Here is a 230,686-nt window from a genome sequence, read left to right on the forward strand (position 1 = left end):
GTGCGAAACCGAACCTCTGAAGAGACAAGCGTTAAACGCTTGTCTCGTATAAAAAGTAGGCTTTCGTTCGTCTCCTCCTTTTCGAAATAATTTTGGAATGCGCTTTCTTTATAGGTTTTTCCGGGTAAAAAGAAAGAGGGCTTTAATTTGGGCGCCGAGACGAGGAGGATGTAAAAGTGGAGAAACGAACATATGGCAGTACAGGCATGGAGGTCAGCGTACTCGGTTTCGGAGCGTCCGAAATCGGCAGCGGCGTTTCGCAGCAGGATGTGGACAAGCTGCTTGGGAGCGCCATCGATGCCGGATTGAATATTATCGATACGGCCGAATGCTACGGAGACAGCGAGGAATTGATCGGCAGGTCGATCGCTCACCGCCGCGACGATTTCTACCTGTTCACCAAATGCGGCCATGCCGCCGGTATAGACGGACCGGACTGGGATCCCGTTACGCTTGCCGCGACGATCGACCGGAGTCTCAAGCGTCTGCAGGTGGACCATGTGGACATGATTCATCTGCACAGCTGCTCGGAAGAAGTACTGCGCCGAGGCGAAGTGATCGAAGTGCTGCAGCAGGCGAAAAAAGCGGGCAAAACCCGTTATATCGGCTACAGCGGCGATACCGCGGATGCTTTGTATGCGATCCGGACAGACGCGTTCGACAGTCTGGAAACGTCGCTGAACGTGGCGGATCAGGAAGCGATCGAACTGACGCTGCCGGAAGCGGTGAAGCGGAATATGGGCGTTACGATCAAACGTCCGATTGCCAATGCCGCCTGGCTGTTCGATACCGTGGAACCGTCGGATTATGCCTACGTGTATTGGAAACGGCTGCGCGATTTGAATTACGGGTTTCAGTCCCAAGAAGACTCTGTCGCGACCGCGCTGCGCTTTACGCTGTCGACGCCGGGCGTGCATACCGCGATCGTAGGCACGACGAAGCCGGACCGCTGGCATCAGAATGCCAAGCTGCTCGAAGCCGGTCCGCTGGAAGCCGAACGGTACGAAGAAATTGTCCGCCGCTGGCGGGAAATCGCACCCGCGGATTGGACCGGCCGAACCTGAGACTGCATACAAAAGCCCCCTGATTCCGCTCAAGCGGACAGGGGGCTTTTTTTATAAGCAAGAGTAGCTTCAAGCTCAAGCCTTCTTGTTCGAAGCGTCAGAGATACATCTGAGATCTCATCTTAAACCAGTCGAACACGTGATTCGCAAGTACTTTCAGTACCGCATAACCGGGAACGGCCACCAGAATGCCACCGACGCCGAAAAGATTGCCGGCGGTCAAAATGACGAAAATGATCGTAATGGGATGAATCTTAAGCGACTTGCCCATGATTTGCGGCGAAATGAATTTGCCTTCCACCAGCTGTACGACCGTCCAGACGATAACCATTTTGAGCAGCATGATAGGTGAAGTGACCGCCGCCACGATAAGAGCCGGCGTAATCGCGATCGCGGGACCGAGATACGGAACGATAGCGGTACACGCGGCAACGATTGCCAGAACGAGCGAATATTCAAGTCCGATAATCCGGTAGCCGATATAGAGGAGCACACCGATACACATGCTGACGATGATCTGACCGCGAATATACGAGCTGATCTGGTGATTCGTTTCTTTGAGAACGGTCAATGTGCCCGGACGGAGTTTGGTCGGGATAAAGCTCAAGATATAATCCGGCAGCTTATGTCCGTCTTTCAGCAGATAGAAGAGGATAAAAGGCAGCGTGACGATAGCCAGCACCAGTTCTTTGACTACGCCGAGAAGTCCTCCTATACCCGACCAGGTGTGATTGAGGATCGTGGTGGCCCGTTCGGAAAAGGTGCTGACGATCTCCTGCGTATTCAGACTGGTGGCCGTCTGGAATTGGGTGACCAGATCGCTGCCGATCCATTTCTCGAATTCGGTCTGGATCGTTTGGCTGTAGGCCGGGAAATTTTCGAAAAAGCCCAACAGCTGCTCGCGGATCACCGGCACGATCAAGATAATGATGGTAGTCAGAGCACCGATGACGAGCACATACAAACAGAGGATAGTATACACCCGTTTAACCTTTTTCTTTTCCATAAAATCGACGATCGGGTTGAGCAGGTAATAAACGACACCCGTCAGAATAATCGGCAAAACGATCGTCTTGACCAGTACCCACAGCGGATTGAAAATGAACGATATTTTGGAAAAGACGAGCACGTTTACGCCGACCAACAGCGCAATAAACAAAAACAGCACAAATTTGTTGTTCAGGAATAATCTTCGAAACCTTCCTGACCAGACTCTCGGTTGGTTCATTCGGCACTTCTCCATTCTTGGCTTAATCTTTCCGCACATTCTTTCTTAGTAAGCATACAAAACGCACAAAACCGACGCAAGTCAGCGGCGATCCGAAACGGACGTTTTTTCCGGCGGGTCTCCTTCGGCTCCGTAAAACCCGTGCATCTGCAGCAGCAGAGCCAGTTGTCCGACCATTTTGGCCGCCGGGTACGGCATGGAACGGATGATCCACCATTCGAACAGTCCGGAGATGGCTGTCGTTACGAATTGAACGGCGATTTCGCGGTTGATTCGCGCGTCATGAACGCGGAGGTCGAATTGTTGTTCCACGCCCTGCTGCAGCAGCGCGGATAACCGCAGGCGAAAAGCCGGCAGGCTGTCGCCCTGGATCAGTACCGAATAAACCTCGAACCGGCTCTCCAGATACTCGAACGTGCGCAGCATCGAAGTTTCGGGCGATTCGTCCGGACGGATCGGCCGGCAGCTTTCGTTCAACTGCTGAAGATAGGTGTCGATACACTGGTTCAGTAGATCGAATTTGTCTTCGAAATGCAGATACACGGTTCCGCGGTTGACGTCTGCGCGCTCGGCAATTTCCTGAATGGTGATCCGTTCGAATTTTTTTTCTTTGAGCAGTTCAATCAGCGCTTCGAATAATCCTTCTCTCGTTTTGCGAACGCGTCTGTCCATCGGTTTTTGGCTCCTTTACTGAACAAAGATAGGGGGCGTGTCGCGAAAACGACAAAAAGGCCCACATCAACGATTGCCGCTTGCCCGGATCTCGCTTACGTTAAAAATAATCAACAGCTGTTAAGGAATCAACATTTGTCGATAAATATACCGTAAAGCGAGAAGGAGAACAATGATGCGAATATTGATTTATGGAGCAGGCGTATTAGGAAGTGCAGTGGCCCATCTGCTGATGCAGGGCAAACACGAGGTGACGATGCTGGCAAGGGGAATAAGGGCGCAGCAGTTGGAACAAAGCGGATTGGTCATTCGGCATCATTTTCAAAAAAGAACAACAACAGATTGGCCGCGGGTCATTCGCAAGCTTGAAGCGGACGATCGGTATGATCTGATCTTTACGGTAATGAAATATTCGGATCTCGAAGCGGTACTGCCGAATCTGGCGGACAATATAAGCGAGAACATCGTCATGATCGGCAATAATCCCGATATCGCGGCGACGGAAGCGGGGATTCAGCGGTTGGCCGGCGGACGGAAACGACTGTCGTTCGGTTTTCAGCTTGGAGGCGGCATCCGCAGAGAAGACGGAACCGTCATATCGATCCAAACCGGCGCGGGAAAACTTATTGTGGGAGCTCTGAACGGAGAAATTGAATTTCTGCTTCTTCTTCAGCAGGCATTTGCCGACAGCCGCTGCAAACTTGTCATTCACAGCAATATCGATGCCTGGCTCAAAACTCATATGATCTCGGTCGTGCCGCTGGCCGCCGCATGGAGCAGCCGGGGAGGCGACGTCAAAGGGGTAGCGAGCGACAGGGTACTGCTGCGGCAGGTGGTCGAGGCGATGGCGGAAGGGTTGGAGCTGCTCGAAGCCGCCGGCTATCCGGCGGTGCCGGCACTGCAGGCCCAAATCATCCGCCGGCACAAAGCTGCGGTACGCGTGCTGCTAAGTTTGTATCATCGGCTGCCGGCTGCGCGGTTGATCGACGGTTCTTTTGCGGAAATCGAAAGTTTGGACGCTGTTTTCCGCGGATGGGCGCAAACTCAGGGACAAACGGCACCGGCGTGGAACCGCCTGCTCCAGGAAGCGCAAAACCATAGACAGGTCATTTCGAACTAAAAAAATCATTAAATGAAAAATTCACAATAACAAAAACAAAAAAAACTAGAAAAAGGAAGCAGCCGGCACCGCCTTTTTACGCAAACAACCTTTGAATAAAGGCTGAACTTATTGTATGATGGTGTTCGCGAATAAGAGGTTTTTTGCGCGATCATTTTCCAGGCAAGGGGACGACTAACGATGAATCCGAAAGCTCTTCATTATACAATGCCCGCCGAGTGGGCCCCGCACGAACGCACGATGCTGTCCTGGCCGATCCAATCTTCGATGGTATATCCGGACAATTACGAAGAAGTCTGCGGCGGTTACGCCGAACTGGTCAAAGCGATTGCCGAGTTCGAACCGGTCACGCTGATCGTGAATCCGGAAGACGAGGAGCGGCTGCGTCCGATCTTCGCCGGACATCCGGTCGAACTGCTGGCGATTGCCCATAACGACGCCTGGCTGCGGGACAATGGTCCGACGATCGTCGTGAACGAAGACGGCGAGCGAGCCGGCATCAACTGGGGCTTCAATGCCTGGGGCGGCAAGTACTCGCCCTGGGATCTGGACGACGCGGTAGCACCGGCGGTGCTCGAGCATCTGGGACTGCGCCGGTTCGACGCACCGCTCGTGCTTGAAGGCGGTTCGATCCATGTCGACGGAGAAGGTACGCTGCTGACCACGGAAGAATGCCTGCTGAACGAGAACCGCAATCCTTCGCTGAGCCGCGAGGAGATCGAACGTTACGTCCGAGAATTCACCAATGTCGAGAAGATCATCTGGCTGAACCGCGGGCTGGCCGGCGACGAGACGGACGGTCATGTCGACAACGCCGCCTGTTTCGCCGCGCCGGGCAAAGTCATCATCCAGGTCTGCGACGATCCGGAGGACGACAATTACGCGATTACGCAGGAGAACCTGCGTATTCTGGAACAATCGACAGATGCACGCGGACGCCGGCTCGAGATCGTCAAGATCCAGCAGCCGCCCCATACCGAATATGAAGGCAGCCGCCTGACCCTCAGCTACCTGAACTTTTACTTCGTTAACGGAGGCATTATTCTGCCGGTCTTCGGCGGAGCCGCCGAGGAGACCGACCGTCTGGCCGAAGAAGTGCTCCAGCAAACGTTCCCCGACTACCGGATTCGTACCGTCGACGGTATGGCCGTGATCCGTGAAGGCGGCAACGTGCACTGCACCACCCAGCAGATTCCGGCGGGACGCCAAAACTAAATATCGAAGAACGAATCGACCATAGAGAACCGTAAATCGAGAGGAGAAGTGAATTTCCCCATGAGAAAAGTGAAAGTGGCCGCAACCCAGATGAGCTGCACTTGGGACATCGACGACAATATCCGCAAAGCCGAAGCACTGGTGCGCAAAGCGGCGGCGGAAGGCGCACAGGTCATCCTGCTGCAGGAATTGTTCGAGACGCCTTATTTCTGCCAAAAAGAAAAAGCCGAATACTATCAGTACGCAACGGAACTCGAGAGCAACAAAGCGATCCACCATTTCAAGCAGATCGCCAAAGAGCTGGAAGTCGTACTGCCGATCAGCTTCTATGAAAAGAAAAACTATGCCCGCTACAACGCGCTCGCGATGATCGACGCGGACGGCGAGATCATGGGCACGTATCGCAAAAGCCATATTCCGGACGGACCGGGTTACGAAGAGAAATTCTACTTCAATCCGGGCGATACCGGCTTCAAAGTATGGAATACCCGCTACGGCAAAATCGGCGTCGGCATCTGCTGGGATCAATGGTATCCCGAAGCCGCCCGCGCCATGGCGCTGATGGGCGCGGAGATCCTGCTGTACCCGACCGCGATCGGGTCCGAGCCGCAGGACAGCTCGATCGACTCCAAAGACCATTGGCAGGCGTGCATGCTCGGTCATGCCGGTTCCAATCTGATTCCGGTCATCGCGTCCAACCGGATCGGTCCGGAGAGCGACGAAGATTCGTCGATCAACTTCTACGGCTCCTCGTTTATCGCGGGACCGCGCGGCAGCAAAATCGTCGAAGCCAGCCGTGACCAAGAAGAAGTGCTGACCGCCGAATTCGACCTCGACCAGCTCGAGATCGACCGCATCGAGTGGGGCGTTTTCCGCGACCGGAGACCGGAACTGTACGGCGTGCTGGCCACGTACGACGGCGAACGGAAAATGGGGCAGTAAGCCTCCGCATTTGAACGAGCAAAAGCCGTCCCTTCTGCAGAAGGGACGGCTTTTTTTGAGTGTTATTCTTGACGGCCGCAAGCTCAAGGATTGGCTGCCTGCACGTATTCGCTGCGGGCTAACCTTCTTTTAAACTTCCTGGTCCCAATCGGAGAGAGCAGCCGTTTCTTCGGGCATGGCCGGCAGATACAGGGTGAATGTACTGCCTGAGCCTTCCCGGCTCTCAAGCGTCATGCAGCCGCCGAGCAGACGGGCGAATTCCCGGCAGATCGACAAGCCGAGTCCGGTTCCGCCATACATGCGCTCCGTGCCGCCGTCCGCCTGACGAAACGCTTCGAAAATCATCTCGCGTTTGTCTTCGGCAATACCGATTCCCGTATCGCAGACCGTAACGGAGATCGCGGGCCTGTTTTCGGAAGCGCCGGGTGCGGAGCAGGGCAGCTTGGAAGCGGACACGGTTTGCACCGTGCACGATACTTTGCCTTTTTGCGTAAACTTGAAAGCATTGGAGAGCAGATTTTTGAGGATCTGCTGCAGTCTTTTGCCATCGGTATAGAAAAATTCGGGAACATCTTCGGCAACCGATATTTCGAATTCCAGGTTTTTTTGTCGGGCGGTCGCTTCGAATCCGTAGCGGGCAAGTTCGGAGAAATCATGCAGCGACACGGCTTCGCGCGTAATCTCCAGCATGCCGGCTTCCACTTTTGACAGATCCAGAACATCATTGACAATGTTCAGAAGCTCCTGCCCCGAACGGTTGATGATTTCGGCATAACTTTTGTCTTCGCTTTCGGCATATTCGGGATTCTCCGCAATCAATTGGGACAAGATCAGGATACTGTTGAGAGGCGTCCGAAGTTCGTGCGACATATTGGCCAAAAATTCGGATTTGTATTGGGAAGAGCGGCGCAGTTCTTCGGCGGTCGCTTCCAGCTCCTGCTTCGCGTCGAGCAGTTCGCGGCGGCTGTTTTCGGCCTGGGCGTACTGCTGTTTGAGGCGGACGTTGACGGAACGCAGTTCGTGCTGCTGGGTCTGAAGCTCTTCGGTCAGCATCTGCGATTCCCGAAGCAGCCGTTCCACTTCCGTACGGCCCGATATGTTCTGCAGCGCAATGCCGAGGGTCGAACGGAGCTGCCTGATCAGTTCGCGGTGCAGGGGAGAGAAGGTCTGCAGCGAAGCGAATTCCACGACCGCTTCGATCCGGTCGTCGGCTTCGATCGGTACGACCCAGAGCTGCCGCGGACGGAATTCCGCGTTTCCCGTCCGAAGCATGCCTTCGTAGCTTTCGGGAATATCGATCAGAATTTCGCGGCCGTCGTGAGCGGCCTGCCCGACCAGACCTTCGCCGATTTCGAAGTGCGGCCGGGTATCCGACGGACTGCCGTCGGCATAAGACGCGAGGCGGGAGAAGCGGGTCTGTCCGTTCTTGTATTCGCGAATATAGAACAATCCGGAAGATGCGTTTACGGCCGGAGCCACGATCGACAAAAACATACGTGCAAGCATATCCCGATCGGATACTTGATGATACAGAAGTACCAGCTCGTTGAGACGGGTCTGAAGCCAATTGTTTTCTTCGATGCGCTGATTCGATTCGCGGACCCTGCGGTTATGGTCTTCAAGCGCATCGAGCATATGATTGTAACCCCGCGTGATATCGCTGATCTCGTCGTCATTTTCCACCTGCAAACGGGACATTTTCTCGACGGCGCCCGGATCGAAACGATCCATGACGTCCGTAATACGGCGCAGGCTGCGTCCCGTTCCCCGGATCACCCACAATGCGCAGGCCACTCCGATCAGAATAATCGCGAGAGCGGAGATGGCGCTGACGACCAGAATCTGATTGAACCGGTCGTCCGCTTCCTGCTGCGCCCGTTTCATTTTTTCTTCCTGCATCCCCGTGTAATTCCCCAGATTACGCAGCAAATTGGTGCGTATGCCCTGCGCTTCTTCGACGAACAACACGGCCGCGGTTTGGGATCTGCCCTGTTCGAGTGCTGTATTTATGCGCTTCACAACTTCCATATAACGGTCCATCCCTTGCTGGATCGAATCGAGCAGACCCGCATTGGCATCGCTACCGACGTGGAGCTGAAGATACGATAGATGCGTATAGGCAGCCGAACTGCGTCTGGCGATCAGGGAAGTATGCATCGTGACCTGCCGGGAATCGGTTTCGTTGAGGAGATAGCCTACCTCGCTGTCGAGATAGGAGAAGTTGTTGCGAAACGCGGCCGAGCGGCTGACCTTTTCATAGCGCTCGTCCATGATCTCCGACAAATTTTGCCGAACTCCGTCGAGCATGGCGGCCAGTACAAACAGCAGAATCATCAGCGCGAACAGAATCGTTCCGAAGCCGAGCAGCTGTTTTTTTCGATAGCTCATCATGGCTCTTCCTGCTTTCCGGTTCAAATTGAAATGGCTCTACACGTTTTTACCTTAAAGCCGGGTTCTTGAAGCAATGCGACGTGAGCTTTGTGACAAGAAACAGCAGGGAGAGGAACACGGCAGAGAGAAGGAATATACAAGCGCAGCGAGATATGTTACAATATTCACAATTAAAGAATCATTAATTTGAACGGCGAAAGGAGGTGAATCCTTTGTTGGATCTTCAAGATCTGCTCCCCTATTTATTTTCAGTCAGCCTGCTGCTGGTGCTGCGTTATTTCTATCTGCTGTTTCTGTACGGCGGACTCCGGATCCGGTGGATCGAACTCAACAACTACGATTACCGCTGTTCGTTCCTCTCGATTCCGGCACTCGGCAGCGGCAGCTCGCCTTCAAGGCTCAGCCGGATGATTAGACGCCGCGAAGCCCCGGATGAAGACGGCGGCGACTGCTTTTTCCTATTCGATGACATTCAGTCCAATCGATTAGGAGGAGCAGTATGGAACAGGGAAAAGGATTCATTTTCGGCTCGAAACAAGGCAAATTTATCGCTTTAACGGTCCTGATCGGAATGATGGTCTTATTGTCCGGCTGCGGCGTGCAGAGCGGCGAGATCACAAGCAGCACACCGGGATTTTTTAATCACTATATCGTGTTTCCGATTTCTTATCTGATTCAGCATCTGGCGGGATGGTTTGGTGGAAGCTACGGGATCGGCATCATCTCGATTACCCTGATCGTGCGAACCGTATTGTTCCCGCTGATGATGCGGCAGGCGCGTTCCCAACAGCAGATGAAGATCAAGATGAGCGTCATGCAGCCGGATCTCGACGAGTTGAAAAAGAAGTACGAAAACAAAAAAGATGCCGAGCAGCAAAAACAAATGCAGCAGGAAATGATGGCCATCTATCAAAAACACAGCTTCAACCCGCTCAATATCGGCTGTTTGCCCATCTTGATTCAGCTTCCCATTCTGTCGGGGCTGTATACGGCGATCCGCTTGACTCCGGAATTGTCCACCCATTCGTTCTGGTGGTTCAAGCTGGGGCAGCCGGATTGGATCATGGCGGTTCTGGTCGCTATTTTGTATCTGGGCCAAGCGAAAATTTCGCAGTACAGCATGACGCCGGAGCAGCGCAAACAGATGGCGATCATGGCTTATATCTCCCCGCTGATGATGCTCTTCTTCTCATTCAGCGCTCCGGCCGCCATGCCGCTGTACTGGATGGCGAGCGGCACATTCCTGCTGCTGCAGACGCTACTGTTCCGCAAAATGTATCCGACCGACCCGGACACGATCGCGGCCATGCAGGCCCAAGCGGCGCTGCCAAAGCCCGAGCAGCCGGGTAAACCGGGCCCGGGTCAACCCCGCAGCCCAAAAGCAAAAGGTCAAACTCCGCAGAACGGAAAACAGGCAGTGGGTCTGCCGTCGTCCAAAACGTCCGGCGCGACGCGTTCGGCCCAATCGGCCAAGACCTCCGGCAGGAATAGAGAGACGGCGAAGCGGTCAGGAAGCAAGCCGGGCGAAAAAATGAAAAAGCCGGCCAAAGCCTAAGACAACAATAAGCGGCGTTTGGCCTGCACGAATCCCGGAAACCCCAACAAAAGCCCTGCACGGATACTTCAATCCGGTGCAGGGCTTTTTGGGTATGGGGGAGTCTGGTCCAACAACCGTGACCCAAGGTCAGCGTACAGTCGATCCGTTCAAACTCACCGCACGCATGAAGTTGCCGATGATCTGATGTCCGATCCGGCCTTCTGCCGTCAACAGCGACTCGGGATGGAATTGCACGGCGTAAACCGGCAGTTCCCGATGTCGGATTCCCATGACGACGCCGTCTTCGGAGCGGGCTGTTATTTCGAGACATTCCGGCATCCGCTCGGCATGCAGCGAATGGTAGCGGCCCACTTTGAACGGCTCTTCGATGCCGTCGAACAGCGGACAGTCTGCCGACGCGCTGACTTGGGCCGGTTTGCCGTGCTGCGGAATATCCAGGATCCCCAGCATGCCTCCGTAATATTCGACGATGCCTTGAAGACCGAGGCAGACCCCGAACAGAGGCAGTTCCCGTTCCGCCGCGAGATCCAGAACCTCACGCATCCGGAAATCGTCCGGACGTCCCGGTCCGGGAGACAATACGACCGCATCGAACGCTTCGCTGCCTCGCAGGGTACGCAGGGCGGCGGCGGTCCGAAGAACCAGCACTTCCGCTCCCGTTTCCTTGAAGTAACCGGCGAGCGTATGCACGAACGAATCCTCGTGATCGACGAACAGCAGCCGTTTGCCGATGCCGGGTGCCGGGCGGGCGCTGTCGGCAGCCGAGAGATCCGAGGCCGCACGGGCGGGCTGCAGGCCGCGGACCGCTTTGATCAATGCGGCGCCTTTGGTCAGCGTTTCTTCTTCTTCCTCGGCGGGAATCGAATCGTACAGCAGCGTCGCGCCAACCCGGATTTCCGCTGTGCCTTGGCGGATACGGATGGTGCGCAGGGTCAGGCCGGTATTGAGGCCGCCGTCGAAGCTGTAGAAGCCTACCGCGCCTCCGTACCAGTCGCGCGGGGAATCTTCATGGTCTTCGATCCAGCGGATCGCCGCTTTTTTGGGAGCGCCGGTAACCGTTACCGCCCACATATGGGTCATGAACGCATCCAGGGCGTCGTTTCCTTCACGAAGGGTGCCTTCCACATGGTCGACCGTATGGAACAGATGCGAATACGTCTCGATCTGGCGGTGTCCGATGACGTTGACCGAACCCGGCTCGCATACGCGGGATTTGTCGTTGCGGTCTACATCCGTGCACATATTCAGCTCGGCTTCGTCTTTGCGCGAATTGAGCAGTTTGCGGATCTGCTCCGCGTCTTCGATCGGCGAAGCGCCGCGTTTGATCGTGCCCGAGATCGGACAGGTTTCCATCCGTCTGCCTTCGACGCGTACATACATTTCCGGGGAAGACCCGACCAGATGCTCGCTGCCGAGGTTGACGATAAAACCGTACGGACTCGGATTGATCGCGCTCAGCCGTTCGAATACGACGGAAGGCGAATCCGGGCACGGTTCGTAGATCGTCTGGGTCGGGACGACTTCGAACAGATTGCCGACTTTGAACTGCTCGATCGCCGTATCGACGAGGCTCGCATAGCGTCCCGGTACATAGGCCGGAAGCTGCGACCGGTCGACACCGGGAACGATCGCGGCGGTCGACGGCGTCGAGCGGTCCAGTCCTTCGGTCGAACGTCCGTCCAGAGCGAAATCGTAGCTCAGGCTGTAAGCCTGATCCTGCTGGCGGTCGACAATCACAATCTCGTCCGGCAGATACAACACGACATCGGGGCGTTCCAGGGTACGCTCGTGCTTGAGTTCCATCGGCTCGAACTGGAAGACCAGGTCGTAGCCGAAGGCGCCGTACAGGCCGAGCTGCGAATCTTCCGGAGCTTCCAGCGCTTCCTTGATGCTGCGCACCAAAGTGAAGATCGACGGGCGGCGTGTCCGATCTTCTTCCGACAGCATCTCGTCTTCGTCTTCCCGATGAAGAATGGAACCCGAGATCAGCCGGCCCTCGCGGCTCAGATCAAATACGGGATCGGCGGCAAGGCGGCCGTGCAGGAAATCGAGCAGCAGATCGCCGCGTTCGTTAAGAGCCTGAATCTCAAAAAGACCGCGCGAAGAGCGCAGCTCGATCGGCGGATTCAAAAAACCGACGTCCCATCTCGAATAGCGGCCCGGAAATTCATAACCGCTCGTGAACAGGGCGCCCCGTTGGGTATCGATGGCGGCAAGAATGGAAGAAATGGCCTCCGAAGAATCGAGAGGGGTCAGGGTACGGGTTACTTGAAGTTGGCCCCGCGTGGCGTAGGTCGCCTGCTGGGGGGATAGGGTGGCTTTAAATTTCACTTTTTCTCCTCCTTGGGTACGTAAAAGGTTGGAGAGAAAAGAGAAAGAAAGTGTGATGGATATGCGATTGAAAAGGGGTCTCGGCTCCGCTCAACTTGTCTCTGCTCTAGTCTCTGCTCCGGCTCTGCTCCGGCTCTGCTGTCGGACATGAATACTCTCGGTCATACGTGCGGACTCTTCCGCGGCCATCCGGCTCTCCGGACTTATGGGAAATCATACCGGGTCGGCGGGTAGGTTGTCAATGGCGGAGCCTGTTTCGCGTGGCTTTGATCCGAAAAAAGGTTGCAAGCGGCGAAAAAGAAGCATACAATAAACATATGAACAGCTGCTCATATGTTTATTCGGAAGGGGGCGGAGAAGATGAATCGATCCGAAGAACAAACGATAGACACAGCTCACACTTCACATCATGTACACGGTCACAGTCGCGCACAGGGTCACAACCATGCACACGGCCATTCGCACGGCAGCGGGGGACACACGCACGGAGCCAACAAGAAAGCGCTCAAGCTGTCCTTTTTCCTCATTGCCGCCTACATGGTCGTCGAGGTTGTCGGAGGTCTGCTGACAAACAGCCTCGCGCTGCTGTCCGATGCGGGGCACATGCTCAGCGACGCGGCGGCGCTCGGTTTCAGTCTGCTGGCAATGATCTGGGGAGAACGCCGGGCGAGCAGCGCCAAGACTTACGGGTACAAACGCTTTGAAGTTTTGGCTGCGCTTCTCAACGGGCTCGCACTGATCGGGATTTCGCTCTACATTTTCTATGAAGCGTTCCAGCGTTTCTCCGATCCGCCGAGCGTCATGAGTTCGGGGATGCTGACCATTGCCGTAATCGGGCTGCTGGTCAATATCGCCGCCGCCTATATCTTGATGGGCGGAGACACTTCGGGAAATCTGAATTTGCGGAGCGCTTTCCTGCATGTGATCGGCGATCTGCTGGGCTCCGTCGGCGCGATCGCCGCGGCGATTCTGATCATGGCGTTCGATTGGAGGTTGGCTGATCCTCTCGCAAGCGTCATAGTCGCCGTCCTGGTCCTGTTCAGTGCTTACCGGATTACGCGCGATTCGATCCATATTCTGATGGAAGGCACGCCTGCGGGTTACGATACCGACGAAGTCCGCCGTGGACTTACCGAAATTCCGGGAGTGGTGGAGGTGCACGATCTGCATATCTGGTCGCTTTCTTCCGATACTCCGCTGCTGAGTACCCATCTCGTATTGGACGATCAAGCCGACCGTTTCGAAGTCATGGATCGAGCGCGCCGTCTTCTGACCGAAGAATTCGCTATCGCGCATATTACGATTCAGCTCGACCTGCCCGGCAGCGTCTGCGGAGTAAGCGACGAAGAGTCGGCTTCCTCCGTACCTACGCACGGCCGAAAAGCGGAGAACCCGCAGATTTGAGCCTATTTTCGCTTCGGCGGAGTATCAAAAAAAGGAAGCCTCTGCCCAGAGGCTTCCTTTTTCGTTTATGCGGTCGAACCGATTCATTTCGTCTGGATCAGCCGTGTTTCAAGTGCTGAAGAGTCTGGGCGAAAATTTCTTCCACATGCCGGTCGTCAAGCGAGTAGAAAACCGTTTTGCCGACTTTTCTCCGTTTGACGATCCGGGTATTGCGCAGATAGCGGAGCTGGTGGGAGACCGCCGACTGCGTCATATCGAGCACAATGCACAGATCGTGCACGCAGAGTTCTTTTTGCAGCATCGCATAGATCAGTCTGACCCGCGTCGGGTCGCCGAGCGCTTTGAACATTTCGGCCATATCGACAGCGGTGGAATCGTCCACAAAGTTCTCCTTGATCCGCACCAACGTATCGTGGGGAGCGGCACTGTCCGCGCCATCGTGTCCGCATTCATCCATCGTGTCCTCGCGCAGCGTTTCCTGTGTCACGCTTCATCACCTTCCCGTATGCGTCGTGTATCCATTATAACAAAAATCGTTGGGATTACGAATACGCTTTTTGAGCGTAAAACTTTTGACTTTGATCAGCAGGGGGTCTATAATCGGGTTAATACATGAACATATGCTCATATATAATTCGTAACTGTTTTGAATAGCGCCGCATGCCGTAAAGCCTGACCCACAGATCAAAGACGAACCGGAGGGATAACGATGGGAACCGCAGCAGAAAATGTGAAGCGGGAATGGGTGCTCGAAGGTTTGGATTGTGCGAACTGTGCGCTCAAGATCGAAAACAGCGTGCAGAAAATGCCCGGAGTGGCGTCGTGTTCGCTCAATTTTGTCAATAAGACGCTTACGTTCGAAACCGTTTCGGCGGCGGAAACAGAAGTGAATTCCAAAACGGCGGCCACAATCAAAAAGCTCGAGCCGCATGTCCGCATTCTCGTCAAAGGAACCGGACAGTCCGTCGATGCTGCGGGGCGTATTCTTCCGGTGAATGCCGCTGCGGGAGTCGGTGCCGCGCCTGTGGGCGGTTTGCACGGAGGAGGCCGCAGCGAGGATCCCACGGCCGATGCTGCGGACCATGACCATGCCGGGCATACGCACGATCATGGAGGAGCCGCGTCCCAGAAAAAGATGATCGCAAGACTGGTCGCCGGAGCCGCGCTGATGGCTGCAGCTATGCTGGTCCCGCTCGGCGCCGGCGCCGAACTGACACTGTTCCTGCTGGCCTATCTTATCGTCGGCGGGGATGTGCTGCTGCAGGCGGTGAAAAATATCGTTCGGGGCCAGGTATTCGACGAGTATTTTCTGATGTCGGTAGCGACTATCGGCGCATTTGCTATCGGGCAGTACCCCGAAGGCGTAGCCGTTATGCTGTTTTATCAGGTCGGCGAATATTTTCAAAGTCTGGCCGTTAACCGCTCGCGCAAATCGATCACTTCGCTGCTTCAGGTACGCCCCGATTATGCCAATCTGCAGACGGAAGGAGAGACGAAGCGGGTCCGTCCCGAAATGGTCGGAATCGGCGCTATCGTTCTCGTTCGTCCCGGCGAGAAAGTGCCGCTGGACGGAAAGGTCGCAGAAGGTTCTTCCATGGTGGATACGTCTGCGCTGACAGGGGAGTCCGTTCCGCGCGTGGTGAAGGCGGGAGACGAAGTGCTGGGCGGATTCATCAACAAAAACGGGGTGCTGACGGTCGAAGTCCTGCGCACGTTCGGCGAATCGTCCGTAGCCAAAATTCTCGAGCTGGTTGAAAATGCGGCCGGCCGCAAAGCGCCGACCGAGACTTTTATCAACAAATTTGCCCGCGGTTATACGCCGGTTGTGGTCCTTACCGCGCTGCTGCTTGCTATTGTGCCTCCGCTTGTCGTTCCAGCCGCGGAATTCTCCGACTGGGTCTACCGGGCTTTGATCTTCCTCGTCATTTCTTGTCCTTGCGCTCTCGTCGTCTCGATCCCGCTCGGTTTCTTCGGCGGGATCGGCGCGGCTTCCAAACAAGGAATCCTGGTCAAAGGCGGGAATTATCTCGAAGCGCTGAACGATGTCAAATACGTCGTGTTCGACAAGACGGGAACGCTGACCCGGGGCAGCTTCAAAGTAACGGAGATTGTTCCTGCAGAAGGTTTTTCCGCCAAGCAACTGCTGGAAACGGCGGCTTATGCCGAACTCCATTCCGGTCATCCGATCGCCGATTCGATTCGCGAAGCGTACGGACAGGAGCCGGACAAGAATCAACTGCACGATTACGAAGAAGTGTCCGGCCACGGGATTCGCGCGAAGCGAAACGGACAGACGATTCTGGCGGGCAACGGAAGACTGATGCGTGCCGAAGGTATTGCTTTCGATGAACCCGAGAACGCGGGAACGGTTGTCCATGTGGCGGCGGACGGACGTTATGCCGGACGGATTGTAATCGCGGACGAGATCAAGCCTGACGCCGCGGAAGCGATCCGCGGGCTCAAAGCTCTCGGCATCCGCCGGACGATCATGCTGACCGGAGATGCGAGAAGCGTAGCCGATCAAGTGGGCCGCCGTCTGGGGATCGACGAAGTCTACGCGGAGCTTCTGCCCGAAGACAAAGTCGAACAGATCGAGAAACTGGACAGAGCCAAATCGCCGAAAGAGAAAATTCTGTTTATCGGCGACGGAATCAATGATACGCCGGTGCTGGCACGGGCCGATATCGGTGCCGCCATGGGTGGATTAGGCTCGGATGCCGCGATCGAAGCGGCCGATGTGGTCATTATGACCGATGAGCCTTCCAAGCTTGTGACGGCAATCGGCATCGCCAAACGGACACGCCGGATCGTTTGGCAGAACATCGTATTCGCGCTTGGGGTCAAAGCCGTATTTCTGATCCTGGGAGCTTTCGGTATTGCGACGATGTGGGAAGCCGTGTTCTCGGATGTTGGCGTGACGCTGATTGCGGTCCTCAATGCCATGCGTGTACTGCGCTTTGATCAAAGCGCAGTCCCAACGGCCGGGCATGCCGAAGCGGCCGGCCGATCGGCTCAAGCCTGATCGCCGGCACACACGTATACGTGCGCAGCGTAATCTGTCCATAGATCTACCCGAATAACCGCCTGGTCAGCCGACCGGGCGGTTATTCGGGTTTTTCTTGTGGCCGGTATTGTTGGCACTGGATTTCCGGCCTGAAACCCGTTAACCTAACAATAATCCCGCTGGGGAGGAAAAACATGGGTAAGAACCGAATAGAAAGTCATGCAAAAAAAGCGATGGAGGTGATCAGATGCAACAACCGCACTGCGCTTATCATCCCGACCGGGAAGCCCGTCACCAATGTACACACTGCGGCCGCATGCTGTGCGACGAGTGTTACAATCCGGCAACGAAAAGCTGTATCTACAAAGACTGCACCGCTTCGGGCATGCCTTCCGGCGAATGGTCCGCGTATCGGGAAGATCCAAGGGACCGTCCGGGCAGGCAGCCCGGAGACGGAAGTTGGTCGTCCAATCCGGGCTGCCAGATCGTGATCTCGATTCTGGCCATCATAGGCGGATTGTTCATGCTGCTGCTGGCGATCTGCGGAGGAATGATTTTCTTCAATTACTGAAACGGACGCGTGATCGAATCTGCTTGAAGTACGAAAGGAGGGAGCCTGTGGAATTCCCTGTTTATATTTGGCTCGGACCGTGGCGGATCCATCCGCATGTCTTGTTCGAGGCCCTGTCTTATTTCATCGGCTTCCGTCTTTATTTGTGGACACGCCGCCCGAGTGAAATGTCCAAGCTCGCCGGCCTGCAGATTTTGGGAGGCACCATCTTGGGCGCCGCGATCGGCGCCAAGATGCTTTATTATTTCGAAGACCCCGCAGCCACCTGGGAACAGCTTCGTCAGGGGAACCTCCTGTGGGGAGGCAAAACGATCGTGGGCGGGCTGCTCGGAGGATTGATCGGCGTCGAGCTGGCCAAGAAGTGGGCGGGCTGGAAATCGTCGACCGGGGACGATTTTGTCTATCCGTTGATCGTCGGCATGGCGATCGGACGGATCGGATGTTTCCTGACCGGACTGGAAGATCATACATATGGAATCGCCACTTCCTGGATCATCGGAGTCGATTTCGGCGACGGGATTTTGCGCCATCCGGCGCAGCTGTACGAGATCGGATTTTTGCTTGCGCTGGGCTTAATCCTGTATCCCCTGTATCGCAGCAGCAGAAAAGCGCAGCCGGGGCCGGACGGATACATCTCCGGAAAGATGTTCCAATGGTTTATGGCGGGTTATCTCGCGTTCCGTTTTGTTATCGAGTTTATCAAACCGACGCCGCATCCGTATTTCGGACTCAATAATATCCAGCTGGCCTGTATCGCGGGACTGATCTATTACGGCTGGCTGCTGGTCCGCCGCGGCGGAGACGGCAGCCGGATACGGGCAAACAAGCCGGCTGCCGGTTGATAACCGCAATCGTTCCCAAGTCTTCCCGAGCCGGCGAAGCTGCTCGGTTCGACGCATTTCGATCTTCCTATTCCACTATGAAAAGGAGCGTGTTCCGCCATGCCGAACCGTCCTTACCTGTACCATGAGCTGACCAACAGTATCTGCTCGACCTGCTACCGCAAGGTCGAGGCGAAGATCATCGAAGAAAACGGCCGGATGTACATGCTCAAACGCTGCCTTGTGCACGGCCCCGAGAAAGTGCTGATCTCGACCGATGTCGAGTATTACAAAAAAACGCGCGAATTCATTAAAGCTTCGGAAATGCCGCTTCGTTGGAATACCCCGATCAAGTACGGTTGCCCCTATGACTGCGGCTTGTGTCCGGACCACGAGCAGCACAGCTGCCTGACGCTGCTGGAAATTACGGATCACTGCAACATGAAATGCCCGATTTGTTTTGCCGAATCTTCGCCGCAGCGTACGACGCATCGTTCGCTCGAGCAGATCGGATTTATGCTGGACCGGATTATCGAGAACGAAGGCGAAGCGGATATCGTGCAGATCAGCGGCGGCGAGCCGACGACGCATCCGCAGTTTTTCGAAATTCTCGATCTCTGCCGCACGCGGCCGATCAAACATATCATGGTCAATACGAACGGCGTGCGCATCGCGCAGGACCGGGCGTTCACCGAACGGCTCGCTTCCTACATGCCGGGCTTCGAAATCTATTTGCAGTTCGACAGCTTCGAATCCCATGTGCTGAAGGAGCTGCGCGGCGCCGACGTGCGTCGGATTCGCGAGGATGCGATTCGCCATCTGAACGAATTCAATTTGTCCACGACCCTTGTCGTCACGCTCAAAAAAGGACTCAATGACCATGATGTCGGTACGATCATCCAATACGGATTGAAGCAGAAAGCGGTACGCGGAGTGACGATCCAGCCGATTCAGGCGGCGGGACGCCTGGAGGGATACGATCCTTCGACCGACCGCCTCACCGTCAGCGAAGTCCGGCAAATGATTATCGATCAGTCGGGCGTGTTCGAACCGGACGATATTCTGCCGGTGCCGTGCCATCCCGACTGCCTGGCGATGGGGTATGCGCTCAAGCTCGGAGGCGAGGTGCTGCCGCTGACCCGTATGATCGACAAAGAAACGCTGCTCGAAGGCGACAGCAACACGATCGTGTTCGAACATGATCCGATTGTGCGCGGCAAGCTGTTCGAACTGCTGTCGACCGGGCATTCGCCCGTTTCTTCGGCGCTGTCGCTCAAAAGTCTGCTCTGCTGCCTGCCGCTTGCGGCCGTGCCGGAAGAGATCGTATACGACAACGTGTTCCGCGTTATCATTATGCAGTTCCTCGATGCCTACAACTTCGACGTGCGCTCGGTCAAAAAATCGTGCGTGCATATCGCTCACCCGGACGGACGGATCATTCCGTTCGATACGTACAATATGTTCTACCGGGACGACAAGGAAACGCTGCTCGAAGAACGCAAAGCGGAGATTGCGACGGCCTGGGATTCTTCGCCGGGCTGCCGCTGACCGTACGAAACTGCGGCAGCGGATCTGCGAATACGTCCTGACCCGAAATAGAACGCCAAAAGCTGCGCCGACTCTCCAGCAGAGTCGGCGCAGCTTTTATTCGGATGCGGAGCGCCTATACGCCGCTTCCTTGGCCGTTAGGCGCCGATGCGCGGCCAGCAGGAACGGAAGTCCGCAGGCGGTCAGCAGCGCCAGCGGAGCGAAGACGGCGAATCCGCTTTGCAGCGCGAACCGATCCAGCAGCAGCCCTCCGACGATCGGCGCGGCGACATTGCCGATATTGTTGAACCCGATTGTGCCGAAATACGTTCCTTTCCACTCGGGCTGTGCGATCCGGTCGATCAGCATATCCAGCATCGTAAATAGCAGCACTTCGCCGACCGTAAAGACGAATACGCCGGTAAGCAGCAGCGGCAGTCCATGTCCCAGTCCGAACATCAGCAGCGAACCGGCCACGAACACGTTGCCGAAGATAAGCGGGACGACCGGACGGAACCGGCGGACAGTTTGGACGATAGGATATTGGACGATGAGTACAACCGCGGCGTTCATCGCCAGCATGTAGGAAAACAGTTCTTTGCCGTTCGCGATATTCGGGTTCAGCGTCAAGTACTGCGCCAGCGTCGAACTGAAATGTCCGTAGCCCAGCACGCAGAGCGTGGTTCCGATCAATACGGGCAGGAAGACCCGGTCGCGGCCCGTGACCGACAGCGCCTGACGGATTCGCGGAGGCGCGGAATCGCTTCGTGCGGGCATCATGCTGCGGTGCGCCGAGAACTGGGCGATCAGTACAAGTCCGTACAGGACGTACACGACCCCCGCGGCCACAAACGGCAGGGTCGATTCCGCCGAACCGAGGCGCAGTCCGAGAATCGGTCCGATCACGACTCCGATATTGATCGCCGCGTAGCGCAGATTGAATGCGAGCAGTTTGTGTTCGGGCGGCGTCGTGTCGGACAGCAGTGCCCGAGAAGCCGGTTCGAACACCGAGCGGCACAAGCCGTTCAATACATTGACGACAAAAAACATCCACACTTCGCTGGACGCCGCAAAACCGAAAAAGACGGCCGCCCAGAAAAAAACGGAAACAAGCAGAACTTTCTTGCGTCCGATCCGATCGGAGATGTATCCGCCGTAGAAACTTACCGAAACGCCGGCAAGCGAGCTTGCGGCGACGATAAATCCGGTGAGGGTCGCGGAGACACCCATCGTTCCTGTCAAATAGATCGCAAGAAAAGGGATGCTCATCGACGTAACGAGGCGGCCGAACATCGTGCCGACGATAATCGTCCAGGCAAGAGGGTGAATCTGTTTAAGCGTTTTTGGAATCATGGTTTTACCCTCCTTCTCGACGGCTTCCACCATTGTAATCCGTTAAAAGGGGAAGAAAAAGGGCAAGAATTATTTTGCTTTTTTCACCTTTTATATGGTGCAATACACATGAAGATTGGGGTGCGTCTATGCATGGAAAGGAGCAAACGGATGGATCATGGCATGATGCAGTATTTGCGGATTTACGATTACTTGAAAGATGGACGCTTCGGCGGGGAAGAGGAAGCGGCCGTCACGGTTGCGCAGTTGGCTGAACTGCTGCACTGCACGCCGCGCAACGTGAAGTTCGTGCTGCGCAAACTGGAAGAAGCGGGCTGGATCCGGTGGATGCCGGGCCGCGGGCGGGGGAACGGATCGAAGCTGCGCTTTTTGCGCTCCGCGGAAGAAGTGCTGGAGCAGCGGGTCCGCAGCCTGCTGGAACACGGGCGGGCAAGCGATGCGCTCGACCTGATCGCCCAATCCGGCGAGGACGAAACGCTCAAAGCGCGGCTGGGGTCGTTATTCAATCTCTACCTCGGGCTGCACAACGAACCGGCGGACAGCACGGATTACGATGTGCTGCGCATGATCCGCTACCGCAAAATGGAACCGCTCGATACATGCTCTGCGTATACGGCATTCGAAGTCTATATTCTCGGCCAAATTTACGAGACGCTGATCAAGTACGATGCGGCTTCGGGCAAATTCCAGCCGAGACTGGCGCATCGCTGGGAAGCAAGCGAACGCGGAGACCGCTGGACGTTTCATCTGCGCAAAGGCGTACGCTTTCACAACGGCCGCCTGTTCACGTCCGCCGACGTGCGCGAAACGCTGCTGCGGCTGCGCCGCAAAGAGTCCATGGCGCTGCGTCTGCTGTGCGACATCGAGCAGGTGGAGACCCCCGGCGAATATACGGTCATCTTCCGCCTGTCGCGTCCCAACACTTTTTTTCTGCATCTGGTCGGCAGTTTGTATCTGTCCGTCGTACCGGCGGAATCCGACGACGGGGAGCGTCCGATCGGCAGCGGACCGTTTCGCGTCTCCGAATTGAGCGAACACCGCCTGTCGCTGAGCGCGTTCGACGGCTATTACGGTTATCGGCCGCTGCTGGATCGGGTGGATGTCTGGTTCATGCCGAATGCCGACACGGAGATGCGCACGTATCATCTGTCGGAAGACGATGAGGTCGAAGGCAGCCGGCAGATCGATTCGCCCGCGCAGGGCTGCCGGTATTTGATCTTTAACTTTCGCCGCGAAGGCCCGCATCATCGGGCGGATTTTCGTCAAGCGATACGAATCCTGTATGACCGGGAGCTGCTGGTGAGCGAATTGGGCGGAGATCGCCTGGCGCCGGCTTCGGGTTTCCTGCCCCGGTTCAGCGACTCGTCGGCCCTGTCTTCCGGGACGCTGAACGATGCGCGGGCGCTTCTGCGCGCAAGCGGCTACGGCGGAGAAGCGGTGAGGCTCGTTTTTACCGACAAGAAGGAAGAATGGATCGAAGCCAACTGGCTGCGCCGCCGCGCGGATCGGATCGGACTGCGCCTCGAACCTTGCCCGTACGATCCCGCGCTCGGGTATCCGCAGGTGGACGGAGCGGAGCTTGCCATTGCCTCGGAAGTGCTCGAAGACGACTGGGAGCTCGACCTGTTGAACTTTTTTTTGAACGGCATCAATTATTTGGGGCGGATGCTGCTCGGCGAACAGCGGGAAGAGCTGCTTGCGCTGTTTGACGGGTTCATGACGGAAGACGACAGCGGCCGGGCCGAGATTTTCGCTCGGGCGCAGCGTCTGCTCGGGGACAACAACTGGCTGCTGTACGGTGCGCATACGAGCCACCGCGCCTACTTCAACCGCAGCCTGTACGGTTTGCGCATGGGGTCGCTGGGGTTTCCCAATTTGTCCCGGCTCTGGGTAAGAGGCGAAGACGGCGGTCCGTCGGACAGCCATTGAACCGCGCAGCATTCGATTCTATACTTGTAGAGGTAGGCGGCGGAATACCGCGCCTAAGAAAGAGAGGCTGATCCAAGCATGAAGATCTCTGAAGAAGCCGCGACGCCGCGGCGCAAAGTCATCATTGATACGGATACGGCGGGAGACGACACGATCGCGATCCTGACCGCCCTGCACCATTTCGACGTATTGGGCATTCTCATGACGGGCGGTAATGTCCGATTCGACCAGGAAGTCGAAAATGCGCTGTACACGATCCAGGTCGCGGGAAAAGGAGGCGCGGAAGGCGGTATTCCCGTCTACAAAGGCTGCGAACGGCCGCTGTTGGCCTCCTGGAATTCGCCGCCGCATCTCACCGTCGAAGACGTGCACGGCAGCGACGGCATGGGGGGCGCCAACTTTCCTCCGGCCATTCAGCGCCCGGCCGAAGGGCACGCGGTCGATTTCCTGATCGAGAGCGTGCATCGGCATCCCGGCGAGATCACGCTGCTGGCGATCGCGCCGCTGACCAATATCGCGATGGCGATCCAGAAAGACCCGACAATCGTGCCCCTAATTGCACATTTGTACATCATGGGCGGAACCAACAATGCGCTGGGCAACATTACGCCGGCGGCGGAATACAATTTCTATACCGATCCGGAAGCGGCCAGCCTTGTGCTGAACTCCGGCATCCCCGCGACGATGGTCGGCTGGGAGATGTGCACGGACTTTTCGCTGATGGACGACGAGGATCATGCGGAGATTGCGGCGCTCGGCACATCGGGTGCGGCATTTTTCGCTGCCGTCAACAAGGTGGTCATGTCGTTTAACAAAACGGTGCATCGCCTGAACGGTACGACGCATCCGGATACGCTGCTGATGGCGGTGGCCGCCGACGAGAGGATCATGACCCGCAGCGGCGAGTATTTTGTCGACGTAGAGACGAAGGGCGAATGGACGCGGGGCTACAGCGTAGTCGATATCAACGGACGTCTCGGCCTGCCGGCAAATGTACGGGTATGCGAAGGCATTGATCGGGTACGCTTCAAAACGATGCTGCTGGATGTGCTTGATTCGATCGAATAACCGAAGCCGGATTTCAACCAAGGAGGGAAAACGATGAGAAAACAAGAACTTCAGATCGACACGCAGATCCTGAAGAAGATCCGTATGGACTATTTACTCTATGCCCCTTCGAATGACGGAGAAGAGACCGGACACAAATGGCCGCTGATTTTGTATTTGCACGGAGCGGGAGGCAGCGGTTCGCAGCTGGACGAGCTTCGCAAAGAAGGCCTGCCCGCGCGGCTGGAAACCGAAAGCGAGTTTCCGTTTATCGTCGTCGCTCCGCAGTGCCCGCTTGGCGCTTTCTGGAATACACGCGAAGACGAAGTATTGGCGATTCTGAACGAGGTAACGGAAAACTGGAACGTCGATCCCGATCGCGTCTATCTGACCGGTTTCAGTATGGGCGCTTACGGAGTCTGGCAGTTGGCCGCGCATCACCGGGAACGTTTTGCCGCCATTGCGCCGGTCTCGGGCGGAGGAGATCCGGCCTACGCCCGGAAGCTGGCGGATATGCCAACGTGGATTTTTCATGGCGAAGACGATAAAGTGATCCGCCCGACCGAATCGGAGAAGATCGCCGAAGCCATGCGAAAAGCCGGTGCGGAAGTGGAACTTACGCTGTATCCGGGAATGGCACACGACTGCTGGAAAAAAGTGTACACCAACGATGCGCTGTACCGTTGGTTTATGGAGCATTCCGCCGTGCGCAAAATCGGACCTGTCAATGGATCTTCTCCTTCCGGGGAGATGCGAAGCGGCGTGGATATCCGAATTTCCGAAACCGCGGAAGGTTCGGAATTGCCCGATCCGGAACCCGATTCGCGTATTGTTCGTCCTTCCCGGGAAGACGGTCCGGCTGCGCTGGGGCTCTACAGCGACGGTACGGAGCGGCTGCGGATCGAGCCGGTGCGCGAAGGGGATGCCGAAGAGCTGCTGAGGCTCGAACAAGACAACCAGAGCTTTTTCCGCCGCTTTGCGGGCACGCGCGACGACTCTTTCTATACGCTCGAAAAGCAGGAAGAGCGTGTGCGCCGGGCGGTAGACGCGGCGGCTCTCGATCAACGTTATCTGTTTGCCGTGCGTGAACGCCAGACGGAAGCGATGACCGGGATCGTCGATTTGACGGGTGTCAGTCGGGGCAGCCTGCAGAGCGCATGGATCGGTTATTTTCTCGATTTGAAAGCCAATGGCCAAGGGTATATGACCGAAGCGGTACGTTTCGTGGTTCGGCACGCATTTGAAGTGTTGGCCCTGCACCGGATCGAAGCGGGCGTGATGCCGCATAACGAACCTTCGATCCGCGTGTTGGAAAAAGCGGGTTTTGTACGCGAAGGCCTGTCGCGGCGCAACGTGAAGATCGACGGGCGTTGGCGCGACCATGTCCTGCTGGCGATCCTGAATCCGAAAGATCTGGCGCAGGAAGAGTCGGAATCAAGCGGCGGCGCGGAGGATATCCATCCATGAAGATTACCGACAGCGCCAAAGCTTTTATCGAACGCGAAATGGAAAAGACCGGTATTCCTACCCTGCGCGTGCTCTCGAGCGGTCGGAGCTGCAGCTGCTGCGGTCCGGGCTTTCTCGTCAAGCTGGGCCGCGCGGAGCAGAACGATCGCGGCCTTACCGTTAACGGCCTCGAGATAGCGTACGAGCCGCATGCGGTGAGCTTCGTGGATACGCTCACGCTGGATCTGCTCGTCGACGAACGGGGAACGGGATTGGTGATGCACAGCGAAGACCGCTGCACGTTGTAGGGCGGAAGCCGAAAAGAAAGGGGCGATATGCCGTTATGGCCGTTACGGAAATGCTGGACATCTTCAATGAAAATCTCGAACCGGTCGGAACGGCGTCCCGTGGGGACGTACACGAACGGGGATTATGGCACCAGGTCTTTCACTGCTGGATTGTGTCGGGTTCGCCGGAGACCGGCTGGACGCTCCTGTTCCAGCTGCGTCATCCGGATAAGGAGTCTTTTCCGAACAAGCTGGATACGTCGAGCGCCGGGCATCTGCTTGCGGGCGAGACGAAGGAAGACGGACTGCGCGAGCTGGAAGAAGAACTCGGATTGCACGCCCGTTATGAAGAACTGACCTACTGCGGACTGCACCAAGAAGAATACCGTATCTCCGAGCATTATATGGACCGCGAGTTTACGCATGTGCATCTGTACCGCTGCAGCCTGCCCCTGGGCGAATACCGGGTGCAGCACAGCGAAGTATCGGGATTGTTCCGGGTCGAAGCGGAAGAATTCCGCGAACTGATCGGGGGACGGAGAGAGCGGATCACGGCCAGAGGGTTGACCTACGACGAGCAGCTTCGCCCGGTACCCGAAGAGCGTTCCGTGACCTGGGCAGATTTCACCGATAATACGGAAGAGTATTACGGACTGCTGTTTGGCGCTTTGGACCGTTTAGACCCAGGCGGCTCTCATCCTTCCCCGGCCGGCAGCCGGACATGACCCATCCATTCGCCCGGCGTATCCGGGAGATGTACCCGGAGATGCCGATCACGGATGTGCAGACCGAACATGCGGCGCGGCGTTATCTCGTATTCACGGTGAATCACCGGCTGGTTTTTCAGTTTGCCCGAACCGAAGCGGATGCCGAAGCGCTCAAGCGGAGACGCTGGAACAGCTCAACGGGACGGACGCGGCCGAGCGGGCAGCCGTCAGTTCGGCGGCCTTTCTGAGCCGGGGCCGATTCCACGCAAGCGTGCAGCCGCTGCGCGAAGCGCCGCATGGATCGGATCACGAAGAAGACGAATCGCTGCAGTACGGCTTGGCTGCCTATAAACGATATGCTTGCGGCCCGCCGGGCGGCAGCCGAGAAACTTAACGCTTCCGGCAACCCGTCTTAACATTCACCGAACATTTTTCCCGCAAAATAGAAGGATATGAAAAATGAACCCGCATTCGCGCCCGATAAGGCGGTGCGGATGCAGTGAAATGTTAAGGAGCTGAGAACATGAGCGAGTCGGCGGCGCACGGTTGGGAAGGGCTGGACGGTTTGGAGAAAGCGGCCGGAGAAGAAGTACGCACGCTGTGCGAACGTTATGCGCCTTATTTGATGTTTGATCTACGCGAACCTTTTCTGCCCAATCTGGTCGGATTTACGCGCCTGCAGCCTGAAGAAGAATCGCCTTCGTATCCCCGGTCGTTCAAAGAAAGCGATCCGCGTACCGCTTCCGTTTTGGAGTATGCGATCTGGTGGGATTATGAGATCGGTCACCTGTACCAGATGGAACAGGTCTGGATCTACCTCGGTCCCAATGGAGAGGTGCTGGACTGCGAAGCTACTTTTCACGGAAAAATACTCAAAGGCCTGCTTAAAAACCGGAGCAACCTGAGCGATGGTACGCATGTCCGGTTGTTCGCCCAACCCGGCAAACATGCTTTGTCGCCCATGCCGGAAGTATTCGAACTGCTGCCGGACCTGTACCTGGCTGCCGGTGCGCATGCCGGTGCGGACGGCCTGTATGCCGGCGGCGAGATTGCCTGTGCGCTGCCCGGCGGGGGCGAAGCCGACGAGATCCATACGAGGGTGAGACGCTACCTGCGTTCCTTCGCGTTCAAACCGGCGCTGGAATATACCGAGTACAGACTGCTGCCCGAGCAGTTTCTTCCCTGGACGAAACTTCGTGAAGCGATTCCGCTGCGTTTGGCCGACCGGCTGTTGGAACTTGAGCTGATCTTTGCCCGGGACGGACTGCGGGGAGCCGAAGAATCGGCGGCTGAGCGGCGTATGCGGCGGAGTCGGGAGAGTGGAAGCGGTGCGGGTCGGGAAGAAGCCAGATAAAAGTCAAACGATTCTGTCGCGATAAGCGGGAGAGTCGTTTTTTCGTTGGCCGACCGCTCGTTATCTCCCCGGTTTACCGGGGGTTCCGCTGCGTACTTGTTCGGTTTGTCCGGGATGGAAAGGTTGGTATACTGGGAAAAAGACGACGAAAGAAGGCGATCGCCATGAACAAAAAGAGCCAGCGCGAAAATGCGTTCAAAGCGGCTGCGATTCGCGAAATCCGCGAACGCCGCCTGGCCGTGACCCGTCAGCTGCTTGGCAATCAGACGCTTGCCCGTTACGGCGCCGAACCGTCTATTGCGGGCATCGTGGAAGAGGAAGAGAAGCATTCCGCCGCCGTTTATTTTCCCGTCGAGAACGAAGACTACTTTTTTGCAGTTTATCTCGATACGGATCCCGAAGCATCTCTGCGTTTCACGGGAATGGTGCCGGGCTGCCGCGTCTACGGAAGAATCGGTTCCGAGACCCGCAATCTTTCCGAACTGCTGAGTCTTTTTCCGTTGGAAGCCTGCGAGCAGTGGCAAAAAGGCGATCCGATCTCCAATCGGAGCTCGGCCCGGTGTTTGTTCAGCGGAATGACGATCGAACCGGATCAACGAATGTATGTGGAACCCGAAGCGAAGCTGGACGGTTTGCTGGATGTACTGGAACGCTACCCGGAACATTTCCCTCCGGCCGACGACTTTTTTGTACATATTCAGATTGCTTATTACGGCTACCGGGAGCAGATGTCGGGGATCCATCTGTCCGCCAAGGCCATGTCCCGACTGGCGGCTCTCGGACTGGAATTGGATATCGATCTTCATGCCGGCGGCCCCGATCTGTTTGCGGAACCCTGATCAAATCGGCGAACCGCCTCTTTTTTCGAACCCGCCCAGCCGAATTTTTATAATTAGCTTGCCAATTTGGAATCGGCGTGACAGTTTTGAAGCGGGCATGCAGTATCTGGAAGCCTGGATACGCGACGACCAGTGGGGAAGAGACTGGTATGCAGGCAGCGGATTCCGTCTGGTCGACTCGTATTTGCAGGTGTACGTAGAAGGGGAAAAAGATCTCAAGGCCTTGCCGAAAGCAAAATTCCACAGCTGCATTCCGTATCGGTGCTTGCCCATTACCCCGGTTCGGATAAAGCTTATATCCTGAGCAAATTCACTCGGGTACATGAGATGGGCCAGTTCGATTTGGATTTGACAGACCGGAATAATAATTAAATTTCAACACATGAAAAATTCACAATAATAAAACCAAAAAAAGCAGAAAAACAAACACAAAACCCCTCAAATCTTGACAAACCAAAATGATTACGAATATTATAGACATATATAGTCCCTGATTGAAACCGGCTTCTGCTCAGTTAGAAACGGTTTTTTTGAAGCAATAAAAGATATAGTATATCTATAATGGTTTTGATATGGAGGATGATCGATAATGAAAAAAACGAAAACAAATAACGAGTGGACGGATCAAGCGGATGTAGTGATTGTCGGAGGAGGACCGGCCGGCTTAAGTGCCGCGCTTGTGCTCGGCCGTGCCCGGCGCAGCGTCTTGGTCATCGACGAAGCGCTGCCCAGGCATCGGGTGACCGGACACTCCCACGGGTTCCTGACCCGGGACGGTATCGAACCGGAAGAACTGCGCAGAATCTCCCAGGAGCAGATCGCGAAGTATCCGTCGGTTCGTTTTGTGCAGGGAAGAGTAGTCGAAGCGGCAGGAAGCGATGGGGATTTCCGTCTGACTACGGGAAGCTCGGACGTATATCGGGCGGAGAAACTGCTGTTTGCCGTCGGAATGAAGGACCTCCCGATCGGGATCGAAGGTCTGGAAGACGTATATGGCAAAAGCGCGTATGTCTGTCCGTACTGCGACGGCTGGGAAATGCAGGATCGTCCGATCGGCATTCTTGCACAAGGCGATGCGGCTCTGCATCTGACACGCACGGTTACCGGCTGGAGCGATGATATCGCGCTGTTCACCAACGGAGAAGTCCGGAGCGATACGGAAAAAGAAGAGCTGCGGAGCAAAGGAGTCGAAGTCTACGAAGCGGCTGTTCGCCGGATCGTTTCGGCAGGCGGACAAACGCAGCGAATTATTCTGGAAGACGGAACGGATATTCCGAGAACGGCGATTTTCTTTGCTCCGAAACTGGCACCCGGATCGGAGCTTCCGGCGAAACTCGGCTGCGATACGATGGAATCCGGGGCCATGGCCGTAGACGAGTTGTGCCGATCGAGCGTAAGCGGAATTTTCGGCGCGGGAGACGGCGCTTCGCAGAGATATCAAGTCGCGGCAGCCGTAGCGGCGGGATCGACGGCCGGCGCGGTCATCAACTCCGAACTTCTTGAACGTGACTGGAAGCTGCGCGGTGCGGAATCCCGAATCCTGTAAATCGGTTCGCCGTACTTGAAGGTTGTTCCCCGCTGTCTGGGCCCATAGAATAAATTCAGGCACTGCAGAGACCGACAAAGAGGGTGAACAATCTGATGGATAGACCAAACGCACGGATGGAGTTCAGATACGAAGTAAGCAGACATGAAGTTCTGGAAACCGATGTGCCGCAGGAGCGGATCGCGCAAATGCTGCGGTTGATGGACGATCTGGATCGCACGTTTTGTGTGCTTTCCTTCAGCGACCAGCTCTATATTCAATGCGCCGGATCCGCGGAAGAGATGATTGTCGAAATGCGAGTCCCGCATCGTGACGAATTTCGGCATTTTGCAATCGGGCAAGAGATGCAAATACCGAAGAAGAACGGGTTTCTGCGTCCCAAATCGTCCAACCGCGAAGTTGTCGAAACTTTTGACGCCGCGGTGTCCGAAGTTTTGTTCCGGTACTTTGCCGAAACGCGGGATATTCCTCCGGGATTCGTTAAACGGGACATGACGGACTTTTTCGAATAAAATACCGTTCACGGAAGCCGGCGAAGCTTTTCGCCGGCTTCTTTTTTGATTGGAGAGTCCGCTTCTGAGGTAAATTACCGAATGAATACCGAAAACGGGGAGGAACTGGATTGAGCGGATCAGGCAGCGAAATCATTTTCTGGGTACTGGGCCTGCTTTGTATTGCTTTTGGCCTCTATTCCGGTGTTCGACAGCGCAGGCTGGCACAAAGCGAACACACGGTGCCGGGAGAGATCATACGTTATGAAGAGTTGGCGGACACGGGATTCGACAGGGCAAGTACCGGTATCAAATATTATCCGGTCGTGAGATTTCTTGCGGGGAACGTAAATGTGGAGCGAGTCTCGCAGCTTGGCAGCTCTGCGCCTCAGCCGCCGATCGGAACAAAGGTAGAGGTGCATTATCGGCCGGACAATACCGCGGCTTTCGAAATTTTGAGCGGAACCGACGCGCTGCGCAAGCAGACCGGGCCGATTGTGCTTGGCGTGGTCTTTTTGGCTGTCGGATTCGCACTTTTGCTGTAAATCAAGTGTAAATCAAGGAGGGAACCTGTATGCCAACCGACCGACCGATCATTCAACCGTACCATATCGATATTCCGCAAACCGACCTTGACGATCTGCATCAACGACTGGCTCGGACGCGGTGGCCGGAAGACGCTCCCGGAGGAGGCTGGAATTACGGTGTTCCGCTGACCTATATGCGCGAGCTGGCCGACTACTGGAGGAACGGCTACGATTGGCGCAAGCATGAAGCGGAGCTGAACGCCTACCCGCAGTTCATGACGCAGATCGGCGGAGAGAACGTACATTTTCTGCATATCCGTTCTTCCGAACCGGATGCGCTGCCGCTGCTGCTTATTCACGGCTGGCCGGGTTCGATCGTCGAATTTCTGGATCTGATCGGTCCGCTGACCCGTCCGCAGGATTATGGCCGGCCCGCTTCGGATGCTTTTCATCTGGTTATTCCGTCGCTCCCGGGCTACGGCTTCTCCGGTCCGACTTCGCAGGCGGGCATGGATTACAAAAGGATCGCCGGCATGTTCGTAACGCTGATGAAAAGGCTCGGTTACGAACGTTACGGGACGCAGGGCGGCGACTGGGGGTCTTTTATCTCGCTGGAGATCGGCGGCCGGGACCCCGGCAGTGTCGCCGGCGTTCACGTCAACATGCTGATGACCCCGCCGCCGGAGAATCCCAAACAGTTGGCCAAGCTCAAACCGGAAGATCGCGAGATGCTTGAGAAAATGAAACATTACGCCAAAGAGCAATCGGGCTATTCCGTCCAGCAGGGAACCCGTCCGCAGACGCTGTCTTACGCGCTGACGGATTCGCCGTCCGGGCAGTTGGCCTGGATCATCGAGAAATTCTACGAATGGACGGACAAGACCGGACTGCCCGAAGAAGCGATCGACAAGGACCGCCTGCTGACCAATGTCTCGATCTATTGGCTGACCGCAACGGCCGGTTCTTCGGCCCGTTTGTATTACGAAACGATGCATACCCAGGAGCCTCCGCTGCCGGAAGGCCTTTCTTCTGAGCATGCGCCTCCGCTCGGCGTTGCCGTGTTTCCCAAAGACGTCTCGCATCCGATCCGCGCTTGGGCGGAAGAGAAGTACAACGTCCGGCATTGGACCGAGTTCGACCGCGGCGGTCACTTCGCGGCGTTGGAAGAGCCGGAGCTGCTGACCGAAGATATCGTCGAATTTTTCCGTGAACTTCGCACCTGAGACGCCTGGACCGAGACCGTATACGGAAAAACTTGACGTGAAACGCGTTCCAGCCTGTACGGTAGGCAGTAAGGAACATCGGCCAACAGCCGATTCCATTTCCTAACCGGGAGGCTTGTCTGTGATGAATCATGCTGAGGATGTTCGTTCCACCGGAACGGCTTCGTCCAAATTGGTATTTATCGATATTGACGGAACGCTTGTCGACGACTACGGAACCGTACCCGAATCCGCAATCCGCGCCTGCAAGCAGGCACGGGCGAACGGCCATCGGCTTTACCTGTGTACCGGACGTTCCAAGCCCGAGATCTACGACGCGATCTGGGACATCGGTTTCGACGGACTGATCGGCGCGGGCGGCGGGTATGTCGAATGTGATACCGAAACCCTCTACCATAAGCAGGTGTCCGAAGAAGACGTGCGGCATATGGTAGACTTTTTCGAACGGCACGGAATCGATTTCTACCTGGAGTCCAACGCCGGGCTGTATGCCAGCCGCAATCTGCGCGACCGCTTGATCGCCCTCATTCACGGCGACATCCTCAACGACCCCGGAGCGCGGGATCGATTCGAGAACTCGCCGCATCCTTTTCTTGGCGCATTGACCTACGGGGAGAGCCATCTGTACAAAAGCGACGTCAACAAAGTTTGTTTCCTGGAGGGCGCTCTCCCGTTCGAGGTGATCCAAGCGGAATTTGAAGGCAAATTCGAAGTTCTGCGGTGCACCGTGCCGATGTTTGGCAAAAACAGCGGCGAACTGGCCGTTCCCGGCGTACACAAAGCGGTGGCGATCGCCGATGTGCTCGTGCATCTGAATCGTTCGGTCGCCGACACGATCGCGATCGGAGACGGACTGAACGATCTGGAAATGCTGCAGTACTGCGCGGTCGGTATTGCGATGGGCGACGCTCGGGAAGAACTGAAAGCGGTCGCCGACCATGTGACCGGTACTATCGCGGAAGACGGGCTGTACCACAGCTTCGTCAAATACGGACTGATTGCACCGCAGAACGTCTGAGGCGGAGAAGCTTCATGTGGGATTGCGTTCCGCTCGCGGCGGGTAATGAAGAAAAGGTAACGGCATCCGGACGTACGTACCGGGTGCTTCTTTTTAATCTGAGAGGAGCGATTCCATGACTTCAACGAACGTAAACGCCGCTCAATCCGGTACTTTTACAATCGGAGGCGATATGACGGTCAACCGGCTGGGTTACGGCACGATGCAGCTGACGGGTCCCGGCGTCTGGGGAGATCCTAAAGATCCCGACGAAGCGGTCCGCGTGCTCAAGCGCGCAGCCGAGTTCGGCGTCAACTTTATCGATACGGCCGATTCTTACGGGCCGGCGGTCGCCGAGCCTCTGATCCGCAAAGCGCTGCACCCGTACAGCGACGATATGGTTATTGCCACCAAAGCCGGCCTGACCCGTTCGGGTCCCAACGATTGGCGTCCGGTCGGACGTCCGGAGTATTTGCGCCAGCAGGCGGAGATGAGTCTGCGTCTGCTCGGTCTGGAGCGGATCGACCTCTTCCAGCTGCACCGGATCGATCCGAACGTGCCGCTGGCCGACCAGCTCGGCGAACTGGAGCTGCTGCGCAAGGAAGGCAAGATCCGGCATATCGGGCTGAGCGAAGTCAGCGTCGAGCAGCTGCGCGAAGCACGCGAGATCACGGATATCGTATCCGTGCAGAACCTGTACAATCTGTCGAACCGCAAAGCGGAAGACGTATTGGAGGAAGCGGAATCCGGCGGGATTGCTTTTATCCCCTGGTTCCCTCTCGCAACCGGCGCATTGGCCCAAGACGGAGGACCGTTGGATGAAATATCCAAGCGTCTGAACGCCAAGCCGGCCCAGATCGCACTCGCCTGGCTGCTGAGACGTTCGCCGGCCATTCTGCCGATTCCGGGCACTTCGTCCGTTGCCCATCTGGAAGACAATATGGCCGCGGCCGGCCTTCAGCTGAGCGACGAAGACTTCGAGACGCTCAGCCATCTGGCTTAACCCGATGGACATGAACAAGAACAACGAAGAAGGCGGCGCGGACAAACGGAATCCTCTGTTTCGGGGGTTAAAATCGCTGGAAGGTCCGTTCGATCGGTTCGATCCGTTTTCGCTGCCGGCTGCGCCGGGCGAACTGTTCCTGCAGTGGTTCGAAGAAGCACTTCGAAACAAAGTCCAAGAACCGCATGCCGCGACCTTGTCCACCGTCGATCCGGACGGCAGACCGGATGCACGCATCCTGATTCTCAAAGACGTGCACGGCGACACTTTCTATTTCGCATCCGGCATGGAAAGCCGCAAAGGACAGCAGCTTCAACGCCGTCCTTACGCGGCTTTGACTTTCTACTGGCCGACACTCGGCCGGCAGATTCGTCTGCGCGGCCGCGTATCGGACACCGGAGCACAGGAAGGTGCCGAAGATCTGCGCCGGCGCGGTACCGAAGCGCGCGCATTGGCCATGCTCGGGCGGCAGAGCCGGCAGCTGGGCAGCGAAGAACAGCTGGAACAGGCTCTGGCCGAGCAGCGGGAGGTGCTGCAGGGCGATCCGGAAGCGGTCACGCCGCTGTGGCGGCTGTGGGCGCTGGAATTGGACGAGGCGGAGTTCTGGCAGGCCGTTCCCGACCGCAAACACACGCGGATCCAATATCGGCTGAGCGGAGAAGGCCGTTGGGAACACGGCCTCTTATGGCCGTAATCCTGTAGACCGCCGGCGGACAAGAACGGCAGAAGCCGTTCGCCGAATAACCCGAAGCCGCTTGATCGGCCCGGGTTATTCGGTGCGGCAAAATAATATTTCGAAATTAAAAGATATTGTTCATTTTTCGGCAGATAAATCCGTTATAATAGGGAATAAGAAACGGAAACGGTTAATAAAGAATAGAGGAACACATTACCAGAGGAGGTATGGACCATGATTAGGCATGTGATCTTCGATTTCGACGGAACGATTGTCAATTCCCGGCCGCTGATTGTCGAGCTGTATAACAGCTTGGCGGCCAAGCACGGCTATCAAGCGATCGGCGACGATACATCGGAGCCATTTGCCGGTCTGTCCATACGCCAGCGTTCCAAAACGCTGGGCATTCCGCTGTACCGCCTGCCGTTCCTCGGATTCCAGCTGTTCTCGGAATATCGCCGCAAGATCAAAACGCTTGAGCTCAAAGACGGCGTAGGCGATCTGATCCGGGACCTGAATGCGCAGGGTTATCAGCTGAGCATCATCTCGTCCAACCTGGAGAGCAATATCCGCTCCTTCCTGAGACACAATGGAATCAGCCAATTCGTGCAGGTTCGTTCCTGCTTCAGTCTGTTCGGCAAACACCGGGCGATCCATTCGTTTCTGCGCGACAACAAGCTGCATCCCCGCGAAGCCCTGTATATCGGGGACGAATTGCGGGATATCCAGGCCGGCCAGCGTTCGGGCATCAAGATGATCGCAGCGGCTTGGGGATACGATTCGTCGGAACTTATGACCCGTTTCTCGCCCGATTTTATGGCTTTTTATCCGGGCGAAGTCTCGGCAGCCATCGAAGGCTTCAACGCAAGCGCAGGGAGAGCCGCAGGTGCCCTTTGAAATGTAAGCGTTATTTTAAGTTTTCAAGCAAGCAGTTGTTTTCCTTTTCCAACCCTTCCGCACCGCCCAAAAGCCCGTTATCCCTTTATAGGGATAACGGGCTTTTATAAATAGGATTCCGGGGCTGTTCGATCTTCGGATTCGAGCTTCAAATTACGATTTCCATTCCCGGCGTAAGCGGGAACAATCCGTCCCGGCCTTCGCTTTGCAAAATACGGCAGACTTCGCGGGTAGAGACGTCGGGCGCATGGACCAATACGACGGCTGCCGCAGGAGCTTCCTCAAGCATAAGCCGAACGTCGCCGATACCTTGATGAACTTTGTAAAACTGGTGCATAACCCGGCAGCGGACATCCGGCAGCCGATTGTCGAGCAGCATTCGGGCGCGCGTTCCCCGGGAAGCATGCCCGGTCAGGAGGATCAGATTGTCCGAATCGGGTGCGAGATGCTCCACATACGCCTGCGATACCGCTGATTCCAGCATCCCGTCGGCAGTCAAGATAAGACAGGGGCCTTCGCGCCGAAGTGCTTCCGATCGTTCCGCTTCGTTATCGACAAGAATCAGACGAGGCGAACACTCCTGGGTCAATGTCCGGATTTGCGCCGCGACGCCGGGCCGAAGCCAGAGCGGGTCGTCGATCAGATAAAGCAGTCCCTGCCAGATGGTGCGCTCGACCACGACCCGGTAAGGCGCAAGAGACTGGAAGGCCCAGATTAGCAGGTCCTGGCTGCGTCCAAAAGCCGGCACAGGAAGAAGAACCCGTCCGCCGTTTTCCAATACGCTCCGAATCTCGGATCGAATGCGTTCCAGCTTGATTTCCTGCGCTTCGTCGTCCGTCCCGTAGGCGTTGTCCACAATGGACAGGTCGGCGATCGGCACGTTTCCGTTTTCTTCGGAAACGGCGGGAGAGTCGGCTTCCAGCAGAATCGACTCCCGGGTGTAATCGCCGGAGAAGAAGATGTGCCGGCCTTCGGTCTGCAGACGCAGCCAGATCGAACCGGATAGATGGCCTGTACGGCCCCACATGATCCGAATCGGTTCTTCGCCGGGGCTGGGCGCCCATTCGAACCATCGGCACGGCGGCGCGCAGTCTTCCAGATAGAGAAACCGCATGGCTTTGATATGCTCCGGCCCGTAAGGGAGGGTTCCTCCGCGTGACGCAACGAAATGCCCCCAGCTGTCGAAGCCTTTGTGCAGCTGCCCGGCCGTGGCGCGGGTCGTCCAGATTGCGCCTTCGTACCCGTGCTTGTAGAGCAGGGGCAGGGCCATCGCATGGTCTTCGTGCGCATGGGAGAGGAAAACGGAAGTCAGGTCCGGGATCTCCGAAGGATTCAGCAGCGGATAGAGACCCCGGTCTTCTTTCTTGACGCCGCAGTCGAGCAGCAGGCGGCGGCGTTCGCCGACAAGACGATAGCAGGAGCGGCCGTGTTCGCCGGCTCCGCCCCAAACCTGTAATTTCATCATCGTTTATTCCACTTTCTTTTCGAGCCGAGGCTCTCCATAATCGTCAGGATCACCGTCGTGAATCCGACCGACACGACGGCCATCGCCATGCCAAGCGATACCTGGCCTTGTTCGAACTGCGCGAAGATAAACGTGGCCGACGTCTGCATCGAAGGCGGCAGAATCAGCAGGGAACCGACCAATTCGCGCGAAGCGATCGTGAACGTCATGGTCCATCCGGCCAGAATGCCCGGCAGAATCAAGGGCAGCGTAATACGAGATAACAGATACCAAGGCCTTCCGCCGAATACTTGCCCCGCCTGCATCAGGGAACCGTCGATCTGCCCGGCCGCGCTTTTGACATACTGGACGGTATAGGGCACGAAGAGTACGACATAAGTCAGAATGACGATGCCGGCCGTGTTGTACAGCGGAATCGGCATCCACGGCGAGTTCCAGAGCAGGATCAAGCCTACGACGATGACGATGCCGGGCACGGTGTTGGGCAGCAGGCTGAGCAGGTCGACCGAACGCTGTCCGATCGTTTTGGAACGGCGAATCACCAGCGCAAACCAAGTGCCCAACACCGCGGCGATACTTGAAGCCGCGAGTGCAAGCCAGATACTGTTCATCAGCGCTTTCATGCCCGGCGTTCCGAAGCTCAGCAGCTCCCGGTAAGCATCCAGCGTCGTGTTGCTCCAGGACAAACCTTCCCCGCGCAGCTTCATGGTCGAGGCCGCGACGATCGAGAAATACGGGATCCCGATCGAGAAGACCAGCAGCAGCAGAACGAATAATCCGCCCAGCCACAGCACCGGGCCGCGGGACGTTTCGGCGGAGCGGCGGGAGCCTTTGCCGCCGACGAGGCTGTACGTATAGCGCCGGTTCACGACCGACTGCACGTACCACATCAACAGACACACGGTTAACAGCAGCGAAGACAGCGAAGTCGCTTTGCCGAAATCGATCGGCCAGCTGGAGACGTACCGATGGATCTCGGACGTCATAACGTCGTAACCGATCCGTTTGCCGAACGTGGCCGGGGTGCCGAACTCCGCAATCGTTTTGACAAAAATCAGCATCGCTCCCATACCGAACGAAGACAGCAGCAGCGGAACGACGATGCGGCGGAATCGGTACCAGGCCGGAGCGCCCAGCACGGAAGCCGCTTCTTCCAGGCTTCCGCCGATCCGCTCCAGCGCTCCGCGCAGCAGCAGGTACAGAAAAGGAAACAGATGCAGGCTCATGATCGCGATCATGCCGCCGAAGCTGAAGAAAGAAGGCGCGAGGCGCCCCAGGGCCGGGACAAGCTGCTCCAGGTAGCCGTTTTTTTGCATAAACAGGATCCAGCCCATCGACCCGATGTAAGGAGGCGTCATAAACGGAATCAGCAGGACCACTTCCAGCCCTTTGATGCGGCCGATCGACGTATGGACCATAATCCAGGCCAGCGGAAGCGCAAGCAGCGTCGTGCCGAAAATAACGCAGATCCCGAGCCAGACCGTATTCAGCATGACTTGGGCCAAATCGGCGTCCGCAATCGTACGGAAGGGAGCTGCAAGCTGCAGCTCCCCGTCCCGATACACGCTTTGGATAAAAATTTGGATCAGGGGGATAACAATCATGACCGTCAGGACCAGCAGGGCCAGCAGGACCGACAATCCCCGGATCGGTTTAAGCGTCAGGGATTTGTTCATGTTACTTGAACAGCTTCAGGAAGCGTTCCGTCACATCGGCACCGTTCTCGTTCATCCAGTCCCAATCGACGGCCAGCTGCGGAATTTCGTCGAGGTTGGCCCGGTTTTCGGCTTTGATATCGGTACGTCCCGGCATGAGGTAGGCCTCGGATACCATTTTTTGCGCTTCGTCGGACAGCAGGTAGTCGATAAACGCTTTGGCGTTGGCTTCGTGTTCGGTTGTATTAAGGATAGCCGCCGGTCTCGGGCTGATTACGGTACCTTCGCTCGGGTAGACGATATCGATCGGCTCGCCTTTGGCTTTGGCGCTGTACGTCATATAATCGACGGCCGAGACTACGATCCCTTTGGCGCCCGTGATGACCGGGTCCAGCGCTTCTTTGTTGGCTCCGGCCATTGTCACACCGTTGGCTTTGTAGCTTTCGAACAAGGACCAGCCTTTGTCGCCGTTCGCGTTCAGGTAGCCGGTCATGAAATCGAGCGCGGAGCCGGACAAGGAAGGATCGGGGATATTGACTTGGTCTTTGTATTCCGGTTTGCTCAGATCGGCCCAGGAAGCCGGAGGCGTGGCGATCAGTTTGGTGTTGTAGGCGATGCCCAGAGCGGAAGCGCTGGCGCCGAAGTAATTGCCGTCCGCATCCGACCAGTCGGGATTCAGTTTGTCGGCGTTTTTCGCTTCCGGATACGGCATGGTCAATCCGTCGGCTTTGAGGCCTTGGGCAGCCGGGAGAGAAGCGAGAATGACGACATCCGCCGCGGGATTGCTTTTCTCCGCTTCCAGGCGGGCCAGAATCTTGCCGGTCGTTCCCTGGAACACTTCGACGTCTACGCCGCTCTCGGCTTCATAGCCTTCGATGATCTTGTTGGCGAGTCCTTCGGGGCCGGCGGTGTAGACGGTCAGCTTGGTATCCGCGCTCTGCGTCTGCTTGGCAGGCGTGCTTCCGGCAGCGGCGGCCGGGTCGGCGGACGCTGCCGGTGCCGAACTGCCCGTGCTGCCGCAGGCGGTAAGCGCCATGCCAAAAGCGAGCGTCAGTGCGATCGGGGCCGTTCTGGCCAGTTTTGTTTTAACGGTAAAAGTACGGTTCCACATAAGTATTCCTCCTGGGAAATGTGATTTAAGTATAAAAGAAAGCGGGCAAACGACAGATTAAGATTTGGGCACGGCGTTCAGCCGATGCAGTTTCTTGCGGGGGAGATATACCGTCATGCGGCTGCCCGCCGGAATCCGGCAGTCGTAGTAAGCCGTCCAGCGCTCCTCTTGGCCGTCGGCCTGCACATGCACTTCGTAGCGGTCGCCCATGTAGCTGGCCTGCACGATCTCGACTTCGTACGCATCGCAGGCGCCTTCGCCAAGCGGCTCCCAGCGCAGATGTTCCGGGCGGAACATCGCGAGTGTGACCGCCGGTTCCGGCGGGTTCTTCTTCGGATCAAGATCGGCATCATTCGTCGCCTGCAGCGGTTCCGCCGAGGGAGAGGCCGCAGTAATCCAGTTGGAGCGCCCGATAAAACGCGCCACGAACGGATCGGTCGGCTTGGCGTAAATCTCTTCGGGCGTTCCGCGCTGCAGCACCCGTCCGCTGTGCATCACGACGATTTCGTCGGACATCGACATGGCTTCGATCTGGTCATGCGTCACGTACAGCGCCGTCAGGCCGAGGTCCCGGACAAGCGAGAGCATCTCGACTCTCATCTCTTCGCGCAGCGAAGCATCCAGCGCGCTGAGCGGCTCGTCGAACAGGACAAGGCGGGGCTGAACCGCGACGGCCCGGGCAAAAGCGACCCGCTGCTGCTGACCGCCGGAGAGCTGGTGCGGATAGCGGTCCATCATCGCGCCGAGCTGTACTTTTTCCAGCGCGCGTGTGACCGTTTGTTTCAGATCCTGGGTCCGGCGGCTTGTGCGAAGACCGAAAGCGACGTTCTCGAACACCGTCATATGCGGCCAGAGCGCGAAATCCTGAAATACCATGCCGAATCCGCGCTTATGTGCCGGGGTACTGCGCTTGCGCGAAGCGTCGAACAGCGTGTCGCCGCCGATCGAGATCGTGCCGGTATCCGGCGCCTCGAGGCCCGCGATCATGCGCAGCAGCGTCGTTTTGCCGCATCCGGACGGACCGAGCAGCGTAGTGAACGTGCCTTCCTTGACGATCAGGTCGGTCGGGTGCAGCGCGGTTGTCGGCCCGAACGTTTTGCTCAATCCTTCAATGTATAAGTCCATGTGCATTCCTTTCCTGCTTCCGTTAACTGTTCAGCGTGATCGCCGCTTACAAATTCAGTTTACGCTCCTTGTTCGCTGCCCGTATTAACGCAAAATCAACACAAAATTAATTTTTCCAATGATTCCTGTTAACATTCATAGATTTTACTGATAAGGAGGGTGCGGGATAGGCCCGAAAGGGAAGGAAGATCGTGACATGATGAACTTAAATCTGACCAAACTGAAGATCGTGGAGCTGCTCGAAAAATACAACAAGATCACCACAGTAGCGGAAATGTTGAATCTGAAGCAGCCTACCGTTACGTTTCATATGAAAAACATGGAGAAAGACTTCGGAGTCAAACTGTTCGAGACCCGAATGGGCAAAATTGTCCTGACGGACGCCGGACGCGCGCTTGAGCATTACGCCGTCAAAATAGGCGCTCTGGCCGGCGAAGCGCAGCGTGCGGTGAGCGAATTCGATACGCTTCGCAAAGGCACGCTGCGGATCGGAGCCAGCTACGTACCCGCTACCTATATTCTGCCCGGTGTGCTGCACCGATTCGCGCGGATTCATCCGGGCGTACAGGTATCGTTGTCGGTCAAGACGGCTCCGGCCGTACGGGACATGCTGGAGCGCCATGAGATCGATCTCGGCATCGCGTCGACCGACTCGTTGGAGTCGCCGGAACTGATCGCCGAGCCGATCTGCCGGGACGAACTGGTGCTTATTTTCGCGCCTTCGCACAGACTTGCGGCACTCGACGCTCCGACGCCGGAACAGATCGCTTCTTCGTATTTTGTCATGCACGGTATGGAATCGAGTACAAGGCGCTTAACGGAGCGATGGCTTGCGACCCATTCGCGGCGTCTGCCGTCTTATCTGGAATTCGATTCATTGGAAGCGATCAAGCAGACGGTCAGGCTCGGCGAGCATGTCTCGTTTGTGTCCAGACTTGCCGTTCAAGACGAGATCGAACGCGGACTGCTGCAGATGCGGGCCATCCCGGGGATCGCTCTGAATCGTTCCATCTATATGGTCACGAACAAGCAGCGGTATCGTTCGGCCCTGCTGGCGAAATTTACGGACCAGGTATCGGAATGGTTGAGAGAATCGCCTTTGTAAGGCAAGGAGCCGGCGAGGAAACGATCCGTACACGGTTTGCTTGTTTCAGTCCGGGCATTTGCATGTAATACAAAGGGAGAAAGCAGACGGTCCGTTGAAGTGAAAACCGGTATCACAGGAGGCCGCTAGCCATGATTCGACATATCATCTTCGACTTTGACGGGACCATTGCCCATTCCCGTCCCCTGATCAGCAAAATCTATAACCGGGCAGCCCAAAAACACGGGTATCGCCCGATCCGCGAAGATGACCAAGGTCCTTTTGCCGGACATTCGATCAGTCAACGGCGAAAAGCGCTGGGGATTCCGCTCTACCGGATGCCGGCATTGGGGTTGAACGTGGTTCTGGGATACCGTCGGGGGATCGAGAATCTGGAAGTGAAGCCGGGTATCGGAGAACTGATCGACCAGCTGCATGAAAAAGGATATCCGCTCAGCATCATTTCGTCCAATCTGGAGCGAAACATCCGGGCTTTCCTGCGAAACCAAGGCATCGACCATTTTGAACAGATTCGCTCGGCGCGCAGCCTGTTCGGCAAACACCGGGCGATTCGTTCTTTTCTTAAGCGCAACGATCTCAAAGCGGAAGAAGTGCTGTATATCGGGGATGAACTGCGGGATATCAAAGCCGGACGGCGTACGGGGGTCCATGTGATCTCGGCGGCTTGGGGATACGATTCCCTGGAGTCGATGAGACGGATCTCGCCGGACTTTACGGTGTCCTGCCCTGCAGAAGTACTCACGGCGATCCAACGATTCGATGCAATGACGATATAATCAGCCGAAATAGAACGGACATGATATTCGGGCTGCCCGATCATTGTTTACATAATTTTAATTATGAAACTACATTTAGACTGGGATCGGTTAAACGAAGGAGGTTCATCCGATGAAAGCAAAAGGGCAGGAGCTCGCCGAACGGATTGCAGAGCGCTTTTGTCAAGAAAAGACCGTTGATTGTTCGCCTATTGTAGGCCGCGGCTTCGTCAATCAAGTCTACAGCGTCGAAACACGCAGCCGAAAATTGATCGTGCGTCTGAATACGGCCGACCGCTACGCGGAATACGTCAAAGAAGAATGGTGTATCCGGCAGGCGGCTGCAGCGGGAATCCCTGGCCCCACCGTGCTTGCGATCGGCGTCGAAGACGGGTATGCCTACATGCTTCAATCTTGGGTGAAAGGGGTCAACGGACTGGATACGGACTATCCGGAAAATGTGATTTGGCGGCGGCTGGGCGAATATGCCCGTCTGATTCATGCCATTCCGGTGCAAGGGTACGGAGGCGATCTGGAAAACGCGAACCAAGGGCTTTTTGACAATCCGCCTCATCCGGGTTCCGACGGCAGTTGGCAGGATCATATCCGCTACAATATCGACAGCTTGAACGACTCCGATCCTCTGCTTGCAAGAGGCGTTATTACGGAGAACGAGTCGCGTCAGATCAAAACGATTTTCGAACAGCTGGCTGTGCAGTCTTTTCAATTCGGCTTGATCCACGGAGACTTGTCTGTCAAAAATGTACTCGTCGAGCAGGGAGAAGGGGCCGCAGCGGGGGAAGTGACCATTGCGCTGCTGGATTGGGGCGCCGCGGAAGTACATCCCGTCCCGCACGGAGAGGTGATCCAGCTGATGCAGACGCAGTTCCAAGGTGGAATGCCTAATCACGAACAGCTTGAAGCTTTTTACGAGGGATACGGCCTTCCTGACGAACAGCGGGCTGATACGAAAAAGCTGATGCTTCTGCGTGCGGTCGATACGCTGCGCTGGGCAGTAGACCGTGCACCGGAACAGTTCGAAACGTTTGCCGGGTGGGTCCGTCACAGCGTCCGAATGAATCTGGATCCTGATACAAAAAATTAAAAGTATTGATTTGATTATTTTGAATTGATTTTATTTAATAACAGGATACCGAGTCCGTTCCGGAATCGGTCGATATCAAGATCGATTTCTATCAAAAACCGGCCCAGGCCGCTCCTGCCCGTACGATCTTTGCGACCAACTCCTCTACGCTGCTGCCGAGCCAGTTTGCCCATGCCACAGGCCACAGGCCGTCCGGAGAAGTTCCTGACGCTGCATTTTGCCAATGAGATCTGGAAAAACAATACGGCCGAGATCATGAAGCACTCCACCACGGCCGAGCGGGTGTTCCATGAGGTGATTGCGTTCGCGAAAGAGATTGGCATGGTCGCTCTTCCTCCGCAAAAAGAACAGGCCGGTTACATCGTGAACTCGCCGCTGGTTCCGCTGCTCAGTTCGGCGCAAAAACTTCCGGTCACCGGAATTGCCGATATCGAAACGATCGACAAGACCTGGATGCTCGCGACCGGCGCTCCGGTCGGCCCGTTCGGGATGCTCGATATCGTCGGCATCAATACCGCTTATCCTATCGCGCGCACAAGAGCCGAACATACCGGGGACAAAGCCTATCAGGCGGTAGCGGATCTGCTTAAGAACAATTATATGGATCAGGGCAAATTGGGCGAAGCAACCGGAGAAGGGTTCTACAAATATCCGAATCCGAGCTATCTGGCGCCGGGTTTCCTGAAGCCTTAATCGATGGATTTCAAAAGGCGGAGAGCTAAAGCTCTTCGCTTTTTTGTGTGTAGCGTAAAGTGAAATGCGAACTTTTCTTGAAACGAAGCGTTCATTCCAATAAGTTGTTCAATTAAGAAGAGGAGCGTGTATAAATGGATTCTACGGATGCGTTTTACTCGATTTTTCATCTGACACTGCCCGGACTCAAAGTGATCGCCGTCCTTCTGATTGCTATCATGCTGTCAGGATTGACCGCCACCTTTACGAAGTTTCGCCACAATCTGACCGGACCCAAAATCTTAAGCTTAGGGATTACCTTTATTGCATTAGCTTTCCTTTTTGCGACAACTTTTAATTTCAATCACGCGATGCCTAGTCTGCAATTCATCGTCCTTTTAGCCGGTATTACTTTATGCTTTATAGGGGTATGCTGGAAAAAGTAACAGTTGATCAATCACACCCAGCCGCTGGTTCCAAGTCTTCGCAATCGATAAAATCTTGGGCTCCATCAGCAAAGTATGGCCATTTTTTACCAGAATCCGCGTTCGCGTTCATTCCGCTGTGATCCTGCCCCTTTAAAGTGAGGAGGTACTCAACCCCAACCTTCGAAGGAGTGGATCAACCGCAATGAATACGAAAAGTCCAAGTACGTTCACCCAAAAGCTCACCGTTACCGCTTTGAGCGCCGCCGTTCTCTTCACCAGCTGGGGGGCCGCGCCTCAGGTGCATGCCGCTTCGAACGCAGTTCCGACTTACGAAGTGAAATTCCTGCTCGATTCGAATGACGTGCTGAACGCAAACGGATCGCTGCAAGCTTCGGTCAATGACGCTTTTGAGATTACGACTGCGCCGAAGCGCCAATTGGTGGAATATTTCGATACGGATGCCCAAGAGTTGAATAACGAAGGCTGGAACGTGCGTTTTCGTAAAAAAGAAGACAAAACCGATTACGAGCTGACGTACAAAAAGCGCTTCGCGGTACAAAACGGACAAATCGATGCCGCGCTGAGTGCCGCCAACGCCGCCGGTTTCGATTCTTCCGATACAAACTACGAAGCCGAAGTCGATTGGGGTTACGGCAAACAGACCCTGAGCTTCTCCAATACGAAGAAGGTCAAAGCATCCGCCGGCCTGATGCTGCCTTCCGCCAGCAAAGCGCTGGAACTGCTCGTCAAAGAGATTCCCGGCAAGCTGGAGAAGACACGTTCGAACGGTTGGGGAAAAACGATCTTGAAAAAATCGCGCGTACACGGCCCGATCGAGGTCAGCAAGTATGCCGGCGAATTTAACGGGGTAGAAGTGGATATCGAAGTACTGCCTATTCTGAATGCATCCGGTACAGGCAGCGAACCGCTCGTCGAGATCTCGTTCAAAACGGACGATTACTCGGCTGCCTCCGCCAATCGCGCAGAATTGATGGACGAGCTGAACGCGGAAGGGTGGTTGGTTCCTGCCGATTCGCTCAAGACGAATCTGATTCTGGATCGGTACTAAGGCGGAAGTCGGTAGACGTGGAACATTAAAAAGGGTAAAGGCAAAGAGCTGAAGCTCTTTGCCTTTTTTTGTGGAAGAATGAATTCTTTCTATTGATAATTTACATAATAAAAGTTACGTAAACTAAATTTATTGCTTTCTATCCTTTATCGGCGGAAATCCAAACCTTCGGGCATATTCTCAACTGAACCGGGAAGGACTCTCGTAACCAACGCGAAAACCAACCTCTGCGGCTCCGATCTCGGTTCCGAGTATAAGCTTTTTCCGCCAAATGCGTGACGTTCAACGGATGCATAGAGTCGCGATTGATCCGGTTTACCGTTTCCGCTATACGGTTAGCGAAACTTCCGGCGGCGGCGTACCTTGCAATATACGCACCCTGATCGCCTTGCAGCACGCAGAGACGCTGCCGATTTTTCGGCAGCAGGGGTATGGACATATCCTCAATATCGCTTCGACGGCCGGTCACAAAACCGTACCCAACCAAGCCGTTTATTCCGGCACCGAGTTTGCGGTAGGGGCCATTTCCGATGGCCTGCGTCAGGAAGCGGGTCCCGACGTTCGGGTGACGGTCATTTCTCCGGGTATTACCGATACGGACTTTGCCGCAGGAATTATAGATCCGAAGATCAAGCGGTGTCTTGAAGAAATACGCGATCAAATGGCAATGCCACCGGAGGCGGTCGCCCGAGCGATAGTCTTTGCTATTGAACAGCCTGCCGAAGTCAATGTAGGAGAAATCGTCATCAGCCCTTCTGCTCAAGCCTGAAACAGCATGCCAATATCCCGTTAAAGCGAAATAGAGAAATGCCGGGAAAAGGGCGAAAAACGCCATAAAAAAACAGCGTATAATATAAATTATACGCTGTTTCGTTTTAGAACGATTTTATACTGCTTAAACGGCTCTTTATCCAACTTGTTTTAACCCAATTTAAAGTCATTTTCCATATTATTCAACCTTGTTCGATGTCTTCGTTCTAGAGATATGATTTACATAATATATATTATTAATCAGATCCTCCGAGCGGAATTTTCACGACCGAAAGAGTGGTATCCGCTTGAACGATAACCTTGCTATTTAGAAGAATGATTTGGGAAGTTCTTGCCGCTTTTTTGACAGCTGCCGTTATTCGTAAATTTGCTGTATCGATGTCGAACACCTTTAGAGTTCCACCTGTGAGAAGAGCGGCTATTCGTCCGCTGCCTGCTTGGAAACCAATAATCGGTTTATCCAGTTCTGCAATAATTTCCGGTTGGGTCTCGGAAGGGGCGCCGACGGAAATACGTTGAATCAAATTGCTGTCGTCTCCTTTTTGTACGATATAGAAATATTCCCCTTCCATGACAATAGAATTAGCAGACATGCCGCGCATATAATCAACGGGAATGTAATTGAAGCTTTTTGCGATTTTGCCCGTTTTGAGGTCTACTTTGTCGATCACGGCTGCGTACCCGCGATCGGGGCTCATTGGAATATTCCGAGTGTACATATATCCTCCGCTGATCCCGAGAATGGCATTATGATCGCCTTTTACTTCCCACAGCGTTTTGCCGGTTATTGCATCATAAGCTTTGAGTGTTTCTCTCATGTACGCCCCGGAACTTACGCTTACAGCAAAAATCATATTCCCGCGAATACCGACCGGCTTGCCGACGACTTTGGACAGAGTGCGAATCGTTCGACCGGTTGCGGCATCGATCTGCGTCAATCCTTTGTTATCTGAAATGTAGAGGGTGTTTCCGGACAGTCTGAAATCGTTTGGAGGATATTCTTCGGAAGATTTGGAAGGCTTGGCGGGCGCGTTTATCGTCCAGAGCACCTTTCCGTTTTTGGCGTTCAGTTTAACGATCTTGCCTTTGGTCGTTGCGATATAGACGGAATTGTTCAAAGTGACTGCAGGCGCGTAAGATTTGGCTGCGTAGCTCCATTTGGTTTTGCCGGTCGAGATGTCGGATGCAATCAGTTTGGAGCCCGATTGATAGTAGATTGCGCTGCCGCCTACGACAGCTTGGGGAGAATCGACAGACCTGCTCCATTGCGGCGAAGACGGGGTATTGGATGTCAGAGTGAATAAGCCTCTATCGGCAGAAGCCGCTTCGGTGCTTGGTGTTCCTGCGTAAAAGCCGAAAGTTCCCGCAAGCAGAAGTGCGGCTGCGGAAGCGGCGAACCTGCGGTTGTTTTTAATTACATGCTTCGATGGAATCTTCAATGAATAAACCTCCCGAAAAATTATTTAATTGCTCTCCTTGTATAGACTCTTATCTCCCGCAAACCGTTTCGTTTTATGGAATCGAATTTTTAATCTTGTGTTTTCCTGCAGTCGCAGGTCTCGGCGCATGCGGAGCTTGGCTGGATGATCCGTCCAAGAAGATGAGCAAAAGCAACCCGAACCAGGCAAGCTATATCTTGATGCTGGATGAGACGGCTGCGATCCGCAAGAAATTTTCGCGTGCCGTCACCGACTCCGATGGTCAGGTGCGTTATGATTGGAAGAAGCCCGCTGTCAGCAATCTGGTCGAATTGTATGCGGTGTTTGGCAATCTTTCGATTCCGGGCGTAGAGCGACGATTCGACGGACAAGGTTGTAAATTCGGCCGAACTGGACAAGATTCCGAAACGCGGAGCACACCCTGCTGGCGGCCCAAAAGGCGATGGGATTCGTAACCTTCGATTGATTCCCGGAATACGATCCTGCACTTCTATTCAAGATGCCGCTTTCGGCAAATTCGGTAGCATTTTTTTATTTACATAATATTATTATGGTAAACTAAATAATTCTCGAAATATTTTCATAAAAAAGCGAACTCGATTCCTTGTCGAAGCGTATATCGGTCAGACAAAAGGAGGGGACACTATGAACGAGGCGTTAAGCCGGGAGGAGGCCAAGCGTTTGTTCGAGCGGCATTCGAAATCGATCTTCGGCATTTTGCTTGCCTTGACCAAATCGAAAGTGCTCGCAGACGATCTGACCCAGGAGACGTTCATCCGCGCCTTCTGCAAGTATGATCAGTATCGCGGCGAAGAAGGAAGCGACAGTGCGTTTCGCCCCTGGCTCGCCCGTATTGCCGTCAATCTGGCACGCAGCCATTACCGCAAACTGAAATGGCAGACGCTGTTCGGCCAGGTGCCGGATCAAGCGACAGAACGGACGGCCGAAGCGATCGCGCTTCTGAACGAACGGCAGCTCGAACTGTGGCAGGCGGTCTGCCGTCTGCCGCATAAGAGCAGAGAAGTGATTCTGCTGCATTATTATGCGGACATTCCGCTTAAGGAAGCCGCAGAGACGCTGGACATCCCGCTCGGTACCTGCAAGTCGAGACTGGCTGCAGGGCTCGCGAAACTGAGAGTAAGCCCGGATCTGCTGGATTACGGCGTACCCGGCTATGTCAAGAGCAAGGAGGAACTGCGATGACCCGCGACAACAGACTCGTTCAAAACGATATCCCGGAACAGGACATGACGCAGCGTTTGAAGCACGAAGGGCCGGGATCGATTGCGAACTTAAGATCCGACATCTCGTTCGAGTCCGTATGGGAAGGAGAACTTAAACAAATGAGACAAGTGAAGGCTTCCGGGATGGGCAGCCGATTCAGAAAGGGGTTTGCCATTGCCGCGGTTCTGCTGCTTGCGGCAGCGGCGATCTTCGGCATTCAGCTGCTCAACTCCTCCAAGCCGGTGCCTGCCGTTTCGGACGTATCGGGTATAGAATTTCGGGAATTACGCGATATTTATGCGCCGAATGCAAATAGAAATGTGGAAGATGAACAGATCGAACAACTGTCGACGCCATTGAATATCGTATTGAAAGATCAGGACGTTACACTGACACTTGTCAAAGGATATTATGATGGCGGCCGGGCCATGATCGATTATGTGGTCGACGATCAAAGTGGCGGTGCGGACTTGAACGCGGACAATGCTTCGTTCAACTATACATTAAAGCCTTCTGCGGTCGGCGAAGAATGGAATCAGAATCCTACCCGTTCCAAGACCTTTTTGGGCAGCCACCGATTCGCGGGTACCCTTACCTATATACTCAATTCGTATAACGGACCAACAGACCTCACCTTAAACCTGAAAGTCAGCCGACTTGCCACAAAAAACGGGAATTGGGAAGCAAAGATTCCTCTATCTTCGGCCAAAACGGATAAGCTGACTTCGACCTTTTATCCGGGAACCTCTTTCACTTATAAAGGGAATGAATTTACTTTGACCGAATTTTCCGCCGGCCCGACTTTCAACCTCATCCGAATGACTCAAAAAGCTCCGGGCGAAATTTCTGCACAGGGTATTATGTACTACGATGATATCGATACCTATTTTCATGAGCAGTGGATGACGGGAGACGGCTCCGAAGAAGGAAGTATGAAATGGGTTCAGGCGCTTGATCCTTTTACAACCATTAATTCCAAACCTTCTTCGCTTGGACTCCGTATCTTCGAATCCCAAATAATGGACGATACGAATACAGGCACGGATACACAGCCTTTTGAAGGCAAAATACCGATAACACTGACTGGTTTCGACGGAGAAACGATGACGCTGACCGATGTCGATTTCCAGAAAGACCGGACGATCGTACAATTGAAATATAGCGATCCGAACGTACAGACGTGGTTTCCGTATTTCAATTCTTCGAAAATAAAGGGCGGCTACCCGGCGTATTACAATCCGCAGCGGATCTCCAAAGACGAACTTTTATACGAAGCGATCTTCCCGCCGATGGACCCGGACGAGTTGACCGAGTTTGCGGCCACAACTTCGAAAAAGACGAAGTTTAAATCTTTCGAAATTCCGCTCGATTGGGACAAAGCCGTACCTGGGCGCCCAAATGCCAATCCTGCCGCACCGGAATGAAAAGCAAATAAAAGAGCCGCTCTATCAGAGCGGCTCTTTTTACTGCGTACATCCGGGGAAGGATCAGCCCTTCAGCCAGGCATTCGCCAGCAGCATAGCGCCTTTCTTGGCATTCGTCTCGGCCAGCGTATTCAGCATCACAAAGTCGTGAATGATACCCTGGAAGCGGGCGGCCGTAACCGGAACGCCGGCTTCGCGCAGCTTGTTGGCGTAGGCTTCGCCTTCGTCGCGCAGCACGTCGGCTTCGCCGGTGATCACGAGCGCTTCAGGCAGTCCCTGCAGCTGCTCGGTCGTCGCGCGGAGCGGAGAGGCCGTAATCTGATTGCGCTCCTGCGGATTGGTCGTATACTGATCCCAGAACCATTTCATGCCTTCCTTCATGAGGAAGTACCCTTCCGCGAACTGATTGTACGATTCCGTCTCGAACGAAGCATCCGTGACGGGATAGAACAGCAGCTGCTTCGCGATCTTCGGACCGCTGCGTTCTTTGGCCATCAAAGTGATCGCAGCCGTCATGTTTCCGCCGACGCTGTCGCCGCCTGCATACAGTTTCGAAGTGTCGAACCCTTCGGTCTCTCCCTGAGCCGAGATCCATTCGAGCACGGCGTAGATCTCTTCAATCGCCACCGGATATTTGTTCTCCGGAGAAAGGCTGTAATTCGGGAACACCACTGCGACTTCCGCGCCTACGGCGAGCTCTCGAATCAGGCGGTCATGCGTGTGCGCATTGCCGAATACCCAGCCTGCACCATGGGTGTAGAGAAGAACGGGGAGAACGGCCTTCGTTCCTTGTGGACGCACAATACGGACCGAGACTTCGCCTTTCGGTCCGCCCGGAATCGTCTTGTCTTCGATTTCGACATCCGGTTTGAATACGTCGCCCGATTGAACCTGGTCGACGGTCTCGCGGCCTTTCTCCGGTCCGAGGTCGGACAGGAACGGCGGCTTGGCGTTGTCGTCGGCAAACTGTTGAGCTGCGGATTCGAGAACAGGCTTCTTGGCATTCGTCATGGAACAGACTCCTTCCGGTGCTGATCAGCACCCGTGCAGATTTGAGGGATTTTAGCCTACCCCAGCTAATTACCACAAATTGAATCGCGAAAAACAAAGAAGGGTCCGTTATTTCATTCTCTCCGTTTCTCCGCAGCTGCCGGGCAAGGATTCGTGCGCTTATTTTGAGCTTTTCGCCAGGGTCAGACCCAGCCACTTCGTATCCGTACGAATCAGCAGACCCGACTTGGTTGCCGAGATCGATTGAATATCACCGGAACCTGCAGCCAGTCTGCCGATAGGAGTCCCCGTCTTCAAGTTGAATGCATGGATTTCTCCGTTCTCCAGCCCGATATAGACAAGCTGCCCGGATACGACCGGTGCGATAGCGGCTTTGCTGCCAGGATCTCCAAACGTTACGGAAACTCCGTTGGCCAACTTGACTCCCGTCAATCCTGTTTCTTTTTGGAAGAAAGCCCATCCCTGCTCCGGGCCGCCGATCCAGTCTCCGGCGTTGGCATAACTCTTGGCCGCGTCCGCATATTTTCCCTGGGACATAGAAAAGCGGGTCAACCGCAGTCCGTCTTCCGTCTCATCTACCGAGTATCCGACAGAGCCCTGCAGGAAAGTACGGCTGTTTTGGAGATCGATCGCCGACGACTCAAGAGGCGCATACTGCCCGGCTTGCGTGAGTTTGCCGCTTTTCAGATCGGCATGAACAAGGGTAATCAGATAGTCCGCGGCCGCCGATTCTTCGCTTTCCTCCTGAGGATTGTCCAATTCGTTGTCCGAATCCTGCTGGATGTCCGCCGCCGAATCTTCCTCGTCTTCCTCTTCGTCAGCGGAGAATGCTGCCGTTGCGGACAAATCGCGCAGGATCAGTTTGTCATCTTGCGTACCCAGCACTTCGTACGAACCTTCGATCTGCCAGAGCAGACTTCCGGTTTCCGCATACACGCCGTACAGGATTCGGTCTCCGGCGGGCGTCGTACCTTCGGCAGCCAGCACATCGCCGTAGCGGCCCAGCACCTGCAGAGTCTCGGACTGGATCTCGTCGTTTTCCCACTTGAGCTTTCCGTTTCCGGTATGATACGCGGCCAATCTGCCCGAAGAGTCGGAATAATAAAGACTGCCCTGCAGCACCCGAAGTGAAGTTTCCGAAGCTTCGGCAGTATGTCCGAGTTCGGTGCTCCACCGTTTTTTTCCTTTTTGGCTGTCCAGTTTGGTGATCCGTTCGTTCTCTTCGATCAGGAATACGGAAGCATTGGCCGAAGCAGACGGAAGGGTTCCGCCGGCGTAACTCCATCTAAGTTTGCCGGTTGCGGCATCCGCGGCGCGAAGAGAACCGTCCGATTCATAGAAAAAGAGTCCGTCCGCAGTTTGAACAGCCGCGCCGGAAACCTCTGCCTCCTGCTTCGATATTTCCCATGCGGCTTTGAGAAGAGGAGCTTGGGCCGCCGCAGGCCGTTTCTTGTCTGCCGCTTTACCGTCCGCTTTCTTCTGGCTTTGAACGTTCTTTTGCCCTTGTCCGTTTTTCTGGGCAGGTTTATTCTCGTTCTTCGCCTGAGCGGTACCGACTGCCGATACGGTGCCTATGCTCAGCAGAACGGCCGCCACGACGGCGGCTGTACGCAATTTTCTCATGATTTGTGATCCTCCCGGAGTCGAATAGCCGCCTTCGATCCTGACAAGGCGGCAGTTACTTATTCAGTTATTATCGGTCCTGCGGAGAAGGAAATGTAGCTTTCGCGTTCAAGGATGCTTCACGGCAATCAGTTCTTTTTCCGTTTGAATCAGCACCGTACGACCTGCAAAAAGAGTCTCGCCATAGGTTCGGCTGCCGGTATCGACTGCGCCCGACGTTTGGCCCGAAGCCAGATCGATCAAATAGAACTTGCCATCGCTCAGTCCCGCATACAGTCCTGCTTCATGCAGATCGAGCCGGGCAAGCGGATTACCCGCAAGCTTGTACGTCGTCGTTCCTTTTTGGCCCGGCAGCAGCGAACTCAGGCTCAGACCTTCTTGGAAAAACAGCCTGTTCTTATAGGGCCCCGCCAGGAATTTGCCGTACCCTTCATAAACGACAGGCTTCTGCTTATTGGGGTCTTGATTCAGATTGAACCGGTACAAGACAGGAGCAATCCCTTCCAGCACGCCTGCAGTATACTTCTCCATTGCGACATACACATAACCTCCTTCAACCACGAGCTGCTCCGCCGATTGGTACAAGCCGTCTGTAACCTGGACGTAATCGTAAGAAGTCTTTATTCGGCCGGTCTTGATCTCGACTTGATCGAGCTTGGCCGCATGATTCGGAGATGCCCATTGAGCGGTATTGCGCAGATACAGAAGACCGTTTCGAAACTCGAGCACAGGGCCGTGACTGCTGTTGAGCGTCCACAGATTCCGCCCTGTTTTCGGATTGTACGCTTTGTACTGATCGAAGGTCAGCGCTCCGCTGACGACCGAAGCGACGATCAGGATCCCGTCATACACGCCATAGGAGGTTGGACCGCCGTATTCGCTTTCGGTCGACGTTTTCCACAGCTGCCTGCCGGTTGCGGGATCATAGGCTTTCAAAGCGAACGGACCGCCGACATAGAGAATGCCTGCAGATAGGGAAGAAGTGATATTCGACGTTTGAGGATCGAAACCCGTTTGGGTTTGCCAGAGCTGCCGTCCCGTCTGTATGTTCAGCGCCCGAAGCGTGCCGGCAGCGTCTACGACATAAAGTGTATCTTGGCCGAGCATCACCGGGGAAGCCGGTTTGACGTTTGCCGTCCAGCGGGTTCGTCCGGTTGAAGCGGCAGCCGCGTACAACTTTCCTCCTTTTGGGAAAAAGACGAGCCCGCCGGAGATCCGTGCAGACAAGTGAATATTTCCCCCAGCAGGCGAAGAATCCATTTTTGTTTTCCACAGCGTCTTCAACGCCGGAACGTTCTCGTTTTCCGTACTGAAAATAGCAGGATTGATATAGGAAACAACAGGAGAGGCGGCAGCGGAAGGCAGGATGGAGCAGACAAGTCCGACGGAGATCACAGCAGTCATAACACGAGCATTTTTGGGCATCATCAAGGACCTCTCTTTGCGGCATGACTTTAGTTTACATAGTAATAAATATGTAACTTTATTCAATTTCCTATTTTATCCTTTTCGTCTCTTTAACGTTACGCCCACCCAAAGAGTTGCCGAAGTTTTGAACAAAACTTGCCAGGCACCCCCAAATTGGTCCACAATATTATAGAAGAAACTTGATAAGCGGAAACGGGGCGAACTTGACCATGACGACGATCCGGATTCCCGACGACGAAGCCTGCGAGACTTATACCGAGTATCTGGAAGCTTTTTTGATCTGGATGCAGGACGCGGGATACACCGATTATACGCAAAAAAATTATCTCAGCGACGTGCGGCACTTTCTGATCGCACTGAACGAACGGGAACTGAATACGGTCAAGAAAATTCATGTGATGTCTTTCCTGTCGAGTGCCAGACGCGAAGGGGCGGGGGATGCGACGCGCAACCGCAAACATGCCGCCGTGCAGTGTTTTTTCAAAGCGCTGATCGAACTGGAACTGCTGGAGCACAACCCGGCATTCGGGATCAAAAAAGCCAAAACCGAAACGAACCGGGCTCCCGTCTATCTGGACGAACGGCAGATCGGCGTTTTCCTGGAAGCGGTCGAAGGCAAGTATCGGGGGCGCAATCTGGCGATTTTCCTGCTTATGGCCTATATGGGGCTGCGGGTCGGCGAAGTTCACGCGCTCAACGTGTCCCATTACAATGCCGAGCGGCGCACGCTCCAGGTGTTCGGCAAAGGGCGAAAATGGCGTACGCTTCCGGTTCCCGAAGCGGTAGGCGGCGTGTTGGAGGAAGCGATTGCGCAGCGCCTCTCGCCGTGGACGCAGCGGGAAGAAGCGCTGTTCGTTTCGCAAAAAGGCCGCCGGATGTCGATTCGTGCGATCCAGCAGCTGGCCGCCGATACGTTTGACCGATTTCAGCAGGATCTGGATCCCAACCAGCGTATTGCGTATTCGAGCCACAAACTGCGGCATTCGTTTGCGACCATGCTGCTGCGCAGGGGCGCGGATCTGCGAACGGTTCAGGAAATGCTCGGGCATGCTTCGATCCAGACGACAACCGTATACACACACGTAACGAACCGGGAGAAGGAAGAAGCGATGGATCGCCTTGATGTTAAGCTGCCTGGAGATAAGGGTAAGAACTCCTAAGTACGTGACGGAAAAAGGCGGTCTCTGCGACGCGGCTTTCCGAATCTAAGGAGGTTATCGAAATGGGATTCAATCTTGGAGGACTGGGAGATATGCTGGGCAAGCTTCAAGGAGGTGCAGGCGGAACCGGCGGATTGTCGGAGATGCTGAAAAAGCTTCCGTTAGGCGAAATCCTGCAAAAGCTGCCGCTGGACCAACTGCTGAATTCGGAGTTTTTGCAAAAGTATACCCCGTTCAAGTCGGCCGCGGAAATGCTGCAAAAGTTCGGAATCGGCGGCAGCGACGCGAACGCTCTGCAGAATGTTCCGCCGCAGGAGCTGGACGAAAAGGTGAATGCCAACACGCAGTTCGGCTCGATGCAGGAACTGCTGCAAAAAGGGCTGGAGTTCATGCAGCAGCGGCAGGGCAAGTAATCGTATAGTCCTTCCATTGGCCTTAGGATTCCGGTCCGAACCTATCCAAACGCGGTTGCGCCCAAAGCGGCGAACCGCGTTTTTTGAATGGAGACTCTAGCGATGCGGGAACGATTTTCCCTACCCCGGATTGTTCATTTTCGGCCATCGTGCTATCGTAGTCAGACAGGAAGTTTGCTGCCGGAACATGCGATCAAGCACGGCGGTTATCAAGGCCTTACGGAGCGGGGAAACGCCCCGAAGGCAGAAGGGGTCTAAACAGAAATGCGTTTCGATATCGAATATTTGTCTTTCTTCGTGATCCAGGTTGAAGGCCGCGAAGGCCAGGGTGCCCGGGGTTACAAGCATTATCAGACCATGGACGATTACGATTATGAAGACAGTCCGGTCAAAAAATTCCTCGACAGCGAGTTTTCGCGGATCGCCAAACGGAAAGTGGAGAAAAATCCGCTGACCGAGCAGGCGCCCACCAAGATCGGAACGTTTATCGTGGAGCCGGGCTACGAGCTGGACAGCAACCCGAACTTCAATATGTTCAACCGGATGCGGACCGCGGACGGCAAAGAAGACTACAAAAACGCCTGCGACGATCTGGTACGCAATTATCTGGATACGGGATCGGTTCGCGGCGGCGCACTGGTCCTCACCCGGGCCAAAATGACGACGCATTCCGACGATCCGTTTATTTTCGTCATGAAATGCGACTTCGAGAACAAGATCGCACGGATCTCCGATGAGCAGAACCTGATCGACGAAGTGGAAATGGCCATCAGTACCAAGAGCATCAAGTCGATCATGTATCCGCATATGCCGGAAGCGGGGATGACCGAAGACTGGGAATTGAAGATCCATCAACCTTCGCATGCCCGATACTTCGAAGATTTTCTGAAGTTTGTCGTCTACGAGCAGTCGATGCCGGAGATCGTAAACGAGCGCGTGATGGAATTTGTTCAGACTTATGTCGAAGAAAAGTGGCCGGACGAGACAAGCGAAGAGCGGCAGCGCGAAGAGCACGATCTCGAATTGTGGACAGCCAGCGACAAGCGGGATATTCAGGAAAAGTGGGAACCCCAGCAGGTGATGGAAGCCGCCGAACGGATTACGGAATTCCAGCCGGAAATCGAGGTCCGCTTCAAATTGGGCAACAGCCAGATCAAAGGTCTGTTGGCGGACTTTGGATACGGCGTGCATATTACCCGCCTGAACGGCCGTTATGCGGTTATTCTGGAAGGGGAGTCGTTTGTGTTCGACAAAGGACATTCCCCGGTCGAGCTGCTTCAGCCCGAGGATTTCGAGACGGTAGCCAAGCGGCTGCTGGAACGCAAGGAAGAACCGGGCGACGGTCTTCCGTACTAAACTGCCAAGGGAGAGACGCCTTTGACAAAACGTGACGGCCGTGATCCGCTTTCGGGAATCCGGATCGAGAGTTCCGGGGATGTCCGGTTTCTGTCCGGCGCGGAAAGTTCTTTCTGCGTAGACCGCGCCCAAGAGCTGATTGCGCGTGTTCGGCCCGATATCGATCCGGATGAATTGATGCCTGTCCGGGCACTTGAGCTGGACAAGAATGAACGGCTGCTGGAATATGGACGGCAGCACGGCGGTATTCCTTTCTATCGGGGACCGCATCTGTTTCTGCGTATGGACGCTTCGGGCGAACTTCTCGATCTGCAGACCGATTGGACGCCCTGCCGGTTCGAATCGCCTCCAATCCAAGAGTCTCTTTCCGAAATCCATCCGCCCGAAGATGCCTCCTGCATACGGGCGGTATATGCGTTGGACGTCTCTGCGGTTCGGCCGTTCTATCTGTTTGCGCCGCGCGCCTATGATCGGGAAGGCCGGAGGATCGTTCAAGGAGAGAAGTTGGGGCCTTGGGAATGGATCGACCTGCGCGGCGGCGGATCGGTCAAGCGAAGTTCGGCTGCCCCGATCCGCCCGCTTCAGGGCCGTCTGCCTGCCGGCGATTCGAACAGGCCGGAGCCTCTGGAACGCGATGAGCTGCGGCGCGTTCGGAGCTCCGTGCTTGACTATCTGCTGCGAAGCCCACGTCCTCGAGCTTACCGCTGGGCGTTTCTCGCCGGCAGGGAACGCTCTTCGTTTCAAGCGGCGGGCAGCTCTGTCCATGTCCGCGTTTACCGCCTCGTTCATGGGATTCCGGTGCTGGGCGCCTGTCTCGATTTGTATGTAGATCGGCGTACCGGGAAGCTGTCGGCCGTTTCCGACGAGCTTCAATTTCGCCGGATTTGCCTGGAACGGTTTGCCGAAGCCTTCGACAAACCCCGACTATCCGAAGACGAAGCCTGGCAGAATCTCCGCGGACAAATTCGAGCGCTGCCTTATTATGCGCTGACCGGCAGCGAAGAAGGCGAAGCACGGCAAGCCTCGCTGATCTGGATCGAAGAAAGCGAGTTTGCGTGCGATGCGTCTACCGGCCAGCTGGTTCGCGCCGAAATCATAAGGCTGTAGCCGGAGATCGCCTCCTGCTTCGGCCATACGGAAAAGCCCGGGTTTCTCCTTGGAGAAACCCGGGCTTTTTGACATGCCGCTGTTTGTCTTACAGGTTGACTTTGGCAATTTCCGATTTGAGCTTGTTTGCCGAAGCATTGAGCAGTTCCAGCTCTTTGTCGTTCATCGGAATTTCCAGATGCTCGCGGACACCGGAGCTGTCGACGACACACGGCAGTCCGAGATAAACGTCGGAAATACCGTGATAGTTGTCCAGCAGTGTCGATACGTTCAATACGGAACTTTCGTTCTGCAAGATGGCGGTTACGATCCGGTCCAGGGCAAGGGCGATCGCGTAATACGTCGATCCTTTGGCATTGATGATCTCGTAAGCGGCATTTTTCGTATTATGGAAGATTTGGTCCTGATCGCTTTCCGACAAGCTGAGATCCGCACCGGCTACGTTCGCCATACTCCATACCGGCAGCTCGGAATCGCCGTGCTCGCCGATAATGTGCGCATGAATACTGCGCGGATCGAGGTTCTTCTGCTTGCCGATCAGATAACGGAAGCGTGCGCTGTCGAGCAGCGTACCCGAACCGATAACCCGGTGAGCCGGCCAGCCGCTCTTCTTGTACGAAACGTACGAGAGGATATCAACCGGATTGGTAGCTACCAAAATGATGCCGTTATCATTGTATTTGACGATATTGCCGATGATTTGATCGAAGATTCCCGCGTTGCGGTTGAGCAGATCGATACGCGTTTCGCCCGGACGCTGTGCCGCGCCGGCTGCGATTACGATAACGGCTGCGTCTTTGCAATCGGAATAATCGCCGGCCCAGACTTTGACACCGCCCACGAATGGAAGTCCGTGATTCATGTCGAGCGCCTGTCCAAGTGCAAGTTCCTTGTTCACGTCAACAAGTACGAGTTCGGTCATACGCTGCCTGAGCAGCAGAGTGTAGGCCGTTGTGGCTCCTACGTCGCCCGTGCCGATTACGACGACACGGCGGGAACGCATGGATGAGCTGGTCATATTCGATTCACTCCGTTTCTTAGACTTGTAAGATAGAAGAAAAGTTCCTCTTAACTTTTAACCAGTTTACATGGTAAAAAGCCACCTGTCACGAAATTGTGTCAAAAGTCTTTGTATGACCCGATCCCCCTTTTGGTATAATAAAAAAATGTTTGAACAAGTACTCGGGAACACCCGATAGAAAAGAGTTGAATGATTATGCGCGGATTTGCGATCCTGCTCGGGTTCGGTTTAGCCGGCGTCCTGCTGCACGACGTGCTGCATGTTCCGCTGCCGGGCAATGTCTTGGGTCTGCTGCTGTTTTTGGGTGCGCTGTTCGGGAAGGTCGTCAAGCTGGAATGGGTCGAAGAGTCGGCCAACCTGCTGACCGGGCATCTTCTGCTGTTCTTTATTCCCTATGTGATCGGGGCGGCGGCTTTGATTCCGCTGCTGGGCGCAAATGCCGTATCGATTGTTGTCGGCGTTGTCGGCAGCACGTTTGCCGTTCTGTGGGTGACGGGAACGGTCGCCAAGAAAACGGCTCCGAAAAACAAAAAGGAGGAGCAAGATGATCGTCTTTCTGCATGATCCATTGTTCGGATTAACTCTGACAGTCGGCGCTTACGCAATCGCCCGGGGCATTCATTCGCGCATACGCTGGCTGCATCCGATTCTGAGCAGCAGTGCGATCATTCTGATCGTACTTGCCCTGCTGCGTTTTCCGATTGCCGAGTTCCAGGGGGAAGTCGGACTGCTGACGACGCTGCTCGGGCCGGCTACGGTGGCTCTTGGCGTGCCGATTTATAAGCACCGCCGTTTGATCCGCGAACGTGTCGCTTCCGTTCTGATCTCCGTATTGGCCGGATCGGTAACCGGCATCTGCAGCGCGGGGGCGCTGGTCCTTCTGACCCGAGGTTCCCACGAAGTGCTGCTCAGTATCCTGCCAAAATCGGTCAGTTCGCCGATCGGAATCGAAATCTCCCGCTCGCTTGGCGGTACGCCTGAACTGTCCGTCATGTTCAGCGTGGTGACGGGGGTACTCGGCGGTGTGCTCGGCCCCGCGTTCTTGTACCGGTCCGGCCTGCGGGACCCCGTATCGTTCGGACTTGCGATGGGCAGCGCGGCTCACGGCTTCGGCACGGCACGAAGCCTTCAGGAATCCGAAACGGCCGGCAGCTTCAGCGCCCTGGCCATGGGACTCTCGGGCATCACAACTTCGCTGCTGTTTATTCCGCTTTATTTTTGGCTGGGATAGAAGGATAGCGTCCGGAAGACGCTCCGGATCTTTTATGCTATAATGACGGAGGAATTGGGCGCTTGGGCGCTTTAATGGGACATTATTCGGAATCAAAGGGGGCGGCTGCAATGCGGATCGGAAGAAGGGTGCTGCTGCCCCTTCTTGCCGCACTGATCGTGCTGGCCGGATGCAACGGCGAACCTGCCGAGAAAGAACCGGCATCACCGCCTGTCGTACACAAGGACACGGCCGACGATGTCGGAGGTCAGGAAATCACACTGGTCGAGCCCGAACAGGGCGGAACCGTAAACGAGCACGAAGAGTATGTCGTACAGACCCGGCTGACGGAAATACATTTGTTCGACGGTTCGACGGGGATGGCGTGGGGACTGACCCGAAGCGCCCTTCGCATGTATCTGACCGACAACAACGGCAAGAGCTGGGTGCCGCTGTCCCCATCGGAACAAGTCGCGTTTTCGGACGTGCCGGAATACGGCAGGGATGTTTTCTTCACGGATACGATGCACGGGTGGATTGTACGCAGTGCGGGACTCTCGGAAGAATCGCTTGTGCTGCGGACGAATGACGGAGGCGCCAATTGGGCGCTTGCGACACTCGGAAGAACGGACGAACTGCCGGTTTCGCTGTATTTCACGGATCACAAAAAAGGCTGGCTCATGACCACCAAAGCTTCGGATACGGCGGGAAGGGAAGAGAAGACGCTCTACCGAACGCGCGACGGCGGAGAGAGTTGGACTGCCGTAATGCGAACGGACAACGGTTCCCAGCCGACGGGTTCTTCGCAGCCGCTTCCGGATATCGGGTACTTGACGGGGATGCATTTCGAGTCGGACGGCAGCGGTTATGCCACGATGCTCGATCTCGGACGGCCTGCGCTCTATCGCACAATCGACGGCGGCCGAAACTGGAACAAGTCCACTTCGTTTTTCGCAGGCGCTAATCCGATCGGAACCTGCGATGTGATGATAAGCGGCAAGCCCCAGTCTTACCGCGACGGGTCGGGTTCCTGGGTACCGGTCGGCTGCAAGCAGCGCGACGAAGTGCTGTACAGCGGCTACTTTACGCAGAACGGGGGAGCGGGATGGAAGCACGTTCCGTTCAAGCTTCCCGCCCAAGAAGCGCTTAATCTTCAGATCGCACCGGTATTTCTTGACCGCATGAACGGTTGGATGGCGCGTGGATCGCTGCTTTACCGGACGGTGAACGGGGGACGAAGCTGGGCAGAACTCCCCCGGAGCCAAAAACTGCAAGAAAACATGGAAAAGTATCCCGAGATTTTCCAGGTGGAGTTTGTTTCGGAGAAAGTGGGCTGGATTCTGATCGGCAAAACGGACATCCGACGTTCTCTGCTGCTTCAAACATTGGATGGCGGCGTCACTTGGCACGTTATTTGATCCATGTGCCGCAGGTTTTTCTACACGCTCTCGAAAGAGGGCGTATTTTTCATTTCCAAATGTGAAATAAATCACATACATGCTTCGGAAAATCTGTTATTTTTTAAATATAAAGAATGTAACCAAACAAACGACGGATAAACCTTCACCCAAACCCAATTGAGGAGTGATCCATATGACCACCGCAACCGCCCAACTGACTCGCAACTATCTGACTCTCTGCTACAACTGCCAGGACGCTCACCTTTGCGAAACCGAAGAACAATGTCTGGCATGCTGGGCCGAACAAGGCATGCTGAACGAAGAAGAACAAGACACAGCCGAAACGGGCAAACTGCTGAAGATGTACTACGCGTAACTTTCCTTTCAAAGACAGGGATTGGCACGCACTTTACCCAATTAAGTGAATTTAATCACAATATCAATCGAGTCTTTCGCCCCTACCCCGCGAAGGACTTTTTGTAATGTCGGGATTGGACCTCTGAATGAATACCGCGTTTCCGTCTGCAACCCCCCGGGTTAATAATAAGTGGAAAAGCGAAGGGAGCTGAAAAGAACATGAGTTTCGAATCGATGACCGTAATCGTTACCGGAGCCGCACAAGGAATCGGACGTACGGTAGCAGCCGAATATGCGAAAAAGGGAGCACGGGTCGTGCTTGCCGATACGCAGGAGCCCGAAGGAGCGGCAGCGGCAGCCGAAATCCGGAACAATGGAGGAGAGGCCATCTTCGTCCCCTGCGATGTATCGCAAGAAGCCGATATCACGCATTTGATGCGCGAAACGATCGAAGCATTCGGCCAGATCGATATTCTGATCAACAATGCCGGTTTTGGCATTTGGAAATCTCCATATGAATTGACCGTCAAAGAATGGGACGACGTGCTGAACACCAACGTACGGGGCCCTTTCCTGGCGACCCGTGAAGCGGCCCTGCATATGCGCAAGCATGGAAAAGGTTCCGTCGTCAATCTTTGTTCGACGCGCGCCCATATGTCGGAGCCGAACTTTGACGCTTATGCCGCTTCCAAAGGCGCAATCCTGGCCCTGACCCATTCGCTTGCCATTTCGCTTGGGGCGGACGGAATCCGGGTCAACTGCATTAGTCCGGGATGGATCGAAACCAAAGATTACGAAAAACTCCGCGAGATCGATCACAAGCAGCACCCGGCAGGGAAGGTCGGAACACCGGAAGATGTGGCGCGCGCCTGCCTGTATCTTACCCACCCGGACAATACGTTCCTTACGGGAACCGAGCTTGTACTCGACGGCGGAATGACGCGCAAAATGATTTACGAAGAATAGCGAGCGCAAGAGAATACGGTGAATAGGCGTCTTATGGGAGAGGACCTTCCGTCAAAGCCCTTTTCCATCGATTTAGAGCGGACAGCGCTTCATGTGCTGTCCGCTTTTTTGACACACCAAGCATTTTGTTCATTTTTTTGTCATACTCGATGTAAAAAAATGGTTTAGAGCTTAGATCAGAGGGTAATAAGAAGAATACGAAGCATTTGTCCTCCACAAAATCGCAACTCTATTTTCTCCAAGTAGCGTGTATGGACGGTCGGGCGTGAACGCGGCTTCATTCATTGCGGACATCCGCGCAAATTACGGGGAGGGATTTATATGGAATATTCTTATTCGCCGGTCACGTACCGGATCAGCAGCGGTTTGAACGGACTTACAGGCAGAAGCGGGGCGGGTTTCCGGAATCCGGTTGCCAGATCGGGAGCACCGATGATCGATTCATCCATTCCGCAGACCAACTACGATCAGCCGAACGTCATGTCCACCCTGCAGAACAATCTGGGCCGTACGGGAGTTTTCTACATGATCCCGGGAATGAACACCGGACAGGCAGCGGGCTGCGTTTCGATTGAAGGACGTCTCGAAGCGGCGGGAAGCGATCATATCGTGCTGAGCGCGGAGTTCGGACAGCGCATGGTCGTTACGCTGAGCAGTATCGATTACGTCGTATTCAACGATACAACCGGGTATTTCTATTCAGGCAACGAAGCCTTTTTTGCCGGACAATAAACCCTTTGTGCAGGCGAACAAATCCTAGAAACGAAAGAATCGAGGTTTAAACGCTATGGACGGCAATAGGTAAAAGACCTTTTCTGACGCTTGGGCGGACAGAAGAGGTCTTTTTGGTTTTTCAAGACAGCTCTGCATTCCTGTTGGGCAGGTCAATCACGTAGGTCGTGATCGAACAAGGAGGAGTCTCGGCCGTAAATTCGGTATGTTCCAGCAGAATCGGTTCAAGTTCGGCCAAGTTTTCTTCCGCCGTCGTCCGATAGACCCGAACCTGCGAATCGGAATGCGGATGCCCGGAGTTCCATCCTCTCAATTGATACCGATAGACTGCGGCCTCCGTCTCGCTGTCATTATACGTGACGATCACCAGACGCCGCGACGAAGGATCGACCGCAGCCAGCGATTTGTCTCCGTCGTTGGCTATGATTACGCTGCCCGGGCGGATGAAGCGGCTGTAATGGCCCAGCGCATAATACTGCTTGTACATCGCATACGACTCGGATTCATTGTTCTCGAACGGGGCAAAGATCAGCCCCCATGTGCTGGAATCGCTCTCGACGGCCTGCCAGTAGACCCAGGCTTCGGCCTGCATGATTTTCAGATCGCGGGTAATGCCCTGCACCAGACGCTGCGCACCGGTCATGCTATAGGGATCGACGGTCGGATGTTCGCCGTTCTCGAAACCGAATTCCGACATCCAGAGCTTTTTGCCGTCGGCCGCGACCGCTTCGAAGAAAGGCCGCGGATCGTAATCGGGAGTATTGTACGTATGGGTGTTCACCTGTTCAATCCGGGCCTTGGTCTCCGGTTCGAACGCCTGCCAGGTCTCAAGCGCCATCTGCACGAGCGATTCATCGGATGCGCTGATCGAAGTGTCGACCAATCCTTTGGCTCTCAGGGCCTCATAAACTTCGCGAATAACGGCCTGCTGCTGCGCAGGTCCGATATGGGCGCCTTCCTGCTTGGCAATCCGGTACTTCCACCAGTCGGCTACCGGCTCATTGAATGGGGCCAAGGTACGGAACACGATGCCCCATTCGTCGCGGAAATGTTTGACTGTCTCGGTCAAGTACTCCGCAAACTCGCGTTCCCGGCCGGAACGCAGATTGCCGCCTCCGTCGAAGCCTCCGGTGGTACAGCCGTCTGCACCGTCTTTACGCTCGGGATCGTAGCTGCAGGTCATCCACCAGGGCGGACTGTTGGAGAACGCTTCAAAAATCGGCGTCTCCGCAATCTTGCGAATTTGCCGCGTTACCGTCCGCTGACCGGCGTCGCGCGACCAGTCCCAGGTGCCGTCTTCATTTTGATAGGACAAGATGGCTTTGCCGTAATGAAGATAAGGATCGCGTGCGTCTTTGGTGCCTCCGATATTGTACCTGGCGATATTGAAGCCCAGTCCCTTTTCGGCAGAGTAGAGTTTCTCGACGATTTCTGTCCGCCGTTCTTCGCTCCATCCGCCGATCACATTGGCCCACCAGGCCAGCGAGGTTCCCCAACCTTCGAACGTTTGAAATCTTGCCGCTAGATCGATCCCGATCACGGATGCAGCTGCCGGATCGGAAGAGTGGGGAGGTGAAATCTCCTGCTTTTTTTTCATGCTGTTCCCTCCTTATAAGGTCTTTTTCGCTTGCGTCTATAGTATAGCGTCATTCCCAAGTAAGCGTATACAAAATATAGGCAGCGTCTTCAGGCAGGAATATCTTCAAGCGTTCTCGAAACGGGTTTAGGACAGGGCAGGCTTGAACACATGCGGAAAAGGAAAGGATGAAGCGAAGCATGAATCTGCACGAAATCGCCGGAGTTGCCCCTTCTCCCAGACAGCTGGCTTGGCAGCGGCTGGAGTTCTACGGGTTTATCCACTTCGGCATGAACACGATGACCGGCCGCGAATGGGGAGAAGGACATGAAGATCCTGCGTTGTTCCGCCCGGAACGATTGGATGCCGAGGAATGGGTTCTTCTATTCAAAGAAGCCGGTATGCGCGCCCTGATTCTGACCTGCAAACATCACGACGGATTCTGCTTGTGGCCTAGCCGATTCTCGTCGCATACGGTGGCCCGGAGTCCCTGGCGCGAAGGGCAGGGGAATTTGGTGCGGGAAACGGCGGAGGCCTGCAGAAAACACGGTCTGAAGTTCGGCATTTACCTGTCCCCCTGGGACCGAACGGAACCAAGTTACGGCTTGGGACAAGCCTATGACGATTTCTACGTCAATCAGCTGACCGAACTGCTGACGCAGTACGGCGAGATTTCCTGCGTCTGGCTTGACGGAGCGAACGGGGAAGGTCCCAATGGGAAAAAGCAGTTCTATGACTGGCCTCGGTATTACGAGGTCGTGCGCCGTCTGCAGCCTGGCTGCGTGATCAGCGTCTGCGGCCCGGATATTCGCTGGGTCGGCAATGAAGCGGGGGAGACCCGCACGGAAGAATGGAGCGTCGTTCCCGCACCGCTGCGCGATGCCGAAAAGACGGCCGAGAAATCGCAGCAGAGCGACGATGCCTCGTTCTCCCGTTCGTTTCTTTCGATGGAAGAAGACCTGGGCAGCCGAAAAGCGATCGGGAAGTACGATGGAGAATGGGTGTGGTATCCGGCCGAAGTCAATACTTCGATTCGTCCGGGCTGGTTCTATCATCCGGAAGAAGACGGCCGGGTCCGAGATGCCAATGAACTGTTTCGCCTGTATATGAACGCCGTAGGCGGCAATGCGACCTTTCTGCTCAATGTGCCGCCGGATGCACAGGGGCAAATCGCGAAGCCGGACCGCGAAGCGCTGCAAGGCTTGGGCAGGCGACTTGGGCGCCTGGCCGATATGACGCTGACCCGGAAAGCGTCGATGAGAGTTTCGAGTGCGCTGACCGGCAGAGGAATCGGTGCGGAAGGCGGATTGGAGTCGGCCGCGGTGGAATTCTCCAACAGCGGCTGGCAGCCGGAAGCATACGACCAGGAACCGTGGGTCGAACTTTCGTTTGCAGAGCCGGTCGGGTTGGACACCGTCTCTCTTGGGGAACATCTGCCGGCCGGCCAGCGAATCGAAGCGTTCGAAGTCCGGATTCCGGCGGATGAAGGGGCGGCGGATTCGCAGTCCTGGCAGCCAATATCCCAGGGCCGGATTGTGGGATATCGGAATATCCGCCAGTTTGCTCCGGTTCGGACATGCAGAATTCGAATCGTTTTCACCCGATACCGGGAATTTCCTACCCTGGATGAGGTCCGGGTCTATTCTTTTTCCGGCCAATCTGCCGATTTAAGCGAAATTCAAGCGGATTCCAAAAAGCCGGACTGGTACAAGGAGGGAACAAAATGATAAGATAGTGGAACGGAATTTGTTAGGCAATGGACATATGTACGGGGAGGAAATACGATGACCACGCTCCAGACCCTCCTTCGGGCCACTCCCGACGAGGGTCCTCTTGAACTCTCTCGGCTCATGCTGAATCGTCTGCAGGGCTTTACGTTCGAACCGGAAGGCCGTGCCCTGATCCAGGCTTCCCTCGATTGGGTGGACGATTTCGGGCTGGAGGAAGAGACCCAGATCCGCGTGGACGAACGGATCAACGAAGCCTGGTCGGCTTTTGTCCTTCTGACCGCCGAGGAACGAACCTGGTTTTACGATACGGTGCTGGACATTTTGGAAAAAGAACCGTTTATCGAAGCGAATGCAGCGAGAAAAACAGCCAAGCTGACCGAGCTGTTCGCACTTCGCAAAGCTTCTCTCGAAAGCTCGTACGCACTTCGGGGCGAGCTGAGGCTTAATCACGGACGAGTGCTGCTTTTGCTTGGTAGATGGGTTGAAAAAGGGACGGACGCCGATCTGCTTGATCCGATTTTCCAGGGACTTTCGCGCGCCGCAGCAGCGCTGTCGGAAATTTACTTTAATCATCCGCATTATATGGACGATGACGATCTGCGGGCCGAGGCTGCAGAACTGCTGCCTCGGCTGGTTCGGACGTTCTATCCGGCCTGTAATGCGACCCATGTCTACATGCTCGGTTATCATCACGATTATGCTTCCGAGTTTGTAGGCTTGATCGATTTCTACCTGAAGCTGGACCAGCCCAAAGAGGAGAAAGGCAAAGCCTATTTCAGCTTGGCTACTTCTTTTATAGGCGAGGGTGCTCCGATCCTGGAAAGAGGAATCGGCTCCGTGCTCGATACGCTCGAACTGCGGATGAGAGAATGGACGGACCGGCAGTTCGACGAGTTTATCGATACTTTCGTCTATTATCCGCTGCTGCGGCAGCCTCTGCTTCAGATTGCACGTTCGCCCGACCGCCGTCTGATTCTGGATCTGGTCGCCAAGCAGAACCGGCAGACGGAGCGCACGCGCAAAGCCGCCGATACGCTGCGGGAAGCGAACGGAATCATTGAGCAGATTGCCGCCTATACGATGCCAAGCGGCGAAGGCGGCGTAAGCTTCCGGGATTTCAACTTCAAGCTGGCCGTTATCGAAGAATTGATGTACAAACAGCATGTGCTGCGGCCCCGCTTCGATATCGGGGTGTTTGTACAGGAATATGCGCTGCGGGAAATATCGATTGCCGAAGAAGGCGATCGGCCGATTCCCGAAATACGGGAATATTTCGAGAGACTGGTGCTGACCGAAGAAGACCTTGCGCATGTCACCAAATTGGTTGTAGGGAGCGGGCAGCAGGTGCAGTACCAGATTATTCCGTTCCACAGCGGGGAAGAAGGCTATTTCGACGTGTATTCGCTCGAAGATCTGTGCCATCTGCCCAATCTGCGGGTCCTGCAGGGGATCGGGCTGCTAAAAGCGGACCCGGCCCCCGCGCACGAACGCGGGATCATTCTGATCCAGGATTGAGGCGCCGCCGCGTGAACCGAAGCAAAAGGAAAGGATAGGTGCGCGATGAACAAAGAATCAGAAGGAAGCGGCTTCCCGAAGCCGAGCAAAGAGCCTATACCGGGCGTTCTGAATCCTCAGAATGAAGAAGCCTGGAACCGGGAAACGTACGAAGCCTGGGTAAGCCGATTCGGCACGCCCGAAGAGGCCGCCGCGAGGATCGCGAGAGAACCGTTGAAGTCGCTGTCCGTACTTGGCGAGAATATCGGTTCCCCCGAAGGCAAGCGGATCATGAACCTGATGGGTTCCAACGGCAGCAAAGCGATCGCTTTGGCCCTGCTGGGCGCGTCCGTTACCGTAGCCGATTTCTCTCCGGGCAACCGCCGTTACGCGCTCGAACTGGCGCAGGCGGCCGGAGTGCCGCTCGATTACATCGTCTCCGATGTGCTGAAGCTGGATACGCAGCGGTTGGGCGGACAATTCGATATTGTATTTGCCGAAATGGGCATTCTGCATTATTTTGCGGACCTGGCTCCGTTTATGGATAAGGTACGGATTCTGCTGGTGCAGGGAGGCCGATTCGTGCTGCGCGATTTCCATCCGATTTCGACCAAGCTGATTTCGTCGCGGGGAACGACGGCCAAGATCCGCAAGCACAAAGTCGACGGAGACTATTTCGACACCGGGCTGGAAGAACAGGAAGCTTCTTTTGCCAAGTATGCCGAAGGAGAAACGGCCAAAGTCCGGCTGCGCAAATGGAACCTCGGCGAAATCGTAACGGCTGCGGCGCAAAGCGGGCTTACGATTTCAGGTCTGACTGAAGAACCCAATTTGTCCGGAGACAGCTTCGATAAGGGGATTCCCAAAACATTCACCTTAATCGCGCATAAATATTCGGAAGATCGGCCGTAAAAACGTGCAGGAAGGCGTGCGGAACGCGAGCAGTCGCAAAGAATCGAACAGATCGACTTTAAACCGCCCACAAGGCGGTTTATTGCCTTTTTTGACCTCTCTTTCCTATTTTGCTTACGAACCGTTGGAATTATAATTAAAGTTATAGCTAAAATAGAAACGGAGTGAACGAAATTGGGGAGTTGCTAGTTTGGGTCGGAAGGCCGCAGGGTAAACTGTCGTCAAAGACTAAAGCTTCATATGATACAGGAAAACGAAGGAGGTGGACCCGGTTTCCGATAAACAACGCGAATGTGCGCGGCGCGGAAAACGGGATGTATATTGAATAGTGACCCCTTGCCAGGTTGGTTAAGTATTTTAACGGTTGTGCTGCTTGTCGGTTTAAACGGTTTTTTTGTAGCGGCTGAATTTGCGATGGTACGGATCCGGGAGAGCCGGATTGCCGCGCTGGCGGATTCGGGCAGCCGGCGTGCCGGATTTGCCAGAAGCATGGTGAATAACCTCGACGCCTATCTGTCCGCCTGCCAGCTCGGAATCACGCTGGCTTCGCTGGGACTGGGCTGGATCGGGGAACCGGCAGTCGCTTCGTTCCTGCGTCCCCTGTTCCACGGTTTGGGCTGGACAAATGAGGTCGCGATCCACGGTACGGCCGTGGCGATCGCTTTTGTCCTGATTACCGTTCTGCATATTGTCATCGGGGAACTTGCTCCCAAATCGATGGCGATCCGCAAACCGGAATCGGTGGTCATGGTTGCGGCGGCTCCGATGGTCTTTTTCTACAAAATCATGTATCCGTTTATCTGGGCGTTGAACGGAATGGCGAATGCCCTGCTCCGCGTGCTGAAAATTGAACCGGCGTCCGAACTTGATGCGGCGCATACCGAAGAAGAAATCCGGATACTGGTGAAGGAAAGCAACAAGAACGGGCTGATTGACAATACCGAAATGGCGCTTGTCGACAACATTTTCGAATTTGCCGATACGACGGCACGCGAAGTCATGATTCCCCGAACGGAAATGATCTGTCTGTACACCAATCTGTCGCGCGAAGAGAATCTGGAAACGGCTTATGACGGCATGCGTACGCGCTACCCGGTCTGCGAGCAGGACAAAGACCATATTATTGGCTTTATCCATATCAAGGACCTGATGCGTTCGCCGGATGCCGACTACGACAGCTTGATCCGTCCGATTATCGCGGTACCGGAGTCGATCCGGATCAGCGAATTGATGAAGCTTATGCAGCGCAGCCGGACGCAGATTGCGATGCTCGTCGACGAGTACGGCGGAACGGCCGGACTGGTCACGCTCGAAGATATCATGGAAGAAATCGTCGGCGAAATTCAGGATGAGTTCGACGAAGAAGAACGTCCGGAAACCGAGCAGGCCGGCGAATTCAGTTATTCGATCGACGGCATGATGCTGATCGAAGACGTAAACAGCCAATTCGGATTCGAGCTGGACTTCGAAGACTACGATACGATCGGCGGCTGGCTGTATGCGCGGATCGATGCGCTTCCGCCGCAAAAAGGCCAGTCGGTCGACCACGATGGCTGCACCTTTATCGTCGATGAAACGGAACAAAAACGTATTTCCCGGGTACGCATTTTGAAGCCTCTTCCGGAAGAAGACCGGATGCCGGAACGCGAAGCTTATACCGAAGACTCCTTCGGTGAAGAAGAACAACCGGACGATTATGACATGCTTGCTGCCAAACGCGCCGAAGCCGGCGCTTAAGGCCTTATTTTCGACTTGTTCCATTCAAATTTTCTTCATTCAAGCCAGCCGTTTTTTTTCGGCTGGTTTTTTATGTTCAATTTTTATCCAATAAGAAACATTCGCTCTACGCGCGCGTATCGAAGAACATGAACTCGGAAGGCTTTGGGCAGCGCCGGGATTCATTGACTTCAATAGAAAATCCCGCTACGCTTTAACGTATGGAGGGGTAACTCATGGAATCGAATCAAGAAGAAGTAAAAAGGAACGAAGAACGGTTCAGGCAGCTGCACCCGGACTGGATTGCGGCTTCCCGTTTGGGCAGCGCTTATTTCTACGCGCTTCCCTTGTTGATTGCGGCGGCGCTGACGATACTCGGCTCCGTATTCGACTGGGACTGGCTGCCGCTCTGGATCGGTTCGCTGATTACGCTGGGACTTGCGCTTTTGTTCGTATTTGCCGTATTCCGTGTACCGGTCATGCTGTATAACCGTTTTGGTTTTGCCATTTTCGAAGAAGAGATCGAAATCCGCAAAGGTCTGTTCCTGATCAGCGAAACGCTGATTCCCATGACCAAAGTGCAGCATGTGGAGTTGGAGCACGGGCCGATTCTGCGCAAATACGGACTGGCCGAATTGAAGATCGTCACGGCAGCGACGACGCATTCGATCGCCGGATTGAAGTCCGAAGAAGCCGAGAAATTCAAGCGAATGATCGGAGAACTGGCGCGGAGGACCGAAGAATGAGCGGCCCCAAACGGATGTCGCCGCTGTATGTCGTCTTCGCCCTGTTAAAAATGCTGCGCGGGCTGGTGCCCCTGATCGTCATTTTCGGTGTCCAATTTCTGGCCGGAGGGCAGATAACTTCGGTCGTGTACTGGATCGGAGGCGCTGCCCTGGTGCTGCTCGTATTGGCCGGCATCCTGGAAAGTATCGGATGGAAAAGGTTTACTTACGAAGAAGAAAGCGACCGGATCACGATCCGCAAAGGATTGATTCAGCGCAGCGAGAAAATCATCTACTACTCGCGCATTCATTCCGTCAGCCAGGAGCAGCCTTTGATCCAGCGGCTGCTGGGCGTCGTGCAGTTGAAGATCGAGACGCCGGGCGGCAGCGAAGGAGACGCCGTGCTGCCGGTTCTGCCGCGCCGCGAAGCGGAGCGGCTGCAGCGCGCGCTGAATGAGCGCGCGGTAGCCGTTTCCGCCGCCGAATCCGCGGCGGCGGAAACGGCCGAAGGCGGCCCTGCGCAGCAGGCCGCCTTCGAGGCTCCGGCCGGCGGGCCGCAGCCTTGGGTCCGCCGCGATGCCGGCGGACCGGGCGATGCGGGCGCGGAGAAGCTTTCCGCCGCGCCCGCATCGCGGGCGGCGCAGGACCGCCCCGCCGAAGGCGGGCCTGCGCCGCAAGAACAGGCGGCCGCCGCTGCCGGGCGGCCGCGGGCAAGCGAGCCGGTGCTGCTCTACCGGCTCGGACCCGGCCGCCTGTTCCAGGCGGCGCTGACCGAACTGAATCTCGGTCTGGCTGTCGCTTTCGTAGCCGGGATTGCTTCCTTCGCGGACGATCTGCTGCCGGATGTGTGGCTCAACCGGCTGGTCTCCAATGCTCAGGCTTATCTGACCGGCATACGGGCCATTCTGATCATCGCGACGGCGGCGCTGCTGTTCGCCTGGCTGCTGTCGCTTGTGCTGTTCATCGTCAAGTTTGCCGGCTTCTCGCTGTACCGGGAAGGAGAGAGGCTGTCGATCCGCTACGGACTGCTGGAACGCAAACAGTTTCTGTTCGATCCGGCGCGCGTTCAGGCCGTAACCGTACGCGAAGGTTGGCTGCGGCAGCTGCTGGGCTATGCCCACGTCGAAGTCAATGTGGTCTCCTCGTCTTCGGAGAAGGAGACGCCGGCGCTGCATCCGTTTATCCCGCGTGCAGCCATTCCGCAGCTGTTGGAGCGGACGATTCCGCAATTTTCGTTTGCCGCAGCCGAATTCCGTCCTCCGGGCCGGGCGCTGCCCGGATATGTACGGACCGGACTGACCGTAACCGTCATTTTGGCCGCGGTACTGATTTATTTCTTCCCGCATATGGGAAGATGGGCACTGGCTCTGATTCCGCTCGTCTTCGCTCTGGATTATTGGAGCTTCCGGACCAGCGGCGCGGCGCTTGACGGTCAGCGGCTTACGATCGTAAACCGCGGGATCTCCAAGCAGACGCATTGTACGCTGAGGCGCCACGTGGTGGCGCTGCGGATCAGCGGCAGCCGCTGGCAGAGAAAAGGGCAGATGCTCAACCTCAAAGCCCATCTGCTCGGAGGCGCCGGCGGATCCGCGCTCAGCGTCGCGCGGCTGAAGAATTCCGATGTCGAACGGATCTATGACTGGTACAGGCGGGAACGTAAATCATGACTTTATTTATAACCCGTCAAAATAACTTTATCAAAAATGGAGAAAACAGGAACCTTTCGGGTTCCTGTTTCGTTATATAGGCATATCATGCATTTACATAGAAAAAGGGGGATGAAAATGAACCCGCATAAACAAAGGTCGCTTTCCAAATTTCTGGCGGTTCCCGCTTCGGCATTCCTGTTGGTTTATCTGCTGGTTCCCGGCATCGGACAGGCCGAAGAAGTACCGGAAGATCCGCTGCCTACCGCTTTGGAACAGCAGACTTTCAGTTCGTTCGGACTGCCCCAGCTGCCCGGCGCTTTGACGCCGCCGCCGCCGCTGTCTCCTTCGGCCAATTCCAGGCAGGATTTAATTCATAACAAGTATTTAAAGAACGGAATGAGCAGCCTTCAAATCGAAGGAGAGACTGCGGTTCATATCTCGGCAACGACAATCGCTTCGGCTGACGCTTCCCAATCCGGCGTGACCGCCTCGCTTCAGCGCTGGACCGGAAACAGCTGGGTGGAAGAAGCAGGTCCGATGTCGAGCAGCTCGCTGTCCGGTTCCAGTACGCTGAATTTCAACAAGAGCCTGATCAAAGGCTACTATTACCGGATCAAGTCGGAACATTGGGCTTCCGGCGGCGGCATGCGTGAATCAAGTACGGTCTTCAGCAGTACGCTGCTGGTCAGCGAATAGAACCGGCAGAACCGCCTAAGCTTAAGGCACGCCAAAACCGCCTGCCCAAGAAGACAAGCGGTTCCCGGATCACGAAGCTCCGTCTATCATATGGGCGGCGATCCCGATCAATTCTTCTTCGCTCAGCATTCCGTAAATGAAAATATCGAGTTCTCCGCGAATCAGGTGGACCGTATCTTCGCCTTCCTGATCGGCATACTGCGCGGTGAGTCCATTATTCAGATCGACCTGCTTGACCTTGTCCGTACCGAAGCTGTACGTGCCGTTCGGTCCGTTAAGGCGGCTGACATGAATCGTTGCATTCCGCTCGCTGCCCGATTCGTAGTAGAGCGTAAGCACATCGGGAGACGATCCGTCGTCCGGAACGCCGAGCGTTACTTTTTTTAAAGTCAGATCGGAAGGGATCTCAGGGAACTGCGGCATGGGGAAAGCCAGACGCTGACGGGCTTCCTGCAGACTCGTCTCCTGATTTTCGTAGCGGACAACGGTCTCTTCAACTTCGCCTGGCAGTTCCGCACGGGAAGAAGTCGGCTGTTCGACGCCATCGGGAGGAGGGGGAGTAAGCGCTCCTTCGGTATCGAGCTTCTTGTTTTCACCGGTAACCAGCACAGTCTCTCCGCCGCCGCCCCAGGTATAGAGCTTCTGATAGAGCGGTGTCAATGCGCCGGTCCGGACCGGCTCGGAGAAAGCGACCGATCCGAACAGGATCAGACCCGCCGCCGCACCCGTCAGACGGAGAGTCCGTTTACGGCGCCTTCTTGCCTGTGTTTGTTGACGATGTTTTTGCACGCGCTGCCAGGCGGCCCGGCGGGATTCCGGGTCGACCGGGGAGGCCGAATTCACAGCCCGGTCGAATGCCTCGTCGAAAAGTTCGTCAAATTTTTCGTTGTTCATCGCTGCCCTCCCATTCCTTGCGCAGCACTTTGCGCATATTTTCCCTCGCCCTGAACAATCTTTGTCGGATGATATCTTCGCTTGTGCCCAGCGAATCGGCGATTTCCTTGTAGGACATTCCGTACTTCCAGCGATAGAGGATAATGGCCCGGTATTCCGGCTTCATCCCTTGAAGATGCCGCAGGATCGCTTCTTCCATCATTCGGACTTCGACCGCCTTCTCGGGCGAAGTGCCGAAATCCTGTCTGGCCTCTATATGATTAAGAACGCTGTCCGCGTCTACATGGTTACGGTGTCTTTTATTTTTTCTCAAATCATTGATTGCGCTGTTGCGCGTGACCACCTTCAACCAGGCAAAAAACTTGGATTCGTTGTCGAATTCCGGCCGGCTTCCGATCAGTTTCAGGAAAGCTTCCTGGATCACATCTTCGGCGGCCGCATGATCTCTTACAATATAGAAGATCGCTCCGTATGCCAGATCGTAATATTCGTTATAGATCAGCTCCTGCATGCCTTCATCCAGTTCATCGAAGCCATGGGTAAGGAGCATCTGAAGATGTTGAGCCATATGTACTCCTTCCTCGGTTCCTGTAATGTCCATTCGAAACGGACTATTCCTTACCGGTTTATCTTCCACAGTGGAAGAAAATAGTTCATCATTCTCCATATTCTACACGAAATAAGGAAGAAGGTGGGCTTTTTTTATTACATCGCCTGCGGATAGCCGTTTGTTTTCTGAAGGTTGCGCCGCCAAAAAGAAGCACATCAAAAGACCCGGCAGCTTCCGCTGCCGGGTCTTTTGATCGTAGTTTGTCTGCTTAAATCGGATTGCGTGTAAAATTTTGTCTATTCGTCGCTGCTGCGCTTGCCGGTCTGCGTGCCCTGCTGCTCCGCGGCACGGATCAATGATTCTTCGTCTTCGGCCGAGACATCGATCTCCGCAATGCCTTCGCCTTCGCCGGCTTCCACATAACGGCGCTCTGCCGGTGTCATCTCGACGCTGCGGTTGCCTTCGGCCATATCGTTGCCGGTGAAGTTCTCATAAGGTTCTACCGTACCTTCGCCTACATTGTTCTCGCTGGACATTTCATTGTAGCTTTCCACATCGCGCTTGGTAGACATCGCAGGGGAGTCGGCGTTGCCGTAGCTTTCGACCGCCTGCCAGGCATTGGCGTCATCGAATTTGCCGGCGTGCTGCTGACGATTCTCGCCCGCGCCGGATGGGGGCGAAGTCATCACGTCTTCTTCCACAGGGCGGTAATCGGTAATCGGAGCATTTTCCGGCGTGGTCTCCACGTTATAAGCCGTATAAGGAACCGCTTCTAGACGTTCGAACGGAATTTCCTTGCCGGTCGTGGCGTCGATGCCGTATGTGCCGTCTTCCATCCGTTTGAGCGCGTCATTGACTTCATCGAGCCGGTCGGACAGATCGGAATCGATCGCCATATCCCGTCCACGTTCGAATTCCTCGGTACCGAGATCGCCCGGGTGGTTGTCGACAGCCGTAAGTTCGCCGGTCGATACGCGGATCGAAGTCTCGAAGCCTTCCGTCGTGTTCTCGGAGTTGTCGAAATGCTGTTCCAGTTCGCTTTTGCGTTCCAACAGCAGCTGCTTCAGTTGATCTATTTGCGAGTCGTTTAAATGTTTCATGATTTCTTCCTCCATTCGTGTTGGCACGCTTGAACGGGCTTGTATTCCCGGGTGCTTCTTTCCTTTCTATACCCGTACCATAGACAAACCAATCTTGCGGGCGGGTGGAGAGGGAGAAGAGACTTAATCGTAATTCACCCTAAAAGCGCTTAAGTGTTAGCTGCCGCTCCAATCGGGTTAAATGAGAAAAAGAAAGCCCCTAGCACATTTTCAAAATCCAATCCCATCCATAAGGAGCGATCAGCGATTATGAAAGCACTCACTTATCAGGGCAAGCGTAAAGTCAAAGTCAAGGATGTGGCTACGCCCAAGCTGGAGAAAAAAGACGACATTATCATTCGCGTGACGTCGACTTCCATATGCGGGTCCGATCTGCATCTGTTCAACGGAGAAATACCGGGCATGAACGACGATTACATCATCGGACACGAACCGATGGGCATCGTCGAAGAAATCGGTCCGGAAGTCACGCACGTCAAAAAGGGCGACCGCGTCATTATTCCGTTCAACGTCTCCTGCGGACAATGTTTCTTCTGTCAAAACCAGATGGAAAGCCAATGCGACAACGCCAACGACAATCCGGCCAAAGATACGGGCGCGATGCTGGGCTATTCCCATACGTACGGCGGTTTTGCCGGGGGACAGGCGGAGCTGCTGCGGGTGCCGTACGGCAACTTCGGACCGCTGGTCATCCCGAACGACGCCGAAGTGACGGACGAGCAGGTCCTGTTCTTGTCGGACGTTATTCCGACCGCTTATTGGAGTGTGGATAACGCCGGCGTCAAAAAAGGCGATACGGTCATTGTGCTCGGCTGCGGACCAATCGGGCTGATGGTGCAGAAATTCGCTTGGCAAAAAGGCGCGTCCCGCGTCATCGCGGTTGATCACGTGGAATACCGCCTGGAGCATGCCCGCCGCACGAACAAAGTGGAAACGTTCAACTTTATGGAGAACGACGATCTCGACAAACATCTGCTGGAGATCACGAGCGGCGGCGCGGATGTCGTCATCGACTGCGTCGGCCTCGATTCCGAGAAGACGTTCATGGAAAAAGTCGAAACGAAGCTCAAACTGCAGGGCGGAGGACTGGGCGCGTTCCATATGGCTTCGAACGTCGTGCGCAAATTCGGCACGATCCAGGTGACGGGCGTGTACGGACTGCGCTACAACAACTTCCCGTTCGGCCATATCTTCGAGCGCAACGTGACGATCAAGACGGGCCAGGCACCGGTCATACACTATATGCCGGAGCTGTTCAACCAGATCAAGACCGGTCAGCTCGACCCGACGGACATCATTACGCATCGCCTTCCGTTGGATGAAGCCGAGCATGCCTACGATATTTTCGACAGCAAGAAAGAAGACTGCATCAAAGTCATCTTGAAGCCGTAAAGGCGCCAACGAATCGTATAAGGAGCCGGGCTTCGGCTTAAGTCGGCCATTCGTCCGGTTTTCGGGCAAGCATACTGAAAAGCCCTCCGACTTCCCGCAAGGGAAGAGGAGGGCTTTTGGCGTGCCCGCATGATGCGGGCACGAGATTCGATGATTTAGAACGCCCAGCTGCCGCCGCGGAAGACCGGTTCGGCGCTGCCATCCTGCGTGATACCGTCGATGTTCATTTCGGCGGAGCCGATCATGAAGTCGACGTGCGTAATGCTCTGGTTAATGCCGGCTTCGGCCAGCTCTTCGCGGGACATCGTTTTGCCGCCTTCGATATTGAACGCGTAGGCGCTGCCGATCGCGAGGTGGTTCGAAGCATTCTCGTCGAACAGCGTATTATAGTAGAGAATGCCCGAATCGGAAATCGGAGATTTATGCGGCACGAGCGCCACTTCGCCGATATAATGCGAACCTTCGTCCATTTCGACGAGACGTTTGAGCGTCTCAAGGCCCTGCTCCGCCTTCACGTCGACGATACGTCCGTTCTCGAACGTCAGCGTGAAGTTGTCGATGATATTGCCGCCGTAGCTGAGCGGCTTCGTGCTGGACACGGTGCCGCTTACGCCCGTCTTGAGCGCGGCCGTGAACACTTCTTCGGTTGGCATGTTGGCTACAAATGCGGATCCGCGTTCGCTTTCGCTGTCGGCTGCGACCCACAGATGCGTGGACGGCAGTTCGATCGTCAGATCGGTACCCGGCGCGGTGTAATGCAGCGCTTTGTATTTCTTGTCGTTGAGATACGCCGCTTTGGCGGTCAGAGTCTCGATATGCTGCTGCCAAGCCGCAACCGGATCCGGCTGATCGACGCGGACCGCTTTGAAGATCGCGTCCCACATCGCCGGGATTTGTTCTTCTTCCGGCAGGTGAGGGAACACTTTGGCTGCCCAGGCAGCCGAAGGAACGGCCACGATCGACCAGGCGAGCTTGTCGGACTGCACGTATTGGCGGTATTTGCTCAGCGCTTCGCCGGATACTTTTTGCAGCGTCGAGATCCGGGAAGGATCCACGCCGCTCAGCAGGTCGGGATTATTCGAGACGACCGCGAGCATGGCGCCGCCGTTCTCCGCGAGTTCTTCGCGTTCCGCCGCCATCCATTTCGGCGCGATTTCGAACGAGTCGTCGGGAGCGAGATCGTAGCGCATCCGCGTAATGGCTTCGTCGGCCAGATTGACTTTGACCAATTTGGCACCTGCCGCGTAAGCGTGCTTCACGACAAGACGTACGTATTCGAGCGAATCCGCGCTGGCGTCGATCATCAGAATCTGTCCGGGCTGTACATTCACACCGACTTTGACTGCGAGTTCGGCGTATTTGTTAAGGTTCGTTTGAAAATCCGACATGAGAGTCCTCCGTTTCGTCACTTGCTTGAATAAGATAAAAGCTATGCTTTCCATTGTACAAGATCACGCAGGGAAAGGAAATCTAACATTGGTTAATTCGAAGCGGAAAGGAAGAGGATTTCTGTGAAACCCATAGATTTTGCGCGATAAAGCAGGAACCCGAAATACGGAAAGCGAAGTTTGAAGCATTCAAGGCATCGTCCAATTTCTCAGCCAAAGGAGCTTCTCATGAAACCGACCTTTCACCAGCCGCTTGTCACGCATCTGTATACCGCCGATCCGTCCGCTCACGTTTTTGAAGGCCGAATTTATATCTATCCTTCGCACGATCTGGATCACGACGAACCCAGCAACGACAGCGGGGATCAATACAAGATGGAAGACTACCACGTGTTCTCGATGTCGAATACGGTTTCGCCGGTGGTGGACCATGGAGAAGTGCTGCATGTGCGCGATGTTCCCTGGGCTTCCCGGCAGATGTGGGCTCCCGACGCGGCTTACCGAAACGGCCGTTATTATCTCTTTTTTCCCGCGCGGGACCATGAAGGCGTTTTCCGGATCGGCGTCGCGACTTCGGACTCGCCGGCGGGACCGTTCCGAGCGGAACCCCATTACATTCCGGGCAGCTTCAGTATCGATCCCGCTGTGTTTATCGACGACGATAACCGGGCGTATCTGTACTTTGGCGGATTATGGGGAGGTCAGCTTGAAAAATGGCGGTCCGGAACGTTCGAACCCGAGCGGGTGGACGGGCCGGCAGCCGGCCAACCGGCTCTGGGACCGCGTGCGGCTCGCCTGAGCGAAGATCTGCTGAATTTTGAAAGTCCGCCTCGTGAGATTTCCATCGTGGACGAAGGGGGAGCAGCCATTACGGCAGACGACGAAGAACGCCGTTATTTCGAAGGTCCGTGGATGCACAAACACCGGGGGCTGTATTATTTGTCTTATTCGACCGGAACGACGCATAAGCTGGTCTATGCGACGTCCGAACATCCGGAAGGGCCTTTCACCTACCGCGGCGTGATTCTGAATCCCGTCATCGGCTGGACGACCCACCATTCCATTGTGGAATTCGAAGACAAATGGTATTTGTTCTATCACGACAGCTCGCTTTCCAAAGGCGTTAATCACAAGCGCTGTATCAAGTTTGCCGAACTTCATTATAACGAGGACGGGTCGATCCGGACTGTACTCTAAGCGCTCCAAGTCCGGCGGGAATCGGCAGGGGCGTCTCCTTGAAACGAATAAATTTGATCGAAAAAGACCCTTGATCCGCATCAAATGCGGGTCAAGGGTCTTTTTGGCTTACGGGATCGTCGATTCGCTCGCTGATCTATTTGTTATACAGTTCATTCATGATTTCGCGGTTTTTTTCTTTGAACAATTCGTTGTGGGAAGAAACCATCCCGTAACCGACCGCATCCGGCTTGATGAACTGCTTGGCTTTGTTCACTGCGTTCGCCGCGTCCTGGAACGCTCCGGCGATCAGGTGAAGTTTGCCGTCATGATGCAGAATGTCGCCGGCCGCGAAAATGCCCGGCACGGACGTCTCGCTCGACGAGGAACCGAGAATCTGATACTCGTTCATCTCGATCTTGATCTCGCTTTTTTTCAGCAGTTCCGTATCGCGCTGGTAACCGTGGCTGATAATGACGTCGTCCACAGCCAGTTCGAATTCCTCGCGGTCTTCATTTTTCTCGAGCAGGACCTTTTCGATCTCCGAATGGTCTTCGCTCGCGATCAACCGCTTGATCGAAGCGCTGAGCAGCAGTTCGACGCCGTTTGCTTTCATCTTCGTAATGTCGGCTTCGTGTCCTTTGATTTCTTCTTTGCGGTAGGTCAGATACACTTTTTTGGCAAAAGGAGCGAGTTCGTTGGCCCAGTCTACGGCCGAATGCCCGCCTCCGGAGATCAGAACCGTCTTGTCTTTGAAGCGGGAGATCGACTTCACGGTATAGTGCAGATTTGTCACTTCGAAGCGTTCCGCTCCTTCGATATCCAGACGGGTCGGATTCAGAATGCCGCCGCCTACGGCGAGAATGATCGATTTGGATCGATGCAGCTCGCCCGAGAGGGTATGCAGCACGAAATGTCCGTCTTCTTCCGTCCGGCTGATCGAGGTCACTTTCTCGTTCAGCACGACGTCGGGCTTGAATGTGAGGCCCTGCTCGACGGTCTGTTCGATCAGCTTCGCCCCGGGCATCGGCGTCAGGCCGCCGACGTCCCAGATCATTTTCTCCGGGTAGACGTGGACTTTGCCGCCGAGAAACGGCTGATACTCAATGATCTTCGTCTTCATTTCGCGCAGCCCGCTATAGAAAGCGGAGAATAACCCCGCGGGCCCTCCGCCGATAATCGTAACGTCCCAGACTTCGATATTTTCCATGTAAATGGGCCTCCTCTATGTATACGAAACTTCGCAGATAATGATAATCAATATCATTAAAGAGTATACCAGCATTTTTCCCTTGAATACAATACCGGTTTTGCAGATTGCCAAGCTTGCGCAGCGAAACCCGTCGCGCCGGCCTGGCGGCTGCACAAAAAAAGCCCGAGAACGGCGCTGCCGTTTTCGGGCTCAGGGTCGCTGAACGATTGCTGAAGATCGGGAAAGAGAAGATTCCTGCCGCTGAAGGGCGGGGCAAAGCAGAATGCGCATATACGGACGATTCGGCAGATGCAGCCAAACCGGCTGGGTATCGGGCTCGTAGCTTCGAAGAGCCGCCTGCTCGGCTAGAAGCACAGCGGTGCGGAGCGCCGGAAAATCGGGAGGTGCAGGGGCGGCTGTCGGCAAAAGCATGTTTTTGTCGTACCGGGGAGGACTGTCGGAACTGATCGCACGCCTCGAAGAAAAACCGCTGGATCAAGGCGCGCGGTTTGTTCAAGGCAGCGGCGCTGCTTCGCTGGCGCGGCTGCTGGGCGAACGGATCGAAGCGTCTTCGCGGCTGCGGAAAATCGATTACGTGTCGGTCGCCAATATTGCGCTGGCTTACCGTACAGCCGACCTGAATATCTCGTTCGAACGTTCCGGATTTCTCGTTCCGCGCAAAGAAGGCAAACGGATCACGGCCTGCACCTGGTCGTCGACCAAGCGGACGCATGTCGCCCCCGAAGGGCAGACGCTGCTGCGGACTTATATCGGCCGCTCGGGTGCGCAGGAATGGACATCCATGAGCGATGCCGAACTGATCGAAGAGGCCCGGCGCGGCCGGCGCGAACTGACGGGACTCGATGCCGATCCCCGGTGGTCGCAGGTCGACCGCTGCTTGTCGGCGATGCCGCAGTATCCGGTCGGTCATGTGATAACCGTTCTCCCGATCGAGCGTTCGAAGGGACAAACCTAGACTGATCGAACAAAATTGTGTATCGTAACGTAATGAGGTGAACAGCCCGGTTCTTCGAGAACGTCTTCGGATACCGCGGCAAAAAGGAGAGGACTTGCATGAACAATCGAACCTTTCTTCGGTTCCTTGGCAGCCGGCATACTTCGGTTGGCCGTACGGGCTTCCGGCGGACGGCGGGCACGGCAGCCGGGTTATGGCTGCCGCTGCTCGCCCTGCTGCTGACCCTGTCGGCCTGCGGCGCCAAGCCGGTCGAACGCGCGGCTTCCGATCCGGAAATCGCCGGGCAGGTATCCGGGTCTGGCAGCTCCGCTGCCGCAGACAAAGCGGATGCCGAACCCGTCACGCTGACCATTTCGGCCGCCGCCAGCCTGACCGATGCGCTGGGAGAGATCGAGCGCACGTATGAAGCATCGCATCCGTACGTCGAACTGGATTTCAACTTCGGCGCTTCCGGCGCCCTTCAGCGGCAGATCGAGCAGGGGGCTCCCGCCGATCTGTTCTTGTCCGCTTCTTCCCGGAATATGCAGGCGCTGCTGGACGGGGGCCTGATTGACGCCAAGCAGGAAACGGACTGGCTGAGCAATACGTTGGTCGCGGTTGCCCCGAATGATTCGCCTCTCTCGAAGATCGAAGATCTGAAAAGCGGCGAAATCAAGCATATCGCGATCGGGATTCCGGACAGCGTGCCGGCCGGCAAGTACGCGCAGGAAGCGCTGACGAACGCCGGACTGTGGGACTCGCTGCAGGGCAGGCTCGTTCAGGGCAAAGACGTCCGCCAGGTGCTGCAGTATACGGAAACCGGCAACGCCGACGTGGGTTTTGTGTACAAGACGGACGCCCTGACTTCCGAACGGGTCAAAATCGCGTTCGATGTCGATCCCGACAGTTACTCGCCGATTCTGTATCCGGTCGGCATCGTCCAAGCGACCCGGCATGAAGAAGCGGCTCAGGCATTCTACGATTACCTGCAAACGCCGGAAGCGTTGCAGGTCCTGAGCGGCTTCGGCTTCTCCGCGGCGCAATGACCCTATTGGCGGAGTTCGGACGAAGCGATTATTGGGCGCCGGTCCGCCTGTCGCTTCAAGTGGCGCTGCTGTCGAGCGTCATTGTGATCGTGTTGGGCACGGCCGCCGCCTGGTGCATGTCGAGGCGCGAACGGTTCCGCGGCAAAACGGTATTGGAGACGCTGTTTATGCTCCCGCTTGTGCTGCCGCCGACCGTAGTCGGCTTTCTGCTGCTGATGCTGCTCGGCCGCCGCAGCGGGCTTGGCGCCCTGATCGAGCGAATCTTTCATTCGCCGATCATTTTCTCCTGGTGGGCGGCGGTGATTGCGGCCGTCGTGGTGGCGTTCCCGCTCGTTTACCGGACGACGGTCGTGGGTTTCGAAGCGGTGGACCGCGACCTGGAAGATGCGGGCCGTTCGATCGGCGCGAACGAGCGCCAGGTGTTCCGGCATATTACGCTGCCGCTGATCCTGCCGTCGCTCAAGACCGCTTACGTGCTGGGCTTCGCCCGCAGTCTCGGCGAATTCGGCGCGACGCTGATGATCGCGGGGAATATTCCCGGACGGACGCAGACGGTCCCGACGGCGATCTATGTAGCCGTGGACGCCGGGCATCTGTCGTCGGCTTGGGCCTGGACGGTTGCGATCGTGGCAATCTCGTTCGTCTTGCTTCTGCTGACGGGGCGTCGGCCGGAGAAGCGCTGAGCGATTCATGAACAGAGAAGGTTCCGCGAATCCGACATAAGAAAGGCCGTTTGCAGCGGAGCGCTCCGCTGCAAACGGCCTTTTTGACGCAAAGAAATCGGGCGGCTCTTAACCGGGGCCAAGCGATGAATCGGGCGGATCAGTCTTTGAAATAATAACCGGCTTCAAGATCCGCCATGAGCCCCGGCTGCTCCGGATGCCAATTCAGCTCCTGCTGCGTCCACGTACTCGATGCAGGGTTATCCGCCGTCGCGGCGAAAGCGATCCATCCGAAATGGGCAGCCGCTTCCTCGGCCGGAATCGAGACGGCCGGCAGGTTCAAGCCGCGCCCGATCGCTTCGGCGATCTCGCGAAAAGCGATCGCGGATTCGCCGACGCCGTGCAGGCGCGTTCCGGCCGGCGCCGACTCCAGCGCCAGGCGGAACAAGCGGGCCGCATCCAGGCGATGCACGGCCGGCCAGCGGTTGGAGCCGTTGCCTACGTAAGCGGAGACGCCTTTATCGCGAGCCGTTTGGACCAGAACGCGGATGAATCCGTAATCGTCCGCGCCGTGCACGGTCGGCGAGAGCCGAACGACCGACGAGCGGATACCGCGTTCACTAAGTTCCGATACGGCTTGTTCGGCATATCTGCCAAGCGAAGCCGGAGCGTCCGCTTCCTTAGCCGGATGACCTTGCTTCATCAGGAGCATGCCCGACGTCAGCACGCATGGGCTGCCCGATCCTTCGAGTGCCGCCCCGATCGCGTCCGTCGCCAAACGATCCGCTTCGACGGACGCCGCAACATCCGAAAAGTCGTGGATATACGCCAAGTGGATCACGCCGTCCGCCGCTTCGGCTCCGCGGCGCAGGCTGTCCAAATCGCCAAGCTCGCCGCGCCAAGGTTCCGCGCCGGCCTGCTTCAAGGTCCCGTCTCCTTTTTGCGAGCGCGAAAGCCCGATTACGCTGTGCCCCGCATCCAACAGCTCCCGCACAACCGCCATACCGATAAATCCTGTCGCTCCCGTAACGAATACTTTCATTTTTCCGCCTCCGTTTATGAATATTTGGGCTGATCCTTCTTCTGCACCGATAGCGTAAACCCTAGAGTGAACTCTATAGCAAGGCTTGATTTTTCATGCTATGATTCGGCTATGGAAAATACCTATTCGAGCAAGCAGGCTTCGGAAGTCACGGGACTGAGTGTCCATGCGCTGCGTTATTACGAAAAAGAAGGACTGATCGACGGAATCCTGCGAGACGAGAACGGCTACCGCGTTTATTCGACTTCGGATATCGCCTGGTTTCAGGTCATTACGTATTTTCGCCGCCTCGGGCTGTCGGTCAACGACATCAAGACGTTCAACGTCCCCAAAGACGGAAGCGCCTCGAGCGCAACGGCGCGGCGTGAATTCATGGAGAATTACCGCGAAAAAGTCGTTGAACAGATGAAAGAACTGCAGGATTCGCTGGAAAAGATCGATTATAAGATCGGATTTTTCAGGGATTTGGAGCGGTTGGAAAGAGCAGGGAAGGAGAATGCGGAGGAAGCAGGCCCGCCAAGCCCGTAGGGGCAAGTTGAAGATTGGCGAAATAGCCGAATCCGGACAATTTTTTCAAACCGGTCGAGAGCTATTCCGGCAATTGGTCGATCCTCGAAGAAAAAAATAGAGAGTGGGAAAATGTCTACCGGCAGCGCTGGTCCCGCGACATACGGCGTCAACTGTACCGGATCGTGCAGTTGGAAAGTGTTCGTCAAGAACGGCATCATTACCTGGGAAAACCAGCAGATCGATTATCCGTCCTGCGGAGCCGACATGCCGGAATTCGAACCGCGCGGCTGTCCGCGGGGAGCGACATTCTCCAACCCGCATGATTTTTTAGGGTTTACCCTGTCGGGGAAAGGGATTCCCCCTATATGCCGTCGGCAGGGCGGTCGATACAATGGGGACAGTAGACCGGTATCGGAGAAACGGAGTTCCGCTCCTTCCGCTTTTCGTGCCGGGCGAACAACTGTCGAAAAGGTGAGTGTAATGATCAAAAAGGTGCAGCTCCCGCTCTAAACGCTGAATTTGACGGTCGGTTTCATGGTCTGGGCAATTATCTCTTCGCTGATGCCGTTCATCAAGGAAGGCATCGCGATTCCGGCAGACCGTCTGGCGATCGTAACGGCCGTTCCGGTCGTACGGGTTCGATTCTGCGTATTCCCCTCGGGTATTACGCCAACGTCATCGGTGCACGGCTCGTTTTCCTGTTCAGTTTTGTGCTTCTGCTGTTTCCCGTGTATGATATCAGCGTAGCCCCATCGATGACCGCGCTGATCATCGGCGGTCTGTTCCTCGGGGCCGGCGGAGCCGTATTCTCGGTAGGCGTCTCCTCGCGGCCCAAGTATTATCCAACGGCCAAACACGGCTTCGTCAACGGCATGTACGGCATGGGCAATACCGGGACGGCTATCAGCACGTTCGCGGCCCCGGTACTTGCAACGCAGATCGGCTGGCAGGCCGCCGTCAAATGGTACCTGGCCCTGCTGCTCTTTATCGTGCTGAACTTCCTGCTGGGCGACCGCAAAGAAGTAAAAGTAAAAACTCCGATCATGGAGCAGATCAAAGGCATCTATAAAAACGAAAAGCTTTGGCTGATCTCGCTGTTCTATTTCATTACCTTTGGCCCGTTCGTGGCCTTCACCGTCTATCTCCCGAACTTCCTGGTTTCGAATTTCGGACTGGACAAAGTCGATGCCGGCATGAGAACCGCCGGTTTTATTGCCATCGCGACCTTCTTCCGTCCGATCGGCGGCTGGCTGGCGATCGCTTTCTGCGCGGGTCTGGGCAACGGAATCATCTTCAAGCTGGTTCCGTTCTACTTCCAGAAGCAGGCGGGGATTGCGAACGGAATCGTATCGATGATGGGCGGTCTGGGCGGATTCTTCCCGCCGATCATGCTGGCGGCCATTCACGGCATCACGGGTCAGTATTCGATCGGATTCATGCCGCTGTCCCAGTTCGCGACGGTCAGCATGGTTCTGGTCTTCTGGCTGTACTTCCAAGACAAGAGAAACCCGGATGCGGTGGGAGGCAGAACGGCTACACAAGCGCAGTCCAAAGCCATGCGCAAATAAGAGGCGGGGAACTTTCCGGCCAAGCAACCAAAGGCCGTCCGGGAATCCCGGGCGGCTTCGTATGCAGGAGGCATGTCAAATGAGTCATTCGCACGAAGAACGCTATTCGCGCCAGATCCGGTTCGCTCCGATCGGCACAATCGGGCAAGAGCGCCTGGCGGATGCCTCCGTGGCCGTGATCGGCTGCGGAGCGCTCGGATCCGCTATCGCCGAACAGCTGACCCGCGCGGGTGTGGGCGAGCTGCATCTGGTCGACCGGGACTATGTGGAATGGTCCAATCTGCAGCGCCAGCAGCTTTTTACGGAAAGCGATGCCGAGCAAATGAAGCCCAAGGTGGAAGCCGCGCGGACAAGACTGCTGGACATCCGTTCCGATCTCAAGCTCCATACGTATTTCGACGATCTCGATATTCCCCTGATCCGCCGATTGGCCGCGGAATGTTCGCTGATCATGGACGCGACCGACAATTTCGAGACCCGGCTGCTGATCGGCGATGCGGCGCTTGAAGCGGGAATTCCGTGGATTTACGGCGCCTGCGTAGGCGGCTCGGGTACGGTCTTTCCGTTTGTTCCAGGGCGCTCCGCATGCTTCCGCTGCCTGATCCCGGTGCTTCCCGCGGCCAACGGCACCTGCGATACCGCCGGCATCATTGCGCCGGCCGTCCAGATGACCGCCGCCATGCAGTGCGCGGAAGCCCTGAAATGGCTCAGCGGAAACCCGGATTCGCTGCGGATCAAAGTGCATCATTTCGATCTCTGGACAGGCACGCAGATGGATACCGGGATTTCCCGGATCCGCCGCGCGGACTGTCCGTCCTGCGGTCCGGATGCGAGCTTCCCCGCGCTGGCCCATGCCGCGGCCAGACCCGCTTACGCGGCGCTCTGCGGACGCGACACCGTGCAGGTGCTTCCGGACCCGGCAAGGCCGCTGACACTGGACGATGCCGAAAGGGTCGGTCTTCGGGTCGGCAGCGATCTTCGGCGCACCCCGCATTTCGTACAGTTTCACGCGATGGGTGCGCGGTTTATTCTGTTCGGCACCGGCAGGCTGCTGATTCACGGCACGGGCAGTGTGGACGAAGGACGCAGACTGCACCGGAAGGTATTCGGATAAGGAAGTGCGAATAAGAGAAGAAGAAATCAGCGGGAAAAAGAAAGGGGAAGGAATCTTGCACGAGTCTGCAGACGAACACAAATCGTCGAACAAGCCAACATCCGGACCGGTTATTTGCCTGGCCGTGCTGACCGTCAGCGACACTCGGACGAAAGAAACGGACAAGAGCGGGCGGCGGATTCTTGAACTGGCCGGTAAAGCGGGGATTGAAGCTGCCGAGTATACGCTGTGCACCGACGATGCGGAAGCGATCCATTCGATTATCGCGGGTTGGCTGCTCAAGCCCGGGATCGACGCGATCGTGACGACCGGAGGCACGGGAATCGCCCAACGGGACGTAACGCTCGAAGCTGCCCGTCCTTTGTTCGAAAAAGAGATCGACGGCTTCGGCGAACTGTTTCGGTATTTGAGTTTTGCCGAAGATATCGGAACGAAGGCGGTCCTCAGCCGAGCCGCGGCCGGTACCGCGCGGGAGAAAGCGATTTTCGTTCTGCCCGGATCGACCGGTGCCGTCACGCTGGCCATGAACCGGATCATTCTGCCGGAAATCCGGCATATCCTGCATGAGTTGACGAAACACCGTTAATCGTATTGTGTGCCGGCGGGCATGGTTGGCAAACCTTCGCGCAGCAGGCCGCCGTCCGGCAGCCCTTACAGACTCCTGCGCAGCGGAGTGGATGCCGCTTTTTCACGCAAAAACCCGGTTTCGGGAAGAGGATGTTTTCTTCGCGCGAACCCGGGTCTGCCAAATAGCGTTGACAAGGAACTAGTCCCGCCGGGAGTAGTCGCCGGATTTGCCTCCGGTCTTCTCCAGCAGCATCGTCGGTCCGATCACCATATCCTTGCCTGCGGCTTTGCACATATCGTAGATCGTGAGCGCCGCCGCGCTGGCCGCGGTCAGCGCCTCCATTTCGACGCCCGTAGGACCTTTGGTCCGGACCGTCGCGTAGAGAAAGACTTCATAGGAGGCCGCCGCTTCGTCGATTTTCCACTCGAATTCGATATCGACGCCGCTGAGCATCAGCGGATGGCACATCGGAATAATCTGCGCCGTATTTTTGGCGGCCATGATTCCGGCGACCTGGGCTACGGCGAGCACATCGCCTTTTTTGCCGCCTCCGCTCCGGATCTGGCGGTAGATGACTTCGTTGACGCGCACCGATGTTGCCGCACGGGCGGTACGCACCGTTTCGTTCTTCTCCGAGACGTCGACCATGCGCGCACGTCCCTGTTCGTTAAAGTGAGTCAATTCGGACAAAACCATCCATCCCTTCATCGTTTGAAGATGAACCCAGTATAGCACGAGAAAAGGAGCGGTCCATCATGGTCGAACTCAGAAATCCGATTTCCGTCAGCGAAGCGATCGCCCGCATAGCGGCGGAAACCCGGCTGCTCGGCAGCGAGCAGATCCCCCTCGGGGAGGCGTACGGACGCATACTGGCGCAGCCGCTGAAAGCCCTGCATGACGTACCCTCTTTTGACCGTTCGCCTTACGACGGCTTTGCGATCCGGGCCGAAGATTCGGCCGAAGCGTCGGGCATGAACCGGATCGCTTTTAAAGTCGTGGACCATATCGGCGCCGGATCCGTTTCTTCGATCCGGATCGGAGCGAACGAGGCGGTCCGCATCATGACCGGCGCGCAGCTGCCCGAAGGAGCCGACGCCGTCGTCATGCTGGAACAGACGCAGGAGGCGGGATCTTCCTTTACGCTTCGCAAGCCGTTCCGGTCCGGCGAGAATATCTCGTTTCGCGGCGAGGATATGCGGCTGGGCGAAGAAATCCTGCCCGCCGGCAGCCTGATCCATCCCGGCACCGTCGCCCTTCTGGCGACCTTCGGCTGCAATCAGGCCGAAGTCGCCAGACTGCCGGTTGTCGGCCTACTCGCAACCGGCACGGAACTGCTGGAAACCGGCGCTCCGCTGGAACCGGGCAAGATCCGCAACAGCAACGGCCCCATGATTGCCGCCCAGCTGAAGCGGATGGGCGTGCCCTGCCGGATGTATGCTGCGGCCGCCGACCGCCTCGAAGATCTGCTCGAGACGGTGCGCGGAGCGCTCGGCGAATGCGACTGCCTCATTACGACAGGCGGCGTATCGGTCGGGGATTTCGACCTGCTGCCTGCCGTGTATGAGTCGCTTGGCGCGAAAGTGCTGTTCAATAAAGTCGCCATGCGTCCGGGCAGCGTCACTACGGTGGCCGCCGCCGGGAAGCAGTTTCTGTTCGGCTTGTCGGGCAATCCGTCGGCCTGCTATACCGGCTTCGAGCTGTTCGCCCGGCCCGCTCTGCTTCGCATGATGGGGGCTCAGCGGATTTATCCGCTGCACACCCGGGCGGTGCTCGGCGAAGATTTTGCCAAGCCGAATCCGTTTATGCGCTTCGTTCGTGCCGTCTATGACGGGCAAACCGTGCGTCCCGCCGGATTCAACAAGTCGAACGCCGTCTCGTCGATCGGACGCGGCAATGCGCTGCTCGTCCTGCCGGGCGGAACGCGCGGCTTCAAAGCCGGAGACTCGGTGGACGTGCTGCTTCCGGGTATGGAAGAAGGGTCGGACCTATGGATGCTGTAACCGGCAGCCAAGGCCAAGAAAGCCGCGGACAAATAGATCCCAAAGAAGCGCCTCCGTATAACGGCCGGGCGAAGAGGCTCCAGGTCGTCGGTTTCAAGAACAGCGGCAAAACGACGCTGACCGAGACGCTGCTTCGCTTTGCGATCGGGCACGGGCTGTGCGCTTCGGCGATCAAGCATCACGGACACGGCGGGGTGCCGGAAGCGCCGCCCGGCGATACCGACGCTTCGCGTCTGTTCCAGGCGGGAGCCGAAAGTTCGATCGTCGCCGGAGGCGGCCAGATTGTACTGCAGGGACGACGCCCGATCGAAGAAGCCGGCAAATTGACCCCGTTGATCCGACTGACCGAGGCTTATGCGCACCCCGATCTGATCCTGATCGAAGGGTTCAAGGCAGAGCCGTATCCCAAGATCGTGCTGCTTCGTTCCCTCGAAGATTGGACGGAGCTGAAGCGGCTGACGAATATTGTATTGATCCTGACCGTAGACGAGGACCTTGCCCGGCATCCCTCGTTATCGATAGAAGCGAAACCGGACGGCGGTTCGAACCCGCGCGTGCTGCCCCGCGCACGGTCCGAAGAGATTGCCGCCTGGTTTACCCACTGGTTGAAAGGAGAACAAGCAGCCGATGAAACCTTATGAGATCGTAACCGAACCGATCGATCCGCAGCGTTACGCCGATTATGTGCTGCGCCCGGAGGCGGGTGCGGTCACTTTGTTTACCGGTCATGTGCGCGAATGGACAAGAGGGATACGAACGCTGTATCTGGCGTATGAAGCTTACGTTCCGATGGCGGAGAAAATGCTGGCGAAGATCGGGGCGGAAATCGATCGGCAGTGGCCCGGCACGCGTACGGCGATCGCACACCGGATCGGCGAACTGAAAATCGGAGAGATCGCGGTCGTGATCGCCGTATCTTCTGCGCATCGCAAAGACGCTTACGAGGCAAACGAATATGCGATCGAACGGATCAAAGAACTCGTTCCGATCTGGAAAAAAGAAATTTGGGAAAACGGGACGGAATGGATCGGCGACCAGCGCGGCAAGCCGGAACCGGATTCCGGACAAGCCGATCCGGCTCCCACGACCCTTAAGCCGAGGAGAGAACTGCCATGATTACGCTGTATTACTTCGCCGGTCTGCGCGAAGCGACGGGCACTGCCCAGGAACAAGCCGAATTGGAAGGCCGGACGGTCGATGAACTGCTGGACTGGGTAAGACACAAATATCCGCACCTCTCGCTCGATGCGGTGCGTGTTGCGGTTAATGAAGAATATGCGCTGCCGGACGATCGGCTGCGCAGCGGAGATACCGCCGCGCTGATTCCGCCGGTTAGCGGCGGATGACGCAGCCGTCCGCGAACCCGATTCCGGGCCGGTCGGTCGGCATTCTGCTTGCGGGCGGATTGTCGCGCCGTTACGGTTCGGCGAAGGCTTTCGCCGAATACGAAGGCCGTTCGTTCCATGAACGCGGGCATGAAGCGCTCTCGGGCGCCTGCGACCTGGTAATCGTCTCCGCCAGCGAAGCGCTGGCTCCGGACTTCCCGGCCGCTTACGAAGTCTGCGCCGATCTGCCGCAGCTTGCAGGCCTCGGCCCGTTGGCCGGCCTGGCCTCGGTTATGCAGCGGTATCCGGCAGAGCGTTATATCGTGCTTCCGTGCGATATGCCCCGAATCGGTCCGCAGGAAATCCGGCGGCTGCGAGCTGCAGCCGAAGACGGCCCGGCGGCCGATATCGCGGCGCTCCGCAGCCCGGAGGCGGGAGATCTTCCGCTGCTGAGCGTCTGGCGCGGCGGACTGGCCGATCTTCTGGAAAAGCGTGTCCTAAGCGGACACCTTGGCGTCATGAAGCTGCTGGCGGAACTCGATACGCTCTGGGTAGACGCTGCGCTTATTCATGCCGATCCGGCGATTTTTCACAACTTTAACGTTCCGCCGGACGCGGGTTAACCCGAAGCGCCGACGAAGGAGAGGAGAGAGGAGAAGCCATGAACCTGCATACGCCTACGGACCGGCTTCGCCGGCCGATCCGCGATCTGCGCATTTCGGTCACCGACCGCTGCAATTTCCGGTGCACCTACTGTATGCCCAAAGAAATTTTCGGCGACGATTTTGCTTTTATGTCCAAGAACGAGCTGCTGACCTTCGAAGAGATCGAGCGCCTGACCCGGCTGTTCGCTTCGATCGGGGTCAAAAAGATCCGTCTGACGGGGGGAGAACCGCTGCTGAGGCGGGGAATGCCCGATCTGGTATCGCGTATTCTGAAGGTGCAAGGCGTGGAAGACGTCGGCCTGACCACCAACGGTCTGCTGCTCGGTGCCCATGCCCGGCCGCTGCACGACGCGGGACTTCGCCGGCTCAATGTCAGTCTGGATGCTCTCGATTCCGAGCTTTTCGGCCGGCTGAACGGACGCGGCATCGATTCGGCCCAGATCCTGCGTCAGATCGAACAGGCGCAGCAGGTAGGATTTGACGTCAAAGTTAATATGGTCGTGCAAAAAGACGCCAACGATGCCGAGATCCTGCCGATGGCCGCTTACTTCAAAGAACGGGGCATTGCGCTGCGGTTTATCGAGTTCATGGATGTCGGCAACGACAACGGCTGGAGCTTCAAGCGCGTCGTGACCAAAAAAGAAATCTTCGAGCGCTTGAGCGCCGTTCATGAACTGGAACCGGTAGAACCGGATTATTTCGGGGAAGTCGCTTCGCGCTACCGGTACGCAGGCACAAACGCCGAAGTAGGTTTCATCACCTCGGTGTCCGAATCGTTCTGCTCGTCCTGCACAAGAGCGCGGCTGTCTTCCAACGGGATTTTCTATACCTGTCTGTTCGCGTCGAGCGGCTTCGACCTGCGCGCACCGCTGCGCGGCGGAGCAAGCGACGAGGAGCTGTTGGAGCAGATTATCGGCGTGTGGGAGGACCGTGCGGATCGCTATTCCGACGAACGCACGGAGCAAACGGCCAAGAATCGCAAAAAGATCAACATGTCCTATATCGGCGGTTGAGAAAGTTTGCATCGAAATTCCGCTCGAGCATCCAAAGAGCGCCGATCACTGATCGGCGCTCTTTTTAACGGTAAAATCGATCGGTCGAAAAGCTGCGTTCATTCGACGAATATGAACTGAAAAAGCGATGGTTCTCCATATAACCGCTCGTGCGCGGTTATTTATTAAAACGATCCGAGAAAAACGCCAGACCCAACGAGATCGAGCTTTTTTTATTTACGCGTACGCTTCCGGACGCTCCGGCTTCAAACGGTCAGCGGTTGATCGACGGCGTCTGTCCATCGTCTTTGGCCGCGTCGAAATTGCCTTCGCCGAACCGCTCAGGACTTGCATACAGCCGCAATAGCTTGGTCGTCAGCTTAGATATAATGTGAGTTTCTTCCCGAACTTTGGGTAATTAAGGGTTGACTCAGCAAGGAAAGGAGACACGCACATGCTTAACCGGGCAAAAAAAATCGGATGCTTCTGGATCTCGGTGGCACTCATCGTGTTGACGGCAACCGGATGTGCAAAAGGAGAGCAGGCCGAAGGAGGGACGGGTCTGCTGCAAGACGATGAATTCGTATTTACGGCCTCCGGTGAATTTCGTCCGTTCAGCTATCTGAATGACGATCTGAGCATGTCCGGCTTCGATATCGAAGTGGGCAATGCGATTGCGAAAGAACTTGGCGTCAAGCCGGTAGCCAAACGGATGAAAATGGTCGGACTCGTCGAAGGGGTCAAAAACGGACGCGCGGACGCTGCGGTCGCCAGTTTGACGATCAACGATCTCCGCGCGAAGCATGTCCTGTTTTCCACGCCTTATTATTACTCGGGACCGCAGATCTTTACCCGTCCCGACAGTCCGATCCAGACCACGGACGACCTGCAGGGCAAAGAAATTGCCGTCGCCAAAGGGACCAGCTATCTGGATATCGCCAAACGGTACACCGGCAACGTTAAGACGTACGATAGCGATATCACCGCTCTGCAGGCGCTCGCCGATGGGCGGCATGATGCCGTCATTACGGATTTCGTAACCGGTCGAACCTCCATTCAGGAAGGGATCGAAGTGGAAGAACGCCAGCTGATCGAGCGAAGCGAGCAGGCGATCGTTGTTCCGACGGATAATCCGGTGCTGCTCAAGCGGATCAACGAAGCATTGGAGAACCTGCGGCAGGACGGCACCATGAAGAGAATCAGTGAGAAATACTTCGGCGAAGATATTACGACCAAGCCGGAATAACCCGCAGAGGGAAAGAAAGGATGTGTCCGAATGACCGGAATCGCGCACTTTTTTGAAACGTTTGCTAACAGCGGGGGCATGCTTACGCGTGCGATGCTGCTGACGCTCGAGCTGGCCGTCGTCTCCATTTTGCTAGGGATCGTGGTCGGGCTGTTTTTCGCACTGCTGAAATTGTCAGGCTGGAAAGGCGTGGCCTGGATCTCGGATGTCTACATTTATCTGGTCCGCGGAACGCCTCTGATCGTACAGATCTTTATCTTGTACTTCGGATTGAGCGGCCTGTTCCTTATCCCGGACTTCTGGGCGGCTTCGCTTGCGCTCGCGCTGCATAACGGAGCCTATATCGCGGAAATCTTCCGCGGTTCGATCCAGTCGATCGACAAAGGGCAGATGGAAGGCGCCACATCGCTCGGTATGAATCGTTCGCTGGCCATGCGCCGTATCATTTTGCCCCAGGCTTTCCGCCGGGCGCTTCCTCCGCTTGGCAACCAGTTCATCATCGGACTGAAAGACTCGTCGCTGGCGGCTTTCATATCGATGAACGAACTGTTCAACGTGGCGACGACGCTTGGATCGAACAATTTCGACGAGATGACCTATCTGCTGATCGTCGCCGTCTACTATCTCATTCTGGTCGGCCTGCTGACGCTGCTCGTTCGGGCGGTCGAACGCCGGATGGCCGTCAGCGAACGCTGATAACGGCCCGGTTTTCTGTTCAAATCCGAAGAAAGGGAGGGAGACCACAATGAAAGAAATGATTCGCCTGGAAGGATTGTCCAAATCGTTCGGCGAGCTGCAGGTGCTCAAAGGCATTGACCTGATCGTGGAGGAGAGCGAGGTGGTGTGCCTGATCGGCGTCAGCGGTTCGGGCAAAAGTACGCTGCTGCGCTGCCTGAACTTTCTGGAAGAAAGCAACGGCGGGAAGATCTGCATCGAAGGGCGGCAGATTGATCCCAAAACCGACGATCTTAACAAGATTCGCGAGAAAGTGGGCATGGTATTCCAGCATTTCAACCTGTTCCCGCATATGACGGTGCTGGAGAATGTAATCGAAGCGCCGGTCCGGGTCAAAAAAGTGCCGAAAGAGCAGGCGGTTCGCGAAGCGAAAGCGCTGCTGGACAAAGTGGGACTTGCGGAAAAATCCGACGTCTACCCCGGCAAATTGTCCGGCGGACAGAAGCAGCGCGTCGCGATCGCCCGCGCGCTGGCCATGAAGCCGGACATCATGCTGTTCGACGAGGCGACTTCCGCGCTCGATCCGGAACTGGTTGAAGAAGTTCTCCGAACGATGCGACAGTTGGCGGAAGAAGGCATGACCATGGTCGTCGTCACGCACGAGATGAATTTTGCCCGCGAAGTGGCCGATACGATCGTGTTTCTGCACGGCGGCAGCATTATCGAAAAAGCGCCTGCGGAACAGTTTTTCACGAATCCGCAGGCACCGGAAGCGCAGACCTTCCTGCAAACGACCGCATTCCGGTAAGGAATTCGCGCCAGGCGGCGGCAGGAGATAGCGACGCGGCTCACGGACGAATAAATAAAGGGCCTTCATAAAGATGAAGGCTCTTTATTTTGTTCCGGGAGATTCCTCCAGCATGCCGATATACCGCATCAATTCGGCAATGGCCGCGTACTGCCGTTCAAGCCGAAGGTTCAGTTTCTCCAGTGCGACCCGGAACGATTTCTCCACGGCGGGGAGGTTGCGGGTATCCAGATCGTCGAGCAGCTGCCGGATCGCCTCGATAAAATACACGGTCTGGCGCAGGCTGCTGATGACGATAATCCGCCGCAGCTCGCGCGGCGTAAACTCGCGGTATCCGTTCCGTGGATTGCGCCGCGGGCGGATCAGCCCTTCTTTTTCCCAGTGGCGTACCGCCGACGGATTGACGCCCGCGATCCGGGAAACTTCTCCGACACTCATCGAGTCCGTAATCTTCCGTCCGTTATATTTCGAGAAATCCGTTTGTTCGAGCTGCCGCATGACCTCCGTGATCCGGCTTTTTTCCGTATGGATCCGGGCCTGCTCGGCATTGAGTGCCCACAGCGCTTCTTCGATCTTCCGCTCCCGAATTTTGCGCATGACCGAGTAAGCGATCGGAATGGGATACGCCGCAAGCAGGAAGCGGAGCGAACGAAACGCCTGCATATGCGTCGGCGTATAAAGCCTGCGTCCGGCACCGACCCTCGGTACGTCGGGGATCAGCCCCTGCTGCTCGTAACTGCGCAGCGTCGTCGTGCTTACCCCCAGCGACTCGGCCGCCTGCTTGGGTGTCCGGTGCACATGATAAGGATTTTCGCTCTGCATGATTTCTTCTCCTTCCCTGTACCGATAACGCTAACCTTCAACTTGCACCTTCAAGTGCTACGACAACATTTAACCGGAAAAGACTCTGCCGTACAAGGGTTTTTCGGCATTCAACCGAAAGATTGCATGAATGTTATATGATCGAAGCAAGAACGTTCGCGAAGAACAGGAGAGGGGTACGTCCATGAATACAGGCAGCAGAAACAACGCCATTCAAGTCCGGGGAGCCCGGGAAGCCTATCTGAAATCGGTCGATCTGGATATTCCGCGGGAAAAGCTGGTCGTCTTCACGGGATTGTCGGGCTCGGGCAAATCGACGCTGGTCGAAACGATCTTCCAGGAAAGCCAGCGGCAGTACCTGGAAGCGGTCGGATACCAGGGAATTCGCAAGCCCAAAGTCGACGCGATCCGGTTCCTCTCGTCCGCCATTCAGATTACGCAGAGCGAATCGAACCGCAATCCCCGCTCGACGGTCGGGACGAAGACCCATATTTACACGGATCTGCGCATGATCTATGAAAAGCTCGGCGAGCGGGATTGTCCGCACTGCGGCGAACGGATCTCGGCCGCCGACTGCAGGGAAACGACAGTCAAGGCAGACGGGGAGTTCCGCGTCTACATGGACTGCAGCCGCTGCGGCGAACGGATGGACAAGCTGACCCGAAGCCATTTCTCCGCCAATACGAGAGAAGGCGCATGCCCGGAATGCCAAGGGCTCGGCAGTCTGCTCAGTCTGGCGCCGGAGCGCTGCGTTGACGAATCGCTGTCCCCGGAAGAAGGAGCCGTCGATTATTGGAACTCGGCGTACAAAGACTACCAAGTCGATCTGCTCCGCAAAGCCATGAAGCATTACGGCGTTCCGGTTTCCGGGGACACACCGGTTGGCCGATATACCGAAGCGCAGAAAGCCCTGCTGTACCACGGCGCCGAGTCGGAGGAAGTCAAACGTCTTTTCCCGCAGATTCCGCTTCCGAAAACGGTGTCCGCCGGACGCTTCGAAGGCGTGCTGACGACGCTGTGGAGACGGATGTCGGAGAAGGAAGGCGATGCCAAAGCGTTGAACCGTTATTTCGATTCGGTCAGCTGCCCTGCATGCGCCGGAGAACGTCTGAATCCGATCAGCCGCAGCGTCACGGTCGAAAACCGCAGACTGCCCGAGCTCAGCGCCTTGTCGCTGGAAGAGCTGGGGCAGTGGTTGGACGCTTTCGGCACGCAAGCCCGGAGGCCGGAGACGGCGGAAGCGGCCGGAGGAGATTCGGTCGGGATCTATCTCGAAGATCTAAAGACGAAGATCCGAAGATTGGAGCGGATCGGACTCGGCTATCTGTCGATCGACCGGCAGACGATTACGTTATCCGGCGGAGAAAGCCAGCGGATCAAGCTTGCGGCGGCGCTGGATTCCGATCTGACCGGAATGATGTATCTGCTCGACGAACCCACGATCGGGCTTCATCCGCGCGACACACAGGGCGTGATCGCGGTGCTGCAGCGGCTTCGGGATCTGGGCAACAGCGTGCTCGTCATCGAGCACGATACCGATGTCATGCAGGCGGCCGATCATGTGATCGACATGGGCCCGGGTTCCGGCAGGCACGGCGGCGAGGTCGTCGGACAAGGTACGCTTGAAGAGTTGATGCGAAGCGAGTCGTCCGTGACGGGCCGCTATCTGAGACGAGACAAACAACCTCCGCGTATCCCCCGCCCGGGAGACGGGTTATCGATCGGGATCGAGCATGCTTCGCTGCACAACCTGCAGAACGTCAGCGCAAGCTTTCCGACCGGCTGTTTGATCGCGGTCACCGGAGTGTCCGGCTCGGGCAAGTCTTCGCTGATCTTCGGCGTGCTGGCTGCGGCGGCCGATCCCGAGAACCGTTCCGACCGGCGCTTCGGACAGGTAACGGGTCTGGAAGCTTTCGAACGCGTCGTTACCATCAAGCAATCGGCGATTGCCAGAATGAAGCGTTCCAACATAGCCACCTACTCCGAAGCCTACGGGGAGATCCGCAAGCTGTACGGCGGTCTGGGCGCAGCCGCCTCTCGCGGTCTTTCGGCCAAAAGCTTCTCGTTCAACACCCCGGGCGGCCGCTGCGAAAACTGCGAAGGGCTTGGGACGATTACCAGCAGCATGCTCTTTTTTGAAAACATCGAAGAAATCTGTCCGGTCTGCGGAGGCAGGCAGTTCAGCGACGAAGTACTGGCCGTAACCTACCGGGGCCGTTCGATTCATGAAACGCTGCGGCTGTCGATCGAAGAAGCGGCGAGCGATTTCGCCGACCTTCCGAAACTCAACCGTATTCTGAATCTGCTGAACGATGTGGGACTGGGTTATCTGGAATTGGGACAGACGCTGACGACGCTCTCCGGCGGCGAAGCGCAGCGGTTGAAACTTGCCGTCGAGCTGCTTGGTTCGAAAGCCGAACGCATCTTGTATCTGATGGATGAACCGACGACGGGGCTGCATCCGGCGGACGTGGACCATTTTCTCGCACTGCTGAACCGGATGGTGGATTCCGGCAGTACCGTCGTGGTCGTCGAGCACAATATGCAGATGGTGGCGGCCGCGGACTGGATCGTCGATCTGGGTCCGGAAGGCGGCGTGAACGGCGGAAAAGTCGGGTTCAGCGGAACGCCGGCGGATCTGATTGCAGCGGGGCGCGGCGCGACAGCGGAACATTTAAGCAGACAGCAGTGAAAACGGGCGTTCCTTCGCCTGTCGGTTGTTCGCTCCAAGCGGATACCCGGCAGAGGAAGGGACGCTTTTTGGAATAGGCGTTAACCTGCCGCGGATCTATTGTTAACCCTTAATTATATTAATGGTTTACAATAAAAACTCGGCAAGTTATACTGCTAAAGGGTCGGAAGCGGCTGCTGTTTCCGGACTCCGCAGTCTATAGGTTGGAGGTCGATTGTATTGAAAACAAAAGAAATGGTATACGCGGCTTTGTTCGCCGCACTGATCGCGGTGCTGGGCATGATCCCGGCGATTCCGCTCGGATTCATCCCTGTCCCGATCACCCTGCAGACGCTGGGCGTGATGCTGGCAGGCGGTTTTTTGGGCAAAAAGACAGGCGCGCTCAGTCTCGTCTTGTTTATCGTATTGGTCGCGATCGGACTGCCGATTCTCGCCGGAGGCTCCGGCGGATTGGCTCCGCTTGTCGGACCGACGGCCGGTTATATCTTCAGTTGGCCGATCGCGGCTTTCTTCATCGGATGGGCATCGGAGAAAGTATGGCCCCGCCTGAAAACCTGGAAGCTGATTGCGATCAACGTCGTATTCGGCGTGATCCTCATCAATCTGATCGGCGCGCCGGTCATGGCTCTGATTACGAATACCCCGATCTGGCCGGGACTTGCCGCTTCCGCCGTGTTCCTGCCGGGCGATCTGATCAAAGCGGTCTTGGCCGCTATCGTTGCCGTTCAGGCCCGGGCGGTCAGCCCGATCGAAGAGAAAGTGCACGGCGCCTGAGATGCTGGAATTCGACGCGGTTCATTTTCATTATCGAAAAGGACGGGAAGTCCTGCGCGGTGCAACTTTCTCGGTCCAAGCCGGCGAATTTGTCTCGATCGTCGGAGGCAACGGAAGCGGCAAATCGACGCTGGCCAAACTGATGAACGGTCTGCTGATTCCCCGCGAAGGATCGGTCCGGCTCGACGGCGAACCGACTTCCGATCCGCATCATCTTCAATCGGTGCGCCGCGCGGTCGGGTTGATCTTCCAGAATCCCGACGACCAGTTCATCACGACCGGCGTAAGCGACGAGATCGTATTCGGACTGGAAAATATCCGCGTGCCCGCCGCAGAAATTGGCGAACGCGTCGTTCGGGCGCTTCGGGCGGTACGAATGGAACGTTACGCCGATTCGGCGCCGCACGAGCTGTCGGGCGGGCAGAAACAGCGCGCGGCTATCGCCGCGGTACTGGCGATGCGTCCGCGACTGATCGTATTCGACGAAGCGACCTCGATGCTCGATCCGCAGGGCAGAGCCGACGTACTTCAGTTGATGAAAGAACTGCATCGGCAGGGACTGACGGTCGTGCAGATCACGCATTATATGGACGAAGTACCGGCCTCGGACCGGGTTCTTCTGCTGGACCGGGGAGCGATCGCGTTCGACGGTACACCGGACGATTTCTTCGCTTCGGCCGACCTTGAATCTTACGCGCTGGAAAAACCGTTCGCCGTGCGTGTTCGCGAAGCGCTCGGCCTGACCGGTTCGCTGTCGGACGATTGGAAGGAGCGTGCGGCGTCCCAATGGTAAAAAGAAAGCTTGGGCCAAACGAATCCGTAAGCGGAAACGGAAGTCCGGCCTCTTACGAATTGCAAAATATTGAAGTCACGGTCGACGGACAATCGATCCTTCGGGATATCCGCTGCACCCTGCAGCAGGGAAGCTGGACATCGCTGATCGGTCCGACCGGCGCAGGCAAATCCACATTTGCCCGTCTCTGCAAAGGGCTGATACCCGATTACGCCGGCGAATACCGGATCGGCGGCCGCCCCGCCGCCAAAGACCGCAAAGGCCGGGCGCAGGTTCTGCCGGATATCGGGTTCGTTTTCCAATATCCGGAGCACCAGATCTTCGAGACGACGGTAGAACGCGAACTGGGCTTTGCGCTGCGTATGCGGGGCGATTCGCCCCGCGAGATCGAAGCGGCGATCTCGCGCATCCTGCCGATATTCGGCCTCGGCGAAGAACTGCTTGCGCAGTCGCCGCTGCTGCTCAGCGGCGGGCAGAAGCGGCGGATCGCGATCGCTTCCGTGCTGATTGCCGAGCCGAAGCTGCTTATTCTCGACGAGCCGACGGCCGCGCTCGATCCGCTGAGCCGCCGCGAGCTGCTGGATCTCCTGCACTCCTGGCAGCGGCGCGAAGAGCGGACGATCCTGTTCATTTCGCACCGGATGGAAGACGTGGCGGAGTATTCGGACCGGGTACTGCTGCTTCGCGAAGGCCGGCTGATCGGCGATCTGGAAACGAACGAACTGTTTCTCGGTCGCAGCGAGCTGCTGGAACAGGCGGGTCTTGTCCTGCCGGAGTCCGTTCAACTGCTGCAGCTGATCCGCGAGCTGTCCGGTGTCGACCTTCAGCCGGCGAGCTGCCGCGAAGACGAAATCATGCGGGTTGTGCAGGAAGCCTGGGAAGGTCGAAAGGGGAGAAGTACCTATGGCGAATAGACTGCTGATCGGTCAATTTGTCGAAGCCGATTCGATGCTGCACCGGCTCGATCCCCGTACCAAACTGCTCGGTATGCTGCCGCCGATGATCGCGCTGCTGAATATCCGCAGTTGGAGCGGGTACGGAGCGGCTGCCCTGCTCGTTCTGGGCCTCATGCTGCTCTCCCTCGTCCCGCTTCGCCGGTATCTGCGCGGTCTGCTGCCGATTCTGCCCGTACTGCTGTTCACACTGCTCTACCATATCCTGCTCGGACGCGGCGAGGGGGTGATCGCCTCGTACGGCGTTATCCGGATTACCGGGGAAGGCATACAGGAAGGACTGCGGATCTTCGCGCGCATCGTTCTGCTCATTTTGCTGGCTTCCGTATTGACCGGCACGACCCGGCCGCTGATCCTGGCGCAGGGATTGGAGCGGCTGCTGAAGCCGCTGTCCAAACTTCGCGTACCGGTCGAGCAGTTCTCGCTCATGATCGTGATCGCGATTCGCTTTATTCCGACCGTACTGGAAGAGGTCGAGCGGATTCAGCTCGCCAGGCGGGCCAGAGGTTTCGAGCCGACCGGCATGAATCCGATTCGCCGCCTGTTCGCGTCCGTCCCCGTACTCGTTCCGCTGCTGGTCACGACCGTGCGGCGCGCGGACAACCTGACGATGGCGATCGATGCACGCGCCTATGGAGACGGCCGCGGCCGAACCGTCTACCGGCCGCTTGCGCCCGGCGGCAAAGACGCTGCCGCGGCCGCCGCAATCGTGCTGGCGGCGGCACTGATCCTGGCGATCGATGTGCTGGCCGGGCGCTAAAAGAAGCCGCATACGAACATGCGGCAGACCCTTTTCCTCCAGCAGGCTTCAGCCCAGTGCGACTGCCGATTTACCTTGCTTTTCCCGGCTGCCTTTTATTCAAGCGGACTGCCGAAGAGAGATACCCAAACAGGAAGAACCCCAACGCTTTAAATAGAGCGTTGGGGTTCTTCCTGTTTTCAAGGCTTGATACTTCACTTCCCGCAGCGTACAGGATGCCTAACGAATCCTTCTATCGCTATCTGCCGATATTCAGCCTTTTACGCAATCTACCGAATCCTCGCAGCCTTATTTGCTGCAATTAGCCCGGTTGAAAGCCGTTTCGAATCAGATAGCGTGATGACGATTCGTTAAAAAAGGGGACTGTACGCTGGAGAGCAAACAGCGGGACCCGGATTCGTTAGAGCCAACGGACCGTCCATGTTCAGTTAAAAAACCAAGACTTCCGCGATACGGAAGTCTTCGCGGCGTCAGGAAGCGAGCCGCAGCACCAGAATGCCCGCCAAAGCCAGCAGAATCCCGAACGCTTCGCGCCGGCTCATGCTTTCTTTGAGATAGAAGCGCGCATACAGCAGCACGATCACGATGTTGAGCGCGATGATCGCGGATACGATCCCCGTAATCCCCACCTGCAGGGCGTTCAGCATCAGCACCATGCCGGCGATATTGGTCAATCCGACCGTCATGCCCCAGACCAAAGTACGCTGCGCGCTCCAGACGGGAGAAGAGACTGCGGCGGCGTTTTGCGGCCCGGCTATACTTTCCGGCGCCGCTTCCTCGCCAGCGCCGGACTTCCCGGTACCCGCAAACGGGGAAGACGAAGCCTTTTGACGAATGCGCATCCGGTCCGCCGCATACATGCCCAGAAACAGCAGCGTGCCCGATCCGAACATGGCGGTCAGTACCGGAAGCATGGAAGCGCCGGACAGAACCGATTGTTTGGAACTGAGATCCGTGAAGCTGTACAGCAGCATGGCAAGCGTGCCCCACTGCCAGCCGCGCAGCTGGCCGCCGCGCAGATCCTGTCCGTAGCGGACAACGACCAACGCCAGTACGACGATGCCGAAGCCGACAGCCTGCATGAAGCCAAGGGATTCTCCCCACAGCAGATAGGCGGCCAGCACCACGATCACGGGCGTCAGCGCGGAGAAGAACGCCACTACGGACGCTCGTCCCACTTCATATCCCCGATACAGCGACGCATTGGCGGCAAACGAGAACAGGCCCATCAGCACGCCGAACTGCACACCGCCGTTCCACGGCTGCTGCGCCCGCAGATTCAGCAGCAGCGAGATTAGCGCCCCGGATACGTACACGCCGACGAACAGCAAATTCCGGTCCGCCGGCCGCTGAGACGTCCATTGATACAAAATCCCTCTTACGCCGAAGCAGGCCGCCGCTCCGAGCGCATACAGAAACCACACCTTGAATCCAACCTCCCTGCGGATTCCACCCTTGTGTCGAGGGAAATCCAGAAATTACCGTTCTCTTGCGAGGAAGGCTTTATTTCACCCTTTCGCTTTAGAGCCCGTGGATTCCTTCATTCCCTATATATTCGTCATCGTTCTTGACCCGGATTTATGCCTGGCTGTCTGCTCGGATCGGCCGGACCGATCTTTCCGTTACCCCAGTCGATCCAGCAGCGGCGCAATTTGGCGGATCTCGGGCAGCGCGGCAGGCTTGAGCGGCAGAGGCAGCCCCGAAGCCTCCATCCAGCCCCGTTCGATCGCGATCGCCGCCGCCGCGCGCACACTGCCATGCCGGTCAAACAGCGACCAGATCGGTTCCAATTCCGCGCTTAGTCGCTGTGCTTCTTCGGCGTCTCCCGCCCGTGCGCTGCGCACGATATCCAGACAGGTCTGCGGAAACAGACCGCCAAGGACGGAATACCAGCCGTCGCAGCCCGCGAGCAGACCGGCTGCGCCCATCCGATCGCCGCTGACGCCGATCGTCATGCCTTCCGGAAGCAGCGTGCGCAGCGATTCCACCCGAAACCGGGCCTGCTCCGCTTCGTCCGGAACGCCGGGGATCTTGATCGAAGCGACCTGCGGCAGAGCGGCGATCCGTCCATGCAGCTCGTCGCTGAACGCAAAGCGCGTCGTACGCGGATTGTCATACACGCAGAGCGGGACGGACAGCGTACGCGATATCTGTTCGTACAGCGAATAGACTTCTTCGTCCGTCAGCGGTTGGTACGACACCGGCGCCAGCAGCACGGCGGATGCGCCCGCCTGCTGGGCATCTTCGGCCAACCGCAGCACGTCACGTGTGCGCAGCGCTCCGATCCCGGCCATAACGGGAATTCCGTCGGCGTGACGCACCGCGAGTTCGACCGTACGCCGGCGTTCTTCGCCGTCCAGATACATATAGCTTCCGGTCGAGCCCAGTACCCCGATCGAATGTACATGGGCCGCTGCAAGACGATCGATCATGGAGGCAAAAGCTTTTTCGTCGATCCCGTCTTGGATCAGCGGCGTCAGGGGAAAAGCGGATAATCCGGTAAACATAGGGGCACGCTCCTTTACTTTTGAGAGAAGATGTCGTTTATTATAAAGAATAAACTGGTCTGACCGACAGATCCAGATTCATCAAAAAGAAAGGGGCCAGAATACAATGCTCGAATTAACGCCGCTGCTGAACCCCGAACGGGACGAACCGCTGTATGCGCAGCTGTATACTTATGTACGCGAAGAGATCCGGGAGCAGCGTCTTGTCCCCGGCCGGCGTCTGCCTTCCCAGCGAAGCCTGGCCCGGCATCTGGGCGTCAGCCGCAATACGGTGGATGCCGCTTACCAGCAGCTGCTGGCGGAAGGCTACGTCCACAGCGAAGCGAGAAGAGGACTGTTTGTCGCCGAACTGCCGGATGACCTGCCTCCAAGCGGCCGTCGCATTCAGGAAAAAGATTCACCCCACGGCAGCGTGCAGGCGTTCGGTACGCTGCCCGAGCAGAACCGCCGGGCTGCGCCGACCTGCGATTTTCGCTATGGAGACATCGATACCGATCATTTCCCGTTCAAAGCGTGGAGAACCTTGGCGGCGCGAAGCCTGTCCGCGGAAAATGCCCATCTCCTGCTGTACGGGGAAGCCCGGGGAGAAATGGATTTGCGCAAGCAGATCGCAAAGTACGTCTACCAAGCAAGAGGCGTGTCGTGCCGCCCTGAGCAGATCGTGGTCGGAGCGGGAACGCCTTATCTGCTGGATCTTCTGCGCAGACTGATCGGAGACGGCGGACGGTATGCGATGGAAGACCCCGGTTATTTGCGGGCGCGCCGCGTTCTGGAGGAGAGCGGCCGCTCCGTTCTGTCGATTCCGCTCGACGAGCACGGCATCCGGGTAGACCGGCTTGCGGCGGCAGGCGCCAACACGGTATATGTCACGCCTTCGCACCAGTTTCCGCTGGGCATGATCATGCCGGCGGCACGCCGCCTCGAACTGATTCAATGGGCGCGCGAGCGCGGAGGCACGATTCTCGAGGACGACTACGACAGTGAGTTTCGGTACGAAGGCCGGCCTGTACCGTCGCTGCACAGTTTGGATCCTTACGGAAACACCGTTTATATGGGCACCTTTTCCAAATCATGGATGCCGTCGGCGCGGGTCGGTTATATCGTCCTGCCGGAGAAACTGCTGCCCGCCTACCGGCAATACGAGGATCTGTTCAAACAGACCGTGCCCCGGATCGAACAGCATACGCTCGGATTGTTTATGGAGAGCGGGGAATGGGAGCGGCACCTCAACCAGATGCGCCAGCTGTACAAAAAAAGATATACGGCGCTGCACGAAGCGATCGGCCGGGAATGGGGAGATTCGGTACGCGTGGTCGGTTCGGCGGCGGGTCTGCATGTGGTGCTGGAGCTTGGCGGCGCCCTGGCCGGACTCTCGGAACAGGACGCTATCGACGCCGCCAAACGCCGGGGCGTGATCGTGTACGGCGGCTCGGTTTTTCGGCACGATCCCGTAGAAAAAACTCCGGTGCGTCTTCTGCTCGGTTTTGCGGGACTTTCGGAAACGAAGATCGAACAGGGAATCTCTCTGCTGGGGCAGGCGTGGAGAGATCCCGAACGGTAACCTCTGCCCCTCGCCGGCTTTGATCGGACGCAGACTCGCCCTTTACTCCTTTCAATCCGAATAACGGCGTTTCCGGTAGCTTTTCGGGGTCGATCCGGTCAGCCCCTTGAACATGCGGTAAAAATGGGCCGTCGTTTCGTAGCCGCACCGACGGGAGATTTCCTCGATCGTCAGTTCCGTGGCCCGCAGCAGTTTTTTGGCGCGGATCATCCGTTTGGCATTGGCGTATTGGGTGAGGTTCATGGTCGTCAGCCGTTCAGAAACAGATCGCCGCTCTTTTTCTCGTACCCGTCCTGATCGATAAAAAAACGCCCCGCCCCCGGTGAATGTAGACCAGCTCGTAACGGTCGCCATCGCACCCACTACGGCGAACTATGCCGCCACGCCAAATTCACCGGCTTCCGTCTGACGGTCCAGGATATGCCGGACGCGTCCCGCATTCTGGAGCCGGCGTTCGTCGAAGCACTGCGGGGTTACGCCGACGAAGATATCCCGGTCGATCTGCTGGTAACGGCAGATCGGATGGATGAAGTGTTGGAACTGCTGCGGCAGGTGCCGCGGCTGAGGGGCATCGTCGACCATCTGGCCAAACCCGGTATCCGGGAGCGGCGGTTCGAACCGTGGGCGAGCCGGTTAAGCGAGTTGGCTCGTCTGCCGAATCTGTACGGCAAAATGTCCGGATTAGTCACGGAAGCCGATTCCGCCGCCTGGAAAACAGAAGACTTCGTTCCCTACATCCGGCATGCTCTGCATGCTTTCGGTCCGGAGCGTGTCCTGTTCGGCAGCGATTGGCCCGTCTGCCTGCTGGCGGCTCCCTATGGACAGGTAACGGAAATTTTGCGGCAGGCGCTTCCGGACGAATGGGGAGAGCGGGAAAGAGCGCTGCTGTTCGGCGGAAATGCCATCCTGTCGTACTGCCATTATTCGCTGAACGACAATTCGCTGCTCGGACTTCTGCCGCTGCTGCAGGAGAGAGGAGTCGGCGTCGTCAACGCGTCGCCGCTGTCGATGGGACTGCTCGGCACCCGCCCTATCGCCGGCTGGCATCCCGCGGGCGAGAAACTGAGAGCGGCCTGCCGCATGGCCGCAGAGCACTGCGCGGCGAAAGGCAGCGATATCGCAAAGCTGGCGGTCCAGTATTCGACGCGCAACGAACGAATCCCCACCACGCTTGTCAGCACGGCAACTCCGGCCAATATCGTCAAGAATGCGGCCTGGACCGACGAACCGCTGGACGAAGAACTGCTGCGGGAAGTGCTGGACATTCTGAAGCCGGTGCATAATGTCTCCTGGGTCAGCGGACGTCCGGAATACAACGGCTTTTCCGGCGAATCCGCGACGCAGACGGAAGGGGGCGGCCGATAATGCGGGGGATCGTCTGCGAAGAGATCGGACGCCTGGCGTGGCGCGAAGACCTGCCGGAGCCGATGCTTGCGTCCGGTCACGCGATCGTCCGCATCCGCCGGATCGGCATCTGCGGCACGGATCTGCACGCGTACCGGGGGAGACAGCCTTTTTTCGACTATCCGCGTATCCTGGGGCATGAACTGGCAGGCATCGTCGAAGAGATCGGCGAAAACGAGTCGGTCCTGCGCACCGGCGATCAGGTCAGCCTGATCCCGTATTTGCACTGCGGGCAATGCGGGGCATGCCGAAACGGAAAGACCAACTGCTGCCGGCAGATGCGGATGTTCGGCGTGCACGTGGACGGAGGCATGCGGGAGCGGGTCTCGATTCCGGTCAGCCGCCTGATCCGCACGGAAGGCTTGACGCTGGACCAGTCCGCGATGCTGGAGCCGCTTGCGATCGGCGCGCACGGCATTCGGCGCGCCGGCGTGCAGTCGGGCGGCACCGTACTGGTTATCGGCGCGGGGCCGATCGGACTCGGCGTCATGATTCTCGCCCGGCATGCCGGCGCGAACGTGATCGCGATGGACATCAACGAAGAGCGGCTGGCGTTCTGCCGCTCCTGGGCGGGCGTGGAACATACGCTGGCGGCGGACGGTGCGCCGAGGCGGCTCGAAGAACTGACGGGCGGCGAACTCGCTCCGGTCGTGATCGACGCGACCGGCAATGCGGCATCGATGATGGACGCGTTCCGCCTCGTCTCGCACGGCGGTTCGCTTGTGTATGTGGGTTTGGTCAAAGGCGAGATCGCGTTCGACGATCCGCATTTCCACAGCCGTGAGCTGACGCTGTCCGCCAGCCGCAACGCTACGCGGGAAGATTTCGATTTCGTGCTGGATGCGATGGCGTCGGGCGCGATCGACACGGACCGTTATCGAAGGTGATCAAGGCGATGGTGGACGTCGGCGATTAAAGCGGTGGGAGTCCTACAAATTGTCGGGTTCCTGATCGACGATCAGAAGTATCACGGGCAGGTCATCTATAACGACGGTACGCTGGCGGTTTATTGATCTTTGCGAGCCAAGCCCTTTCTCCTATAAAGAGTTGGCTTGTTTTTTTGCATGCAGAGGATAGACTCGCTTGAAAAAAAGAGTGTACAATAGATAGCGTTCGGTTCATTGGGAAACTCTGACCGGGCATTGATCGAAAACTCCCAAAAAGAAAAAGAATATTTCGCCAAAGAATTATTGACCGATATCGACGATACGGAACTTGCGGTGTTGAGAAAGGTACCGGGTCGATGGAATACGAACGTGGAGCGAATGAAAGCCAACGGGCAAACGAAATACGAAGGAGGCACAATCATGATGATTCCAAGTCTGGAACGCATTAACCAATTGTCGAAAAAAGCAAAAGCGGAAGGTTTGACGGAAGCGGAAAAAGAGGAGCAGGCCCTTCTTCGGAAAGAATATCTGCGGACCTTCCGCGGATCGGTCGATGAGCTCCTGCTGAACTCGACGATCGTCGATCCGCTGGGCGACGATGTTACTCCGGAGAAGCTTAGAGCCAAGCAGAACGAGAACGGTAAAAACAAACATCATTGATTCGCAGCTTTTGCCTCGTCGATTCGGGAACAACCGGTCGACGATTTTTTTATGGGAAGCTTCAATCTGCCCAAATTTCTGGAGGCATTTTTATCTTTTTATCCTTTGGTTTTAAATAAAGGTTGGTTTAAGGTTCTTCGGCAATAATGAAAGCAAGAAGACAAGAGCAGTTGCAGCGCTTCAGGCAGTGGCACCCAAGACGGAAGACAACCAAATCGCACCCATAAAAATCGGAGGTACAGTAACATGATGAACAAATGGATGATTAAAGGTATGACGGTAATGATCGCAGGTACGGTAGTATTGGCGGGATGCAGCAGCACGACCCCGACCGATACGGAAACAGCGGAAACAGCGGTAACGGAAACAACCGCCAGCGCAGCGACGACGGCCGACACGTCGACAACAAATACGACGGCGAACGAGACGGTATCGGTAGATTCGGGCGCAGGTGCCGAAGGCACGCCGCCGGGAGAGCCGCCGACGGGAGGAGCAGGAGGCACGCCGCCTGACGGCCAGGCCGGAGAAGCCAAAGATTCCATTATCGAGGTCGTGGAGCAGGTGGCGGCTGATACGGCGATTACCGAAGAATCGGACGAAGTCGAACTGGCCGACGCTTTTCTGGCTACCTTGACGGACGAAGAAAAGGAAACGGTCTCTTATGAGCTGACGGAAGAAAACGCAGTACACTGGACCAATCTGCCGGCGAATTCGACAAACCGGAACGGCGCCGCTCTTGGCGATCTGTCCGAAGAAAGCGTGGAAGCCGCATTGAAGCTGGCCAAAGCTTCGCTGAGCGAAGAAGGATTCGAAACGATGCTGAACATTATCCGCTCGGACGAGTTCCTGACGACGGATACGGGCCGTACGGAATGGGGGTCGGGACTGTATTATATTGCGATCCTGGGCACGCCTTCGGCTACCGATACCTGGATGCTGCAGATCAGCGGACACCACTTGGCGGAAAATCTCGTCTTCAACGGCGAAGAAGTCAGCGCGACGCCGCAGTTTACCGGCACGGAACCCCAGACATTCGAGCTGGACGGTACGACGTATTCCCCGGTCGAAACGCGTAAGGAAGGTATGTATGCCGTTATCGATTCGCTGGACGACACACAGCTTGCGACCGCGAAAATTTCGAAAAGTTTCACGGACGTCGTAGTCGGCGCAGGCCAAGACGGCCAGTTCCCGGAAAGCGAAGGGATTCGGTATGCGGAGCTGAACACGGAGCAGCAGGAATTGGTGAAAACGGCGATCCAGGCCTGGGTGAAGGACGCGAATAGCGAAACGTCCGAAACGCTGCTGACCGAATACTTGTCCGAAGAAGCGTTGGCCGAAACGTATATCGGCTGGTCCGGTTCGACAGATCCCGACGTCATCGGTTCGTACGTGAGAATCGACGGACCTCGGCTGTGGCTGGAAATGGCCGCTCAGCAAGGCGTAGCCTACAGCAGCGGCGAATCCGCCGAAGCACATTTCCATACGGTGTGGCGCGATAAAGTGTCAGATTACGCCGGCGAATTTACGGAGTAATCGCGAAAAGCTCGCCATCCCGAAAGATCCGTTATCGAATAGAAAGCAAAAAGGACCTTCAACTGAAGGTCCTTTTCTTAATTTTTGAGAGCGAGGCAAAGCAAAATCTTAAAAAGATTTATTTGAATTCCAAGCTTCTTCACAAAATCAGTATTTTGTACATATGTATAAACAGACTTTCTTAAAGCTCATTCGTCTTCTTTCGTCTTCTATTGTCATTGTCCATTCTTGAAATTTATTACTCAAAACATAAACAATTATGACTTAATTTATTTATATCCCTCGGTAAAGTCTCCAATAAGCATGGATAAATGTGAAAAACAAAAAAGAGTCTAATCAGCCAAACGGGCTGCCTAAACTCTTTTGATCCGAACTGCTTGAATCCCGAAAAATCAACGTCCAACGTTCACAACCGCTCCAATCCAGGTCGGTTCACTCCCTGCAGCCCGCACTAGGCAGTCGGCACAATCTGCGAACGACAATGGACGAAACGGAGCGATATGCGCCGACGGGCCTGCCGTATAATCCCGTGTGGCTGGGGACTTAGTCAGCCCCGCCGGTCGTACGATTACCCATTCCAGGCCGCTTCCCTGCACCGCATATTCGGCAGCCGCTTTATCTTTGATCGCTTTGGAGAAGACGCGCCGATTCAGACCGATCATGAACCGATCCAGAGCAGCCAGCTCTTTGCCATCGCTTAGGCCGATTCCGCTCTGCATCACAAGGCGATGGACGCCGGTACGCCGGCAGGCCTCAAGAAGATTCGGTATCCCTTCCGACATCACCGTACCCGGCGAGAAGTTTGCGGCCATCATGTCCAGAACTCCTTTGGACCGGCCGGAGCCTGCTGAACGGCCGCTTGGACCGATGCAGCTGATCACCGTATCGGTGCCCGCAACCGCTTCCGCCAAGCCGGCTTTATCATACACGTCAGCCTGCCGGATCCGGAGTCCTTGCTCGGCGGGTATGTTCTCCGGCCGCCGGGCTACCGCCACCACTTCATAGTCCAGTTCAAGCAGCCGCTCGACTACTTTTCGCCCGGTTTCCCCCGTTGCTCCGATTACCGCGATTTTCATCGACTATTCCCCTTTCGACAACCGCTCCTTTCGGCCCGGTTCGGTTCTCTACACTATCGTGCTCAAATGCACACTCGTGCAATAAAAAGCCGTTAGGTATAATTGTAGGGAAACGCGGAGAATCGGCAATGATCAAAAGGACCGCTTTCGTGCATTCATTCACACATCGGCTGTAATTGTGCATGATTTTCCGAAAAACAGGAGGTTTCTATAAGGTGAACACCGATCGAAGAAAACGCAAATCGCAGGAAGCGATCAAAAAGGCACTCGTTGAACTGATCACGGTCAAAAAATTCGATCAAATTACGATACAGGACATTTCCGATAAAGCGGACGTAGGTCGAAGAACGTTCTATCTTCATTACATGGATAAGTTCGACCTTTTGGATCAGCTTATCGAAGAACAGATGCAGGAGATGCGTCAGCTCTGCGATTCGTCCGAAAAAGACGCCGACTACAAGGAGATGGGATTATTGTGGTTTCAGTATTTTGAAAATCATTCCCTGTTTTTCTCCGCTATGCTGACGAATAAAGGAAGCTCTTTTTTTCGAAGTCGACTGCTTGAATTTTTTCTGCAGGAATTAAAAAGTACCGATGTGCAGAATCCGGAAAAACCCCATCCGAAGACGGCTAATCCGGATGAGGTCGATATTCAGTTTTTGGGAGCCGCTATCGTGGGCATCGTCGAATGGTGGTTTGAACAAGGAAAGCCCTTTCCCCCTGCCGTCATGGCTCAACGGGTCGGCTCTCTGCTTGAACGAAATCTGGAAATGACATAAACAACAGAACGTTAACCCACTTCCAACCCGTAAGCCCGGCAGGCCTCTTCCAACCCGCCCGCGAAAAACGTCTCCGACGTCGTGAACGCCCATTCCCCGTCAATCTTCCGGAACTGGCCCAGGACCAAGGTGTCGCATACCGCGCTCGGCATATACTCGAACGTATGATACAGATCCAGTTCGTTGTCGATCGTCAATTCCACTTTCCGCTTATAGGTGTCCAGCGAGCCGACGATTACGATCCGCGTACAGTGCTTCGGCAGCTTAACCAGGTCGAGCAGCAGCAGCTTTTCCCATAGATTATCGTTGATCAGCCGTACGCAGCCGCTCGGATGCTCCGCCTGATTATAGAAAATAAAATCGTCTTCGCCCGCACACACGTCATGCTCGTTCACGAGGAAAGCCGAAAGGTCGATGTCCACGTCGTCTTCCGAATTAAGCTTTGATAGCTTGAGCGTAAGCACTTTCCCGGGCGAGACGCCAATGCGTGAACGCAGCCGCTCTTCCGTCTTGTCTAGCTGCGTCTTGTCCCATACTTCAACTCCCAACTGCTCCGCCATCTGAAGCGCAGCACGGCTGAAATAGCTTGTCGCCACGACCATGTAGCTCTGACAGTCGTACATATTCGCGCCCGCGTATACTTCCTGGATCGCCCTCACCGGCACAACATTGCTGAAACATTTGAGCTGTACGGCCGTCCGGGTTTCGCCTTTGACCAGAATGAGATCTACTCCGTAGTCCGGCGCATAAGGATCGCTCGTCGGCACTTCGACTTCATAGCCGAGTTTGGTAAACAGATCCTGCATATGATATTCGAACGTACGCCCGTCGAGCGCGATCTCTTCCAGGACTTCCGGGGTAAAGGAGTAGGTCGTCGTCAGGTCGGGGATCCCGTAGCTCTGCGCCACCTGCTGCATGCCCGCCTCATAACCGTCGCCGATCGCGTTGAAGCGCCATTCCTCTTTGTAGGCATAGAGCGCCCCCAGTTCCAGAGCCGTATTGACCGAATCGTGTTCCATCTCGATGTCGTAGCGCAGCATTTCCCGGTTGTCGTAGGTCATGACGCGGATATACAGCTCTTCCGGAGCGCCATTCGGCATCACGAGTGTGAACAGGATTTTGTCGAGTCCCGCCTGACCCAGGGCGGTCAGATTGACCGTATACACTTCCATATCCTCCGTCGGCAGCTCGCGTCCATCCACGTGTGTCACCCCGACCGTCGACTTGTTCCCGAAAAAGGCGATGCTCTCCGCATCCGGAAGCCGATTGTCGGCCAGCAGCATCCCGGCCGTCAGACATTCGCCTTCCGACGTTTTCCAGCCGATCCCTACTTTCAGGTTGCTGTGACCGACGGGCGTTTTGGATCCTTTGACAACACTTTGGGAGTCCGAGCGGTCTTCGGTCCGAATCACGCGTACCCGTCCGCTCATCGGCAGGTCCGTTTTGTTGATATACTGAGTGAACTTGTTGAAAATCTTGCGGTAGAGGACCGACGTCGCAAGGCTCGAAATCTTCGGGGCATGCGTCAGCGTAATGTTCTTCGGCGTCTTCTGCGTGCAGCGCAGCGGATAGCCTTTGATCGAGATAAAGTTCCAGAACAGGTGCGGGGCATTCATGGAGGCGATCGGATTCAGGTAAGGCGTCACTTCCTCGTCCGTAAACCAGATAATATGCGTCAGTTCGCTCGTCGTGAACAGTTTGGAAAACAGGTCGATCTTCTCGCCGCGCAGCGGATCTTTGCCGTAGATCTCGTCTTTGAGATAAGTATGCGTATTCTCATGCGTAAACGGCGGCAGCCGGTAAAAGAAGCCATCCGACTGTGCCACAACCTTTACCGGTCCGGCAAACGTCAGCGGGGACAGCTTGTTGAATACCGTCTGCATATTGCTGCGCTTCATGTATTTTTGCAAACCCTCGGCGGCGTTCACGATCAGGATGACGTTCATTTTGTCGGCTTCGACGCCCTGACGGGTTAAGTAGGATTGATACGAACTTCGATAACTGCTGGAACCCATAATATTTCCTCCTTTGGTTCAAGAAGACCAGATGCTCCCTAAATAGTACTCTCTTTCCGACTGGAAGTGAATGACCAAAAAGAGAAAAAGATCCTGACCCAAACAAAAAAGAACCGCCTTCTCTCATCCAAGTTAGTCCCTGAACGACACTGCATACGGCCGAACATGCTATTCAAATGATGCGGCTGGACTGAAAAGAAAAAGCCACCAAAGGCGTCTTGTTCTGCGCCCTTGGTGGCTTTGTGTTTAACATGCTGCATTTACAGTTTGATACAGTTTGAACCGAACCATCCGATTGACCGGTCGGGTAATAATCAGATGGGTCAGGAACCAGATCGCGGCTCCCAACAGAATCAGGGAAACCACACTCACAAGCAGCGACATATTCCGGCTTTCGACATAGTCGACTAGGGTTTTGCAGCGGAAGCCAGCACGCGCACACGCCTTCGGTCGCTTCTATACATCTCCGCGTGCCGCAGAAATTCATCGTTCCCCGTCTCCTTCGCCCTGTTCTCCGTATAGCATGCAATCTCTTCCAACCGGGCCGCCAAGGTCGAGAACAGTTCGCTGCAATCAAACGGTTTGCCGTAAGCTTCAATCAGCCGGTCCAGACGCCGCAGACGTTCGTCGGCGGTGAATCCGCAGTCTTCCGCATCTCCGGCAAATGGGACAAGGCGGTACGCCAGATAAGCCAGATCCCGGATCCGAGGACCCGGCGAAGCCGTATCGAAGTCGAACAAACCGCTCACTTTGCCGTCGATAAACGTCATATTATAAGGAGCCGCGTCATTGTGGCAGATCACTTCGGCCGGCTGATGAATAGGCATCCCCCAGATCAGCGCCTCGTGGACAAGCGGCTCGCTGACATCGTGAATCCGCCGCATCAGTCTGCCCGCACCGCTTAGAATCTCCGGCGACCACAGCCAACCGGGCAGCGGATAGTTCCCGACCTCCCCGGGGAGAAAAGACAGTACCTCTCTTCCTTGTTCGTCGAACCCGATCGGCTCCGGCACCTCTTCGATCCCCGAAGCGCGCAGCAGATCCAGCAGACGGTGAACGGCAGGCGTCCACACGCCCGCCCGGCGATGCACCTCGTTTCCGATCCGGCTTACCGTATTGGAGTTTCCTCCACTCAACACTTCTTCTTGCATCTCAATCCCCTTCCCATATGTCGGAATCAAACAGGTTCTCGTATAATCGAAGAAAACATACCCTAAGGAGCTGAAGCGATGACACTGCCCGGAATGCAGGTGGAAAATATGCAGATGAACCTCTCGCTTGGCGGACTGCGGTTGAATGTGCTGTATATTCGCTCGGGCACTTTTTTTCAATCGATGCCTGCCCATACGCATAGCGGCAAAAGTTACGGGCTGCATTACATACCGGCTGGACGCGGCTAGGTAATCGCAGACGGTGTCCGGTATCCCCTTGCGCCCCGCCCCCTATATAGGACCGGTCCCGATATCGTGCACGAACAGATCCCCGATCCGGCGGACCCCATGTACGAAATACGAAGATCCGGACGTAATGTAACCTTTCTCGCCATTGCCGCTGACCATGCCTTTCCGCCACTCTCTCCCCGGATCGAGCAGGGGCAGCTCGGCATAGGCGACGGCATGATTGCCTCTGGCATAATTTGACGGTATTCTTGGTCAGTTCTGTTTAAAGCCGTGATAGAACGTACTCAGCAGCAGCTCCGCAGCGGAATTTCGCGCAATATTCCCGTCGGCCACCTGCTGCCAGGTCAAGAACAACAACGAGTACAGAACGTCGACGATCCAATTTTTGTTTGCGTCTTGGCGAAAATATCCTTTTTGCTGCAAAAATTCGATCGCATGAAGCAGAGGTTCTCTCAGCACTTGATCTTTCTTTTCGACCTCTTTGCTTCGGTTGACGCTGACTTCGTGGTCCAGGAAATAGATTTTGTCGCCCAACGGAATCAAAGCTTCGATCAGTTTGGGAATATAGGACTCGTAATTCATTTCATCCAGCTTGATCGGTTCAATCGTCTCGGCCACCACTTCGATCGCCCGAAAGCTCAAATGGACCATCAGCTGCTCCCGGCTCTCCACGTAACGATGCAGGGTCGCGATTCCGATCCCAGCGGCTTCCGCGATCTCGTTCATGGAGGCTCCCGGATTTTCGATCAGACAGGTTGTGGCTTCGTCCAGAATCGTATTTAAACGTGTCTGCTTAAATGAAGTCAGTTCTTTTTTGGTCATGCTGCACCTCTTCGTGAGCCGCGTATTTAATCGAAAATGACTCACTTGATAGTATAGCATATCAGCCAAATCAAGAGACCACCATCAAACCTATAATGCTCAACACGAGTCCCGCCACGAACGCCAACTTTTTCATATTTCTTGGATTCTTTGAATAGATAAATGCCCAGCAGTACACTGCCCGAAGCGCCTACGCCTGTCCAGATGCCGTATCCGATACTGATCGGAAAGCTTCAAAAAGATCACGCCTCCGACTTCAAAAACCGGCCAAAATTAAAAAATCCAACTCATATTCTATGCCCCGCTTCCTTGGATGGAGTCGGCACGATTGGTCCAGCCGTGCTTGTCCGCCGTATGCAGCGCTTTCTGGAACTGCCACGCGTACATGGCGGAAGCCCCGATATAGCGGGCTTTGCCGGATTTGACGACATCGTGCAGCGCCTCCATCGTTTCTTCGATCGGCGTATGGGGATCCCAGCGGTGAATGATATACAAGTCAACGTAATCCGTCCCCAGCCGGCCGAGAATTTCTTCGCTCGCGCCCATCAAATACACATTGGCCGTATCGAAAAAGGTGATGCCGAGTTTCAGCGCTCTGCGGATCTCCGGGCGGCTGTTCTCCTCGTCCAGAACCCAGGAGTGAACCCATTTTGGGGAATCTCCGCTTCCCGAAGAAGAATTTCGGCCGCCCCGGCGGGTCGGTTACGAGAGCCAGTCGCAGTTCAGCCGGGAATATTCATGGCTGCTCGGCGTATCGCCGCGTGCGGCAGGCGTATATCGGATCTACGGAAGGGAACGACTGGGTGCGGGAAAATAAAAAAAGCCGGATCAGCGCAGTATAACATGCGCCGATCCGGCTTTTAAGTGAGAGATGAAATGAAAAAACATCTTTAGCCTAGGCTAAAGATGTTTTTAAAAACGGAATTACAGTTTTACAACGTTTTCCGCTTGTGGTCCACGGCTGCCTTGAACAACGTTGAATTCTACGCGTTGTCCTTCGTCCAATGTTTTGAAACCTTCGTCTTGAATAGCGGAGAAGTGAACGAACACGTCGTTGCCGCCTTCGATTTCGATGAAGCCAAATCCTTTATCCGCGTTGAACCATTTAACTGTACCTGTTTGCATGTGAGGTACCTCCAAAAATTAAATTTTACATGACTTAGTTTATTCAGAAATAATCCGATAAAATTAAAAATCACATATTTCACAAGGTTATTACTCTAGCGAATCCTAACCCTCTGAAATAGGTGAGTTCCGATTGCGTTGTCATTTGCTATACCCTTACTATAACCTATCGTTTGCTTAAATGCAATCCTTGTACGGGGTTTTTTTATTTAATTATAAAAAGAAGCCAAACGCGGATGTCGCCGGCTTCTTTGGGCGCTGCCGAATTACGGGCGGAATCTCTTCCCTTTCATGCGTTCCAGCACGAAAAAATAGCTTTTGCCGCTGTCTATCGTCTTGATGTCCATGACCGCAAACAGCGTATCGGGGTCCACTTTTCGAAACATATCGATAATGTCTTTATGGTCGTAGACCATTGCCGCACTGACTTTGCCGCGATATTCGATCTGGCGCAGCCTTGCGGCACTCCTGCGCGTGCGAAGCATCGGACGCGCAAGCGCCATCGCCGGGCGGATCGGACTGCGTGGAATTTTGTCGAACGGCAGATTCATGGGAATCCACCGCGGGTTGACCGCATACAGTTCGCCGTTCTTTTTTTGAAAAACCAACGGATGGACATGTTCGGCGTTCTCGAACTGTTTGCCGTACCAGCCCGATACGGTCAGAAGGCCTTCGAGCGGATGTCCGGAAACGATCTCCGAACCTTTCCACAAATCCCACATGCCTTCAGAATCTATCGGTTCCAAGGTATCGAACAGCGCAAAAGCCTCTTCCTGGGAAGCGCCGGCCTCTCGCATCCGGTTCAATCTCTCTTTTCCCGTATTCAATATCCGTTCCTCCTCCGTGATCCGATGTACTGGGGCGCAGACGCTTCTTCCCCGCCATGCCCGATGTGGTTTGATCGTATCACGGAGCGGTGTCCCGTTCAATGAAGCGGAAGCGGGGAACAATCAGTTCAGTGTCCGCACAGCTTCCGGCGAGAATGCGACCAGTTCGTTCAAGCGTCCTTCTTCGACTTTGCTCGCCCAAGCCGGATCGGCCAGCAAAGCGCGGCCGATCGCGACCAGATCGAATTCGCCGCGATCCAGCCGTTCGAGCAGATCGTCGATGCCGCTTACGCCGGCGCCTTTGCCTTCGGAGAACAGGCTTGTGAATTCGCCGTCCAATCCGACGGAGCCGACCGTAATCGTCGGTTTGCCGCTCAGCTTCTTCGTCCATCCGGCCAGATTCAGATCGGAGCCTTCGAATTCCGGTTCCCAGAAGCGGCGCGTGGAGCAGTGGAAGATGTCGACGCCCGCTTCGCTCAGCGGTTTCAGGAAACGTTCCAGCTCTTCCGGCGTCTGGGCAAGCTTCGCTTTATAATCGCTGCCTTTCCACTGCGAGAAGCGGAAGACAATCGGGAAGTCGCTGCCGACCGCTTCCCGGCAGGCTTCGATCACTTCAACCGCAAAGCGGGTGCGTTTCACCAAGTCGCCGCCGTAACGGTCGGTACGGGTATTCGTTTGGGCCCAGAAAAATTGGTCGATCAGGTACTCGTGCGCACCGTGCAGCTCGATCCCGTCAAATCCGGCTTGCTTGGCGGCTGCAGCCGAAGCGGCGAACTGTCGAACCAGCTCCGCCACTTCCTGCTCCGTATAATCGTTCACCTGGCCGCGGGCGCCCATATGCCAGATTTGCGGAATGATTTTGCCGCCCGCCGCATGGACTTCGTCAACGGCGTGTTTCCAGCCGGCCAGTGCCGCTTCGCCGTACAGATGCGGAACGTTCTGCTGATTGGAAGCGTCCGGATGGTCGATAACCGTTCCTTCCGTGACGATGAGACCGACGCTGTTCTCCGCTCTATGGCGATAATACGCGGCTACGTTCGAACCCGGTACGCCTTCCGGCGAGAATTGGCGCGTCATCGGAGCCATAACGACCCGGTTGGACAACGATAAACTTCCGGCATCAAAAGGTTGGAACAAAGCTTGGACAGATCTTGCGGATTGCGGGTGGGTCATAACAATCGCCTCCTGAAAAGTGGGGTGGGGGTTAAGCCATACTTATTGACTGAATGGTCAATAAGTATTCAAAAAAAACGGCCGCTTCTAAGACATATACGCAAATGACAAATCGACTTCATCTTCGACGCCGGACCGCTGCATGTAAACCCAAAACGGGATCTGTGCGCCGAAGAAACTCGCTTATTCGAAAAAGTCGATGCGTTTGTGTACATGCCTTTGCGAAGAAACCGATTTTTCAAACGTCATACCTGCATTAACGCGACTGCCGTGCGCAGGACGCCGCCAATCTCTTCCCGGGAACTGCCGGACTTCTCCATCACCTTCGCTCCGCTGATCGCGTTGTTAAGGTGGATGGCCAACTCCCGGCTGCCCAGGCGCGCGGTAAAGATTCCCTGCTCCTGTCCGCTTCGGATCGTCTGTTCGACCAGCTGCTGCATCCGGCTGGACATCCACTCGATCTCCCGGTTGATGTCTTCGTCTTCGCCTCCGAATTCGAGTGCCGAGTTGATAATGAGGCATCCTCTGCTCACCGATTCCGCATCCGGGAACAAGGCCGCATCGCAGATCGCTTCCAACTGCCGCAGAGGCGAAGCCTCGGCGGCAATCCGTTCTTCCAGAAGTTCCAGCGTTTGTTCCCGGTACAGCTTCAGGGATTGAAGAAATAATTCTTTTTTGCTTTTGAATACGCCATATAAGCTCTGTTTTTTCACCTGGGTCGTGCGTGTCAGATCGTCGTAAGACGTTCCATGGTATCCTTTTTCCCGGAAAACCTCCATACACTGGTGAAGCGCCGCATCGGCATCAAATTGTCTTGGTCTGCTCATATCGACACTCTACCAGTAATTGACCGATTGGTCAAGTATACATGTAAAGTCTGAAACTTTTGCGTTTTAGGTTGCCGGAGTCTCGGACTCGGCCTTTTTGCTTTTCGCCGGAGCCTTCTTGGCGGCCGGTTTGCGGGCAGCGGGTTTTTTCGTTTTGGCGGCGGCCCGTTCTTCCTGGCGCTGCTGCTCTTCGAGCTCTACCCGTTCCTTTTTCGCAAGACGCTCCTGCTGCATGGCTTCGACGTCTTTGAGTACCCGCTTCTGGCTCTCGGGGTTCGACATGCTCAGGAATTTCTCGAAGGCTTCGGGATACATAAACTTTTTACTCTCGTCCGTACCGGGGAAATTGACCTCGATCCGGTTGTCTTCGTTCTGTACGATTCGTCCCTGTCCGTAAAGCGCGTGTTCGACCTCTTGACCGACCATTTCCATAATAAAATCTCTCCTTTTGTCTGTTCCTTTATTAATTGTAACACATGTCTGTCAAGTAGTTTCCTTTACCCGTCTGCGGCCGCTTTTAACCGTTCTTTTGCCGGTTGGCGTATGCCTTCCTTTAGCTTGCTAACAAGGCAGCCCATTATCTTGGTAGTCCAAGTTCTTGAGCCGAGCGGAAATCCCGTGTTTTAATGGGGGAATCGCAGAGAGCTGCACAGGAATAAGGGAAAGAAGGGGTTCGGGTTGAGAAAAGTAGGATGGGATTTATCGGTGATCGCGCTGGGAGCTTTCGCTTTTGCTCTGGGGATCAACCTCTTCGTTATTCCTCAAGGATTAGGGGAAGGCGGCGTGGTCGGCGTTACGATCATTTTGTATTATCTGCTCCAGTGGCCGCCGGGTTGGACAAGTCTGATCCTCAATACGGCGCTTCTTGCGATCGGGTACCGGCTGCTGCCGCGCAAGACCGTGGGTTATACGCTGGCCGCCGTCGCTTTTCACTCGTTGTTTTTGCATCTGACCGAAGGGTGGCCGCCGGTGGCGGAGGATCTGATGATCAATGCGCTGTTCGGCGGGGCCTTGATCGGACTGGGAATCGGACTGGTTATCCGGGCGGACGGAACGACGGCCGGAACCGTCATCCTCGCAAAATTGATGCACAAATTCTGGGGCTGGAAGATCAGTTACGCGCTGCTGCTGTGCGATGCGGTCGTGGCCGCCTCTTCGGTCTTCATCATCGGCGCGGAGAAGCTGCTGTTCACGGTCATCATGTTGGTGGCCGCCACCAAGATCATGGATCTGGTTACGACAGAAAACCGTACGCCGCAGTCGGTTCCGAAAATATCGTAAAACTTCCGGCTTTGCAGCGTTGATGACGATTCGGTGGTTGTTCGAACTTTGTGATTGAAATCACGATTCTCTGCGCCGGTTTTTCTATAATGAAAAAGAAGAGACTTTTACCCCAATCCGAGGAGTGAACGATCAATAGGCCCGCTACCGCCTGAAGCGGTAGCGGGCCTATTTGCAGAGTCTCGCAGGCGGCCTGCGGCCTTCTTCTGACCGGGCGCCGCTCAACGTTCCTCCGCCATCTTCTCGAAATGCTCCAGCACAACCGCACGAAACTGCTCTGCGGCTTGGGAATGGTAGCGTCCTTCTGTCCACAGCAGCGCAATTTCCCGAGACAAGTCCGCTTCTTCCAGACGGAGATAACACACCGATTCGTGCCTGCCGCGTGCCGTTTCGGGAAGGATCGCCAGACCGATTCCCGCTTCGACCAACGCGAGCAGCCGGGTCGGTTCGTCTCCTTCATAGACATAATCGAGCGACATTCCTTTGGAACGACAGACTTGATCCACCAGATCCCGCGTTCCGTAGCCTTTTTTGACGCCGACCAAAGATTCGCCCTGCAGCTGAACAAGTTCGATACTTGCGCGGTCGGCCAGACGATGGCTTTCGGGTACGGCCAGGATCAACGGATCCCGATGCACAATGCGGCAGCCGATCCCTACTCCCTGCACGGGAGGCGAAGACAGCGCAAAATCGACTTCGTTTCGCTGCAGCGATTCCTGCATTTCCCGCGTTGTCTGCATCTGCACATGGAACTTCGCGCCCGGTCTGCGCTTGCGGAATTCGCTCAGAATAGCCGGCAGCCGACTTCCGGCCGTGACGGCAAGCTTCACCGTCTCTTCCGCCCGATCGGACAAATCTTGAACTTCCCGCCGGCCCTGCTCCAGTTCGAACAACGCTTTTTCCGCTCGTCTCACGAATATCTTTCCGGACTCGTTCAAACGAAGACGGCGACCGGTACGGTCGAACAGCGGCACGCCGAGATCTTCTTCCAGACGCCGGATCGTTTTGCTCAGCGAAGACTGGGTAACATGCAGGGCATGCGCCGCTTCGGTCATATGTTCCAAGCGGGCTACGGTCATCAGGTACTGCAGCTGCAGCAGTTCCATTATTCATTCCTCCCCGTCCATGAAATCATAGCATAAAAGGCGTTGGAATACATGAACGATTCACGGTACGCTCTAATCAGATCGGTCGGGGGAAACCGGCTTGATCGGAAAGGGGCTATGAACATGAGTGCACGCAGTTGGGTGCTGCTGATTGCCGTAGGACTTGGCGTAATGCTGAATCCGCTGAATTCTTCGATGGTATCGGTAGCAATTCCGTCGATTCAGCAGACTTTCGGTCTTGATTTCACGACGGTCTCGTGGATTATTTTTGCTTTTTACTTGTCCAGTGCGGCTGCTCAGCCTATCATGGGCAAAATCAGCGATTGGGTAGGGCGGCGCCGGATTTTCCTGATCGGATTGGCCGTATCGGTTATCGCTTCGTTTGCGGCCGCCCTATCGCCGGACTTCGCTTGGCTGATCGGCCTGCGTATCCTGCAGTCGATCGGAACCAGCATGATGATTGCGGTCGGGATGGCCATCGTCCGCGTTCATATTACGGAGAAACAAGGCTCGGCTTTGGCGGTCTTGTCGGTCTTCCTGTCGGGAGCCGCCGCGATCGGACCTTTTGCCGGAGGGCTGTTGATCCATGTTTGGGATTGGCGGGCGGTCTTTATGGTAAACGTTCCTGTCGCCGGGGCCGCTCTTCTGCTCGCCTGGCGGGTGCTGCCCCAAGATGCGCCGCAGGCGAAACCGGATGCACATCCGCTGCGGCGGGCATGGATGAAACGGATCGATCCGTTCGGGATCCTGCTGTTTCTGTCCGGCTTGACGACGCTGATGCTGGGACTGCTGACGTCTGCGTCTTCCGGACGAATATACCCGGGCTCTGCCGGTTTGGGTCTGGCGGGTATCGGACTATTGGTTTTTCTGGTTCGGCACGAATGGCGGCACACGTCCCCTTTTATTCCGGTTCGGATTTTTGCCCGGTATCCGGAGCTTATTCGTGTGAACCTTGAATTTGTAGGCGTCAATATTTTGTTTTACTCGATCTTCTTCGGGCTGCCTTCCTATTTACAGCAGGTTAGGGGAGTGAACGAACTCCTTACGGGATGGCTGATGCTCAGCCTGGGTTTGTGTTCGCTGCTCGCCGCTCCTTTTGCCGGACGCTGGGTAGACCGTTTCGGTTCGCGCCCGGTGATTCGCGCTTCCGCTCTCCTAATGGCGCTCGGTTCTTTGGGCCTGCTTGGAATCGGGCCTTACTCTTCTTTGTTTGCTTTCATCCCGATTCTGGCTGCTTTCGGTCTCGCCAACGGATTGAACGGGGTTGCCATGCAGGCCGCCTTGTTCGAACATTCACCGGTAGAGATTGCGGGCGTGGCTTCCGGGCTGTTTAACACGTCCCGGTATCTGGGAACGATTCTGTCTTCGCTGCTGCTCGCTGTCCTCATGGGCGGTACCTTTACGCATGAAGGTCTGGGCCGGCTGGGATTTATTCTGCTGCTGCTCGCGATTACGCTCGCTTGGACGGGTAAGAGCGGGAACGGTCGAAAATCCCGTTTGCCCAATCCGTGAATTCTTTTTTCCAATAAGCGTATTTCTTGGGGCTTATCACTTTATCGATCAGCGTGGTTTGCTCGCAGTCTCCGAATCCGTGATCCGCGCCTTCGAGCACCACGACTTTGTGGTCAATCCCCCGTTGTTCGAGCGCATGTGTATAGTTTTTTACTCCCCGGGTACCGAGCAGATGATCTTTGTCCCCGTAGCAGAGAAACTGGGGAGGATCGCCTTCCCGTACATGCTGGGTCAGCGAATAATAGTTGAGCAGATTTGCCCGTTCATCGGGATCTTCCGCTTCTTCCCGGTGAAGCAGGGAGACGGCAATCGATGGGAGATCCGTACAGGAAATCAGCGGATAGATCAGCCCGGCCAGAGTTAGGCTGTCGTCGATCCGATCGATCGGATCTTCGCGGTAATCTTCGCAGACCATGGAAGACCCGCGCAGCAGGGTAACGAGCGCGCCTACCATATGTCCGCCTGCCGAAAAGCCGATCGCCCCGATCTTGCCGGGATCGATTCCGTACCGCTGGGCATGGTACCGGACGAAACGCACGGCGCGCTGCAAATCGAGGAAAGGCACCGGCGCTTTGTAAGGATTAAGCCGGTATTCCAATACAAACGCGGAAATGCCGGCTTCATTGAGCGATCTGGCAATGCCTTCGCCTTCGTGTTTGGAAGATTTGGCCATGTAGCCGCCGCCGGGTACGACGATGATGGCGCGATCGCTGCCCGGTTTCAGATAAGGCACCAGATAAGGCTGGTCGTCATAGGTCTCGGATCCTTCCCCGTGCCGAATCTCGGCCGCATAGGTCGCTTCGTGGATCCAATGCCGGCGTTTGCTGCTGTATTCGCTTTTTTTCATGACGGCAAGCGCTTTGAGGCCGGACAGCAGCAGGGACGGATGACGGTTCTTGAGTTCCAGTTCGTCGAATTTGCTGCCTCCGGTGTTGTAGGGAACTTTATCGCCCCAGATTGTGAGTTTAACTGCCATATTCTCGCCCTCTCTCTTGATCTCTATGCTGCGGAATCTGCGTTCGATTTTTTTTCGGTGTGTGTAAACGCCTTAACCGAGAGGATTGGGGTTGACTCATTCCCGGTAAACAAAATGATAAAGCCGGGGCCGCTGCTTCGACTATGCCGTTTTGGACGCGAACAGCCGCTATCTGATCGCAGTGTCGCTCAAGCGCATAAAAGGAGCACGCCTCCAAAGGGGAAGTTGATGATCGCCGCTTGTCAAAAAAACCGAAACCGCCTCTATCGGGCAGTTTCGGTTTTTTGATGTCGCGTTATGGCGGATCCATTTGATCGGGGTACGGACCGTTTATGTGTAACGTAGGCTATGATAACGCTTACGTTTGTCTATCCTATCCCTGCTGCGTTTCTTCGAGCGGGGGATCGGTGCGGAGGTTTGCTTCCTGTTGATCTTTGCGATACGCATTCATGACCGTATCAAGGAGTCCCGGGAATCGGGCGTTCAAGTCTTCGGTCCGCAGAGAAAGAAGACGCTGCGTTCCTTGTGCACGGGTATGGGTAATGCCGGCTTCCCGCAGGGCTCTGGCATGCTGGGACAAGGTCGATTTGGCAATCGGCACGTCAAAGCATTTGCAGGCCTGTTCTTCGCCGCTGTTATAGATTTGCGCGACCATATGCAGCCGAACGGGGTCGCTCAGTGCATAGAGTACAGACGGAAGCCGGATGTCTTTGCGGTCCGGATGATGAAGAAGTTTCATGCCTATCCCTCCTTACGGGCGTTCAATTGACGAATGAAGTTTCAATTGTACTTTACAGGATCGCCTGCTATACTTCAATTGTTCGTTTATGACCGAACTATAGAAAAAGGAGCAATCACCGTGAACCCACCCGCAAATCTTCCTGCCGACGGTCTATCCCAGGATTCGAATCATCCCGTTCTGGCCCGTGAAGGCCTAACCATCCTGATGTTCAGCATTGCCATTATTCTGGTTATCATGAATACGGCCATGTTCAATATGGCACTGCCCGATGTTACGGCGGACTTCGGTATTTCCGGCACATCGGCTTCCTGGATCGTAACCGGCTACTCGATTATGTTCGCGATCTCGTCGATTACGTTCAGCCGCTTGTCGGACTTCGTACCGCTGCGGAGACTGCTGATTACCGGATTGATCGCCCTGGGTCTTGCCGGCGTCGTCGGATTCTTCAGCCAGAGCTTCATCGTGCTGCTGCTGTGCCGGATCGTTCAGGCCGCAGGAGCGGGCGGAGCCGTCTCGCTGTCCATGGTGCTCTTCACCCGGTATATTCCGCTTAAGCGCCGGGGCGGCGCAATGGCTACCATTATGTCGGCCGTCTCGCTCGGACTCGGACTTGGCCCTGTGGTCGGCGGACTGATCGTCGAGAACCTCAGCTGGCATTGGCTGTTCGCGATTACGGCCGCGGTGCTGCTGTTGGTTCCGTTCTTCGCCTGGCTGCTGCCCAAAGAACTGCCTCAGCGCGGATCGTTCGATGCGCTTGGCGGCGTTCTGCTGGCTGTCGGAATCACCTGCCTGCTTCTGTTCCTGACCGGCCGCGCCTGGATCGTATTGACGATCGGACTGATCTCCCTTGTGCTGTTCGTGCTGCGGATCCGCAAGACACCGGATCCGTTCGTGCTGCCGTCGCTGTTTGCGAACCGCCGCTACATGCTGCTCGTTCTGGCCGGCATGACCGCTTATATCTGCAACTTCGCAACGCTGTTCCTGCTTCCGCAGATTCTGACCAAGAACTTCGAGTTCACGGCCGGTTATGCCGGATTGGTCATTTTCCCGGGTTCGCTGCTGGCCATCATTGCGTCCCGCAAAATCGGTCGGGTGATCGACCGCCACGGCAACCACGGCATTCTGCGTCTCGGTCCGGTCATGCTTCTGCTCTCGACCCTGCTGTTCGCGCTGTTTATCGGCCACTCCTGGGTTGCCGCCATGCTGACCTATATGATCTTGAGCCTGTCGTTCGCCGCACTGTCCAGCAGTCTGTCGAACGAACTGTCGCGCGTACTGCCGGAATCGTTCATCGGCTCCGGGATGGGCTTGTTCCAGCTGCTGCAGTTCTTCAGCGGAGCGTTCAGCGTCGCGATGGCCACAACCGCGCTGGAATGGCAGCATACGCTGCCGCTCGGAACCGCCTATGCCAATATCTATTGGGGATTGTCGGTCGCCGCATTCGTCGCGATCCTGTGTGCGTTGTGGTATCGCCGGCATTCGCGTCTGGCGGTGAGCTGAAGCTATTTGCGAGTTAGACCTTTTGCCCGATTTGCTTGAACGACAAAAAGCCAAAGTCTCCATGATGGAGACTTTGGCTTTTTTGCTGCGCGATTTCTGGCAGGGGTTTGTGATTGTACGCACGAGGTTTGAGTGTTGATAGAGAGGAAAGGATCAGAAAGAGAGTTTCGGGATTGGCGGGGCAAGCGGACAGAACGGCAGTGCCCGGCCTACAGGTTCCCCGTATACGTAGGTGTTGATCCAATCCACAAAGTCGTCGGGACCGTGCATATACCCCCATCCTTCGAATGTTCGTCTGCCGTTATGGAAGTGTTCCATATGCCAGCGAAACGGATGGATCCCTTTTTGCCCATACATCCAGTCGTAAAAGCGGGTTTGCAGCCATTCGATGCATAAGGCCGCGTCTTCCCTGAATTCGTAATAGGTATAGACGGAGTCGCTGTTGTCCATACTTACGATAAGCGTAGGCACATTTGCGAATTCGGGAGGTTCCTCGGCGTTCAGCGCCTGGCGCACCGGGTCGGGTTCCATTTCGAACGGCCGGGCGGAAGGAGCGGATCGCTCACTGTGCGCTTTATGCAGAATCCCGATGCCGACTTCCAGCACGCTCTTGGACGACGTATGGCGGCACAGATATCCGTAGAGCTTATCCCGTGTCCAAAAAGCTGTGAATCTAGCGTAGCGTTCAAGCATTCGTTCCGCCGATTCGTATAGGGGAAGCGGGTACGGAAGAGAATCATAGTGGCCTGTCACTTCGCTGTCGAACCTTTTTCCCATAGCGGTATCTCCAATTTGTCCGCAGGCATGAATCAGAATCAGCTGCGGCCTTGTAAAACGTTCCAGCCACTGCGCGAAATCGCGATACGCTTGGCGGGCCGCATCCCGACTGCCTTCATACGTCTGCGATTGATATAAATCCGCCCATGCCGTAACCTCCCTGAGTTCTCCCTGTATGTCCAACAATTTTCCGTATAGTGTCACGCCGCTTCCCCCATTCCAAGCCGAGATCGATTGGTTTCTATGTGAACGTAAACGTTCCGTCTGCCGTGTTTGTTACGGAATTCGCGTTCGCAAACGAATATAGCTCATGTGTTGATCGACAACTTCGGGATCGGCGGTATAACGAATGTCGAAGACGATATGAAAATGTTTCTGGAAGCTTAACGGTTAAGAAGCAGGTCCGAAATCGCAAGATAAAGGAATGCTGCAAAGATATCAAGTAAAAAAGCGCATTAAGGCGGGTTGGAATAGGATTTGAGTATTGGCAGTTTTTCTTTTTATTTTTTCTGTTTTTGAATTTGGTTTTATTATTGTGAATTTTTCATTACCTTAAATAATTATTTTATTGGATAGAAAAGTTCCAGCTGTTCCATCTTCCTCAGTTCTTCGTTCAACACGTGATTATGATCGGCTCCGACGATGCACAGCATTTTCTTGCCCGGATGCCGCTTGATCGCATTCTTGATCCGCTGCATCATAATGATATGCCTCCCCGTCCAACGAAACGCATGCGCTTCGGCATCCAGCCGCTCCAACCATTGATATTTAAGCCGCGTCGTTTCGTCAAAAGCTTCGCAGTTAAACGCGATCTCCCCTTTCCCTGCCGCTGCAAGCTGCTTCTCCCACCACTCGTCCGACTTCGCTTCAAGCTTGATACGGGCTTCCCCCGAGTAATGCCGCATATAGTCGAAATCGTTCCATACATCGAGTTCCACCCAGTCGATCGGCTCAAAGGCATACCCCTTTTCTTCGCACAGCGGGAAGATCAATTCATAATACTCGCTTGGCGGTTCTCCCCAATATCCCCGATCGAGCGAATTCTGCCTGTATTTGTCCCAACTCGCCGGCAGCACTTCCCCGCAGATTACGTCCGGATCGAAGTCGAGGATAAGGGCTTTGATCGTTTCAAGCGTGAGTCCGTGCTGAATACGCAGTTCTTCGTTATGGACCACGCCCAGGGGTGTTCTTAGCCTTTATGTATAGGGCTTATTTATATTTTAATTGTTTTTTCCGGCAGCTCTGCGTAGTAAGACATCAGTTCGACCACAATCGTCCCTTCAAACGTCCGGTCTACCGGACCAACCGAGTCTACTCGAGTTTTCAATCCATGGGGTCCAAATTCATGATCCGATGCAAAAAACAAAGACGTACTGCTCATACCGGACGAAGGTAACGGTTTGGCGTCCAAATAGGTTTGGGCATAAAAATTCAACTGAATATTATCTTCCGATTCGTATTGGACAAGTGCCAGGACCTGATCTTTCGAACAGACCGACTTGTTAACCTCCATACGCTGCTCCTTGAACCGCTGCCATTCTTCTGCCGTAAAGCCTTCCGAGGCCGGATTTTCGAATGTCTTTTGGGTTTCTTCCCATATATCGTAGCGTGTCCATGCGTTAACATAAAAGAAGCGTTTTTTTTGGCAAAAAGGATCGTGAAACGAATATTTGGTTTCGTTTTGCGAATCTCCGAATTCCACCACGATCGGATCGGTATGTACAGGAATCGCGCAAAATGTACGATCAAACTTTAAGGCAATATCCAGCTCTTGATCCAAGTCGAGATCCGGAAACGGTTCGGAACTTTCCTGCTCATAACAAGTCAAAGATAAACGCTCCAACTCCACTTCTTCAAAACCGGCGAGTTCCATTCCGTTTTCGATGAAATGCTGCAGCCGCATATAGAAGGTAGGGTTCTGTTCCATACCGTAAGTCGACTCCGACGAATGGAAAGTCATCGATTGGCCTTGAATAATCATCCGGGAGATAAATTCTTGTTGATTGTCAAGAACCGTATCTTCTCTCAGATGTCGCTGCATGAGTTCACGATTGGAAAAGGTTTCTTCGGATTCGTAAACGCTTTCTTCTTCGTCCGGGCCCGGCGAACGTTCCGGCAGTTTGCGCAGCGTCCACAGTTTATGGGTCTGCTGCTCCAAGGTGATGGAAATCAGCAGAACATCGGTATGGTTGATTTTAACCAGACGGTTGAGCAGGACTTCGCGGTCGGGGACCAGCATCGTATCTTTCAGTTCTTTTAGCTGCATAAGAACCTCCTTGGATAAATAAAATGACGCCGCACCCTCCCTCGCTGCTTCCTCAACAAGGCTGCGATACCGGAGAGGCGGCTTATTTTCTAAGTTTTCAGCTTAAAGCTTGATGGTTAGTTCCGGCAGCTCCAAGGAATAAGATAGCAGTTCGACAACAAAACTCCCGCTAAATGTTTTGTCTACCCAACCAATGGTCTCTACTCGGCGTTTTAATCCGTTGTGTCCCAACCCGCGTTCGGTTTTATAAAAAACGGAAAATCCTAAGCCGCCGGTCCAAGCCCGAGGTTGTGCATCCAAATAATCTTTCGCCAAAAAATGCAGCTGGATATTGTCTTCCGCTTCGTATTCGATAACAGCCAGATCTTCTCCTTTGGAACAAGCCGATTCAAGGCCTTCAAGATATTGTTCTTTGAACGTCTGCCAATCTTCTTCTGTAGAACTCTCAGGTTTAGGCTTTGCGAAGTTTTCTTCGACTTGTTTCCAAATATCATCCCGTGTCAATATCTGCTCGAATTCATTATTATGATTTTCATCTTTTTAGTTTCTAATGTGAATTTTTCACTGTTTGAATCGGCCCTTGAAGATTCAGCAGAATCATCTGCCGCGTCATCTCTTCCGGCGTCTGGCGCATGCCGTCGTTCAGCCAACCGTGGATTACACCGACATAGGCCGAGCCGATATAGCTGGCGATGACGTCTTTTTGTACCGGCAGGCGGCTTTCGTCAAGGTTCGCGAACTTTTCCTCGTAAAACCTTGCGAAATACCGCTTCATGTACTGCACGAAGTCCGTCATTGCTTTGCGTTCAAACATGACTTCGAAGAAGGTCTGATGCTTTTTCACATACGTAAATATTCGGCCGGCAATATACGCCTGCTGTTCGTCGATCGACAGATCGCCTAGCTGCGCCTCGCTTGCTTCGCCGAACAAATCGTCCAGAATATCGTCCGTCACGCTTTGGAGCAGATGGTCCTTCGTCTCGTAATGCAGATAAAATGTTTTGCGGTTCACGGTCGCGTGCTGCGTGATGTCGGCGATCGTGATTCGGTCGTACGGCTTTTCTTTCAGCAGCAGTAGGAACGCTTCCCGCAGCAGCTTTCTCGTGCGCACCACTCTCGGATCAAGCCGCCCGCTTTCTTTCTCGGCATTTGTTGGCATTCCGATTCCCTTCTTTATCCGTTTATTCGAATTCCTTTTCCTTATACCCCAATTTAGTCGAAAACGAGGCATAAGCCTCAACCGTGCAACTGATGGCTATTGTAGCACAATGGGTTACCGTCTATACTCTAACTATGAGTTGATAGCAATTTAATGTTTTAAAATATAAATGAACAGGAGACTTTCTTATGACACCATCGACTATGACCGCCCACGATCTCGTTTTGCGGCAGCGCCGCTTTTTCCGCACGGGTCAAACGAAAAGCGTCGCTTACCGCATCGAGGCGCTCAAGCGCCTGCGCCGGGGGATCGAAGAGTATCAGCCACGCATTTTGGCCGCGCTGCGCGCCGATCTGAACAAATCGGAAGCCGAAGGCTTCAGCTCGGAGATCCGTCTGGTCCTCGGCGAACTGGATTATACGCTTGCCAATCTGGAACAGTGGGCCGCTCCGCGTGTCGTCCCGACTTCGGAACAAATCGTCGGCGGCACCAGCACGATCCATCCCGAACCTTACGGCGTCACCCTTGTGATTGCCCCATGGAACTATCCGTTCCAGCTCGCTTTCTCCCCGCTGGTCGGAGCGATCTCCGCGGGCAACTGTGCGGTGCTCAAGCCGTCCGAGCTGACGCCGTCCGTCTCGAAAGTGAGCGCCGAGCTGATTCGCGACTGCTTCCCTGTCGAGTACATCGCCGCGATGGAAGGCGAAGTCGAGACAAGCACGGAGCTGCTGCACGAGCAATTCGACTATATCTTCTTCACCGGCAGTACGCCGGTCGGAAAAGTCGTCATGCGCGCCGCCGCCGAACATCTGACGCCGACCACGCTTGAACTGGGCGGCAAAAGCCCGGCGATCGTGCACAAAGACGCCAATTTGCAGCGCGCGGCCCAAAGCCTCGTTCGCGGCAAGTTCCTGAACGCGGGCCAGACGTGCGTTGCACCGGATTATCTGCTGGTACACGAAGACGTCCGGGAAGAACTGCTGCGCGGAATCAAGCTTGAGATCGCGGACAAATACGGCGAAGACGTGACGCAGAATCCGGACTTCCCGCATATCGTCAACGAACGCAATTTCGACCGGCTCAGCCTTTTCCTGACTGACGGCGAAGCGCTGATCGGCGGACGGACCGTGCGCGAGCAGCGCCTGATCGAACCTACGCTGCTGCACGGGATCGACTGGAACTCTCCGGTGATGCAGGAAGAAATCTTTGGTCCAATCCTGCCGGTGATGACCTATACCGACCTTGCTCCCGTGCTGGAGGAGATCGTCGACCGTCCGAAACCGCTTGCGCTGTACCTGTTCACCCGGGATCAAGACGTACAGGATCTCGTGCTGAATACGGTCTCCTTCGGCGGCGGCTGCGTGAACGAGACGCTGCTGCATATGAGTTCGCATGAGCTGCCTTTCGGCGGCGTCGGCGCAAGCGGCATGGGTTCGTATCACGGCCGCCAGAGCTTCGAGACGTTCTCGCACCACAAATCGATGCTCGTGCGCAGCGTGTAATCCCCGCTTCTTTTTTATCCCCGCCTCATTCCTCTTTCACGAAACGCGGTTCTTCGCCAAGCAGCGAAAGAACCGCGTTTTTTTGTACTTTTCTTTTGCCTTTTCCGCTTATCTTCCGCTTTATTTGCCGGGACCCTCCTTTTCTGCCGCGTCTATTTGCTATCCGATGTAACCGAATGGCCGGCTCGCCCATCTAATGTCTATCTTCACTTACAAAAAAGATAAAGAAAGCTTGGAAAGGAACGATGCCGTTTGGAAAACGAAGAGTTGATTCGGCGAGCGAGAGACGGGGACCGGGACGCTTTTGTCACCCTGATGCGGCAGAATGAAGAAGCGCTGCATCATATGGCCTGGTCCATGCTGAGAAAAAACGAAGACGTCGCGGACGCCATGCAGGAAACGGTCCTGAAAGCCTATCGGTCGATCTCCTCCCTGCGGGAGCCGAACTATTTCAGAACCTGGATGTTCCGCATCCTGATCAACGAATGCAATACCCTGTTGAGAGGCCGGAAAAGGACAGTCTCGGTCGCCGACTTCCCGATCACCGCTTCCTCTGCCAACGACTATGACCGGGTAGATCTGCGCGATGCGGTCGACCGGCTGGAAGAAAAGCAGCGCACGGTCGTCATCCTGCATTATTTTGAAGACTTGAGTGTGGCACAGACCGCACAGACGCTGGAATTGACGGAAAGCGCGGTCAAGACGAGACTGATGCGGGCACGCGCAGCTTTGATGCAAAAATTCAAATCGAATCCGAAAGGGAGTATGCATTATGAATCCGTCTAACACCGAGCAGCAGCTGGAGGCCGAATTGAACCGCGCCGGCCGGGTCCCTATGCCGATTTCCCCGCTTGTCCGTTCCCGGCTGGATCACGTCTACGCTTCGCTGCCCGATTCTCCTGCGACGCCTGACGGTTCCGCCGAAATTGAAAGTCCTGGTGTCCGGGCGATCTTGCGCACGAAACACCGTTTCTCTCTTCTTCGCCGCACCGCTGTAGCCGCCGCTTCGGTCATCGCTTTATCTACCGGGCTGTTCGCTTCCGGCTTCGTCTCGCCGGCCATGGCCGATACGATCCGCGATATTCCCGTGATTGGCAGTCTCTTCAGCAAAATGGAGGGCGATGCGGGCCTGCGTACGGCGGGCGAACGCAGTCAGGGCTCGTTTGTCGATGCGGCTGCGACCACAGCCGACGGCGTTCGTCTAAACGTACGCGAAACGATCTTCGACGGAACTCGGCTTGCGTTTGCCGTCGATCTGACGGTGCCGGGCATCCCGAGCGCAAGAAAACTAGAAGAAAACATGCAGACGGTGAATGTAAGTCTTGAAGGAATCGGCAAGCTGGACGGTGTCTTCTACAGTAACCCGGAACACAAAAACGGCGACACGTACGGCATGCTGATGGATCTGCCGCTGAATACCGAACAGGCGCGGAAGCTCGGCACGCATTTTGACGGACAGATCTCGATCTCGTTGGTTGGCCAGCAGCCGCTGAACGTAACCGTGCCGTTCAAGCGAATCAACGGGGGCCGCGAACTGCATCTGAATCCCGGACCGTCCACAAGCGATGAACAATACGTGCTGAGCATTGATTCGCTCGACGTGACAGCGTCGACGGTGCAGCTCGGTACGTCGCTCTCGCTTCGCGATGCTTCGGCTTCGGCCGCCAAGCAGGAAGAACTTCTGCTGAACAGCGCCTACGAAGTCGTTGATGATCAAGGTAAAGTGCTCGATGTCGTAGGCGGAGAAGGTTCGCTCGAAAACGGTGTGATGAACTATACGTCCAATTACGGTGCCGATCTGAGCCAATCGCAATTTATCGTCATAAAGCCTTATGTCCGGGCAGACGGAGCCGACAGCGAGGCGGAGAAGGTGTATCTGGAAGCCCTGGCGCTTAAGATCGACTTGACATCGCCAGCCGGTAAGTAAACGAAACGGTAGACATGAACTTTTACGGACGTTCTCATTTCAAATCCGCGTGATGACAAAAAGGCTCCGGCGAGTGCAAACTCGCGGAGCCTTTTTCAATTTATGACAGCTGCAGCAGACAGCCCCGATCTACACGATCCCACGCACGGAAATTTGTGTCAGATCGCTTTGCGCGCCTGATCGAACAGAATGTTGTTTTCCATATGGATATGCTCGAATGTGTCTTTTTCCAGCGCTTCGAGGCGGCTGAGTACCAGGCGATGGGTACCGCAGGCATCCATCGGAGGCACGAAATCGCCGGTGATCTCGCGCAGTTCCTTGAGCAGTTCGCCCGCCTGTTCATGTTCGCTTTCCAGCTCGCTGAGGTGAGGCGCAAGCGCCTCCGCCGTTTCCGCGGAAGGATTCCGGAAATAAGCGGCCAGCAGCGGAAACACATTCCGGTCTTCGTCTTCGGTATGTTCCAGCAGTTCTTTTTTGAGAAGGGAGAAGATCTCCTGCACCCGCAGCAGATAAGGGCGATGGCCGCCGTGTACGCGGGCAAGCTTCGTCACATAAGGCGTGAGCGCCGGCAGTTCCTGGCGCAGCGTCTCATGGTACTTGCGCTGGATATGTGCGATCAATTCCTGCGGTTCCAGCGAATTCGGCTTCATTTCCTGATGTTGGGTCACCTGCCGACCGATCTCTTCGATCCGGCGCAGAACTTCCGCGGTGTCGAGTCCCCGTTCTTCGGCCGCCTGCTTGATCGGCATTTTGCCGCCGCAGCAGAAGTCGATCCGCAGCTCGCGGAACAGGTCGCCCGTACGCGGCTGCTGGCTGACAATGTCCGATACCCAGGTTTCTTCGTTAAATGTTTGATTCATGGTGGTCATGATTTGTGCCTCCCGTATATGAAGATGAATAAAGGGTCTGTCGTCTTTTTCTTCTTCAGTATAGGCGGGCGGATCGGAGGACCTTGTGATTCCAAGCACTTTTTTTCACAAGTATTATTTTCTGAACGTTCGCTCGTTGTCTTCGAAGCGGATCTTGCGGATCCAGGTGCGGTCGACGGTCCGAACGATGAGGCCTTCCGCTTTCCCGGCGACTTCCATCCCTACCTCAGTCTGTTCGAATCCTTTCAAATAAGCAAACGTGTCGGCAAAAGAAACCGGGAATTCGCCGCGGTCGACCGTATCCAGCAGCGGAGCCGCCTGCAGGTCCAGGGAGTCGACAATTCTTTCCTTGGCCTGCTCATTGTAAAAAGGCCGGTTCCCGTGATCGCGCCACTGCGCTATTTTCTCCTGGGGCTGTGCAAGCAGCGCGTCCAGTTCTTCCCGGTTCAGCGAAAAAACATCGAACACCCGGTAGTTTTGCGTTTTGTTGCCGGAATAATTTTTGGAAGCTTTGGTCTTGCCGCCATAGGATTCCTGATAAAAAACGGTCAATGCCCGGTCAGGATGCTCGGGTATTTGGTCAAAGAGTTGATTTTGTTCAAGTCCATTTCGATTTCTCCTCTTCGTTAGGGGCTGACGCGGAACAACAGGGCGAACTGCTTGGCCATGAATGACGGCGTATACGGCATATCGCTGCGCAGCCAGCCTGCGATGGTGCCGATCAGGGCGGCGGAACCGAACCAGATCGCGACATCGGGCTGAACCTGACTGTTCTTGACCGGCATTTCCTGGATACCTGTTCGGATCTTGCTGACGAATACGTTCAAGAGACGCTCATGAAAAACAGGCGTTTTCCCGGCTCCCAAGACGACTTTGTAGAAATCCGCATTGGCCGCAATATGTTCGAGCAGACCCAGCAGCATCGTCTCGTTCGTGCCGTTTCGATGCTGTTCGATCGTGCGCGTCATCACGCGCTCCACATCCTGCGCCATCTCGTCCGCCATCGTCTCCAGCATATCGTGGATATCTTTGTAATGCAGATAAAAAGTCACCCGGTTGATCGTCGCCCGCTCCGCGATCCGGTTGACGGTAATCTTGTCCACATCCATCTCCTGCATGAGTTCGATCAAGGCGTCTTTGAGCAGCTGGCGGGTGCGCAGCACTCTGGGGTCGGTCCTTTTTTCTTTCGGTTCGCTCATGGTTGCGCTTCCTTTTCATATGTTTTTATTTACACATTCGTTTGTTGTGTATATTATTCGAATTTTAAACAACACTCTGTCCCTTTTGTGCAAACTAATTTACATTTTCGTGAAAAGTGTCGCTTGTAAGGAAGGTCTTCGCATGATTATAATCTGGTTTATGCAATGTCGATTATCCGACACGTTGTAAAAAAAGTCTAGCCCAAAATGAGAGGACGGAGAGAAATTGAGCAGTACCCCTACCATCGACACCGGATCGGCCCGAAAAGGACCGATCATGTTCATCATGATTCTGGGCGCCTTCCTGGCGACCCTAAATCAGACGCTGATGAGTGTCGCCACGCCGGAGCTGATGAAAGATTTCGATATTACGGCCGCGACGGCGCAGTGGCTGACAACCGGCTATCTGCTGGTCAACGGCGTGCTGATTCCGATCACCGCTTATCTGATGCAAAAGTTCTCGACGCGCCAGCTGTTCCAGGCTTCGATGATGATCTTCCTCGCCGGCACGGTCGTCTCGGCGCTCGCCGGCGATTTCCCGATGCTGCTGACCGGACGATTGATCCAGGCGGCCGGCGCCGGCATCATCATGCCGCTGCTGATGAACGTCATCTTGGCGCTGTTCCCGCCGGAGAAACGCGGATCGGCCATGGGCCTTGTCGGTCTGGCCATTATCGTCGCTCCGGCGATCGGACCGACGCTTGCCGGCTATACCCTGGAACATTATTCCTGGGAAACGATGTTCTACGCCATGATCCCGCTGGCCGTCATTGTCATCGTGCTCGGCTTCATCTATCTGCGCAATGTCGGCGAACGCGTGAACGTCAAGTTCGACGCTCTTAGCGTCATCATGTCCACGATCGGTTTCGGCGCTCTGCTGTACGGCTTCAGCCGTGCGGGCAGCCTCGGCTGGTCCAGCGCCGAAGTCTTGATCATGATCGCGGTCGGCGTGGTCGGACTTGTCGCTTTCTCGTGGAGACAGCTCAAGATGAAGACCCCGCTGCTCGACCTGCGCGCATTCAAGTTCAATATGTTCTCGCTGACGATCGTCATCAGTATCGCCGTGACCATGATTATGTATGCGGACATGATGCTGCTGCCGCTGTACCTGCAAAGCGCACGCGGCTATACGGCGATCGAGTCCGGCCTGCTGCTGCTGCCGGGCGCGCTGCTCATGGGCCTGCTGATGCCGATCACCGGACGCCTGTTCGACCGGTTCGGCGCCAAATGGCTGACGATTATCGGGATGGCGATCGTGATTGCCACGACGCTTGGGTTTATCAACCTGACCGATACGACCAGCTATACGTATCTGGTGCTTATGTCCACCGCCCGCCGGATCGGGATGGCTTTCATGATGATGCCGCTCCAGACGGCCGGCCTCAATCAGCTGCCTCCCCGCTTGAACGCCCACGGCACGGCGATCAGCAACACGACCCGGCAGGTGGCCGGAGCGATCGGCACCTCGCTGCTTGTCACCGTCATGTCCGATCGCGCGAAGAGCCATGCGGCCGACATGATGCAGAGCGGAGCCGACCCGTCGCAGATCGCTGTCCAGGCGCAGATCTCCGGGATCAACGACGCTTATGTGGTGATCGTCGGCATCGGCGCGGTGGGTCTGCTGCTGTCGTTCTTTATCAAGAATGTGAAGCGCGGTTCGGACGAGACCGTGATCGTGCATGCGGATAAGAGCCGAACGGTAGAAGGTTAAGCGTCCCGAGTTTAAATTCGATCGTTTGATAACAAAAGATGTTGAGAACGAAAACCCGGCCTTCTATAGAAGGCCGGGTTTTTGGTATGAAGCATTGTTAAGTCCCGAAGTTCGAATTACCGCATCTTAAGCTCCAAGCCCTGTTTGACCGCCGCCCATTCTTCATCCACAATGCAGATCTTGCGACCAAGCCGATATCACCCAGGGGGCCGCTTTTTCGATTTGGTTTGGGTTTTGCTTGGTTTTGGATTTACTATTGTGAATTTATCAGGTGTTTAATTTTTAATTTTATTTCTTTTCATAAAAAAAAGTATCCCTGCCGCAGCAAAGATACTTTTTTCGCTTCAAAAATCCGCAGTCTGCCGTTTTTTCGAAATCTTCGGCCGGGTCAGTTCGAAACTGCGGCGTACCAGGTCCAGAATATCTTCTTCGCCCAGCGCGCCGTCGAGAATCACCGTATTCCAGTGTTCTTTGTTCATATGATAGCCGGGCCGGATCTCTTCGTGCAGATCCCGCAGCATGGCGGCCCGCATCGGCTCGCACTTGAGATTGGCGCAGGCATGGCCTTCCCGCTCGTAAATAAACGCGAACGATTTCTTGTTGCCGCCGTGCCGCATCACCGTCCAGGTCTCGTCGAACGGATAATCTTCGTACGCGCCCGGAAACTCCAGGCAGCGCTCGATCAGTTCCTGCCTGTTCATTGCCTTCCTCCGTCAATCGTCACCGTCGTTATCGTCGTTCGTATCGTTCATCTCTTGGTTTTCCGTATCGTTGTCCATGTCGCCGTCGTCTCCGTTGTCCGCTCCGCAGCCCATCACAGCCGACAGCACTCCGACCGCGAGCAGCATATTCAGCATTTTTTTCATGGCGATGTCTCCTCTTTCCTACGTATGATCGTCTTCTCCCTATAAGATAACCCGCAGAAGAACCGTTTGAACGGTTGGGAAAGAGACGATTTCGGCGATTGTCCGGTTGGCTTGCGGTCAGACCCGGTTGTACTTGCTGCGGTCTTCCCCGGTAATCTCGCGGATCACCCGGCACGGATTGCCCGCGGCGATCACGCCCGGCGGAATATTCCGATTGACCACGCTGCCTGCTCCGATAACGCTGCCGGCCCCGATCGTCACGCCGGGCAGCACCACGACATTCCCGCCGATCCAGACATTGTCTTCTACCGTAATCGGATACGCGTATTCCAGTCCCTGATTGCGCTGCTCGATATCGAGCGGATGCCCCGCCGTATAAAAACCGCAGTTGGGCGCGATAAAGACATTGTCTCCGAACGTGACTTTGGCCGCATCGAGAATAATCAGATTGTGGTTGGCATAAAAGTTCTGTCCGAACTCGATATGATAACCCAGGTCGCAGTAAAAAGGCTGTTCGATCACGAATGAACCTTCCGCCTTGGCTACGATCTTGCGGATCATCGCTTCGCGCTCATCGAGCTTCAACGGATTGAGCTGATTGTGCTCGAAGCAGAGCGATTTGCAGTAAATGCGCTCGCGGACGAGCTGCGGATCGTTGTTGTTGTCGTAGAGCAGCCCCGCGGCCGCTTTTTCTTTTTCCGTCCTGTCCGGATGCCCGCTCATTCGTTAACCCCCTCAGTCTTCGAACAGATCGGTGACCGCGCCCTTGGACGCCGAAGATACCAGTCTCGCGTATTTGGCGAGCACGCCCGAAGACACTTTGTAAGGAGGCTGCACCCAGGCTTTCGCGCGGGCGGCCAGTTCCTCTTCGCCCACTTCCATCGTGACTTCCCGGCTTTCGCTGTCGAACGTCACCAGGTCGTCCGTTTGCAGCAGCGCGATCGGTCCGCCCACCTGCGCTTCCGGCGAAACGTGGCCGACGACGAAGCCGTGCGAACCGCCCGAGAAACGGCCGTCTGTCATCAGCGCCACTTCGCCGCCCAGTCCCCGGCCGACGATCATCGCGGTTACGGACAGCATTTCCGGCATGCCCGGTCCGCCTTTCGGCCCGCAGTAGCGGATGACCAGCACGTCGCCTTTTTGAATCTCGTCTCTTTCGATGGCTGCCGTGGCTTCGTCCTCGCTGTCGTACACTTTGGCCGGACCCGTGAAGCGCGTTTTTTTCATGCCCGACATTTTGGCTACCGCGCCGTCCGGCGCCAGATTGCCTTTGAGCACGACCAGGGGGCCGTTAGGTTTCAGCGGACGGTCGAACGGACGAATGACGTCCTGGCCTTCCTGCAGAGAAGGCATGTCGGCCAGATTCTCCGCCAGGGTCCGCCCGGTCACGGTCATGCAGTCCCCGTGCAGCAGCCCTTGTTCCAACAGCATCTTCATGACGCCCGGCACGCCGCCGATATCGTTCAGATCCTGCATGACGTGGGCGCCGCTCGGCTTCAAGTCGGCCAGATGCGGCACCTGCAGGCGAATGCGTTCGAAATCGTCCAGCGTCAGATCGACTTCGACCGAGTGGGCCATCGCCAGCAGATGCAGGAACGCGTTCGTCGATCCGCCGAGCGCCATCACGACCGTGATCGCGTTCTCGAACGCTTCTTTGGTCATGATGTCGCGCGGATAGATGCCTTTCTCCAGCAAGTTGATGACCGCGGCTCCGGCTTTCTCGCATTCTTCCGCTTTGTCTGGCGAAATCGCGGGCGTCGACGACGAACCCGGCAGGCTCATTCCCATCGCTTCCGCGGAAGCGGCCATCGTATTGGCGGTGTACATGCCTCCGCAAGCGCCGGGTCCCGGACAAGCGCTGCACTCCACTTTATGGAGCTCTTCTTCGCTCAGGCGTCCGTCCTGATACTGGCCGACCGCTTCGAACGCGGAGACGATGTCGATTTTTTTGCCGTCCAAAATTCCCGGTTGAATCGTGCCGCCGTAGACGTACACGGACGGCACGTTCAAGCGTCCCATCGCCATCAGGCAGGCCGGCGTATTTTTGTCGCAGCCGCCGACGGCGACCAAGGCGTCGAAGCGCTCCGCTCCGGTGACAATCTCGATCGAATCGGCGATCGCTTCGCGGCTCGGCAGCGAGAACAGCATGCCTTCGTGTCCCATCGAGATGCCGTCCGACACGGTGATCGTATTGAAGACGAGCGGCGCGCCGCCGCTGTCTTTCACGCCTTTTTTGGCGCGGAAAGCCAGGTCGTTGATATGCATGTTGCACGGCGTCACTTCGCTCCACGTGCTGGCCACGCCGATCATCGGCTTTTTGAAATCCTCGTCCGTAAAACCTACCGCGCGCAGCATCGCCCGGTTCGGCATGCGGTTGGCTCCCTCGCTGATCGCTTTGCTGCGAATTCTCAAATCTTTCGAATTTCCTGTAGTTTGATCCATTATTATTCGCTCCTATCTGAATGAAGTATCAAAGCAGGCGTTGCAATTCGCGCATCGGGCGGATCAAATTGCTTCTCATCGCTTCGCGCGCCTGTGCGGCGTTCCCGCTCCGGAAAGCCTCGATAATCCGGAGATGTTCGTCGACCGAAGCCTGCGTCGAGTCGATCGGCTGCTTCAAAAACACGTATTTGAAACGCCGGATATGCACTTGAAGCGAATCGCTGAAACTTGCGGTATACGGATTATCGGATAATTCGACGATCAGGTTGTGAAATTGCTCATCCGCCTCCATCGCCCCATAAGGCTGGCCGCGGACGACCGCTTGTTCGAATTCGGCGTTCAGCGCGCTCAAACGTTCGATCTCTTCCGGGCGAACGAGTGGAGCCGCGACTTCCGCGGCCAGCGCATGCAGAGCCGCCAGGGTCGAATACAGCTTGAAAATGTCTTCTTTCTCGATCAGCGTCACTCTCGTCTCCCGTCCGGGGTAAGCGGCGACCAGCCCTCTCATCTCCAATAACTGAAAAGCTTCGCGAATCGGGGTCCGGCTGACGCCCAGCGATTCGCCGAGTTCGGCTTCGAGCAGTTTCTCGCCGGGCCGGATCGTGCCGTCGATAATCCAGCGTTGAATTTGATCGAATGCTCTTCCTTTCGCCGAAATTCTTGCGGGAGCCGCAAAGTCTTTGGGAATCGGCAACGGCTTACCTCCTTTTTTCACCGCTAAACAAATTCGTTACATGCAATATATCGCATACGTATGCCGAAAGCAACGCTTAATGTGTAATCGGTCCGAATCCGCCGATTGGCCGCGCTTGTTAACGCAAAGCGGTCTGCGGGTATGTAATCTTGAGCATAGTCGCAGATTCGAACAGGCAAATCCGAAAAGGAGGAATGTTATGAATAAGCTGCATCAGCTTTTCGCGCAGGTCTATGAGGAAGTGAGATCGGTGCTGGATGAAACGGCAGACAGGTCCCATCCGCTCGTCGCCTTGTTCCGCGCTTCCCTCAAAGAAGAGCACCAAGCGCTCGAGAACCTTCTTCCGAAGCTGGAACGCGGCGACGGACTCGAAGATTTCAAGACAGATTGTTCGGTCGTCTATCTAAACGACGAGATCATCGAATCGACGTTCAGGGCCTGGCTCCGCGCGGTGGATTGGATGGATCACGAAGATTCGGAAGAAGCGGCGAAGCTTGAGAACCGTTTTCCCGCTATGAAAAGCACCTTAAAAAAAGCGGCGGCGGAAATGGAGCGGATCTACGGAGCCGAGAAGATCAAGTTCGTCATCCCCGCTCTCTATCAGCCGCGGACGGGAGGTCTTCGATGAGCTGGCAAAAAGAACGGATCGACATGAACGTCTACAGTCAGGGCGAAGTGGATCGCTGGGTGTACAGCACGTGCAATCTCTGCTCGGTCGGCTGCGGCTGCGAGATTGCCGTCAAGGACGAGCAGATCGTCGGGATCCGCGGCAACGGCAAGCATTCGATCAACCGCGGGCGTCTCGGCCCGAAGGGCGAGCATCAATGGCAGGCCAATGCAAGTCCGGACCGTCTGCTCTCCCCGCTGATTCGCAACGAACTCGGGGAGCTGCTCCCCGCCTCTTGGGACGAAGCGATGAATCTGATCGTAAACAAAATGAAAAACGCTATCTCGGAAAAAGGACCGAACAGCGTCGCGATCTATTCCACGGGGCAGGCGTTCCTGGAAGACTATTATACGATTGCCAAGATCGGCCGGGCCGGCATCGGCACCCATCTGCTCGACGCCAATACACGGCTGTGCACAGCCACGACGGAGTTCTGCCTGCTGCAGTCGTTCGGCGCGGACGGAACGCCCGCTTCCTACGACGACGTGGACGAGACCGACACGCTGATGCTGTTCGGGCATAACGTCGCCGAGACCGGGACCGTTCTGCACGAGCGGATCATGGACCGCAAAGCGCGCACCGGCAAACCGTTCATCATCGCCGTCGATCCCCGCCGCACCCTGACCGTGCGGGGCGCGGATCTGCATCTGCAGTTGATTCCGGGCACCAATGTTCCATTGCTGAACGGGCTGCTGCGGATCATGCTGGAAAACGGCGCGGCCGACGAAGATTTTATCGCCGCGCATACGATCGGCTTTGCGGAAATGTCGGATGCGCTCGACGAATGGACGCCGGAGCGGACGTCGGAAGCGACCGGCATTCCGCTCGGGACGCTGCTCGAAGCGGGACGCATCCTGTCCGAGACACCTTCGCTTGTCACGACCACGCTGCAGGGCGCTTTCCAGAGCGCGGACGCGACGACCGCCTGCGTGGCGATCAACAACATGCATCTGGTACGCGGCTTGATCGGACGCCCCGGCTGCGGGCCGCTGCATATGGCCGGCCAGCCGAGTTCGTCGGCGAACCGTACGGCGGGCGGCGTCGGCACGTATCCGGCCAACCGCAATCCGATGAACCCGCAGCATCTGGGCGAGATGGGACGGCTGTGGAACGTCGATCCCATGAATCTGCCCGCCGGTCCCGAGAAAGGGATCGAAGAACAGCTGGAGATGATCGAACAGGACCAGATCGACGTGTTCTGGAATATCGGCACCAATCCGCTCGTCTCCCTGCCCAACCGCAAACGGGCCAGGAAGGCTTTGGAAAAAGTGTTCCTCATCATGCAGGACCATTTCCTGACCGAGACGTCCAAAGTCGCGGACGTTGTGCTGCCGGCCGCCATGTGGGGCGAAAAAGAAGGCACGATGGAGAATGCCGACCGGCGCATCAATCTGCTGCGCAAAGCGGTCGATCCGCCCGAAGGCGTACGGACCGATCTCGATATCCTGATCGATTTTGCGCGGCGCATGGACTTCCGCGACCAAGACGGACAGCCGCTGATCGGCTATTCGACGCCGGAAGAAGCGTTCGAAGAATGGAAGACCGTCTCCGCGGGACGTCCGTGCGACATGACGGGCATGACGTACGGCAAGCTGGAGCGGCATAACGGGCTGCGCTGGCCGACGACGGAGCAAAAGCCCGGCGGTACGGCGCGATTGTACGAGGACTTCAAGTTCCCGACTTCTCCCGAGTATGCGCAGAGCTACACCAAAGATCAGTTCACCGGACGCGCGCTGACCAAAGTCGAATACGAAGCGAAGCAGCCGAACGGGCGCGCGATCCTGCACGCGACCCGTTATAATCCGCCGTCCGAGCAGCCCGGCGGCGACTTCCCGCTGTGGCTGACGACGGGCCGCCTCGTCTGGCATTGGCATACGCGCACCAAGACAGGGCGCTCGCCCTATCTGCAGGCCGCCGCTCCGCACGGCTACGTGGAGATCCATACCGACGATGCCCGCGAGCTGGACATCATCGAAGGCGAAGTCGTGCGCGTCGTTTCGCCGCGCGGCTGGATCGAAGTGCCGGCGAAGATCGGCGACGCCGTGCAGCGCGGCCTGCTGTTCGTACCGTTTCATTTCGGCAGTTGGGAAAGCAATCAGGCCGCGAACGACCTGACGGCGGACTTCGTCGATCCGCTGTCCAAGCAGCCGACGTTCAAACAGTCCGCCTGCCGGATCGAGAAGCTGCGCAGGCCGCATCTCGTCGCAAGCGGCGAGACGCTCGGCTATATCGCCGAGCAGTATAAGATGAGCGTCGACGACCTGCTCAGAGTCAATCGCATGGACACGCCTTACGGCATCCAGACCGGCCAGCATCTCGAAGTGCCGATCTCGGTCATGAACGTACCGATCCAGCCTTATTCGCCGCAGCGGACGGATTTTAAGCGGACGGAGCCGGAGGAAAAAGGCCGCGATTGAAGCCGCTGCGCGGAGACCCGGGCGGGCCGGGCATAAGAGGAGATACCAAAAAGGAACATCTGCCGGTTGGGCAGATGCTCCTTTATACATCCAAACAGCAAGTCCAAGCAATAAATAAAAAAAGAGCGTTTGCCTCAGCGGCAAACGCTCTTTTTTTGACAAACCTTTATTTTGGGGTCAGCCGACCGCTTGCGCATGAAATTAGTGCCAATGAACAGTTAATTTGACGAAAGACACTCCTTTTCGCCAAATACCTGCGCCGCAACACTGCCATAACACTTAATCGGCTCTTTTGGCGGCTCCAAAGACGGTTTTGGCCAAAATCGCTGCCGCAGCGCAGCTGTTTGCCGCGACAAAACCCACTGCGGCTAATTAGCTGCGGCTGCGCCGTTATTTCCGCGACTGCATCCGCTCCGGTCAGACTGCCGATCGCATGTGGTTATTTCCGCGAATGCCGCTGTGCGACTTCCGCCGAGGCAGCGGCTCGGCCGCGAACCCGGACCGGCGTATTGCGCCGATCTAGCGAATCATCGCCGCCAGCTCATCCAAGCCGATCTCGAACGACGGATTGAACCCGTCCGAACGCGCGTAGTTCGCCAGGCTGTGCAGGAACTGACGACCGTCCGGCGACTGCCCGGCCGCGGCCGCGTCGACGGCGCAGACGATCAGGCTGCCGCCGCCGGTCTTGCATTCGAACAGCAGGCCGAGCTTGTGGTTGCGCTCGAAGTTGTCGATCGTCTGCACGATCGGTTCCCATTCCGACGAAGTGCCGTCGAGAATGATCGAACGCGAATTCATGACGACGTTCCACCAGGCGTATGTCGAATGGGTGGCCGAAGGGAAGTCTCGCAGGGCCGGATGTTCGCTGCGGATCAGCAGACCGTGCGTGCCGACCGGCACTTTGCGCTCCATGCTTTCCGAGATCGAGCGGAACATCGGGTAGCACCAGAAGTCCGACGCGTACGTACCTTCGATCGCGTTTTCCAGAACGGCCGGACTCGGCATCAGCAGCACTTTGCCGCCGGCCGCGAGCTGCGCTATCGCTTCGTCCGTGAGCGTCTCGAAGACATGGATGCCGCCGAAGTCCGCCTGAACGCCGGACGGATAAATCCATAGTTCGTACTGTTTGTACACGTTTGTCCCTTTGATGCGCAGCGACAGCTCGGCTCTCTGCATCGTCTGCACCGGAGCAAGCGCAAGCTCCACGTTTCCAACTTCGAATACGTCGCCGCTTTGCGTCAATTCCGCCGAAAGCGTGCCTTCGCCCAACGTCTCTTTGCCTGCAGCCAGCTCCCACTCCACATGGATCATGCCCGGTGCCGCTTCGCGGTACCAGCTCAGCTCCACGGCCGCGCGGAATTCTTCGCCGCCGACCAGGTTGTACGACGGGAAACGCGCCAGCAGCACCGCGTCGTCGCAGAACGAACGCCAGTCTTCCGGCGTGATGAGCCCTTTGGAATCCATGAAGGCGTCCAAAGCGCCGACAAGAGCCGTGCCCTGCCCGCTGAAGTCCTGCAGGTCAAGCAGTTGGAACCCGGCCAGTTTGCGCGAGCGCAGTGCCGCTTCCAGCTCTTCCTTGTAGCAGTCCATCGCCAACTTGCCGGAATTTTCGAAATAGGCGCGGGCCAGGTGGCCAAGACCTTTTTCCTCCAGCCGCTCGCGGAAAATCTTGAAATTCTCCGCCTGCAGCGGTCCCGTGTATTTGTCGATCTCGTCGAAGTTCGGGAACGTTCCGTACTGTCCGATCTCGTGCGAGACGACCGGAAGCGGCGAGATCCAGTCTCCGCCGTCGCCTTCGGCTTCGACCGTTTTCATCTCCGTGCCGTATTGGATCTGGATCGTTTTCGCGCCGCCGTCTTCCCCGTCTGCGCTTTGCAGGCGCGAAGGCGAGATCGGCTCGTCGTAATCCGCCATCGTGCCCGGAGGTGCGAGCTGCACATGTCCCTGCGGCGCGTCGCACATCGCGTACGAACCCCGGAATCTGCGCTCGCGCGAGAACCGCACGCCGCAGAAGAAATCGTCATGTTCGAGCAGTTCCGGCACCCACTGGTGATTGTTCGATCCCTGCGTATACAGCGGACGGCCGTCGAACTCTTTGTAGCCTTTGAGGATCGAATCGATCTTCGGGCGGCTGCCCCATAATTCGTTGCCGAGCGAGAACATGACGAACGACGGATGGTTGCCGAACGCTTGGAGAATGGCATACCCTTCTTCGATCAGGTAATCCTGCTCGGCCTGGTTATGGTTCTCGTCGCCCGGCTCCGTCACCGTGCCCCAGAACGGCAGTTCCGGCTCCATATAGATGCCCAGCAGGTCCGCCGCGACGAACGCCGCTTCCGGGGGGCAGGCGGTGTGGAAGCGGTAATGGTTCATGCCGTAAGATTTGGAAATGTTCAAGATCCGCACCCACTCGTCCACGTCGGTCGGCGCATAGCCGGTCAGCGGGAAAATAAGGCCGTCGTGTTTGCCGCGCAGGAACGTGCGGCGTCCGTTGATCTCGAACTTGTCGCCGGCCGATTTGAACGCGCGCAGTCCGAAGACGCTCTGCGTCACATCGATCACGCTGCCGTCTTCGCCGAGCAGTTCCAGCTTGAGGCGGTACAGCTCCGGCGTCCATTCGCTCCACAGTTTGGCGTCCGCACCCAGCGGATATTCCACGTCGAGCGTACGGCCATCCGTTTTCACGTCCAGCGTCTGCGCCGTATGTACCGTCTCGCCGTTGAAGCTGACCGCGGACAAACGCAGCCCCGACGCTTCCCCGCCTTCGATCTGCGCCGTGATGCGAACGCTGCGATCGTCGACATTCGGGTAGGTACGCATCTGCTTCAGATAGGCCGGGCCGTAGAACTGAAGCTCAATCGCGCCCGTGATCCCGTTCCAGTTCGTCTGCGTATCCGGAGAAGTCATATGGCCGCCCTTGGTCGGATAATCCGTATTGTCCACGCGGACCGTCAGCGTCGCGTTGCCGGCGCGCAGTTTGCCCGTCAAGTCATACACATGCGGCGCGTTGAGGCTGCCTTGGCTTCCCAATTCTTCTCCGTTCAACCACACCGTTGTAACGCGCGTACGTTCCAGGTGAAGCCAAGCGGTCCGCGGCGCCCATTCCTCCGGAATTTCGATTTCTTTTTGGAACCAGGCATACCCTTCGAATTTGTAGGCATCCGTAAGCGAGCCGATCAATCTCTCTTCATTGCGCGGCCCTTTGCGGGCATGCGAAGTCGTGCCGGGCAGCTCGATCGCGTCGTCGAACGTCTGCGTTTGCGGCAGGCCCCGTTTCTCGGCGTCCAAAGCCAGCTTCCACGAGCCGGACAAGTCGATTCTATTCAACATGGTTCATCACTCCTATGGATGTATACGGTTTCGTCAAGATCCGGACCTCTGCTTGATCCCGGGCAGAAGCGCCCCGTTCCGGTCTCCCCGTTTTACTATAACGTTTTCGTAAAAGTTCGGCAATTGCTTTGTGAACCGTTTTCGGTTTACGTATACGCCGGATCAATCCGAAGCGCCGCGGGTGCCGGAGTCCGGTCCGAACGGGTTCAGCCTGCGAAAAAAAGCTCCGAATCGCCGGGATTCGGAGCTTGCGCCGCCGCGTAAGCGGCTTTTCTTTTTTATAGCCAGGACAGCCGCAGATACAAGCCCAGCAGCGCAATGAACAGCGTCGGAATCGTCAGGATAACCCCGATCCCGAAATATTGGCCCCAGGTGATCCGGATGCCTTTGTTGTTCAGGACATGCAGCCACAGCAGCGTCGCCAGCGAGCCGATCGGCGTCAGTTTCGGTCCGAGGTCGGCTCCGATCACATTCGCGTATACCAGCGCTTCGTGAATGCGGCCGCCCATATCCGCCGAGTCGATCGCAAGCGCTCCGATCAGCACCGTCGGCAGATTGTTCATGACCGGCGACAAAATGGCGCTCAGGAAGCCCATTCCCATCGTGGCCGCACAATCCCAGGCTGGAGAACGCCCGAATGCCTTCCGCCAGCAGATCGGTCAGTCCCGCGCTGCGCAGACCGTATACGACCACATACATGCCGACGGAGAAAAGACGATCGACCACGGCGATCCCTTGACCACGGCCGCAACGGAAATCGCCGGACTGCGCCGGGCCAGAACCAACGAGATCAAGATGATCGCTACAAAAGCGAGCGTCGCATTCCACACTACGTCCGTTACGTCGCGCACGTCCTGAAGATCCACCACGCCGGTCAGCAGCGCGAGCGCCGCGCCTCCGCAGGCGGACCAGCCGACCGGCAGCCCCCGCGGACGCCGGATCGCCAGGAACAGAGTCAAAACAAAAATCAAAGTCGGCCATAGCGCAGCGTACATACGCCATCCTCCAATAGTGCGAGCTCCCTCGGAATCCCCACGAATCAATCATATAACCGTTTATCTCTTAGACCCTCGGATGCGGCGAAGCAAATTCTCCCTTCCCCGGGCGAACGAACAAAAGCAAAAAGACGCCCTCGGGCGTCTCCTTATCCCACCGACCGCTGCGAATCGGTCTTTAGATCGATTTTCTCAAGGAACGGATCACCTGCTCCGAACACAGCAGCATCAGCAGCACGAAGATCAGCGTCACGATCGGGAACAGACCGATCCCCGCCTGCGAAGCCAGTACGCCGAACAGCGGCGGCAGGAAGGTCGTGCCGGTGTAGGCTACAGCCATTTGATAACCGATCAACTTGGCCGAATTGGCCCGCCCGAACCGTGCCGGCGTCTCATGGATAAAGCCCGGGTAGACCGGAGCGAAACCCAGTCCGATCAATACGAATCCGGTCAGCATGACAAAATCGGGCAGCGGAAGCAGCAGCAGTACGGCTCCAAGCGCCGAAATGAGCTGGCCGGCGAGGATCAGCGTCCGGTTGCCGACTTTCAAGGTGATAAATCCGGTAATCAGGCGGCCGACGGTAATCCCCCCGTAATACAGCGAGATCCAGCCGGCGGCCGTTACGGGCGAGATCCCCCGAGAACCGACCAGGAAGCTGGCCCCCCACAGGCCGACCATCGTCTCGACGCCGCAGTAGAACAAGAAAGCGAGCAGCGTCATTTTCACGCCGCGAAGACGCAGCGGACGTTCGGCCGGCAGCGCCTCGGTTTTCTTGGACCGATCCGCGCCTTTGGCTGCGGCCTGCGCGGCTTCTTTCTCATCCGCGAGCGTAAGGCGCTGCGCCGAGACTTTTTTCCAGAGCGGCAGCGTGACCAAGAGAACGATTACGAGTCCGAACTGGATCACGGCAACGGCCGTGTAACCGGCCCGCCACGAATCGTGTTCCTTGATGAAGTAGGACATCAGCAGCGGACTTGCCGTCGCTCCGACGCCCCAGAAGCAGTGCAGCCAGCTCATATGATGCGCTTCATAATGCGTCGCCACATAATGGTTCAACGCCGCATCGACCGCTCCCGCACCAAGCCCGAGCGGAATCGCCAGCAGGGCCAACCAGAACAGCGACGGGGCAAACGAGAAGCCCAGCAGCGCCGCAGCGGTCATCAGACAGCTGAGCAGGGTCAGCGGCCCGGTGCCAAGCTTGGCGATCAGCCTGCCGCTGAGCAGGCTCGACACGATCGTGCCGGCGGCGACGATCATGGCCAGCAGGCCGGCCGCTTCAAGCGGTGCGCCGAGATCCGGCCGCATCACCGGCCAAGCCGATCCCAGCAGCGCATCCGGCAGTCCCAAACTGATAAAAGCCAGGTAAATCACGATCAGAAACAAAGTTGCCATGCAAACCTTCCTTTCGCGCTTTGCGCGTAAATGATAACGCAGATTCCTGCCATCCGGGCAGCCGGCCGTTCAGACCGGTTCGCCGGACGTTTGACTGTAGGAAAGCTTCGGTTCCAGCTCTTGCAGGGCAAGCTTCCGCAGCCCTAAGGCAAAATGTTCCGCGAAACGTCCGGATCCTTCGACTTCAGGCTCGGCGGGCAGTGGGTAACGCCGGATAAAGTCCTGCCACGCGTCTCTCCAAGGCGAAGAGTTCAAGCGCTCTCCGTACAACACGATCCGGTCCGGAGCCAGCACCGCAGATACGGTATGCGCCAGGCGGCAGACGGTTTCTTCGAATGCGCCACCTTCAAGCGGACCGTTCCAATCGATACCGAGCGGAAGATATTTGACCTCGCCCGCCATGCCTTTTCTTCCCGGGATCGTCCTGCCGCCTATCGAGATCGCCAGCCCCGGCGGATATTTGTCGGGAAAGTAGAGTCCGAGCACGATGCGTTCCCCGCCGTGCCTTGGCGGCGTCTCGCCGGCCAGATACCCCTGCAGCGCCGCGTTGACGTCGTTCTCCAGAAGCACGGGCAGGCCGAAGCGCTCTCCGATCAGCGCCGCGGGATTGAGACCGATCAGCCGCTTATGGCTGCTGACTTCGATTTCCCCGTCGACCGCCTGCCCGGGAATGCCCAATCCCACGATCCCGATGTTCGGATAGTCCGTCAGCAGCCGCCCGGTCCAATCGAGCCACGATTGACAATCCAGCTCTTCAAAAGGCAGGTCTCCGCGCGCGACCTCTTCCCCGCGCAGATCGACGACCGAAGCGAACACCGTATCCAGGCTTTCGCGTTCGTAAAGATGCATGACCAGCGCCAGGCTGTGCCGGTAATTGAAGCGGTAGAGAGTCGCCGGTCTTCCGCCGGTAGACGCTCCCGCCTCTTCTTCCGTCAGTTCTCCGCGTTCCGCAAGTTCGCGTACCAGGGCCGCAACGGTCACCACGCTCAATCCCGTTTCTTTGGACAGTTGGGGCTTGCTGGCCGTTCCGATTCGTTTCAGTGTTCGCCGCACCGTATTCAAATTGATTTCTTTCATCAAAGTCGTATCGGCCCGTTTCATTTCAACCTCCATTCACTTTATAAATATGGTTTATAAAGTATCTGCATTTATATTGCCTGCGAGAGTCCTTCTTGTCAACGGCTTGCGCAAAATGGGTCAAAATCAAAAAACGCGAGACCGGTTTTGCACCGGGTCTCGCGTTTGGTCGAATCAAACCGGATTGGACGATTTTCGGCCGAATACAATGAAATACAAGACGGATGCAGCCGCGATCCAGAGGGCGAAAAAGCCGAAAACAGCGCTGAATGGAACTCCGTCTCCGCTGCGGCCATCCAGCACGAGGCCGAGTACGGACGTACCTACCGCTCCGGCAATAAAGCTGGTCATCATGTAAATGCCCATGCCGACTCCGGTCTGCGGCCCGCTAAGCGTGCGGCTTACCGTGTTGGCCAGCGTAATCTGCGCGAATGTCAGTCCTGTATTGACGAAGATCAGCAGCAGCCCGACCGGCCACGCTCCCAACCCGATCCGGGCGAACAAGACGATATAGCCGATCAACTGCAAGGCAAACGCCCAAGCGAACAAGAACCGGTTGCCTTTCGCGTCGGCAATCTTGCCGCCCGCAAGTCCCAACAAAGCAGCGGCGACCGCTCCGGGGAACATGACGGCGCCCGTCTGCAGCGAATCGAGTCCGTGCACGGTATTGAGCAGCTGCGGGATCAGATACGGTACGCACAGATTCAGCGTCAGCGCCATGCAGCCGATGATCAATCCCATCGTGTATTTACCGATACGGAAAATACCGGGATCGACGAACGGCTGGTCCGCGCGGCGAATCCTCCAGACAAACAGGAGGAACGCAGCCAGCGTCGCGCAGGCATAGATCCAGTTCCGTCCCGTAATGGACAGCAGCAGCAGGGCGATCGAAGCGGCCAACAGCAGGCCTCCCGGCAGATCCGCTTTACCGGGAACGGAAGGCTCCGTTTTCAGATATTTGCGAAAGAACGGCAGGGCGATCAGTACGAGCAGCGAGATGGCGAACAGAAGCCGCCAGCTGGCAAAGCCCAGCAGGAATCCGGCGATGATCGGACCGATCGCGGTGCCGAGCGCCATGCCGGCCGATGTGATGCCGAGCGCCCTGCCCCGCTGGTCGACCGAAACGTAACGAATCGGAATCAGCATCGAAGACGCCGGAATGACCGAAGCGCCGATCGACTGAAACACGCGGCCGACAATGATCATGCCGAAGCCGTTCGCGGACATGCCGATGACCGATCCGGCTGCAAAGCAGACCAGGCCGAACGTAATCAGCTTTTTGAGCCCGAATTTGTCGGCGAGTTTGCCGTAGGTCACAGATCCGATCGCATACACGATAATATAAGCCGTCACGACCCAGCTCACCTGCGACGAGGAGAGGCCGAACTCCTGCCGAAGAACCGGCAGGGCGACGTTGAACATGGTGGAATTCATGACGGAAATGACCATGGCGAAAGCGAGCACCGCGATCAAAGCGAACGGGTTCGGAGCGTGTTTGACGGTTGCGGTAATCATGCGGATGCCCTACTTCCGCTCGAGCGGGGATCTGGCGACGACATGAAGATCGAGATTCTTCATATTCGCCATGACCCGGTCCATGCGGAGAGGTCCGGGAACGGAAGGAAACGCATGGGGTTCGTAAGGTTCTCCGAGCGTGCGGAAGAAAGGTTCGAACAAACCGGATGCCAGCAGGCCCGCCACTTTGGTATAATGGGTATCCAGCCGATAAGCATGCACGGTACCGGCCGGAACGTGCAGGAAATCTCCGGGGAACAGAACGATTTCTTCGCCGTTCGCCCACATCGTCATTTGGCCCTGCAGACAGAAGAAAGTTTCGGTGTGATGCTCGTGGTAATGCTCGACGATCGGATCGCCTTTCGGCCCGTCGGACAAGACGAAAATGTACTCGCCGTTCGTATTAGCCTGCGCAGCTACGAGCCGGTGAAGCTGATCGCCTGTCAGCAGACGTTCTCCTTCCCCATTTTCGATCACGTAAGGCGCGATAAGACCGGGATTGTGCGCATGATCTCCTGCATTCGCGGAACCCCACTGCGGCAGTTCGCCGGTGAACGCGACATCGGCCGCTTGCGAAGCCCGTTCCAGATGTTCTTCGCCGAAGGTCGGATGTTCTTCGGCCGGCGGCTCTACGTAAACGTAAGGTTCTCCGAGCGCCCGGTACATGTCCGAGACGCGGCCCGGCACCGTATAGGAAGCGAAGGCGCTGCGATGTGCCGCCATTCGGTAAGCATGTTTGACGCCCGGCGGAATATGCGCGTAATCGCCCGGAGCGAGCATGTAATAAGCTCCGTCCAGCATCAGTTCGATACGTCCTTCGAGCACGAGAATGGATTCGTACGTATTTTCGTGCAGATGGACGGGAAATTCTTCGCCTTTTCCTCCGGCGATCGTGGCGAGCTCGAATACGCCGCCGCCGCTGGCCGTATCGGCAATAATCGTGGCGACCTGACGGCCGAATACGTAACGTTCCCCGTCTCCCCGGCGCAGCAGATAAGCCTTGCATTCTTTGGGCAGTGTGTGTTGAAGTTGTGTCATTATTGTGCCTCCCTTGGCTGATTTATCTCAAATTTTAACGAAATATCCTTCCCTAAAATACGGGGATCCCCGCCCTTCTATGGGCAAATGCGACACGCTGCGGGGAAAGGAGCCTATTTTTGAATACAGAAAAAGAATCTGCCCTTATCGGTCACGTTTTTGCAAACGGACATTCGATTCATGTGGAATCTCTGCAAGCAGATCGATCTTATCCGAATCATGTTCATTCTTTTTGTCAAATCGTCTATGTGCTGAAAGGCGGCGGCCATCTGCTGCTTCGCGGAAACGAGCTGACCGCGGCACAGGGCGATCTTTTTTATATTCCGCCGGGCGAAGAGCATACTTTTCGTACCGAAAAAAAAGCGGGCCCGGGACTTCGGCTGATCACCTGCCTGTTCGAACGCACACTGCTGAATCCCTCCTCCGGAGAAAGCGGACATCCGCTGCTCGGCGAACTGGACGATCTGACCCGCCTGTTCGGCAGCCTGGACCGCTGCCTTCGGGTTCGCGACCGCTCCCGCGAGCTGGGCCGCGTCATGCATGCGCTCGAACTTAATCTTCGGCACAAACCGAGCGGCTACCGCTACAAATTGTTCGTGACGCTTATGGATCTGCTCGAACGGATTCGCCGGGCCGCTGCCCTGCCGGAAGACGATTCCGCTCCGGAGCGCAGTTTCGATCCCGGCGACGATCCTGTCCGTTATGCCGTAGACCATCTGACCGCCTGCTACAAAGCGCCGCTCCGGTTCGAAGAGCTGTGCGAGAAGGCTTCGATCAGTCCAAGGCATCTCCAGCGCAAGTTCAAGGCACAGACCGGTCTGACTTTTATCTCCATGCTGCAGGAAATTCGTATCCGGCAGAGCTGCGAACTGCTGCAGAGTACCGATTGGAGCGTACAGGAAGTGGCGCGCGAAGTCGGGATCGAAGACATGAAATATTTTTACCGCTTGTTCCGTGACAAATGCGGCATGACGCCGGGCGAATTTCGCGGCGGCGAAACGGTATAAACCGGTGCAAATCCGAATCGGCCGAATACATTGGCAGAACGGATTGACAGCACAAAAAAGCTCCGTCGCAACTTTGGCTGCGATGGAGCTTTTCCTGTTCGGAACCGGAACGTTAAACGGATATCCGGCACGGTCTTCCGGGTTCGGGCCTCGTTCAGCACAAGCTGCGGAGAAAACGCCCGATCCTCCGCGCCGCTTCGCGCAGCGCGTCTTCGCCTTGAACAAGCGAGAAGCGTATGTAGCCTTCGCCTTCCGCGCCGAATGCGGAACCCGGAATAGAGCCGATGCCTTCGCGCAGCATCAGCTGCCGCGAGAACTCTTTGGACGTCCAGACGAGATCTTTGGAACGCAGCCGCTCGGGCAGCCGCGCCCACAGAAACATCGTGGCGCCCGGAGAACGCACCCGCCAGCCTTCCGCGGCCAGCGCTTCGACGAAGACATCGCGTCTTCGCTCATATAGAGGCGCAACGCCCCGGTCGCCGGGCGGCGCGTTCATGGCTTGTTCCAGAGCGAAAACGGCCGCTTCCTGAATCGGCTCGAATACGCCGAAATCGATATGCCCTTTCAGCTCGCCCAACGCTTCGACAGCTTCGGCATTGCCCGCCATGTAGCCGACCCGGCATCCTGCCATATTGAAACTTTTGGAAAACGAATGCAGTTCCACAGCGGTCTCTTTAGCATCGGGCACTTCGAAAATACTGATCGGCCGATAGCCGTCAAAGCCCATTTCGGAATAGGCCAAATCATGCACGATCAGCACATTCCACCGTTTTGCTTTTTCCGTCAGCCGTTCAAAAAAGGCGAGATCCGCCAAAGCCGCCACCGGATTGCCCGGAAAATTCAGCAGAATAAACACCGCTTGCTCCCAGATCCTATCGGGTATGGCGTCCAGGTCGGGAATAAAACCGTTCTCTTCGCGCAGCGGCATCAGCCAGGGCTCCACGCCGGCAACCGCCAGGGAACCCGCATAGATCGGATAACCGGGATCCGGCAGAATCGCCAGGTCCCCGGGATTGCAGATCGCCTGCGCGAGATGCGCCAGCCCGTCCTGCGAGCCGAGCAGCGGCAGAATTTCCGTGTCGGGATCCAGCTCGGCGCCGAAGCGGTGCTTCATCCATGCTGCGCACTGCCGCCGAAAATCGGACGTGCCTCTCGTTCCCGGGTAGGTATAAGCGCTCTCGCGCAGCACGGCCAGACTAAGCTTCTGCCGAATTTCCGGCGAAGGCGCCTCGTCCGGCGCTCCGATCCCGAGATTGATCACGGTTTGTCCCGCCTGTTGGGCTTGTTCTCTCCACAGTGCCGCTTCCGAAAATACGGACGAACCCATGGCATCGAGCTTCTTGGCTCTCCACGAGCGGCTCACGGGCGAAGCCGGCTTCGTATCCGGTTCCGGACGAACCAGATCCAGGATATACCAGGCATCGCAGGCGAAATGTTCCGAACCTTCCAGAGGGGCAGCCAAGCTGCGGAACCCGTGCTTGCGATAAAAGCGGTTTGCCGCTTCCATATTGCTCAGCGTCTCCAGATAACATTGTCCGTAATGCCGGCTTGCGAAATCCAGCGCCGTGCGCAGCAGCTTCTGCGCGATGCCCGTTCCACGGGCTTCGGGGTACAGATACATTTTCTGGAGCTCGCACACTTCGCCCGATCCGGCATAAGGCGCAATACCGCAGCCGCCAACGACTCTTCCTTCGCTCAGAACCACCCAGTATGCCCGGTTCGCAGAAAAATCCTGCGTGCCGCCTGCGTTATATTCCCGATACAAATCGCTCAGGCCGGGGTCCGCCCAGGCGAGTCCTTCGCGATTGCCGCCAAACTCGATCAAAGACTCCCGGATCACCGTTTCGATCGCTGCGTTGTCTTCCCTGCGTATCTTTCTAATTTCCACGCGCTGGCCCCTTTCGGCTTTTCCGGCTTTATTTTTATGTTACTCCCGTGTTTCTCCCGCAGTATTTGTTCCGTACAGCTTGTCAAAAACCAGCAGGCTTGCCGCCGAAACCCGGCCGCGGTCGCTGTTGTCCAGCCAGGCCAATTCTTCGATTTCCGCAGCCGGAGCAAGTTCCCCGTCGTAGTCGGCCGTATAGCCGATCATCCGCACCCGGACCTCTCCGCCTTTACCGTCTGCCGGCGCTTCGAACACGCCGAACCGTTTGGCCGTTTCCGGTCGGATCCGCACCGTAAGTTCTTCTTCGATTTCCCGTACCAGCGTCTCGACGTCGCTTTCGCCGCTCTCGCGTTTCCCGCCCGGGAAGTAATAAATTTCTTTGCCTTTGGAACGTGCGCTCAGCACTTTGCCGTCTTCGAGCAGAATCCAGGCGACCTTGTCGATCACAAGCGGCTGTTTGTCCGTATTGTTTTCCATCATGGTTCCTCCTACAGCGTTTTGAATGCCGAAGCCTGAAGCTCCGGCGGCTCCGTTTTCTTTTTCCCGCCAAACTTGAATACATAGATCCCCGCCACAATAATGGCCACACCCGCCAGCTGCTTCCAGTCGAAAGCCACCTTCTCAAGCCCCAGCCAGCCCATCGAGTCGAACAGCAGGGCAAACCCGAGCTGCGACGTCAACGTCACCGAAACCGAGAAAGTCGGCCCGAGTATTTTGACGCCCAACACCAGACAGATCACGACGCCGACGCCGATCAGGCCGCTGAATGCGTACCAAAGTTTCATGTTTTGCAGATCGAACGTTCTTCCGCCTTCGAAGATCAGACTGCACGCCAGCGAGGCGATAAAGCCCATACCGAGTACCCAGGTCGTGGTTGCCCACGAACCCATATGTACGTCCGTACGGTTGTTGAATATCGTTTGCAGCGCGACCATCGCTCCCGCGAACGCCGCAAGCACCAATCCGAATCCCATTCGAGTCCCTCCCCGTTTCTGCCGTTTTCCGGCCTCTGCCTTCTTGGTTGGCTTAATGCTCGTACAGATTCCGCCCCGCCAGCTGTTCCAGGCGCAGCCGGTCCCGCACATGCAAAAAGCCTCCGCTGCGCTCCACCAATCCGTCTTCCGACAGCTTGCGGATCACCCGGTTGAGATGCCGATAGCTGGTTCCGATCAGGTTAGCCGTATCGGTCAGCTCCGAGGTGGCCAGCCGTCCCTGGAAGCCGGCATCGCTCTCGTCGTAACAAACGGACAGCAGGTAGCCCGCCAGCCGCACTTCCACCGGGTACATCAGATTGAAACTGAGAAAGTCCGACTTGATATAGAACTTTTTCGTAATGATGTCCAGCATAAAACGCAGCAGCGGCGCATGATCTTCTCCGTACCGTTTGAGCATTTTTCCGGATATGCCGATCACCACCGCCGGAGAAACGGCTTCGACCGTATTGATAATATCCAGATCGCGCAAATATTCGATATCTCCGATGACTTCCGGCGGATTTTTGAACGAAATGACCAAGGTTTTGCCTTCCGGCGACGTCGTATAAATCTTGATCTTGCCTTTGACCAGCACGTAGAGCAGATCCGCACGTTCGCCCTGGCCGCACAGCTGCTCTCCCGGCTCGAACGCATACAGGCTCAAATACGGCCGCAGCGGTTCATGGAACACCTTTTCGATCCCATGCTGCGCCAGATAAACTTCAAGCAGACCGAGGTCTTTGATTTCTTTCATGGACAAGAACTCCTTCGCGTCGAATCAAACAGGACTTTCCCGCCCTACAGCTTCATGACCAACACCCCGCCGATCATCAGTGCGAGACCGATAAACTGCGGAGCGCCCATTTTGCTTTTCGGTCTTCCGAACCCGCCGAAGGTATCGATCAGGAACGTCACGCACAGCTGGGCAATCAGCAGCGCCGAGATGGTAAAGGTGACGCCGATCGTCTGAATGGCGGTGACTTCGCTGTAAATGATGACCGCGCCAAACGCGCCGCCTGCCAGATACAAGGGTTTTACTTTGCGGAATCCGCCGAGATCGCCGTCCTTCACAAATAAATAAATAAGCAGCGCCATAACGAATCCCGTCAGTTGGGTCACCGTGGCCGCCTGCCATGTCCCGATATCTTCGCTGATTCGGGCATTGGCGACTCCCTGCAGCGTAATGCAGGCTCCGCCCAGAAAAGCGAATATTATGCCTCTTATCAACGTTTTGTCCTCCGTTTCCTTGGGGCGCGTCTCCTCCTAAAAAGGCGAGCGCGCCGATTTCCTTCCCCATTATACGGACAGGGCGGCATGTCGAGGGAAGGACATATGTCCCAAATTTTGAAATCGGGACAAAAAAAGCTTTTCTCCGCCTGAAATCGGAGAAAAGCTGTTCCTGCCCGAAGCCGTCCGCGCTTAGTCCGCCGCGGCGGGTTCGCTCAGGCGGCCCTGCAGAAATTCGGTAACTTTGCGTGTATAGGACGCTTTGTCGATCAGGAACGAATCGCCGTGTCCGGCGCCTTCGACGATCAGCAGGTCTTTCTCGGCCGGGCACGCTGCGTACAGCTCGTGCACCATCGACGTCGGAACAAACACATCGTTCGAGCCATGGATAAACAGCATCGGTGTCCGGCTGCGCCGGACCTGGTTCAGCGCGGAGGCTTCGGTAAACGAATAACCGGCTTTGATCCGGGTCAGCGCTTCGGTTGCCGGCAGCATCGGGAAAGCGGGCAGCTTGTACATGCGCTTCATCTGATGGGCCAGTTCGTCGCGAACGGACGTATAACCGCAGTCTTCGACAATCGCTTTGACATGGGGAGGCAGATCTTCTCCGCTTGTCATCATGACGGTCGCACCGCCCATGGAAATCCCGTGCAGCACAATCTGCGCAGCCGGTCCGTCCTGAGCGATGATCTGGCGGATCCAGCCGAGATAATCGACCCGTTCATGCCAGCCGTAGCCGATATAAGTCCCTTCGCTGCGGCCGTGGCCGCGTGCATCCGGTACCAGAATATTCATGCCGAGATCTTCGTGGTAGAACTTGGCGACCCCGCTCATGATCGAAGCGTCGCCGGAATAACCGTGCGCCAAAACGGCGGTTCGCTTGGTCGGCTGCTTGGCGGACAGATAATACCCGTGCAGCTTCAGATTGTCGCCGGACAGAAGCGTGCGATGCTCGAACGGCTGCTCCGCCCACCAGATGCGGCTGGACTCCGTCTCGGTCTGCACATCGGGATTGGGCTGCAGGCCGGGATCGGCGTCCAGAAACGACTTAGGCGCCCGGGCCACGGCCATGCGGTAGAAATAGAAGCTGCCCGCCACGACGGCCGCGGCCGGAACGGCGGCAATTCCCAGAGCGGTCAATAAAGCTTTGGATGTTTTCACGATAATCTCTCCTTTGTCTGTGGAGCTGCGGCGTATTCGAGCCCGGCGGACCGAATCCCGGTCAGACCCGGCCGATGCGAGCCAGCGCGTTCATGACGCCCATATGTTGATTCATATGCGCGACGTTCAGCATCAGCAGGTCCCCGAGCGTTTCCGCTTTGGCAAAATTGTCCGGATTGGCAAGCGCCTCCCCTTGTTTGCCGGCAAAAGAATCCCGGAAGCGCTGCGGAAGTCTGCGCATTTCTTCGATCAGTTCGTCCCAGGCCGGCGGTTCGCCCTGCCAGTCCGAAGGACGGGTACCCGGCGCAAAAAAGGTGGCATAAGCGGCAGGCAGAACAGAAGCCCGTCCGGACAGTCCGTTTACGACGCGGTCGCTGACTGCGAGGATATGGCCCAGATTCCAATACAGGTGATTGTTGAATCCTTGCGGGATCACCGTTCTGGCTTCGTCGGATACACTCTCCGCGTGCTTCAAAATGCCTGTCTGAGCCCGGTCCATCAGCTTGAATACAAAATCGTCGGTCATTGTTGTGCCTCCATGCCGTCTGGCGAAGCTCTTCGGCAAGCCCGCGCGGTACGGCGATTTTTGAAATCCTTCACTTTTCCAGTATACAATGACGCCTTTCGGGCAGGCAACGCGGCGCCGCTTATCGGATGACGGCATAGTGGGTAATAAGTAAACGTTATCTTGTTTTTTATCCGACTTTGAGAGGAGTTTTTTGTTTGAATTCCAACCACTCGCCCAAAGATGTTCTGTTCACTCCGGAGTTCACCCAGGATCCTTATCCGGTCTATGCCCGAATGAGAGAAGAAGAACCGATCGCAAAGCTGATGTTTCCCGACGGCCAATTCGGATGGATGATTACCCGTTACGAAGATGCCGTCGAGATTCTCAAAGACAACCGTTTTATCAAGGACATGACCAAAATTTACGGCAGCGGCAGCCAAAGCATTTTCACGAACAATATGCTTTTCGCCGATCCGCCGGATCACCGCAGACTGCGCGGGCTGGTCCAGCAGGCGTTTACGCCCAAGCTGATCGAGGGCATGCGCGGGCATATCCAGCAGATTGCGGACAATTTGCTGGATGCCGTCGAAGGACGCGATACGATCGAATTGATCGACGATTACGCTTTTCCGCTGCCGATTATCGTCATCAGCGAAATTCTCGGGGTTCCGATCGAAGATCAGGAGAAATTCCGCACCTGGTCAAACTCGATTATCGGCGCTTCGAATGCGGAAGAAGGTCCCACAGTCTATCAGCATATGCAGGAATTCACGGAATATCTCGGCAGATGGTTCGAAAAAGTCCGGCGCGAACCGGGAGACGATCTCATCAGCCAGCTGATCGTGGCGGAAGAAGCCGGCGAACGCCTGTCGGAACAGGAAATCTACGGCGTGGTATCCCTACTGATCATCGCCGGTCACGAAACGACGGTCAATCTGATCGGCAACGGCATTCTTTCGCTGCTGCAGCATCCCGACCAGCTGCGCAAACTGCAGGAGAACCCCGAATTGATCAAAGGGGCTATCGAAGAAATGCTGCGCTACAACGGCCCCGTCGAGTTCAGCACATCCCGCTGGGCCGGCGAAGATCTGGAGTTTCGCGGACATGCGATGCAAAAAGGCGACCTGATCGTCGTGGCGCTCGATTCCGCAGACCGGGACGGCGCGCAGTTTGCCGATCCGGATCTGTTCGATATTACCCGGGAGCGAAGCCGGCATCTGGCGTTCGGACACGGGATCCATATGTGCCTGGGCGCGCCGCTGGCCCGGCTCGAAGGCGAAATTGCCGTCAATACGCTGATCCGCCGCTTCCCCAACCTTCGTCTGCGGAAGGATGCCGGCGAACTGGAATGGCGCCCGGGAATGATTGTACGCGGCGTCAAAGCCATCCCGCTGTCTCTCTAAAAAGTATGAACACATAAGCGGCCCACGAAAAAGAGCCTTTTCCCCGTATTAGGGAAAAGGCTCTTTGTTCGGGACTATTCCATAAAGACGACGCGATTCTTGCCTTCCCGCTTGGCCTGCATCAAAGCGCGGTCCGCCTGCAGAACGAAATGCGTGAACCGGTGATCGGAAGTCGGACGCATCAAAGCTCCGCCGATGCTCACGGTCACATAATCCCAATCCCCGGCGCTCTCTTCATTCCGGCGAATCTGCAGATCGACGACTCCCTGGCGCAGATGCTCCGCGAGTTCTTCCGCGCGCCCGGCATGGCTTTCGTCCAGACGCATCATGAAAGTACCGCCTCCCGTGCGGGATACGCGAGCTCCGTACTGGCGTCCGAACAAATCGAGTACCTGCGCGACGTTCTGGATACAGAGATCGCCGCCTTGAAGTCCGTGTACGGCATTGTAGCTGCGGAAATCGTCGATATCGATCTCCAGCAGCGCGATCGGACCGCTTTCGCTTTCGGAAGCTTCAATCCAGTCTTTCTCGAGCAGCTGTTCGAACGTCCGCCGGTTCGGAAGATCCGTCAGCGGATCCGTCGTCATATAGCTGTTCAGCTGATCGGTAATGCTGATATACTCCGTCTGCTGTTCAGGCGTTTCGGCGATTTTGCGCGCAATCAGCATGACCGAAGATCTTCCGCTATGCGAGACGGCCGCCAACGTAATATCAAGCAGAAGCGGTTCGCACGTGAGATTCACGAACGCCTGGCTGCCCGATACCAGCGAAGAAGCATCCTGTTCCAACTGTTTGAGCAGGGCTTTCATCGGTTCGCGGGATTCTTCCAGTACAAAAGGCAGGAAATCCTGTCCGATCAGCGATTCCTTGTCGGCTTCGCCCAGCAGCACGGCCGCCTGCTCGTTGCAGTAAACGATATGCCGATCGGTCAGCGTAAAGAAAGCGACCGGCGAAAATTCCATCAGCTGCAAATAACGCTGCTCGTTCTGCCGCAGAATCCGCGCATTCTGCAGCGCCTGCTCTTCCGCCTGCTGAAGATCGCTTTTGGTCTGATTGTCGACAACCGCGCGCAGCTCGAACAGGGCGTTCAGCTCCTCGAGCTTCCACTCGAAAGCGGTTGATTGAACAACTTCCCGCCATTTCTCGAACGATTTGCGCGGCGATAAACGAACTCCCTCGCTTTCCCGAATGACCGCTTTGGCCGGATCGCCGGCCCAATCGACAATCTGCAGCATTTCAGGCCGGAACCAGATGATATAATTTTGTTGACCGGGTGACAATGCGACATACAAGGCACCGGAGGCTTTTTGCTTGTAAGCAGCGGCTCGGGCAAATTCCAGGCTCAATCTGGACGTATGATACGTATAGTTGCGGGCCTTGCCGGCCATCCAACCGGCCAGTTCCCGGATCTCGCCCGGCGCCGGCGTATCTCCGAACGTCATCAGCTTGTCGTTATAGCTGACCGCTGCCCCGGAAGCGCCCATCAATTCGAGCAGCCTCCGTTCGGAGGCATACAGGTCTTCCACCACCCGGAACGGACTCGAGCTGCCGATAAAGATTTTCGCGATCCGCGAAGCTTCCGTCCGCAAGCGCAGCTCCGCCTGGTATTGGTCCAACTGCTGGCGCTGGTACAATTCGTTCGAGAAAAAAGCGCCCAGGAAATTGCACAGATTCCGAATCCGATGCGAAACGTATTTCGGCGAATAATGATGACAGGTAATCATGCCCCAGAGCTGCCCCTCGTGAATGAGCGAGATCGTTACGGTCGCTTTTACGCCCATATTTTTCAAATACTCGATATGGAGCGGCGAAACGCTGCGCAGAACAGACAGACTCAAATTAAGCGGTTTGCCGGTTACCGGCTGTACGGTCGGTACGATCTCGACCGGCGTATAGCTGATATCCACGATCGTGCGCAGCCAATTGCGCAGATACAAGGCCCGTGCCTGCTTCGGAATATCCGATGCCGGATAATGATGGCCCAGGAAAGGTTCGAGCTGCGATTCCTTCGCTTCCGCAATGACCTTTCCGTTCCATTCCTTATCGAATTCATAGACCATGACCCGGTCGTATCCCAGAATTTCCTTAACCTGTTCCGCCGCTATCTGACTGGCCGCATAGCGGTCCGCCGTTTGTTTGAGCTTCACAAAAAACGTGCGGATCCAGCGGAAATCTTCGATCTCGTCTTCTTCTTTTTCGTTTTCCTTCTCCAGTTCAAGGATCAGCAGACCTTCGCTTTCGTGGGCGACGGCAGTAAACCGCATCGGCCGGCCGTTCACTTCGATCAGAACTTTCAGATACTGAAGATCGGATGAAGCTTCGGCGTTCAGATTGCGATTGACCAGATCCGTCATTACATCTTGTCCGATCAAGTCGGCCAGCGTCATGCCGAGCAGTTCTTCCGGCGAACGTCCGAGCAGTTGGGCCGAATTGCGGCTGCATTGGACAATCTTGCCCGAAGGCGTACGCCGGGCGGCGATCAGTACACCGTTCGGCTGGATCATGCCGGGAATGTGGATGGGTTCCTTGTCGCAATTGGTGAGATCTATCGGTTCGTCGGTAACATATCCGCCGCTCGTAAGCAGCGAACGGTCAAGCGGCTCGCTGTCGGAATTGGGATTGATATTGGACATGGAAGGAACAACCTCCTGTTGAGTATAGGGTTTGGTCTTCTAAGATGCGTATGACAGGTGGTTTCACTTCGCGAGCCAACGCTCCAGCAGCCGGAATGTCTCGATAGCCGTATCCGTGATTTCCGTGCAGCGCTCCTCGCTGTCCGCGGCTTCCAGCAGACGCTCCCGGAACTCCCCCCAACGAATACGGGTATTCGGCCCGTATGCGTTAAAATAGGACAGGCCCGCCTCCGGCGTAATCGCAAGCGACTGCGAAAGTTTCTTCGTGATCATCTGCCCGCCCATTGTCGATCCTTCGATCACATAAAAGCAGCCCAGAAGTTTGCCTGGGGTGGACAGGTCGGGCAGTTCTCCGCAGAGCGGCAGAGCAGCGATTTGGGCAGGAGACAGCCCCAATCGGATCAGATCGCGCTCCAGCATCGGCGTCTTGCGCCGGGTTTCGAGATCATAACCGGCTCCGCGCGGCGCTTGCGAGGTCTCCGCCCGGCTTTCCAGCGGAGCCACGAATCCGTAGAACAATTCGAGGTACCTTCTATACTCGTCCAATCCGATCGTGCCATTCATGATGGCCGAAGCGTAAGGATTTGCTTCTACACGATCGTGATAAGGCGCGCTTTCATTTTTCAGGCGTTCCAAAATAGTAGCGGTCATTGAGTACATCTCTCCCCGTAGCCGCGCCGAAAAATGACGCGGCGGCCTTGAAGCCGCCGCGTTCCGCACGAACTTTTGTGTATTGTCGGTACCGATTCACTTTCATTTCGAAACGTTCTTTCTTTAAAACGTCTCTTGTTATAAGAATACCTGATTAGCCGGTCAAAAAAAAGAGCGACCGAATCGGCGTTTTGCCGCTTCGGTCGCTCTTTTTTTGCTTACGCAAAAAGAAGCGGGGGTTTAATACTCGTGCCAAACGTCGCGGTATTCCGGATTGCGTTTGAATTGGGCGCGCACATACGAACATACAGGGAAAATCCGTTTGTCTTCCAGGCGCGCTTCTTCCACCAGCCGCTCCAACAGCGTCTTGGCGATGCTGCCGCCGCGATACTCGGGATCGACATACGTATGGTTGGCCATCCACGTATCCGGTTCGGGGCCTTCCGCGTACGTGATTTCACCGATAACCTGACCGCCTTTTTTCAATTTGAAACCGGTCGCTTCGCGTACAAATTCCGCACCGGCAAGCAGGGAACCGGCCGGCTCATGATCTTTGCCCGCATCCTTTGCCGCCGTCACCCCCTGCTTGATCGCCGCAGCCTCCGCTTTCAAATCGCCGATCCCCAATTTCAGATAAGACAGCGAAGACTTGAACTTGGCGGGTTTGTCCTTCATTTGGGTTTGCACCTGTTCCATGTTTCCTTTTAGCGTGTCTACTTCGGTTTTGAGGCTGTTCATGGATGCCTTGATCCCGTCCAGCGCCTGCTTGGTATCGTTCATGCTTGTTTTAATCGTTTTTAGCATTGCCATCTCCAACGCCTCCTTTGTCGCTTATTACCCACTTTCGGGCTTTTTCGAGCTTGCTCACTCCCGAAAACGCGTAAAACCGAAAAATAAAGCGTTATTTTGCGTGCTTTGCAGCCCGAAAGAGCTGAACGACCCACACACGCTTTTACAAACACCGAGATGTTTTTACAAACGTTTTACTTTTTATCCGGTGGGGTTAATATAGAACCAACACCAGCGATACTTCAAAGCCTCACCGAAACGAAGCATACGCCGGTGCCACTCAAGACTTTTCCATCATCCATAATAAGGAGGGACAAGTCCAATGGGCTAGGTAAGCGAAGCATATTCCGAACCTCCTGCACACGAAGAAAGGCGCCCGTGAAAACGTCTTTCGGGAGAAGCGGATATGCGGGAACTCAGATACTCGCCGCAGACCATTGAAGAGGAAAAAAGTTTTACCGAGGTATGGCGGAAGAATGAAAACCGATCGAAGCGAGATTTCAATTTCTTGTTCGAAGGGAGCAGGATTCCGATGACACAGGTTAGCGAAGCGTATCAATGACCGATTTTCACGCATGAAAAACGGACGTGACAACGTTTTTCGTGAGATCGAGGATGCGCGGGAACTCAGAAGCTTGAACTTGATACCGGAAAATGCCACAGCAGAGCTCTTATCTGCGAAGGGAGAAGATTCCGATGACACAGGTCAGCGAAGCATGCTGAGTGGTTTTACGCAAAGGAGGCGTACGTGACAGCACCTTCCTGTAAAATCAGGTATGTGGGAAACTCAGAGCCAACCGCCGTAAACCGTCGAATGCATCAAGTTAAAAAACGATTCAGCAATATGTGAATGTAACAGGTAACTCAAGGTTCCGTAAGGACTTCCGATTGATAAAAACAAACAAGGTTAAGGTGAAAACTTGAATAAACCCTATATTTTTGTAGAAGGAAGCAGCGATTTCGAGCAGGCACAGAAGCCTTGCAAAAAAGGAGCATGATTCCAATGCAATAGATTAGGCAGACAGGCCGTTGTCGTCGCATACTGGACGAGAAGATCCAGAAGACGCTTAATGCGAACAATCAGGCTGTCTAACCGAAAAGGGAAACTATTGTTCATCGGAAGAAGCCGTTTCGAGCAGGATTAGGCCTTGCATGGAAAGGAGCAGGATTCCAATGCAATAGCGAAAGCGAAGCATACTAGAACGATTCTCACCCGGGAAAAACGTACGTGAAAACGTTTTTCGTGAAATCGATGTATGCGGGAACTCACCCCCATCTGCAAGAAGACATGGCATGACCGCGAAGATGCGGCAAGCTCCGATAAAAACGGAGTTCGGATGCAGGACCCGGGCAAGAAAAATTTAAATATCGAACCGCTAAACGATTGACGAAAGCTGTGAAGCATACGTGAATCGGCAAGACTGGAACGCAAGCAAATTGTTCGCCATGTCAAGCATGTGGATTGGATGTTCAGGAGGAACGAAGAAAATTGAATACGGACCATAACGAATAATCCCCCGCAGTCTTGTTAATTCAAGGATGCGGGGGTATTTGTACGTTAAGCTCTTTCGATATTCTATTCCGCGTAAAGTCCTTCTTCTTCCAGCATCTCCTGCAGGTCGAACAGCATGACAATCCGGTCGTTCGTTTTGTACATGCCGGTGAAAAAAGAACCTTTTCTTTTGCCCCGGCTTCGTCCGTCCGATATTTGCGGCGCCTGCGCTCCGACTTTGAGCACCTCGGTGACTTCTTCCACAATCAGTCCTACGGTCAGCCTGCCCAATTCGACGACAAGAAGCCTCTGCTTCGGATCGTACGACGTTTCGTCGAAGCCGAAAGCAAACCGAACATCGAATACCGGCATAATCTTGCCTTGAATTTTCATCATGCCCCGCACAGCCGAATAATAATCCGATACCGGCCCCCCTTCGGGCACGGTCAATATTTGCAGCACGTTTCCGATCGGCAGGCCGTACTCTTCCCTTTCTATTTTAAAGACGACGTACTGCTCGGCATTATCCTGGAACATCAGGCAGAGCCCCCTCCGGTATTGGTTTGGCGTCTTCTTATTATAAAGGGAACCCGCCGCTATTCAAAAGCGAAATCGGTCAAACGGGCATAAATTTGACTGAGCGGAACCTGTCGGTCGACCAGCCCCGCTTCATATACGGACTTCGGCATCCCGTAAACGACGCAGCTTTCTTCCGATTCGGCAATTACACGACCTTTAAGATTCTTGACGTCGCGGCAGCCTGCCGTTCCGTCGACCCCCATCCCGGTCAAAATGGCGACAACCAACCGACTGCCGAACAGCGGAGCGGCCGAAGCGAGCGTCACGTCGATCGAAGGCTTGTACAAAGCTTTCGGCGCAAGATCCGAACGGATACGCAGCTGCATGCTTCCGTCCGCTTTTCGCTCCGTTATCGTTTGAAATCCCGCAGGCGCCACATACGCCGTACCGGGTTTCAGAACGTCTCCGTCCTCGGCTTCGCGAATTTCCAATGCGCAAAGATTGTTAAAGCGGTCTGCCAGCGGCTTCGTAAAACCCGGCGGCATATGCTGGATGACGACGACCGGAATCGGAAAATCTTCCGGAAAGTGCGGCAGAATCGACTGCAGGGCGGAAGGACCGCCTGTCGAACAGCCGATGACCAACAAGTCGGCCGCCTGCGTTCGGGCTGCCTTGGGTCTCTCTTCCGCGCTTTGCGGCGCGGGTTCTCCGCTGCCCGGACGAGAAATTTTTGCGCCTGCCGCCGATTTGACCCGTTCCAGAAAGTCGGCTACGACTTCGGAACGATCCGGCTCATGAACCAGCCGATCTTTCAGGAAAAAGTCGACGGCTCCTAGCTGGAGCGCCCGAATCGTCGCTTCCGTTCCGTGGTCGGTCTGCACGCTCAGCATAACGACCGGAACGGGATGATCTTCCATGATCTGCGCCAAGGCGGCAATGCCGTCCATTTCCGGCATTTCGACGTCCATGGTCACCAGATCCGGCTTCAACCGTTTTATTTTTTCGATCGCTTCCCGGCCGTTGCGCGCGATGCCCGCAATAAAGAAATCCGGGTCCGCCTCGAACAACAGCGTAATCGCCCGACGCATGAACGCGGAATCATCGACGATCAAGACCCCGTACTTGCCCATCTGCTTCTACCCCTTTCGATAAAAGAAAGTTTCGTTCGCTTTGACCGTCTCGAATCCGCAGTCGAAACCTCTCAACGTCTCCGCATGCCCCAAGAACAAATGCCCTCCGGGCTTAAGCAGGCGCTGAAATTGGCCGATCACGCCAAGAATGGTTTCTACGTCGAAGTATATCATGACATTCCGGCAAAATACGGCGTCGACCGGTCCGATCGATTCGACCTGGCTCTTGTTGAGCAGATTGATTTCCCGAAATTCGACTTGTTCCCGGATCGAGGCCTTAACCCGATAGCCCGTGCCTTCTTCCGCGAAAAACGCTTGTTTCCGACTTTCGTCGGTACGGCGGAAACAGAGCGACGATCCCGGATAGAAGGCTTCGGAAGCCGTTTTGATCACTCGCCGATTGATATCGGAGCCGATAATGCGAACCGGATTGCGCGCAGTAATGCCGGAGTGCTCAAGCATCATTCCAATGCTGTAAGGTTCTTCGCCCGTCGAACAGGCGGCGCTCCAGATCCGAATCTCCTGCCCGGCCGGAGTCCGCTCCGCAATCTTGACGAGTTCGTTCAATTGGGCTTCTTCTCGGAAAAAGTAAGTCTCGTTAATCGTGACGTGCTGCATCAGCATTTCCCATTCCTGCGGACTGCGCTCCAGAAATTCAAGGTAAGAATCGCAATCCAAACCGAGTTCTTTTAATCTCCGTGCAGCTTTGGGTTCCAAAGTGAACAAATTGTTCATGTAATTCAAGCCGCTGTGGCGGTAAATCAGATCGGCAAGGCGAACCAACGGCGTATTCTTTTCCATGTTCTCATGTTTTGACGATTGGGCAAACATACGTATTCATGTTCCTTTCTGTAAAAAATGCGCACAGAAAGCTCCGAAAGCTTTCTGCGCGTATACAGGGCAATAATCATCTGGATTTAATTGAATTTTACGCTGTTCAAGGAATGGCGTACCGTTTGGGCTTGATCGGCCGCTTCCGCGAAACTTTGACCCATGCGGCGCAGCTCGTCCGCAAATCGTGCCGTAAACACTGCCGCTTCTTTCGCTTCCTGGGCCAATTTTCTTCCTTGGTCTCCGACGATCCGCAAAGTGCTGAACGGACCCGCGGAACGAAGAGCTTCATTCATGCGCTCATCGAGAGTTTTGCTTAGGCTCAACTGCGTTTCGAATGCCGAACGGCTCCGCGCCGTTTGAATTTCGTCAAGAGCCTGCCCGATCTTCTGAATCCGTTTGGCTTGTTCTTCGGAGCGGACTTGAACTTCGGCCGCCGCGCCGACGGTTTTAAGGCTCTGCTTTTTGAACTCGCGCACGGTCGTCTCCTGCAAGGCAGCCGCACTTTGCGTTTCTTCGACTGCTTTGCGGACCGCTTCGGATCGACCTGCCGCTTCTTCGGTTTCTTTCGCCAGAAGGCCGGTCATGCTGCCGACCTGACCGACTGCGGCCGATGCATGCTCGAGGCGTTCCTGCAGCTCTGCCTGATGTCCCGACTGCTGCGCGACGGAAACTTTGATCGAAGCGAGTTTCTCTCTGGCGTTCCGGATACCGGCAACGACGTTCGTCGAAGTCTCGGCTTGTTCGCGAACCGAAACGGTAACCTCCTCCGCCTGCTTCGTCACGTTCTCGACCGCTTTGACGATTTCCCGGCTTTGCTGCGCTTGTTCGACCGCTGCCGCCGTAATTTGACCCATCTGTTCCCGGGCATTGACGATTCCCTGCACGATTTCCTGTATGCCGGCCGCCTGTTCTTTCACGGCTAGCGTCACCATGTCCGCCTGTCCGGCCACGTTGGCAACGGCTGCCGCAATGTCTTTTCCCTGCTTGGCTTGTTCGATCGTGGCGGTCGTGATTTGTCTGACCTGTTCGCGGGCATCCGCGACGCCCTGAGCGACTTCCTTGGCGGAACTTGCCTGCTCTACGGCGGCGCTGGTCACCATTTCGGCCTGCTTCGCGACGCTTTCGACCGCGGACACCACTTCTTTGCTCTGCTTGGCCATCTCTACGGTAGCATAAGTGATCTGACCGACTTGTTCCCGGGCGCTGACGACGCCTTTGACGATTTCTTCGACCGACTGCGCTTGTTCCTTGACGGCTGCCGTCACCATCTCCGCCTGTTTCGTAACGCCGGCCGCCGCTTCGCTCAGCACATTGCCTTGCTGAGCCTGCTGGACCATCGCGGTCGATATCTGACGCATCTGCTCGCGGGCATTCGTAATTCCCCGGATGATGTCTTGAACGCCGGCCGCCTGTTCGACCGCCGCCGTCGTTACCATTTCGGCCTGTCTCGTCACGTTTTCCACGGCTCCGACCAGCTCACGGCTCTGTTTGGCCTGCTCGATCGTCGCGCTGCTGATTTGTCCAACCTGCTCGCGGGCGCTGAAGACGCCTTTGATAATTTCGCCGACGCCCATCGCTTGTTCTTTGACCGCGGACGATACCATTTCGGCCTGCTTGGTCACATTGTCCACGGCACGGGCAATGTTGGCTCCCTGCTTGGCTTGTTCGCGGGTAGCGGACGTCACTTGACGGACCTGTTCGCGGGCGTTGGAAATGCCTTTTACGATTTCTTGAACGCCTTCGGATTGTTCCCGGGTCGCCGACGTCACCATATCCGCCTGTTCGACGAGACGGGAAATGGATTCGACGACGCTTTCGGCTCCTTTGGCCTGTTCGATGGTGGCGGTAGTAATCTGGGTGACTTCGACGGTAATGCGGTCGATCCCCCCCACAATCTTCTGGATCGCGCTGCCGGCTTCGTCGGCCAATACCGTTCCCTGTTGGACTTTTTCCGTCCCGAGATCGATCGCCTTGATCGCATCCGACGATTCGGACTGAATCCCTTTGATCAATTTCGCGATTTCCTTGGTCGCTTTGGCGCTGCGTTCCGCCAATTTGCGAACTTCTTCCGCCACTACCGCGAATCCTTTGCCGTGTTCGCCGGCGCGGGCCGCTTCGATCGCCGCATTCAAGGCCAGCAGGTTCGTCTGCTCCGCAATATCGTCGATGACTTCAATAATGCTGCCGATCTCCTCCGAACTTTTGCCCAGATTTGTCATGACGCCCGAAGCCTGCATGACCACTTCCGCAATTTCTTTCATGCCGTTGACCGACTGCACGACTGCCGTCTGTCCGTCTTTGGCATCGGCAAGCACTTCTTCGGACAATCCGTTCACCGTTTGGGCATTGCGGGCTACCTGCTCGATCGAAGCGGCCATTTGCTGAACGGAAGCGGAAGTGTCGCCGGTATAGCGCTGCAGTTCTTCCGCATTTTGGGCCACGCTTTTGACGGAAGTGCCCATTTGTTCGATCGAAGCCGAAATCTGTTCGACCGAGCTTGCCGTGCTTTCGCTGTTGCCGGCAACCTGCTGGATCGAAGCGACCATTTCCTGCACGGCTTCCGTCGTGTCCCTGGCGGAAGACGACAAGCTTTCCGCGTTATCGGACACGCCCTGGATCGAGCGGCTCATCTGCTCGATGGAAGCCGAGATTTGTTCGACCGAGCTTGCCGTGCTCTGGCTGTTGCCCGCCACCTGCTGGACGGAAGCCGCCATTTCCTGCACGGCAGCCGCCGTTTCTTCCGCCGAGGAGGTCAGGCTTTCGGCGTTATTGGCCACGCTTTTGATCGAACTGCCCATCTCCTCGATCGAAGCGGAAATTTCTTCGACGGAACCTGCCGTGCTGGTCGCATTGCCTGCCACTTGTTCAATCGAAGCGACCATTTCTTGGACGGCGTCCGTCATTTCGAGCGAAGAAGCGCTCAAGCTTTCGGCATTGGCCGCTACTCCCTTCACGGATCCGCCCATTTCCTCGATCGAAGCGGAGACCTGTTCGACCGAACCTGCCGTGCTTTCCGCGTTGCCCGCGATCTGCTGAATCGAAGCGGCCATCTCCTGAATGGCGGCAAGCGTCTCTTCGGCCGATCCGGTCAAGCTTTCGGCGTTGTCGGCTACGCCTTTGACGGATACGCTCATCTCTTCGATCGAAGCAGAGATTTGTTCGACCGAACCGACCGTGCTTTCCGCATTGCCGGCAACCTGCTGGATCGACACGATCATTTCCTGCACCGCGGAAGTCGTCTCGCCGGCCGAAGCGGCCAGGCTTTCGGCATTGTCGGCGACTCCTTGAACCGAGCCGCTCATCTCTTCGATCGAAACGGAAATTTGTTCGATCGAACCGGCCGTGCTTTGCGCATTGCCCGCGACCTGCTGAATCGAAGCGGCCATTTCTTGAATGGCGGCTGCCGTTTCTTCCGCGGAAGCCGTTAAACTTTCGGCGTTAACGGATACGTCTTTAATGGAGGCATCCATCGTTTCGATCAATCCGGAGATTTCTTCGACCGAATCGGCAGCGCTTTCCGCATGGCCGTTCAAAACTTCGGTCTCCCGGTTCATTCCGCGGAATTTGCCGATCGTCTCCTCGATGCTCCGTTCGATCCGAAGGGAATCTTCTTTGGCATCGTCGACCGAGCGTTTCAGCGAAACGAAACCTTCCACGGCGGTTTTCGCCGCGTCGGACGCACGTTCGGAAGCCAATTTCCCTGCTTGGGCGGACTCGCTCAGGTTTTGAACGAAATCGGATGCTTCCGCGGACGTTTCCGCCGTTTGATCCGCTTTCTTTGCCAACAGCGCGGCATCCGCCTCGGCGGAACGAACGTCGTCGGCAGCTTCCCGGATCAACCGTTCCGATTTGCGCTCTTCTTCGCCATGCTGCTCCAGCGAACGGGACAGCTTGTCCGAAATTTCCGAAGCTTCCTGCAGCGTCCGCTTCGCTTTATCCGACTGTCCGCCCAGTTCTTCGAGCGATTCGGCCAACTCTTTCGCGCCGCGTGCATGTCCTTCCGCCGTTTGCGCTCTCTCTTGCGTTTCTTCGGCAAGATGGCCTGCTTTTCCCGAAACTTCGTTCAAAGCGCGATCCAGGCTTTGTACGTCCTGCGAGGCCCGAACGACGCTGCGCTCAATGCCCAGCTCGTTAATTCTTTTTGCCGCGATTTTCGATGTGAATCCCATGATGATTTCCCCCTGTATGCTTTCGGTTATATTTTGAATTCCGTATGATTCGGATCGGAAGGAAGCCCCTTGTCCCTGCCCGTCAGGCTAAAAACCCCGGTAATGTCGAGGATAAGCGCCACTCCGCCGTCTCCCAGTATCGTGGCTCCGGATATGCCTTCCGTTTTTCCGACGTAAGAGCCCATCGACTTGACGACGATCTCCTGGTTGCCTACAAGTTCATCCACCACCAGCGCGATTCGTTTTTCCGCCGCGCCTACGATCACGATGAAGACGTTGTCGTCGCCGCGCACCGCCGGCCGCGGGACGCGGAAATGATCGTGGATCCAGGCCAGCGGAAGCACTTGTTCCCGGATTCGAACGGCCATCTGCCCTTTGATGGAATGAATCTCGCTGCGGGGAAGCCTCATGATTTCGATAACGCTGCTGATCGGCAGCGCATAAGTCGAATTGTGGATCCGAATCAGCAGTCCCCGCATGATCGCGAGCGTCAGCGGCAGCTTAATCGTGAACTTCGTTCCTTCGCCGGGTTTCGTTTCCACGTCGATGATGCCGTTAAGCTTTTCGATATGGCTGCGGACGATATCCATCCCCACGCCGCGGCCGGAAATGTCGCTGATTTCCTGGGCCGTCGAAAATCCCGGAGCAAAGATCAGATAAATAAGTTCCTGCTCGGACATCTGTGCGGCCTGTGCTTCGGTAATCAGCTTTTTGCCCAATGCCGACTGCTTGATTCTTTCGGCGTCGATCCCGGCTCCGTCGTCTTCGATCGTCAGCACCACCTGGTTTTCCTGATGCAGCGCCTTCAATCGAATCATTCCGATCTCCGCTTTGCCTGCCGCCCTCCGCTTTTCCCGGGCTTCGATGCCGTGGTCCGCGCTGTTGCGCAGCAAATGGATTAGCGGATCGCCAATCTCTTCGATAACGGTTCGGTCGAGCTCGGTTTCTTTGCCTTCCAGAATCAGATTAATCGGTTTATCGATCTTCTGCGCAAGATCTCGAATCATGCGAGGGAAGCGATTGAACAGCTGTTCAATCGGCAGCATTCGCGTTTTCATGACGCTTTCCTGCAGTTCTCCCACCACTCTCGAGATATGGTTGGCGATGCTGTCGAATTCATCCATCGTATCGTCCGCGTCGGCGCTCACCAGATCTCTCAGCAGCCCGCCTACTTGGGCGATCCGTGTCTGGTCGATCACGAGTTCTCCGACGAGATTCATCAAATTCTCCAGTCTTTCCACATCCACTCTCACGCTTTGCCCCGTCACTTTGCGAGGTTCGTCGGCTTCGGATTTGGCCGCGGCTGCCGCAGGTATGGGAAGATTTTCCGCGCGAGACGCTTCGTCGGCCCGGCCGGCTTCTCCGTGCACCGATTCCGCTTGCTCTTCCGGCTCCCCTTGCTCTTCCCGCGGTTTTGTACCGAGAGGATTCAGTCGATCGTTCAGCAGCTCGAATCCGTCGATCGGCTCGCCGTTCAGTATTGAAACGAGATGACTTTCAAAAGTTTCGAATTTTTCGGCGCAGGCGATCAGATACGTTACCGTCAACGGGCCCGAGGCTTCCTCGTCGATCTGCTCCAATCCCGGATGCATGGCAATTACTTTCGCGCATTCTTCGATCCGGTTTTTCAAAATGAACGCTCTGGCCATTTTCATCTCGCAGGCTTCGGCAATTCGCACCCGAACGGCCCCGCCTTTGAGTCCTTCCGATTCGGCCTCTTCGAGCATCCGCCTTTCTTCGAAACCGAAGAGATCGTCGGCGGCCGCTTCTTCCGCGGCTTTCGGCTGTTCTCCGACGGTCAGTTTTCGCAACTCCCCGACCAGCGGACCCGTCTCGCCGTCGCAGCTGCCTTTTTGTTCGATCTGCTTTTTAAAATCGTGCAGCCTGTCGAGGCAAAGAAACAGTACGTTGATAATCGGACCGCTGACTTTCAACTTTCCTCCGCGGATCTGATCCAGTACGTTTTCCATTTCATGCGTCAAACTTTTCATCGCTTCGAAACCCATGGCCGCCGAAGAACCTTTCAACGTATGCGCAGCCCGGAAAATGGCTTGGATAATCGATTCCGATTCTCCGTCTTGTTCGAGCTTCAAAATCTCCTGTTCAAGCAGCTGCAGCTGCTCGTCGGCTTCTTCGAGAAAAAATTTCATCAACTCGTCGCGGTTCATATTTTCTAGCCTTCTTTCATCGCAGCGTGCTGCCTATATTCAGAATGGTAATGAAATCGTCGTCCAGATAGCCGATTCCCGAGAAGTAGTGGCTGTCGATGCCCGATGTGCTGTCTCCCGAATGTTCGATAGACGAAAAATGGATGACCTGGCGAACCCGATCGACGACCATGCCGACAATTTCGTCTTGATGGTTGACCACGACGATCCGAGTCGACCGGGAGAGGGACGTCTCTTCCATGCCGAAGCGTTTGCGCAGGCTGATGATTGGAACAATCTTGCCTCTTAAGTTCGTTACGCCTTCCATAAAGAATCGGCTGTTCGGCACGACGGTAATCTTTTGCATTTTAATGATTTCGTAAATGTGGGAAATGGGAAGCGCGTATCGCTCGCTGCCGAGTTCGATCGCGATAAACTGCTGACCGGAGTCTTCCATAAGAATCTCGCCTTTCATGTTTGTTTGGGATTAAATGTTATAACTACGTTTCGCTTCTAATTTTTATATTCTCATCATACCTCCGCAAATGGGTTTGGTAACCGAAAAAATGCATGCGGAAACGCGCAAAACTTTTTGCGTGCTTCCGCAATCCCGGCGCGCGGAATCCTTTTGTATCCACATAAAAAATCCGGAACCCGCGTAAGGTTCCGGACTTCTTCCTAACGGCTCCAGCCGCGCGGATTATGAATCAGACAACGATATGCTCGAGAATGCCGATGTCTTTGGCTTTGCCGACCGCTTCGATTCTGGATTTGACCCCAAGCTTTTGGAAAAGATGGGTCAGCTGATATTCGAGCGAACGCTGGCTCATGCACAGCTGCTCCGCAATCAGGCGATTTCCTCTTCCCTGCGCAATCTGCCGAAGGATTTCGATCTCCCGTTCGAGCAGGTCGGGTCTGGCCGAATCGGACTTTGCGGCGCGTTCCTCCTGCTGGGTTCGACGCATGGCGCGGAATACGTCCAGCGGAAGCACAACTTCTTTGCGCATCGCGCAGCGGATGGCCGATACCAACTGCTCGCGCGTGGAAGTCTTGGGCACGTATCCGGCGAGTCCGTAATCGATCAGCCGGTTAAGATGCGGAGCGATCTCGAAACCCGTGTAGATTAAAATGCAGGAATCCGGCACAGTCCGAATCACTTCCGCCGCCAGATCGATTCCATTAAACGGCGGCATGAACAGATCGAACAGCATGATATCGAATCGTTCCTGCCGGACCAGCTCAATCAAGCCTTCGAACGAATTCAGCGCGGTTACCCGGAATTCCCCGTCCTTTTCCAGAATAAGCTTGGTCCCTTCCGTAACGGCAGGATGGTCGTCCAGTAAAAGTATATTCAGCATCATAGCCTCCGTATTCGATAAGTAAAAAGGAAAAGCGTCGCTTGTTCAAGCGGCGGAGCGGATCTCGGGAAGATGAATATGGATCGTAAGCCCGAGGCCGGAAGCCGAGTCGATCTGTATGTCTCCTTCCAGGCTTCTCACTCTTTCTTTGATCCCGTGCAGTCCCATGGTGGACAGCAGGTTTTGCAGTTTCGTCTCCGGAATGCCGACGCCGTCGTCTTCGTAGGTCATCAGCACTCCGCCTTTATAATCGGTCAGGGACAAATTCACCTGAGTGGCATTCGAATGTTTGATTGCGTTGTTTAGCAATTCCTGGTTGATTCGGTATAAAGCGATCATCTGCTCGTCTTGAAGTTTTGCGGTGAATCCGCTTTGGTCGAAGCGGATTCGGTAATCCGCGCGCAGCTGAACCTGGTCATGCAGCGTTTCGAGCGCCTGCCCGATCCCCCATTCTTTCAGGAAAGGCGGCCTTAACTCGTGACAGGTCGTCCGAATCTGGTGAACCACGTCAAGCAGTCCTTCGCAGACCCGCCGCACTTCTTCTTTCGACTTTTCGTTCATGCCGCTTGAATATTGAAGCATTTCGAGTTTGCGGTACCAAATGATCTGCTCCTGCAGCGCCGAGTCGTGTAGGTCTTGGGAGAGCATTCGTCTTTCTTTTTCCGAAACGGCATACATGAGGCGCAGCAGCCAGGCGGGTGTCCGCTGCCTTTGCGCCAGCGTCTCCAGTTCGTTGGTCAAATCTTTGATTTTGAACATGTTTTCGTAAAAAGAATCGGCGTATCGGGACAGCGTCTGCAGCCAGATTCGAACCGGTTTTTCTTCCAACACAGCCGGCGGTTTTTCCAGACACACCAACTGCATCATGCCCCGCCGCTCCCCGACCACAAAAAAGGCCAAATCGCCGTTTTTGAAAATTTTGCCGACCGGAAGGCGAATCTCCCGATACTTGTTAAGCAGGGCCAGTGTTCCTTCTTGCGGCAGATCTCCCTGAAGACAGGAAAAATACCTAAACCCTGCCGTTTCCAGAATAGAAATTCCATCCGTGCCCAGAACGCTTTTAAATTCCTCGATCAATCTTTGTTCCAGTTCGGAAATCTTCATCATATGCGAAGCATCCTCCGAAAAGCGGTCCAGGCTGTGTTGAAGCTTCAGATATAAGGCTTCTCCGTCGAGCAGCGCCCGTTCGGCATTTCTGCGCAGGGTGACGTCGCGAAGTACGGCAATTACCTCGATCAATTCTCCGGCGGCGTCCAGCAGCGGCGTCATATTGCATTCCAAATCGATCATTTGGCCGTCGCTGCGCGGGAATTTCAGTTCGAAATTCGATACGCACTCGCCTTCGGCCAACCTGTCGCGCACTTCCCGGATTCTTTCCGCTTCTTCGCGGGTCATATATTCGGTAACGGAATAAGCGAACAGGTAGGGACCTCGGTCATAACCGAGTCTTTTTTCGAAAGAGGTCGATACGTATACCGGAACGAGACGAGGATCCAACACGAGGATGATATCCATGGCACTCCCGGCGATTCGTTCATAAGTATTCTGCTTGCGTTCCCATTCGCTCTGCAAATCGTGCTTGTCCGTTCTATTGATCGCGGTGACGAAAACGCCGCTGACCTTTCCGGACCGATAAGCGGGACTGTAAGTCACATGCCAATGCCTATATGCCGGAGACAGGTGAATCGAGATTTGATCGATCGCGACCGTTTCGCCGCCGACTGCACGGTTGAACGCGTCCAGCATCCGGACCTTATATGCGGGAGAAGTCATTTCTACCAGCGATTTCCCGACGCAGGACATGCCCAATTCCGCCATCAAGCGTTTCCCATACGGGTTCAACCCGGTAACGACGCCGTTCAGTCCGGCTTCCAGGATAAGGTTTTGATGCTGTTCGAAAAAGGAATAGTAATAGCTTTGGGATTCTACAAGATTTTTTTCGCGTTTTTTTGTCAATATCAAATGAAAAGACAGAAGACCTAAACAAATGAGGGTCAAAAAAGCGATCGACCCGAGTTGGGTAAGCATGTTAAACGTTCACTCCCGGTTTTCGCCCCCTTCTTTACTCAGTAGGCAAAGCCATGCCCACTACGTAATTTGACGGAAAGCATTTTGGTATCGGCACGATGAATCAAGTCATTGATGCTGGCGGTCCAGGAATCGGAAAACGCCGCTCCGATACTGACCGACAAACGCTCGCCGGAAGGCAGATCGATTCTTTCCAATCCGGTCAGCAGAGTCTGAGCCTGCTCGGCCATGCGCATGGGCAGCGAATTCGGAAGAAGCACAATAAACCGGTCTCCCTGCAGACGAACGATCGCCGAATCTTCGCCGCACAGCTTGGCAAGAATACTCGCGCACTTGACAAGCAAGCTATCTCCGTAGGCATGCCCGTAAGTACTGTTAATTTCTTTGAAATCTTTCAAATCGATGCATAAAGCCCCCAGCGGATGGCGGATAAGATCGTGCGTACGCTGAACCACGTCGATAAAACGGCGATTAAACACATCCGTGACTTCGTCTTTATATTGGGCATATTCTATCGACAGCACGTGCGACAGCAGTTCGGACATAGAATGGAACAGTTCGACTTCCTGCGCCGTGAATACTTTCGGACGCTTATCGATCGCGCAGATCGTCCCGAACGCTTCTCCGCTGCTTGAGCGGATCGGCACTCCGATAAAGGAAGACTTTCCCAGTTTGCGGGTAAGGCCCAGTACGGCGGTAAGCGGATCGTTCTCGGTATCGGGAATCGTAACTGCAAGTTTTCCGTTTGCGCAGGCCAACTTACAGTAGGTATGTTCAAAAGGAAAGGAAGTACCGGCTTCCACAAGCTGCTCATGTCGATTAAAGGCTGTCAGGATAAAATTATCGACTTTATCGTTTACGGCAATAAAAAGAGTTTGGACATCAATCGAACGGCGAAGGACTTCCATAATGTTACGGGATGCCGCTTGAAATGGCTCGCGCGACACGATATCTTGAATAATCATATCTTTTGTTCTCCTCCTTACTTGGATATCGGAACCTTGTCCGGTTTTTTTCGGGCTTTGCCTTAAAATGAGAAATAATGACTAAACCGCATTTTCGTGTTTTACAATCCCTACTTTTTTCCTTCTTGACTAGACAACGGTTACCCACTTCCGCAAAGCTTGCTCGACGCGCTCGAGTTGGAACGGCTTAACGATAAAATCTATGGCTCCCGCATGGACGGCTTCCACGATCATCCCCTGTTGACCCATTGCCGAACACATGATGATCTGAGCGTCCGGATCGCTCTCCTTGATTTTGCGAACCGCCGTGATTCCGTCCATTTCCGGCATCGTGATGTCCATGGTAACGATATCGGGTTTTACCCGCGCATATTCGCGAAAAGCTTCCACGCCGTTGGCCGCCTCCGCCACCACTTCATGCCCCAATTTATTCAGCATTTCTTTCAATACAATTCGCATAAAAGCTGCGTCGTCCACAATCATGATTTTAGCCATTCGTATTTCCCCCTGTTTCTTGATCCGTTTGTTCCTCAATTATAGGCGCGGACTGGGGGTGCAGAAACGAAAAAAGAGCGGGAAACCCCGCAATCTTTCTTGCGCGGTTCCGCAATGCCAATGAAAAAGAAGCCCGGAAATCCGCTCAAACGGATTTCCGGGCTAAAAATCTTGGTTTCAAAACCTAGGCTCAAACGCTTAGAATGCCCGGACGCGGCGTTACGCCGAAAGCCGCCGCCAAATCCGACAACTCCCGTTCGGTAATGCGCCGCTTAATCTCGTGATGCGCGATCAACATATAGATCTGGGCTGCTTTTTCGATCGTTTCGATCAAACCGAAAGCTTCGTCGATCGACGTTCCCGTTCCAAAAATGCCGTGCTGCGGCCAAATTACGGAACGGTATTCCTTCATTTTCTCGGCCGTGGCGCGTCCGATCTCGTTCGAACCGGGAACCATCCACGGAATGATACCGATGCCTTCCGGGAATACGACGATACATTCGGTACACATTTCCCATAGCGTTTTGGTAAATTTGGCTTCCTCCAAATCGTGGATGAAAGTCATCGCCAATACGTTCGTCGCATGATTATGGATCACGACGCGATGGTCCGGATCGGCTTTCAGCCGCTCGGTATGGCTCATGAAATGCGAGGCCAGCTCGCTGGTAGGTTTGGCTTTGTTCTCCATCCCCCACAGCAGCTCGAGTTTGCTTCCGTCTTTGGAAACGCGCAGCAGTCCCAGGTTGCCGGCCGGATCCTGCAGCACGTTTTTGAAATATTTTCCGGAACCGGTCACGATGAAATACCTGCCGGCCAGCTCGTTCACGGGGAAAGCCGGCTCGATAACGCGAACCACATTGTCGGGATCGAAATACTTTTCCACTTCGGCTTCGTCCAGCAGATAGCTTACATTGCCGCCGTTGCGCTCGTCCCAGCCGTTGCGCCACATATGTTGGGTAATTTCGGACATTTCGCGGATAAAAGGGATCTCCAGGGATTTCGCCGTTTTCTCGGCTTTTATTGTGCTCATGGCAGGGGCTCCTTTGTGCGTTGAGGCGCTCCGGAGAAAAGGACCGTCGACTGCCGTCGGATTTGGATATCCCAATGCCAGCGTTTCGCTTCTCCGTTTCCTTTTCTCTTACGCTTGGTACGCACGTATTGGTATTTTTAATCAAGAACAGGCAGAAGGATCTTCTCTGTTGCACCGATACATAGGCTCGTTATCCGTTTCAATTATGGGAACCTACGCCGCTTTCTTGTCCGCGTTTGGACAGCACTTCTTTTTCATGGGTTTTGACGCGGGCCAGCCAGTCTTCTCGCACCGGAACGCCCGCTTGTTCGCAAAAATAATCCCAAACAGCGCCGAACGGGTATGATTTGAATTCTTCGACAAGGGCCAGACGGGACGTATAGTCCTGCTCGATTTCGATCTGTTTGAGCTGCTCGGTCGGTTCAAGCATCGCGCGCAGCAGGGCTTTTTGCATGCTGCGAACGCCGATGACCCATGCGGCGATATGGTTGATGCTGCCGTCGAAAAAATCGAGGCCGATATGGGTGCGCGGCAGCAAATCGCCGCGGACGAGTTCGCGGGCGATTTCCAGCAGTTCATCGTCCATCGTCACGACGTGGTCGCTATCCCAGCGTACGGGACGGCTGACATGCAGCAGCAGTTGATCGGTGAACATCAAGATAGAGGAAAGTTTGCTGGAGATGACTTCCGTCGGGTGGAAATGGCCGGCGTCGAGGCATACGGCTTTGCCGCGGCTCAGCGCATAGCCCATATAAAATTCATGCGAACCGACGACGTAGCTTTCCGAACCGATGCCGAACAGTTTGCTTTCGACGGCATCGATGTTGTAGGTCTCGTCGATTTTATCGGCAAAAATCTCGTCGAGCGAATCGCGCAGGCGGGCGCGCGGCGACCAGCGGTCGACCGGAGTATCTTTGTAACCGTCCGGCATCCAATGGTTGGTCACGCAAGGCTGGCCCAATTCGCGTCCGAACGTTTCGGCAATGCGGCGGGACGCTTTGCAGTGTTCGATCCAAAATTTACGAATTTCCGGATCGGCATGGCTGAGCGTAAATCCGTCTTCCGCTTTCGGATGCGAAAACAGCGTCGGGTTAAAGTCGAGGCCCAGCCCGTTTTTTCGGGCCCAATCGATCCAGCTCTGAAAATGCCGGGGTTCGAGAGCGTCCAGGTCGACTTTCTCGTCGGTATCCGCGTAGATCGCATGCAGGTTCACTTTGTGTTTGCCCGGAATCAACGACAGCGCTTCGTCCAGGTCCGCCCGCAGCTCCTCCGGCGTCGAAGCCCGTCCCGGATAACTGCCGGTAACGGCGATGCCGCCGCTCAGCGTTTTGTCCCGGAACAGGAACCCTTCAACATCGTCTCCCTGCCAACAGTGTAGGGAAATTTTGATTCCGGCCAGCTTTTCGATTGCCGAATCGACGTCTACGCCGTGTTTCCCGTACAACTTTTTCGCTTCAAGATAAGCTTTCTCGGTGTTTTCACTCATCGCAAGCTCTCCTTCAAAGTCAATTGATTGATCGATTTCCATCGATCGAGCAGCTTTTCCCGATCCGGAACCGGTTTCGGGCGATAAACGTCCGGAGGAAACGACCCGGCGATTATGCGCCTCGCTTCGCCCAAGTCCGCCAGTTCGCCGGAAGCGATCAGCTGCACGGCGATATTGCCGACCGCGGTCGCTTCGAACGGCCCGGTACGAACCTCGATGCCCAGCAGATCGGCGGTAGACTGCGACAACAGCTTGTTATTGGCTCCGCCGCCGACGATATGCAGCACCTCGTACGCGTTTCCGGTCAATCGTTCCAATTCGCGCATCGCGTCCAGATAAGCCAGCGCCAAACTGTCGAAAATACATCTTGCCAGACGTCCCGGCGTATCGGGTACCGGCTGCCCGCTTTCCCGGCAAAAATCGCGGATTTCTTCCGACATGCCGGCAGGATTCAGAAAGCGGCTGCCGCTGCAGGCAACAAGGCTGCGGAACGCTTCTTCGGCGCCGGCCGCTTCCGCCAGTTCGGCATAACTGCTCCGTGCGCCGTGCTCGCGGCGCACTTCCTGAATCATCCACAAGCCCACGATGTTTTTGAGAAAGCGAAAAGTCCCGTAGGCTCCCCATTCGTTCGTATAATTCGCTTCCCTCTGCGCCGCTCCGTTCAGCGGACGATGCCGTTCGGCTCCGAGAAGCGACCACGTTCCGCTGCTGAGGTAAGCCCATTCGCGCCCGTGTTCGGCCGGCACGCCGACGACGGCGGAAGCGGTATCATGGGTCGGCGCAACGACGATCGTGCAGTCCGGATAATCGCCGGATTCCATGAATTCCGCCTTCAAACTTCCAAGCAGCGTTCCCGGTTCGGTCAGCTGCGCGAATTGCTCCCGCTTCAAACCCAGAAGTTTGAGCAAATCCGAATCGTATTCGCGCGTATGCAAATTCAACATTTGGGTCGTGGAAGCATTCGTTGCTTCGTTGATTGCCTTTCCTGTCAATCGGTAATAGAAATAGTCCGGTATAAGCAGAATTTTTTTTGCCTGCTTCAATTGATTTCGATCATGTACGTACAATTGGTAAAGAGTATTGAAAATCTGTTTCTGAATGCCCGTCTTTTTATAGACCAGGTCCCAGTCAACCGTCTCCGAATGAAGCCGCTCCGCCGCTCCGATAGTTCGGGAATCGCGATACGCGTACGCGTCGTGCAGCTTCTCTCCCGCTTCGTCCAGCAGCACGTAATCTACGCCCCACGTGTCGATACCCAACGTACAGCATTCAATGCCTGCCTTTTTCGCCTTTTTCAATCCTTTCAAAATTTCCTCGAATAGAACGTCCAGATCCCAATAATCGTATCCGTCCTTTTCCGTAAAAGCGTTTTCAAAACGATGGATTTCATTCAGCTCCAGTTTGCCTTGCTTAAGGTTCCCTCCTATTACGCGGCCGCTGGAAGCCCCTATATCGACGGCAATCGCATACGTCATATTCATTCCCCCAAAATATGTATGAAATCGGAAATTTCGAGTGTTGAGTCATTGTCATTCGATCAGATATACTTCTATCGTACCTGCGTTTTTCTTTGAAGTCAACATATACAGTGGGTTATATGTTGTTTTCTACCGTTCGAATCTTTTCAACAGACATTTCTCGTTATTTCTAAAAAGAAAAAAGAGAAGCTTCCGCTTCTCTTTTCGGGAAAATTTCCAGCCTATCCCGTCTAAGGCTGTACAGCAGTTGGAAGCAGAAATGCAGGTTAGCGCCATTCTCTTTTAAGCTTCCATAAGGGACTGCTCACTTGGGCTTTCGAATTCCAATAGCAGCGACGTCCCTTTGGAATACGTATGCAGAAGCATATGATCGGCCGAAGCATGCATCAAAGCGAATCCTTTGCCGAGCGAGCGTTTGCTGCTGTATCCCGAAATGAGAACGGTCTTAGGCAGCTCGTGCAGAGGAATACCCGATCCTTTATCCGAAATAAGGATTTGAAGCGTACCTTGACTATCGTAAACAGAGACCCTTCCTCCGACCGCGTGCTTGATCAGATTGGTTACTCCTTCCGATACGGCCAGTTTGACATGCATCAGCCTTTTCGGGTCGTATCGACCCGCACAATGTTCCGCCACAAAATTCCGGCTTACCGCGACATCCGATTTCCCTACGACTTCGATTGCCCCTATAAAGCTGCCCAAATGCTCTTCCACTTCTTCCCGGGTCAGACAGAGATCCACTTTGCTGTGCGATAGCGTTTCAATCACATCTTTATAGGAACGGAGAATATCTTCATGCATCTTGTCCCGATATTGTACGGCAGGAGTAATATCCGTCAGTACAATCGAGACATTGCCAGGTTCCGGATAGAAATGAACCTCGTACGTCTTCCCGGACTCTTTGAAAATATCATAAAAGGCCTGCTGCTGATTAAGCGAGCGAGCGGCCAATACCTCGATTTGTTCGGCCAGCGAACGAGAGAACAAATATTCGATCGAAAGTCCAGGTGTATATTTGATCAAACTTGTACCCCCGATGAAAAGTCCATTTTCTTGAAATTCCTCTCCCTGGTTCGGCTCTTCCTTCTCCTCCGGATTAAAGACGAGCACTTGACGGACAGAAGCGATAAAAGAAGGATCTACTTTGGTTACAAGTACAGGATCAAGCACTTTTCCAGCCATTTCTTGGAGCAGGTTAGTAACGGCAAGGTCGTCTTTATGCTGCGCAATCAGATGATCCAATTGGTTGCACAAAGTAATAATTCTTGACTCATAAGGGATTTTTTGCCCTTTTAAGCCATGGGGATATCCTTTGCCGTCAAATCTTTCGTGATGATACCGAACCCAGTCCGCTACTTTGGCATCTCCTGTAATGTTGAATATAATCTGTGCCCCCAGCTCGGTATGCGAACGATACTCCGCCTCCTCTGTCAGCGAAAGCGCCCCGCGCTTGCGAAAAATATGGGCTTGAATGAGCGCTTTGCCGATGTCGTGCAGGATAGCCGACATAATCAGCTCACTTCGAGTCGATCTCGAATAAGAAATCTCATCCAGGAAATACTCGATAATGATGCCCATTCGACTTCCATGGCCTTGGGATTCTTTTTCCTGCTTGATTTCTGCAAGCCTTATGAATTCCTCGGATGATTTTTTCCGTGCGGTATACTGCTTCAAAAACGCTCGTGAAAAAAAGAGGATAAAGAATAAAAGGACTGCCGTATACAGCGTTTCCGAAACCAGAACCCCCGTTCCGAAATGGTGAATGAAGTGAGGAATCATAGTCATGCCCAAAAGCGCCGGAATTGAAATTTCCTTGAATTTGAAATGAAAGTTTTCCATAAACGGACTTCCCATTACCGTTTTACGGATTCCGGCAATCAGCAGCGTATTCAAAAATTCAAAGAAAATAATGCCTAGCCCTGACTTAATGTATAAAGAAGCGGTTCCCAGCTGCATAAGAAGAACATGGGACAGCAGCACACAAATCGAGTACATACCCAAGGTCGTCAAAAGGCGGAAACCGGCTAATTTGCTGATTTTCCAAGTTGAAGATTTCAGATAAAAAAGAAAAGTGCTTACGTACAGGCCAAACAGCGCCGTTTCGAAACCAAGTGTCTGCAGCAGAATAAAAACTCCGATGATTCCTCCACTGTATTCGTCGCCGCTCGGCAGACGAACCGGGAACAGATCAAGCATAACAATCAAGATCATAACGAGCAGGGCATCTTCAAAGCGAATGAAAGACGTATTCCAAATCAAGAAAATGACAGAAGATATTCCTATCAAGCAAAGTGCCCACGTATAGCCGTTTTTCTCCTTCATTCGATTACAGTCCTCCGCTTCGACATGCCTAGCATGAACAGGATAAGGCCGATTCCAACAACCAGGTCCCCCGGACTAAGCACATAGTTGGTTCCGACCGGCGTAAGAAACGGAATCCAATCTCCCAGCCAAGCAAAAGAATTTTCTCCCATACCACTGTGCCGGGAAGCCAGACTGTAGTCGGTCAAATGCTCCAAACCGGCCTGTCTCAAAGCTTCTGAAGAAACCGGCATTTTTCCCCCATTTGAAAAAAGAGCGACCAGATTCATGGAACATCCCAATCCGATAAGCGGAATTCCCGCTTTTTTACGGTTGAGCGCAAAGCATACCAGAAGCGCAACGAAAGCTCCTTCCAGCAGAAATGGGATCGTTTCTCCTGTTCGCAGGGTATAAAAAGCCAGATAAATTTGAATACCGAGGCTCCCTATGAGCAAGTAAGAAGCTTTAAACCTTAAATGGATAAGCATGAACAAAGGATTTCTTCCCAATAAAAGCATCCATACCAATCCGGTCAGCAGGAAATAAACCATGTTCTCACCCCGGTACATAAAAATAAGGCGGAACCGGATCAACCGATCCCGCCTGGCAGAAGGAATTTAAGTCCAAGGTCTTTGAACGACAGTTGCCAGAGCCAATGCAGCAAGAATCGCAGTGTTGTAAGCGATCCACAGAATGCGTTTTTTCATGGAATTCCTTCTCCCTTCCAAGCTGTATGGGCAGGATTACGCCTACCTTATATGATTATCTTCCGTTAAACGGAAGAAGCAGCTTCCTAGCTGAATGATGCGGCAGAGGCTTACTCGAATACCTGCTTGCCCAGTATTTCATCGATTTGAAGAAGTTCGAACACTTCCGTCACTTCCGGTCTGATCTTTTCGATCCGAACCGCTTTGCCGGCTTCCTGTAGATCGGAAACAAGCCTAATAATCAATCCGATTCCCGAGGAATCAACGAAATACACTTTCTCGAAGTCAAATACGATTCGATTATGAAGAGAGAGGACAGGCTGGATATCCTCTTCGATAACATCGCCTGCGTCGATATCGATATCCCCTTCGCACAAGACGACAATTTCATGTTCTTTTTCAATCAACTGATACGTAAACACGCTTTTCCCTCCCGTTGGATACAAAATTAATGGATAATAAGTTCGCCGTCGGCATTAAGTCTGGCATGAATATGCCGCTTTTCGGCGGGCAACTGATAGAACCTTTTTCCTACCTGGAGAATGGTGCCTTCAAAAGCTCGCGCTGCCTGAATTTCAGAATACTCCGGAACATGCAGCTTGGTCGATGCTCCTCTTGATCCTACTTCATTTACCCGCATCCCTTTACCTGCATAATAGACCCCGCCCCGCAAAAAACCCTGGCTTTCCATATGCCCTTGACAGTAAATCATGCCTCCATAACATCCTTTGCCGATGACAATATCGCCTCCCGAATAAATATGGCTGTTATGAGCGTAATCAAATTTGGCAAAAACGTGATTTTCTATCGGGGGTTCGACAAGGGCATACAGATAATCGGTCTGCTGTTTAAACTGATCCAGATCATTTAAATCCAGCAGCAAATCGGTTAACGGATTTAAAAGTTTCCTGTATAGTTCTTTCGAATATTTTCCCCATTCTTCGTCCAGATACGATTGGTTGCTCTCAATTTTCTCGAACAGCTGGGTAAACGTATCATTTAAATATTTGAATTTCCCTTTTAATAAAACGTTCAACAGAGGACCAAGACCCGAAGATTGAAAATCGGTCATTTTGAAAGCCGCTGCATGACTTACCTGATAAATAGCCGATTTGAGCAGGACCAATTTGCTGGAAACCTCTTTTAGCAGCGGCTCTATTTCGGCGTAGAGCATGTTGCTTTTCCCCACTGTAATCTTGCTGGAAATAATGTTAGCTTGAACAATCAAGGACTGGGAAGCAACAATATTCGCCATATTTACGTTGCCGCGAACCAAGATGCTTCCACTTGTATCTACCTTCATTCCGTCTTGAACCGATCCGCCGATTTCGACATCTCCCTGGAAGTGAATATTGCCGCTGGACAAGTCTACATCGCCGCCGTGCATAAGTTTGGGAATGATGGAAACTTTGACCTGGTATCCTTGTTGACGGATCTGAGGCATTCCCGATCTGAGCGCAACGGATCGGCTGTCGTCATCTGTCCACGCCGTGCCCTCTCCCTTCATGGGCACGATCGGATAAACGGGCGGCGCCTCAACCGATTCGCCTTTGATATTGATCCCGGGCACGCCTGGTACAGGTGGAACAATGACACCGAGTATTTGCCCTTCGCTTGCCGTCGGAAATTCCCGGATTTCCCGATAATCGACGGTTCCATCCTCGCGCTTTCGGGGAAAGGCATGCTGAGTTTCCTTTTCAATCGGCGTCTGAAAACGTCCATGCGAACCCGGCACAGGAACTAGCCCTTCAGCAATTCGGAAAACGCTCGGTACAACAGAACGGCATGCCTCGACAATCACATCCTGTTTGATCCCAAAAGTTATATTTTTCTCCTTCAGAGCAGACATCACTTCATCAAGCTGAATTTCTACAGGAAGCCGCACCTCTGAAAATTTAAATTCAGCCTGATAGCATGGAGCCATGTCCTGGAGAAAACGGTGTACCCGATATCCGGGTTTGACATGCAGCATCAGACTCATCTGGGTTTCATCCGTAACGAGTTCCCATTCCGGTTCCACATATTCAAGTTCAGGCTCGACGACTATACGGTCATGTTCGCTCACAGGCTCCTGCATTTCCAGCACAACCCCGTTTTTCAGAACTTTCGCATGTTGGACAGGTCCGATCAGCGGATATCGTTCCGGAGTCGAACAGATATGGACAACACCTCCTTCTACCCACACTTTCCCTTCGTGCTGCATTTGAATCGGAGAGAGGGCAACCTCTTCCGAACGGGAAGAGTGAGGCAAAGTTTCAGATCCGTCATTCAAGTCAAGCGTAAGCGAAACCAGCTTGTCCAAACTCATGACCGGCTCGAAGGGAACCGAAGCCGGAGCAGCATTCAACGTGACCCGAACGGTGGACGGTTTGGCCGCCAAGCCGAACACCCCTTTGGAGCCGCTATCCAATATTTCGATATTTACATTCTCTTTTTGAGTCCCGAGAAGCTCCAGAGCAAGCCGGATCGCTTCGTTAACCGTCTTTCCTTTCGTCACGACATTTCGTCCCATGAATGTCATCCTCTCTTGCTGCAGTACCCGAATCGATTGGAAGAGAGCACTCTTGCAAACCACTTGTATGCCAAAGAGACCTTTTGGCGGCCCGGCTGCCTTTTATTTAAGTAGGCCCGTGGCTTTGCGTCCTCCCCTTTCGTAAGAGTTTGCCATTTTCAATTGATCTCCGGTTCTTTAGACTCTTCTTTTTGGTTCATTATACCCACCAAGTTTTTTTAAATCAATACTTTTTAACTATATATTTTTATCGCTTTAAATCAACAGAGATGATACATATGTCATCTGTCTCCCGAATGGCCAATTTGGCCACTTGTTCAACGAACTTTTCGTTGGAAAGGTGCTGAAATTCCTGCGTGTAACTGCCCAAGCTGAATATGGACTCTTTCATAGACAAACCGGGCTGCTCAATAAGTCCATCCGTATAAAGAAGAATTTTGGAGAGGCGATCGATAGGCTCGGTCTGAACGTTTCCCCGGATATCCTTTTTGATACCGATCGGAATAGTGGTTCCTTTCAACTGCCGAATTTCTCCCTCCTTCGAAAAAATCAGAGCTGGCGGATGGCCGGCATTGAAATAATGAAGCAGCCGGGTTTCCAGGTCGATTAAAAGATAAATAGCCGTCAAATATACGGTATGTTTGCTGTTTTTGAACAAATTCAGCACTTTCATGTTCAGCTCTTCACAGACCGAATGCGGATCAATCAGCCTCCCCACTAATCCGTCGAGAAGCGAACGGATCGACATGCTGATCAGCGCCGCGGAAAGTCCATGGCCCGAAACGTCAAGCAGCAAAACGGCATATTTGTTTCGGCCCACTTCCGCCCAGTAGAACATATCTCCGGATACTTCGTCCGATTGGATATACTTACCGTGAATCCGGATCGAGTCATTGACAATAGGAAGACTAAGCACACTGCTTTGAAGATGCTTGGCCAACTGCAGTTCTTTCTCCATTTTCATTTCGCGATTTTTACGGATGTCCATTTCCTTCTTCAATTTCAAAGCGGACTTTACACGGGCAAGCAGTTCGAATTCGGGGCTTCCTTTTTCGATAAAATCCATACCACCCGCGTTGAAAGCTTCCTTGAACATCGTGCGGTTGCCAGTCAAAAAAATGATTGGTAAATCAGCATAGACTTTATGCTCTTTTATCGTGCGGCAGGCAGCAATACCGTCCATGCCGGGCATGACAATATCAAGCAAAATCAAATCGACATCGGCAGGCTTTCGTGGAGGATTTCCATCTTTAAGACCGAGAATTTGAAGAGCACCGAGAGCGCAATCTGCCGTTCGAATCTTAGAATAGCCGGCTCTTTCCAAAATCCCTTTCAAATATAAAAGGTTTAATTTGGAATCATCGACAATTAGTATACCCATGGCGCTACTCCTTCAGATAGGTTATCTATATATTCGTCAAAACAAGAAAATTTATGTATAGAAATCCAGAATAAATTTGAACCCAACAAAAAAGGACCGCCTTTGCAGGCGATCCAAACTGTCCATTTACAGAAAACCTTCATTGCTATGGTCAATCCTTTTTTCCATTTCGAGCAGCTCTCGCTTTAATTGGTCCAAACGATTTTCCGCTTCCTGCAATTTGTTCTTTACGCTCTGAAGGCGATAATGCGCGTTTCGCGTTTCGCTCTCCGCCTTGTTGAGCTGTTTCTCGTACTCAATTCTGCGGTGAAGAGGAAAAAGAATGCAGTCGTACCGAATTCCGTCTTTCGATTCACGTCGAACAGCATTGAACAGTACGGGCGTTTCAATTTTTTCGAGCGAATATAACGACAGAAACATTTCGTCCACTTTGCCGTTCAACGTAATTAAAGTGTTGAAATAAATTTGGAACAGCAGGCAGCTCGATTTGGAAAGAATATACTCGATTTTCATTCCTTTTAATATTTCTTCTTCATACCCCAACAACGAAGCCAGGGTTCGGTTGACGTCTAAAATACGATTATCTTCCGACAAAGACAGATAACCGCACGGGGCTTCCCTCATGATCATGTCCAAAGCTTATCTTTCCCCATCGTGATCTTCGCCTATAGCGGAATCGGACAAATATTCGCGAATCAAACGAACCGTTTCGTCGGGATGGCTCAAATGCGGGCAGTGCCCCGTAGCCTGCATCAGCCTGTATTCACTTTTTTTCAATTTTTGATTCATATATTCGCCAACCGCTATCGGGGCGATTACGTCTTCCCGGCATTGAAGAATCAAGGACGGAACCGAGACAAGAGGCAGATCTTTCCGATTGTCGGAAAAGAAAGTCGCCATCGAAAAACGTAAAGCGATATCAGGATCGATGCTGCAAAAATTGCTTTCCAGTTCGGCAGCCAATTCGGGCCGATCCGGATTTTGCGCAACCGCAAGGGCAAGATTGCCGGCCCAGCCCATAAAATTCTGTTCAAGCAGTTCGACCAATCCTTCCAGCTGCTCCTGATCGAATCCCCCGTAATAGTCGTCGGACGGATCATTGAGGTAATAAGGAGAAGGGCCGATCAGCACAAGACGATTGAAATGCTTGGGTTCTTGGATAGACGCCATCAGTCCAATCATTGCGCCTACCGAATGGCCGACGAAAATAGCGTCCTGTGCACCAATAGCTTGGCAAACCTCAATGACATCTTGAACGTAACCCGAAAGGCTGCCGTAGCGTTCAGGCGTATAAGCATGCAAATCGGATTTTCCGGTTCCTACATAGTCGAACAAGACGATCCGATAACTTCGTTGAAATTGTTCAGTAACCAGACGAAACATATGTTGATCGCAACCGAAACCAGGCGCGAAAATCATATATTGAGTTCCTTCGCCAAAAATCTTTACATTATTGCGCAATAAAACCGAAGAATTCATCAAACCCGGACCTCCAATCGATTATGCGAAAATAGTATTTCTTTGAATCCCAGTTTACAAAATTCAAGCCTTATTCTTATCCATTCTACCTTCAATAGTCTTCCCCTTCTAGCAAAAATGAAAATTCCACAAGAAAAAGATTAAAAAAGCCTCGGTTTAGTTTCCCGAAGCTCCAGTCATTCTATTCTTCCGAATCCACATTATGGTAGACCTGCTGTACATCTTCAAGATCTTCGAGCGCATCGATCATTTTGTCGAACTGCTTCTCGGAATCGCCGTCGAGCGATACGAACGTCTGCGGCAGCATCGTGATTTCGGCTACCGTAAATTCTTCGATCCCCGCACCGCGCAGCGCTTCCTGCACCGCATGAAATTGATCCGGCGCCGCGTAGATAATAACGGAATCGTCTTCGGTTACGATATCGCGCGCATCCACATCCGCTTCCATCAGCAGTTCGAGCACCTGCTCTTCATCTTTGCCTTCGATGCCGATGACGGCCGTCTCGTCGAACATGTAAGCGACCGATCCGCTGACGCCAAGGTTTCCGCCGTTTTTGCTGAATGCGGAACGTACGTCTGAAGCGGTCCGGTTGACGTTGTTCGTCAGCGTATCCACGATCACCATCGCTCCGTTCGGGCCAAAGCCTTCATAACGCAGCTCCGTGTAGGTCTCGTCGCCGCTGCCTTTGGCTTTGTCCATCGCCCGGTCGATGATTGCTTTGGGAACGTTATAAGTCTTGGCGCGTTCGAGCACGACTTTCAGAGCACGGTTCGATTCCGGATCCGGCTCGCCTTTTTTGGCCGCCACATAAATTTCAACGCCGAATTTGGCATAGACCCGGCTGGTGTTGGCATCTTTGGAAGCCTTCTTTTCCTTGATATTGTTCCATTTACGACCCATATCTATCCCGCTCGCTTTCCATGAATAGGTTACGTTCTTGAATTCACACCCATATATTGTAGCCTGAAAAAGACGCCGTAACAAGTGCCGCCTGCCTGTACACTCTGCCGGGCGGAAGCCGGGAGCCTGCCTGTCAGGCATCCCCGCTCAGTTTGTTGAACGCCCGCCGGGCATTCTGCAAGAAGAATTCCCGCTGCTTCCGCTCTTGCGCGGACAGATCGCCCTGAAGACGATGTTCGGCTTCGCCGATCGCCAGATGCAGACTCTCCTTGAGCGCGCTGCGTTCCGCATCGTTCAACAGCCCTTTGAGCTTGTCCGTAATATTTGGCGTGTACGGCATGCGATTATATTCTTCGGCACTGATTGTTCTTACATCCAGATAGGTGTTTTTCACTTCAATAATCGTGCTTGGCGCACGCAGCGTTTTGTCCGTTTCCACGACGACACATTTATTGACGTGATCCGGATATACATTGATAATCTTCTGTCTGATTCCCAACATACCGCAAATCCGGCTGAATGGAATCCGGTGTTCCCGGCTGACTTCATCCGACATAGCCTCTCCTCCGTTCCCGCATCGGTCCTCGCGAACCGGATAATTCAAGCATATCATAATCGGCTCAAAACGGCTTCATCCATTGACAAACCGTTTGATTTTTCGATATAGTTGTTAAGACAATTATTAAAAAGTTTCCTTTTCTTTTTAAAGAATGGATAGAACGGAGTCGATATGAACAAAGAAGCTTTATGGAGTCGTCCTTTTTTAACGATCAGTTTCAGCAGTTTTTTTATTTTTATCAATTTTTATATTCTTGCCGTGACTCTGCCGGAGTACGCTTTGGCGAATCTGGGCGGAAGTCCGAACAGCATCGGGCTGGTGACGACGATCTTCGTGATTGCCGCCGTTCTGTTCCGGCCGCTGACCGGCAAATGGCTGGACGAGATCAACCGCAAAAAACTGCTCGTTTTCTCGGTGATTATGTTTGCCGCCTGCAGTTTGTTTTATGTATGGATCGATAATTATGCCCTGCTGTTGGTTCTGCGATTCGTGCACGGGATTTCTTTTGGCATTGCGGCCACGACCACTTCCACCGTTGTGTTGGACGTCATCCCGAGAGAACGCAAAGGCGAAGGGATCGGCTACTTCACTCTTTTCATGAGCCTTGCCATGGTGTTCGGACCTTTCATCGGTCTGTCGGTCTCGTCCGGCGCCGGTTATCCGGTCCTGTTCTTCTTGATTGTGATCTTCGGGATGCTCGCCTGTTTGTTCGGTGTTATCACTCCGATTCCCAAACGCGACATTCAACCCAGCGATCTGGGAGCCTGGCATTTCAAACGTTTCATTGAACCCCGCGCCGTTCCGATTGCTGCGGCCGGATTTCTGATCGCGTTCGCTTACGGAGCGATTTCGACCTTTATTTCGGTTTATGCGAATTCTTTGGGCCTCAAGAGCGCTGCAAGCTATTTCTTTGTCGTGTTCGCCGCGGCCGTACTGCTGTCCCGTCCCTTTACCGGCCGGCTGTTTGACCGGCGAGGCGCTCATATGCTCGTGTATCCCGGGATTGCTTTGTTTGCGTTAGGCCTGCTCGCCCTCAGTCAGGTCCAGTCCGCCCTATTCTTTCTGGTGACGGCCGCTGTGATCGGTCTCGGTTACGGGGCGATCATTCCGAGCTTCCAAACGCTTGCCGTGCAGTCCGCCCCCGCTCACCGAAGCGGCTTGGCTACCGGCACCTACTTTGTCCTGTTCGATCTGGGGTACGGCCTGGGATCTTATCTGCTCGGCCTGGCTGCGTCGTCGGCCGGTTACCGCGTAATGTATCTGATTGGAGGCGCCGCGGCTCTGATCGCCCTGTTGTCTTATTACCTGCTGTATCATCGGCCGCTGCGGCGCAAGCATGGGCAGAGCCCGGCTGGCGCAGCCTATAAAGCCTCCTTGTAGCAGGCGCGGTCTTCTCTCGGGAAGGCAGCCGCTCCGCACAGCAAAGACCGGAAGATAACCCTTCCGGTCTTTTGGTCTGTCCGCTATTCGGATTTGCAGCGGCGGAAGACTCATTTGTCTTCCGTATAGGGACGATCGCCGCGGCCGATAATCAGGTTGGAAGCCTCATGCCGGAAGTGGCCGAGGTGCCGTCTTCGTCGAAATAAGAGGTATTGGTCGCTCCGCTGCGCCGGAACACTTCATAAATCCGGCTCCGCATCGCCTCGTCCTCATCGACCATCACGAGAATTTCGCCTGCCTGCACACGTTCGTCGTAATATTCGGCTTCTTTCTCCGGAATGCCCAGACCGATAAATCCACCCGCCAATCCGCCGACTCCCGCTCCAAGCGTGGCTCCCGCCAGTCCCGCGGCAATCGGTCCGGCTGCCAGCAGCGGCCCGATGCCCGGAATCGCCAGCGCACCCAAACTTGCGAGGACTCCGGCCGCTCCGCCAAGCGTCCCTCCTGTTAGGACGCCGGCCGTCATCCCTTCCGGTGCTTTAGTCCCGGTTTCTTGGCGAATTTCTTCCGATTCCTTGGTATGTTTAGCCACAACCGAAATATTTTCCCGGTCGAATCCCGCTTCCGTCAGTGCATGAATAGCCTGAACGGCTTCTTCTTCATGCTTGAATGTGGCCGAAATTTTCTTTTTCATGCCCATTCCTCCCTGTTTTATCGATATGCCTCTTTTTTAGCCGTTCCTTTTTCCCGTCAAACTTTCTCCAAAATGGGAAGCTTCTCAGTCTCCTACGGAAAACCTATCCCCCTTTCTTCCCTTGGCGGTTTGATCTGCACATAGTATGATAGGACTATACGCATGGACAGTTCGGATAAGCGCGGATTTAAGGAGGGCATTTACAAAATGAAAGAATCGGAACATCCAGATCAGATTGTCGCCCAGTTTCTTCATGCGCTTGAAGATTGTATTTACGTTATGGACTGGGACGGAGAACATTTCCGCTATCGGTACGTCAACCGGGCAGCAACCCTGCTCAGCAATCTGGGCCCGGAACATATGGGACAGACGTTCTCCGATGTGTACGGCCACGAACCCGAAATGGGCAGATATCTGCACCATAAATATATGAAAGTCGTTAACGAGCGCCAAAGTATCCGCTTCGAAGACGGTACGCTTCTTCCGACCGGCGCGCTCAGCGGCGAGAGTATTTTATCTCCGATCTTTGGCGACCGGGGCGAAGTCCAGTCCGTGGTTTGCGTAACGCGGGATATGATTCCCGTGTCCGAACAGGGAAGCCGGCTGCATCATTATGCGTATCACGACGAGCTGACCCAGCTGTTCAACCGGCGCTTTTTGTACGAATTCATCCATGAACCGTTTGGACTTTTCCTGATCGATCTCGATAATTTCAAAAATATCAACGATGCCCTCGGCCATGAGACCGGCGATACCTTGTTGATCGAAGTCGCCCAACGTTTCAGACAATCGTTCGGTTCGCCTTATGTGATTGCGCGTCAGGGCGCCGACGAATTCATTATTGTATGCGAGAAACCGATCCTGTGCCCGGAAGAACAGGCAAAGCGGATTCTGAAAATCCTCGACAAACCGTTTCTGCTCGGGGATCGGATGATCCGGGTCAGTGCGAGCGTCGGCATTTCTTCTTCTTCCGAGCGCAAGGATCTCTCAACCCTGCTTCGCCAGGCCGATATCGCGCTGTATTATGCCAAAAGCAAAGGGCGCAGCCGTTATCACGAATACAACGAATCGCTGCGCTACGACCAGGTCATCAAGTTCGACTATGAGATCGCGCTCAACCAATGTATCGAACGCGAAGAACTGCTGCTGCATTACCAGCCGATCTTCGACGCTGCCCATAACAAAGTGGTCGAGGTCGAAGCGCTGCTGCGGTGGAATCTGGGTCATGCCGGCCTAGTCCCTCCGTCCGATTTCATTCCCGTCGCCGAAGAAACCGGCCTGATTGTTCCGATCGGCGAGTGGGTCATTCGCCAAGCCTGCAAAGACCTGCCCAAGATCAGCCGGAAATTCGGACCCGATGTCCGGGTAGCCATCAATATTTCGCGTGCCCAGTTCGAATCGGATCATTTTGTCGAACGGCTAAATACTATTATCGCCGAAGAAGGCATGTCGCCGAACCGGTTCGATCTGGAAGTGACCGAGACCCTCGTGATGCGCAATCTGGAAGAAATCTGCATCCTGCTGGAACAGCTTCGCGGACAGGGCTTTATGATCTCCCTCGACGATTTCGGCACCGGCTATTCTTCGTTGGGAATCCTGGCTCAAATTCCGATCGACAAATTCAAACTGGATCGCTCTTTTATCGTTCAAATGAATCCGGCCGTCATCTCCGCTCTGCTGGCCATGGCGCGCGCCATGAACCTGGACGTGGTAGCCGAAGGTGTCGAAGACGGCGAGCAGCTGATTCAGCTGATGAATATGGGCTGTCCGGGTATTCAGGGTTATCTGATCTGCCGCCCGATGAGCGTCGACGATCTGCCCCATATTTGGTACCCCAATATCCAGTCTTCCCTGGTATGACCGTACGGGTATACAAAAAGCTGTTTCGACTGCCGCAGCAAGCGGGTCGAAACAGCTTTTTTTGTCGATGATTCGATGACGCTTACTGAATTAATCCGACCTGCCGGGCCTGCTCTTCCGTCAGGATGAATTGTTCGGTCTCCCAATAATCTTTCTCGGGATCCAGCCCGAACATATCGATAATCTTGTTCCAAATCTTCCGCTGCATCGCTTCCTGCTGCGTAATCATGATTTTCACTGCGGTTGTCCCCTTTCGCTTATGGCCGGTTTTTGCCTTCTCTCTTATCTTTACCCGGCAGCTGGCAAATTCGACGCGAATCCCGCTTTGCTGAACTCTACACCGGTGTGGCGCCGCTGCCTCGTTGGCATCCTACCAGATGGTCGTCGACTATCCCGGAAGCCTGCATCAGCGCATAACAGATCGTGCTGCCGACAAATTTGAACCCGCGTTTCTTGAGTTCTTTGCTCAAGCGATCCGACACATCCGTTCGGGCGGGCACTTCTTCGGGCAAATGGCGGTTTCCTTCAATCGTCCGTCCCTCCACAAAAGACCAGATATACGTATCGAAGCTTCCGAATTCTGTCTGCACACGCAGAAACGCTTTCGCGTTTTGGACAGCCGATTCGAGCTTCAGGCGGTTGCGGATAATGCCGGCATCGCCCATCAGTTCGTCGATTTTGGCCGCATCGTAGGAAGCTACGATTTCGGGGTCGAAGCCGTCCATCACTTCCCGATAACGCTCGCGTTTTTTCAGGACGGTGTACCAGCTCAGTCCCGCCTGTGCGCCTTCCAGGGTCAGCAGCTCGAACCAGGTTCGATCGTCGTGAACGGGAACGCCCCATTCTTCGTCATGATAACGGATATACAGCGGATCATCGTTAACCCAACTGCATCGGACCGGATTCTCCCGCATTTCGAATCGCTCCCCTGCTCGCTTGTTTGATTTTACTTGGCACCCAAGCCCCGTTTGGGCAGTACCTTTACATAATCGTCGGACAATTTCATCAGCTGCAAAATATACTCGTAATCTTCGCGGTACGGCTCCAGGTCGGTGATCGGTTCGTGCGTGTCCAACGACACCGCTGTTCCGTCTTCGAATCCTTCTCCCGGAATATACAAAATGCCGTCCCCGACAAAAGAACCGGTAGGCAGATAATAACGGATCCCGACGACGTTGCGATCGGTGTTCAGCAGATCGCGGCCGAATACGGTATGGTTTTCTTTGGACAACGAAACGCCAAGCAGGTTCATCAGTGTCGGCACAAAGTCCATCTGCCCGCCTGCCAATTCGATCCGCTCGCCTTTTTCCAGACCCGGCACATGCACAATCAGCGGAATATTGAACCGGCTGGCATTGGCCTCATAAGAGATGCCGAGCATCGACGATACCCAGGCGGGATCGTTCTCGGCCGTAGCCAATCCGCCATGATCGCCGTACACGAGCAGCAGCGTATTGTCCCACAAGCCTTTGGCTTTGAGGTTGTCGATCAATTTGCCGAGTGCGTAGTCCGTGTAATGTTGGGCGTTCAGGTAACTCCCGAGCTGTGTTCCCTGAAGGCGTTCCGGGATCTCAAGCTGCGGGAACTCTTTGGGCACATCAAACGGAGCGTGGCTGGATGTGGTCACGAACTGGGCATAGAACGGCGAACCGTCCGCACGCATTTCGTCGATTTTCTCGAGTCCCACCCGGTACATCTCTTCGTCGGAAGCTCCGAAATTATTGAAATGATCGTTGACGTAACTCGGCTTATCGTAAAAGTTCTGAAATCCGAGCGCCGGGTACAGCTGATTCCGGTCCCAGAACGTGGCGTTGTTGATCTGGAATGTAGCGGTCTCGTAGCCTTTCTCTTCCAAGAGACGCGGCGAACTCGGAATCTCCCGGTCTCCGTAACCGGTAGACATTGCAATCGCCGCCGTCGGATAAATGGAAGTGTTCGAAATAAACTCCGCATCCGAAGTGTTACCCGGGCCGATTTGCTGGAAAATGTTCGGGAAATAAAAACTTTGTCCGATCAGTTCATTCAGATTCGGCGTCACTTCCTTGTTATCGAGCTTGTAGCCGATCGGGAAGTTCTGGAACGATTCCATTTGGACGACGATCACGTTCATGTCTTCCGCCGCTCCGAAATAAGCCGGTCCGGACGTTTTGCTGCCGGAAGCGTCTTCCGCGCCCTTGTTCACATACGGAAAAGTCTGCTGGAGAGCTTCCACCTGAGCCGCGACTTCTTCGGGCGAAGTGCTGGCCAAGAACTCGCGTTCTTTCTTTTTTTCGATAGCGGTGCTGACCTGATAATTCAGAAAACCGATATTTTCGGCGCGTACGATCTCATTGCTGATTGCGGAGCCCCGGCTGATCCATACGCCGGACAGCAGCAGGCAGACAACCAATACCAACGATACCGCGATGCGGCTCATACGTGTAGCGGCGCCGCTCCAGGAAGATTTTCCGGCGGAAGCAAACGAGAGCTGCCCGCGCGACCGGCGGCGCCGAAGCGCCCGTACGCCAAAGCGAACGAAAATGAACGCAAAGTCCGCAAAAAAGATGAAAAAGGCAGGTCTGATCAATCCGCCTACCATGTTGCCCACTTCGGGAACCTGGCCGAGCGACCCCAGCACCGTGTAGGTCGGAACGGAACCGAAATAGGAATGATACACGGCAGCCGAGAACAAGAGGAGCGACAGCAGCACATCGGCGGTCCAGGCTGTCCCCTTTTTCCAGCGTCTTGGAATCAGCAGCTCCAGCAGGCAGGTCAATCCGAGCGCCGTGGACAGATCGATAAAAACGCCGCCCAGTTCGAATTCGGAGAAGAAAAACCAGCGCAGCAGCAGCAGCTTGGCAAACAGGATACCGGAAGCGGTCAAAAATGCTTTATCGGGTCCTCGGCTCGTCTGAAGCGGAGTCGGAATTAATTTCATGATTGGACACCTTCTTTGTTTACAGGATATGGATTCAACAACTTATTATAAAACACTCTCTTTACACCGTCAAAACATTGCGTTAACACAAAGTCTTTTTTTCGGAAAAATCCAACGAAAAAGACCCCGGGCATCGAAATTCCCGGGGTTCGGCTGTGTAAGCCGCAGATGATCGTTCCTATTCGGAACGAATCTAAATCTTCGAATCGTAATGGCGATGTTCGAACGCGGACATCCACCCGTCCAACGTAACCAGACCGTACGAATACTGCTTCAATCGGCGTTTGTCCGTAGGCGAACCCGGATTGAACAAGGTAAGGTTTGCTTCCTTTTTGGGATTCGGGACGGTTCTGGATAACGGGATGTGCGAATGTCCAAAGACGACAATGTCGACTTCCTCGTCTTCGAATGCGGCAAGCGCATTGGCTTCCGTACTCCCCCGGCCCAAATGTCCGTGCGTCAGTCCGATTCGCCAGCCTCCGATTTCGACAATCCGGCGGTAGCCCCAGCGTTCGACGATAGCCGGTCCGTCATTGTTGCCGGCTACGCCGTGAACCGGAGCGTAGACGGCCAGCAGATCGTACACCTCCGGAGACGTCCAATCGCCCGCATGAAGAATCAGATCGGCCTCCGCCAGTTCTTCGACCAGCCTTGGCGGAAGAGCTTTTGCCATTCGGGGCATATGCGTATCGGAGACTACGACGATTCTGGTCCTGCCGGTCGACAGCAGCGCTTCGTTCATTGCGCTCGGACCTGTTCGCGGCGTTTGGCCCGATCCTGCTCGCTGAGCTTCGGACAGTTGTAACAGTATTCGGCTCCCGGAAGCATATGGTACAGGCAGCAGCTTGGGCGCAGTTGGATCTGCTCCGTCGGATCGGTCAGATGGGGCGTGTAGCGAAAACGCAGATCGAACGGATTTTTTTTGCGGCCAAAAAGATCGGGCTCCAGCGTCTTCATCTGTTCGTAAATCTTCTCCAGCCGGTCGCGGTGCGGCGCCAGCATCGGCCCGAACTGCGGATGGCTGCGCCACATTTGCGCAAAATAATCCGCGCGGCCCGGCAGCTGCGCCCAGATCATGCCGACAGCAAGGCCGGACAGCGCGGCAAAATTCTCGAACAGCGGACGGCAGGTCTGCCCGTAAAAGAAAGCCAGACCTTCGCGCATCCATTCGTCGCGCCCGGCTTCGTCCTCCGGCGCCGTCTGCGCGAGGCGGCTGCCGATCACAAAGTTCAGACTGTGCCCATTCTCCAGTCGAAACAGCTGCACGCTCAGATTGGCTGCGGAAAACTCCGGACGCAGTCCGGCGGCTGCCGGGAAGTACATCGAAGCGGTGACGACCCCGCTGTACCAACTGCAAAAGTAAGTGACGGCCGCCTGAAGATCCGGGGCCCGCAGAACATCGGCAAATACACGCAAAAAAGACTCCGCGCCTTTTGGTGTGGACAGTTCGGCCAGCGAAGCCGACAATTCGGCGCCCTCCAGCGGTTCTGCACTCATGTAAAACTGCGGCAGCAGCAAATTCTTGTCGAATTCGATCATGGACGGTTCGGCCATCAAAAAATCATCCTTTCCGAATCGGGAATGTTTCTCGTTTGTTTATCGTACTTGATTCCATGCAGGGGTACAACACGAATCGTTAATGGGTTAAAAAAAGACCGTTTCCTTCGCAAGAAGGAGACGGTCCGATACGTATCGTATGAAAGCTTGCAAAAATCGCGGCCGGATCAGACCTCCCGCATCCGCGGGGCTTATCCGGATCGCTTCTTCAGCCAAACCGGCCCATGATATATTCCTGGGTCATTTGGTTCGAAGGGTTCGAGAACAGCTTGGTCGTATCGTCGTGCTCGATCAGATTGCCCAGATAGAAATAGGCGGTCGAATCGGATACGCGTGCGGCCTGCTGCATATTGTGCGTGACGATCACGATGCGAAGATCTTTTTTGAGTTCGATGATCAGCTCTTCGACTTTGCCGGTCGATACCGGGTCAAGTGCGGAAGCCGGTTCGTCGAGCAGCAGAATCTGCGGACTGACGGACAGGGCACGCGCGATGCACAGACGCTGCTGCTGGCCGCCGGACAGCGACAGGGCGGATTCTTTCAAACGGTCTTTGACTTCGTCCCACAAAGCGGCGCGGCGCAGGCTCTGCTCGACAATCTCGTCCAGCTGCTTTTTGCCGCGTGTCCCGTGGTATCTCGGACCAAATGCGATATTTTCGTAAATCGACTTGTAGAACGGATTCGGGCGCTGCCAAACCATGCCGATCTTCTGGCGAAGCGTGACCGCATCGGTGTTCTTGTCGTTCAAATCCTGCCCGTCCATCCAGATCCGTCCGGCAACGCGCGCGGACGCAATCTCGTCGTTCATCCGGTTCAGGGAGCGTAGGAAGGTCGACTTCCCGCAGCCCGACGGCCCGATCAGCGCGGTCACGCTTTTCTCGGGAAATTCCATATTGATCTTCTTGACGGCCTCGTTCGTGCCGTAAAATACACTCAGTTCTTCCGTGCCAAAGCGCGGCTGCGTACTGGTCTGCATAACGGAAGCCCTCCTATTCCATCCGCTTGGAAGCGGTAATCTTGCGGTACACGAAACGTCCGAACCAGCGTGCGACCAGATTGAACAGCAGAACCATGATCACGAGCACGGCGGAGGCGCCTGCGGCAACCTGCTTCGCATCCGGTACCACGCCTTCGCTGTTCAGCTTCCAGATGTGTACGGCCAGCGTTTCCGCCGGACGCAGCGGGTTGATCGGGGAACGCGGATGCAGTGGATTCCAGTCGGTGAAATCAAGCGGCGGCGTCGTCATGCCCGAGGTGAACAGCAGCGCGGCGGCTTCGCCGAACACGCGGCCGGCCGCGAGAATGGTACCGGTAATCAAACTCGGCAGCGCGACGGGCAGCAGGATCGAGGTGATGATCTTCCATTTGGACAAACCGAGTGCAAGCCCGGCTTCCTTCTGCTCTCTCGGTACGGCGCGGAACGATTGTTCCGTGATCCGAACCATCAGCGGCAGATTGAAGATCGCCAGCGCGATCGCGCCGGACAGCAGCGAATAGCCGAGATCGAAAGTATTAACAAACAGCAGGAGACCGAACAAACCGACAACGATCGACGGGAAAGACGACAGAACTTCGACGACCAGGCGAATGAAGGCGGTGACTTTGCCTTCTCGCGCATATTCCGCCATGTAAATGCCGCCGCCCAGACCGATCGGGATGGTGATGATCATGGTCAGTACGAGCAGGAACAGCGAGTTGAACAGCTGCGGCCCGATTCCGCCGCCCGCCTTCATATTCTGCGAAGGCGAGGTCAGGAAATGCCAGTCGATATGGGCAATCCCCCGGAAGAGGATAATGCCGAGCAGCCCGGCCAGAATCGCGACGATGAGAACCGCGAAAAAGACGATAATGCCGGTCGCAAGTTTGTCTGCGGTTTTTGCGTTCACAGTTTATTCCTCCTTTGGAGCAGCCGTACCGCAATGATGAACACGAAGGTCATAAAGAGCAGCATCAGCGCCATACTCCAGAGGACGTTGTTCTGTACCGTTCCGGTTACCGTGTTGCTCATGTTCAAGGTAATCACGCTGGTCAGGGTCGAAGCCGATTGAACCAGGGAAGTCGGCAGGAACGGAGCATTGCCGATAACCATCTGTACGGCAAGCGCTTCGCCGAAAGCGCGCGCGATGCCGAGGATAATACCCGTCCAGAGCGAAGGAGCCAAAGTCGGCAGCACAACGCGGTAGATCGTCTGCCAGCGCGTTGCGCCAAGCGCATAGGACGCTTCACGCATGCCGCGCGGCAGCGAAGTCAGCGCGTCCGCGGCGATACTTGTAATCGTCGGCAGGATCATGATCGACAGGACCAGAGCACCCGCACCCACGCCGTAGCCTACCGAAGTCCCGCCTGTCAGCGAACTGATGAACGGAATAAGGACGGTCAGGCCGATAAAGCCGTAAACGACCGACGGAATGCCCGAAAGAAGCTCGATAGCCGGCTGCAGGATTCTTTTGCCTTTGCCCGGTACGATTTCGGTCATGAACAAGGCCGCGCAGATACTGAGCGGGCCCGCGATCAGGGCAGCCAGCATCGAGACGACGAACGAACCCGCGATGAACGGAAGTGCGCCGAACGACGGAGTATCACCGGTCGGATTCCAACTGCGGCCGAACAGAAACTCGGCCAGGCTCACGCCGTCTTTCGTAAAGGTGGCCAGTCCCTTGGAAGCGACGAAGTACACGATCGAGACGATCACGACGATCAGCATGAGCACGCAGAGGTACGTATAAGTCTTGCCGATCAGGTCTTCGCGGCGATGTCTGGCGAATCCGCGCGAGGCGGGTTTAGTATTTTCCATAAGTGGTTACCCTCTCCATTCGTTGTTAAACGCGCAAATAGAGGCGGAGAAACCGCCTCTTTTTTGCCGGTGCTGCCGAAAGATTACTGAATCGTTTTGCCTTCTGCGTCACGCTTGGTTTCCATGCTGGATACCGGGATGTAACCCAGTTCCACAACGTCCGCGTTTTGTACTTCTTCGGTCATCATGTAATCGAGGAAAGCCTTGGCTGCGCCTTCCGGCTCGCCTTTCGTGTACATGTGCTCGTAAGCCCAGATTGGGTATTTGCCGCTTTGTACGTTTTCTTCTTTTGGTTCTACGCCTTCGTAGCTCAGAGCCGTAACGGTGTCGTCGAGGTACGAGAACGCCAGGTAACCTACGGCGCCTTTGGTATCGGCAACGATTTGTTTCACGGTACCCGAGGAATCCTGTTCGATGGCGCCCGGTACGTTTTCGACTTTTTCGCCCAGTGCGTACTTCTCGAATGTGGCACGCGTACCCGAGCTGCTCGGACGGTTAACGATGACGATCGCTTGATCGGAACCGCCAACTTCTTTCCAGTTCTTCACTTTGCCGCTGAAGACGTCCAGCAGCTGCTGTTTGGTCAGATCGGTTACGCCCGTATCTTTGTTCACGACAGTTGCCATAGCGACAACCGCGACTTGATGGTCAACCAGTTCGGCTGCCTTGTCGGCATCCAGTTTTTCTTCCGCGAATACGTCCGAGTTGCCGATATCGGCCGCGCCTTCGGATACCTGGGTCAGGCCCGTGCCGCTGCCTCCGCCCTGTACTTGAACCGTAACTTCGGCATTCTCGGCCATGTATTTCTGACCCACTTGATCGACCAGCGGCTGCAGAGCCGTCGATCCGACTGCCAGGATGGATCCCGATACGGACTCTGCCGCCGGTGTTTCTGTAGCTGCCGGAGTGGTGCCCGAACCTGCTGCCGGTGTTTCCGTAGTCGCCGTTGTGCTTCCGTTACCGCAAGCGGTAAGTGCGAGCATAGCGGAAAGTGTTAAAGTGCCGAATAACGTTTTTTTCGATTTCATGTCTGGTTTGACCCTCCTAGTGGTGTTCATACGATTGCGGCCGTCTGCTCTCTATCCGAGTTGTCCGTGCCGCTTAACAGTTCCTATTGTAGAGAGCGAAAATTAACGCAAAACCATTGTTTTGTAAAAACAGTGTAAAATATTTCGTTTTGGCTTCAAAAATAAAAAAGATGTCCGCAGAGATCGCGGACATCGTATTCCATTTCTATTCGGGCTGCTATTAAAATGGCTTCTTCTCTTCTACATCTCTCAGCATATCTCAGCGCGCCGCTTCCACGATGCGCCAGAAAGCCGGCTTGGCTTGAAGCTTGCGGTCGAAAGGCAGCGGCCAGTTGAGGCGGCCCCGCACCGGGAAGCCGTCCAACCAGGTACGCGTGTCGGCCGCTCCCCAAAACGTAACCGAATCGATCGCCGAACGGTATTCGCGGAACAGACGGAAGATCTCTTCGTAGCGGACCGTCAGCAGCTGCTCCATCTCCGGCGTCGGCGCGGCAAGGTCCGTTCTCCGGTCTTCCAACCGGAACGCGGAAAGATCCAGCTCCGTGATATGCAGCCTGACGCCAAGCGAAATGTAAAGCTCGATGGCTTCCTTGATTTCGTCGATCGGAGGACCGTACAGGTTCCAGTGTCCCTGCATTCCGATGCCGTGCACGGGAGTTCCGGCCGCTTTGAGCGAACCGACGAGGCGATGGATCTTCTCCCGCTTGAGCGGGTCTGTCTCGTTGTAATCGTTGTAAAACAGCAGGGCGTCGGGATCGGCGCGATACGCGATATGGAACGCCTGCTCCAGATAGTCTTCGCCGACGCAGTCCAGCCAAGGCGTTTGCCGCAAATAGCCGGCCGCTCCGTCTTCGACGGCTTCATTGACGACGTCCCAGGCCCCGATCCTGCCCGCGTAGCGCCGCATGACGGTATACGTATGCTCTTCCAAACGTTTCAGTACCTTGGTCCGCGAGGCTTGGCCGCCGTCTTCTTGGAATACCCAGGTCGGCGTCTGATTATGCCAGACCAGCGTGTGTCCCCGAACGGCCATCTTGTGCCGAACGGCGAAGCCGACGATCTCGTCGGCCGCTTCAAACGTGTACCGGTCTTCTTCCGGATGGATCTCCTCGAACTTCATCTGATTCTCGGCAGTCAGGCTGTTATAGTGGCGGGCTACAAATTCCCGCTCCCGCCGAAGCGTTTCCGTACTTACGGCGGCGCCTATGCGAAACAGGTTTGTACACGCGTTTTTCCCCCTGTGCTTCGATTTGCTTCCAGTATGTCACCAGCAGGAAGGGCAGGCAATGTACGCATCTACGCTTTGTTGGACAATTCTACACTCATTTGTAAGCGTATTCTTTAATCTTCGGACGCTTTGGCCCGATAAGCGGCCGGGCTGCAGCCGACGGCCGCCTTGAAGCTGCGGCTGAAATAGGCCGGGTCCGCGTATCCCGTCTGGCGGGCAACCTGATGCACTTTCAGCGATGTCTGCTGCAGCAGCAGGCAGGCCCGGTTGATCCGGATCCGGGTCAAATGCCAGGTGAACGAACGGCCCGTTTCCGCCGTAAACAGCGCACTCAGATAATTGGGCGTCAGCTTGAGCTGCAGCGACAGCTTGTGCAGCGTAAGCTCGGGATCCGCATAGTCCGACTCGATCGCCAGCAGAGCCAGCCGGACGGCCCGGTTCATAAAGTCAAAGTTCGGCAGCGGATCGAAAGGTTCGTTTAAGCCCAGGCGGCCCAGGCTTTGATGATACAGACTTTTCAATTCGCCCGGCGAAGCGGCCACTCCGCCGATTCCGAGCCGAACCGTTTCGTTCAGCCGCCGTTCCAGCAGTCTTCTGCAGTCCGCCGCATATTCTTCGAGCGGAGGCACGCTGTATCCGTCCGCAAACAGCACGGCTGTCAGCAGCTGTTCGCCGGCGGCCACCACGGAAGTTCCGAATCCGGACAGCGCATCTTCGAGCAGCATCTTGGCCAGAAACCGGTCAGGCTTGGTCCAAAATGCCCGATCCGGTACCATCACGGTAAACAACCCGACCCAGTTGAACGGAGGAAACAGCGAGCGGTCGCTCAGCAAATCGCCGACATCCGGATCGCCGAGGAAATCCTGCATCTTTTTTTCCAAGGCATAACGTTCCCGCAGCAGCCGCGCCGCTTCCGGCTGTCCCCCGCCCGGCGCGGAGAAATCCGCGTCCGCTTCCGGAAGGGCAAACGCATACTGGCACAGTTCGAGCAGAATCCGGAGAATCGAAGCGCGAATCGCAAAAGACTCCAAAGAAGGCTCTTCCTCTTCCCCGCCGGACAGACGCGACAAGCGTTCCAAATCGGGCTGAAGCTTCGTCGTCAGCTCCGAATCGGCGGCAAACAAACTGCTGCCTAGCGACGCGATCCGGCCGTACATGACCGCATCGTCGATATCGAAATGGATACAGAAATAGGTTATGGTATTCGATTTCCCGATCCGGCTCTCGTGTCTGCATCCGGGCGCGAGCAGCAGCAGCTCCCCCGGATGCTGGATATGGGGCTCTCCGCCGATCCGCGTGATCTGCTGCCCTTCCCGTACATAATTCAGCTCGAACAGCGCATGATCATGCGGCGGATACGACCATCCCGACGCCACTTTGCGCCAATGCGCGCCGCACATTTGGAAAGAAAAACGCAGATCCGGCAGCGCGTACTGCCCGAGATTGAATTCTCTTCCTCCTCCCGCTTCGGAAGTCCAGGACATCTTGTTTCCTCCTTTTTTGAAAATACGCTTATTTTCGAAAAAACGAGCCCGCCTTTCGGACGAAAGGCGGGCTCGTTTCCGCTTCGGGCTTCAAATTCCGACCTCAGCCCAGGTCCGCCCGGTCCGTCAATTCGACAAACGGGGTTGAAGCACCCTCCGCGGACTCGCTGTCCCCGCCGAAGCCGTGCAGCTCGAACACCACGATCTCGTTGCTGCCGCTGCGCAGCAGGGGAGCCGGCACGTACAGCGTCCGGGTCGGACCTGCCTGCCAGTAGCGGCCCAGCAGGAACCCGTTCACCCAGACGTTTCCTTTGCCCCAGCCGTCCGTGCGAACGAACGTATCGGCCGGTTCTTCGACCGAAAAAGTGCCCCGGTAGAACGCGGGACGCGCTCCGGACGATTCTTCGCCCGTGAACGACGCTTCGTTCTTCGCGCTGTTGAACGAAGCGAATTCGAGAGCCGACAGATCGTCCAGCGGCAGCGGCGTAATCTCCCACCCGTGCAGGAACTGATTGCCGACGCGCACGCCTTCGGTAATGCCTTTACGATCGCGCATCAGCGGCCCGTAATTGATCCGGCCCATATTCTCGACTAGAATGTCGAGGCGCAGCCCGCCTTCCGGTACGCTAAGCACGGTGCCTTCCTGCGGTTCCCAGCGGTTGACAAGCGCGATCTGCTTGCCGTCCGCGAAAACGATCGCCCGGTCGCGCACCTCCTGCAGGAACAGCTTCCCTCCGTTATGTTCGCTGCCGATCGTGGTCGTATACAAAATAAAGCCGTAGGCCTGGCCGACTTTTTCCATCGGTTCCGGAACGGCGCCGCGGATCGGATCGCCCGACAAACGGACCGCCTGCTCCAACAACCCGGCCGACTCCTGAAGTTCGACGCGCCCGTAGGCCTGCTTGGGCAGCGGGGCGGGCGGCTCCGGCGGCGTCAGTCCAAGACGCTTCGACAGCAGTTCGCGCACCGCGAAGTACGCTTCCGACGGATCTCCGCTTTCGCTCAGCAGCGCGCTGTAATCGTAGCTGGTAACGGTCGGCTCGTAATGGTTGACATGGTTCGCGCCGTTCATGAAACCGAAGTTGGTTCCGCCGTGGAACATATAAAAGTTGAACGAAGCTTCAAGATCCAGCATCTGCCCGACCTCCGTTACAATCTCGGATGCGGAGCGTGTATGGTGGGGCCCCAACCAGCGATCGAACCAGCCGTCCCAGAATTCCATGACCATAAGCGGCCCTTCCGGCTGATGCCGGCGCAGCTCTTCGAACGCTCCGGCCGTCCCCGAACCGAAATTGACCGTCGCCAGCGTTCCGGCGAGCGAGCCGGCGCGCAGCATGGACACTTCCGGGCCGTCGGACGTGAACAGCAGCACGTCCATACCGCGCCGGATCATCCCGCTTCGCAAATATTCCAGATATTCCGTATCCGACCCGTAGCTGCCGTACTCGTTCTCGATTTGCAGGGCGATAATCGGTCCGCCTGCGCTGCACAGCAGCGGGCGAAGACGCGGCAGCAGCTCGTCGAAATAAGCGTCCACTTTGGACAGATACGCCGCATCCGAACAGCGCAGACGCAGGTCCCCGTCTTCGAGCAGCCAGGCCGGCAGCCCTCCGAATTCCCATTCCGCGCAAATATACGGACTGGGACGGACGATGACATGCAGACCCAGCGAGCCGGCCAAGCGCACGAAGGCTTCGAGATCGGCGATGCCGTCGAAGACGAAATATCCTTCCCGCGGTTCATGCAGATTCCAAGGCACATACGTCTCGACCGTATTGAAACCGCAGGCGATCAGCCTGCGGAGACGGTCCTCCCAATATTCCGGAACGACGCGGAAATAATGAATCGCTCCCGAACGCAGCTGAATCGGTTCATTTTCATAATAAAAGCGGTTTCCTCTTGTCTCGAACGTCGGCATAAGCGCCCTCCCTTTTATACGGACTGCAGTTTTCCCACAACCGGGCGGCCGTATAGGACCGGTGTGGATAGCACCCTCTTGATCCCAATAGGGAGAACTTCGCGCCGAAGCCGCTCCCTTCCTGCCTTCCGCCGCAAAAAACCGGGATGTGTGCCTGCTGCCGGATTTTTGCGCCTATACGGTTTCCGTCCGCCCTGCCCGAAAAGCCGGGTAAGCCTCGACATGTTCCAGAAACCTGCGCAGCGCGGGCGAAGCGTGTTCGCCGCTTTTGAGGCAGATTCCGAGCCGGCGATAGGCGGGAACGCTCAGTTCTTTTTGCACAACGCGGTACGGGGTCCGGTTCAGCACAAGTTCCGGGAGAATACTGATTCCAAGGCCGCTCTCGACCATGGAGATAATCGCGTAATCGTCGCGTGCGGTAAAACGTACTTTCGGATGGATGCCGTGCAGCTCGAAGATATCCCGAATCTCGTTGACCGTGCCTTCTTCCAGCAGCAGAAAAGGCTCTTCGCCAAGCATCTCGACCGGGAACCGTTCCAGGTCCGCCAGCGGATGATTCTCGGGCAGAATCACAACCAGGCGATCCTGCATCAGAAATCGGCTCTCAAAGTCCGTCCGCACGGGCAGGCGCTGAAAGCCGCAGTCGGCCTGACCGGTGTCGAGCCAATTCTCGATATCGCTGTAATGACCGTGGAGCAGTTCGAAGTCGACGCCCGGATACTGCTGCTGGAACGTCTGGACCAGTCCCGGCAGCCAGTTGACGGCGGCACTTGTAAACGTGGCGAGGCGGATCAATCCCGAACGAAGCCCGCGCAGATTCGCCGTCTCGTCGATCAGTTCCCGATGCGCCTGGACGACCTGGCGGATATAAGGCAGCAGACGCTGCCCGTCCGACGTCAGGCGGATGCCGGAGCGGTCCCGGATCAGCAGGGTCAGCCGCCATTCTTTTTCCAGCGCGTTCAGCATATGGCTGATACTGGACTGCGTATAACCGAGCGAGGCCGCGGCTTTGGTCAGGCTTCCGGTCTCAAGCGTTTTGAGAAAAGCTTCGTATTTCTGCGTGGACATCCTGGCCCTCTTTCCATCATTAAAATTGTTCATGTTAACCATGAAAAACATTCGCTTTGCTCATGCTTTTCTTCAACTTATACTGAGAAAGGCAAAAAATCAACGGATTTTTATGCAGGTTCTCCAAACTCTATGCGACCGGAAAAGGATGACGAAAAGAATGAAGATGCACATGACGAAAAAAACGGCCGATCTGTCGATCGCCCTGGTCTCGGCGGCCTGGGGCTCGTCCTATTTGCTGATGAAATTGGGCCTCGACGGGATGGAACCGTTCATGCTGATCGCCTGGCGGTTCCTATTGGCCTTCGCGCTGACGGCGCCGCTGTTCTGGCGCCGAATAAGGCTGGCCGACCTGAAGATGGTGGGCTGTGCCGCGGTGCTGGGCTTCGTGCTGTTCGCCATGCTGGCGCTGCTCATTACGGGACTTGAGACGACGACCGCGTCATCGGCCGGTTTCCTGACCAGCGCCATGGTCGTCTTCGTGCCGATGATCCAGCTCGCGATCACCCGCCGGCGGCCGAGTCTTGCCATGACCGCAGGCATCGTGCTGACGATGGGCGGTATCGCGCTGCTGACCCTGCAGCATTCGTTGACGTTCGAGAGCGGATCGCTGCTCTGCCTGCTCGGGGCATTCGTCTACGCCGTGCATATCATTCTGACGAACCGGTTCGCCAAACGTGCCGACGGCCTGACGCTGGGCGTGCTTCAGCTCGGATTCACCGGATTGTTCGGATTGATTTTGGGACTGGGCTTCGAGACGCCTTCGATCCCTCAGGGCGCTTCGCAGTGGACCGCCGTCATCGGTCTTGCGGTGATCTGCAGCGCATTCGGGTTCGTGATGCAGACCGTCGCGCAGAAACATACGACGCCCGAACGAATCGGCGTGCTGTTCTCGCTGGAACCGGTCTTCGCCGCTTTGTTCGGCTTCGTGTTCCTGGGCGAGATGCTCGGCACGCAGGGGTATCTGGGCGCCCTCCTCATTCTTGGAGGCGTCATGGTATCGGGGCTCAAATCCGCTCCGGCCCGTTCGCTGCCCCGCCCGCCGCGTATTCCGGGAAGCCGTTCAAGATCCCGCGCCAAAGACCGCGGTCTTCGGACGGAAGCCGGCGCGTAATCCCGGCCGGTCGGCCTTCCCCTGTTCGCTCTATTCCGATCTCTTCCATACAACCATGAAAAGCCCGTTTCGGCAGCTTGCCGGAACGGGCTTTTTCGTGCGGGCGACGGTTTTTCGCGGCCCCCTGGAAATCTTTTCTCCGCGCCGCGCCCATCAATTTCGCCTTACGCGCCGCATATCTGACTTTGAAGTGCCTATAGAACTTCAAAGTGCGTACTGTTCGCGCCGCCCTTCCGGCCGCACACTAAAGCGGAACGCAAACAGATCCATCCCCCAAAAAGGAGCGAATATCCATGAATGTATCCAACCCTGTCTCATCCCTGCAGATCGAACCGGACGAATCGACCCTGCCCGCCGAACCGAAAGTCGCTTTGATTGTCGGAGTTAACGGGGTGATCGGACGCAATCTGGCGGATCACCTGATCTCGCTGCCCGATTGGACCGTAATCGGCGTCTCGCGCCGGGGCGGTCATTCTTCGGAGGACATCCGCTATATTTCGGCCGATCTGCTGGATAAAGAGAGCACCCTCCAAGCCCTTGCCGGGCTGCCGCAGGTTACGCATATTTTCTACGCCGCTTATCAGGAACGGGAAACTTGGGCCGAGCTGGTTGCGCCCAATCTGGCGATGCTGGTCAACGTCGTGGATGCGCTGGAACCGATTGCCGCTAACCTGCGCCATATCAGCTTGATGCAGGGCTATAAAGTATACGGTGCGCATTTGGGACCGTTCAAGACGCCCGCCAGAGAAAGCGACGCTTTCCATATGCCTCCGGAATTCAACGTCGACCAACAGCAGTTTCTGGAGCGCCGCCAAATCGGCAGCAGCTGGACCTGGTCCGCGCTGCGTCCTTCCGTCGTGTGCGGCTTCGCGCTCGGCAATCCCATGAATCTGGCGATGGTCATCGCGGTTTATGCGTCGTTATCCAAAGAACTCGGGCTTCCGCTGCGTTTTCCCGGCAAGCCCGGCGCTTACCACAGCCTGCTGGAGATGACCGACGCCGGACTGCTCGCCCGGGCAACCGTTTGGGCCGCGACCGACGAACGCTGCGCCAATCAGGCGTTCAATATCAACAACGGCGACCTGTTTCGCTGGAGCGAAATGTGGCCGAAGATCGCCGCTTATTTCGAATTGGAGACGGCTCCGCCGCTGCCGATGCCGCTGAAGGACGTGATGCAGGGCAAAGAAAGCCTATGGAACGACATGGCTGCCAAACACGGCCTGGCACCGCATGCTTACGCGGAAGTGTCTTCGTGGGCTTTCGGCGATTTCGTGTTCGGCTGGGATTACGACTTCTTCGCGGACGGCGGCAAAGCCCGGCGGCTCGGCTGGCATGAGTTCGTCGATACCGAGCGTATGTTTATGGAGATCTTCGACGATCTGCGCCGCCGCAGGGTCATTCCTTCCTGAGACGCTTCTCCGCCGCTTCCGGGCCGTAAGTCCGCTCGATATGCGCCTCTCCCCATCGGCACATCGCATGCAGGATTTCTTTGAGACTCCAGCCGTATTCGGACAATTCGTATTCGACTTTGGGAGGGACGGTGTTGTGGGAAATTCTCACGATCACACCGTCCTTTTCAAGTTCCTTGAGCTGCTGGGTCAGCACTTTCTGCGTCACCGCCGGCAGCATCCGCAGCAGCTCGCCGTTGCGCTTTTTGCCGAATGTCAGCAGAAACAAAATGACGGGTTTCCATTTGCCGCCGATCACTTCGAGTGTCGCTTCAACGGCCGTATTGTACACTTTGGGCGGTTCGCTCACGGGCGCAGTGTCCGGCTGTCGTAATCGCTGCGCAGCATGCCGTATACCTTGGAATCGATATATTCGCCGTTGTAGGCGAATTCTTCGCGTTTGACGCCTTCGAGCACGAAGCCGTTTTTGACATAGGTTCGCTCGGCTCTCGGGTTGAAGCTGTAGACCTCCAGTCCGATTCGGTGGAGATCCAATTCCTCGAAACCGTACCGTACGAACAAAGCGATCGCTTCCGAGCCGATGCCCCGCCCCTGACCCGCCGCGCCGATCAGAATTCGAAAGTTTACATTGCCCGTATTTTCATCATATTCGTTGAATACAGCTTCGCCGATCAAAGCTCCGGTTTCACGGTCCGTGATCGCCAGGTCCAGCCGGTCGTTCGACGCGTTGCGCGTGGCATACCATACCCGGATATGCTCCGCCTCTTCCAGGGTCGAAGATTTGCGCGCTTCTTCGTCGTTTAAGGCCGAACCCGTCAGACGCCGGACTTCAAGTTCTTCCAGAATGGCTACCATTTGTTCTCCGTCGCCTTCTTCAAAAGGACGCAGAATCGTTTTAACTCCGTTCAGCACCGGTTTTCGTGTAAAATCCCTGTTTTTCATCTTGTACCTCCTCGATTTGATTCTACCCGCATATAGAGTGAGTATAATAATAAGGCCGCTTGATTGCCAACCCATTTCAGAAAAAGGAGTGACTTTCCAATGTCTGCTATCTCTGCGCCGCTGCCTCCGGCCGAACCGCGCGCGTCGCGCGAACGTGTGGGGGAATGGGGACTGCTGCGCGGGCTGTCTTTTCTCGCGATCGCTTTGCAGCACAGCCTCGGCGAATACATTTACCGCAGCGATATTCGGTACCCGGATGCCGTAACGCTGGGTCTGCTGTACCATTTTATCCGCTATGGCACGCTCACCTTCGTTTTTCTCGCCGGCGCTATCCTTTTCTACCAATACGGACGTTCGAGCAGAAGATATGGTCCGGTTCTGCTCAAAAGAATCGGCGACATCTATGTTCCGTTCGCCTGCTGGACGCTGCTGTACTGGATTGTCGTAAAAGCCCTGTCGGGCGAAGTTTGGTTTCAAGCGGGCGATCTGCCCCATCTGCTTCAGCAGTTCGTCGCGCCTACTTACGGCTATCATCTGTGGTTTGTCGTGATGATCTTCCAGTTCTATCTGCTCTTCCCGCTGTTTCGCACCGCGGCGCAAGGGCTGGGAAGCTGGACGGGAGCCGGGAGTACCGAAACTTCCCGCACACGCCGGATGCTGCTGCTGATGCTTCTTCTGGCGATGGCCTACGGATGGCTCATGTACCTGTCCTATTACCGGATGCCGCTCTGGCAGACGGACGGACTGTGGCACACGCTGCTTCAGTACCGCACTTACGAATTCCCGTATTATCTGTTCTATTTCGTACTCGGCGGGATCTGCGGAGCCCATATCGAGCGGTTTCGTGCGCTGACGCTCAAACTTCTGCCTTGGAGCACGCCGGCTTTTATCGCGATGTACGTATGGATGAACGCCGATCTGCTGCGCTTCTCGGGCGAACAGATCAATCTCAACGTGTCCACCTATCTGAAGCCCACCAGCTTTATCGCCGTAACGGTACAGATTCTGATGATCTACGGCTGGGCGCTGCTGCTGGACAAAAACGGCGGTTGGTGGAAAAAGATGCTGCTGCTGTGCGGGAAATATTCGTTTGGCGCGTATCTGGCCCACGCGATGCTGCTGATGCTGATTGCCAATCGTACCCGTGACCTCACGCTGACCGGCTATCATTCGATCGCCGCCGTGTTCACCGCGCTGGTCGTCGCCGCCGCTTCGCTGCTGCTGTGCGCGGGACTGTCGCGCCTGCCGGGCGGGCGTTGGTTGACCGGCGGTGCAGGCAGCAAAAAGGAGAGCCGCTGATCCCGCGCGGCTCTCCTTTTTCGGCTTCAGGCTTCCCGGCCGCGCCTCCGAAATTCCCGTCGATCTGGAACGGAGGATGATTGTCGAACAGATTGGGAAGCGTGGACTTTGCAAGCAGAGCCCTGACGTTGGCGTAAGCCTGCTCGCCGTCACTCAGGCCGCGTTCGTCATCGGCGCTCCTCCCCGGCGGTGCCGATCGGTCTGTCTTGACCGGCGATCACGACAGCATCGCCGGTGTAGTCGACGGTCCGGGAACCGCTTCGGCCTACGATCCGCACCAGAAACGGACGGGAATCGTTCATCCCTTCATAACGACCCACCCGGGCTTCCGAACTGCCGGATTTCTCTCGGCGTGTCGGTTCCGTGCGCACGGAACATCGGCAGGAACGCGCCGAGCTGGAACCAGCGCACATACAGCTCGCGATACCCAAAGTCCTCGCTGCCCTGTTCGTAATCGCCGTTCCAGAACCGGAGCGCGGGATCATTGCGGACAAAATAAGCACCGATATCCAGCGTCCAATAAGGCGAGCCGGTCAAGCAGAAATTGAGTCCGTCCGCGATCTGGCTGCGCAGCGTCTCCCAGTTGGCGGACGTGTCTCCGGACCATGTGATCGCGGCGTAACGATGCTGGCCGCCGTAAGCGGAGCGGGTCAGATTCACGACCCGCTTGTCTTCGCTCTCCTCCCGCTGCCCACCAGGCATCGCCCCCTTGGGCGAACAGTTCTTCCCGGATCTGCTTCCAGCACAGCTTTCGGGCTTCTTCGTCAAAAGCGTCGTAGGTCGATCCGTTTCCGAGCAAAAATCCGTTTTCGCCCATTTCCCGGTGATTGTCCCCGCCCGCGCTTATATTCGGCCAGATCGAGACCATCCATTTGACGTTCATCGCATGCAGCGCCTCCGCCAGATTCCCGTCTATATTGGATTGGTTGGATACGGAATCCGCCGAGTAAGCGTTCTCATTTGGAGTCCATGGTTTCCGCTTTCAAACAATAAAGACGATTCGGCGGTTTTGTCAATGCAAAAAGACAGCCCGGTGCATGCCGCCGTGCACCGGACTGTCTATTCCAAAAGACAAAGCCTGTCATCCGAAAATCTTACATCGCGAGCGCATCGCCCGGAAGAACGCCCGCGTGCAGCAGCTTGCGCTGCAGCTCTTCGCCGATCGTGACCATCGGCAGCCGCAGCGTGCCGTGCGCGATCTGTCCGAGCTCGGCCAGCATCCATTTGATCGGCGCCGGGTTCGGCTCTTCGAACAGCAGGCCGATCAACGGCAGCAGTTCTTCGAAGCCGGCGCGCGCTTCGTCCAGCCGGCCCGACCGGAAGTTCCGGTACAGGTTCAGGAACGCTTCCGGGCGAACATGCGCCGAAGCGGACATCCCGCCCGCCGCTCCGGCTTCGAGGAATTCCAGCAGCCGGGCGTCGTCGCCGCACAGGAACGGCTTGACGGGACCGGAAGCCCGCAGCCCCCGCAGCAGTTCCGTGCTGCCGGAGCAGTCTTTGAGCGCGGCTATATTATCCATATCCAGAATGGTGCGTACCGTATCGGTCTCCATCCGCACGCCGGTGCGAGCCGGAATTTCGTAGACGATAACCGGCAGCCCGACTTCCGCAATCTTGCGGAAATGCTCGATGATGCCGCGCTGCGAAGGCTTGTTATAGTAAGGAACGACGGCCAGCACGGCATCGGCGCCCAATTTGCCGGCGAGTTCGGTCTTCTTGACCGAAGCACGCGTATCGTTCGTTCCCGTCCCGAGTACGAGCGGGATTTTCGCCGCGCCGATCGCGGACTTGGCGGCAGCGGACAGCAGGCTCAGTTCTTCCGGGCTTACGGTCGGCGATTCGCCGGTCGTGCCGTTCACGACCAGACCGTGCATGCCCTGCGCGACGAGAGACGAAGACAATTTGTGGAACGATTCGAGATCGAGTTCCCCATTTGGCAAGAAAGGTGTGATGATCGGCATATAGATGCCGTGCAGCTGTTGTTCGGTTAACATTGTATTTCCTCCCAGCAGGCTTTTGTTAATTCTACTGTAGCATGGAAAGATTCATCGACGTTAGCTATAATAAGTGATGGGAAGTATCAATTATTTTGATGAATGACGATAAATCGCCAAGAGGCACGATAAAAAGGAGCGAAACCCATGGAATTGACCTATCTCCGGACTTTTCGGGAAGTGGCTCGGCGCCAGAGCTTTACCCGCGCGGCCGAAGAACTCGGTTATGCCCAATCCAGCGTCACCATGCAGATGCAAAAACTGGAACGCGAGTACGGCGTGACGCTGTTCGAACGCTACGGCCGCCAACTCCGGCTGACGCAGCCGGGCGAAGCGCTGCTCAAGCTGGCCGTGCAAATGCTGGAATTGTACGACGAATCCAAGGAAGCGATCGGCAACCAGCTGGACGGCGCGGTCACCATCGGCACCATCGATTCGCTGGCCGCCTATTATCTGCCGCCGCATCTGCAGCAGCTTCGGCTCAAGCATCCCGGCATCGCCATCCAGATGCTGCCCGACAGCGAAAGCAATCTGATCAACAAGCTGAAAGAAGGCGAATACGATCTGGTCCTCCTGCTCGATCGCAAGCCCGCCGATCCTTCGCTGCGCTGCCTCACCGTGCGCGAAGAACCGCTTGTGCTCGTCGCGCCGCCCGGGCATCCGCTGACCGCGACCGGAAGTGCGGAGAGCATTCGCCTGAACGACCTGGGCGGATGCGAGCTGATCGTCTCCGAAGGCAGCTGCCTGTACCGCAGCACTTTCGAGAAAGTGCTGCGCGAACACGGTGTCGCTTACCGGATCGGATTCGAACTCGGCAGCCTCGAAGCGATCAAACACTGCGTCATGAACGGTCTCGGCATCGCGCTGCTTCCGCAGATCGCCGTCGAAGAAGAACTGCGCCGCGGCACGCTCGCCAGCATCCCGTTCGTGCATCCCGACCTGCGCTTCCACCTGCAAATTCTGCTGCATCCCAAAAAGTGGATGTCCCAAATGCTCCTGACCCTGATCGGGCTGATGACCGGCGAAGACGCGGAGCGGGTGAACGAACGGCTGAACGGGGCGGACGTATCGATGAAGTGAGCGGCAGCCTGTTGGCAGACCGGCGGATCTGGCGGGGTTAGTGGCGGAAGAAGATGCAAAAAGACGGCCCCAAGGCCGCCTTTAACTTATCGAGAACCCCAACAGGAAGCCCAACTTTCCAAAAGGAACGTTGGGCTTCTTTTCATTCCCTCTTTTACGCGCCATATTCCATCTGTAACGAATCCTCCTATCGCTATTTGCCGATGTTCAACTTTTTGTATCATCTAACGAATCGTCATATTCTTATTGTCGCAATTATGCCTGTTTTAAGCGGATTTGGAGCAAATAGCGTGATGAGGATTCGTTAAAGTGGTCAAGCGACATAGGTTCGCTTGATACGCGAAGACGATCCGCAGGTACCACATACTTCTACTTCTACTTCTACTTCTACTTCTACTTCTACTTCTACTTCTACTTCCCCTGCTTCTCCCCCTGACCTGCTACCTCTCCTTCAACTTAGCCGACCGTCCCCGTATTCTCTTTCGAGCCGGTTTTGGGCCAGCGAATCGTCGCTTTGAACAAATCGCCGTCCAGCTCGATATCGAATGTGCCCCCCTGCAGTTCGACCAGGCTTTTTACAATGGCAAGTCCCAGGCCCGAACCCTCCGCGCTGCGCGCACGGTCTCCCCGCACGAACCGTTCCATGATCTCGTCGGGTTTGAAATCCAGTTCGGCGGCCGATACATTTTTGAAGTGGATGCTCACTGTTTCTGCATTCTCCGTCAGCTCGACGTAGGCGCGGGAACCGGGCATCGCATATTTTGAGATATTCAGGTAAAGGTTCTCGAAAATACGGAACGTCTTCTCGCTGTCGAGCGGAAGCACGACTTTGCGTTCCGGCAGATTGAAGCGCAGCTGCACACCGGATTCGTCCAGACGCTCGCCCAGCTCGATTTGTGCCTGCTTGAGCATTTCCACCAGATCCACATCGACCGGCGTCATCTCGGTATTGCCGCTCGAAGCCCGCGTGTACTCGAACAGATCTTCGATCAGCCGGTTCAGGCGCTGCGACTTGCCGCTCAGCACATCGATATAAGACCGGCGTTCCTCCTCCGTCAGATTCGCCTGCTGAAGCAGATTGATATACGTGACGATCGCGGTCAGCGGCGTTTTGAGATCGTGCGAGACGTTTGTTACCAGCTCGCTTTTCATCTTTTGGCTTTTGGTTTCTTCCTCGACGGCATGCTTGAACCCTTCGCGGATACGCTGCAGTTCGTTTCTGAGCGGATCGAATAATCCCAGATTTCCTTCGATTTGAAGGTCAAGATCGCCGCGCGCCATGCTTTGAACGGAAACGTACAATTGATCGTAATGGCGGAAGATTCGGTCTTTGTCCGTTTTGATTCTGTAAAAAACAGCCAGCATATAAGGAATCAGCGGGGCCAGTGCATAATAGCCGATGTACACGGCTAATACAGCTATTGCAGTGACGACAAAAAAATGCACCAGAAACGCTTTGATCAGTGAACGATCGCTGCGATCCGAGGGGTCGAACGTATGCAGACGGACGAACAGACGGCCAATCAGACTGCGGCGGGTAAACATTCGTCCAAAACCGTCCCTTGCAGCCAGCATAAGAAACCAACCCAGACCGCACCAAAAGGTCAAAATTAGAAGCCAGCTTCCATAGATCAAAGCCTGCGCCATCCATTCCGGCAGCCGATTGCCGGTCTGCCCGATGGTGTACGACCAGATCGAAAATTCCCGGTGCATCATCAAAGGCACCGCGGCACCGATCAGCCAAAATTCAAACGGCAGCCTGGGTACCCGGGCTCTCCAGGACCGCTTTCCTTCTTTCTGGCCTGTGGTCGCTGCATGCCGTGTGCGGCGCGCAGATTCCAAAGGCAGCAGCCCGATCAGGAAAGCCGAGCCCAGCGCCAGCAGCGCCATCTGCCAAAAGCCCGACTCCCGAATTCCGCCGTAATAAAAAGGCTCGATTCTGGGCAGGTTGCCGTACTCATTCCGAGGCAGCGCATAAACGATTGTAAACGCCGAAGGCTGCTGGATTCGCTCCAAAGAAGGATTCAACTCGGAAATATCCGGCAGTGAAGGCGATATGTTCTCGATCTCCGAAATGACAACACGATGATGAAGCTGATTAAACAAAAGCCGGTCACGCCACTCGGTCTCCATGCCGTACCAGACCGGAATCGACATCGTGCCTGCAGCATCAAACTTTACGACCGCATAGAAGGCATATTTTCGCATCAACGATGAGTCCTCGGCCGGAGAGTCCGAGAATCCCAAATTATGCAGCGCTTCGGAACTGCCGATCGAATTCAACTGCGGCCCCAAATGAATCACTTCGTAATCCATTTGAAAAACATGGTTTCCCTCTGCAAACTGGCTCTGCCAGCTTTCGATCAGAGTGTTGAATCGGTTCTTGAAGCTCTGCGGAAAAGCCACAGCAGATGTACGGGAATTATAGGCATTCCAGTCTCCCGGCAGGAACAAGTCCGAGGGATCGAGCTTTGTTTGCTGTTTCGGCAGATTCTGCTGGGCAAGCGTAAGCGGCAGTGCATAATTCATTTTTTCCATATAATCTGTCCATTGGCTGGGAATCAGACCGCTTCCCATCGAAATATCGGATGTTTCCTGTTTAATCCAATCATCTACCCGGCTCTCTACAGCCGGATACTGCAGCAGGACAAACCAAGCGACCAGACCCAGCAGAACCATTCGTATATACACGGGCCGGATACCCGGTATCCTGCGCTTCAAGCGTTTGGTCTTGGATGCCGTCGGCTTCTTCTCTTCCAGCTTTTCCAATTTGTCTGCAGCGGATTCTTTATTGTTTCTCAATTTTATACCCGACCCCCCATACGACTTTCAGATACTTCGGATGTTTGGGATTGATCTCGATCTTCTCCCGGATATTGCGGATGTGGACCATGATCGTCTCTGTGGAGACGGCGCGGTCGTTCCAGATCCGTTCGTAGATTTCGTCCGCCGGAAACACGCGCCCCGGATGCCGGATCAGCAGCGACAGGATCTTGAATTCGAGCGGCGTCAGGCGAACCGGAATACCGTCCACGCACACATCCACCGCTTCTTCGTCCAGTTCCAGTCCTCCCACCGCGTGCCGGGTGCTTTTTCCCGCTCCGGTCGACAACACGGACAAATACCGCGCATACCGGCGCAGCTGCGAATGGATCCGGGCCATCAGCTCCATCGGAGCGAAAGGCTTGGCGACGTAATCGTCTCCTCCGATATTGAGCCCGGCGATTTTGTCGATCTCTTCCGATTTGGCACTGAGAAAAATAACCGGAAAATCGTATTTCTCGCGCAGCTTCATCGTCATCGCGATCCCGTCCATGCGCGGCATCATGACGTCCACGATCGCCAGATGCACTTCGTCCGCGTCCTCGATCCGGGCCAATCCTTCCACACCGTCGGCGGCCTGCAGAACTTCATAGCCCTGATTCCGCAAATAAATGGATACCCCCTCCAGAATTTCTTTGTCGTCTTCCACTACAAGTATCCGATACGCCATGATGTCTCCTTTCTTTTGTTCCTTTTTCTTATCGACGCTCCAATCGTACCAAACGTTTCCTTATGACTTCCCGGGAGAAAACGAAAGAAATTCGAAAGAAACTTCTCTTTTTGCCGAAAATGCCAAAAAAGCCGCTCCCTTAAAAGGACGGCTTGTTCGCTGATGCAAGAATCGGGCGGATGCGGCGGGCGCTCAGAATCCGGAACTTGCTGCCGTCTGTCCGTCCGCGAAGACGATACTTCCCTGAACGGATTTGCAGCGTTTCTTGATCCGGGCCGATTCCTCCACGATCTCTTCGATATTGTCGTACGCGCGGCTGCGGTTCGTCACTACGGCAATCGACAGCGAGACGAGCGGAATCAATCCCCGGCTGCCGAAGCGGTTTTCTCCCGTAACCGATCCGCGCAGCAGGTCCTCGCTCCGGTAGAAGTCCCGTTTCAGCCGCTCGAATTCGTCGATCGCGCGGCTGCAGGTCTCCTCATACTCGTGATGATGCAAGATGGCGATGTAGTCGTCTCCGCCGATATGTCCAAAAAAGCTGTCCGGCTGCGCGAAGACTTCGCTGAGCAGATTGGCCGTCGCCTGCAGCAGCAGATCGCCCTGTTTGAAGCCGTACCCGTCATTGTAGGATTTGAATTGATCCAGATCGATATACAGCACGCTGAAAGACTCCAGCCCCAGCGTCTGCTGCAGCCGGTCTTCGATAATCCGGTTGCCGGGCAGTCCCGTGAGCGGATTCATAAAGGTCGCGATCTGCGTACGCACGTCCGCGACCGACAGCAGCAGAAGACGTACGCTGACCGCTCCGCGCAGACTTCCTCCGCCGCTGACCAGAACGAGATCGTACAGTTCTTCTTCCGGACGGTTCATGGCCCGGATACTGACATCCGTAATCAATTCGCTTTCATCGACCAGAAGCGGACGGGAATTGGACAGTACCCCGACCGGACGGTTCATGAACAGGGTGTACCCGTAGCGTGTGCCGATCTGCTGATAGAACTGGACCCGCATCATCAAGGCGTTCGTACCGTCCTCGCAGGCGATCGCCAGTCCTTCAAGCTTGGGATTTCGTTTGAACAGTTCGTCTACCGCTTCGCACTTCGTACGGGCTTCGACGACCGGAATCGCTTCCGCGATCTCTCCGATTTTTGTAAGCAACCCCATCGTCTCCTTTCTCGCTCATGCCAAGATCCGAACCC

The 230,686-nt window shown here is 55.5% G+C and carries 211 protein-coding genes, 7 pseudogenes and 1 riboswitch; of the genes and pseudogenes, 103 read left to right on the forward strand and 115 right to left on the reverse strand.

Annotated elements, in window-relative coordinates; all coding sequences use genetic code 11:
* The first annotated feature begins 176 nt into the window (after positions 1–176).
* Positions 177–1,064: an aldo/keto reductase gene (locus HOP44_RS04530; protein ID WP_172250932.1), complete on the forward strand. Its 888-nt coding sequence runs from the start codon at positions 177–179 to the stop codon at positions 1,062–1,064.
* A gap of 97 nt (positions 1,065–1,161) precedes the next feature.
* Here HOP44_RS04530 and HOP44_RS04535 read toward each other — a convergent pair whose 3' ends face one another.
* Both HOP44_RS04535 and HOP44_RS04540 read right to left on the reverse strand, forming a co-directional pair.
* Complete coding sequence (locus tag HOP44_RS04535; protein WP_172250934.1) at positions 1,162–2,292, reverse strand: AI-2E family transporter; 1,131 nt, start codon at positions 2,290–2,292, stop codon at positions 1,162–1,164.
* An 81-nt stretch (positions 2,293–2,373) separates the two neighbouring features.
* A complete protein-coding gene (locus HOP44_RS04540; protein WP_172250936.1) occupies positions 2,374–2,964 on the reverse strand; it encodes a TetR/AcrR family transcriptional regulator in 591 nt (196 codons plus the stop codon).
* 172 nt (positions 2,965–3,136) lie between these two features.
* Between HOP44_RS04540 and HOP44_RS04545 the strand changes: the two genes are divergently transcribed.
* From HOP44_RS04545 to aguB, 3 genes are all read left to right on the forward strand, one after another.
* Entirely contained in the window at positions 3,137–4,084 is a 948-nt protein-coding gene (locus HOP44_RS04545) for a ketopantoate reductase family protein (RefSeq protein WP_172250938.1), read from the forward strand.
* Positions 4,085–4,264: 180 nt separating this feature from the next.
* Positions 4,265–5,299 (forward strand): agmatine deiminase family protein, encoded by a 1,035-nt coding sequence (locus tag HOP44_RS04550; protein ID WP_172250940.1) that lies wholly within the window; start codon positions 4,265–4,267, stop codon positions 5,297–5,299.
* Positions 5,300–5,359: 60 nt separating this feature from the next.
* Positions 5,360–6,241 (forward strand): N-carbamoylputrescine amidase, encoded by an 882-nt coding sequence (aguB, locus tag HOP44_RS04555; RefSeq protein WP_172193820.1) that lies wholly within the window; start codon positions 5,360–5,362, stop codon positions 6,239–6,241.
* 129 nt (positions 6,242–6,370) lie between these two features.
* On the opposite strand, the gene HOP44_RS04560 is transcribed toward aguB, so the two are convergent.
* Complete coding sequence (locus HOP44_RS04560) at positions 6,371–8,629, reverse strand: ATP-binding protein (protein WP_172250942.1); 2,259 nt, start codon at positions 8,627–8,629, stop codon at positions 6,371–6,373.
* Positions 8,630–8,844: 215 nt separating this feature from the next.
* On the opposite strand from HOP44_RS04560, the gene HOP44_RS04565 reads away from it, so the two are divergent.
* Together HOP44_RS04565 and yidC are read left to right on the forward strand one after the other, a co-directional pair.
* A complete protein-coding gene (locus tag HOP44_RS04565; protein WP_172250944.1) occupies positions 8,845–9,189 on the forward strand; it encodes a hypothetical protein in 345 nt (114 codons plus the stop codon).
* Positions 9,132–10,187 carry a membrane protein insertase YidC gene (gene yidC / locus HOP44_RS04570; RefSeq protein ID WP_172250946.1) on the forward strand — a complete coding sequence of 352 codons (1,056 nt, stop codon included), beginning with the start codon at positions 9,132–9,134 and terminating at the stop codon, positions 10,185–10,187. Before HOP44_RS04565 ends, yidC begins: the two co-directional genes overlap by 58 nt.
* Positions 10,188–10,316: 129 nt before the next feature.
* Here yidC and HOP44_RS04575 read toward each other — a convergent pair whose 3' ends face one another.
* Entirely contained in the window at positions 10,317–12,521 is a 2,205-nt protein-coding gene (locus HOP44_RS04575; RefSeq protein ID WP_172250948.1) for an anthranilate synthase component I, read from the reverse strand.
* A gap of 360 nt (positions 12,522–12,881) precedes the next feature.
* Between HOP44_RS04575 and HOP44_RS04580 the strand changes: the two genes are divergently transcribed.
* Positions 12,882–13,925, forward strand: a complete 1,044-nt coding sequence (locus HOP44_RS04580) for a cation diffusion facilitator family transporter (RefSeq protein WP_172250949.1) — start codon at positions 12,882–12,884, stop codon at positions 13,923–13,925.
* Between the two features lie 97 nt (positions 13,926–14,022).
* Here the strand turns inward: HOP44_RS04580 and HOP44_RS04585 are convergent, their stop codons facing one another.
* Entirely contained in the window at positions 14,023–14,412 is a 390-nt protein-coding gene (locus HOP44_RS04585) for an ArsR/SmtB family transcription factor (RefSeq protein WP_425501805.1), read from the reverse strand.
* Positions 14,413–14,634: 222 nt separating this feature from the next.
* Between HOP44_RS04585 and HOP44_RS04590 the strand changes: the two genes are divergently transcribed.
* The 4 genes from HOP44_RS04590 to HOP44_RS04605 all read left to right on the forward strand — a co-directional run bounded on the left by HOP44_RS04590 (position 14,635) and on the right by HOP44_RS04605 (position 19,869).
* Positions 14,635–16,947 carry a heavy metal translocating P-type ATPase gene (locus HOP44_RS04590; protein WP_172250950.1) on the forward strand — a complete coding sequence of 771 codons (2,313 nt, stop codon included), beginning with the start codon at positions 14,635–14,637 and terminating at the stop codon, positions 16,945–16,947.
* A gap of 229 nt (positions 16,948–17,176) precedes the next feature.
* The gene (locus HOP44_RS04595) at positions 17,177–17,500 is read left to right on the forward strand and encodes a hypothetical protein (protein WP_172250951.1); all 324 of its coding nucleotides are present in this window, start codon (positions 17,177–17,179) and stop codon (positions 17,498–17,500) included.
* 47 nt (positions 17,501–17,547) lie between these two features.
* Positions 17,548–18,342, forward strand: coding sequence for a prolipoprotein diacylglyceryl transferase family protein (locus HOP44_RS04600; protein ID WP_172250952.1), 795 nt, complete (start codon positions 17,548–17,550; stop codon positions 18,340–18,342).
* Positions 18,343–18,441: 99 nt separating this feature from the next.
* Entirely contained in the window at positions 18,442–19,869 is a 1,428-nt protein-coding gene (locus HOP44_RS04605; protein WP_172250953.1) for a radical SAM protein, read from the forward strand.
* A gap of 96 nt (positions 19,870–19,965) precedes the next feature.
* Here HOP44_RS04605 and HOP44_RS04610 read toward each other — a convergent pair whose 3' ends face one another.
* The gene (locus HOP44_RS04610; RefSeq protein ID WP_172250954.1) at positions 19,966–21,201 is read right to left on the reverse strand and encodes an MDR family MFS transporter; all 1,236 of its coding nucleotides are present in this window, start codon (positions 21,199–21,201) and stop codon (positions 19,966–19,968) included.
* Between the two features lie 150 nt (positions 21,202–21,351).
* Between HOP44_RS04610 and HOP44_RS04615 the strand changes: the two genes are divergently transcribed.
* The 16 genes from HOP44_RS04615 (at position 21,352) to HOP44_RS04690 (ending at position 36,170) form a co-directional block, all read left to right on the forward strand.
* A complete protein-coding gene (locus HOP44_RS04615; protein ID WP_172250955.1) occupies positions 21,352–23,130 on the forward strand; it encodes an ABC transporter substrate-binding protein in 1,779 nt (592 codons plus the stop codon).
* Positions 23,131–23,208: 78 nt separating this feature from the next.
* Positions 23,209–24,198 (forward strand): nucleoside hydrolase, encoded by a 990-nt coding sequence (locus HOP44_RS04620; protein WP_172250956.1) that lies wholly within the window; start codon positions 23,209–23,211, stop codon positions 24,196–24,198.
* A 33-nt stretch (positions 24,199–24,231) separates the two neighbouring features.
* Positions 24,232–25,644 carry a GNAT family N-acetyltransferase gene (locus HOP44_RS23130; RefSeq protein ID WP_172250957.1) on the forward strand — a complete coding sequence of 471 codons (1,413 nt, stop codon included), beginning with the start codon at positions 24,232–24,234 and terminating at the stop codon, positions 25,642–25,644.
* Positions 25,641–25,931: an adhesin gene (locus HOP44_RS04630; protein WP_172250958.1), complete on the forward strand. Its 291-nt coding sequence runs from the start codon at positions 25,641–25,643 to the stop codon at positions 25,929–25,931. Before HOP44_RS23130 ends, HOP44_RS04630 begins: the two co-directional genes overlap by 4 nt.
* A gap of 35 nt (positions 25,932–25,966) precedes the next feature.
* The gene (locus tag HOP44_RS04635; RefSeq protein ID WP_172250959.1) at positions 25,967–26,635 is read left to right on the forward strand and encodes an NUDIX hydrolase; all 669 of its coding nucleotides are present in this window, start codon (positions 25,967–25,969) and stop codon (positions 26,633–26,635) included.
* On the forward strand, positions 26,632–26,865 hold the full coding sequence (locus HOP44_RS04640) for a hypothetical protein (RefSeq protein WP_172250960.1): 234 nt from the start codon (positions 26,632–26,634) through the stop codon (positions 26,863–26,865). The genes HOP44_RS04635 and HOP44_RS04640 overlap by 4 nt, the downstream gene beginning before the upstream one ends.
* Before the next feature lie 275 nt (positions 26,866–27,140).
* A complete protein-coding gene (locus HOP44_RS04645; protein ID WP_172250961.1) occupies positions 27,141–27,971 on the forward strand; it encodes a hypothetical protein in 831 nt (276 codons plus the stop codon).
* 164 nt (positions 27,972–28,135) lie between these two features.
* Positions 28,136–28,810, forward strand: a complete 675-nt coding sequence (locus HOP44_RS04650; protein ID WP_172250962.1) for a DUF4279 domain-containing protein — start codon at positions 28,136–28,138, stop codon at positions 28,808–28,810.
* Between the two features lie 589 nt (positions 28,811–29,399).
* Positions 29,400–30,356 carry an NAD(P)/FAD-dependent oxidoreductase gene (locus HOP44_RS04655; protein WP_172250963.1) on the forward strand — a complete coding sequence of 319 codons (957 nt, stop codon included), beginning with the start codon at positions 29,400–29,402 and terminating at the stop codon, positions 30,354–30,356.
* A 95-nt stretch (positions 30,357–30,451) separates the two neighbouring features.
* Positions 30,452–30,868 (forward strand): hypothetical protein, encoded by a 417-nt coding sequence (locus HOP44_RS04660; protein WP_172250964.1) that lies wholly within the window; start codon positions 30,452–30,454, stop codon positions 30,866–30,868.
* Between the two features lie 110 nt (positions 30,869–30,978).
* On the forward strand, positions 30,979–31,392 hold the full coding sequence (locus tag HOP44_RS04665; protein ID WP_172250965.1) for a DUF3592 domain-containing protein: 414 nt from the start codon (positions 30,979–30,981) through the stop codon (positions 31,390–31,392).
* 29 nt (positions 31,393–31,421) lie between these two features.
* Complete coding sequence (locus HOP44_RS04670) at positions 31,422–32,597, forward strand: epoxide hydrolase family protein (protein ID WP_172250966.1); 1,176 nt, start codon at positions 31,422–31,424, stop codon at positions 32,595–32,597.
* Between the two features lie 124 nt (positions 32,598–32,721).
* The gene (locus HOP44_RS04675; protein ID WP_172250967.1) at positions 32,722–33,615 is read left to right on the forward strand and encodes a Cof-type HAD-IIB family hydrolase; all 894 of its coding nucleotides are present in this window, start codon (positions 32,722–32,724) and stop codon (positions 33,613–33,615) included.
* A 115-nt stretch (positions 33,616–33,730) separates the two neighbouring features.
* A complete protein-coding gene (locus HOP44_RS04680; protein WP_172250968.1) occupies positions 33,731–34,597 on the forward strand; it encodes an aldo/keto reductase in 867 nt (288 codons plus the stop codon).
* A 10-nt stretch (positions 34,598–34,607) separates the two neighbouring features.
* The gene (locus tag HOP44_RS04685) at positions 34,608–35,291 is read left to right on the forward strand and encodes a pyridoxine/pyridoxamine 5'-phosphate oxidase (protein WP_172250970.1); all 684 of its coding nucleotides are present in this window, start codon (positions 34,608–34,610) and stop codon (positions 35,289–35,291) included.
* 216 nt (positions 35,292–35,507) lie between these two features.
* Positions 35,508–36,170, forward strand: coding sequence for an HAD hydrolase-like protein (locus HOP44_RS04690; protein WP_172250972.1), 663 nt, complete (start codon positions 35,508–35,510; stop codon positions 36,168–36,170).
* A 148-nt stretch (positions 36,171–36,318) separates the two neighbouring features.
* On the opposite strand, the gene HOP44_RS04695 is transcribed toward HOP44_RS04690, so the two are convergent.
* Genes HOP44_RS04695 through HOP44_RS04710 form a run of 4 tightly spaced genes read right to left on the reverse strand, consistent with a single transcriptional unit; the run spans position 36,319 to position 41,532 of the window.
* Complete coding sequence (locus tag HOP44_RS04695) at positions 36,319–37,635, reverse strand: MBL fold metallo-hydrolase (RefSeq protein ID WP_172250974.1); 1,317 nt, start codon at positions 37,633–37,635, stop codon at positions 36,319–36,321.
* The gene (locus HOP44_RS04700) at positions 37,632–39,311 is read right to left on the reverse strand and encodes an ABC transporter permease (protein WP_172250976.1); all 1,680 of its coding nucleotides are present in this window, start codon (positions 39,309–39,311) and stop codon (positions 37,632–37,634) included. Before HOP44_RS04700 ends, HOP44_RS04695 begins: the two co-directional genes overlap by 4 nt.
* A 1-nt stretch (position 39,312) precedes the next feature.
* A complete protein-coding gene (locus HOP44_RS04705; RefSeq protein ID WP_172250978.1) occupies positions 39,313–40,401 on the reverse strand; it encodes an ABC transporter substrate-binding protein in 1,089 nt (362 codons plus the stop codon).
* A 57-nt stretch (positions 40,402–40,458) separates the two neighbouring features.
* The gene (locus tag HOP44_RS04710) at positions 40,459–41,532 is read right to left on the reverse strand and encodes an ABC transporter ATP-binding protein (protein WP_172250980.1); all 1,074 of its coding nucleotides are present in this window, start codon (positions 41,530–41,532) and stop codon (positions 40,459–40,461) included.
* 193 nt (positions 41,533–41,725) lie between these two features.
* Here HOP44_RS04710 and HOP44_RS04715 point away from each other — a divergent pair, with 193 nt between their 5' ends.
* The 7 genes and pseudogenes from HOP44_RS04715 to HOP44_RS04745 all read left to right on the forward strand — a co-directional run bounded on the left by HOP44_RS04715 (position 41,726) and on the right by HOP44_RS04745 (position 47,429).
* Complete coding sequence (locus HOP44_RS04715; RefSeq protein ID WP_172251580.1) at positions 41,726–42,631, forward strand: LysR substrate-binding domain-containing protein; 906 nt, start codon at positions 41,726–41,728, stop codon at positions 42,629–42,631.
* A gap of 131 nt (positions 42,632–42,762) precedes the next feature.
* The gene (locus HOP44_RS04720; RefSeq protein WP_172250982.1) at positions 42,763–43,407 is read left to right on the forward strand and encodes an HAD-IA family hydrolase; all 645 of its coding nucleotides are present in this window, start codon (positions 42,763–42,765) and stop codon (positions 43,405–43,407) included.
* A gap of 112 nt (positions 43,408–43,519) precedes the next feature.
* Positions 43,520–44,491, forward strand: a complete 972-nt coding sequence (locus HOP44_RS04725) for an aminoglycoside phosphotransferase family protein (protein WP_172250984.1) — start codon at positions 43,520–43,522, stop codon at positions 44,489–44,491.
* Positions 44,492–44,541: 50 nt separating this feature from the next.
* A pseudogene (locus tag HOP44_RS04730) lies at positions 44,542–45,184 on the forward strand (3-hydroxyacyl-CoA dehydrogenase family protein); the annotation flags it as partial.
* Positions 45,185–45,318: 134 nt separating this feature from the next.
* Positions 45,319–45,609 (forward strand): hypothetical protein, encoded by a 291-nt coding sequence (locus tag HOP44_RS04735; RefSeq protein WP_172250986.1) that lies wholly within the window; start codon positions 45,319–45,321, stop codon positions 45,607–45,609.
* A gap of 184 nt (positions 45,610–45,793) precedes the next feature.
* Positions 45,794–46,660 carry a hypothetical protein gene (locus HOP44_RS04740; RefSeq protein WP_172250988.1) on the forward strand — a complete coding sequence of 289 codons (867 nt, stop codon included), beginning with the start codon at positions 45,794–45,796 and terminating at the stop codon, positions 46,658–46,660.
* Between the two features lie 271 nt (positions 46,661–46,931).
* Complete coding sequence (locus tag HOP44_RS04745) at positions 46,932–47,429, forward strand: SDR family oxidoreductase (protein ID WP_172250990.1); 498 nt, start codon at positions 46,932–46,934, stop codon at positions 47,427–47,429.
* 238 nt (positions 47,430–47,667) lie between these two features.
* Here HOP44_RS04745 and HOP44_RS04750 read toward each other — a convergent pair whose 3' ends face one another.
* Positions 47,668–48,870, reverse strand: coding sequence for an outer membrane protein assembly factor BamB family protein (locus HOP44_RS04750; protein WP_172250992.1), 1,203 nt, complete (start codon positions 48,868–48,870; stop codon positions 47,668–47,670).
* Between HOP44_RS04750 and HOP44_RS04755 the strand changes: the two genes are divergently transcribed.
* The 3 genes from HOP44_RS04755 (at position 48,870) to HOP44_RS04765 (ending at position 51,518) form a co-directional block, all read left to right on the forward strand.
* Positions 48,870–49,325: a tryptophan--tRNA ligase gene (locus HOP44_RS04755; RefSeq protein WP_343059764.1), complete on the forward strand. Its 456-nt coding sequence runs from the start codon at positions 48,870–48,872 to the stop codon at positions 49,323–49,325. The genes HOP44_RS04750 and HOP44_RS04755 overlap by 1 nt on opposite strands.
* A 190-nt stretch (positions 49,326–49,515) precedes the next feature.
* Positions 49,516–50,073, forward strand: a complete 558-nt coding sequence (locus HOP44_RS04760) for an RNA polymerase sigma factor (protein WP_172250994.1) — start codon at positions 49,516–49,518, stop codon at positions 50,071–50,073.
* Positions 50,070–51,518, forward strand: a complete 1,449-nt coding sequence (locus HOP44_RS04765; protein ID WP_172250995.1) for a DUF4179 domain-containing protein — start codon at positions 50,070–50,072, stop codon at positions 51,516–51,518. Before HOP44_RS04760 ends, HOP44_RS04765 begins: the two co-directional genes overlap by 4 nt.
* A gap of 63 nt (positions 51,519–51,581) precedes the next feature.
* Here HOP44_RS04765 and HOP44_RS04770 read toward each other — a convergent pair whose 3' ends face one another.
* The 3 genes from HOP44_RS04770 to HOP44_RS04780 all read right to left on the reverse strand — a co-directional run bounded on the left by HOP44_RS04770 (position 51,582) and on the right by HOP44_RS04780 (position 55,580).
* Positions 51,582–52,529: an alpha/beta hydrolase gene (locus HOP44_RS04770; protein ID WP_172250996.1), complete on the reverse strand. Its 948-nt coding sequence runs from the start codon at positions 52,527–52,529 to the stop codon at positions 51,582–51,584.
* A 159-nt stretch (positions 52,530–52,688) separates the two neighbouring features.
* Positions 52,689–54,152 (reverse strand): outer membrane protein assembly factor BamB family protein, encoded by a 1,464-nt coding sequence (locus tag HOP44_RS04775; RefSeq protein ID WP_172250997.1) that lies wholly within the window; start codon positions 54,150–54,152, stop codon positions 52,689–52,691.
* A 108-nt stretch (positions 54,153–54,260) separates the two neighbouring features.
* Complete coding sequence (locus HOP44_RS04780) at positions 54,261–55,580, reverse strand: outer membrane protein assembly factor BamB family protein (protein ID WP_219915563.1); 1,320 nt, start codon at positions 55,578–55,580, stop codon at positions 54,261–54,263.
* Between the two features lie 209 nt (positions 55,581–55,789).
* Between HOP44_RS04780 and HOP44_RS04785 the strand changes: the two genes are divergently transcribed.
* The 4 genes from HOP44_RS04785 to HOP44_RS04800 all read left to right on the forward strand — a co-directional run bounded on the left by HOP44_RS04785 (position 55,790) and on the right by HOP44_RS04800 (position 59,616).
* Positions 55,790–56,740, forward strand: a complete 951-nt coding sequence (locus tag HOP44_RS04785; RefSeq protein ID WP_172250999.1) for a tyrosine-type recombinase/integrase — start codon at positions 55,790–55,792, stop codon at positions 56,738–56,740.
* Between the two features lie 62 nt (positions 56,741–56,802).
* On the forward strand, positions 56,803–57,153 hold the full coding sequence (locus tag HOP44_RS04790; protein ID WP_172251000.1) for a hypothetical protein: 351 nt from the start codon (positions 56,803–56,805) through the stop codon (positions 57,151–57,153).
* 264 nt (positions 57,154–57,417) lie between these two features.
* A complete protein-coding gene (locus tag HOP44_RS04795) occupies positions 57,418–58,509 on the forward strand; it encodes a DUF3900 domain-containing protein (protein ID WP_172251001.1) in 1,092 nt (363 codons plus the stop codon).
* 21 nt (positions 58,510–58,530) lie between these two features.
* Complete coding sequence (locus HOP44_RS04800; RefSeq protein WP_172251002.1) at positions 58,531–59,616, forward strand: hypothetical protein; 1,086 nt, start codon at positions 58,531–58,533, stop codon at positions 59,614–59,616.
* Positions 59,617–59,704: 88 nt separating this feature from the next.
* Here HOP44_RS04800 and HOP44_RS04805 read toward each other — a convergent pair whose 3' ends face one another.
* A complete protein-coding gene (locus tag HOP44_RS04805) occupies positions 59,705–60,634 on the reverse strand; it encodes an L-lactate dehydrogenase (protein ID WP_172251003.1) in 930 nt (309 codons plus the stop codon).
* 192 nt (positions 60,635–60,826) lie between these two features.
* Here HOP44_RS04805 and HOP44_RS04810 point away from each other — a divergent pair, with 192 nt between their 5' ends.
* The 6 genes from HOP44_RS04810 to HOP44_RS04835 all read left to right on the forward strand — a co-directional run bounded on the left by HOP44_RS04810 (position 60,827) and on the right by HOP44_RS04835 (position 65,302).
* Complete coding sequence (locus tag HOP44_RS04810; RefSeq protein WP_246369571.1) at positions 60,827–61,201, forward strand: CidA/LrgA family protein; 375 nt, start codon at positions 60,827–60,829, stop codon at positions 61,199–61,201.
* Complete coding sequence (locus HOP44_RS04815) at positions 61,182–61,868, forward strand: LrgB family protein (RefSeq protein ID WP_172251004.1); 687 nt, start codon at positions 61,182–61,184, stop codon at positions 61,866–61,868. Before HOP44_RS04810 ends, HOP44_RS04815 begins: the two co-directional genes overlap by 20 nt.
* Positions 61,869–61,978: 110 nt before the next feature.
* Positions 61,979–63,265 carry a sialidase family protein gene (locus HOP44_RS04820; protein ID WP_172251006.1) on the forward strand — a complete coding sequence of 429 codons (1,287 nt, stop codon included), beginning with the start codon at positions 61,979–61,981 and terminating at the stop codon, positions 63,263–63,265.
* A 175-nt stretch (positions 63,266–63,440) separates the two neighbouring features.
* Positions 63,441–63,623: a hypothetical protein gene (locus HOP44_RS04825; RefSeq protein ID WP_172251008.1), complete on the forward strand. Its 183-nt coding sequence runs from the start codon at positions 63,441–63,443 to the stop codon at positions 63,621–63,623.
* 200 nt (positions 63,624–63,823) lie between these two features.
* Entirely contained in the window at positions 63,824–64,570 is a 747-nt protein-coding gene (locus HOP44_RS04830) for an SDR family NAD(P)-dependent oxidoreductase (RefSeq protein WP_172251010.1), read from the forward strand.
* Between the two features lie 321 nt (positions 64,571–64,891).
* A complete protein-coding gene (locus HOP44_RS04835) occupies positions 64,892–65,302 on the forward strand; it encodes a spore coat protein GerQ (RefSeq protein ID WP_172251011.1) in 411 nt (136 codons plus the stop codon).
* Between the two features lie 121 nt (positions 65,303–65,423).
* On the opposite strand, the gene HOP44_RS04840 is transcribed toward HOP44_RS04835, so the two are convergent.
* On the reverse strand, positions 65,424–66,899 hold the full coding sequence (locus tag HOP44_RS04840; protein WP_172251012.1) for a glycoside hydrolase family 30 protein: 1,476 nt from the start codon (positions 66,897–66,899) through the stop codon (positions 65,424–65,426).
* Positions 66,900–67,078: 179 nt separating this feature from the next.
* Between HOP44_RS04840 and HOP44_RS04845 the strand changes: the two genes are divergently transcribed.
* The 7 genes from HOP44_RS04845 to HOP44_RS04875 all read left to right on the forward strand — a co-directional run bounded on the left by HOP44_RS04845 (position 67,079) and on the right by HOP44_RS04875 (position 75,800).
* A complete protein-coding gene (locus HOP44_RS04845) occupies positions 67,079–68,605 on the forward strand; it encodes an alpha-L-fucosidase (RefSeq protein ID WP_172251013.1) in 1,527 nt (508 codons plus the stop codon).
* Between the two features lie 57 nt (positions 68,606–68,662).
* Complete coding sequence (locus tag HOP44_RS04850; protein ID WP_172251014.1) at positions 68,663–70,123, forward strand: DUF6892 domain-containing protein; 1,461 nt, start codon at positions 68,663–68,665, stop codon at positions 70,121–70,123.
* A gap of 45 nt (positions 70,124–70,168) precedes the next feature.
* Positions 70,169–71,014 carry a class I SAM-dependent methyltransferase gene (locus tag HOP44_RS04855; protein WP_172251015.1) on the forward strand — a complete coding sequence of 282 codons (846 nt, stop codon included), beginning with the start codon at positions 70,169–70,171 and terminating at the stop codon, positions 71,012–71,014.
* A 291-nt stretch (positions 71,015–71,305) separates the two neighbouring features.
* Positions 71,306–72,751, forward strand: coding sequence for a hemolysin family protein (locus tag HOP44_RS04860; protein ID WP_246369572.1), 1,446 nt, complete (start codon positions 71,306–71,308; stop codon positions 72,749–72,751).
* Positions 72,752–72,966: 215 nt separating this feature from the next.
* Positions 72,967–73,476 carry a PH domain-containing protein gene (locus tag HOP44_RS04865; RefSeq protein ID WP_172251016.1) on the forward strand — a complete coding sequence of 170 codons (510 nt, stop codon included), beginning with the start codon at positions 72,967–72,969 and terminating at the stop codon, positions 73,474–73,476.
* Positions 73,473–75,122, forward strand: a complete 1,650-nt coding sequence (locus HOP44_RS04870) for a PH domain-containing protein (protein WP_172251017.1) — start codon at positions 73,473–73,475, stop codon at positions 75,120–75,122. The genes HOP44_RS04865 and HOP44_RS04870 overlap by 4 nt, the downstream gene beginning before the upstream one ends.
* A gap of 117 nt (positions 75,123–75,239) precedes the next feature.
* The gene (locus HOP44_RS04875) at positions 75,240–75,800 is read left to right on the forward strand and encodes a hypothetical protein (protein WP_172251018.1); all 561 of its coding nucleotides are present in this window, start codon (positions 75,240–75,242) and stop codon (positions 75,798–75,800) included.
* Positions 75,801–75,869: 69 nt separating this feature from the next.
* Here HOP44_RS04875 and HOP44_RS04880 read toward each other — a convergent pair whose 3' ends face one another.
* From HOP44_RS04880 to HOP44_RS04890, 3 genes are all read right to left on the reverse strand, one after another.
* On the reverse strand, positions 75,870–76,694 hold the full coding sequence (locus HOP44_RS04880) for a hypothetical protein (RefSeq protein WP_172251020.1): 825 nt from the start codon (positions 76,692–76,694) through the stop codon (positions 75,870–75,872).
* On the reverse strand, positions 76,675–77,262 hold the full coding sequence (locus HOP44_RS04885) for an RNA polymerase sigma factor (RefSeq protein ID WP_172193754.1): 588 nt from the start codon (positions 77,260–77,262) through the stop codon (positions 76,675–76,677). Before HOP44_RS04885 ends, HOP44_RS04880 begins: the two co-directional genes overlap by 20 nt.
* 278 nt (positions 77,263–77,540) lie before the next feature.
* Positions 77,541–78,344 carry a TraR/DksA C4-type zinc finger protein gene (locus HOP44_RS04890; RefSeq protein ID WP_172251022.1) on the reverse strand — a complete coding sequence of 268 codons (804 nt, stop codon included), beginning with the start codon at positions 78,342–78,344 and terminating at the stop codon, positions 77,541–77,543.
* 249 nt (positions 78,345–78,593) lie between these two features.
* Here HOP44_RS04890 and HOP44_RS04895 point away from each other — a divergent pair, with 249 nt between their 5' ends.
* Positions 78,594–79,736: a zinc-dependent alcohol dehydrogenase gene (locus tag HOP44_RS04895; protein ID WP_172251024.1), complete on the forward strand. Its 1,143-nt coding sequence runs from the start codon at positions 78,594–78,596 to the stop codon at positions 79,734–79,736.
* Between the two features lie 155 nt (positions 79,737–79,891).
* Here HOP44_RS04895 and HOP44_RS04900 read toward each other — a convergent pair whose 3' ends face one another.
* Positions 79,892–81,124 carry an aminopeptidase gene (locus tag HOP44_RS04900; RefSeq protein ID WP_172251026.1) on the reverse strand — a complete coding sequence of 411 codons (1,233 nt, stop codon included), beginning with the start codon at positions 81,122–81,124 and terminating at the stop codon, positions 79,892–79,894.
* Between the two features lie 228 nt (positions 81,125–81,352).
* On the opposite strand from HOP44_RS04900, the gene HOP44_RS04905 reads away from it, so the two are divergent.
* Positions 81,353–82,321: a glycoside hydrolase family 43 protein gene (locus tag HOP44_RS04905; RefSeq protein WP_172251028.1), complete on the forward strand. Its 969-nt coding sequence runs from the start codon at positions 81,353–81,355 to the stop codon at positions 82,319–82,321.
* Between the two features lie 136 nt (positions 82,322–82,457).
* On the opposite strand, the gene HOP44_RS04910 is transcribed toward HOP44_RS04905, so the two are convergent.
* Positions 82,458–83,510, reverse strand: coding sequence for an NAD(P)/FAD-dependent oxidoreductase (locus HOP44_RS04910; RefSeq protein WP_172251030.1), 1,053 nt, complete (start codon positions 83,508–83,510; stop codon positions 82,458–82,460).
* A 361-nt stretch (positions 83,511–83,871) separates the two neighbouring features.
* Between HOP44_RS04910 and HOP44_RS04915 the strand changes: the two genes are divergently transcribed.
* The 3 genes from HOP44_RS04915 to modB all read left to right on the forward strand — a co-directional run bounded on the left by HOP44_RS04915 (position 83,872) and on the right by modB (position 86,176).
* Positions 83,872–84,468: a protoporphyrinogen/coproporphyrinogen oxidase gene (locus tag HOP44_RS04915; RefSeq protein ID WP_343059765.1), complete on the forward strand. Its 597-nt coding sequence runs from the start codon at positions 83,872–83,874 to the stop codon at positions 84,466–84,468.
* A 98-nt stretch (positions 84,469–84,566) separates the two neighbouring features.
* Entirely contained in the window at positions 84,567–85,493 is a 927-nt protein-coding gene (gene modA / locus HOP44_RS04920) for a molybdate ABC transporter substrate-binding protein (protein WP_172251032.1), read from the forward strand.
* The gene (gene modB / locus HOP44_RS04925; protein WP_172251034.1) at positions 85,490–86,176 is read left to right on the forward strand and encodes a molybdate ABC transporter permease subunit; all 687 of its coding nucleotides are present in this window, start codon (positions 85,490–85,492) and stop codon (positions 86,174–86,176) included. The genes modA and modB overlap by 4 nt, the downstream gene beginning before the upstream one ends.
* 139 nt (positions 86,177–86,315) lie before the next feature.
* Here modB and HOP44_RS04930 read toward each other — a convergent pair whose 3' ends face one another.
* Positions 86,316–87,197 (reverse strand): SDR family oxidoreductase, encoded by an 882-nt coding sequence (locus HOP44_RS04930; protein ID WP_172251036.1) that lies wholly within the window; start codon positions 87,195–87,197, stop codon positions 86,316–86,318.
* Positions 87,198–87,308: 111 nt separating this feature from the next.
* Here HOP44_RS04930 and HOP44_RS04935 point away from each other — a divergent pair, with 111 nt between their 5' ends.
* The 5 genes and pseudogenes from HOP44_RS04935 (at position 87,309) to HOP44_RS04955 (ending at position 90,975) form a co-directional block, all read left to right on the forward strand.
* Positions 87,309–87,725, forward strand: a complete 417-nt coding sequence (locus tag HOP44_RS04935) for a MerR family transcriptional regulator (RefSeq protein WP_172251038.1) — start codon at positions 87,309–87,311, stop codon at positions 87,723–87,725.
* Positions 87,726–87,763: 38 nt separating this feature from the next.
* Positions 87,764–88,019: pseudogene (locus HOP44_RS04940) on the forward strand (hypothetical protein); the annotation flags it as partial.
* A 222-nt stretch (positions 88,020–88,241) separates the two neighbouring features.
* Positions 88,242–89,275, forward strand: a pseudogene (locus HOP44_RS04945) (MFS transporter).
* Between the two features lie 79 nt (positions 89,276–89,354).
* The gene (locus HOP44_RS04950; RefSeq protein WP_172251040.1) at positions 89,355–90,389 is read left to right on the forward strand and encodes a ThiF family adenylyltransferase; all 1,035 of its coding nucleotides are present in this window, start codon (positions 89,355–89,357) and stop codon (positions 90,387–90,389) included.
* A 55-nt stretch (positions 90,390–90,444) separates the two neighbouring features.
* Positions 90,445–90,975: a MogA/MoaB family molybdenum cofactor biosynthesis protein gene (locus HOP44_RS04955; protein WP_181286067.1), complete on the forward strand. Its 531-nt coding sequence runs from the start codon at positions 90,445–90,447 to the stop codon at positions 90,973–90,975.
* A gap of 180 nt (positions 90,976–91,155) precedes the next feature.
* Here HOP44_RS04955 and moaC read toward each other — a convergent pair whose 3' ends face one another.
* Positions 91,156–91,647, reverse strand: coding sequence for a cyclic pyranopterin monophosphate synthase MoaC (gene moaC, locus HOP44_RS04960; RefSeq protein ID WP_172251042.1), 492 nt, complete (start codon positions 91,645–91,647; stop codon positions 91,156–91,158).
* 65 nt (positions 91,648–91,712) lie between these two features.
* Between moaC and HOP44_RS04965 the strand changes: the two genes are divergently transcribed.
* The 9 genes from HOP44_RS04965 to HOP44_RS05005 all read left to right on the forward strand — a co-directional run bounded on the left by HOP44_RS04965 (position 91,713) and on the right by HOP44_RS05005 (position 98,668).
* A complete protein-coding gene (locus HOP44_RS04965; protein WP_172251044.1) occupies positions 91,713–92,957 on the forward strand; it encodes a molybdopterin molybdotransferase MoeA in 1,245 nt (414 codons plus the stop codon).
* Positions 92,945–93,598: a molybdopterin-guanine dinucleotide biosynthesis protein B gene (mobB, locus tag HOP44_RS04970; RefSeq protein WP_172251046.1), complete on the forward strand. Its 654-nt coding sequence runs from the start codon at positions 92,945–92,947 to the stop codon at positions 93,596–93,598. The genes HOP44_RS04965 and mobB overlap by 13 nt, the downstream gene beginning before the upstream one ends.
* Positions 93,585–94,073 carry a molybdenum cofactor biosynthesis protein MoaE gene (locus HOP44_RS04975; RefSeq protein ID WP_172251048.1) on the forward strand — a complete coding sequence of 163 codons (489 nt, stop codon included), beginning with the start codon at positions 93,585–93,587 and terminating at the stop codon, positions 94,071–94,073. Before mobB ends, HOP44_RS04975 begins: the two co-directional genes overlap by 14 nt.
* Positions 94,070–94,303 (forward strand): molybdopterin converting factor subunit 1, encoded by a 234-nt coding sequence (moaD, locus tag HOP44_RS04980; protein ID WP_172193727.1) that lies wholly within the window; start codon positions 94,070–94,072, stop codon positions 94,301–94,303. Before HOP44_RS04975 ends, moaD begins: the two co-directional genes overlap by 4 nt.
* Positions 94,300–94,905 carry a molybdenum cofactor guanylyltransferase gene (locus HOP44_RS04985; protein WP_172251050.1) on the forward strand — a complete coding sequence of 202 codons (606 nt, stop codon included), beginning with the start codon at positions 94,300–94,302 and terminating at the stop codon, positions 94,903–94,905. Before moaD ends, HOP44_RS04985 begins: the two co-directional genes overlap by 4 nt.
* 38 nt (positions 94,906–94,943) lie before the next feature.
* A complete protein-coding gene (moaA, locus tag HOP44_RS04990; RefSeq protein WP_281367767.1) occupies positions 94,944–95,960 on the forward strand; it encodes a GTP 3',8-cyclase MoaA in 1,017 nt (338 codons plus the stop codon).
* Between the two features lie 433 nt (positions 95,961–96,393).
* The gene (locus HOP44_RS04995) at positions 96,394–97,185 is read left to right on the forward strand and encodes a transporter substrate-binding domain-containing protein (RefSeq protein ID WP_172251052.1); all 792 of its coding nucleotides are present in this window, start codon (positions 96,394–96,396) and stop codon (positions 97,183–97,185) included.
* A gap of 30 nt (positions 97,186–97,215) precedes the next feature.
* A complete protein-coding gene (locus HOP44_RS05000) occupies positions 97,216–97,881 on the forward strand; it encodes an amino acid ABC transporter permease (protein WP_172251054.1) in 666 nt (221 codons plus the stop codon).
* A gap of 49 nt (positions 97,882–97,930) precedes the next feature.
* On the forward strand, positions 97,931–98,668 hold the full coding sequence (locus tag HOP44_RS05005) for an amino acid ABC transporter ATP-binding protein (protein ID WP_281367768.1): 738 nt from the start codon (positions 97,931–97,933) through the stop codon (positions 98,666–98,668).
* A gap of 84 nt (positions 98,669–98,752) precedes the next feature.
* On the opposite strand, the gene HOP44_RS05010 is transcribed toward HOP44_RS05005, so the two are convergent.
* Complete coding sequence (locus HOP44_RS05010) at positions 98,753–99,490, reverse strand: MerR family transcriptional regulator (RefSeq protein WP_172251056.1); 738 nt, start codon at positions 99,488–99,490, stop codon at positions 98,753–98,755.
* Between the two features lie 184 nt (positions 99,491–99,674).
* Here HOP44_RS05010 and HOP44_RS05015 point away from each other — a divergent pair, with 184 nt between their 5' ends.
* From HOP44_RS05015 to HOP44_RS05035, 5 genes are all read left to right on the forward strand, one after another.
* Positions 99,675–102,182 (forward strand): ATP-binding cassette domain-containing protein, encoded by a 2,508-nt coding sequence (locus HOP44_RS05015; RefSeq protein WP_172251058.1) that lies wholly within the window; start codon positions 99,675–99,677, stop codon positions 102,180–102,182.
* Between the two features lie 219 nt (positions 102,183–102,401).
* Entirely contained in the window at positions 102,402–102,956 is a 555-nt protein-coding gene (locus HOP44_RS05020) for a biotin transporter BioY (protein ID WP_172251060.1), read from the forward strand.
* Between the two features lies 1 nt (position 102,957).
* Positions 102,958–103,749 carry an ATP-binding cassette domain-containing protein gene (locus HOP44_RS05025; protein ID WP_172251062.1) on the forward strand — a complete coding sequence of 264 codons (792 nt, stop codon included), beginning with the start codon at positions 102,958–102,960 and terminating at the stop codon, positions 103,747–103,749.
* On the forward strand, positions 103,743–104,663 hold the full coding sequence (locus HOP44_RS05030; protein WP_172251063.1) for an ATP-binding cassette domain-containing protein: 921 nt from the start codon (positions 103,743–103,745) through the stop codon (positions 104,661–104,663). The genes HOP44_RS05025 and HOP44_RS05030 overlap by 7 nt, the downstream gene beginning before the upstream one ends.
* Positions 104,653–105,462, forward strand: a complete 810-nt coding sequence (locus tag HOP44_RS05035; protein WP_172251065.1) for an energy-coupling factor transporter transmembrane component T family protein — start codon at positions 104,653–104,655, stop codon at positions 105,460–105,462. Before HOP44_RS05030 ends, HOP44_RS05035 begins: the two co-directional genes overlap by 11 nt.
* Before the next feature lie 470 nt (positions 105,463–105,932).
* Here the strand turns inward: HOP44_RS05035 and HOP44_RS05040 are convergent, their stop codons facing one another.
* The gene (locus tag HOP44_RS05040) at positions 105,933–106,886 is read right to left on the reverse strand and encodes an EamA family transporter (protein WP_172251067.1); all 954 of its coding nucleotides are present in this window, start codon (positions 106,884–106,886) and stop codon (positions 105,933–105,935) included.
* A gap of 198 nt (positions 106,887–107,084) precedes the next feature.
* Entirely contained in the window at positions 107,085–107,969 is an 885-nt protein-coding gene (locus tag HOP44_RS05045) for a dihydrodipicolinate synthase family protein (RefSeq protein WP_172251069.1), read from the reverse strand.
* 106 nt (positions 107,970–108,075) lie between these two features.
* Between HOP44_RS05045 and pdxR the strand changes: the two genes are divergently transcribed.
* Positions 108,076–109,530: a MocR-like pyridoxine biosynthesis transcription factor PdxR gene (pdxR, locus tag HOP44_RS05050; protein ID WP_172251071.1), complete on the forward strand. Its 1,455-nt coding sequence runs from the start codon at positions 108,076–108,078 to the stop codon at positions 109,528–109,530.
* A 51-nt stretch (positions 109,531–109,581) separates the two neighbouring features.
* On the opposite strand, the gene HOP44_RS22990 is transcribed toward pdxR, so the two are convergent.
* Complete coding sequence (locus HOP44_RS22990; RefSeq protein WP_281367769.1) at positions 109,582–109,884, reverse strand: helix-turn-helix domain-containing protein; 303 nt, start codon at positions 109,882–109,884, stop codon at positions 109,582–109,584.
* Here HOP44_RS22990 and HOP44_RS22730 point away from each other — a divergent pair.
* The 4 genes from HOP44_RS22730 (at position 109,831) to HOP44_RS05080 (ending at position 114,014) form a co-directional block, all read left to right on the forward strand.
* Positions 109,831–110,895, forward strand: a complete 1,065-nt coding sequence (locus HOP44_RS22730) for an aldo/keto reductase (RefSeq protein ID WP_343059787.1) — start codon at positions 109,831–109,833, stop codon at positions 110,893–110,895. The two genes, HOP44_RS22990 and HOP44_RS22730, sit on opposite strands and share 54 nt — an antisense overlap.
* Positions 110,895–111,821, forward strand: a complete 927-nt coding sequence (locus HOP44_RS05070; RefSeq protein ID WP_172251075.1) for a zinc-binding alcohol dehydrogenase family protein — start codon at positions 110,895–110,897, stop codon at positions 111,819–111,821. The genes HOP44_RS22730 and HOP44_RS05070 overlap by 1 nt, the downstream gene beginning before the upstream one ends.
* Before the next feature lie 423 nt (positions 111,822–112,244).
* Positions 112,245–112,481, forward strand: coding sequence for a DUF896 domain-containing protein (locus tag HOP44_RS05075; protein ID WP_172251590.1), 237 nt, complete (start codon positions 112,245–112,247; stop codon positions 112,479–112,481).
* Positions 112,482–112,727: 246 nt separating this feature from the next.
* Positions 112,728–114,014 (forward strand): DUF3500 domain-containing protein, encoded by a 1,287-nt coding sequence (locus HOP44_RS05080; RefSeq protein ID WP_172251077.1) that lies wholly within the window; start codon positions 112,728–112,730, stop codon positions 114,012–114,014.
* Positions 114,015–114,406: 392 nt separating this feature from the next.
* Here the strand turns inward: HOP44_RS05080 and HOP44_RS05085 are convergent, their stop codons facing one another.
* Positions 114,407–115,090, reverse strand: coding sequence for an NAD(P)-dependent oxidoreductase (locus tag HOP44_RS05085; protein WP_172251079.1), 684 nt, complete (start codon positions 115,088–115,090; stop codon positions 114,407–114,409).
* Between the two features lie 182 nt (positions 115,091–115,272).
* On the opposite strand from HOP44_RS05085, the gene HOP44_RS05090 reads away from it, so the two are divergent.
* Positions 115,273–115,869, forward strand: coding sequence for a TetR/AcrR family transcriptional regulator (locus tag HOP44_RS05090; RefSeq protein ID WP_172251081.1), 597 nt, complete (start codon positions 115,273–115,275; stop codon positions 115,867–115,869).
* Positions 115,870–115,880: 11 nt separating this feature from the next.
* Here HOP44_RS05090 and HOP44_RS05095 read toward each other — a convergent pair whose 3' ends face one another.
* Positions 115,881–117,884: a TerD family protein gene (locus HOP44_RS05095; RefSeq protein ID WP_172251083.1), complete on the reverse strand. Its 2,004-nt coding sequence runs from the start codon at positions 117,882–117,884 to the stop codon at positions 115,881–115,883.
* Positions 117,885–118,291: 407 nt separating this feature from the next.
* Positions 118,292–119,035 carry a phosphotransferase enzyme family protein gene (locus HOP44_RS05100; protein WP_172251085.1) on the reverse strand — a complete coding sequence of 248 codons (744 nt, stop codon included), beginning with the start codon at positions 119,033–119,035 and terminating at the stop codon, positions 118,292–118,294.
* 78 nt (positions 119,036–119,113) lie between these two features.
* On the opposite strand from HOP44_RS05100, the gene HOP44_RS05105 reads away from it, so the two are divergent.
* Complete coding sequence (locus HOP44_RS05105) at positions 119,114–119,284, forward strand: cupin domain-containing protein (RefSeq protein ID WP_172251087.1); 171 nt, start codon at positions 119,114–119,116, stop codon at positions 119,282–119,284.
* 252 nt (positions 119,285–119,536) lie between these two features.
* On the opposite strand, the gene HOP44_RS05110 is transcribed toward HOP44_RS05105, so the two are convergent.
* From HOP44_RS05110 to HOP44_RS05145, 8 genes and pseudogenes are all read right to left on the reverse strand, one after another.
* A complete protein-coding gene (locus HOP44_RS05110; protein ID WP_172251089.1) occupies positions 119,537–120,106 on the reverse strand; it encodes a TetR/AcrR family transcriptional regulator in 570 nt (189 codons plus the stop codon).
* A gap of 41 nt (positions 120,107–120,147) precedes the next feature.
* Positions 120,148–120,330 (reverse strand): SMR family transporter, encoded by a 183-nt coding sequence (locus HOP44_RS23235; protein WP_366928258.1) that lies wholly within the window; start codon positions 120,328–120,330, stop codon positions 120,148–120,150.
* Positions 120,331–120,436: 106 nt separating this feature from the next.
* Positions 120,437–120,769, reverse strand: a pseudogene (locus HOP44_RS05120) (aldo/keto reductase); the annotation flags it as partial.
* 261 nt (positions 120,770–121,030) lie between these two features.
* Positions 121,031–121,231 (reverse strand): cold-shock protein, encoded by a 201-nt coding sequence (locus HOP44_RS05125; RefSeq protein ID WP_141449772.1) that lies wholly within the window; start codon positions 121,229–121,231, stop codon positions 121,031–121,033.
* Between the two features lie 266 nt (positions 121,232–121,497).
* Complete coding sequence (locus HOP44_RS05130; protein ID WP_246369574.1) at positions 121,498–122,058, reverse strand: DUF4334 domain-containing protein; 561 nt, start codon at positions 122,056–122,058, stop codon at positions 121,498–121,500.
* Between the two features lie 123 nt (positions 122,059–122,181).
* Positions 122,182–123,231, reverse strand: a complete 1,050-nt coding sequence (locus tag HOP44_RS05135; RefSeq protein WP_172251091.1) for an NADH:flavin oxidoreductase — start codon at positions 123,229–123,231, stop codon at positions 122,182–122,184.
* Between the two features lie 245 nt (positions 123,232–123,476).
* Entirely contained in the window at positions 123,477–124,058 is a 582-nt protein-coding gene (locus HOP44_RS05140) for a TetR/AcrR family transcriptional regulator (RefSeq protein ID WP_172251093.1), read from the reverse strand.
* A gap of 66 nt (positions 124,059–124,124) precedes the next feature.
* Positions 124,125–124,490, reverse strand: coding sequence for a hypothetical protein (locus HOP44_RS05145; RefSeq protein WP_172251095.1), 366 nt, complete (start codon positions 124,488–124,490; stop codon positions 124,125–124,127).
* A gap of 246 nt (positions 124,491–124,736) precedes the next feature.
* Here HOP44_RS05145 and HOP44_RS05150 point away from each other — a divergent pair, with 246 nt between their 5' ends.
* Complete coding sequence (locus HOP44_RS05150; RefSeq protein WP_172251097.1) at positions 124,737–125,339, forward strand: YitT family protein; 603 nt, start codon at positions 124,737–124,739, stop codon at positions 125,337–125,339.
* Between the two features lie 221 nt (positions 125,340–125,560).
* Here the strand turns inward: HOP44_RS05150 and HOP44_RS05155 are convergent, their stop codons facing one another.
* A complete protein-coding gene (locus HOP44_RS05155; RefSeq protein ID WP_172251099.1) occupies positions 125,561–126,445 on the reverse strand; it encodes a LysR family transcriptional regulator in 885 nt (294 codons plus the stop codon).
* 123 nt (positions 126,446–126,568) lie between these two features.
* Here HOP44_RS05155 and HOP44_RS05160 point away from each other — a divergent pair, with 123 nt between their 5' ends.
* On the forward strand, positions 126,569–127,957 hold the full coding sequence (locus tag HOP44_RS05160) for an MFS transporter (protein WP_172251101.1): 1,389 nt from the start codon (positions 126,569–126,571) through the stop codon (positions 127,955–127,957).
* Here HOP44_RS05160 and HOP44_RS05165 read toward each other — a convergent pair.
* Both HOP44_RS05165 and HOP44_RS05170 read right to left on the reverse strand, forming a co-directional pair.
* Complete coding sequence (locus HOP44_RS05165; protein WP_216667457.1) at positions 127,896–128,933, reverse strand: alpha/beta hydrolase; 1,038 nt, start codon at positions 128,931–128,933, stop codon at positions 127,896–127,898. The genes HOP44_RS05160 and HOP44_RS05165 overlap by 62 nt on opposite strands.
* A 373-nt stretch (positions 128,934–129,306) precedes the next feature.
* A complete protein-coding gene (locus tag HOP44_RS05170) occupies positions 129,307–129,672 on the reverse strand; it encodes an ArsR/SmtB family transcription factor (RefSeq protein WP_172251103.1) in 366 nt (121 codons plus the stop codon).
* Between the two features lie 120 nt (positions 129,673–129,792).
* Here HOP44_RS05170 and HOP44_RS05175 point away from each other — a divergent pair, with 120 nt between their 5' ends.
* Positions 129,793–131,175 carry an MFS transporter gene (locus HOP44_RS05175; RefSeq protein WP_343059767.1) on the forward strand — a complete coding sequence of 461 codons (1,383 nt, stop codon included), beginning with the start codon at positions 129,793–129,795 and terminating at the stop codon, positions 131,173–131,175.
* 153 nt (positions 131,176–131,328) lie between these two features.
* Here HOP44_RS05175 and HOP44_RS05180 read toward each other — a convergent pair whose 3' ends face one another.
* From HOP44_RS05180 to HOP44_RS05200, 5 genes are all read right to left on the reverse strand, one after another.
* Positions 131,329–132,156, reverse strand: coding sequence for a hypothetical protein (locus HOP44_RS05180; protein WP_172251105.1), 828 nt, complete (start codon positions 132,154–132,156; stop codon positions 131,329–131,331).
* Between the two features lie 356 nt (positions 132,157–132,512).
* Positions 132,513–133,127, reverse strand: coding sequence for a hypothetical protein (locus HOP44_RS05185; protein ID WP_343059768.1), 615 nt, complete (start codon positions 133,125–133,127; stop codon positions 132,513–132,515).
* A 38-nt stretch (positions 133,128–133,165) separates the two neighbouring features.
* Entirely contained in the window at positions 133,166–134,218 is a 1,053-nt protein-coding gene (locus tag HOP44_RS05190) for a hypothetical protein (protein ID WP_172251107.1), read from the reverse strand.
* Between the two features lie 102 nt (positions 134,219–134,320).
* Positions 134,321–134,722 carry a hypothetical protein gene (locus HOP44_RS05195; RefSeq protein WP_172251109.1) on the reverse strand — a complete coding sequence of 134 codons (402 nt, stop codon included), beginning with the start codon at positions 134,720–134,722 and terminating at the stop codon, positions 134,321–134,323.
* A gap of 43 nt (positions 134,723–134,765) precedes the next feature.
* Positions 134,766–135,377 (reverse strand): TetR-like C-terminal domain-containing protein, encoded by a 612-nt coding sequence (locus HOP44_RS05200; RefSeq protein ID WP_172251111.1) that lies wholly within the window; start codon positions 135,375–135,377, stop codon positions 134,766–134,768.
* 188 nt (positions 135,378–135,565) lie between these two features.
* On the opposite strand from HOP44_RS05200, the gene HOP44_RS05205 reads away from it, so the two are divergent.
* From HOP44_RS05205 to HOP44_RS05215, 3 genes are all read left to right on the forward strand, one after another.
* Positions 135,566–136,879 (forward strand): aldehyde dehydrogenase, encoded by a 1,314-nt coding sequence (locus tag HOP44_RS05205; RefSeq protein WP_246369575.1) that lies wholly within the window; start codon positions 135,566–135,568, stop codon positions 136,877–136,879.
* Positions 136,880–137,131: 252 nt separating this feature from the next.
* Positions 137,132–137,665 carry a sigma-70 family RNA polymerase sigma factor gene (locus HOP44_RS05210; protein WP_172251113.1) on the forward strand — a complete coding sequence of 178 codons (534 nt, stop codon included), beginning with the start codon at positions 137,132–137,134 and terminating at the stop codon, positions 137,663–137,665.
* A complete protein-coding gene (locus HOP44_RS05215) occupies positions 137,652–138,806 on the forward strand; it encodes a DUF4179 domain-containing protein (RefSeq protein WP_172251115.1) in 1,155 nt (384 codons plus the stop codon). The genes HOP44_RS05210 and HOP44_RS05215 overlap by 14 nt, the downstream gene beginning before the upstream one ends.
* A 158-nt stretch (positions 138,807–138,964) precedes the next feature.
* Here the strand turns inward: HOP44_RS05215 and ric are convergent, their stop codons facing one another.
* The 3 genes from ric to HOP44_RS05230 all read right to left on the reverse strand — a co-directional run bounded on the left by ric (position 138,965) and on the right by HOP44_RS05230 (position 140,874).
* Positions 138,965–139,675: an iron-sulfur cluster repair di-iron protein gene (gene ric / locus HOP44_RS05220; protein WP_425501809.1), complete on the reverse strand. Its 711-nt coding sequence runs from the start codon at positions 139,673–139,675 to the stop codon at positions 138,965–138,967.
* Between the two features lie 114 nt (positions 139,676–139,789).
* Entirely contained in the window at positions 139,790–140,227 is a 438-nt protein-coding gene (locus tag HOP44_RS05225) for a hypothetical protein (RefSeq protein WP_172251117.1), read from the reverse strand.
* 74 nt (positions 140,228–140,301) lie between these two features.
* Positions 140,302–140,874, reverse strand: a complete 573-nt coding sequence (locus HOP44_RS05230) for a TetR/AcrR family transcriptional regulator (RefSeq protein WP_172193670.1) — start codon at positions 140,872–140,874, stop codon at positions 140,302–140,304.
* Between the two features lie 277 nt (positions 140,875–141,151).
* On the opposite strand from HOP44_RS05230, the gene HOP44_RS05235 reads away from it, so the two are divergent.
* Positions 141,152–142,585, forward strand: coding sequence for a DHA2 family efflux MFS transporter permease subunit (locus HOP44_RS05235; protein ID WP_172251598.1), 1,434 nt, complete (start codon positions 141,152–141,154; stop codon positions 142,583–142,585).
* Positions 142,586–142,929: 344 nt separating this feature from the next.
* Here the strand turns inward: HOP44_RS05235 and HOP44_RS05240 are convergent, their stop codons facing one another.
* From HOP44_RS05240 to HOP44_RS05260, 5 genes are all read right to left on the reverse strand, one after another.
* A complete protein-coding gene (locus tag HOP44_RS05240) occupies positions 142,930–143,286 on the reverse strand; it encodes an MmcQ/YjbR family DNA-binding protein (protein ID WP_172251119.1) in 357 nt (118 codons plus the stop codon).
* A gap of 12 nt (positions 143,287–143,298) precedes the next feature.
* Positions 143,299–143,451 carry a hypothetical protein gene (locus HOP44_RS05245; protein WP_172251121.1) on the reverse strand — a complete coding sequence of 51 codons (153 nt, stop codon included), beginning with the start codon at positions 143,449–143,451 and terminating at the stop codon, positions 143,299–143,301.
* A 117-nt stretch (positions 143,452–143,568) separates the two neighbouring features.
* Complete coding sequence (locus tag HOP44_RS05250; protein WP_172251123.1) at positions 143,569–144,174, reverse strand: sugar O-acetyltransferase; 606 nt, start codon at positions 144,172–144,174, stop codon at positions 143,569–143,571.
* A gap of 12 nt (positions 144,175–144,186) precedes the next feature.
* A complete protein-coding gene (gene ilvD, locus HOP44_RS05255; protein ID WP_172251125.1) occupies positions 144,187–145,893 on the reverse strand; it encodes a dihydroxy-acid dehydratase in 1,707 nt (568 codons plus the stop codon).
* A 28-nt stretch (positions 145,894–145,921) separates the two neighbouring features.
* Positions 145,922–146,587: a GntR family transcriptional regulator gene (locus HOP44_RS05260; RefSeq protein ID WP_172251127.1), complete on the reverse strand. Its 666-nt coding sequence runs from the start codon at positions 146,585–146,587 to the stop codon at positions 145,922–145,924.
* Positions 146,588–146,786: 199 nt separating this feature from the next.
* Between HOP44_RS05260 and HOP44_RS05265 the strand changes: the two genes are divergently transcribed.
* Genes HOP44_RS05265 through HOP44_RS05275 form a run of 3 tightly spaced genes read left to right on the forward strand, consistent with a single transcriptional unit; the run spans position 146,787 to position 149,898 of the window.
* On the forward strand, positions 146,787–147,215 hold the full coding sequence (locus HOP44_RS05265; protein WP_172251129.1) for a hypothetical protein: 429 nt from the start codon (positions 146,787–146,789) through the stop codon (positions 147,213–147,215).
* Positions 147,212–149,671, forward strand: a complete 2,460-nt coding sequence (locus HOP44_RS05270) for a molybdopterin-dependent oxidoreductase (protein ID WP_172251131.1) — start codon at positions 147,212–147,214, stop codon at positions 149,669–149,671. Before HOP44_RS05265 ends, HOP44_RS05270 begins: the two co-directional genes overlap by 4 nt.
* Positions 149,668–149,898: a hypothetical protein gene (locus HOP44_RS05275; protein WP_172251133.1), complete on the forward strand. Its 231-nt coding sequence runs from the start codon at positions 149,668–149,670 to the stop codon at positions 149,896–149,898. Before HOP44_RS05270 ends, HOP44_RS05275 begins: the two co-directional genes overlap by 4 nt.
* Before the next feature lie 292 nt (positions 149,899–150,190).
* Here the strand turns inward: HOP44_RS05275 and HOP44_RS05280 are convergent, their stop codons facing one another.
* The 6 genes and pseudogenes from HOP44_RS05280 to HOP44_RS05305 all read right to left on the reverse strand — a co-directional run bounded on the left by HOP44_RS05280 (position 150,191) and on the right by HOP44_RS05305 (position 159,022).
* A complete protein-coding gene (locus HOP44_RS05280) occupies positions 150,191–153,001 on the reverse strand; it encodes a glycoside hydrolase family 2 TIM barrel-domain containing protein (RefSeq protein ID WP_172251135.1) in 2,811 nt (936 codons plus the stop codon).
* A 278-nt stretch (positions 153,002–153,279) separates the two neighbouring features.
* Positions 153,280–153,996: pseudogene (locus HOP44_RS05285) on the reverse strand (ArsB/NhaD family transporter).
* Positions 153,997–154,174: 178 nt separating this feature from the next.
* Positions 154,175–155,389, reverse strand: coding sequence for an MFS transporter (locus tag HOP44_RS05290; RefSeq protein ID WP_172251137.1), 1,215 nt, complete (start codon positions 155,387–155,389; stop codon positions 154,175–154,177).
* 69 nt (positions 155,390–155,458) lie between these two features.
* A complete protein-coding gene (locus tag HOP44_RS05295) occupies positions 155,459–156,490 on the reverse strand; it encodes an ROK family protein (protein ID WP_172251139.1) in 1,032 nt (343 codons plus the stop codon).
* A 150-nt stretch (positions 156,491–156,640) separates the two neighbouring features.
* Positions 156,641–157,981 (reverse strand): MFS transporter, encoded by a 1,341-nt coding sequence (locus HOP44_RS05300; RefSeq protein WP_172251141.1) that lies wholly within the window; start codon positions 157,979–157,981, stop codon positions 156,641–156,643.
* A 9-nt stretch (positions 157,982–157,990) separates the two neighbouring features.
* On the reverse strand, positions 157,991–159,022 hold the full coding sequence (locus HOP44_RS05305) for a quercetin 2,3-dioxygenase (RefSeq protein WP_343059788.1): 1,032 nt from the start codon (positions 159,020–159,022) through the stop codon (positions 157,991–157,993).
* Between the two features lie 116 nt (positions 159,023–159,138).
* Here HOP44_RS05305 and HOP44_RS05310 point away from each other — a divergent pair, with 116 nt between their 5' ends.
* Positions 159,139–160,026 (forward strand): AraC family transcriptional regulator, encoded by an 888-nt coding sequence (locus HOP44_RS05310; RefSeq protein WP_172251145.1) that lies wholly within the window; start codon positions 159,139–159,141, stop codon positions 160,024–160,026.
* Positions 160,027–160,180: 154 nt separating this feature from the next.
* Here the strand turns inward: HOP44_RS05310 and HOP44_RS05315 are convergent, their stop codons facing one another.
* From HOP44_RS05315 to HOP44_RS05345, 7 genes are all read right to left on the reverse strand, one after another.
* Positions 160,181–161,914, reverse strand: a complete 1,734-nt coding sequence (locus HOP44_RS05315) for an aminotransferase class I/II-fold pyridoxal phosphate-dependent enzyme (RefSeq protein WP_181286068.1) — start codon at positions 161,912–161,914, stop codon at positions 160,181–160,183.
* 39 nt (positions 161,915–161,953) lie between these two features.
* Positions 161,954–162,388, reverse strand: coding sequence for an NUDIX hydrolase (locus HOP44_RS05320; RefSeq protein ID WP_172251147.1), 435 nt, complete (start codon positions 162,386–162,388; stop codon positions 161,954–161,956).
* A gap of 11 nt (positions 162,389–162,399) precedes the next feature.
* Positions 162,400–162,885: a DMT family transporter gene (locus HOP44_RS05325; RefSeq protein WP_172251149.1), complete on the reverse strand. Its 486-nt coding sequence runs from the start codon at positions 162,883–162,885 to the stop codon at positions 162,400–162,402.
* Positions 162,886–162,937: 52 nt separating this feature from the next.
* Positions 162,938–163,639: a Crp/Fnr family transcriptional regulator gene (locus tag HOP44_RS05330; RefSeq protein WP_172251151.1), complete on the reverse strand. Its 702-nt coding sequence runs from the start codon at positions 163,637–163,639 to the stop codon at positions 162,938–162,940.
* A 44-nt stretch (positions 163,640–163,683) separates the two neighbouring features.
* The gene (locus HOP44_RS05335; protein ID WP_172251602.1) at positions 163,684–164,109 is read right to left on the reverse strand and encodes a DMT family transporter; all 426 of its coding nucleotides are present in this window, start codon (positions 164,107–164,109) and stop codon (positions 163,684–163,686) included.
* A gap of 195 nt (positions 164,110–164,304) precedes the next feature.
* Positions 164,305–165,273, reverse strand: coding sequence for an alpha/beta fold hydrolase (locus HOP44_RS05340; RefSeq protein WP_172251153.1), 969 nt, complete (start codon positions 165,271–165,273; stop codon positions 164,305–164,307).
* Between the two features lie 61 nt (positions 165,274–165,334).
* The gene (locus HOP44_RS05345; protein WP_172251155.1) at positions 165,335–165,799 is read right to left on the reverse strand and encodes a DinB family protein; all 465 of its coding nucleotides are present in this window, start codon (positions 165,797–165,799) and stop codon (positions 165,335–165,337) included.
* A gap of 197 nt (positions 165,800–165,996) precedes the next feature.
* Here HOP44_RS05345 and HOP44_RS05350 point away from each other — a divergent pair, with 197 nt between their 5' ends.
* Positions 165,997–167,184: a cytochrome P450 family protein gene (locus HOP44_RS05350; protein ID WP_172251157.1), complete on the forward strand. Its 1,188-nt coding sequence runs from the start codon at positions 165,997–165,999 to the stop codon at positions 167,182–167,184.
* Positions 167,185–167,258: 74 nt separating this feature from the next.
* On the opposite strand, the gene HOP44_RS05355 is transcribed toward HOP44_RS05350, so the two are convergent.
* The 25 genes from HOP44_RS05355 to HOP44_RS05475 all read right to left on the reverse strand — a co-directional run bounded on the left by HOP44_RS05355 (position 167,259) and on the right by HOP44_RS05475 (position 200,225).
* Positions 167,259–169,817 (reverse strand): sensor domain-containing diguanylate cyclase, encoded by a 2,559-nt coding sequence (locus HOP44_RS05355; protein WP_172251159.1) that lies wholly within the window; start codon positions 169,815–169,817, stop codon positions 167,259–167,261.
* A 63-nt stretch (positions 169,818–169,880) separates the two neighbouring features.
* Positions 169,881–170,468 (reverse strand): biliverdin-producing heme oxygenase, encoded by a 588-nt coding sequence (locus tag HOP44_RS05360; protein WP_172251161.1) that lies wholly within the window; start codon positions 170,466–170,468, stop codon positions 169,881–169,883.
* Positions 170,469–170,708: 240 nt separating this feature from the next.
* Entirely contained in the window at positions 170,709–171,278 is a 570-nt protein-coding gene (locus HOP44_RS05365) for a GNAT family N-acetyltransferase (RefSeq protein WP_172251163.1), read from the reverse strand.
* A 1,555-nt stretch (positions 171,279–172,833) separates the two neighbouring features.
* A complete protein-coding gene (locus HOP44_RS05370) occupies positions 172,834–173,286 on the reverse strand; it encodes a chemotaxis protein CheW (RefSeq protein ID WP_172251165.1) in 453 nt (150 codons plus the stop codon).
* A gap of 59 nt (positions 173,287–173,345) precedes the next feature.
* Positions 173,346–174,398 (reverse strand): protein-glutamate methylesterase/protein-glutamine glutaminase, encoded by a 1,053-nt coding sequence (locus tag HOP44_RS05375; RefSeq protein ID WP_172251167.1) that lies wholly within the window; start codon positions 174,396–174,398, stop codon positions 173,346–173,348.
* 6 nt (positions 174,399–174,404) lie between these two features.
* Positions 174,405–175,199 (reverse strand): CheR family methyltransferase, encoded by a 795-nt coding sequence (locus HOP44_RS05380; protein WP_172251169.1) that lies wholly within the window; start codon positions 175,197–175,199, stop codon positions 174,405–174,407.
* 116 nt (positions 175,200–175,315) lie between these two features.
* On the reverse strand, positions 175,316–179,401 hold the full coding sequence (locus tag HOP44_RS05385; RefSeq protein ID WP_246369577.1) for a methyl-accepting chemotaxis protein: 4,086 nt from the start codon (positions 179,399–179,401) through the stop codon (positions 175,316–175,318).
* A gap of 26 nt (positions 179,402–179,427) precedes the next feature.
* Positions 179,428–181,569, reverse strand: a complete 2,142-nt coding sequence (locus HOP44_RS05390; protein WP_172251171.1) for a chemotaxis protein CheA — start codon at positions 181,567–181,569, stop codon at positions 179,428–179,430.
* Positions 181,570–181,585: 16 nt separating this feature from the next.
* The gene (locus HOP44_RS05395; protein ID WP_172251173.1) at positions 181,586–182,005 is read right to left on the reverse strand and encodes a chemotaxis protein CheW; all 420 of its coding nucleotides are present in this window, start codon (positions 182,003–182,005) and stop codon (positions 181,586–181,588) included.
* A 250-nt stretch (positions 182,006–182,255) separates the two neighbouring features.
* Positions 182,256–182,906, reverse strand: coding sequence for a response regulator transcription factor (locus HOP44_RS05400; protein WP_172251175.1), 651 nt, complete (start codon positions 182,904–182,906; stop codon positions 182,256–182,258).
* Positions 182,907–182,951: 45 nt separating this feature from the next.
* On the reverse strand, positions 182,952–184,934 hold the full coding sequence (locus HOP44_RS05405) for a PAS domain-containing sensor histidine kinase (RefSeq protein WP_246369579.1): 1,983 nt from the start codon (positions 184,932–184,934) through the stop codon (positions 182,952–182,954).
* 38 nt (positions 184,935–184,972) lie between these two features.
* Positions 184,973–185,899: a sensor domain-containing diguanylate cyclase gene (locus HOP44_RS05410; RefSeq protein ID WP_172251179.1), complete on the reverse strand. Its 927-nt coding sequence runs from the start codon at positions 185,897–185,899 to the stop codon at positions 184,973–184,975.
* A gap of 129 nt (positions 185,900–186,028) precedes the next feature.
* Positions 186,029–186,394, reverse strand: a complete 366-nt coding sequence (locus tag HOP44_RS05415; RefSeq protein ID WP_172251181.1) for a response regulator — start codon at positions 186,392–186,394, stop codon at positions 186,029–186,031.
* A gap of 190 nt (positions 186,395–186,584) precedes the next feature.
* On the reverse strand, positions 186,585–187,424 hold the full coding sequence (gene rhaD, locus HOP44_RS05420; protein ID WP_172251183.1) for a rhamnulose-1-phosphate aldolase: 840 nt from the start codon (positions 187,422–187,424) through the stop codon (positions 186,585–186,587).
* A 199-nt stretch (positions 187,425–187,623) separates the two neighbouring features.
* Positions 187,624–188,910, reverse strand: a complete 1,287-nt coding sequence (gene rhaA, locus HOP44_RS05425; protein ID WP_172251185.1) for an L-rhamnose isomerase — start codon at positions 188,908–188,910, stop codon at positions 187,624–187,626.
* A complete protein-coding gene (gene rhaB / locus HOP44_RS05430; RefSeq protein ID WP_172251187.1) occupies positions 188,907–190,385 on the reverse strand; it encodes a rhamnulokinase in 1,479 nt (492 codons plus the stop codon). The genes rhaA and rhaB overlap by 4 nt, the downstream gene beginning before the upstream one ends.
* Before the next feature lie 285 nt (positions 190,386–190,670).
* Positions 190,671–192,710 (reverse strand): HD domain-containing phosphohydrolase, encoded by a 2,040-nt coding sequence (locus HOP44_RS05435; RefSeq protein ID WP_172251189.1) that lies wholly within the window; start codon positions 192,708–192,710, stop codon positions 190,671–190,673.
* Positions 192,707–193,240, reverse strand: coding sequence for a DUF5317 domain-containing protein (locus HOP44_RS05440; RefSeq protein ID WP_172251191.1), 534 nt, complete (start codon positions 193,238–193,240; stop codon positions 192,707–192,709). Before HOP44_RS05440 ends, HOP44_RS05435 begins: the two co-directional genes overlap by 4 nt.
* A 266-nt stretch (positions 193,241–193,506) precedes the next feature.
* Positions 193,507–193,818 carry an STAS domain-containing protein gene (locus HOP44_RS05445; protein WP_172251193.1) on the reverse strand — a complete coding sequence of 104 codons (312 nt, stop codon included), beginning with the start codon at positions 193,816–193,818 and terminating at the stop codon, positions 193,507–193,509.
* 26 nt (positions 193,819–193,844) lie between these two features.
* Positions 193,845–195,908: a FapA family protein gene (locus HOP44_RS05450; protein ID WP_172251195.1), complete on the reverse strand. Its 2,064-nt coding sequence runs from the start codon at positions 195,906–195,908 to the stop codon at positions 193,845–193,847.
* Positions 195,909–195,990: 82 nt separating this feature from the next.
* Positions 195,991–196,072, reverse strand: a riboswitch (cyclic di-GMP riboswitch).
* Between the two features lie 83 nt (positions 196,073–196,155).
* Positions 196,156–197,289 (reverse strand): PP2C family protein-serine/threonine phosphatase, encoded by a 1,134-nt coding sequence (locus HOP44_RS05455; RefSeq protein WP_172251197.1) that lies wholly within the window; start codon positions 197,287–197,289, stop codon positions 196,156–196,158.
* A gap of 126 nt (positions 197,290–197,415) precedes the next feature.
* Positions 197,416–197,919 carry a PAS domain-containing protein gene (locus HOP44_RS05460; protein ID WP_246369656.1) on the reverse strand — a complete coding sequence of 168 codons (504 nt, stop codon included), beginning with the start codon at positions 197,917–197,919 and terminating at the stop codon, positions 197,416–197,418.
* Positions 197,920–197,928: 9 nt separating this feature from the next.
* Positions 197,929–198,768 carry an alpha/beta fold hydrolase gene (locus HOP44_RS05465; RefSeq protein ID WP_172251606.1) on the reverse strand — a complete coding sequence of 280 codons (840 nt, stop codon included), beginning with the start codon at positions 198,766–198,768 and terminating at the stop codon, positions 197,929–197,931.
* A 181-nt stretch (positions 198,769–198,949) separates the two neighbouring features.
* Positions 198,950–199,669: a YebC/PmpR family DNA-binding transcriptional regulator gene (locus HOP44_RS05470; protein WP_172251201.1), complete on the reverse strand. Its 720-nt coding sequence runs from the start codon at positions 199,667–199,669 to the stop codon at positions 198,950–198,952.
* Between the two features lie 133 nt (positions 199,670–199,802).
* Complete coding sequence (locus HOP44_RS05475) at positions 199,803–200,225, reverse strand: hypothetical protein (RefSeq protein WP_172251203.1); 423 nt, start codon at positions 200,223–200,225, stop codon at positions 199,803–199,805.
* Between the two features lie 174 nt (positions 200,226–200,399).
* Here HOP44_RS05475 and HOP44_RS05480 point away from each other — a divergent pair, with 174 nt between their 5' ends.
* On the forward strand, positions 200,400–201,608 hold the full coding sequence (locus HOP44_RS05480; RefSeq protein WP_172251205.1) for an MFS transporter: 1,209 nt from the start codon (positions 200,400–200,402) through the stop codon (positions 201,606–201,608).
* A 151-nt stretch (positions 201,609–201,759) separates the two neighbouring features.
* On the opposite strand, the gene HOP44_RS05485 is transcribed toward HOP44_RS05480, so the two are convergent.
* The gene (locus HOP44_RS05485) at positions 201,760–202,302 is read right to left on the reverse strand and encodes a general stress protein (protein WP_172251207.1); all 543 of its coding nucleotides are present in this window, start codon (positions 202,300–202,302) and stop codon (positions 201,760–201,762) included.
* A gap of 207 nt (positions 202,303–202,509) precedes the next feature.
* Here HOP44_RS05485 and HOP44_RS05490 point away from each other — a divergent pair, with 207 nt between their 5' ends.
* Positions 202,510–204,162 (forward strand): putative bifunctional diguanylate cyclase/phosphodiesterase, encoded by a 1,653-nt coding sequence (locus HOP44_RS05490; RefSeq protein WP_172251209.1) that lies wholly within the window; start codon positions 202,510–202,512, stop codon positions 204,160–204,162.
* Between the two features lie 82 nt (positions 204,163–204,244).
* On the opposite strand, the gene HOP44_RS05495 is transcribed toward HOP44_RS05490, so the two are convergent.
* The 13 genes from HOP44_RS05495 to HOP44_RS05555 form a co-directional block, all read right to left on the reverse strand.
* Positions 204,245–204,400 carry a hypothetical protein gene (locus tag HOP44_RS05495; protein WP_172251211.1) on the reverse strand — a complete coding sequence of 52 codons (156 nt, stop codon included), beginning with the start codon at positions 204,398–204,400 and terminating at the stop codon, positions 204,245–204,247.
* 97 nt (positions 204,401–204,497) lie between these two features.
* The gene (locus HOP44_RS05500) at positions 204,498–205,076 is read right to left on the reverse strand and encodes a DNA-3-methyladenine glycosylase I (RefSeq protein ID WP_172251213.1); all 579 of its coding nucleotides are present in this window, start codon (positions 205,074–205,076) and stop codon (positions 204,498–204,500) included.
* Positions 205,077–205,108: 32 nt separating this feature from the next.
* The gene (locus HOP44_RS05505; RefSeq protein ID WP_172251215.1) at positions 205,109–207,079 is read right to left on the reverse strand and encodes an LTA synthase family protein; all 1,971 of its coding nucleotides are present in this window, start codon (positions 207,077–207,079) and stop codon (positions 205,109–205,111) included.
* A 193-nt stretch (positions 207,080–207,272) separates the two neighbouring features.
* Positions 207,273–207,821 carry a metallophosphoesterase family protein gene (locus HOP44_RS05510; protein ID WP_172251217.1) on the reverse strand — a complete coding sequence of 183 codons (549 nt, stop codon included), beginning with the start codon at positions 207,819–207,821 and terminating at the stop codon, positions 207,273–207,275.
* Positions 207,818–208,633, reverse strand: a complete 816-nt coding sequence (locus HOP44_RS05515; protein ID WP_172251219.1) for a (2Fe-2S)-binding protein — start codon at positions 208,631–208,633, stop codon at positions 207,818–207,820. The genes HOP44_RS05510 and HOP44_RS05515 overlap by 4 nt, the downstream gene beginning before the upstream one ends.
* A 211-nt stretch (positions 208,634–208,844) precedes the next feature.
* Positions 208,845–209,612, reverse strand: coding sequence for a phosphate ABC transporter ATP-binding protein PstB (gene pstB / locus HOP44_RS05520; protein WP_172193637.1), 768 nt, complete (start codon positions 209,610–209,612; stop codon positions 208,845–208,847).
* Positions 209,613–209,625: 13 nt separating this feature from the next.
* Entirely contained in the window at positions 209,626–210,522 is an 897-nt protein-coding gene (gene pstA / locus HOP44_RS05525; RefSeq protein ID WP_172251221.1) for a phosphate ABC transporter permease PstA, read from the reverse strand.
* Positions 210,519–211,430, reverse strand: coding sequence for a phosphate ABC transporter permease subunit PstC (gene pstC, locus HOP44_RS05530; protein WP_172251223.1), 912 nt, complete (start codon positions 211,428–211,430; stop codon positions 210,519–210,521). Before pstC ends, pstA begins: the two co-directional genes overlap by 4 nt.
* A gap of 83 nt (positions 211,431–211,513) precedes the next feature.
* Positions 211,514–212,458, reverse strand: a complete 945-nt coding sequence (locus tag HOP44_RS05535; RefSeq protein ID WP_172251225.1) for a phosphate ABC transporter substrate-binding protein — start codon at positions 212,456–212,458, stop codon at positions 211,514–211,516.
* A 259-nt stretch (positions 212,459–212,717) separates the two neighbouring features.
* Positions 212,718–213,674, reverse strand: a complete 957-nt coding sequence (locus HOP44_RS05540) for an endo-1,4-beta-xylanase (protein WP_172251608.1) — start codon at positions 213,672–213,674, stop codon at positions 212,718–212,720.
* Positions 213,675–213,799: 125 nt separating this feature from the next.
* Positions 213,800–215,170 (reverse strand): AraC family transcriptional regulator, encoded by a 1,371-nt coding sequence (locus tag HOP44_RS05545; RefSeq protein WP_172251227.1) that lies wholly within the window; start codon positions 215,168–215,170, stop codon positions 213,800–213,802.
* 103 nt (positions 215,171–215,273) lie between these two features.
* Entirely contained in the window at positions 215,274–217,088 is a 1,815-nt protein-coding gene (locus tag HOP44_RS05550; protein ID WP_172251229.1) for a glycoside hydrolase family 35 protein, read from the reverse strand.
* Between the two features lie 174 nt (positions 217,089–217,262).
* Positions 217,263–218,156: a LysR family transcriptional regulator gene (locus tag HOP44_RS05555; RefSeq protein ID WP_172251231.1), complete on the reverse strand. Its 894-nt coding sequence runs from the start codon at positions 218,154–218,156 to the stop codon at positions 217,263–217,265.
* Between the two features lie 160 nt (positions 218,157–218,316).
* Here HOP44_RS05555 and HOP44_RS05560 point away from each other — a divergent pair, with 160 nt between their 5' ends.
* On the forward strand, positions 218,317–219,270 hold the full coding sequence (locus tag HOP44_RS05560; protein ID WP_172251233.1) for a DMT family transporter: 954 nt from the start codon (positions 218,317–218,319) through the stop codon (positions 219,268–219,270).
* 293 nt (positions 219,271–219,563) lie between these two features.
* Positions 219,564–220,679, forward strand: a complete 1,116-nt coding sequence (locus HOP44_RS05565; protein WP_172251235.1) for an SDR family oxidoreductase — start codon at positions 219,564–219,566, stop codon at positions 220,677–220,679.
* Here the strand turns inward: HOP44_RS05565 and HOP44_RS05570 are convergent.
* On the reverse strand, positions 220,666–221,028 hold the full coding sequence (locus HOP44_RS05570) for a winged helix-turn-helix transcriptional regulator (protein WP_172251237.1): 363 nt from the start codon (positions 221,026–221,028) through the stop codon (positions 220,666–220,668). The genes HOP44_RS05565 and HOP44_RS05570 overlap by 14 nt on opposite strands.
* A complete protein-coding gene (locus tag HOP44_RS05575) occupies positions 221,025–221,621 on the reverse strand; it encodes a GNAT family N-acetyltransferase (protein WP_172251239.1) in 597 nt (198 codons plus the stop codon). Before HOP44_RS05575 ends, HOP44_RS05570 begins: the two co-directional genes overlap by 4 nt.
* 99 nt (positions 221,622–221,720) lie before the next feature.
* On the opposite strand from HOP44_RS05575, the gene HOP44_RS05580 reads away from it, so the two are divergent.
* Complete coding sequence (locus tag HOP44_RS05580; RefSeq protein ID WP_172251241.1) at positions 221,721–222,920, forward strand: acyltransferase; 1,200 nt, start codon at positions 221,721–221,723, stop codon at positions 222,918–222,920.
* A 25-nt stretch (positions 222,921–222,945) separates the two neighbouring features.
* Here HOP44_RS05580 and HOP44_RS23240 read toward each other — a convergent pair.
* From HOP44_RS23240 to dapA, 4 genes and pseudogenes are all read right to left on the reverse strand, one after another.
* A pseudogene (locus HOP44_RS23240) lies at positions 222,946–223,077 on the reverse strand (glycosyl hydrolase family 95 catalytic domain-containing protein); the annotation flags it as partial.
* Positions 223,078–223,087: 10 nt separating this feature from the next.
* Positions 223,088–223,240: a hypothetical protein gene (locus HOP44_RS05585; protein WP_172251243.1), complete on the reverse strand. Its 153-nt coding sequence runs from the start codon at positions 223,238–223,240 to the stop codon at positions 223,088–223,090.
* Positions 223,227–223,803: pseudogene (locus HOP44_RS05590) on the reverse strand (TIM-barrel domain-containing protein). Before HOP44_RS05590 ends, HOP44_RS05585 begins: the two are co-directional and overlap by 14 nt.
* Positions 223,804–224,014: 211 nt before the next feature.
* Positions 224,015–224,914: a 4-hydroxy-tetrahydrodipicolinate synthase gene (gene dapA, locus HOP44_RS05595; protein WP_172251245.1), complete on the reverse strand. Its 900-nt coding sequence runs from the start codon at positions 224,912–224,914 to the stop codon at positions 224,015–224,017.
* A 147-nt stretch (positions 224,915–225,061) separates the two neighbouring features.
* Between dapA and HOP44_RS05600 the strand changes: the two genes are divergently transcribed.
* Positions 225,062–225,994: a LysR family transcriptional regulator gene (locus HOP44_RS05600; protein ID WP_172251247.1), complete on the forward strand. Its 933-nt coding sequence runs from the start codon at positions 225,062–225,064 to the stop codon at positions 225,992–225,994.
* A gap of 456 nt (positions 225,995–226,450) precedes the next feature.
* Here HOP44_RS05600 and HOP44_RS05605 read toward each other — a convergent pair whose 3' ends face one another.
* The 3 genes from HOP44_RS05605 to HOP44_RS05615 all read right to left on the reverse strand — a co-directional run bounded on the left by HOP44_RS05605 (position 226,451) and on the right by HOP44_RS05615 (position 230,651).
* Positions 226,451–228,796 (reverse strand): sensor histidine kinase, encoded by a 2,346-nt coding sequence (locus tag HOP44_RS05605; protein WP_172251249.1) that lies wholly within the window; start codon positions 228,794–228,796, stop codon positions 226,451–226,453.
* Entirely contained in the window at positions 228,783–229,490 is a 708-nt protein-coding gene (locus tag HOP44_RS05610; RefSeq protein WP_343059789.1) for a response regulator transcription factor, read from the reverse strand. Before HOP44_RS05610 ends, HOP44_RS05605 begins: the two co-directional genes overlap by 14 nt.
* Before the next feature lie 189 nt (positions 229,491–229,679).
* The gene (locus HOP44_RS05615) at positions 229,680–230,651 is read right to left on the reverse strand and encodes a GGDEF domain-containing protein (protein ID WP_246369582.1); all 972 of its coding nucleotides are present in this window, start codon (positions 230,649–230,651) and stop codon (positions 229,680–229,682) included.
* Positions 230,652–230,686 lie beyond the last annotated feature (35 nt).

The organism is Saccharibacillus deserti, from assembly GCF_013618475.1.
GTDB lineage: Bacteria > Bacillota > Bacilli > Paenibacillales > Paenibacillaceae > Saccharibacillus > Saccharibacillus deserti.

Bases quoted from the DNA above. Each gene is read 5' to 3' on its own strand.
- HOP44_RS04535 (WP_172250934.1), bottom strand. From the start codon at position 2,292: ATGAACCAACCGAGAGTCTGGTCAGGAAGGTTTCGAAGATTATTCCTG.
- HOP44_RS04540 (WP_172250936.1), bottom strand. From the start codon at position 2,964: ATGGACAGACGCGTTCGCAAAACGAGAGAAGGATTATTCGAAGCGCTG.
- HOP44_RS04545 (WP_172250938.1), top strand. From the start codon at position 3,137: ATGATGCGAATATTGATTTATGGAGCAGGCGTATTAGGAAGTGCAGTG.
- HOP44_RS04550 (WP_172250940.1), top strand. From the start codon at position 4,265: ATGAATCCGAAAGCTCTTCATTATACAATGCCCGCCGAGTGGGCCCCG.
- aguB (WP_172193820.1), top strand. From the start codon at position 5,360: ATGAGAAAAGTGAAAGTGGCCGCAACCCAGATGAGCTGCACTTGGGAC.
- HOP44_RS04560 (WP_172250942.1), bottom strand. From the start codon at position 8,629: ATGAGCTATCGAAAAAAACAGCTGCTCGGCTTCGGAACGATTCTGTTC.
- yidC (WP_172250946.1), top strand. From the start codon at position 9,132: ATGGAACAGGGAAAAGGATTCATTTTCGGCTCGAAACAAGGCAAATTT.
- HOP44_RS04580 (WP_172250949.1), top strand. From the start codon at position 12,882: ATGAATCGATCCGAAGAACAAACGATAGACACAGCTCACACTTCACAT.
- HOP44_RS04590 (WP_172250950.1), top strand. From the start codon at position 14,635: ATGGGAACCGCAGCAGAAAATGTGAAGCGGGAATGGGTGCTCGAAGGT.
- HOP44_RS04595 (WP_172250951.1), top strand. From the start codon at position 17,177: ATGCAACAACCGCACTGCGCTTATCATCCCGACCGGGAAGCCCGTCAC.
- HOP44_RS04605 (WP_172250953.1), top strand. From the start codon at position 18,442: ATGCCGAACCGTCCTTACCTGTACCATGAGCTGACCAACAGTATCTGC.
- HOP44_RS04610 (WP_172250954.1), bottom strand. From the start codon at position 21,201: ATGATTCCAAAAACGCTTAAACAGATTCACCCTCTTGCCTGGACGATT.
- HOP44_RS04615 (WP_172250955.1), top strand. From the start codon at position 21,352: ATGGATCATGGCATGATGCAGTATTTGCGGATTTACGATTACTTGAAA.
- HOP44_RS04620 (WP_172250956.1), top strand. From the start codon at position 23,209: ATGAAGATCTCTGAAGAAGCCGCGACGCCGCGGCGCAAAGTCATCATT.
- HOP44_RS23130 (WP_172250957.1), top strand. From the start codon at position 24,232: ATGAGAAAACAAGAACTTCAGATCGACACGCAGATCCTGAAGAAGATC.
- HOP44_RS04630 (WP_172250958.1), top strand. From the start codon at position 25,641: ATGAAGATTACCGACAGCGCCAAAGCTTTTATCGAACGCGAAATGGAA.
- HOP44_RS04635 (WP_172250959.1), top strand. From the start codon at position 25,967: ATGGCCGTTACGGAAATGCTGGACATCTTCAATGAAAATCTCGAACCG.
- HOP44_RS04640 (WP_172250960.1), top strand. From the start codon at position 26,632: ATGACCCATCCATTCGCCCGGCGTATCCGGGAGATGTACCCGGAGATG.
- HOP44_RS04645 (WP_172250961.1), top strand. From the start codon at position 27,141: ATGAGCGAGTCGGCGGCGCACGGTTGGGAAGGGCTGGACGGTTTGGAG.
- HOP44_RS04650 (WP_172250962.1), top strand. From the start codon at position 28,136: ATGAACAAAAAGAGCCAGCGCGAAAATGCGTTCAAAGCGGCTGCGATT.
- HOP44_RS04655 (WP_172250963.1), top strand. From the start codon at position 29,400: ATGAAAAAAACGAAAACAAATAACGAGTGGACGGATCAAGCGGATGTA.
- HOP44_RS04660 (WP_172250964.1), top strand. From the start codon at position 30,452: ATGGATAGACCAAACGCACGGATGGAGTTCAGATACGAAGTAAGCAGA.
- HOP44_RS04670 (WP_172250966.1), top strand. From the start codon at position 31,422: ATGCCAACCGACCGACCGATCATTCAACCGTACCATATCGATATTCCG.
- HOP44_RS04675 (WP_172250967.1), top strand. From the start codon at position 32,722: ATGAATCATGCTGAGGATGTTCGTTCCACCGGAACGGCTTCGTCCAAA.
- HOP44_RS04680 (WP_172250968.1), top strand. From the start codon at position 33,731: ATGACTTCAACGAACGTAAACGCCGCTCAATCCGGTACTTTTACAATC.
- HOP44_RS04685 (WP_172250970.1), top strand. From the start codon at position 34,608: ATGAACAAGAACAACGAAGAAGGCGGCGCGGACAAACGGAATCCTCTG.
- HOP44_RS04690 (WP_172250972.1), top strand. From the start codon at position 35,508: ATGATTAGGCATGTGATCTTCGATTTCGACGGAACGATTGTCAATTCC.
- HOP44_RS04695 (WP_172250974.1), bottom strand. From the start codon at position 37,635: ATGATGAAATTACAGGTTTGGGGCGGAGCCGGCGAACACGGCCGCTCC.
- HOP44_RS04700 (WP_172250976.1), bottom strand. From the start codon at position 39,311: ATGAACAAATCCCTGACGCTTAAACCGATCCGGGGATTGTCGGTCCTG.
- HOP44_RS04705 (WP_172250978.1), bottom strand. From the start codon at position 40,401: ATGTGGAACCGTACTTTTACCGTTAAAACAAAACTGGCCAGAACGGCC.
- HOP44_RS04710 (WP_172250980.1), bottom strand. From the start codon at position 41,532: ATGCACATGGACTTATACATTGAAGGATTGAGCAAAACGTTCGGGCCG.
- HOP44_RS04715 (WP_172251580.1), top strand. From the start codon at position 41,726: ATGAACTTAAATCTGACCAAACTGAAGATCGTGGAGCTGCTCGAAAAA.
- HOP44_RS04720 (WP_172250982.1), top strand. From the start codon at position 42,763: ATGATTCGACATATCATCTTCGACTTTGACGGGACCATTGCCCATTCC.
- HOP44_RS04725 (WP_172250984.1), top strand. From the start codon at position 43,520: ATGAAAGCAAAAGGGCAGGAGCTCGCCGAACGGATTGCAGAGCGCTTT.
- HOP44_RS04735 (WP_172250986.1), top strand. From the start codon at position 45,319: ATGGATTCTACGGATGCGTTTTACTCGATTTTTCATCTGACACTGCCC.
- HOP44_RS04740 (WP_172250988.1), top strand. From the start codon at position 45,794: ATGAATACGAAAAGTCCAAGTACGTTCACCCAAAAGCTCACCGTTACC.
- HOP44_RS04745 (WP_172250990.1), top strand. From the start codon at position 46,932: ATGCGTGACGTTCAACGGATGCATAGAGTCGCGATTGATCCGGTTTAC.
- HOP44_RS04755 (WP_343059764.1), top strand. From the start codon at position 48,870: ATGAATAAACCTCCCGAAAAATTATTTAATTGCTCTCCTTGTATAGAC.
- HOP44_RS04760 (WP_172250994.1), top strand. From the start codon at position 49,516: ATGAACGAGGCGTTAAGCCGGGAGGAGGCCAAGCGTTTGTTCGAGCGG.
- HOP44_RS04765 (WP_172250995.1), top strand. From the start codon at position 50,070: ATGACCCGCGACAACAGACTCGTTCAAAACGATATCCCGGAACAGGAC.
- HOP44_RS04770 (WP_172250996.1), bottom strand. From the start codon at position 52,529: ATGACGAATGCCAAGAAGCCTGTTCTCGAATCCGCAGCTCAACAGTTT.
- HOP44_RS04775 (WP_172250997.1), bottom strand. From the start codon at position 54,152: ATGAGAAAATTGCGTACAGCCGCCGTCGTGGCGGCCGTTCTGCTGAGC.
- HOP44_RS04780 (WP_219915563.1), bottom strand. From the start codon at position 55,580: ATGATGCCCAAAAATGCTCGTGTTATGACTGCTGTGATCTCCGTCGGA.
- HOP44_RS04785 (WP_172250999.1), top strand. From the start codon at position 55,790: ATGACGACGATCCGGATTCCCGACGACGAAGCCTGCGAGACTTATACC.
- HOP44_RS04790 (WP_172251000.1), top strand. From the start codon at position 56,803: ATGGGATTCAATCTTGGAGGACTGGGAGATATGCTGGGCAAGCTTCAA.
- HOP44_RS04795 (WP_172251001.1), top strand. From the start codon at position 57,418: ATGCGTTTCGATATCGAATATTTGTCTTTCTTCGTGATCCAGGTTGAA.
- HOP44_RS04805 (WP_172251003.1), bottom strand. From the start codon at position 60,634: ATGACCAGCTCATCCATGCGTTCCCGCCGTGTCGTCGTAATCGGCACG.
- HOP44_RS04810 (WP_246369571.1), top strand. From the start codon at position 60,827: ATGATTATGCGCGGATTTGCGATCCTGCTCGGGTTCGGTTTAGCCGGC.
- HOP44_RS04815 (WP_172251004.1), top strand. From the start codon at position 61,182: ATGATCGTCTTTCTGCATGATCCATTGTTCGGATTAACTCTGACAGTC.
- HOP44_RS04820 (WP_172251006.1), top strand. From the start codon at position 61,979: ATGCGGATCGGAAGAAGGGTGCTGCTGCCCCTTCTTGCCGCACTGATC.
- HOP44_RS04825 (WP_172251008.1), top strand. From the start codon at position 63,441: ATGACCACCGCAACCGCCCAACTGACTCGCAACTATCTGACTCTCTGC.
- HOP44_RS04830 (WP_172251010.1), top strand. From the start codon at position 63,824: ATGAGTTTCGAATCGATGACCGTAATCGTTACCGGAGCCGCACAAGGA.
- HOP44_RS04835 (WP_172251011.1), top strand. From the start codon at position 64,892: ATGGAATATTCTTATTCGCCGGTCACGTACCGGATCAGCAGCGGTTTG.
- HOP44_RS04840 (WP_172251012.1), bottom strand. From the start codon at position 66,899: ATGAAAAAAAAGCAGGAGATTTCACCTCCCCACTCTTCCGATCCGGCA.
- HOP44_RS04845 (WP_172251013.1), top strand. From the start codon at position 67,079: ATGAATCTGCACGAAATCGCCGGAGTTGCCCCTTCTCCCAGACAGCTG.
- HOP44_RS04850 (WP_172251014.1), top strand. From the start codon at position 68,663: ATGACCACGCTCCAGACCCTCCTTCGGGCCACTCCCGACGAGGGTCCT.
- HOP44_RS04855 (WP_172251015.1), top strand. From the start codon at position 70,169: ATGAACAAAGAATCAGAAGGAAGCGGCTTCCCGAAGCCGAGCAAAGAG.
- HOP44_RS04860 (WP_246369572.1), top strand. From the start codon at position 71,306: ATGTGCGCGGCGCGGAAAACGGGATGTATATTGAATAGTGACCCCTTG.
- HOP44_RS04865 (WP_172251016.1), top strand. From the start codon at position 72,967: ATGGAATCGAATCAAGAAGAAGTAAAAAGGAACGAAGAACGGTTCAGG.
- HOP44_RS04870 (WP_172251017.1), top strand. From the start codon at position 73,473: ATGAGCGGCCCCAAACGGATGTCGCCGCTGTATGTCGTCTTCGCCCTG.
- HOP44_RS04875 (WP_172251018.1), top strand. From the start codon at position 75,240: ATGAACCCGCATAAACAAAGGTCGCTTTCCAAATTTCTGGCGGTTCCC.
- HOP44_RS04880 (WP_172251020.1), bottom strand. From the start codon at position 76,694: ATGAACAACGAAAAATTTGACGAACTTTTCGACGAGGCATTCGACCGG.
- HOP44_RS04885 (WP_172193754.1), bottom strand. From the start codon at position 77,262: ATGGCTCAACATCTTCAGATGCTCCTTACCCATGGCTTCGATGAACTG.
- HOP44_RS04890 (WP_172251022.1), bottom strand. From the start codon at position 78,344: ATGAAACATTTAAACGACTCGCAAATAGATCAACTGAAGCAGCTGCTG.
- HOP44_RS04895 (WP_172251024.1), top strand. From the start codon at position 78,594: ATGAAAGCACTCACTTATCAGGGCAAGCGTAAAGTCAAAGTCAAGGAT.
- HOP44_RS04900 (WP_172251026.1), bottom strand. From the start codon at position 81,124: ATGTCGGATTTTCAAACGAACCTTAACAAATACGCCGAACTCGCAGTC.
- HOP44_RS04905 (WP_172251028.1), top strand. From the start codon at position 81,353: ATGAAACCGACCTTTCACCAGCCGCTTGTCACGCATCTGTATACCGCC.
- HOP44_RS04910 (WP_172251030.1), bottom strand. From the start codon at position 83,510: ATGGAAAATATCGAAGTCTGGGACGTTACGATTATCGGCGGAGGGCCC.
- modA (WP_172251032.1), top strand. From the start codon at position 84,567: ATGAACAATCGAACCTTTCTTCGGTTCCTTGGCAGCCGGCATACTTCG.
- modB (WP_172251034.1), top strand. From the start codon at position 85,490: ATGACCCTATTGGCGGAGTTCGGACGAAGCGATTATTGGGCGCCGGTC.
- HOP44_RS04930 (WP_172251036.1), bottom strand. From the start codon at position 87,197: ATGAAAGTATTCGTTACGGGAGCGACAGGATTTATCGGTATGGCGGTT.
- HOP44_RS04935 (WP_172251038.1), top strand. From the start codon at position 87,309: ATGGAAAATACCTATTCGAGCAAGCAGGCTTCGGAAGTCACGGGACTG.
- HOP44_RS04950 (WP_172251040.1), top strand. From the start codon at position 89,355: ATGAGTCATTCGCACGAAGAACGCTATTCGCGCCAGATCCGGTTCGCT.
- HOP44_RS04965 (WP_172251044.1), top strand. From the start codon at position 91,713: ATGGTCGAACTCAGAAATCCGATTTCCGTCAGCGAAGCGATCGCCCGC.
- mobB (WP_172251046.1), top strand. From the start codon at position 92,945: ATGGATGCTGTAACCGGCAGCCAAGGCCAAGAAAGCCGCGGACAAATA.
- HOP44_RS04975 (WP_172251048.1), top strand. From the start codon at position 93,585: ATGAAACCTTATGAGATCGTAACCGAACCGATCGATCCGCAGCGTTAC.
- moaD (WP_172193727.1), top strand. From the start codon at position 94,070: ATGATTACGCTGTATTACTTCGCCGGTCTGCGCGAAGCGACGGGCACT.
- HOP44_RS04985 (WP_172251050.1), top strand. From the start codon at position 94,300: ATGACGCAGCCGTCCGCGAACCCGATTCCGGGCCGGTCGGTCGGCATT.
- moaA (WP_281367767.1), top strand. From the start codon at position 94,944: ATGAACCTGCATACGCCTACGGACCGGCTTCGCCGGCCGATCCGCGAT.
- HOP44_RS04995 (WP_172251052.1), top strand. From the start codon at position 96,394: ATGCTTAACCGGGCAAAAAAAATCGGATGCTTCTGGATCTCGGTGGCA.
- HOP44_RS05000 (WP_172251054.1), top strand. From the start codon at position 97,216: ATGACCGGAATCGCGCACTTTTTTGAAACGTTTGCTAACAGCGGGGGC.
- HOP44_RS05005 (WP_281367768.1), top strand. From the start codon at position 97,931: ATGAAAGAAATGATTCGCCTGGAAGGATTGTCCAAATCGTTCGGCGAG.
- HOP44_RS05010 (WP_172251056.1), bottom strand. From the start codon at position 99,490: ATGCAGAGCGAAAATCCTTATCATGTGCACCGGACACCCAAGCAGGCG.
- HOP44_RS05015 (WP_172251058.1), top strand. From the start codon at position 99,675: ATGAATACAGGCAGCAGAAACAACGCCATTCAAGTCCGGGGAGCCCGG.
- HOP44_RS05025 (WP_172251062.1), top strand. From the start codon at position 102,958: ATGCTGGAATTCGACGCGGTTCATTTTCATTATCGAAAAGGACGGGAA.
- HOP44_RS05030 (WP_172251063.1), top strand. From the start codon at position 103,743: ATGGTAAAAAGAAAGCTTGGGCCAAACGAATCCGTAAGCGGAAACGGA.
- HOP44_RS05035 (WP_172251065.1), top strand. From the start codon at position 104,653: ATGGCGAATAGACTGCTGATCGGTCAATTTGTCGAAGCCGATTCGATG.
- HOP44_RS05045 (WP_172251069.1), bottom strand. From the start codon at position 107,969: ATGTTTACCGGATTATCCGCTTTTCCCCTGACGCCGCTGATCCAAGAC.
- pdxR (WP_172251071.1), top strand. From the start codon at position 108,076: ATGCTCGAATTAACGCCGCTGCTGAACCCCGAACGGGACGAACCGCTG.
- HOP44_RS22990 (WP_281367769.1), bottom strand. From the start codon at position 109,884: ATGGCGACCGTTACGAGCTGGTCTACATTCACCGGGGGCGGGGCGTTT.
- HOP44_RS05070 (WP_172251075.1), top strand. From the start codon at position 110,895: ATGCGGGGGATCGTCTGCGAAGAGATCGGACGCCTGGCGTGGCGCGAA.
- HOP44_RS05075 (WP_172251590.1), top strand. From the start codon at position 112,245: ATGATTCCAAGTCTGGAACGCATTAACCAATTGTCGAAAAAAGCAAAA.
- HOP44_RS05080 (WP_172251077.1), top strand. From the start codon at position 112,728: ATGATGAACAAATGGATGATTAAAGGTATGACGGTAATGATCGCAGGT.
- HOP44_RS05085 (WP_172251079.1), bottom strand. From the start codon at position 115,090: ATGAAAATCGCGGTAATCGGAGCAACGGGGGAAACCGGGCGAAAAGTA.
- HOP44_RS05090 (WP_172251081.1), top strand. From the start codon at position 115,273: ATGATTTTCCGAAAAACAGGAGGTTTCTATAAGGTGAACACCGATCGA.
- HOP44_RS05095 (WP_172251083.1), bottom strand. From the start codon at position 117,884: ATGGGTTCCAGCAGTTATCGAAGTTCGTATCAATCCTACTTAACCCGT.
- HOP44_RS05100 (WP_172251085.1), bottom strand. From the start codon at position 119,035: ATGCAAGAAGAAGTGTTGAGTGGAGGAAACTCCAATACGGTAAGCCGG.
- HOP44_RS05105 (WP_172251087.1), top strand. From the start codon at position 119,114: ATGACACTGCCCGGAATGCAGGTGGAAAATATGCAGATGAACCTCTCG.
- HOP44_RS05110 (WP_172251089.1), bottom strand. From the start codon at position 120,106: ATGACCAAAAAAGAACTGACTTCATTTAAGCAGACACGTTTAAATACG.
- HOP44_RS05125 (WP_141449772.1), bottom strand. From the start codon at position 121,231: ATGCAAACAGGTACAGTTAAATGGTTCAACGCGGATAAAGGATTTGGC.
- HOP44_RS05135 (WP_172251091.1), bottom strand. From the start codon at position 123,231: ATGACCCACCCGCAATCCGCAAGATCTGTCCAAGCTTTGTTCCAACCT.
- HOP44_RS05140 (WP_172251093.1), bottom strand. From the start codon at position 124,058: ATGAGCAGACCAAGACAATTTGATGCCGATGCGGCGCTTCACCAGTGT.
- HOP44_RS05145 (WP_172251095.1), bottom strand. From the start codon at position 124,490: ATGGAAATGGTCGGTCAAGAGGTCGAACACGCGCTTTACGGACAGGGA.
- HOP44_RS05155 (WP_172251099.1), bottom strand. From the start codon at position 126,445: ATGGAACTGCTGCAGCTGCAGTACCTGATGACCGTAGCCCGCTTGGAA.
- HOP44_RS05160 (WP_172251101.1), top strand. From the start codon at position 126,569: ATGAGTGCACGCAGTTGGGTGCTGCTGATTGCCGTAGGACTTGGCGTA.
- HOP44_RS05165 (WP_216667457.1), bottom strand. From the start codon at position 128,933: ATGGCAGTTAAACTCACAATCTGGGGCGATAAAGTTCCCTACAACACC.
- HOP44_RS05170 (WP_172251103.1), bottom strand. From the start codon at position 129,672: ATGAAACTTCTTCATCATCCGGACCGCAAAGACATCCGGCTTCCGTCT.
- HOP44_RS05190 (WP_172251107.1), bottom strand. From the start codon at position 134,218: ATGCAGCTAAAAGAACTGAAAGATACGATGCTGGTCCCCGACCGCGAA.
- HOP44_RS05200 (WP_172251111.1), bottom strand. From the start codon at position 135,377: ATGCCAACAAATGCCGAGAAAGAAAGCGGGCGGCTTGATCCGAGAGTG.
- HOP44_RS05205 (WP_246369575.1), top strand. From the start codon at position 135,566: ATGACACCATCGACTATGACCGCCCACGATCTCGTTTTGCGGCAGCGC.
- HOP44_RS05215 (WP_172251115.1), top strand. From the start codon at position 137,652: ATGAATCCGTCTAACACCGAGCAGCAGCTGGAGGCCGAATTGAACCGC.
- ric (WP_425501809.1), bottom strand. From the start codon at position 139,675: ATGACCACCATGAATCAAACATTTAACGAAGAAACCTGGGTATCGGAC.
- HOP44_RS05230 (WP_172193670.1), bottom strand. From the start codon at position 140,874: ATGAGCGAACCGAAAGAAAAAAGGACCGACCCCAGAGTGCTGCGCACC.
- HOP44_RS05235 (WP_172251598.1), top strand. From the start codon at position 141,152: ATGTTCATCATGATTCTGGGCGCCTTCCTGGCGACCCTAAATCAGACG.
- HOP44_RS05240 (WP_172251119.1), bottom strand. From the start codon at position 143,286: ATGAACAGGCAGGAACTGATCGAGCGCTGCCTGGAGTTTCCGGGCGCG.
- HOP44_RS05245 (WP_172251121.1), bottom strand. From the start codon at position 143,451: ATGAAAAAAATGCTGAATATGCTGCTCGCGGTCGGAGTGCTGTCGGCT.
- HOP44_RS05250 (WP_172251123.1), bottom strand. From the start codon at position 144,174: ATGAGCGGGCATCCGGACAGGACGGAAAAAGAAAAAGCGGCCGCGGGG.
- ilvD (WP_172251125.1), bottom strand. From the start codon at position 145,893: ATGGATCAAACTACAGGAAATTCGAAAGATTTGAGAATTCGCAGCAAA.
- HOP44_RS05265 (WP_172251129.1), top strand. From the start codon at position 146,787: ATGAATAAGCTGCATCAGCTTTTCGCGCAGGTCTATGAGGAAGTGAGA.
- HOP44_RS05270 (WP_172251131.1), top strand. From the start codon at position 147,212: ATGAGCTGGCAAAAAGAACGGATCGACATGAACGTCTACAGTCAGGGC.
- HOP44_RS05280 (WP_172251135.1), bottom strand. From the start codon at position 153,001: ATGTTGAATAGAATCGACTTGTCCGGCTCGTGGAAGCTGGCTTTGGAC.
- HOP44_RS05290 (WP_172251137.1), bottom strand. From the start codon at position 155,389: ATGGCAACTTTGTTTCTGATCGTGATTTACCTGGCTTTTATCAGTTTG.
- HOP44_RS05295 (WP_172251139.1), bottom strand. From the start codon at position 156,490: ATGAAACGGGCCGATACGACTTTGATGAAAGAAATCAATTTGAATACG.
- HOP44_RS05300 (WP_172251141.1), bottom strand. From the start codon at position 157,981: ATGATTACCGCAACCGTCAAACACGCTCCGAACCCGTTCGCTTTGATC.
- HOP44_RS05320 (WP_172251147.1), bottom strand. From the start codon at position 162,388: ATGGAAAACAATACGGACAAACAGCCGCTTGTGATCGACAAGGTCGCC.
- HOP44_RS05325 (WP_172251149.1), bottom strand. From the start codon at position 162,885: ATGGGATTCGGATTGGTGCTTGCGGCGTTCGCGGGAGCGATGGTCGCG.
- HOP44_RS05330 (WP_172251151.1), bottom strand. From the start codon at position 163,639: ATGAAAGAAATCAAAGACCTCGGTCTGCTTGAAGTTTATCTGGCGCAG.
- HOP44_RS05345 (WP_172251155.1), bottom strand. From the start codon at position 165,799: ATGACCGACGATTTTGTATTCAAGCTGATGGACCGGGCTCAGACAGGC.
- HOP44_RS05355 (WP_172251159.1), bottom strand. From the start codon at position 169,817: ATGTCCAATATCAATCCCAATTCCGACAGCGAGCCGCTTGACCGTTCG.
- HOP44_RS05360 (WP_172251161.1), bottom strand. From the start codon at position 170,468: ATGACCGCTACTATTTTGGAACGCCTGAAAAATGAAAGCGCGCCTTAT.
- HOP44_RS05365 (WP_172251163.1), bottom strand. From the start codon at position 171,278: ATGGCAATGCTAAAAACGATTAAAACAAGCATGAACGATACCAAGCAG.
- HOP44_RS05370 (WP_172251165.1), bottom strand. From the start codon at position 173,286: ATGTTCCAGGATAATGCCGAGCAGTACGTCGTCTTTAAAATAGAAAGG.
- HOP44_RS05375 (WP_172251167.1), bottom strand. From the start codon at position 174,398: ATGGGCAAGTACGGGGTCTTGATCGTCGATGATTCCGCGTTCATGCGT.
- HOP44_RS05380 (WP_172251169.1), bottom strand. From the start codon at position 175,199: ATGGAAAAGAATACGCCGTTGGTTCGCCTTGCCGATCTGATTTACCGC.
- HOP44_RS05385 (WP_246369577.1), bottom strand. From the start codon at position 179,401: ATGGGATTCACATCGAAAATCGCGGCAAAAAGAATTAACGAGCTGGGC.
- HOP44_RS05390 (WP_172251171.1), bottom strand. From the start codon at position 181,569: ATGAACCGCGACGAGTTGATGAAATTTTTTCTCGAAGAAGCCGACGAG.
- HOP44_RS05395 (WP_172251173.1), bottom strand. From the start codon at position 182,005: ATGGAAGACTCCGGTCAGCAGTTTATCGCGATCGAACTCGGCAGCGAG.
- HOP44_RS05400 (WP_172251175.1), bottom strand. From the start codon at position 182,906: ATGCTGAATATACTTTTACTGGACGACCATCCTGCCGTTACGGAAGGG.
- HOP44_RS05405 (WP_246369579.1), bottom strand. From the start codon at position 184,934: ATGCTTACCCAACTCGGGTCGATCGCTTTTTTGACCCTCATTTGTTTA.
- HOP44_RS05410 (WP_172251179.1), bottom strand. From the start codon at position 185,899: ATGATTATTCAAGATATCGTGTCGCGCGAGCCATTTCAAGCGGCATCC.
- HOP44_RS05415 (WP_172251181.1), bottom strand. From the start codon at position 186,394: ATGGCTAAAATCATGATTGTGGACGACGCAGCTTTTATGCGAATTGTA.
- rhaD (WP_172251183.1), bottom strand. From the start codon at position 187,424: ATGAGCACAATAAAAGCCGAGAAAACGGCGAAATCCCTGGAGATCCCT.
- rhaA (WP_172251185.1), bottom strand. From the start codon at position 188,910: ATGAGTGAAAACACCGAGAAAGCTTATCTTGAAGCGAAAAAGTTGTAC.
- rhaB (WP_172251187.1), bottom strand. From the start codon at position 190,385: ATGACGTATGCGATTGCCGTCGATATAGGGGCTTCCAGCGGCCGCGTA.
- HOP44_RS05435 (WP_172251189.1), bottom strand. From the start codon at position 192,710: ATGAAGGAGAAAAACGGCTATACGTGGGCACTTTGCTTGATAGGAATA.
- HOP44_RS05440 (WP_172251191.1), bottom strand. From the start codon at position 193,240: ATGGTTTATTTCCTGCTGACCGGATTGGTATGGATGCTTTTATTGGGA.
- HOP44_RS05450 (WP_172251195.1), bottom strand. From the start codon at position 195,908: ATGGGACGAAATGTCGTGACGAAAGGAAAGACGGTTAACGAAGCGATC.
- HOP44_RS05455 (WP_172251197.1), bottom strand. From the start codon at position 197,289: ATGGGTATACTAATTGTCGATGATTCCAAATTAAACCTTTTATATTTG.
- HOP44_RS05460 (WP_246369656.1), bottom strand. From the start codon at position 197,919: ATGATCATGAGGGAAGCCCCGTGCGGTTATCTGTCTTTGTCGGAAGAT.
- HOP44_RS05465 (WP_172251606.1), bottom strand. From the start codon at position 198,768: ATGAATTCTTCGGTTTTATTGCGCAATAATGTAAAGATTTTTGGCGAA.
- HOP44_RS05470 (WP_172251201.1), bottom strand. From the start codon at position 199,669: ATGGGTCGTAAATGGAACAATATCAAGGAAAAGAAGGCTTCCAAAGAT.
- HOP44_RS05475 (WP_172251203.1), bottom strand. From the start codon at position 200,225: ATGTCGGATGAAGTCAGCCGGGAACACCGGATTCCATTCAGCCGGATT.
- HOP44_RS05480 (WP_172251205.1), top strand. From the start codon at position 200,400: ATGAACAAAGAAGCTTTATGGAGTCGTCCTTTTTTAACGATCAGTTTC.
- HOP44_RS05485 (WP_172251207.1), bottom strand. From the start codon at position 202,302: ATGAAAAAGAAAATTTCGGCCACATTCAAGCATGAAGAAGAAGCCGTT.
- HOP44_RS05490 (WP_172251209.1), top strand. From the start codon at position 202,510: ATGAAAGAATCGGAACATCCAGATCAGATTGTCGCCCAGTTTCTTCAT.
- HOP44_RS05500 (WP_172251213.1), bottom strand. From the start codon at position 205,076: ATGCGGGAGAATCCGGTCCGATGCAGTTGGGTTAACGATGATCCGCTG.
- HOP44_RS05505 (WP_172251215.1), bottom strand. From the start codon at position 207,079: ATGAAATTAATTCCGACTCCGCTTCAGACGAGCCGAGGACCCGATAAA.
- HOP44_RS05510 (WP_172251217.1), bottom strand. From the start codon at position 207,821: ATGAACGAAGCGCTGCTGTCGACCGGCAGGACCAGAATCGTCGTAGTC.
- HOP44_RS05515 (WP_172251219.1), bottom strand. From the start codon at position 208,633: ATGGCCGAACCGTCCATGATCGAATTCGACAAGAATTTGCTGCTGCCG.
- pstB (WP_172193637.1), bottom strand. From the start codon at position 209,612: ATGCAGACCAGTACGCAGCCGCGCTTTGGCACGGAAGAACTGAGTGTA.
- pstC (WP_172251223.1), bottom strand. From the start codon at position 211,430: ATGGAAAATACTAAACCCGCCTCGCGCGGATTCGCCAGACATCGCCGC.
- HOP44_RS05535 (WP_172251225.1), bottom strand. From the start codon at position 212,458: ATGAAATCGAAAAAAACGTTATTCGGCACTTTAACACTTTCCGCTATG.
- HOP44_RS05545 (WP_172251227.1), bottom strand. From the start codon at position 215,170: ATGTCCTGGACTTCCGAAGCGGGAGGAGGAAGAGAATTCAATCTCGGG.
- HOP44_RS05550 (WP_172251229.1), bottom strand. From the start codon at position 217,088: ATGCCGACGTTCGAGACAAGAGGAAACCGCTTTTATTATGAAAATGAA.
- HOP44_RS05555 (WP_172251231.1), bottom strand. From the start codon at position 218,156: ATGTCCACGCAGAAATACGAAGCTTTTCTCAAAACGCTTGAGACCGGA.
- HOP44_RS05560 (WP_172251233.1), top strand. From the start codon at position 218,317: ATGAAGATGCACATGACGAAAAAAACGGCCGATCTGTCGATCGCCCTG.
- HOP44_RS05565 (WP_172251235.1), top strand. From the start codon at position 219,564: ATGAATGTATCCAACCCTGTCTCATCCCTGCAGATCGAACCGGACGAA.
- HOP44_RS05575 (WP_172251239.1), bottom strand. From the start codon at position 221,621: ATGAAAAACAGGGATTTTACACGAAAACCGGTGCTGAACGGAGTTAAA.
- HOP44_RS05580 (WP_172251241.1), top strand. From the start codon at position 221,721: ATGTCTGCTATCTCTGCGCCGCTGCCTCCGGCCGAACCGCGCGCGTCG.
- dapA (WP_172251245.1), bottom strand. From the start codon at position 224,914: ATGTTAACCGAACAACAGCTGCACGGCATCTATATGCCGATCATCACA.
- HOP44_RS05600 (WP_172251247.1), top strand. From the start codon at position 225,062: ATGGAATTGACCTATCTCCGGACTTTTCGGGAAGTGGCTCGGCGCCAG.
- HOP44_RS05615 (WP_246369582.1), bottom strand. From the start codon at position 230,651: ATGGGGTTGCTTACAAAAATCGGAGAGATCGCGGAAGCGATTCCGGTC.